Below are 163,955 nucleotides of genomic sequence, written 5' to 3'. Positions count from 1 at the left end.
CAAAACCCTCGACACCCCACAGGATCGCATCCAGATCAGGAAACCTTATTCTCTTCAACAACATAGAAAGATGGGCATTATGAAACAGGATTGTACGGTCCGCCGCACGGAGCAAATCGGTGCTCTCGCTTGAAAGAATCGCGAAGCTGAAAAGATGAGCAGCGATGATACCGGCAAGGAGAAGCGTGCCCAATTGTCCGGCTAGGGTAGACGGTAGAAGGCGGATCATTCGATGGCCTTCACTTCCAAGGCAAAGATATAGCCCCTACCCCATACCGTTTGTATCACACTCGGTTTCTGGGGGTCCGGCTCGATCTTTCGACGAAGCCGACTGATTTGATTGTCGATGCTGCGATCAAACGCCAATTGCTCCCGTCCACTCGTGAGATCAAGCAGTTGATCGCGCGAGAGGACGATTCCGGCCCGTTGGGTCAAAACCACCAACAGCCGGAAGTCCGCCGAACTCAATGGTATCGAAAGCCCGTCACTGCTGACGAGTTCCCGCCGCCCCAGGTCAAAAATCCAGCTTCCGAAGGCCACGCGCCCGCTTGTCGAGGGATCACGTGTCCTTGGCAACGCATTGGTGCGCCGCAGAACGCTGTTGATCCGCGCAACGAGTTCAAGAGGCTCAAACGGCTTGACGACATAATCGTCAGCGCCGACTTTCAGACCGACAATGCGGTCGATGGTCTCTGCCCTGGCCGTCAAAAGGATCATCGGCGTGTCCATAGCCTGGCGCACGTAAGCACACAGCGAGAGACCGTCTTCTCCAGGCATCATGATATCGAGCACGATCAGATCAATCGCCCCCCTGGCGAGGATGTCGCGTGCAGCTGCAGCGTTGTTTGCGGTAGTGACGCGCATTTCCTGCTTTTTCAGGAACGCCGCCAGCGGCTCACGAATGTCGCGGTGATCGTCAACGACGAGAATATGTGGGACAAAGCTCATCAGGTGGGCCTGAACATCGGCTTCAGCGGCTTGCGCATGTTTAATCCTCGTTCCCCAGCCTCTGTCACTGGCCAAAACCTCGGCTTCACAAACCGATTGACACCTAAGCTAGCATTTGGCCTTTGGCGCGCGCAGCAAACTTGTAACCAGATGTGTCGACTTTTCTTCTTGCGACAAGTCGCGACACTTTAGGCAGAGCCAGCCCTTAGTCCTCACGGCAATTCAGTGCAGTTTCGGCCATGCGTAGACGGTTCATGCTGACCGCAGCGCCCCTGTTGTCCGCAGTTGGAAAACAGGTTCCACGAACTAACCACAGAGGATAGCTGATCATGAAAAGACTCACCATTTCGGCGTTTGTATTCGCCATCCTTGGTGCTGTTTCACTGGCTGAAAGCTCTTGGGCCCAATCGGCTACCCAAGCCGCGCAGCAGGATAAGACGACCGTTCGTCTCGCGACAGTTCGCACACCGCGTGATGGTGGATTACTGGATGAACTGATTGCTCGGTTTGAAAGCCGTACGGACTACCGCGTCGAAGTCAGTGTCGGAAAGCTTGTTTACGAGGACGCCAAGGCTGGAAAGGTCGATGTTGTCCTCTCACACTTCGGTCACAGCCACCTTGGCGTAGAACCCTTCGTGCAAGAGGGCTACGGGCTCTGGCCGCAGGCTGTTCTGTCCAGTCGAGACGGCTTTATCATTCCGAAGGGGGACCCGGCCAAGGTGGCAGGTCTCACAGACCCCGTCGAGATACTCCGGCGCATCGCCGAAAGCCGCTCTACGTTCATCGCGAATGACGACGAGTCCCACAATTACGCGGTTGAAACGCTTTGGCATGCAGCGGGCTCTCCCGACCGCGAAGGCTGGTATGTTGATCTTGATGCGAAAAACTCCAAAGTGGCAGAGCTAGCGGCCAGCAAAAACGCCTACTCTGTCTGGGGAGCCACCGCGTTTAAAGATTGGCAAGACAAGACCGGAGATACCCAACTGAGCATGGTTTTGCCGGACGGCCCGGTCATGTCGCGGCTGATGGTGGCTGACGTCGTGAACCCAGAGCGTTTTCCGGAAGCCAATGTGGAAGGTGCGAAAGCATTTGTTCAGTTCCTTTTGGAACCAGAAACACAGGCCCAGATCGCAGCATTCAAATCCGATAGGTTTCCTGCCGCGCCATTTCTGCCAGCAGGGCGCAATAATGTTGACGGGGCGATCTCTTCAGGTTCCGGCAACTAAAATCAAGAGCACGACACCAGTGTTGCGCGGGTGGGCTCTCTAGTGGAGACCACCCGTTACAGAGGACACGGAGCCGCTCCGATGAATTCTATTTCTAACTGATTCATGCAACTGCTAGCCGAGGATTCTCGGACAACAACAGAGAAGATGCGAACATGAGCGTGGACGTGAGCAGGTCATCTGCCGACAAAGGATCACTTTCCGAGATATTTGGCGCATTTCTCAAATTGGGTCTGATCTCCTTCGGGGGGCCAATTGCGCATCTGGGCTACTTCCGGGATGAACTCGTTGTGCGTCGCCGTTGGCTCACCGAAAGCGCGTATGCCGATCTCGTTGCCCTTTCGCAGTTTCTTCCAGGCCCGGCATCAAGCAAGGTCGGGTTCACCCTGGGGGTAATGCGCGGCAATAGCCTCATGGGTGGTCTCGTCGCGTGGCTTGGTTTCACGATGCCTTCCGCGCTCGTCCTGTTTGCATTCGCGCTTGGGGCTGCGGCATTTACTGGACCAGTCGCCGAGGGCTTCATTCACGGCCTCAAGCTGGTGGCTGTCGCGGTCGTAGCGCAAGCCATTTGGGGGATGGCCAAGAACCTGACACCCGACCGCCAACGCATTGGGATCGCACTGGCCGCAATCGCGATAGTCACCGCTCCCATTGGGATGCTCGGCCAGATCGGGGCGATATTGGTTGGTGCGCTTGCGGGCTTGTGGCTTTGTCGGTCGAATGGCGGGCCCGTTACCGGGCATCTAGAATTCCCCATCACAAGGCGGGCCGGCGCAGTTGCGCTCATCTTGTTCACGTTATTGCTCACGCTTCCGCCAATCCTCGCAAGCGTCACGGGAAATCAGGCGATCGCGCTGTTCGACGCCTTCTACCGCTCCGGCGCGCTCGTCTTTGGTGGCGGCCATGTGCTGCTGCCACTATTGCAAGCCCAAGTCGTCGTGCCGGGCTGGGTATCAAACGAGACATTCCTCGCAGGCTATGGTCTGACTCAGGCAGTACCCGGTCCGCTCTTCACCTTCGCCGCCTATCTCGGCGCGGTCATGGGCCCGAGCCCGAATGGCCTTATCGGTGCATCGATAGCGCTCGTTGCCGTCTTTCTGCCGGGCGGGCTACTCGCTTACGGCGTTTTGCCGTTCTGGGACATGGTCCGTGCTCGCCCGATGGCCCAAGCAGCTATGCGGGGAGCGAATGCGGCTGTCGTCGGCATCCTTGGCGCTGCATTCTACAATCCGGTTTGGACCAGCGCTGTCCTCACTCCGGTGGACTTCGCTCTGGCGCTCACCGGCTTCCTGCTGCTGACGGTTTGGAAGCTGCCGCCGTGGACAGTTGTCATGTTATTGGCCGCCTGTGGAACCGTGTCCGGATTGATTGAGCACTTCGCGTGGATCTGATGCACGACCTATTTGTTGGTACTTCACCAATGGCCGAAGCGCGACCTTGAGGAATTTCATGCTCCCGGCGACATCCGTCGCTGGCTCCTAAGCCTTATGATTGACCTGCAAATGGGTCCCTCGAAGGAGCCGGAGCGCGCTGCTGCCCGAGGTGGTGTACCAAACGGCTCTACTGGCGGTACGCGAAGCACTCTCCAAGTCACCAATCGCCTGCCCGATTTCGCCTTCCGCCTTTCGTGCGGTCGCACTGAATGCATCACTTGGATCGCGCTTCGGACCTGGCGCTGAACACACCGATCGGCTTTAAAAACGGGCCCTCAGCAGCCAATTCCTGACCACGCGCGAACGCCGGTTCCGGCAACGGCGCTGCGTCCATCCGTAGCTGCCCTAACCACTCATGCGATCGAAGCAGCACCAAAATTGGCGCAGTTGCCGAGCGCCTTTCCTTGATAAGAAACGGTCTTGGATTCGATGAAGGGCCTCTCCATGAGAAAACTCATACTCGTTGCCGCGCTCAGCCTTACAGCCACAGGCACATCAACCGCCCTCGCCCAGCCGTTCAGAACGCCGGTGGCGTTGATCGAGGCGCTCTATGCGCCCTATCTCGGCAATGGCGACACGTCGGAGCGCGACGCGTTTTTCTCCGACAGCCTGACCAGGCTTTACGAGACCGACGCGCAGAAGAGCCAGGGCGAAGTCGGCGCCATCGGTTTCGATCCCGTCATCAACGGGCAGGATTGGGACATCGCCGACCTGCGCGTCGGCGAAGCCGAAATCACAGGCCAATCCGCTCTCGTCACGGTGCGCTTCGAGAATTTTTCCGCACCCGTCACCTTGCGGTACAACCTGGTGAACGAAGAGGGCAACTGGCAGGTCGACGACATCGAAAGCACTGAGGGCGATACCCGGTGGACGTTGAGCGAGATCTTCGCTAACGCACAATATTGAGGCGACGCCGCAAGGCGCACCGATACGGCTCGATGCGCAACCGGTAAGCGAATTTGCCGATGGTCGGCGGTCCAGACCGACGAAGGCAAGTATCATCGGGTTGACAGATAGTGTCCCAGGCGATTAGGGCAGCGTCCCTGTATCGATACAGAAGGCAGGAACAAGGGAAGACGGCATGAAACGTGCGATCGTGGCACTCCTCACTCTCCAGCTCGCGGGATGCCAGTCGGTGGCGCTCGAAGACCAGGAGGTCGCAAAGCCAAAGCCCCCGTCCGTTCCGACGATCTCCGGCTCGGATCTTCAGGCCTTCATCGTCGGCAAGTCGCTGCGCTACACGGTGAACGGTGTGGTCTCCACCTATTTCGCCGACGGCCGATACGGCTATCGCGACTACGAGGTGCGCGATGGCGGAACCTACACGATCGCAGGCGACGAGGTCTGCATCACGTTTGAGGACGGCGGCAGGCGCTGCGACCAGTTCGCCCGGATCGGACCCGACTATGTCAGGATCGAGGAAGGCGGACGCCAGACCAAGGTGGCGGGCGTCGGGCCGGCCTGAAACGTGCTCGCCGACCCCCCCGTTCGATCTGCCAGCTCGCCCCACGAACCCCTTATTCCCGAGGGGTTCAATTATTGCGCATTGTGGCATAGTTCGCCGAGCACCGGGGCTTAGGTGCCGGGGGAGAAAGACGTGAACCCTTTGCGCTCGACACAATGTATCGCGCTGTCGCAGCCCGACATCGACAGGCTGCAGCGCGTCTTCGACAACATCTGCGCCGAGCACCACTGGCCACGCGACAGTGAGCGCGCCCGCCGGCATGCGCGCATGCTGATCGACGAGTATCTGGCAGGCACGACCAATGAGCAGTTGCTGCTCGTCGTCGGGCGCTGGTTCGCCGAACGCCTGCCCGCGGAGACATCCACCTCGCTATAGAGGTTGTGCTGCGGTAAAACGCACCCGGAAAAGCTGCTTACAAAAGCGTTATCCTGCGCTACATTAGCACAGTTGACGATTGCCGCGTGGGAGGAGCCCTGCCGCAGTCGGTCGCGATGCCGACATTCATTGAGATGATCTCGAGGAGGAGACGCATGCATCAAATCATCTGGAACCAGCCGATCGAACTCGATCTTGTGACCGGAGACGTTCGCACCGTCAAAGGCCCATCGGACGCGCTTGCCTGCCTTGCCGACCATTGGCCACGCCGCGGACCGAGCTACGTTGCTGCCCGCAGCGCCTGCCGCGCCGCCATCGACGGCCGTCGCACGGTCGAAGAAGCCCGATCGCTTTTCATCTCGGCCGCACGCGAAGCTGAATTGAAAGCGCATTAAGAGGCGTTTGCCGCCCGCATTGAGTGCCCTGCACTCGCCCATTGCCGTTGGCATGCAAAGAGCACGCCAGATGGCCTGTTGATTGGCATCTGCGCCTTCTGAAGAGAAATGACTTGTGGCGGCGCAACCGCGCCCCAGACAGAGCCTGCGCATGGCATCCGGTGGTGGAGATACCGTGCCGATTCGGCGCAGCATCTTCAAATAGCACGCAAATTTCCCGGAAATGGCCCGATTTCTGTCGTGAAGCGTTCATTTCTCTGCGCTATATCATGAGGTGCCTCACAAAAACCAATTTCGAAGCGCCTCAGTCCCATTAAGGGAAAAAGCATAATGTCCCAGAAAAAGGGACAACGAAAACGGGAGAGATATCATGAGCGAGCAGAATCTCTATCGCATCGTTGAAGTCAGTGTGAAGCGCGACGGCGATCGTCGCGATGTCGGCATCATGACCGTGCGCCAAGCCCTGGAACTTCAAGTACCAAGCCTGGAATACAGCCATCCGGAACTGAACTCTCGGTCCGACGGCCGGTTTCTCACGCGCGCCCAGTTGCAAGCCTACGCCTGCTGCGCCTGAGATAAACCCTTGCAGCACCCGAACAGGGTGTTAACGTCCGGCTGGGATTCGAAACAGCCGGACAGTCATGCAAACAGTCATTCCACCTTCGCCACCCGTCCTGCTGCCGATCAGCGGCAGCCTCGTGGGTTTTCCGGTGCGCCGGGTTTACTGCGTGGGGCGCAACTATGCGGCCCACGCCATCGAGATGGGTCACGACCCGGACCGCGAACCGCCGTTCTTCTTCCAGAAGAACCCGGATAATCTGCTGGTGGCCGACAGAGCTTTCCCCTACCCGCCGCGCACGAGCGATGTGCATCACGAGGTCGAGCTGGTCGTCGCATTGAAAAGCGGCGGCACCGACATCCCGGTCGAGCAGGCGCTCGATTGCGTCTACGGCTACGCGGTCGGCATTGATTTCACCCGTCGTGACCTGCAGGCCGAAGCCAAGAAGGCGGGCAAGCCCTGGGCGGCAGCCAAGGCGTTCGAGCATTCGGCTCCCGTTTCCGAGATCGTGCCGGTCGAAGCGATCGGCCACCCCGCCAACGGCAATATCTGGCTGAAGGTCAACGGCGAGCTGCGCCAGCAGGGCGATCTCGACCAGATGATCTGGAAGATACCCGAAGTCATCTCGGAGCTTTCGCGGCTGTTTACACTCGCACCCGGCGACATCATCATGACCGGGACACCTTCGGGAGTGGGTCCGGTGGTGCGCGGCGATGCGGTGACCTGCGGCGTCGATGGCGTCGCGGCCCTTGCCGTCACTGTTCTCTAAGATCAGAGCGCTTCCGCTTTCGTTTTTAGACGATAGCACGGCAGCGTTCTGCCACTTTGTTTTTGACGCATTTCCCTACGGAAAGCCGCTATGCACTTTTCCTGGAAATGACCACTTTTGATGCATTTCCTTACGGAAAACCGCTAGGCACTTTTCCTGGAAATGCTCCGACCGCAAGGATCACCCGATGCCGCTCTATGCCCTTGGACCGCTGCGCCCGCAAACACCTTCCGACGGCAGCTACTGGGTAGCGCCTGACGCCAACATCATCGGCCAGGTGGAAATCGGCGAGGATGTCGGCATCTGGTTCGGCGCGACGCTCCGCGGCGACAATGAGCCGATCCGGCTCGGCGCCCGCACCAATATCCAGGAAAACACCGTCATTCACGTCGATCCCGGCTTTCCCGTGACCATCGGCGAAGGCTGCACCATCGGCCATGGCGCCATCATCCACGGCTGCACCATCGGCGACAATTCGCTGATCGGCATGGGTGCGACGGTGCTGAACGGTGCGAAGATCGGCCGCAACTGCCTGGTCGGCGCCAATGCGCTGGTGACCGAAGGCAAGGAATTCCCCGACAATTCGCTGATCGTCGGTGCGCCCGCCAAGGCAATCCGCACGCTTGACGATGCCGCCGTCGAAGGGCTGAAGCGTTCGTCCAGCCACTATGTCAAGAACTGGCAGCGCTACGCGATGCAGTTGACGCGGCTCGACTGAAGGCGGCCGTGCCGCCCGCGCGTCAGGCGCAGCTCTGGCAGTGGCCGCGGATTTCGATGGTGGTCTTTTCCGTCTTGAAGTTCTGCGCACGCGTCAGTGCCGACAACCGCTGCTCGATCGCGGTGTCGTGGAACTCGGTCACCTGTCCGCAGCCTTCGCAGATGGTGAAGGCCGTTACCCCGTGGTCATGCTCGTGCTCGTGCGGGCATGTGCAGGCAACGAAAGCATTGAGGCTTTCAAGCCGATGCACGAGGCCGTATTCGAGCAGCTTGTCGAGCGCGCGGTAAACCTGCAGCGGTGCGCGAAATCCCTGATCGCGCAACTTGTCGAGAATGGTGTAGGCGCTCAACGGGCCTTCGGAATGGCTGAGCGCATCCATCACCATCGTCTGGTTCTTGGTCAGTTGCGGGGTCGCCATCAGTGATGCCCTCCAGGCGTGGAATGAGACGCTGTCTCCAACCGACGCCGCCCGATCGGCAGCAGACTCAGTACGAAAAGCGCAAGTGCTGCAACGACGATAGACGGTCCCGACGGCGTATCCCAGTGCAGCGAGCCGAAAAGCCCACCGGTAACGGCAAGCGCGCCGATCACCGATGCAAGAACCGCCATTATTTCCGGCGACGTCGCAAAGCGCCGGGCGGTGGCCGCGGGAATGATCAGCAGCGAAGTGATCAGCAGGATGCCGACGATCTTCATGGCGATGGCGATCACCAGTGCCATTAACAGCATGAAGAACAGCCGCGTCCGCTCCGGCTTCATGCCCTCGGCCTCGGCGAGTTCCGGATTGACCGTGGACGCCAGCAGCGGTCGCCAGAGATAGACAATCGCGAAGATCACCAGGATGCCGCCGCCCCAGATGATATCGATGTCGGATTCCGACACCGCGAGGATGTCGCCGAAGAGAAAGCCGACGAGATCGATGCGCACCCAGGTCATGAAGGCGACGATGACGAGACCGATCGACAGGGCCGAGTGCGACAGGATCCCGAGCAGCGCATCGGTCGACAGCGCCCCACGCCGCTGCAGGAAGAGCAGCAATACCGACACGGCAGCCGCAACGATGAACACGGCCAACATCAGGTTGAGGTCGAGAAGCAGCGACAGCGCGACGCCGAGCAACGCCGAATGCGCCATGGTGTCGCCGAAATAGGCCATGCGCCGCCAGATGACGAAGCAACCGAGCGGCCCCGCCGTGACCGCGATTCCGATGCCGGCGATCAGCGCCCGGACGAAGAAATCGTCAAGCATCGCGCTTCTCCTTCGCCTCGAAACCATGCAGGCGGGTGTGGTGGCCGCAGCCGCAGTCCTCGCCATGGTCATGCACGTTGTCGTCCTCATCGTGGTGATGGCCGTCGCCGGGGTAACAGTGCTCGGTGATCGAGCCGTCCGCATGCAACACGCGCCCATCAGGCAGATGGGTATGGTCGTGATTGTGGCTGTAGACCGCAAGCGCGCTGGCGGCGCGGCGGCCGAAGAGCTTCTGGTACTCAGGGCTTTGGCTGACGGCCTGCGGCGTGCCGCGGCAGCAGACATGACCATTGAGGCAGACGACCGTGTCGGTCTCGGCCATGACGATATGCAGATCGTGCGAAATCAGCAGGATACCGCAGCCGGTGCGGTTGCGGATCTGCTTGATCAGTTCGTACAGCGCGATCTCGCCGCTAAAGTCGACGCCCTGCACCGGCTCGTCGAGCACCAGCAGATCCGGCTTGCGGGCGATCGCCCGCGCGAGCAGCGCCCGCTGGAACTCGCCGCCCGACAGATGCTGCACCTCGGCTTTCGCGAGATGCAAAACACCGGTCGCCGACAGCGCCTCCTCGATCTCCCTGCCCTTCAGCGGCCCGGTCAGCGTCATCAGTCGCTCGACCGTCAAGGGCAGCGTCCAGTCGACCGAAAGCTTCTGCGGGACATAACCGACCTTCAGGCCCGGCTTGCGCTCGACATAACCTTCGTCGGCCTTCAGCACGCCAATTGCGGTCTTCGCGGTCGTCGACTTGCCCGAACCGTTGGGACCGATGAGCGTGACGATCTCGCCGGGGCTGATCGAAAACTCGACGCCGCGTACCAGCCAACGGCCGTTGCGGCTGACGCCGGCATTGTTCAACCGGACCAGCGGTGTCGTTTCTGGGGATCGGAAATTCAGCATCAAAAAATTCCGGATTGGCGGTTGCCACTGGCTATCGCACACGTTATAGCATAACGCAATTGATGTAATAACATTACATTGAAACACCGACACGTTCAACCGGACGTGCACGCGGTGTTTCAAGTGTCCGAACTGCGCCTGTCCCTGGCCAAAAAACACAATCGGTTCAGGGCCTTGCGTGACATTCAAGCCCGGAGAAACCGATGAAATCGTCTTCCGCCCTGCTCTTTGCCTCCACCATCCTGCTGTCATCGCCCGTTGCGGCGGCAGGCCCCAATGTGGTGGCTTCGATCAAGCCTGTCCACTCGCTCGTCGCTTCGATCATGCAGGGTGTCGGCGAGCCCTCGCTCATCGTCGAGGGTGCGGCCTCCCCCCACACCTACAACATGAAGCCGTCGAACGCCGCAGCGCTTCAGGCGGCCAAGGTGGTCTTCTGGGTCGGGCCGGGGCTCGAAGCCTTCCTCGACAAGCCGCTCGATGCGCTGAGCGGCGGTGCCAAGGTGGTAGAGCTCGGCGAAGCGCCGGGCCTTGCGAAGCTGAAGTTCCGCGAAGGCGGCGCCTTCGAAGCGCATGATCATGGTGATGAAGGCCATGGTGAGGAAGGTCACAAGCACACCGAGGGCGAGGCGGAACACGACCATGCCGCAGCACCCGAGGCTGCCGCCGATGACCACGATCATGCGCATGAAGGACACGATCACGACGGCTTCGACATGCACATGTGGCTCGACCCGCAAAATGCCAAGGCAATGGCTGCCGAGATCGAAAAGACCCTTGCGGAAGCCGACCCGGACAATGCGTCCGCCTACAAGGCCAACCTCGAGAAGCTCAACCAGCGCCTCGACGCACTCGACAAGAGCCTGACGGCTACCGTCGCACCGGTGAAGGACAAGCCTTTCATCGTCTTCCACGATGCCTACCAGTATTTCGAGCATCGCTACCAGGTGCGGGTGGCGGGATCGATCACCGTCAGCCCGGAGGTTCTGCCCGGCGCCGAGCGGCTCTCCCAGATCCACGCCAAGATCAAGGAATTGGGCGCGACCTGCGTCTTTGCCGAACCGCAGTTCGAGCCGAAGCTGATCAATGTGGTGATCGAAGGGACGCCGGCGAAGTCCGGCACGCTCGACCCGGAAGCAGCCACACTCGACGCCGGGCCAGACCTCTATTTCCAGCTGATGGAAGGCATCGGCACATCGCTCAAGACCTGCCTCGCCTCGGCAAGCTGATCCGTCCTCCCAAGGCGGCGAGGTCCTCCCGAGACGGCAAACTCTGCCCTCCCGGGGCGACAAGGGTGGGCGCTCGCGCCCCTCCCTCTCTCCGTCATGCTCGGGCTCGACCCGAGCATCCAGGCGCCTCCTCGTGCGGCGCTCACCGCTGGATCCTCGGGTCAAGCCCGGAGGATGGCGGGAGGAGAGGTCGAGCTAACGAGAGGACCGGTACGGCTCGATAATGACGAAACGGGAGATCAAGCCCGAAAGTGACCGGGCTCGGGGTCAAACCAAAGACTAAGACCGGCAGGAGGCTGGAACGGCGCGCTAAACCGGAGCCTGCAGTCGGGTAGAAATACCGGCAATCCCAGCGACGGGGTTGCTCAGGCGAGCGGTCGCGTTCGCCTTTTATATTCACGACGAATGTAACGATATAACATATAGGAAACGACAATGGAAAAGCTTCCCGTAACCGTGCTGTCCGGCTTTCTCGGCGCCGGCAAGACGACGCTGCTCAACCATGTGCTGACCAATCGCGACGGCCTGCGCGTTGCCGTCATCGTCAACGACATGAGCGAGATCAATATCGATGCCGCCCTGATCCGCGATGGCGGCGCCAACCTGTCGCGCACCGAAGAGCAGCTTGTCGAAATGAGCAACGGCTGCATCTGTTGCACACTGCGCGACGATCTCTTGCGCGAGGTCCGCGACCTCGCCGAACAGAACCGCTTCGACTACCTCCTGATCGAATCGAGCGGCATTTCCGAGCCCCTGCCCGTTGCCACCACCTTCGATTTTCGTGACGAGGATGGCGAAAGCCTTGCCGATGTCGCCAGACTCGACACCATGGTGACCGTGGTCGACGCTGCCAACCTACTTGCGGACTATTCCTCGCTCGATTTCCTTGCCGATCGCGGCGAGACAGCGGGCGAAGGCGATACCCGCACCTTGGTCGATCTGCTGGTCGAGCAGATCGAATTTTCCGATGTCGTCGTGCTCAACAAGATCGGCACGGCGACATCAGAGCAGCGCGATGCCGCGCGCAAGATCATCGTCGGGTTGAACCCGGATGCACAGCTGATCGAGGCCGATTTCGGTGAGGTCGAACTGCGCGACGTGCTCGGCACCGGCCGCTTCGATTTTGCCAAGGCCGAGCAGCACCCCCTCTGGTACAAGGAGCTTCACGGCTTCAAGGACCATATCCCGGAAACCGAGGAATACGGCATCCGCTCTTTTGTCTACAAGGCCCGCCGCCCGTTCGATCCCACCCGGTTCCAGGCGTTTCTCAATCGCTCGTGGCAGGGCGTGGTACGCGCCAAGGGCTTCTTCTGGCTGGCGACGCGGCCCTATCATGTTGGCGAGTTGAGCCAGGCCGGAGCGCTGGTCAGAACCTCCAAGATGGGCCTATGGTGGGCGGCGGTGCCGAAGGAACAATGGCCGCGCGATCCGGGCTTCCTGAAGGCCGTCGGCCCCTACATCGATCCCGTCTGGGGCGATCGCCGCCAGGAGATCGTCTTCATCGGCGCCGATCCCATGGACCAGGCCATGCTGACGGCGGAACTCGATGCGTGCCTCGTCAACGACACCAGCTTCCGGCCGGACCGCTGGCGGGATCTGCCGGATCCCTTCGCAAGCTGGTCGCAGCGGGCAGCCTGATGCAGCCGGCGGGATCAAGACCGCGGCGGCCGCGCTTCATCTGCATGGGCCTCAATGCGGCCGGCAGACCGGTGCCGATGTTCGATCCGTTTTTCGACGGACAGGATGAGGTGCAAGAGCCACCTGCCCCACTCGGCCCGATGGAGCGACTGCTTTTCGGCGAGCTGGAACGGACCGAGGGCACAGACGTCCCGCCGATGCGCCGGACGACGGTGTAGGGGGAATCGAAGGGCACCCGGAAAGGCTGCCACGGATCGCTGGCAGAATTGACTCTTGCCATCTGCAGACCATTGGCAAGCTCAGCGGCAGCCGGGAACTTCCCTCATCCCTGTGCCTGTCACAGGGATCCAGTCAGCCCACCCCTTTGGGCTGAAAGGTCCTTTGACCCGACCGACGTCGGGTCGCTGGATCCCCGCCACAGGGGCGAGGATGAGGAGGATGGGGTTTCCCGCTTCGTCAAGAAACCACTCTCAGGGGTTGTCAGCAGCCTCGGGCAGCCTCAACGGCTGCCCGACAGCTCGATTTAGCGCGCGGATGCCAGGCCGACTATGACGCCGGTTGCCAGGCTGATCAGCAGGAAATCATTGTCGACGCGCACCCATTGCTGGCCGCGCGGCGGCTGGCGCAGCTTGTAGCGACGATAATCGCGCACCTGCGCCATGTGACGGCGCTCGACGGGGCTCAGACGATGGCCGCGAGCCCAGCGTTCCTTCTTCTTGACGATGACACGCTTCTCGATAGTCACGTGCTTGTTGCCATGCCGATCCACGTTCCGGTCCATGTGACGATCTGCCGGCCGGCGCTGATAGCGGTCGTAGTTCTGCGCTACCTCGAAGGAACCTGCCGGCTGGGCAAAGGCGGCGGCCGGCGTGATCAGGAAGGAGCTGGCGACCAGGGCGGTCAGGAGACGTTTCATCGGGGTATCCTTTCGTTATTTGCACCCCGAAAATAGGCCCGCCTCCCTGAACCGAATATGAAACACTACATTACAAATGCGTAATGATATTGAGTACTTATAAGCATTTCCTTACAAACGCACACCCCATTCAGAAAGGCTCACGTAACGGAATAGATCGAAATCGGCCGCCAGTCCCCCGCCTGATGTATCGAAGGCGAACATGCCGGCGAAGGCGCCGGTGAAGGATCCGTGTTCGCCGCGGCCACCCTCGTCCGATACCACACCGGCGTCGAGAACCGGGCCGATCGCCTGCCAGTCACCCACGCCGGCCGGCCGCCAGAAAAACTGCAGGTCGTTGTCACGGATCTCCATCGCAAGCCCGATCGGCCCATCGGGCACAGCGATGCCGCTTCCGACGGGAAATTGCAGCCGGCCATGAGGGAAGTCGCCCGGGCAGGACAGGATCGTCAGCGCCCGCCCGATCGTCTCGTGCCAGGTCAGCCCGATCGCATGGAATTTGTGGCGGTTGTAGTAGTGCGTCAGCCCGGCCACCTGCTGATAGGTCTCAGGCGCAAAGTCGACGAGGGTTTCAGTACGGAAGGAATGATGTTCCTGCCGGCGGGCGACGAGCGCCTGCTCGAACCAACTGCCGATGCTTTCTCGGCCAAAGAGCCTCAAGTGCCCTGCCCGCCTTTCCAGCGAAAAGATCCGCTCCGGCAGCGGCGTGCGCAGCCACTGGAATTCGGCTGACAGCGCGGCCTCATCGAAATCGGTCTCTATCACGCGCGGCACCGGCACGGTATCGACCGGACCCGGGGCCGCGACCGAAACCTCGGGCACCGGTCCGCCGTTTTCCAGATAGAGCCAGCCGTCGTCGCGCCAGACGCATTTCTGCAACGCCGTCTCGCGGCCAAGGGTGCAGCGGCGCTCTGGCGGCAGCGGCCGGCCACAGAGATGCGTGTGATAGGCCTGCCCGTCCGGCGTCTCCACATATTGCCCGTGCCCAGCGCGCTGCAGGCGCGCTTCCGGGTGATCCTTCGCCGTGATCAGGTAGGTATCCGGATGCATTTCATAGGGACCATCGATCGTGCGCGACCGCGCCATGGTCACGGCATGGTCGTATCCTGTGCCGCCCTCGGCCGTCGTCAGGTAGTACCAGCCATTTCGCTTGAAGAGGTGCGGTCCCTCGACCAGGCCGAGCGGCGAACCGGCAAAGATGTTTTTCACCGGCCCGGTAAGCCTGTGTGTGCGCTCGTCCCATTCCTGCAAGAGGATGCCGTCGAAGGCCGGATGTTTTGGCGAGCCGCCAAAACTCTCGCTGCGATGGTTCCATTGCATGTTGAGAAACCACTTGCGCCCATCGTCGTCATGGAACAGCGACGGATCGAAGCCGGAGGAGTTGACATAGACCGGATCGGACCAGACCGCTTCGATCGCCTCCGCCGTGACGATGTAGTTGTGCGCGTCCTTGAAGTTGCCGTCGAAGCGCTTGACGTCGGTATAGACGAGGAAGAACAGCCCGTCGTCATAGGAGAGGCACGGTGCCCAGACGCCACAGCTGTCGGGATTGCCGCGCATGTCGAGCTGGCTTGCCCGCTCCAGCGGCCGACGCACCAGCCGCCAGTTCACCAGGTCGCGCGAGTGGTGGATCTGCACGCCCGGATACCACTCGAAAGTGGACGTGGCGATGTAGTAGTCGTCGCCGACCCGGCAGATGGACGGGTCCGGGTTGAACCCAGGCAGGATCGGGTTGCGAATCAGGGCGGTCATACCTTGGGCTTTCTCCGTTTGTCGGCCGTATCCAGCCCCAAACCATCACCTTTTTCAAGACTGCAACGTTACAGTTGGCAGAGTGACAGGCATCGCCGCATGCGTGATTCCCTCAGTATCGCCATCGCCGACCCTCCCATCTGCAAGTGAAACCCCTTGGCGATACTGGGCGACGCCCTGTCGTGCACAACAATTGGGCAATCACAGAACAGCTCTATTCGACTTTAGTCTGGGGTGGCGGAACTAACCGGGAAAATCGAGCCTCGGACTTGAACGCGGGCTTGAAATCGGCACTCTGCCTGTGCTTGGCACAAAAACCAAAACAGCCACTGCGGGGAGGAAATCGATGAAAGCGTTACTCGGCTTTAGCCGACTCATAGACAACACGACCGAGTTCATCGGCAAGTCGGTGTCCTGGCTCATCCTGGTCGCCGTGCTTGTCAGCGCCGGCAATGCCATCATCCGGAAGATGTTCAACATGTCGTCGAACGCCTGGCTCGAGGCGCAGTGGTATCTCTTCGGGGCGGCCTTCATGTTCGCCGCCGCCTATACGCTGAGCCAGAACGAACATATCCGCATCGACGTCGTCTACGGCCAGTTCTCGCGCCGCGTGCAGCACTGGATCGACCTGTTTGGCCACGTCTTCTTCCTGATGCCGTTCGTGCTGCTGATGCTCTATTACTTCGTGCCCTACGTGAAGATGTCCTACATCTCGGGCGAGGGCTCCTCCAGCGCCGGCGGCCTGATCATCTGGCCGGCCAAGGCCATCCTGCTCTTCGGCTTCCTGCTGCTCGCCTTCCAGGGCGTATCCGAAATCATCAAGAAGGTCGCGATCATGACCGGCAACATGGACGACCCGACACCCTATGTGCCGACCCACGCACCGCTTGACGACGTCGTCGCTCCGGAGGCCCGTCCATGATCGAATTCATTGCTGAAAACCTGGCACCGATCATGTTCGTCTCGCTGATCGTGTTCCTTCTGCTGGGCTATCCCGTCGCCTTCTCGCTGGCCGCCAACGGCCTCTTGTTCTTCATCATCGGCGTGGAGCTCGCTCCGCTGTCGGATTCGATCAACCTGTCCTGGCCGTTGCTCAACGCACTTCCCGACCGGTTCTGGGGGGTGATGTCCAACGACACATTGCTCGCCATTCCCTTCTTCACCTTCATGGGGATCGTGCTCGAGAAATCGGGTATGGCGGAAGACCTGCTCGATACGATCGGCCAGCTCTTCGGGCCGATCCGCGGCGGCCTTGCCTATGCTGTTATCTTCGTCGGCGCGCTGCTTGCAGCCACCACCGGCGTGGTTGCAGCTTCCGTCATCGCCATGGGCTTGATCTCGCTGCCGATCATGCTGCGCTACGGCTACGACCGAAAAGTCGCCTCGGGCGTCATCGCCGCCTCCGGCACGCTCGCCCAGATCATTCCGCCGTCACTGGTGCTGATAGTTCTTGCCGATCAGCTCGGTCGCTCGGTCGGCGACATGTATGCCGGCGCTCTCATTCCCGGCCTGGTGCTCACTGGCCTCTACATGGTCTATATCCTGATCATGACCTTCGTCCGGCGTGACTCGATGCCGGCACTGCCGCTTGCAGCCCGTACGCTCGGCTCCGGCGTCACCTCGCTGATCATCGCGCTTATCGTCGCCGGCGCATTTGCCTATGCAGCACATGTCTATCTCTACCCGACCCATGGCGAGAACGCCGACATTCTTGGCGCAACGGTGGGTGTCGCCTTCATCTACGTCGTCGCCCTGCTGGATCGTGGGTTCAAGATCAACGCGATGTCCAGGCTCGCCCAGCAGGTCATCATCGTGCTGATCCCGCCGCTGGCGCTGATCTTCCTGGTGCTCGGCACCATCTTCCTCGGCATCGCCACGCCGACCGAAGGGGGTGCCATGGGGGCCGTCGGCGCCCTGGTCATGGCGGCGGCCAAGGGTCGCCTGAGCATGGACGTCGTGCGTTCGGCACTCGCGGCAACCACGCGGCTTTCGGCCTTCGTGCTGTTCATCCTGATCGGCGCCCGCGTGTTCTCGCTGACCTTCTACGGCGTCAACGGCCACATCTGGGTCGAACACCTGCTGACGGCGATGCCGGGCGGCGAGACGGGCTTCCTTATCGCGGTCAACCTGCTCGTCTTTTTCCTGGCGTTCTTCCTCGATTTCTTCGAGCTCGCCTTCATCATCGTGCCGCTGCTGGCGCCTGCGGCCGACAAGCTCGGCATCGACCTCATCTGGTTCGGCGTGCTGCTCGGCATCAACATGCAGACGAGCTTCATGCACCCGCCCTTCGGCTTCGCGCTCTTCTATCTACGCTCGGTCGCGGCCAAGGTGCCCTACCTCGACAAGGTCACCGGCAAAGTGACGCAACCGGTCACCACCGGGCAGATCTACTGGGGGGCCGTGCCCTTCGTCGGCATCCAGATCATCATGGTGGCGCTAACGATCATGTTCCCGCAGATGGTCATGCACTACAAGGGAAGCGGCGAAGTCATCGACCCGAACACCATCAAGATCGAGGTGCCCGGCTTCGGGACCGGCGGCGGCGGGCTTACCCTGCCCGACAATGGCGGCGGGCTCGGCCTTCCCGGCGGCCTCCAGCTTCCCGGCGGCAGCCCGCTCGACCAGAAGCCGGCGGATCAAAATGGCGGCGCTGATGCACAACCGCAGACGGCACCGTCAAACGACCTCAGCAAACCGCCATCATTCAACTAGAACTGATCGGCCCACGGACATAAAGAGGGCGGCCCCACACAGGGCCGCCCTCTTCCTTTCGGCAGCTTACGCCTCGCCGATGGATCACCGACGTCTTTTCAGTCGAGCCGCTTGGCCGGATTGTTGCGATACCAATCGACGATCATGGGCATCATCTCCTCGAATGGACCTCCAACGAAAACGTTGAGCAGGCCCACGCGCGACGTGCTCTCGTTGCGGAAGTCGTGCATCGTCCCGCGCGGGATGACGCAAATCGATCCTTTCGCCATCCGGTGCCAGGTGTCGCCGACCAGGATGCTGGCGGTTCCCTCGATCACGTAGAAGATTTCGTCATTGTCATCGTGCTTATGCGCGCCCGGCCCTTCGTGCCGCGCTTCCACCCACCATTCCGAGATCGAGAACCGGCCCTCCGTCTCCGGACCGTCCGCCTTGAACACGGCCTGTATCGCGCCCATGTCATAGCGCCGTCCGCCGTCCGGGCCGTGCACGATCGATTGGCTTTCGCTTGACATCATGTCCTCCTCGTCAAGAGTTGAGATCGCAACCTTACCACGAAATCAACAGACGAGGCTGATGGGAAGCCGGAACGAAAAAGCCGCCCGCAACAGGAGTTGCGAGCGGCTTTCGGCAATCGGATTCGGGCGAAAGCTTAGAGCTTGCCGCCGCGCTGCTGGATCATCATGAAGGTGTCGTAGTTGTATTCAGCGATCTGGGCGTTCAGGTAGTACTCGCCCCGGAATGCCTTGATCGAGTCCCAGATCTTCTTGAAGGTCGGGTTCGAGTCTTCCATTTCGCTGTAGACCTCGTTCGCCTTGTCGAAGCAGGCCGACAGGATTTCCGCGCTGAACGGGCTGAGCTTCGCACCGGAAGCGACAAGCCGCTTAATCGCCGACGGGTTCAGATAGTCGTACTTCTGCAGCATGTTGGCGTCCGTCGCCTGGCAGGCCGTGCGCAGCAGCGACTGGTAGTTCTTCGGCAGGCCGTCGAATGCCGCCTTGTTGAACATGGCATGGACCGTCGGGCCACCTTCCCACCAGCCGGGATAGTAGTAGTAGGGCGCGACCTTGTAGAAGCCCAGCTTCTCGTCGTCATAGGGACCGACCCATTCCGCAGCGTCGATGGTGCCCTTTTCGAGCGCCGGGTAGATGTCGCCGCCGGCGATCTGCTGCGGCACGACGCCGAGCTTTTCGACGACCTTGCCGGCGAAGCCGCCGATGCGCATCTTCAGGCCCTGCATATCGGCAACGGTCTTGATTTCCTTACGGAACCAGCCGCCCATCTGCACGCCGGTGTTGCCGCCGGGGAAGCCGACGAGACCCTGGGTCGCCAGGAACTCGTTGAACAGATCGATGCCGCCGCCATGATAGTGCCAGGCGTTCATGCCGCGGGCGTTGAGCGCGAAGGGAACGGCAGCGCCGAGCGCCCAGGTCGGGTCCTTGCCCCAGTAATAGTAGGCGACCGTGTGGCAGGCCTCGACCGTACCGGCAGCGGCGGCATCGGCTGCCTGCAGGCCGGGTACGATTTCACCGGCTGCAAAGACCTGAATCTGGAAATTGCCGTCGGTCGCTTCGGAGATGTATTTCGACAGGACTTCGCCGCCGCCATAGATCGTGTCCAGCGACTTGGGGAACGACGAGGCGAGGCGCCAGTTGATTTTCGGGTTTGCCTGCGCGATGGCCGGCGATGCAAGCGCGGATGCGCCAGCCGCAGCCAAGCCACCGAGGCTTGCGTTTTTAATGAATGAACGGCGATCCATGGTTCCTCCCTATTTCCGCCGAGGCAGAATCCGGCGCAACCTTGGCCGCGCCTCCGCCCAATGGAACCTCACCGCCTTTGCGGCAAGTGCGAGGCCCCGCTCCTCCTCTTAAAGCGCATCGCGATCTCTAGTAGTCGCTCCCTGCGCTTTAATTTTTTATTGCTTCGCATGTCGCACAAAACCGCTTCGCACTTTTGTGCGACATGCCTGAGAGCCAGCCGTGTCGCAATGCGAACCGGCGGCATCGACGCACCTTACACGCTCACTAATGCATGTCCAGCGGACGCTTTCCGGCGCTTATTCGACTTTTGTCTAATGCGCCGGAAAGCAGACAAATTTACCCAAAACCGAGGCAAATCAATGCATTCGCTGTGTCAGCGCTCAGCCGAAGACGCCCAGAGATTGACATCAGCCTCACGGGCGTAGAGGTCGATCTCGGCCAGTTCCTCGGCCGTGAACGTGTCGTTTTCAAGCGCCTTGACGCAATCGACGATCTGCTCGGAGCGGCTGGCGCCGATCAGCGCCGAGGTGATGCGCCCGCCGCGCAGCACCCAGGCGAGCGCCATCTGCGCCAGCGTCTGGCCGCGCTTTTCGGCAATGCCGTTCAGCTTGCGGATATTGTCGATGATCGCCGGCCGGATGAAGTCCTTCTTGAGGAAGTGGTTCTGCGCGGCACGGCTGTCCTGCGGAATGCCGCCGAGGTACTTCGTCGTCAGCATGCCTTGGGCGAGCGGCGAGAAGACGATCGAGCCGATCCCGAGATCTTCAAGCGTGTGCACGAGACCGTCGTCCTCGATCCAGCGGTTCAGCATGGAATAGCTTGGCTGATGGATCAGGCAGGGCGTACCGAGTTCCTTCAGGATCGCCGCCGCCTCACGGGTGCGCTGCGAATTATAGGAGGAGATGCCGACATAGAGCGCCCGGCCGGACCGAACGATATGGTCGAGCGCGCCGCAGGTTTCCTCCAGCGGCGTATCCGGATCGAAGCGGTGCGAATAGAAGATATCGACATAGTCGAGGCCCATGCGCTTCAGGCTCTGGTCGCAGGAGGCGATCAGATATTTGCGGCTGCCCCACTCGCCATAAGGACCCGGCCACATGTCGTAGCCGGCCTTGGACGAGATGATCAGCTCGTCGCGCAGATGCGCGAAGTCCGTACGCATGATCTCGCCAAACGCGGTTTCGGCCGATCCCGGAGGCGGGCCGTAATTGTTGGCGAGATCGAAATGGGTGATGCCGAGATCAAAGGCGGTGCGGCACATGTCGACCTTGCGATCATGCGGCGTGTCGCCGCCGAAATTGTGCCAAAGCCCCAGCGAGATCGCCGGCAGCTTCAGGCCGGACCGTCCGACGCGGTTGTACTTCATGGTGTCGTAGCGGTTTTCCGCCGGTAGCCAGGTCATCGCAATTCCTCCGCGATCGGGTTTCGATGGCAAATAGGGGACCGCCATCCTGCAAACGAGAAGGGTTTCCGCGGCCGCGGAAACCCAAGCTTACTGTCAAAGACATCTCTTATCATCGAAAGCTCGGCAGGGAAGCTTGGCGCCAACTAAAACCTCCGTCATTCCTGTGCCTGTCACAGGAATCCAGCCAGCCCAAGTCCTTGGGCTGAAAAGTCTTTTGACCCGACGGACGTCGGGTCGCTGGATCCCCGCCACGAGGGCGAGGATGAGGGAGAATGGGACGCCGCTCTCGCCCAAAAGCCGCACTTCCGGGATTGTGAACAGAGGGCTTCGCGGTCCTAGCCCCTGACCACAAAGATCTAGATCGGACGGCTGCGGCTATGAAGCGGCAGCGGTACGATTTCCCGATATTTCTTCTTCGGGCTCGATGAGCAGCGCCCTCGCCTCCTCGATCCCGAGTGCCGCCGGTTGGGTGCAGGTGGTCGTCAGTTCGATGAACCGCCCTTCCTCGCCCGACTTCAGGATCGACACCATCACGTCGACGCCGTGCAGCGCGCGGTCGAGCGAGCAACGGGCATCGCGGCCCTCGAGGATGGCGATCGCCATGTCGGCAAGGCCGGCGGTGCGGTAGTTCGCCATCGGACCCTGCGGGTGCTCCTGGTTTTCGACCGCAAAGGGATGATCCCACATTTCGAGCGGCTGGATGTTCTTGTCGCGACCGCTCGCTTCGACCTTGCCGCCGAAGAAGTTGGGATCCGGCACGAAGATCGAGCCTTCCGTGCCGTAGAGCTCCATATTGGCGTGGCGGTGCGACCAGACATCCCAGCTCGCCGACAGAGTGATCGTCGCGCCGCTCTGGAATTCCAGTAGCGCATGGATGTTGGTCGGCGTCTTCACCGGGATGACCTCGCCGTTGCGCGGCTCACTGGTGATGGTGCGCGTCGGGTTGGCCATGGACGCGAGCGCCGCGACGCGCTTCACCGGACCGATGAGGTTGATCAGATTGGCAATGTAGTAGGGCCCGAGATCGAGGATCGGACCGCCACCGGGAAGGAAGAAGAAATCCGGGTTCGGATGCCACATCTCCATGCCGGGGCTCAGCACATGGCAGGTGCCTGACGTGACGCGGCCGATCTTGCCGGCGTCGATAGTGCTGCGAGCAAGCTGATGGGCGCCGCCGAGGAAGGTATCGGGCGCGCAGCCAACCGTCAGACCCTTGGCCTTGGCAAGAGCGCGAAGCGCCTCGCCTTGCTCCAGCGAGAGCACCAGCGGCTTTTCCGAGTAGACGTGTTTTCCCGCTTCGAGAATGCTCTTGGATACCGAAAAATGTGCATCCGGGATCGTCAGGTTGACGACGATGTCGACACCCGGATTGGCGAGGAGCGCCTCGATGCTCTGTGCTTCTACGCCATACTCAGTCGCACGCGCTTCGGCGGCTGACGGATTGATATCCGCGCAGGCGACGACCTTGATGCTCCTGAAAAGGGGAGCAAGCTTGAAATAAGTGGTGGAGATGTTGCCGCATCCGATGATGCCGACGCCAAGTTCCTTGGTCATGGAATGAACCTGTTCTCAGTAGGATTGGATGGAGGCGAGCGAGCGCTTGGCGAAGCGCTGGAAGTCGCTCGGATTGTCATGTTCGGCGATGAAGTAGCGTGCCTTGGTGCCGGAGAGTGCCTGGAACAGGCCCTTCCAGTCGACCGTGCCTTCGCCGACATCGGCCCAGCCGTCCTCGTCCTTCTTCTCGCCCGCAGGCGCAATGTCCTTCACGTGCACTGCGGTGATCCGGTTGGCATATTTTTTGATCCAGGCGATCGGGTCGGCGCCGCCGCGGATAATCCAGGCGATGTCGGCCTCCCAGGACAGATCCGGTCCGCCCGCAAAGATCAGGTCCTGCGGGATGCTGCCATCCGGCAGGGCGAAGAATTCGAAATCATGGTTGTGCCAGCCGAAGATCAGGCCGGCATCGCGGTAGGGCTTGCCGGCAGCCTGAAGCCTCTCGCCGAAGGCACGCCAGCCGGCAGCATCCGTCGGGCGATGTTCGGGCAGGAGATAGGGGCAATAGATCGCCCGGATGCCGAGCGCCTTGGCGATTTCGAGCACGCGCGCCGGATCGCTTTCGAGCATGTCCAGGCCGAAATGGGCCGTCGGCATGGCAAGGCCATTCTCGTCGAGACCGTGCTTGAAGCTTGCGATCTCCGCATCGCTGAGCGCCGCATAGAGCGCGCCGTAGCCTTCGACCTGGCTATATCCTGCCTCGCCGATCGCCTTCAGCACATCGGCGAAGGGCGGGAAGTTGCGGGCGCTATAGAGCTGGAAACTGACGTCTTTCATTGAAAATCCTCCTCGGGAAATCACTTGATCCAGGCGTCGTAGTCCGACACCAGCAGATGGATGGGGCTCGCGTCCTCCTCGATCGCCGAGAAGCGACCGACCGGCTCGCGGAAGTAGTTGTCGGTAAGATCGTCGTTGACGGTCGAGACCTCGCCCATCAACACGTCGCCGCCTTCGGCCCAGAAGGCGTGCCAGTTGCCGGGCAATAGCGTCACGCTTTCGCCAGGCAACAGCTTCAGGAGATCGCCGGCCTTCAGCCGCCGCAGCCGTGCATCGGTCGCGACCTCGACGTCGCTTTCCTCGTCGACGGTGCCGTCGGACCGAGAATTGTACATCTGCAGCACCAGCGTGCCGCCGCCGCGGTTGATGATGTCCTCGGTCTTGATCGCGTGCCGATGCAGCGGATTGACCTGGCCGTTGCGTGTGATCATCAGCTTCTCGGCGTAGACCATGCCCTGCCCCGTCTTCAGGTTCGAGGCATCGCCGTTGCGCAGGGTGAAGAGCACAAGCCCGAACTCGTCGAAGCGGCCCTTGCCATAGTCGGTGATGTCCCAGCCGAGCCGGGCATCGTAGATCGTCGGGCAATCCGAAGCGACGCGCGACTTCATTTCCTCCGGCGACCAATAGGCGAAGGGCGGTAGCGTGAAGCCGAAACTGCGCATGAAGGCATCGCTGCGGGCGATGATGTCGTTGACGTGGCTGCGTTTCATCGTGGGATCACCCCTTTCCCTGGCAGGATTCGAGATCGAAGGCGGTAAACCGCGGCAGCATGCCTTCGGCAAGCGGCGCCTTCGGCGTGAAGCGGATGACCTTCTTTTCACCGGCGATGAGATCGAAGGCATTGTCGCAGTAGCGCCCGGCGACATCGGCCTCGATCATCACATGCAGCGCCAGGCCGCTCGCCTTGACCGAGACGTCGTAAGCGCCGTCGCCGACCGGCAGGACCTCAAGCGACAGCCCGGAAGGCCGAAGGTCGAGCGCCTTGTAGGTGCCAGGCACATGATGTCCCTCGCCGCGCATGCCGTTCGACGCCTCGAAGGACCAGAACAGCAATGCATTGTCCGGAATGTCGCGCGCTGCGATGCTCACCAGCGTTGCCGCCCGGTCCGGCGAGCAGGTGCCGGCCGCCGCGATCAGTGGCGTACGTACGCCTTCGAGCGTGACGATGAAGGCCTGAAGCTCCACCGTCACCGGCCCGGCCGTATCATTGACCATCGAAAACGTGATCTCCTTGCCGTCCGTCGACGGAATGGCGGCAACACAGACGGGCTGGAAGAACCGCCGCACCATGTAATGCATCGCCTTCCAGCTGCCGCCGTAATCGAGGCTCGACCAGGAGGCGACCGGCCAGGTGTCGTTGAGCTGCCAGTAGAGCGTGCCCATGCAATGGGGCTTCAGCGAGCGCCAGTAATCGACGGCGGTGCGGATCGCCAGGCCCTGCTGGATCTGGCTGAGATAGACGAAGGCAGGAAAGTCCTTTGGGAAGCGGAAATAGCGAAACATCGTGCCGGCGATGCGCTCGTTGCCGCCGACATTCTTCTGGTGGCTCTCGATCACTGGGGCTGCGATATTGAGATCCTTTTCCGCCGCGAACTGCCGGATCACCGGCATCGAGGTATAGGACTGGAAGCCGAACTCCGAGCAGAAGCGCGGGCGCACGGATCGGTAATTGTCGAAGGATTTGTTCTCGTGCCAGACCGACCAGTAGTGCATGTCGCCGGACCCATCAGAATGCCAGGCGTCGCCGAAATCGAGATAGCCGGATGCCGGGCTTGATGGCCACCATAGAGCCTCGGGAAGTGCCGCCTTCAGCGCCACCTCCACCGTGCGGTTCAGGCGGTCATAGGAGACGAGATAACGATCGCGGTCCTTGCGCGGTTCGTCGAACCAGGTGAGCGCGCCGACCAGCTCGTTGTCGCCGCACCAGAGCGCGATCGACGGATGGGACGACAGGCGCTTGACCTGATAGTCGACCTCGGCGGCGACATTCTCGAGAAAATCGGGCGTCGAGGGATAGAGGTTGCAGGCAAACATGAAGTCCTGCCAGACCATCAGACCCAGCCGGTCGCAGAGATCGTAGAACCAGTCCGGCTCGTAGAAGCCACCGCCCCAGACGCGGATCATGTTCATGTTGGCATCGACCGCCGAGGTGAGCAGGTCCTCGACACCATCAGGCGTCACCCGCGACATCAGCGCGTCGGCCGGGATCCAGTTGGCCCCCTTGCAGAAGATCTCGCGGCCGTTGACACGAAAGGCAAAACGGCTGCCCGCCTCGTCCTTGTCGGTCAGAAGCTCTATCGTGCGGAAACCGATCTGGCGGCTCACCTGCTCCTGCGGCACCTCGACCGCAAGCACGGAAAGGTTCTGCTCGCCGCTGCCGGCCGGCCACCAGCGTTTCGGCTCTGTGACGGTGAAGACGTGGGTGATGCGCGTTTCCCCGGCACCGACGGCGCAATCGAGCCGTTCCCTCTGGCCGTCGAGCGAGAAATGAACCGGCACGATGCCGGGTCCATCGGCAAACAGCGTCACTGTCACCTGCAGATCGACCGAACCATCCTCGAGCCAGATCTGCTTTGTCGTCACGTGCTCGATGCGGGCGATCTCCAGCCGCCGCAGCGCCAGCGTGCCGTAAACGCCGAGCGGCGCGATCGCGATGTTCCAGTCCCAGCCGAAATGGCACTGAGGCTTCCTCAACATGTTGCCATTGGCGATCGGCGAATTGCCGGGGTGGTAGGGCACGTAGAACGGTTGCGCCGCCTGCCGGCGCGCGCCCTCTGATATCGAGGACGGCAGCGCGATGCGGATACGGTTCTCACCGGCTACCAGCGCGCGCGAAACATCGGGTCGGTGGCGGCGGAAGCAATTGTCCGCCTCGAGCACGAGCCGATCGTTGACGAAGACCGAGGCAACCGTGTCGATGCATTCGAGGTCTAGATACCAGTAGCCGCCGAGATCAGCGGCGTCGATCGATACCGTGCGCTCGATCACCCAATCCTTGTGCGCCACCCACTGTACGTCGTCCTCGTTGCGACCGACATAGGGATCGTCGATGACGCCGGCCTTCTGCAACGCCGTGTGCACGTCACCTGGCAGCGCCATCATGGTCGCGAGGCTTTTATCGCTGGAGGCGAGCTGCCACTCGCCTGAAAGGTCGAGGTGGACAGCGGTTCGATTCAGGTCCTCAGAAAGCATTTCCATATTCCGTTTATCCCCGGCGATAGTGCCGGCATGCCAGTGTGTCGAAACGCGCCGGATGATGGAACCCGGCGCATTTCCTCAGTGTCACAGACGGTTTTCGCTGACCGCGTCGAAGATCGAGGCGACCGCCATGTCGAAGGAAAGCGTGACCGCGGTACCCGGCTTGTAGCGGCGCTGGCCGCCGATACGCACCGACATCGACTGGCCGGCAAGCTTCAACCAGAGCAGGTTGTCGGCGCCCATGGGCTCCTCGATATCGACAACAGCCTGATGCGACGCCTGGCCGTTCGATGCCTCGTCGACGCGCACATGCTCGGGCCTGACGCCCAGAACGACCTTCTGTCCGGCCTTGACGGCCCCGCGCGATGGATAGGCCGATACGTCGAAATCGACGCCATTGGCATGCACGAAGGCGCGCCCATCCCTCAACTGCAGCTCGCCGCGGAAGAAGTTCATCGACGGCGAGCCGATGAAGCCGGCGACGAACAAGTTTTCCGGCGCGTTGTAGATCGTCATCGGGTCGGCAAGCTGCTGGATCACGCCGCTCTTCATGACCGCGATGCGATCGGCGAGCGTCAGCGCCTCGATCTGGTCGTGGGTCACATAGATCATCGTGTTCTTCAGCGATTGATGCAGCCGCTTGATCTCGACCCGCAACTCCGAGCGCAGCTTGGCGTCGAGGTTCGACAGCGGCTCGTCGAACAGGAACACGTCGACATCGCGCACCAGCGCCCGGCCGATCGCCACGCGCTGGCGCTGGCCGCCGGAAAGTTCCGCCGGCTTGCGCTTCAACAGCGGCTGGATCTGCAGGATCTCGGCGGCACGGCTGACGCGCTTGTCGATCTCGGCCTTTTCCAGCTTGGCGACCTTGAGCCCGAACGAAAGGTTCTTCTCCACCGACATCTGCGGATAGAGCGCGTAGGACTGGAACACCATGCCGATGCCGCGATCCTTCGGCTCCTCCCAGGTGACGTTCTTGCTCTTGATGAAGATCTGGCCTTCACTGACATCCAACAGACCGGCGATGCAGTTGAGCAAGGTCGACTTGCCGCAGCCGGACGACCCGAGCAGCACCAGGAATTCGCCATCCTTGATGTCGAGGTTGAGCGTGTCGAGCACAGTGACGGCACCGAAGCTCAACGACAGATCCTTGACCGATACGCTGACGTTTTCCATGCCCTTACCCTTTCACTGCGCCGGCGGCGATGCCGCGGACAAATAGCCGCCCGGAGACGAAGTAGACGATGAGCGGTACGGCACCGGTGAGGATGGTTGCCGCCATGTTGACGTTGTATTCCTTCACGCCCTGCACCGAATTGACGATGTTGTTGAGCTGGACGGTCATCGGGTAATATTCCGGACGGGTGAACACCACGCCGAACAGGAAGTCGTTCCAGATGCCGGTGATCTGCAGGATCATCGCCACGACGAAGATCGGCATCGACATCGGCAGCATGATCTTGAAATAGATCGTCCAGAACCCGGCGCCATCGACGCGCGCTGCCTTGAACAGTTCCTCCGGCAGGCCGGCGAAATAGTTGCGGAACAGAAGCGTCAGGATCGGCATGCCGAAGATGGTATGCACGATGATCAGGCCGGTCAGCGAACCATAGACGCCAAGCTCGCGCAGCACGATGACGATCGGATAGATCATCACCTGATAGGGGATGAAGGCACCGACGATCAGGATGGTGAAGAACAGGTCGGCGCCCTTGAAGCGCCAGTTGGCTAGCGCATAGCCGTTCACCGAGGCAATCGCGATCGACACGATCGTCGAGGGAACGGTGATGCGCACCGAGTTCCAGAAGCCGCGCGAAAGGCCGTCGCAGTTGAGGCCGGTGCACGCACTCGACCAGGCCTTGACCCAGGGCTCGAAGGTGATTTCGAGCGGTGGCGCGAAGATGTTGCCGAGCCGGATTTCCGGCATGCCCTTCAGCGATGTCATGACCATGACGTAGAGCGGCAGCAGATAGTAGAGCGCCACGACGATCAGGGTGCCGTAGATCATGATGTTGCGGCCCGAAAGTGCCCGGCGCGGCTTGCGACCGCGGGGTCCCGACAGGGTCGCCCGGGCCTGACCCTTTTCCGCCTCGGGCTCGATGCCTGCGGCAATAGCGTTGAAAGCGACGATCTCAGGCACGCTTGCGCCCTCCCCCAAATTCGAGATAGGCCCAAGGCACGATGATGATGGCGACGGTGATGAGCATCATGGTCGAGGCGGCAAAGCCCTGCCCCAGATTCTGCGCCTGGAACATATAGTCGTAGACGTATTTGGCCGGCACTTCCGAGGCGATGCCCGGGCCGCCGCTCGTCTGCGCCACCACGAGGTCGTAGACCTTGACGATGCCGCTGGCGATGATCACCAGCGTCGTGATGAAGACGCCGCGCATCATCGGGATGATCACGAAAAGATAGGTCTTCCACATCGGGATGCCGTCGACGCGGGCAGCCTTCCAGATATCCTCGTCGATACCGCGCAGGCCGGCGAGCATCAGGCACATGACGAGCCCGGTTCCCTGCCAGAGGGCGGCGATCAGGATGCCGTAGATGACGATGTTGGAATTGTAGAGCGGGTCAAAGGCAAAGCTCGTCCAGCCGAGCGAGCGCACCACCGACTGGATGCCGTATTCCGGATTGAGCAGCCACTGCCACACGAGTCCCGTCACGATAAAGGACAGCGCGAAGGGATAGAGCATGATCGTGCGGAAGGTGTTTTCGAACCGGATCTTCTGATCCATCAGCGCCGCCAGCAGGAAGCCGATGGCCAGGCTGAAGACCAGCGAGAAAAGGCCATAGATCGCCAGATTCTGGACCGACATGAGCCAGCGCGGCGCGGCCCACAGCCGCTCGTATTGATCAAGGCCGACGAAGGAAAGCCGTGGCAACAGCTTGGAATTGGTGAAGGAATAGACCACCGTCCAGATCGTGCCGCCGAAAAAGATGACCACGGCCGTCAGGATCATCGGGATAGAGGCCAGCTTCGCATTCAGGTTCCGCAGCCACTGGTTCGGCCGACCCGAACCGCGTGTGTGACCCGCCATGTTTCGTTCCTCCGGAACTGCATTGAATTTCAGATGGCAGGCGGCGTCGATAACGGCGAATGAGCCGCCGCCCGAAAACCGCCTTGCCACGTTGAAGCCACTCCCCAATGCCCCTGCCAGGCAAAGGCACGCTGGTCCGCCTGAACGTTTCGTGCCGCAAGGGAGCCTTGACCGGCCCCGCCCAAAGGTGGGACCGGCGGATCAAGGAAGGCTCAATCAGTCCGCCGAAGCAATGATCTCGGCAAAGCGCTTCTGCGCATCTTCCGGCGTCATGGAGGGGTTGGCGAAGAACTCGGCGAAGAGGTCTTCCTTCTGTTTCTGGCTGTCCGTCGACAGAAGCTGGTCGGTCCACTGGATGACGTTGCCCTTGGCAAGGATGTCCAGGCCCTTCTTCATGCAGTCGTTAGCTGCAGCCAGATCGACGTCGCCGCGCACCGGCAGCGAGCCCTTCTTCAGGTTGAACGCCACCTGCGTCGCCGGGTTGAGCAGCGTCGATGCCAGCACCTCCTGCGCCTTGGACTTTTCCTCATCCTTCAGCACCGGGAAATAGAAAGCGTCGCCACCCGTCGCGATGACTTCATTGACGCCGAGGCCCGGAAGGCAGGTGTAGTCGGTGCCGGCCTTCTGGCCCGCAAGCTGGAATTCGCCCTGCGCCCAGTCGCCCATGATCTGGCCACCGGCCTTGCCGGTGATGACCATGTTCGTCGCCTGGTTCCAGTCCTGAACGTTGGTGCCCTTGGACATGCGGCGCGCATCGTCGGCGGCCTTGAACACTTTGGCGATCTCCGGACCGGCTGCGACTTCCTCGTCCTTGTCGCCAAAGACCTTGAGGAACGTGTCCTTACCGGCAAGGGCTACAATCAGGACGTCGAATGCGCCGGCCGACTGCCACGGCTGTCCGCCGACGGCGAGCGGCACGATGCCGGCCTTTTCAAGCGCCGGCGCGGCTGCGACGAACTCGTCCCAGTTCTTCGGCACATCGACGCCCGCCTGCTTAAAGGCGGCATTCGACAGCCAAAGCCACTGCCAGGAATGGATATTGACCGGCGCGCAGTAGATCTTGCCGTCGATGGTGCAGGAATCGAGCAGGCTCGCCGGCTTGATGATGTCCTTCCAGTTTTCCTTTGTCGCAACGTCGGTCAGGTCGCGCATCAACCCGGCCTCGACCAGTTCCTCGGCCTGGCGGCCATGGTTGAACTGCGTGGCGCCCATCGGATCGCCGCCGGTGAGACGGCTGACCATGATCGGCCGTGCCGTGCTGCCGGCGCCGGCGATGGCACCGTCGACCCAATGGTTTCCGGTCGCATCGAATGCCTTGGCGAACTCGGCGACGGCAGCAGCCTCACCACCCGACGTCCACCAATGCGTCACCTCAAGATCGGCAGCACTTGCCGCTCCAAGCGGCAGCGCCACCGTCACCGCCAAAGCGGCCGCGAAAGAACGTAAATTCATGAGTCTCCTCCCTCACTGTAACGTTACCGTAAAAAACTTAGAGGAAACGATCCCGGTCCGCAACTCCCACCCCAATGAATTTAAATAGAAACATTTACTGCAACCCAAGAGCGCATTTGGGGGCATCAAGGCGGCGCGAGACCTTCACGGATAGACCAACGAAAACCGGACCTATGACGTCGCTATATCTATGATTTTGCAGACAATTGTAAGAAACAGTCGCCATTCTGCTGCATATGCTCTCTCGCAAATGCAAAAAGCCCGCCGCAACGCAGCGTACTCAACCAGAGTGTTTCATTCGCCGCAGCGCAGCAACAAAAATGCTCGACAGCGCTACTGTATCGTTACAGATTTGTCTGAGCGCCGTACCTCCATAGCAGGATAGCTCCCCGTCACATTTCGTATATAAGGCGGGGAAGTGACGCTAAATGGGACAGCGGGCGACAACGGCAAGGGCGGGCGTGGTAACGGCGATGGACAGCAAGACGAAGAACAGACCGCTGACGCCGCCGCCGGATGGCGGCAGGCCGACGCTGAAGACGATCGCCTTCATGACCGGGCTCGGCATTACCACTGTTTCGCGCGCCTTGAAGGATGCGCCCGATATCGGCGCCGAAACCAAGGAGCGCGTTCGCCTCGTCGCCAAGCAGATCGGCTACCAGCCCAACCGCGCCGGCGTGCGCCTGAGAACGGGCAAGACCAATGTCATCAGCCTGGTGCTGACGTTGGAAGAAGAGATCATGGGCATTACCAGCCCGATGGTCGTCGGCATTACCGAGGTTCTGGCCGGCACGCCCTACCACCTGGTCGTCACCCCCTATAGCGCCACCAAGGATGCCCTGGCGCCAATCCGCTACATCCTTGACACGGGTGCTGCCGACGGCGTGATCATCTCGCGCACGGAACCGCACGACCCGCGCGTGGCGCTTCTGACGGAGCGCGGCCTGCCCTTCGTCACCCATGGCCGTACCGAGATGGGCGTCGTCCACCCCTATCATGACTTCGACAACGAGCGTTTTGCCTATGAGGCCGTCCGCGAGCTGGTGGAGCGTGGCCGCAAACGCCTGGTGCTGCTGGAGCCGCCACCGCATCTGACCTTCTACTCCCACATGCGCGCCGGATTCGAGCGCGGCCTTCGCGATTTCCAGGCGGATCCGGTCAGCTTCCACCATATCAACATCGATCACACGCTGGTCGAGATCCGCGATGCGTTCGAAACGCTGATGCGCTCGGACGATCCGCCTGACGGCATCGTTTCGGGCAGCGGCTCCGGCGCAATCGCGCTGATCGCCGGGCTGGAGGCCGCCCAAAAGACGCTCGGCAAGGATGCCGACATGGTGTCGAAGGTGCCGAGCGATTTCCTGCGCTGGCTTCGCCCCGAAGTGGTGACCATGTACGAGGACATCCGGGTTGCCGGGCGCGAACTCGCCAAGGCGGTGATCGGCCATATCGACGGCCAGCCGTCCGAGACGCTGCAAAGCCTCAGCCAGCCCGAGCTTCAATCCGCTGTCCCGGTATCGATCAAACGGTAGCGGCCTCGTCGCGCGACAGCGGCCTGTGGCATTTGCGGCACCCTCGCCGATAAGCTTGTCGCGGCATGCGGCAACCTGTTGACGCACCGACATCGGAGCGCCAAACGGCACCCGAGCATGAAGCAGAGGGTCCGTGATGAACATTGTCGTCAGAAAAGCCAGAGCTGAAGACGTCGAGCCGATCTTCGACATCCGCACCAGCGTCGTTCAGAACCACCTCTCGCGCGAACAGCTTTCGGAGATGGGCATCACGCCTGCGACATTGATCGAGACGCTGGCGGCCGACGCCGGCGTCTGGCTCGCTGAGGTCGACGGCAGCCCGGCCGCGTTCTCGTCGATCGACGACGAAGACGGCTGCGTCTTCGCCCTCTTCGTCAGCCCGGCTTTCGAAGGGCTCGGCCTTGGACGACTGCTCTTGCAGGAGGCGGAAACTGCCCTCTTCCGTCGCCATGAAACGATCTGGCTCGAAACCGACGGCCGCGACGACATCCGTGCAAATGGCTTCTACCGCAAGCACGGCTGGATCCACGTCGACACAATGGCGAACGGCGACGTTCGCTACGAGAAACGCCGCGCGAAATAGCGTGCCGACGGCCGCGTGCAGTTCGCATCCATCGCGCGGAGGATCGGGCGGCAGGCAAGCTTGGACCTCAGTTCGTTTCGAGCGGCTCGAATGCGGCACGCAGCATCACGATGGCTTCCGATACGGACGGTCCCTCGCCTGCCGGCGGAACGGGACGCTCGCAAAACTCGCGCCAAACAAAGAGTGTCAGATCTGCCCCGTCCGTGCCTGCCTCATCTGACGGTTCGGCGAACAGTTCCAGCGACCGATAGCGCGCGTCCTGCCAGAACAGACGTTCGACCCAGTCGTAAATCGGGATCAGGTGAAAGTGGATGGGATAGCCGGGCATATGGCCATAGCGCCCGATATAGATCCGCTTGGGTTCAAACAGCCGGCGCAGCGCATCCTGGCCTCTTGCCAGCATCGGCCCGAGCGATGTCAGCGCCTCGGCAGGAAGATCGGCCAAATTGTTGGTGTCGATCTTCGACCCGAGCATCAAATAGCCCGGTAGCGCGCTGTCAACCCGGTGACCAAGGCTCCAGTGCTGCGTCTCGTAGATCGCGAACTCACCAGGTGTCTTCATCCACCAATCCTTTGAAACCGCGGGCAATCTTCCCCGTGAGATGGCACGAAGCAACGGGGCAACCCGCCGGCGCGCAGCCCGCTTGCGGCAGCAAGGTGTATCCACTCCCCCAGGGATGACGGCGACAAGCCTCAAGCAACGCCGCCGGCATCTGTCCGACCATTGGCAACACCACTCATACTCCCTCACTCCGCCAAACAACAACCGCTCGCGGGCCTGTGGCACGAAACAGCCTGGTGATTCGGCGGATCAATTCGCGGCCGGAACCGGGCAGTCCAGGTCACCGTCGGTGCATTTCAGGTAACCCTTGAGGTTTTCGATGCGTATCTGGGTCATGCCGTCGAGGCAGGAACTGGAAATGAACGGATACACGGAGCCGCCCGCAACCGTGGAACTTGAAAAATTGCACTCGGCATCGCGAAACGCGACCCAAGCCCTCTGAGCTGCTACCAGCAGTTTTGTGGTATCCGCGTCGTCCTTTAGTCGTGTCTCGATCTGCTTGTAGAGCGAGTTCAGTTCGGCGTCAGATTTCTCATAGGCTTTGCCGGCGCATATGTTCATGTCGGTTTGGTTCGTCAGGTCGCCGCAATTTTGATCGGCAAGTGCGGACGTGGACGTTGCCAAAACCAGGGCGGCAGTCAGCAGTGAAATCTTCATGGAACTTGGCCTCCGTTTGAAATGACCCTGCTCGCGTTTGAGATGAATAAACCCGTTACTGCTATGCAAGCCGTCATATGAGCAGCGTCTCGCTCGACATGCTGTCGCCGCCGCTATCCGCAGCTTCCATGATCGTCTGATGATGGCCTCTCTTCGACTTCATCAGAGATTCAATCACCGGTCGCACCAGGAAAGGCCATATACTGCATACTGATATTGCAGCCCCATACAACCGTGTGAATGGATGGGGATCGGTCACCAAATGAAACGGGGCGACCTAAGCCGCCCCGTTCGAAGTTCCAATCTTGACGCGCTCAGGTGTTGAGGCCGCTGCCCCACGGGCCGTGGTGGGCATCAGCGCCATCGACGCGATCGAAACCGTGGGCGCCGAAGAAGTCGCGCTGGGCCTGGATCACGTTGGCGGTGCCGCGGCCGCGGCGGTAGCTGTCGAAATAGCCGAGTGCCGAGGCGAGTGCCGGCGCCGGCAGGCCGCCGAGGGCTGCTGCCGAAACGACGCGGCGGAGTGCTGCGTCGGTTTCCTTGACCATGGCCGCAAAGGCCGGCGTGACGATCAGGTTGGCAGCATCGGGCGCCTTGGTGAAGGCCGTGGTGATTTCATCCAGGAACTGCGAGCGGATGATGCAGCCGGCGCGCCAGATCTTGGCAATCGTCGGCATCGGCAGCGACCAGCTGAACTCCTTCGAGGCGGCGGACATGACGGCGAAGCCTTGAGCATAGGCGCCGATCTTGGCGGCCAGCAGCGCATTTTCCAGGTCGTTGATGAAGGCTGCCTTATCAGTGACCTTGAACTCGCCGACATCAGGCAGGCCGAGGATCTTCTCGGCGGCTTCACGCTCTTCCTTGGCGGACGAGATGCTGCGTGCGGCAACGGCCGCTTCGATCGCGGTTGCCGGAACGCCCATGTTCTGCGCTTCGATCACCGACCACTTGCCGGTGCCCTTCTGGCCGGCCTTGTCGAGGATCAGGTCGACGATCGGCTTGCCGGTCAGCGGATCCGCTGCCTTCAAGACCTTTTCGGTGATCTCGATCAGGTAGGAATTCAGGCGGCCCTTGTTCCAGGCGCCGAAGACTTCGCCGATTTCGCCGGCCGTCATCTTCAGGCCGTCGCGCAGGATGCCGTAGATTTCGGCAATCATCTGCATGTCGGCATATTCGATGCCGTTGTGGATGGTCTTGACGAAGTGGCCGGCGCCGTTTTCGCCGAGCCAGGCGACGCACGGGTCGTTGTCGTACTTGGCGGCAATCGAGGTCAGCACCGTCTCGACGCGCTTATAGGACTCTTCCGTGCCGCCGACCATGATCGACGGGCCATGGCGCGCACCCTCTTCACCGCCGGAAACGCCCATGCCGATGAAGGTCAGGCCCGAATCCTTCAACGCGTCGAAGCGGCGCATCGTGTCGCGGAAGTTGGCGTTGCCGGCATCGATCATGATGTCGCCCTTGGCAAGGTACGGCTCGAGGATTTCCATCTGCTGATCGACCGGCTCACCGGCCTTGATCATGATGATAATCGGGCGCGGCGGGCGGATGGCGGCAACGAACTCTTCGATGGTGTCGCAGGGCACGATCTGGCCCTGAAGTTCGCCGGCTTCCGCGTAGAATTTATGCGTCGCCTCGACGGTGCGGTTGAAGACCGCGATCTTGTTGCCTTTTTCAGCGATGTTGAGCGCCAGGTTCGAGCCCATGACACCGAGACCGATAAGGCCGATTTCCGCCTGTGACACGTGATTGCCTCCATTGGACAGAAGAGCCGGACGCGATCTGGATAAACGCGTGGGAGCCGGCCCCTCGAATTGAACTTCGCGCCCTCGCATTGCCCCTCGGGAAAGGGGCGGACGCGAGATGCGACGGCGGAGGCTGTTTTGGCATTCAAATCGATTAACGACAAGCCATTCCTAAGAAAATCACTCCTTTTCGGGCTTGCCGTCGCCATCGTCGAGTACGCGCCAAGAGGCGCCGTCGAGGTCTTCGTACTGGCCGCTCTTTAGCGCCCAGAGGAAGGCGACGAGACCAAGTCCCCCTAAGAACAATGCGATCGGAATGAGATAGATCAGCGTGTTCATGAGGCGCTTCCGATCGCGCCAAGCCGCGTCGGCGCCTGCCGCTCGGCGGACACTGCGCTCGCCTTCCCCATCCTGGCGCGCAGGCGCAGCGCATTGGCAACGACGATCACCGACGACGTCGACATCGCAACAGCGGCAATCAGCGGCGTGGCATAACCCATGATGGCGATCGGGACGGCGATGATGTTGTAGCCGATCGCCAGCGCAAAGTTCTGGCGGATCAGCCGGCCGGCGCGGCGCGAGGTGTCGATCGCCATCGGCACGGCGTCGAGGCCCTGGTGCAGGAAGACGAAATCGGCAGCCTGCCGGCCGACATCGGCAGCAGTTGCCGGTGCCATCGATACATGGGCGGCGCGCAGCGCCGGCGCGTCGTTGATGCCGTCGCCGACCATCAGCACGCGGTGGCCGCCGTCGGCCGCAGCCGCGCATTCGTCGACCTTGCCGCGCGGCGACAGTTCGGAGCGCCAGCGCTCGATACCGAGCCTTCGGGCGAGCGCTGCCACGACCGGCTCGCGGTCGCCCGACAGAATGCCGGTCGCAAATCCCATGCGGGTAAGCTTGTCGACGCTTTCGCGCGCCAGCGGCCGAAGCCGGTCTTCAAAACGGAAGCAGGCAAGCTCGCGTCCGTCGAGCGACAGGATCACCTCCGACTGGCCGCTCGCCTCGCCGGCGTCGCCGCAGGCAAAGGCGCGGCTGCCGAGGCGATAGATGCCGTCTGCCGTCACAGCCTCGATGCCGGCACCGGGGATTTCGCGGATATCGCCGGAAAGAACCGGCGCGACCGGAGCCGCATCGTGGATGGCCATCGCCAGCGGGTGGCGCGAGTGCACGGCAAGGCCGGCAGCGGTCGCCAGCACTGACGGCTTGATCTCGGCACCGTTGGTAAGGCGCGGCTCGCCGGCGGTCAGCGTGCCGGTTTTGTCGAACAGCACGGTGTCGATCTCGGCCAGCCGCTCCATGGCCGAGCCGTCCTTGACCATGACGCCGTTCTGGAAGAGCCGCCCGGCGGCAATGACCTGCACAACCGGCACCGCGAGCCCAAGCGCGCAAGGGCAGGTGATGATCAGGACGGCGACGGCAACCAGCATGGCGTGATGAAAATCGCCGTCGATGAACATCCAGCCGATGAAGCTCAGGAATGCCAGCAGGTGAACCGCCGGCGAATAATACTGCGCGGCACGATCGGCGATGCGGCGGTAGCGCGCCCTGCCCCCTTCGGCAGCCTCCATCAGGCCCATGATTTCCGCGAGCAGCGAGTCGCGGGCAGCAGCCGTCGCCTCGATCGTCAGCGGTCCCGTCAGATTGAGCGTGCCGGCCTCGACCGTGTCACCGATATGCACCGGCGCCGGCGCGCTTTCGCCGTTGACGATCGACCGGTCGAGGTCGCTCGAGCCGACCAGGATACGCCCGTCGACGGGGATGCGCTCGCCGGCGGCGATCGCCAGCCGTTCGCCCGGCTTGATCTCGTCGACCGGCCGGTATTCGCGGCCGCCATCGGCATCGACCACCATTGCGCCGCGGGGCGACAGGCGCGCCAGGCTGCTGATCGCAGAGCGGGCGCGACCGCGCATCATATGGTCGAGCGTGCGACCGATGAGCAGGAAGAACAAAAGCATCACCGTGCCGTCGAACCAGGCATGGGTGCCGTGGGTGATCGTCTCATAGAGTGAGATACCGTAGGAGAGCGTGATCGCCAGCGCGATCGGCACGTCCATGTTGGTGCGCCCATGCTTCAGCGCATTCCAGGCGGACGCATAGAAGAACCGGCCGGCATAGATCAGCGTCGGCGCGGCGATCAGCGCCGAAATCCAATGAAAGAGATCGCGTGTGGCCGCCTCGGCACCGGACCAGACCGAGACCGAGAGCAGCATGATGTTGGTGGAGGCAAAGCCGGCGACGGCCACGGCGCGCACCAGTTGCTTCAAGTGTGTATCGCCCTCTTCCTCGCCGGGGGCAAACAGATGCGTCTCGTAGCCGCGCTCGCGGATGGCGCGCGCCAGTTCGCGCGGATCTGTGCGCTCGCCGGATAGGTCTTCCTTCCAGACGATCGAAACCCGGCGCGAGGAAAGGTTGACGCGGGCGCGCTCCACCTCCGGCCGGGTCTTCAGGGCAGATTCGATCGTGGTGATGCAGGCGCCGCAATGGATGCCGGGCACGCTGAGGTCGGTCTGGCGAAGGCCGCCGCCGAGGGCACGGCTGGTCAGCCACAGCTCTTCCGAGCTCGGCAGGCCCTGGCCACTTCTATCGATCTCCAGCGCGGTCTCGGCGCCGACGGCGCAGCAGCTCATGGGCGCTCTCCCGGCGCGATGAAGCGAATGGCCTGACGGTAAACGACCTTGTCGCCCGACGTCGCGGTGATATCGGCGATCCATTGGCCGCGCTTGAGGTCGGTTGCCGCGACGAAGACCCCCTCGCCCTGATGCGCCATCTCGACCTGCACGTCCTCGTGCTCCTCGACCGGACGCTTGAACACAGCAACCACCTTGTCGGCCGAGGTCTCCGCCTTGCCCTGCCGCGTCAGCGTGTAACGGACGGCACCGGGCTCCAAGCTAAGCTTGCCGTCGAGGCCGCTTGCCGCAAAGGCGCGGGCCTCCTTCACCTTGCCATTGAACTGCTGGCTGGCGACATAGGTGTTCTGGACGACGAGCCCGCTCCAGCTATGGCTTGCGTTCCAGGCCATGATCAGGTTGACGGTGATGATGGTGCCGAAGAACAGCACCATGACGCCGAGCATATGCCATCCGGTGAAGACACGAGGTTGCCTGCCTTGGTTAGCGGTCATTTCGCGGCTCCCGGGCTGTTGAAGTTGGCCTTGTAGACATCGCGCTCATGGCTCGACGGGTCCTCCACGATCAGGCTGAAGCCGTCTTCCGCCTCGCCGAGTTTTTCCTTGGGCAGCGTTACGAACACCTTAAGTGCCGTCACCTTGTCCGGATCGACGCCGACCGCGAAGCTGCGGCCGTCGCCTGGTGCCTGTCCGGCGATGCGCATCATCGCCGACGGCATGCCGTCGATGGTGAGCGTGATCGTGCGCTGTTCGGGGATCATGTTCAAGAGCTTGACCATGTAGCCGTTGCGCACCGATCCATCCGATTCGAGCACGAATTGCGGGTTGCGATCATGCAGCACATTGAGCTCCAGCCGGTCGCGCGCCAGAAGCGCATAGAGCAGGCCGATGCCGACCAGCGTCCAGACGCCGAGATAGACAAGCACGCGCGGCCGGAAGACGATCTTCCAGTTGAAATGCCTGACCTTGTCGACGAACGTGCCATCGGCATCGCGCACCCGGCCCGGGTCGATCGCCGTCGTGCCGCCGTTGGTGGCAAGCGCCATGTTGGAGGCGTAGTCGCTAAGCGTCGCATAGGCGATCAGCCCGCGCTCACGGCCGAGCTTGTCCATGACGTTGTCGCAGGCGTCGATGCAAAGCGCGCAGGTGATGCATTCGAGCTGCTGGCCGTCGCGGATATCGATGCCCATCGGACAGACGACGACGCAGGCATTGCAGTCGACGCAATCGCCGACGCTCTCCCCGGCGGCAGCCGCCTTCTTCTGGTGGCGCGAACGCGGTTCGCCGCGCCAGTCGTTGTAGGTAACGACGAGCGAGTTCTCGTCGAGCATCGCCGCCTGGATGCGCGGCCACGGGCACATGTAGGTGCAGACCTGTTCGCGCATCAGCCCGCCGAAGACATAGGTGGTGGCGGTCAGGATCGCGACGGTCATATAGGCGATCGTCGGCGCCTCGAGCGAGACGAAGCTCTTCAGCAATGCCGGCGCATCGGCAAAATAGAAGATCCAGGCGCCGCCTGTGGCAATGCCGATCAGGATCCAGATCGAGTGTTTCGTCACCCGCTTGACGATCTTGGCGGCTGTCCACGGCCCGGCATCAAGCTTCATGCGCGCGTTGCGGTCCCCTTCGATGTAGCGCTCGACGACGAGGAACAGATCGACCCAAACCGTCTGCGGACAGGTGTAGCCGCACCAGGCGCGCCCGACCGCGGATGTCACCAGGAAGAGGCCGAAGCCGGCCATCACCAGAAGCCCGGCCACGAAGAAGAACTCCTGCGGCCAGATCTCGATGAAGAAGAAATAGAACCGGCGAGCGGCGATATCGATAAGCACCGCCTGGTCGGGCGCATGCTCGCCGCGGTCCCAGCGGATCCAGGGCGTCAGATAGTAGATGCCGAGCGTCACCAGCATCACCAGCCATTTGAACTGGCGGAATCGTCCCTCGGCCCGTTTCGGAAAGATCTTCTTGCGCTTCTCGTAAAGCGGCTTGCGCACATGCGCCGCCTTGACCGCCTCGGCCTCGTGGCGTTCGACGATGGGGGCGTTTGTGACGGATTGAGGCTGCATGTGTGGGAAATCCCCGAATATATCGCGTATTGGACCCCGTTTTGCCTGATTTGGCCGGCGGAAACGTTGATCTGTGTCAAGTTTGCAGGCTAAAGCGCCCGCATGCGTCGAAACGTCCGGGCCTCGTGCCGCGCGACCTGATGGCAATCGCCACACCACGACATCCCATCAAACCAACGAGGACCGCATGGACACGATCATCGGCTTTCTAAACACGATCTTCTGGGGCTATGTGCTCATTTATGGCCTGCTTGCCGTCGGCATCTTCTTCACAATCCGGCTCGGCTTTCCCCAGATCGTGCATTTCGGCGAGATGTTCCGTGTGTTGAGCAGCGGCGGATCGAAGGATGCGGCCGGCATCAGCCCTTTCCAGGCGCTGACCGTTAGCCTCGCCTCGCGCGTCGGCACCGGCAATCTCGCCGGCGTGGCCGTCGCGCTCTACCTCGGCGGACCGGGTGCCACCTTCTGGATGTGGATGGTCGCGCTCGTCGGCATGGCGACCGCCTATGCGGAAAGCGCGCTGGCCCAGCTTTACAAGGTCAAGAACGAGAACGGCCAATATCGCGGCGGTCCGGCCTTCTATATCGCCCGCGGTCTCAATGCGCCGTGGGCGGCGACGACCTTCTCCGTCTGCCTCATCCTGTCCTTCGGTCTGGTGTTCAATGCGGTCCAGGCCAACTCGATCGCCGATGCCGTCCAGGGCGCCTTCGGCGTTCCGAAGATCGCGGTCGGCATCGCCGTTGCCGCGCTCTCCGGCGTCGTCATCTTCGGCGGCATCCGCCAGATCGCCCGCGTTGCCGAAATCGTCGTGCCGTTCATGGCTGGTGCCTATCTCCTGACCGCGGTCTATGTGCTGATCGCCAATGCCTCGCTGGTACCGAACGTGCTTTGGACCATCATTTCCAGCGCCTTCGGCCTGCAGGAAGCCGCAGGCGGCGTCGCTGGCGGCGTGACCGCCGCGATGATGAACGGCGTCAAGCGCGGCCTCTTCTCCAACGAGGCCGGCATGGGCTCCGCCCCGAATATCGCAGCCGTCGCCACTCCGGTTCCGCATCACCCGGCATCGCAGGGTTTCGTGCAGTCGCTCGGCGTCTTTATCGATACCATTCTGATCTGCACCGCGACGTCGGTGATGATCCTTTTGTCCGGCACGCTGGAGCCCGGCTCCGGCATCACCGGCACGCAGCTCACTCAGGCGGCGATGAACGTCCATATCGGCTGGGCGGGCAGCTACTTCATCGCCATCGCGATCTTCTTCTTCGCCTTCACCTCGATCATCGGCAACTATTCCTACGCGGAGAATGCGCTGACCTATCTCGGTGGCGCCAACCGTCTCGGTATCACCATCATGCGTTGCGCCGTTCTCGCCATGGTCGTGTGGGGCGCCTATGAGAGCATCGCCACCGTGTTCGACGCCGCCGATGCCTCGATGGGCCTGATGGCGACGATCAACCTGATTGCCATCCTGCTGTTGTCGGGTACCATTGCCAAGCTGACGAAGGATTATTTCGCCCAGCGCAAGCAGGGTGTCGAACCGGTCTTCCATGCCGCCGACTACCCGGAATTGCAGGGGCAGATCGACGGCGAGATCTGGTCGCGCGACTAGGGCGGCGGGAGCCCTGCAACGGGACTGGCCGCTGACGGAGATCAAGGAATGCACGGGACGCTTCAGCCAATGACGCTTGCCAAGCGCTGCGGCATCTACCGCGAGCGCTCGGCGCCGGCTTCGCTTGCAGCCCATGTGGAATGCCTTTGGAGCCACGCCATATCAGGGGGTCCGCCCTCGCCCATGGCTGTCGTTCCCGATGGCTGTGTCGATATCATCTGGTCGAGCCGGGGCCTCGCGGTCGCCGGGCCAGACAGGGTCGCGGCTTTTCCGGTGATCGGGCCGGGCGAGACCGTCGTTGGCCTGCGCTTTCGCGCCGGCATCGCGGCCTCCTGGCTGCGCACGCCACTCTGCGAGCTGACCGGCACCGTCGTGCCGCTCGACGCCTTCTGGGGTGCTGCCGCCGATAAACTCCACACGCAAATGGCCGAGGCCGGCAGCACGGCAGCGCGTGCCACGATCCTTGCTCAGGCGGCAGAACAAAGACTGCCGGCAATCGCCGCCCCGCCTGCCGACATCGCCGCCTGCCTGATTGAGCTGCGACAGAGGCGTCCGGCTTCGGACAATCCGATCCGGCTGCTGGCGCAGGCGACAGGCACCAGCGAACGCACGCTACGCCGCCGTTGCCACGAACACTTCGGCTATGGCGCCAAGACGCTCGACCGCATTCTCCGCCTGCAGCGGTTTCTCGCCGCCTGCCGAAGCGATGTCCAGGCGAGCCTGACCGCGCTTGCATTCGATGCTGGCTACTCCGACCAGGCCCATTTGACGCGCGAGACCCGGGAGCTGACGTCGCTCTCGCCGCGCGAAATCCAGCGTCAGCTCGCGAACTGACTGGCCGTTTCGTTCAAGACGGCGACGCCCTGTGGTGCTACCCCTTGATTGCAACGGCAAAGACAAGGCGACGAAACGCATGACGACACTGGCAGCGAAAATCATCCACACCTCGATCGAGCGCGACTGGCGCGAGGTCTATGCCTTCATGGCCAAGCCGGAAAACATGCCGCTCTGGGCATCCGGCCTGTCGTCCGGCCTGAAGCGTGACGGGGAGGAATGGATCGCTCCCGGACCGCTCGGCAATGCACGCGTCCGCTTTGCACCAGACAACGCCTTCGGCGTCGTCGACCATCTGGTGACGCTCGAAAACGGCGTGAAGGTGCACAACGCCCTGCGCGTCGTGCCGAACGGCGATGGCGCCGAGGTGACGTTCACGCTCCTGCGGCAGTCCGACATGAGCGACGAGCAATTTGCCGGCGACGCCGAATGGGTGGCAAAGGATCTCGCGGCGTTGAAATCAATCTTGGAATCAGAAAGCGACAGGACACATCATGGGTAACAAGGGCAACGATCAGCGCATCGACTATGTCGAGTTCAACGTCTCCGATATCGCCGCCAGCAAGGCGTTCTATGGCGGCGCCTTCGGCTGGACCTTCACGGACTACGGCCCTGAGTATTGCGAGTTCCAGGACGGAAGATTGACCGGCGGCTTCACCACGACAGGTCCGGTCAGAGCCGGAGGGCCGCTGATCATCATCTATGTGGACAATCTGGAAGACGCAGTGACCAAGGTCGAAGCGGCCGGCGGAAAAATCCTGCAGCCGATCTTCCCCTTCCCCGGCGGGCGGCGTTTCCACTTCGCCGACCCTGACGGTTACGAGCTTGCGGTCTGGTCCGCGCAATAGCCATCCGGCGCGCCGGCTTCCGCCATCTGTGGACAGCCGGCGCCTGCGCCTTCAGATTTTACGCCGGTTTAATCTTTGCAGCCCAAGATTGCGCGCGAGAACAGATCGCGGCAAAGGGCGCAGGGCAATGGCAGACGAACACGAGTTTCTGCGCAATTCCGTCATCATCGGCGCCCACCCCGACGACGAACTGCTGTGGTTCACCTCGATCCTGAAAAAGGTCGACGAGGTCACCATCCTTTACCGCGACATTTGGTCGGAGCCGCAGATGGGCGACGCGCGCGTTGCCGCGATCAAGGCCTATCCGCGCGGCAATGTCCGTTTCCTCGAGATGGAAGAGACCGGCTCATTCGACTGCGCCGACTGGACAAGCCCGAAGCCTGGCCCCTACGGCATGGAGTTCGGCACCGAGGGGACGCGCCGCGAGGCCAAGCGTGTCGTGAAAAAATCGCTGTCGCAACTCATGCCCGGCAGCTTCCGCCACTCGACGCGGCCGATCGCCCAGGCCTATCGCGAAAACTACGAGACGCTCTACCGCACGCTGCACCCCCTCCTGAAGCCCGATATGAACGTCTTCACCCACAATCCGTGGGGCGAATATGGCCATGAGGATCATGTGCAGGTGTTTCGCGTGCTCGACCGGCTTCGCGACGAAATCGGTTTCAAGCTGTGGATGTCGAACTATTGCACCGAACGCTCGATGCCGCTGGCGATGCAATATTTCAGCCGCAAGCCGGTCGACTATATCCGCCTGCCCGCCGACAAGGCCTTTGCCGAGGAAGTCGCGGCAGTCTATCGCGACAAGGGTTGCTGGACCTGGCGCGACGACTGGATCTGGTTCGACGACGAGTGCTTCATGGAAGCGCCGCGCAGCAAGCCCGAGGGCAACGGCTTCCACCTCCTGCCGATGAACCTGTTCAATTTCGGCACCGTCGTGCGCCGGCCGGTCAACGCGCCGCTGCTTCTGGGCGCAGCCCTTTCGAGCGTCATGGTCGGCGCCACTATCGCCGCCGCGCTGGAATGAAAAAGGCCGCGTCGTCGGACGCGGCTGTATGACTCAACCAGAAATTTGCAATGACCGCATGTGGCAGGCTCGCCCCTCACTGTCCTGCCGGACATCTCTCCCCGCCGGCGGGGAGAGAGACGCTGGGCGCAACGTCATCCCCAATCGCCAACGTTGACGAATGGCCGCGACGTTGGAGCTTGCGACCTTCTCCCCGTAGGCGGGGAGAAGGTGCCGGCAGGCGGATGAGGGGCAAACCTCGCGCCAACCGCCGGCGTTCCCTTACTCGCCGCCACCCAGCGAATGCACGAACACGGCAAGCTGCTTGACCGTGGTGTCGCCAAGGCGCGGCAGCCAGGCTGGCATGACGCCGTGCTTGGGCGCCTTCATCTGCGCGATGATTGCCTGCTCGCTCGAGCCGTTGAGCCAGAGCGCATCGGCAAGATCCGGCGCGCCGAACTCGCGATTGCCCTTGGCGTCCGTGCCGTGGCACGAGGCGCAATTGGCCTCGAACAATGCCTTGCCCGGTTCGACCAGGGCAGCATCCGAAGGCGTGCCGGTCAGGCTGACGACATAGGCGGCCGTCTGCTTGATCTCTTCCGGCTTCAGGATCTCGGCAAAGGACGGCATTTCGGAGACGCGCGTGTCGTCGTCGCCGGTGTAACGGATGCCGTGCGCCACCGTCTGATAGATCTCCTCGGGCTTGCCGCCCCAGAGCCAATCGTCATCGTTGAGGTTGGGGAAGCCGGCAGAGCCGGCGGCACCCGAACCGTGGCACTGCGCACAGTTGACCTTGAAGGCCGAGGCGCCCGCCGCAACCGCGAACTGGTGAAGCTGCGGATCGGCGATGATCTGGTCGAGCGAGCTTGCGGCAATCTTTTCCAGATTGCCGGCCTGTGCCGTCTTGGCATCGGCAAGCTCGACGCTGAGCTCGGCGCGGCTGGAGTAGCCGATCACGCCCTTGGTCGCATCCGTCAGGAGCGGCACGGCGGGATAGACGATCATGTAGCCGATCGACCAGATGATGGTGGCGTAGAAGGTATAGACCCACCAGCGCGGCATCGGGTTGTTGAGCTCGCGGATCCCGTCCCATTCGTGGCCGGTTGTTTCGACGCCGCTGATCTCGTCGACATGTTTGTCCGCCATGGATCAATCCTCCTTACGAGCGGCATGAGGAAAAGCGTGTCGCGGTTTTCCGCCCGCATGCCGCTCTGATTTCTGGGTCTCGATCACATCGTGATCGAAGGGGATGGCTGCGGCCCGGTCGGCTGCCTTCTTGGCGCCGGGCCGGAAGATGAAGGCGACGACGCCCAGGAAGAAGATCACCATGCCGAGCAGCGCCCAGCTGTCGGCGAACTGGCGCATGGCCGTGTAGGTTTCCATGTCCGTGCCCTCCTTTAGCGATAGCCCGTGGTGTCGTCATAGGTGGAGAAGTCGACCAGTGTGCCGAGCATCTGGAGATAGGCGACGAGCGCATCCATCTCCGTCAGCTTCTGCGGATCACCGTCGAAATCGCCGAGCTTGGCCTTGGGGTAGCGCGCCTCTACGCCCGACGTGTCCGCATTCGGATCGGCCTGCGCCTTGATGTCGGCGGCAGCGTTCGCGACCATCTCGTCCGAGTAAGGCACGCCGACGGCCCGATTGGCCTTCAGCTGTCCGGCGACGTTCCTCACGTCGAGCGGCGTGGACTTCAGGAACGCGTAGCTCGGCATCACCGATTCCTGCACCACCGAGCGCGGCTCGATCATGTGCTGCACGTGCCACTCGTTGGAGTAGCGGTCGCCGACGCGGGCGAGATCCGGCCCGGTGCGCTTCGAGCCCCACTGGAACGGATGGTCGTACATGGATTCCGCCGCCAGCGAGTAGTGCCCGTAGCGCTCCACCTCGTCGCGGAACGGCCGGATCATCTGGCTGTGACAGACGTAGCAGCCTTCACGCACGTAGATGTCGCGGCCGGCAAGCTCCAGCGGCGAATAGGGCCGCATGCCTTCGACCTTCTCGATGGTGTTTTCGAGATAGAACAGCGGCGCGATTTCAACGATGCCGCCAATCGAGACGACGAGAAGCGAGCCGACGAGCAGCAGCGTTGCGTTGCGTTCCAGGGTGGCGTGTTTGTCGAGAATGGACATGGTTTATGCCCTCCTATTCCGCAGCCTTGAGCGCAGGTGTCGAACCGAAGATCGGAGCTTCGTCGCGCACGCGGCCGAGGATGGTCATTGTTACGTTGAAGGCCATGAGCAGAGCGCCGGCGAGGAACAGGGCACCGCCCAGTGCACGCAGCACGTAGTAGGGCAGCATGGCCGCGACCGATTCCGCGAAGGAATAGACGAGGAAGCCCTGGTCGTCGTATTCGCGCCACATCAGGCCCTGCTGGATGCCGGCAACCCACATGACGGCGGCGTAGACGACGATGCCGAGCGTGGCGAGCCAGAAGTGCCAGTTGACCATGCGCACGCTATAGAGCCGCTCGCGGTTCCACAGCTTCGGCGTGAGGTAGTAGATGGCGCCAAAGGTGATCAGGCCGTTCCAGCCGAGCGCGCCCGAATGCACGTGGCCGATCGTCCAGTCGGTATAGTGGCTGAGCGAGTTGACCGTCTTGATCGACATCATCGGACCTTCGAAGGTCGCCATGCCGTAGAAGGCAACAGCCATGACCATCATGCGGATGATCGGGTCGGTCCGGATCTTGTCCCAGGCGCCCGAGAGCGTCATCAGGCCGTTGATCATGCCACCCCAGGACGGCATCCACAGCATGATGGAAAAGACCATGCCGAGCGTCTGCGCCCAGTCGGGCAGCGCCGTGTAGTGCAGATGGTGCGGACCGGCCCAGATGTACATGAAGATCAGCGACCAGAAATGGATGATCGACAGGCGGTAGGAATAGACGGGGCGGTTGGCCTGCTTCGGAATGAAGTAATACATCATGCCGAGGAAGCCGGCCGTCAGGAAGAAGCCGACCGCGTTATGCCCGTACCACCATTGCGTCAGCGCGTCCTGGACACCGGCAAAGGCCGAGTAGCTCTTGGAGCCCAGGAACGACACCGGGATCGCCAGGTTGTTGACAATGTGCAGCATCGCGATGGTGACGATGAAGGCCAGATAGAACCAGTTCGCCACGTAGATATGCGGCTCCTTGCGCACCAGCAGCGTGCCGAGGAAGACCGCGAGATAGGCGACCCAGACGATCGTCAGCCACAGGTCCACATACCATTCCGGCTCCGCATATTCCTTCGACTGGATGATCCCCAGAAGATAGCCGGTCGCCGCCATAACGATGAAGAGCTGGTAGCCCCAGAACACGAACCAGGCGAGATTGCCGCCGAAAAGGCGCGCACGGCTGGTGCGCTGGACGATGTAGAACGAGGTCGCGATCAGCGCGTTGCCGCCGAAGGCGAAGATCACTGCCGAGGTGTGCAGCGGCCGCATGCGGCCGAAGTTGAACCATGGCTCGATGTTGAGATCCGGAAAGGCCAGTTGGAGCGCAACCACGACGCCCACGAGAAAGCCGACGACGCCCCAAAAGACGGTGGCGATGACGCCATATTTCACCACGTCGTCGGAATATTCCGACTGCGGTGCGGCCGCCCTGCCTGATGATGCCGTGCTGAAGTCGAGGCGCCGCATCATAACGATGGTGCCGCCGAGCAGCACGAAGAACAGCACCCACATATGGGCTTCGAACTGCCGGTCCTGTGCAAATCCGGCGCCTAGAAGCGCAAGAAATGCACCGACCCCAAGCAGGATCGTCTCGAAAGTGTATTTCATGGTTGGGTCCCCAACTTTGTCCTGATGCAGACGCGTGCACGCGCCTAAAGGCGGCATGCCAGCGCAGCTTTGCTGTAAGTGTCAGAATCGGGAGGGCTACACCTTGATTCAGATCAAGGCCGACCGTGCTCATTTGCTTCACCATGATGAAACAATGAGGGAGCGCCATAGGAGCTGGCGTCAGAACAGCATGAAGAGAACAAATGACGAAGGAAGGATCAGGGCCTGGACGGGATTGCCGCCGCGCCCTGCCCCGATCGGCGAGCCGCGGGCCTGGATGGCGCGCGCCCATCAGGAACAGCTCGCCCTCTGCAACATCCTAGAAGAAATCGCCGACAGCCTGCCGGCCGAAATCGACCGGCAGAAATGTGCCTATGCCGCCAAGATGCTGGAGCCGCTGATACGCGAACTGCATTCGGGCGAAGAGAGCGCGGTGTTCCGCTGGGTCGAGCAGCATTTCGGCGACGACCCGTCGATCGCGGCAACTCTCGCGCGGCTCAAATACGAGCATTGCGAAGACGAATGCTTTGCCGAAGAGCTGACGGAGATGCTGGTGAAGCTCGGCGCTGCCGACGAGAGCGTCAATGCGGAGACCGCCGGCTACATGCTGCGCGGCTTCTTCACCAATCTGCGACGGCATATCGGCTTCGAGCAGGAATGTCTTCGCACGCTGCTCCCGGCAAATCCGGACATCACCAATTGAACGAACGGCGGCCCGAAAGGGCCGCCGTTTCGCTATCGGGGTTCACCTGCCAGGGATCAGGCCGCGATGGCGCGGCGTCTGTCCGCATGCTCCTGGATCACCAGGATCGCGCCGATGAGCTTGCCGTTGCTCGACATGCAAGGCGTCAGCCGGCAGCGTACCACGACCGTTCGCGCGTCGACGGTCTTGGCGAAGGTATAGTCGACCACCTCGCCCGCAAAACAGCGGTCTAGATAGTTCTTCACGCGCAGCTCGAAGCGCTGGATGCCGATGAACTCGACGATATGCCGGCCGATAAGATCCATCGGGCGGCTTTCAAGATGGTTGGCGTTGAGCGGATTGGTATAGAGATACCGATAATCCGGCGTGATGACAGCGATGCGATCAGGAAAACTGTCGAGGATCGCCTCGTTGAGCAGCCCCTCGTCCGCCCGCCCCTTGTGTGGCGCAGCGGGCGTGCGCTCCAGTCGCAACTCGGCAGCGTTGACCGCGCCAGTGGCTGCGAAATAGCGATTGATCAGCGACTGCAGCAGCTGCGAGTGGCGCAGCACGCAGGAAATGTCGTCGGCCTCCACGCGCAGAATATCGATCAGAAACTGGAACTGAAGGCGAGCATCTTCGACGCTCACAGCCTTCTCATCATAGACCGACTTCAGAATAGGATCGAGCTCGCGATCCAGAAGTCCGATCAGATGCTCGTCTGCCGTACGGACAGCATATTGCAATTGTGAATACTTGAACCAGAACAGCTCAATCAGTGCGTTCAATTCGAAACCCCAATTCCCCCACGGCCGAGGCCGCGCCGATGCACTTATAAGACAGGCTTTGATGATGTAGACGCTGATCTAGGCTTTGACGTTTCCCCCTGCATCCTCAGCGAAAACCACAAGACTTTGACCACCCAAAGCGCTTGCAGTCCGTCCCCCACAATACAACGGTGAGTTTACACTCATTGCCGCCCCGTTCAACATCAGAAAGGGAAGCTTGCGGTTTCGAAGCGATTTCAGCGACGCAAAGACGCCGATTTTCTCCAGCAAATGCCTTAGGAATAGACAAGAAAGGCGTTACGGCCCTGCGGCGGCAACGCCTTTTGCGGTCCGAGGAGAATCAGTCTTTCAGGTAGCGCTTGATGTGCCAGCGGTCGTGGTACCACAACCATTGTCCGGGATATTCCCTCACCCAGCTCTCGACCTTGTCGTTGAGAACCTGCGCCGTGGCGTTGACGTCGACGGCGCCGTCTGGCTTGCGCGGAATGTCGATCGCCGGCTCCAGCTCCAGCCGGAAACGATTGCCGGGCAACCGGATGCAACGGGCGGGATAGACCTCGCAATTGAACTGCCGCACGAGCTTGGCCAGCAGCGGATTGGTCTGCACGTCCTGCCCGAAGAACTTGGTCTTCAAGCCCTTGCGGAATTTCTGGTCGACCAGAACGCCGACGCCGTTGCCGCGCTCGAGCTGGCGGGCGAGCGCAAAGGACGAACCCGCATGCGACGGCACGAGATTGCCCATGCGCTCCTTGCGAAACTCGAAGACCTTCTCGGCGACGTAAGGGTTGTTCGGCGGACGAAAGAGTACCGTCACTTCCAGCCCGAAGGCGGAGCCTGCGACCGGCAGCATCTCGAAGTTGCCACTGTGGGCGGTGAAGACGATGAAGGGTCGCGGATTGTCACGCAGCTCCAGAAAGAGCGGAACGCCCGAGACTTCGACGCGGCCGGGCGTGGTCGCCTCGGGGTCGAAATCGAACAGCCGGTCGAGGAAGACATATTCGGCCGCCATGCGGCCCATATTGCCCCAGCTCTCCATGGCGATCGCTTCGATCTCGGCTTCGCTCTTCTCGGGAAACGCATTGCGCAGATTGGTCAGCGTCAGCTTGTGCCGGCCGGTCTTCGGGCCGATGAAGCGTGCGGCGCGATCCATGAAACGGATCGCGCCGTCGGCCGGAAACAGTTTCAGGATCGTCAGAAGCAGAAAGACGAGTTGCGCAATCACCCACTGCCGGAAATGATCCGCCGCCAGAACCAGCCGTGTGATCAGCATGCGCACGTGGATCAATCCATCTTCAGGATGATCTTGCCGAAGATCTGGCGCGATTCCATCCGCTCCAGTGCGCGGTCGATCTCGTCGAAGCCGACCTCAGTGTCGATGACCGGATGCACCAGGCCCCGCGCCATCTTCTGCATGGCGTTGGCCATGTTCTCCATGCGGCAGCCGAAGGAGCCGAGCAGCTTCAGCTGCTGCTGGAACAGCATCATCAGGTTCATGTCGGTCGACACACCGGAGGTCGAGCCGCAGGTGACCAGGCGGCCTCCCCGCTTCATGCAGAGCATGGAGCCAGCCCATGTGTCCTTGCCGACGTGTTCGAACACGACGTCGACGCCCTTCTTCTTGGTGAGCTTGCGCACGACGCCTTCGAAGCGGTCGGTGCGGTAATTGATGACGTGATCGGCGCCGAGCGCCTTGGCCTTCTCGATCTTGTCGTCGGAGCCGACGGTGGTGATGACCGTGCAGCCGATCTTCTTGGCAAGCTGGATCGCCGCCGAGCCGATGCCGGAGCCGCCGGCATGGACGAGAATGGTTTCGCCGGGCTCAAGCTTGGCGTTGTCGAACAGCATGTGCTCGACGGTGCCGAAGGTCACCGGCGCAAGTGCTGCGGCCACCGCATCGATCCCGGGAGGTGCCGGCACCAGCAGGCGTGCAGGCAGGTTGATCTTTTCCTGCGCGAAGCCGTCGAGGTGGAAGCCGTGCACGCCGCCGACATGTTCGCAAAGGTTGTCGCGGCCTTCGCGGCACGGGCGGCAGAGGCCGCAGGTGCGCGCGCCATAGATCGATACGAGCTGACCCGGAAGCACGCTCGAAACACCCGGGCCGATGCTTTCGACGACACCGGCCGCCTCGGCGCCGATGACGAGCGGCATCTTGCGCTTGGCAAAGGCCATGCCACGCCAGCCCCACACGTCGATGTGGTTGAGTGCGACGGCCTTGACCCGGAGCGTCACTTCGCCTGGGCCTGGCGCTTCCGGCTCGGGAACGTCGGTGATTTCGAGCTTGCGGTCATCGAGCAGTTGCAGGGCGCGCATGGTCTTTCCTCTGCCTTGAGCGGCATCATTTCGTCTGAAGGTTCTACTGCATGGCTCCTTAGATCGGATCCGATTTAAGGAAAATTATGCAGCAGGCTTAAAGCGTTACAGCGTCCTTTGCGCGTCATATTTGACGCGCGGCGCTGTAACCGCCGGCTTAGGCCGGCTCGGCGGTCATGACAAGGCTGGCGTTCTGTCCGCCGAAGCCGAAGGAGTTCGACAGCACGGCAGAGACCTGCTGGCTGCGCTTCACGTTCGGTACGACATCGAGCACGATGGCCGGGTCGGGATTCTGGTAGTTGATCGTCGGCGGCAAGGTGCCGGTCAGCATCGTCTGGATCGAGAACACCGCCTCGACCGCACCGGCAGCCGTCAGCGTGTGGCCGATCATCGACTTGTTCGATGAAACAGGGATCGACGGCAGATGCTCTCCGAAGACCGCCGACATCGACAGATATTCCATCTTGTCGTTTTCCGGCGTCGAAGTGCCATGGGCGTTGATGTAGCCGATACCGCCTTCATCGATGCCGGCGTCGGCAAGCGCCGCACGGATCGTCGCGATCGCCGGACCGCCATCGGGCGAAGAGCGCGTGCGATGGAAGAGATCGGCTTTCTCGCCGCAGCCCTTCAGGATGCCGTAGACGCGGGCGCCGCGGGCAACGGCTGCTTCCAGCGATTCCAGCACCAGGGTTGCGGCACCTTCGGCGATGACGAAGCCGTCACGCTCCTTGGTGAAGGGCTTGGAGGCCTTTTCCGGCGGGTCGTTCTGGGTCGACAGCGCCGACAGCAGCGCAAAGCGGATGAGCGCCTCGGCACTGACCGAACCGTCGGTCGCGACCGTGAGTGCACGATCGGTGCGGCCCTGGCGAATGGCTTCGACGCCGAGCTGGATCGCGGTTGCACCCGAGGCGCAGGCCGTCGACAGCGTCACCGGCAGGCCGCGGGTGCCGAAGCGATCAGCAAGCCGTTCGGAAATCGCGCCGAAGAGCACGGCCTCGTGAAACACCGGATCGGCCTTCTCGCGCATCGCGGCAAGGAAGCGATTGTAGGCGTCGCCCGGCTGGGTCGACGGCGGCGACCGGTCGGCCAGTTCGAAGCGCGCGCTCCATTCCGGCTCGATCGGCGGGGCTGCAAGAAACAGCGGGCCGTTGAAATCGCCGGAAAGCCCGGCCTGCGCCAGTGCTTCGAGCGTCGTTTCGCGCGCCATAGCATAGGAGCGCTCGACCGAATTGGCGGCCGGCACCTCGATGAAATCGACCATGCCGGATATGCGCGTGTTGAGGCCGTCCGTCGGAAAACGGGTGATCTTGCGGATGCCGGAGACGCCGCCGGTCAGCGCCGCCCAGTTGTCTTCGAGACCCTGGCCGAGCGAGGTGATGACGCCCATGCCGGTGACGGCGACGATCGGACGACCGAGATGATCCTTGTAAGCGTTGCTCATCAATCGTTCCTCTTATTCGGCCGAAAGGACCGCGACGCCTTCGCCGCGTGAATGACCGATGGTCGTTACGACCGCCGACCTGGCGCCCGCCGTCATCGGCTTTTCGAAGCTTGCGTCGAAGGCCGGGACCTTGGCCCCGTGGCCGAGCGTAAGCGCGGCAAGCGCGAGGCCCGCCGGAAACTGCGCCTCGATGCTATGACCGACGAGGCCGCCATAGGCGCGCACCGGCGCTTCGGCAAGCTTCGTTTCCAGAAACGCCTTTTCGCGCGCGACGAGTTCGTGCAGGCCCGAGGTGCCGGAGAACACCACGGTCTGCGCCGGATCGAGCGTCTCAGCCGGCTTTGCCAGATCGGCAAGACGCGCCTCCAGCTTGCCGTCGGTGCGGCTGCCACGGTCGCTGCCGATCGCATCAATCGTGGCATAGATTCGGGCGCCACGGGCTTCGGCATACTCACGCGATTCCAGCACCAGGAAGGCGCCGACGGAACCGAGGATCATGCCGCCGCCATCTTGACGCTCGCGCGACCAGATCGGCTGCCAGTCGCCGACTGTCTGCCCCTGGATCGCCTCGATCATAAGCATGATGTCGAGACGTTCGGCGGAAAATGCGCCACCCACCAGCGTATGCGTCGATTGTCCGGCCTTGATGCGGAAGAACGCCGTTTCAATCGCCGAAATGCCGGCCGCCTCTTCGCCCATGAAGGTGCGCGACGATCCCGTCACCTTGTGCACGATCGAGATATTGCCGGCGAGAAGATTGGAGAGCTGGGCCAGGAACAGCGTCGGGCGCAGTTCGGTCGTCAGCTTCTCGTTCAGCACCTGCTCGCGGTCGTTGCGCTTCAGCGCCTCGTCGACGATCAGCGAATCGACATTGATGTCGCGCTCGCCGCCGCCGGCAGCCACGATCATGTCCATGCTGCCACAGGCGTCGAGATTGTCCTTGAGGCCGGCGTCATCGAGCGCCAAGCCAGCTGCGAAAACGCCGAGGCGCTGCCAGTTTTCCATCTGGCGCTGGTCGCCACGCTTGGCGATCTGCTGCGACCAGTCGATCTCCGGCAGCGGATGCACCGGATAGGGCTTGAATTTCTCGGTCTCGACACGTGGCCCCGGCGCCTCGGCCGCGTTTAAGAGCGCCACATGCGGCTCGACGCCGACACCCTGGCTTGTCACGATACCGACGCCGGTGATCACCACGTCGTTTGCGGATTTGCTCATCTTCACTTCTCCGAAGCGGCATCTGCCGCAAGTGCCGCCATCAGGCCCACCTCGTCGGCGCGCTTGCGCACGATATCGCCGAGCGGCACCTGATCGAACGGCATCGTTCTGAGTTTCAACTGTGCGTCACAGACCTTCTTGCCCGCAGACGTGATCTTCGCCTTGGTCACGGCGAAACCGGAGCCATCGTGCTCGAGGAAGGCTTCGATATCGAGTTCTGCCGACGGTTCGACGAAGGTCCGCATCTTGGCGCCATCGACCGACATCAGAAACGGCATTGCCGCGAAATTGGTCGCGGCAAGCACGAGAAATCCCGAAGCCTGCGCCATCGTCTCGATCAGAAGCACGCCCGGCACCAGCGGATAGCCTGGGAAGTGGCCCTCGAATACCGGGCTCTTTTCGGGAACGACGGATCGCGCCGTCAGCCGGCCAGCCGAAAGATCGACCGTTTCGACACGATCGATCATCTGGAAGTATTCAAGGAGCATAGAGGCTCACCCCGTTGGTTTCGGGCTCAAGTAAAAACGCCAATGCCGCCTGTCAAGCGCGGGGCGCGACCGGCGGCATTGGAAATCGAGTGGAAAGGCTTGAACCTTGGCCCAATCAGGCCTTGGCAGCCCGCAGCTCGTCGATCTTGGCGCAGAGGTTCTTGAGCACGAAGTATTCTTCGGTCGAAACCTTGCCTTCGTTGACTTCCTGCGTCCACTGTTCCAGCGGAATCTTGATACCGAAATCCTTGTCGATCGCAAAGACGATGTCCAGGAAGTCCAGGCTGTCAATGCCGAGATCGTCGATCGTGTGGCTTTCCGGCGTAATCGTCTCGCGATCGATCTCGCTCGTTTCCGCGATGATGTCGGCAACCTTGTCGAATGTAGCAGTCACGCGCATACCTCTTTATTATTTTATTCCGAGTCTCGGCGATCCTATAGGTAAATGCGCCGCAAAAGCCAATGGCCTTGATGGCAACCGCTGCGATTTGAAATGCGGTGTTGCTAAACGGCGACCGAATGACGCCCCCGTCCCGATTGAAGATGAGCGTCGAAAACGGCCGCCACCGACCGGGCAAATGGCCGGCCGCGTTCGGTAAGGCTGAAGACGTCGCCCTCGATCATCGTCAGCCCATCCGCATCCCTTGCGCAGAAGAGCTTTGCCTCCTCGACAACTGCCCCGGCCAGCTCAGGAAACTCCGCCTTGATTCGCGCGAAGGAGAAGGCGAAGTCGCACATGATCGACGCGATCACCCGCGCCCGCAGGCGGTCGTCGGACGTCAGCAGATAGCCGCGCACTGCGGCCAGCCCTGAATGCTCGACCTGGCGCAAATATTCGCCGGTTGCCGGCATGTTCTGGACATAACCTTGACGAAACTGGCCGATCGCCGAGGCGCCAAGGCCGATCAGGGTTTCGGCGCTGTCATCGGTATAGCCCTGGAAATTCCGGCGCAGGCGCGCTTCCCGGCTGGCAACCGCCAGACTGTCCTCGGGCTTGGCGAAATGGTCGATGCCAATCGCCTCATACCCGGCGGCAACAAGCATGTCGGCCGCACGGCTCATCTGGGCAAAGCGCTCGACGATGCCGGGCAGGCTTTCGTCAGGTATCATCGACTGGTGCTTCTTCATCCACGGCACATGGGCATAGCCGAAGAGAGCGATGCGATCGGGTGCCAGCGACAGCACGGCGTCGATGGTCGCCTCCAGCGAAGACAGGCTCTGATAGGGTAAGCCGTAAAGCACGTCGCAATTGACCGAACGCACGCCCCGCGCCCGCGACGCCTCGATCGCGTCGCGCGTTTGCTCATAGGTCTGGATGCGGTTGATCGCCTTCTGCACCACGGGGTCGAAATCCTGGACGCCGAAGCTCGCCCGCGTCATGCCGATCGCCGCCAGCGCGTCATGGCGCGGCTCGTCGAGGTCGTTCGGGTCCATTTCGACGCTGATTTCGCAATCGCTGGAAAATTCGAAGTGACTGTTGAAGGTCTGCTTGAGCGCGATCAGATCGTCCGGCCTGACCAAAGTCGGCGATCCACCGCCCAGATGCAGCGCCGTGACCTTCGCCTGCCGGTTCACCCGGCCGCCGATCGCCGCGATCTCGCGGTGCAGCCCGTTCAGGTAGCTCGCCACCGGCTCGTAGCGCAGCGTCTGCTTGGTGTGGCAGGCACAGAACCAGCACAGCCGGTCGCAATAGGGCACATGGGCGTAAAGCGACAGCGCCTCACCCGGCCCGATGGCATCGAGCCAGGATTGATACTCGGCCTGACCGACCGCGTCAGAGAAATGCGGTGCGGTGGGGTAGCTGGTGTAGCGCGGCACGGGGCTCGCATATTTCAGGATCAGAGCGTCGTTCATCGGTCTCTCCGGCAAGATGGCCAAGGCATAGGACGGATGGCGGAGCACGCCTTTGATTTTGATCAAGTTGCCGAATTAACGCGTTAAAATTGACAATGCTCAATTCAGCATGAGACATTGTTTCGCGCTTCCGGAATTAGCACCTGTCAACTCTTGATTTAACCGCCCTCATCCTCTTTGGTCTTTAGGACTAACCCGATGCAGGGAAGAAAGATTTGCAGATCGTGACCGAACAACGCCGCAAGGACATCCACAATTCGGACATTCCAGCCGTCTGCGCGGCCTGCGAGGCGCGCCACGGCGGCGTCTGCGGCACGCTGACCCCGGACCAGCTTCTCGACCTCAGCCGGCATTCGACCCGCCGCCGTGTCGAGCCCGGTCGCGAGGTGGTCGGACAGGGAGAAATGACCGACAGTTACGCCAACATCATCAGCGGTGTCGTCAAGCTCAGCAAGGTTCTCTCCGATGGCCGCCAGCAGATCGTCGGCCTGCAGTTCGCTCCCGATTTCATGGGCCGGCCGTTCACGCGCGAAAGCGCATTGACCGCGGAAGCGGCGATCGACACCGACATCTGTTCGTTCCCGCGCAATGTCATCGAACGGCTCGTTGCCGATGCGCCGGGGCTGGAGCACCGCCTGCACGAACAGGCGTTGAAGGAACTGGACGAAGCGCGCGACTGGATGCTGACGCTCGGCCGCAAGACCGCGCAGGAAAAGGTTGCCAGCTTTCTCTATATCATCGCCACCCACATCGATCCGGAAAACGGCACGGCAACGGCGTTCGACCTGCCGCTGTCGCGCGCCGATATCGCCGACTATCTCGGCCTGACAATCGAAACCGTCAGCCGGCAGGTGACCAAGCTGCGCAAGGACAATGTCATCCGCATCGAAAACAGCCGCCACGTCACCGTGCCCAGCATGGACCGGTTGATGCAGGTCGCCGGCATCGACTGAGCCCGTCGTCCTGGACCTCAGCGTGTGATGACGATGCGCGTGTTGCTTAAGCCGTATTCACGGGCAAGCGCGAAGAACTCCGCAGCATTGTTGGCGTGCAGCCGCACGCAGCCATGGGAGGCGGGGCGGCCCAGACGCTTCAGGTCATGGGTCGCGTGAACGGCATAGCCACCATTGAAGAATACGGCGTAAGGCATTGGCGCGTTGTCATATTTTCGCGAACGATGATTTCGCGAAAGCCACTTCGCCTTCCAGCTGCCCCTGGGAGTGACATAGCCCTTGCGCGCGGTGGAAACCTTCCAGCGATACATCACGACGCCGTTCTGCTTCACCACCATCGTCTGGGAGGAGAGGCTGATTTTGGCAACGAGGTTGGCGGCGCTCACGGGCTGAACGGGCTGCATCAGAGCGGCAATCAGCACAGTCAGGAATGCGTGTCGCATGATTCACTCTCCGCTTGTGAAACCCCAACTGCGCGTCTCCGATCGACTGAGACGATCGTGCAGCAGGTTTCCGGCGTTGCAGTGTCGCTTGTGCGTCCTATCCGGCGAGCGGCGCTGCATCAGGTGGAACCAAACGTCCGCAGAGAATAACCGGCCCGTAATGATGCAAGTTTAATACATATGGAAAGAAAAGTCTTAATGCCAAGATCAACTTGCCGTGGATGCGCGGTAGCACCCGATCAAATCATGGCGATCAGAAGAACAGCGAAGGTCATCGCCGAACAGGCGCCATAAAATACCGCGACACCGGCGTCGATGTCTTCACTTTCGGCAACGGCGCGACCCGGACCATTGATCATCGGCTCGCTGACCTTGACCCCGCCATAAATGCGCGGCCCCGCGAGCTGCAGGTTCAGTGCACCCGCCATTGCCGCTTCCGGCCAGCCGGAGTTGGGAGAACGGTGCAGGCCATGGTCGCGCCGCGCCACCCCGATTGCCTCGGCGGCGGCACTTCGGCCACGGCGCAGCAAGGCGCCAGCGGCGATCAACAGGATCGATAGCCTTGCTGCCGGCAGGTTGGCGACGTCGTCGAGCCGGGCGGAGGCCCAGCCGAAATGCAGGTATTTCGGCGATTTATGGCCGATCATCGAATCGGCGGTGTTCAGCATCTTGTAGGCGAGCAGCCCGGGAAGACCGGCAACCGCATACCAGAAGGCGGGCGCCACCACCCCGTCTGAAAAGTTCTCGGCAAGGCTTTCGATCGCGGCGCGGCAGACGGCGGGCGCATCGAGCGTCTTCGGATCGCGCCCGACGATCATCGACACGGCAGTACGCCCACCTTCAAGGCCGTCCCGCCGCAAGCCTTCGGCGACACGCCCGACGTGATCGCCAAGGCTCTTTTGCGCCAGGAACACTGCCACGACAGCAGCCTCGAGCAGATAGCCCAGCAGGCCCATGACGCCGAACAATCTATGCAGGATGATGCCGACGACAACGCTCGCGAGAAGCAGCAGGCCGATCGTCAGGGCTCCGCGGATCTTCAAGGCGCCGGCGCCGAGGGTCTCGTGCCTGTTCAACGCGCCGTCGAAAAACGCGATCGCCTTGCCGAAATACACCACGGGATGCGGCAGGCGCGACCAGAGCCAGTCCGGATCGCCGATGAGGCGGTCGAGCAGCAGAGCCGCCACAAGGATGAGAAGGATTTCGCTCGACACTCAGCGCTCCCCGGGGCGTAGGACGTCGCCAGGGCGCAACGCGTCCGCCAGCCGTTGGTCACCTTCTGCGTCGGGGGCAAGCCCGATCCGGAGCCAGCGGGGGTCATAGTCGAATTTGCGCGTCAGGATCTGCGCCTCGCAGAGATGGCGATGCAGGACCCCGGCGTCGGCATGCTCCACCAGCACGAACAGCCCGGTTCCACCGATGCGCTTGAGACCGGCCCGGACAAGAACGGCTTCGAGGCCGGCGCGGCGCTCGAGAATGCCCGCGGCGATCGCTTGCGTGTCGCCGGACATCAATGCCCTGGCGATGACCAGAGCCGGCCCCGACACCGCCCAGGGGCCGAGCCAATCACGAAATGCATCGAGCACGGCGTCACTTGCCACCACGAAGCCGAGGCGCAGACCGGCGAGACCGAAGAATTTCCCGAAGGAGCGGAAGACGATGAGATTGTCGTGGGTGCCGACATGGCCCGCGACGCTGAGGTCCGGCTCCAGATCGCCGAACGCCTCGTCGACGACAAGCATGCCGCCATTCGCCTTCATCGTCGCGGCCATTGCCAGGATTTCTGCTGGCTGGAAGGCGCGGCCGGTCGGGTTGTTCGGGTTGACCACAACTGCAAGGCCGTGGTCGGCGCTAAGATCCTCAACACGCTCAACCCGATCGACGGCAAAGCCTGCCGCCGACAGCACCCGTGCGTATTCGCCATAGGTCGGACCGAACACCGCGACGCGGCGGCCGGCCGGAACCAGCCGCGGCAACAGCTGGATCACGGACTGGGTGCCGGGAACCGGCAAGGGCTGAATGCCGTTGGTTCTGTAGTAGCCGGCGGCAGCCGCGCGCGCGTCATCGATCGTCAGCTTGTCGGGCAGCCTGTGCCACGCCTGCTGCGGCACTGGCGGCAGTTCGACGGGGCGCGGATTGATGCCGGTCGACAGGTCGAGCCAGTCCTCGAAGCGACCGCCGAAACGGGCGACGGCTTCGGTGACGCCGCCGCCATGCGCGATAGGCGCGCTCATGGCGCGCCCGCAATGTCGATGAGATGCATGAACGAGCCGGCGACATTGTCGCGCTGCAAACCCGCCTGCCCCAGATCGACGCTCGCGGCGTCGGTGACGGAAAACAACCGGTCGGCAGCACCTTCCGAAACGATGGTCGCGTAGTGAAACTCGTGCGCCGTCATGGGTCCATCGAAAAACGTGTTGTCGAGGGGCACGACACGGCGGTAGCCGAGGTGCCGCCTGCGCTCGGCGAAACTTGTGGTGAGCGGCAGCAGGCCGAGCATTTCGTAGCGCGCGCCATCGGCGGCGACAAGCCCCTCGCCCAGCACCATATAGCCGCCGCACTCGCCGAAAATCCGCGCGCCGCGCTTGCCCGCCGTCCCCATGCCGGATCGGAACGCTGCCGCCGCCTGCAGGCGCCCGGCATGAAGCTCGGGATAGCCGCCCGGCAGATAGACCGCATCGGCCGCCTCATCAGGCGCTTCGTCAGCCAGCGGCGAAAAGAAGGAGATTTCCGCCCCGGCACGGCGCCAGCCGAACAGCAGGTGTTCGTAGCAGAAGGCGAAGGCCACATCCCGCGCCACGGCGATGTGCTGGCCGAGCGGCTTGAACCTGACGACCTCGGCCGTCGCCCGCTCTTTAGGCGAAAGCGCCGAGGAAATGCGGATAGCGTCGAGATCGCAGGTCGCCTCGACCCGATCGGCCGCATAGTCGATGAAGGTCTCGAGTGTGCCATGTTCGCCGGCCTGCACCAGGCCGAGGTGCCGCTCCGGCAGCTTCAAGGCACTATCCTGCCGCAGCACGCCGAAGACAGGCATGCTGACGCGCGTCAGCGCATCGCGCAGCATCATCTCGTGCCGGTCGCTCCCGACCTTGTTGAGAATGACGCCGGCAACGCGGATATCCCCGCGGTAGTCGGCATAGCCGCGCACGAGTGCCGCCACCGAATGCGACATGCGCGCACAGTCGACCACCAGGATGACGGCGAGATCGAGTGCCGCGGCGAGATCGGCGGGCGTGCCGCTGCCGTCGGCTGCACCATCATGCAGGCCCATCATCGCCTCGACGACGAGCGTGCGCCCATCGGCGGCGTGCGCAGCGTTTGCCACCAGAAGCTCGGGGCGCATGGCCCAGGGGTCATAGTTGAGGCAGGGCTGGCCGCTCGCTGCCGTATGAAAAGCCGGATCGATGTAATCAGGGCCCGCCTTGCCCGGCGCAATCGCCATGCCGTGCCGTCGCATGGCGCGCATCAGGCCGAGTGTTACTGTGGTTTTGCCGGAGCCCGAACAGGGCGCCGCGATCAGCAATCCGCTCATGCCGGATCCCTGAGCTCGCGGCCGGCAAAAGGATCGGCCACCAACTGGCGCCCGCCAAACGCGCCGATCCAGTCGAGCGATGCGCGCAGCCGTACCACCTCGCCGACGACGACGATCGCCGGCGGCTGCAGGCCGGAAGCGGCCACGTCAGCCTCTGCACGCGCGAGTGTCGTTTCGAGCACCGTCTGTTCCGGTGTGGCCGCATTGCAGACGAAAGCAACCGGCTCGTCGGGCAAGCGCCCGCCGGCGATCAGATTGGCGGCAATGGCGCCGATATGCTTCATCGCCATGTACATGACGATCACGGGCGAGCCCGAGGCAATGCCCTGCCAGTTGATCCGGTCCGGCACGAGGCCCGAGGAATCGTGACCGGTGAGGAAAGTGACGGCGTGGTTGACCTCGCGGTGGGTGACCGGAATGCCGGCATAGGCAAGCCCGCCAATCCCGGCGGTAATGCCCGGCACGATGCGGAACGGGATACTGTTTTCGACCAGCGTCAGCGCTTCCTCGCCGCCCCGCCCGAAGACGAAGGGATCGCCACCCTTCAGACGCAGCACCCGCTGGCCGGCGCGCGCCAGTTCCACGAGCCGCAGAGAAATATCACGTTGCTTCGGTGAAGGCTTGCCGCCGCGTTTTCCCGCAAATTCCAGCACGGCACCCGGCCGGGCGAGCTTCAGGCAATCCTCGTTGACCAGCGCGTCGTGCACGATGACATCGGCCTGCCGCAACGCATTGGCAGCATGAAGCGTCAAGAGGCCGGGGTCGCCGGGCCCCGCACCAACGAGCCACACGTGGCCGGGCTCAAGCTCGGGAAGGCCGGAAAAGATCGTGTCGCTCATGCCGCTTCTCCCGCCATGCGCTTAAGAGCCGTCGCTGAATTGCGTTGGCAACAAGCGGATTCAGATTCACAGCAATTCCGCATAGACGTTTGAAATGGTTTGCACATGTTTGCCGCACTGTAATCCGGTGAATGACTCATGGCGCCGCCACCGCCAAGACTGCCGGCTCGCTTGCAGGGCGGAGTTCGGCTGGCCCGGCGATTGCCACTGTTGCGTGGGAGGTGGTGATCTTGGCAACAAGCAGCACGCTTGCCGGCCCCGCGCCGACCAGCGCAGCGCCCTCGGCAACGCCGTGGCAGCCGGTATGGGCAAAGACGATCGCCGACGGGTTCTGCAGCCGAGGCGCCACGGCCTCCAGCGTCGCCGCATCGAAGAAGCGGGCTTCAGCCGCGAAATGGTTGGCTGCCGCAAGGATCGCCGGCTCTCCGCGTCTGGCATCAAGCGACGCGACGAAGCCGATATTGGCTTTGTCAGCGCCCGCCTGCGCCAACGCCTTTTCGGCAAGCGCAATCACCTCGCCCGGCGGCGTGCCGCGCTCGCAGCCAAGACCGAGGACGAGCGGCCCCGGCGGTGGCGGTCCTTTGCTGGAAGATATCATGGTCGACCTCGGCCCCCTCGCGGCAATCCACACGAAGCGCCGCCCGGGCTCAAATCCCGGGTCGGTCTGGACAGCACCGGTTCCAGCCCCCTGCCTGGGTCGGCCGCACCGGACGCTCTTTCAGTCCGCCTGAAGCGGACGCCGTCGCACATCCGTCATTTTTACCGGAGGCAAACCCACGGGTCAAACCGGATTGCGGCATGGCCATGTCGCACTTGGCCAATTCGTTCCAAGCCGAACCGGCGCGTGATTGGGCCAGAACCGGCAATGGACCGGAGACGGCAGAAGTCCATCCGCGCGCCCAGGATCTCTGAATAAAGCACTGATTTCTTGAGATAATCTACATGTCGCGACGCGCATCGCAGATGCGCGATGACAGAAGGCTTTGCATTTCACCGCGGGCTCTGACACAAGGCGAGAAGGCCTGCATACTCCTTCCTCGTCGAGTCCCTCCCGTGCAAGATCTCGCTTTCAACCTGCTCGTGTTCCTGTTCGTTGCCGCCTTCATTGCCGGCTTCATCGATTCGATCGCCGGCGGTGGCGGCATGATCACCATTCCGGCCATGCTGATTGCGGGCATCCCGCCGCTCCAGACGCTGGGCACCAACAAGCTGCAGGGGCTGTTCGGCTCCGGCTCGGCAACCCTTTCCTATGCCCGGCGCGGTCACGTGAACCTCAAAGAGCAATTGCCGATGGCGCTGATGTCGATGGCGGGCTCGGTGTTGGGCGCGCTGCTCGCGACCATCGTTCCCGGCGACGTTCTGAAGGCGATCCTGCCTTTCCTGCTGATTGCCATCGCGCTCTATTTCGGCCTCAAGCCGAACATGGGCGACGTCGACCAGCACCGCCGGATCACGCCCTTCCTGTTCACGCTGACGCTGGTGCCGCTGATCGGCTTTTACGATGGTGTCTTCGGTCCCGGCACCGGCTCGTTCTTCATGCTCGGGTTCGTCACGCTTGCCGGCTTCGGTGTCCTCAAGGCCACGGCGCACACGAAATTTCTGAACTTCGGCTCGAATGTCGGCGCCTTCGCCGTGTTCCTGTTCTTCGGCGCCATCCTGTGGAAGATCGGCCTGATGATGGGCGTCGGCCAGTTCCTCGGCGCCCAGGTCGGCTCTCGCTATGCGATGGCCAAGGGCGCCAAGATCATCAAGCCACTACTGGTCATCGTCTCGATCGCGCTGGCGCTCCGCCTGCTTGCCGACCCGACGCATCCGCTGAGGATCTGGCTGGGGCTCTGAGGCGGGACGCACCTCGCGCTGTCTGCCTGTGCTGCAGAGCGCGGAGACGATCGGCGCAATGGCTGATCGCGATCGAGGCGGTTTCCTGATGATTAAATCAGGGACGTAAACGAACCACCGCTTGACCTGCATTTCTGCGCAGCGCGACACCACTTACCATCGTGCCTTGCGGAGATCTTGTCTCACGCTGGCCGATGACGGGGCGGCCTTCACCAAGACCGCCAGCAGCGTCCAGACAAATTTTCGCTTCTTTCCGAAGAGCACATACATGCCTGCATGCTGCAATTGAATTGCGTTAACAGTTCACTCAACGCGAGCAGGATAGTGGGCGCCAGTCAGCGCGGGAAACAAAGATCCACTCCCAATGGCGCTGGAACTGAAGGTGACCACCCTACCGCTGAGACTGCGTTCTGTGGGCGGTGCCACGAATTTCTCACATTCTGCGCCTGAAATGAGTGATGAACAAATCCGGCCTCATCTTCATTGTGCTGCTGTGCATCCTCGTTGGGATCGTATTTAGCATCATGGCATTCAAAGAGGATTTCGGATCAGAGACAGCCCCGACACCACCAATTACCTTAAACTAAAACTCTCGGTAACCATGCGTCGACATCGCGGGCTGTGCTGCTGTCGAAATACGGCACCTGCCGTATGTCGCCGGCTCGGCAATAGTCCTAGGCCAAGTCTCCCGCACTCCTTGGCGGGAGGTTCGAACCTAGGAGACTACCAATGAAGATCGTTATCGCCGCCCTGGCGTCTATCGCTTTTGCAACTTCCGCAATTGCTGCTGTCCCGTCGACGCCAGCCGAAAAGATGCCCATCGTTAAAACTGTCGGCCAGATTGAATTAGCCCACGGGGGTTCGCGAGGCCTTGCCGCATCAACCAGGAACGTAAACACCGACCCTGGCAAGAAGGCCTCGGCCAAGGGCGCCGCGCAGACTGGTGGAAAGACAATGTCCGGCAAATAGTGAAACGAGAAAGGGCGGCTTCGGCCGCCCTTTATGTGCCCTACTCGTGGGAACCAAGGCCTTCACCGGGTGTTTGCTGTAGAACGCAACGAATACTGGGAATGCCTAATGCGTATAGTCGTCATTGCAATTGTCGCCTCGATCATGAGCATCCTTGCTTTCAAGTATGCCGATGGCGAGTTCGGCAACGCCGCGGTCGTGGCGACAGCAGCAGAACTCTCGGAAGAGTAGCCTAGAAGCTTCGCAGAGAAATCTAGGCAATATGCGGCTATGGCGGGGGCGGTGATGTCCTCCCTAAGGCCCGACGGGTGTTCCTCTCATCGGCAGCTCGCCGCTGAAAATCCGGTAACCAAGACGAACGTCGAGCAAGACCGCATCTTGAACCTCTAGTCACTAGAGATTGCAGAGTACCGCAATGCTTCGCCAATGGGCAGGCGGCGGCCGCATGGGACCGCCTGCCCGGCAAGCGTCGTCCTGTCATTCACTCGCCCTGAGGTTCCGATGCTTACCACTCTTCCCGCCATCCTGATGCTTATCGTCGGCCTCTCCACGCTGGTGCTGGCGGCTCTCCGTCGCCGGCAGTCCGGGCGCTCGCCGGTGGTGCTGACCTATGGCGACGATGCTGAAGGGTTTGCCGGCAGGCTCTTCCGGGTGATCGTCGCGGCGCTGGTGGTCCATCTGCTGGCAATCGCCGGCTTTCCCGAAGCGGTCAGCGCCTCGCTCGGCCGAATCCCGGTGCTCGACGCACCGCTCATTGCCGCAATCGGTCTCGCATTGATGGCGCTCGGCGGCGGGCTGACGATGCTGTCGCAATGGGCCATGCGCCACTCCTGGAAGATCGGCATACCCGAGGAGCAGGACGCGCCTCTCGTCACATCGGGCCTTTACGCCTTCTCCCGCAACCCGATCTATGTCGGCATGGTGACGGCGCTGATCGGAACGGTGCTGGCCGTTCCCAACGTCGTCTCGGTGGCACTGGCGCTTTCGGCCTGGATCTCGATCTCCTACCAGATCCGCATGGAGGAAGCCCACCTCGCCCGAGCCTTCGGAGAGGCATATATCGCCTATTGCAAACGCGTCCGCAGGTGGATCTGAAATCAAGACGCTGACGTCAATCAACCCTGCGACCGAAAAGCGCTTCGAGACCTCAAAACACCGCCAGCAGCAGCGCCCCGGCTGCGATGAAGACGACGCCGAGCCAGTTCAGCAGGTTGAGCTTCTCGCCGAGAAACAGCACGCCGAAGATGGCGACCATGACGATCGACAGCTTGTCGATCGGCGCCACGCGCGCAGCATCGCCGAGCTTCAAAGCGCGGAAATAGGCAAGCCAGGAGGCGCCGGTAGCAAGGCCGGACAGTGCCAGGAACAGCCATGTGCGCCCCGGGATTTCCGAGGGCTTCTGCCATTGCCCGGTGGCCGCGACGATGCCGGCGAGCACGAAGAGGATGACGACGGTTCTGATCAGCGTCGCGAAGTCGGAGTTGATCTGCGCAACCCCGACCTTGGCAAACACCGCCGTCAAGGCAGCGAAGGCAGCCGAGAGCAGCGCCCAGAACTGCCAGCTCTGGCTCATCAGAACTCGACGCCCTTCTGGGCCTTGATGCCGGAGCGGAACGGATGCTTGATCAGTTCCATCTCGGTCACCAGATCGGCGGCCTCAATCAGGTCTTCCTTGGCGTTGCGGCCGGTCAGGACCACATGGGTCATGTGCGGCTTTTCTTCCTTGAGGAAGCGCACCACTTCGGCGACGTCGATATAGTCGTAGCGCAGCGCGATGTTGATCTCGTCGAGCAGAACCATGGAATTGCGCTCGTCGCGGATCAGCTCCTTGGCCTTCTCCCAGGCCTTTTCCGCCATCGCCACGTCGCGGGCGCGGTCCTGGGTTTCCCAGGTAAAGCCTTCGCCGAGCGTATAGAACTGGCAGACATCGCCGAAATGCTTCTCGATCAGGTCGCGCTCGCCGGTTTCCCAGGCGCCCTTGATGAACTGCACGACGGCACAGGGCATGCCGTGGGCGATATGGCGGAAGATCATGCCGAAGCCGGCGGTCGACTTGCCCTTGCCCTTGCCGGTATTGACGATGATCAGGCCCTTCTCGTCGGTCTTCGTCGCCATGATCTTTTCGCGAGCCGTCTTCTTCTTCGCCATCTTCATGGCATGGCGCGCATCGTCCTTCTCGGGAACGCCCTCACCCGTGCTCACCACATCTTCACTCATGACGTTTCTCCTCAATCCTATGATTCTATTGCGTGATGCGGACGTAATGCCGCCCGCGATCCCATTCTTTGCACTTGCGCAACTCCGGACGGAAAACCGTGCCGCCCTTTTCCTGGAATTGCTCTATTCGTTTCCGGCGCGAAGCCGCACTGCCGCCGTCGTGTGGCCGCTCAGTTCAAACCGCGCAGAGTTCGAGCGCGGGGTCCAAAGATTACGGTCGATCGCCTCCAGCAGCCGCCCTGACAGCTCGGCGAGTGCCGCCGGGTTCTTGTCGCGCAGGAAGTTCGACACCCGCTCGTCGACGATGAAGGCCTGGTAGGCGGCCTCGAAATGATGGTCGCGCACGGCCCCCGTGGTCGCGGCAAAGGCGAACATGTAGTCGACCGTTGCAGCGATCTCGAAGGCGCCCTTGTAGCCGTGGCGCATGACGCCATCGATCCACTTTGGATTGACGACGCGCGCCCGCACCACGCGGCCGATTTCTTCTTCCAGCGAGCGGATCACGGGCTTTTCCGGCCGCGAATGGTCGTTGTGATAGATCGCCGGCTTCGCACCGCTCAGGTGCTCGGCAGCCAGGCTCATGCCGCCTTCGAACTGGTAGTAGTCGTCGCTGTCGAGCAGGTCGTGCTCGCGATTGTCCTGATTCTGGACGACCGCCTCGATCGTGCGCAGCCGTTCCTCGAACAAATCACGTTCGGCCTTGCCCTCCTCGCCGGCGCCATAGGCATAGGCGCCCCAGGTGAGATAGGCGTCGGCGAGATCGGCCCTTCTGTCCCAGCCCTTCTCGTCGATCAGCGCCTGCAGGCCGGCGCCATAGGCTCCGGGCTTGGCACCGAAGATGCGGTAGGAGGCGCGGCGGGCGGCTTCCTGCGGCTCAACACCTGATGCCTCCAGCCGCTGCGTCTCGGCGCCCATGCGCGCAGCGATCATGTTGTCGGCGTCGTCTTCCTCCAGCGCGCCGACGGCGCGGATCGCCTTGTCGAACAGTGCAATCTGATCCGGGAATGCATCGCGGAAGAAGCCGGAAATCCGCAGCGTCACATCGACGCGCGGCCGCCCGAGCATGGCAAGCGGCACGATCTCGTAACCCATCACCCGGCGCGAGACCATGTCCCAGACGGGCTTGGTGCCGATCAGCGCCAACGCCTGGGCGATGTCGTCGCCGCCGGTGCGCATATTGGCTGTCCCCCAGGCCGTCAGGCCGAAGGAGGATGGCCATTCGCCGTGATCCTGGAGATAGCGGCGGATCAGAAGCTCGGCGGATTTCTTGCCGAGTTCGTAGGCCGCAGGCGTCGGCACGGAACGGCTGTCGACGGAGTAGAAATTGCGGCCGGTCGGCAGCACGTCAGGACGGCCGCGGGTCGGCGCGCCGGAGGGCCCTGGCGCCACGAAGCGCCCATCAATGCCCGTCAAAAAGCCGGTCATTTCGGCAGCACCGGAATTGACGATCGATGGCTTCAGCCGCGCCTCGATCTCGCCAAGCACGGCGCGGGTGGCGGACCAGCCTTCGGGTGCGAGTGTCTCGCCGGACACGAACGCTGCCGCCAGCAACTCGATGCGCTCGACCGTGTCGCCGGCCGTGCGCCACGGTGCATCGGAAATGTCGGCAAGCACCTTCGGGCGCAAACCGGCCCAGGCATCCGACATCACGCAATCGAGCGGATCGAAGTCGAGCCCGGCATCCGCAGCCATCGCTCGCTGCAGGCTCTGGTCAACGCCTTCGCCAAGGCCGCGCGGCACGCGCGCCAGCGCCACCGTCAAGTCGGTCAGAAGCCGGCCCTCCGGCGCCACGCCAAAGATATGCAGCCCGTCGCGGATCTGCATCTCCTTGAGATCGCAAAGATAGGCGTCGAGCTTCTCCAGCGCCTTGTCGTCGCTATCGCCCTTGTCGATGCCGGCGTCGTGGTCGAGGCCGATGTCGCGCACCAGATCGAGGATCTGCCGGCTCAAGAGCCGGAGCCGGCGCGGATCGCCGCCGGCCGCGTCGTAATATTCGTCGACCAGCGCTTCGAGGTCCTTGAGCGGCCCATAGGATTCCGCCCGGGTCAGAGGCGGCGTCAGGTGGTCGATGATGACGGCGCTGGTGCGGCGCTTGGCCTGGGTGCCCTCGCCGGGATCGTTGACGATGAAGGGGTAGATATGCGGCAGCGGCCCGAAGATCGCCTCGGGATAACAGGTCTCCGACAACGCTAAGGCCTTGCCGGGCAGCCATTCGAGATTACCGTGTTTGCCCATGTGCACGATCGCCTGCGCCCCGAACTGGTTGCGCAGGAAAGCATAGAAGGCGAGATAACCGTGCGGCGGCACCAGATCCGGCGAATGGTAGCTTTCCTTCGGATCGATGTTATAGCCGCGCGCCGGCTGGATGCCGACGACCACCTCGCCGAAGCGGGCGAGCGGCAGCGCGAAAGCGTCATCGAGAAAGAACGGATCGGCTTCCGGCGCACCCCAGCGGCCGCTCACCTCATCCTGAATCTGTTTCGGAAGCGAATCGAAGAACGCGTTGTAATCGCTGAGCGAAATGACTTCGCGGATTTCGCGGTCGCGGCGCGCTGCATTGGTCGGCCCGGCCATGAGATAGCCGATCAACGCATCGCCATCCTCAGGCACGCCGGCAACGGGATAACCTTCGTTAGCCATGGCGCGCAGCACTTCGACGGTGCCCGCCGGCGTATCGAGCCCAACGCCATTGCCGAGCCTGCCGTCGCGGTTCAGGTAGTTGGCCATGACGATTGCGATACGTCGCTCGGCCCGCCTGGCGCGGCGCAGCTTCGCCCAGTTGACCGCAAGCCTGGCGGCAAAGCGGACCCGGTCCGAAAGCGGCTCATGGCCGACGATGTTGGCCTCCACCTTGGGATCGTAGATCGAAGCCGCCTTGAAGGAGACGGCGCGCGCAAGGATGCGGCCGTCAACCTCGGGCAAGGCGACGTTCATGGCGAGGTCGCGCGCCATCAACCCCTGCGGCGAGGCCTGCCACTGTGCACGCGACGAGCCGGAGAAAATTACCTGCAGTACCGGTGCGCCGGTTGATTCCAGTACCGTCGGCTGCCTGTCGGCGCCGGGGGACGAGACGGCAAAGCCGGTGGCGTTCATCACCACGTCGGGTGCCGCCTCGGAGAAAATCGATTGCAGCGTGCCGACCGAAACGGCATCCTTGAGACTGGAGACGAACAGCGGCAGCACGCGCATGCCTTCGGCGGCAAGCGCCTCGATCAGCGCTTCGACCGGCCGCGTCTCGCCGCTCTGGACCAGGGCGCGATAGAAGCAGATGGCAACTGTCGGGGGTTCGAATCCCTCCTCCGCTGCCACCTGCCCTTGAACACACGCCAACCATTCCCGGACGCCGATGACGCCAGCCCCCGGCCACCAGATACCGGCTTTCAGCAGCGGCTTTGCCGGCTGCGGCTTCTCTGCGCCCGAGATCAGCGCCTCGGCATAGTCGAGGAACAGCCCGGCATTGTCGGCGCCACCCTCGTTGAAATAGGCCCAGAGGCGCTGGCGGTCGTCGGCCTCGACCGTCGAAAAAGGCTCAAGGCCGGGATCCGGCTTATCGTCGCCGGGCAGCACCGCGATCTGGAAGCGGTGGGTGACGGCGGCGGCATGCAACGCTTCCAGCACATAACGGAAATAGCTGGCGCCACCGAGCGGCCTGACCACTATGAGTTTCGCATGCCTCGCGGTGCGCTCGACGTAAGTGTCCACCGACATCGGGTGCATGAGGTTCATCAGGCTGGCGATACGCAGGCTCAGCCCCTCGTTGCGGCGGCCATGGGCCGCCGCAATCGAGGAAAGCTCGGTGTCGGCAGCCGACAGGAAAAGCACGTCGGCCGGCGTTTGCCCCAGGTCGATCGCTTCGTTGCCGTCGGCGATCGTTCCCTTCTGGGCGAGAAGCAGATGCATTGTACTGTCCGTTCAAGCAATTCCAGGAAAAGTGCGAAACGGTTTTCCTGGAACTGCGTTGCTTCAAGGAGTTAGACGAGCGCGGTGATGGCAGCGCGCACCGCGGCTTCGTCCATGTCGTGCAGGCCGATGACGACGAGGCGCGTGCCGCGCTTTTCGCCGGCTGCCCAGGCACGGTCGTAATACTGGTCGATCCGGGCGCCAACGGCCTGGATTAAGAGGCGCATCGGCTTGCCGGGCACGTCTGCAAAGCCCTTGAGGCGCAGCACGTCATGCTCTGATATCACGCCCTTGAGGCGATCGATGAAGGCTGACGGATCGGCAATCGCGCCGAGCTCGACGACGAAGCTGTCGAATTCGTCGTGATCGTGCTCCTCGCCGGCCTCATGCTCCATCTCGTGATGGGATTTGCGGTTGGCGATATCGCTTTCCGTGCCGACACCGAGGCCGAGCAGGATGGCAGCGGCCACTTCGCCGTTCTTCGCCTCGATCATGACAGGTTTGCGGCTGGTGCGCGAGGAGACCTCGTCGCGCACGGCCTTGAGGCCCGAAGCATCGATCAGGTCGGTCTTGTTGAGCACGATCAGGTCGGCTGCGGTCAGTTGGTCCTCGAACAGTTCCTCGATCGGGCTTTCGTGATCGAGATTGTCGTCCTCGACCCGCAGCGCATCGACCTTGTCATGGTCGTCGGCAAAGCGCCCGGCGGCAACGGCGGCGCTGTCGACCACGGTGACGACGCCGTCGACGGTGACTTCGCTGCGAATGTCCGGCCAGTTGAAGGCGGCGATCAGCGGCTGCGGCAGGGCGAGGCCCGAGGTTTCGATGATGATGTGATCGGGGCGATTTTCCCGCTCGAGCAGCTTGGTCATGGTCGGGATGAAATCATCGGCAACCGTGCAGCAGATGCAGCCATTGGTAAGTTCGATGATATCGTCTTCCGAGCAGGCCTCCGCGCCGCAGCCCTTCAGTACGTCACCGTCGACGCCGAGATCGCCGAACTCGTTGATGATCAGCGCGATGCGCTTGCCGTCGGCGTTCTGCAGCAGGTTGCGGATCATCGTCGTCTTGCCGGCACCAAGGAATCCGGTGATGACAGTCGCCGGAATCTTGCCCTGGCTGGCTCTCGCAGTGGTCATGGATCAACCCTTCATTTTCAGCGGCAATCCGGCCGCGACAAAGTAAACTTCCGCGGATTTCTCCGCAACGATCTGGTGAAGCCGGCCGGCATGGTCGCGGAAATCGCGGGCCATGCGGTTCTCGGGCACGATGCCGAGGCCGACTTCGTTGGAAACAAGGATAAGGCGCGCCCGCGCATCAGGCAGAAAGGCGGCAAGGGCAGCGAACTCCGCCGCTATGTCGCGTCCTTCCATCATCAGGTTGGTGACCCACAGCGTCAGGCAATCGACGAGCACCACGCGGTTCTCGTCGTCGATGCGCGTCAGCAGCGAAACGAGGTCGAGCGGCTCTTCATGCGTCGTCCAGCCCTCGCCGCGCCTTGCCCGGTGATGGTCGATGCGCTCGCGCATCTCGTCGTCCCAGGCACGGCCGGTCGCGACATAGTGCATGTTGAGCCCCGAGGCTTCGACGAGCCTTTCGGAAAAGCTGGATTTGCCGGAACGGGCGCCGCCAAGCACCAGAACCGGCCCGGCATGGAGAATGCTCATGTGCGTTGCCGCCTCACGTGCATGGTAGCGAATTCGGGCGGCAACAGGAATTCACCGCGCCAAAGGCGCGTTCGGGAAACGATCGATGAGCCAAGACAACCTCCGTGATGGCGTGGGAAGCGCGCTTCCCTTCGGGCGGAATGCCCCTGTCGGACGGCAGGTCTCCTGGCTCACGGCGTCACGGGCCCATCGCACCGTGCCCCGCGTTATGACGCGGAAAACGGTGTTGGGGCCGAACGGCCCGCCTCACCTTCCCGGGTTTTCAGGTTTCGTGAAGGGCGGACGATTCGTAGAAGAAGAGGCGTCCAGCCCGGCTGATCACGAAACCACGCCAGTGGCTTTTCCGGCTGAACTCCGAACCGCCTGCGATCGCCCCATGCGATCGAAAGGAAGCAGGCCTTCAGCCCGATGGCGAACCCTGACCGTTCTACAGTCGCGGGGTCGGCTGCGATAAGGATGCCCGATTTGGGTCCATCCGTCACATTCCCAATTATTCCCCCGCATCGCCACGATCCGGGGAAACCATCCAACATCCGATGATTAGGAAGCGGACGGCGCAAAGTCAATCGACGCATGCGACGGCCAACAACGCGATTGCGGCGCTAGGCTAGCCCCCCAGTAATTGATTCAGCCACTTGCGATCCAAAACCGCCTCGAGTTCGACGGCAACGTCGTCAAGCGCCGTGTCGACCGACTGGCGGTAATTGCCGATACCGCCTTCGATGCCGAAGCTCTTCAGCAGCACGGCGCGATAGGCGTCGCTGGCAAACAGGCCGTGCAAGTAGGTGCCCATCACCCGGCCATCGGCTGAAAGGGCACCATCGGCGCGGCCGTCGATGCGCACCGATGGACGGTCGCAATCGGCGCCTGTCGTTCTGCCCAGGTGGATCTCGTACCCCTCAAGCGCCACATCGTGTTCCAGCGACCAGGCACGGCTGTTGCGCAGGGTCTTTTCCGGAGCCATTTCCGTTTCGACGTCCAGCAGTCCGAGCCCTGCAATCTCCCGTTCGCTGCCCTCGATGCCGAGAGGATCGGTAACGCGTGCGCCCAGCATCTGGTACCCGCCGCAGATGCCGATCACCCGGCCACCGCGCCGCACATGGCGCTTGAGATCCTCGTCCCAACCCTGCGCCCTGAAATCCTTGAGATCGCCAATGGTCGATTTCGACCCGGGGATGACGACGAGTCCGGCATCAGTCGGGATCGGGCTTCCCGGCCTGACGAAGACGAGATCGACGTCCGGCTCGGCAGCGAGTGGATCGAGATCGTCGAAATTGGCAATTCTCGACAGAACCGGCACGGCGATCCTGAGCGCCCGGCCCTCGCCGCGCACCAGCTTTTCGAGCACGACCGAATCCTCCGCCGGCAGCCGTCCGGCCGCCTTCAGCCACGGCACGACGCCGAAACACGGCCAACCGGTGTAGCGGCCGACTGCGGCGATGCCGTCGTCGAACAGCGTGACGTCACCACGGAATTTGTTGATGAGATAACCGGCGATCATGCGCCGGTCCTCGTCGGGCAGGATCGCGTGGGTGCCGACCAGCGAGGCGATGACCCCACCGCGGTCGATGTCGCCGACGAGGACAACAGGCACGTTGGCGCAGGTCGCAAACCCCATATTGGCGATGTCGCCTGCCCGCAGATTGATCTCGGCCGGTGACCCGGCACCCTCGACGACGACGAGATCGGCGCCGGCTGAAATCTGCTCAAAGCTTTCCATGACTGCACCGAGCAGCTTTGGCTTCAACGCCTGATATTCCCGGCCGCGTGCCTGACCGGCAACCTTGCCTTGCACGACGATCTGGCTGCCCACATCCGACTGCGGCTTCAACAGCACCGGGTTCATATGCACCGAAGACGGCACGCGGGCGGCCAGCGCCTGCAGCCATTGCGCCCGGCCGATTTCGCCGCCGTCATCCGACACGGCGGCATTGTTGGACATGTTCTGCGGCTTGAACGGCCTGACCTTCAACCCATGATTGGAAGCGAGCCGGCAGAGGCCTGCCACCAATACCGATTTTCCGACATCCGAGCCGGTTCCCTGCAGCATGATCTTGCGTGTCATGCGGCCACCGGTAACACTGAATTGATCGGCGGCAAAGAGCTGTTTTGACACGTTTTCGCCGCATTTGCGGCGCGTCGATGACGGACTGTTTCGGTCGCTTATCAAGCTTGTCGAGTTTCTCTCCGAAACTAGCGTAAATGCGACATCCTGTGACGAGTTTGGTATTCAATTTCGCGGAGCGCGAGCCTATATCAGCGCCACCGAAACACACCCCGGACGACAACCGTCCGGCCTCTCAAGGTCCATGCCAATGCTGTACATCTTCAGCAAACCAAATTTCGTTCAGATCGCCTGGAATTCCAAGGCGCCGGTCAGCCAGTCGCGCGTTCGCAACGTCGTTCTCGACGCTCCCTTCGGACCGCTCGGCTTCATCCGCACGTCCAACGTCGGCTGATCCATTCGGCCCCCGGGGCCGCGCCGCTATCGGCTATGGCTTTGCATTCCAGCAGCTAACGCCTTCTCCTCCAGCCGTCTCCCCTCGTGGAGGCGGTTTTTTTTGGCCATAGCGGTGCATACGCTTGGGACTCTTTGTTTGCTCAATGTCGTATCACAAGACCGCCGCGCACTTTTGCGCGACATGCCCCAAAACGCGAAAACCGCATCGACCTCCTTCGAGGGATGCGGCTTCCAAAAAACGCTGGTCACTCCGGAACAACACACCGAAGGTTCGCTCTAACCCGGGACGCTATACCTTGATCCGGGCCGGCGGCAGTTTCCCGCCGCGCAACAACAATTAGCCGGACATCGTTACCGGATGGTTATCGAGGGTTTAACGAAAGATGAATCACGGTTTTTTTTGATTTTTTTTCGCGACATTCGCAAAAAGTGCGCGTGACGCATTCACGACAGGAAAGGTCCTGATTGCAACAGATCGAAAACAAGCATTGAGGCGGCCGCTATATTTTGCGGCACTAATTGTCGCGAATGCTTAAATTTGGGACCTCCAAAGCCAAAAAATTCTCCTTCTGTGATGTCGCAGACAGACGACGCCGTCAGCCCGGCCCGGCCGTTTTCCGATTCAAGAGGTTGATTTCCCAACGAGAATACTTAGGCTTGCAATGCGGTACAGAGGAGATCCGGCCGGCGACAGGGTTCCGCGGCCAGGACCAGAACGAACTCCCGCATCGCCGCAGCAGGGGCTACCCTTGGCTTGTCTTTTGCCGAACCCCAGGCTGCTCACTTGGTTCGGGTGACCGGGATGCATGGCGTCCCCATGACGCCCGTTTGAACGTTGGCTGCAGTTAAAGACTGGGAGGTCTTGCAACATGAAGAAACTCCTCGCTTCCACCATTCTCGCCGCGGGTCTTTACGCCCTGGCGGGTTCCGCGCAAGCCGCGGAATGCGGTGAAGTCAGCATTGCCGAGATGAACTGGGCCTCCGCGGGCGTTGCCGCTCACGTGGACAAGTTCATTCTGGAAAACGGTTACGGTTGCACCGTGACGCTGGTCACCGGCGACACCATGCCGACCTTTGCCTCCATGAACGAAAAGGCCCAGCCGGATATGGCGCCGGAACTCTGGGTCAACGCCGTGCGCACGCCGCTCGACGCGGCCATCAAGGAAGGCCGACTGATCGAGGCCGCCAAGATCCTGAGCGAAGGCGGCGTCGAGGGCTGGTGGATTCCGAAGTTCCTCGCCGACGCCCATCCTGATATCAAGACGGTGCAGGACGCACTCAAGCACCCGGACCTGTTCCCGGCGCCGGAAGATCCTTCCAAGGCCGCCGTGCACAATTGCCCGTCGGGCTGGAACTGCCAGGTTTCGACCGCCAATCTCTACAAGGCGATCGACGCTGAGAAGGCCGACTTCCAGCTGATCGACACCGGTTCTGCGGCCGGCCTCGACGGCTCGATCGCCAACGCCTTTGCCAAGAAGACCGGCTGGCTCGGCTACTACTGGGCACCGACCGCCATTCTCGGCAAATACGAGATGACCCGCCTCTCCTTCGGCGTCGATCACGACAAGAAGGAATGGGACGCCTGCTCGGCCGTTCCGGATTGCCCGACCCCCAAGGTCAACTCCTACCCGGTCTCAGACGTCTTCACCGTCGTGACCAAGTCATTTGCCGACAAGGCCGGCGTTGCCATGGACTACGTCAAGGCGCGCAAGTGGGACAACGGCACCGTCAACAAGGTTCTCGCCTGGATGGATGAGAACCAGGGCACGAACGAGGATGCTGCAAAGCACTTCCTCGAAGAGTTCCCGGATATGTGGACCCAGTGGGTCGCGCCCGACGTGGCCGAAAAGGTCAAGGCTGCGCTCTGATACTGGCTGATGAGGCAGGCGCTCGCGTGAAAAGCGGTCGCCTGCATCGGCGTCTTCGCCAGTCGGAAAAATTGCCGGACATGGCAAACAATACTGGCGACGGCGAACGGGCTCCGTTCGCCTCGCATGTCGCATTCAGTAAAGCGGGCGTCATGTTCCGCTGTCACATTTCTCACGCCGGGACCCGAAGAGGTCACCAGCCAAGTCTGCGCAAGGATCGGCAACGACCGGTCTGATGACGCAGTCGGCGTCATAAAACTTCAGGCCAAGAAGGGGAAAAATATGGCATCCATCTGCAGTGTCTTGCCAGCGTTGCTCTGCAAGTTCCCTGCCATTGACGACGGAGCGATCCGCCTGGCTCGCAAGACCATCGATGATGGTTTCAAGGGTTTCGTCCGGTCCTATGGCGACGCCATCGACACGGTTGTGCAGCCGCTTCAATGGTTTCTGAACTATCTCGAAAGCCTGTTCGTCGGATCGCCGTGGATCATCATCCTCGTGTTCATGGTGGCGATCGTCTATTTCGGCAGCCGCAACATCAACATCACCATCGGCACGGCGCTGTCGATGGTCGCCATCGGCCTCGTCGGCCTGTGGAACGATACGATGATCACGCTCGCGATGGTCACCGTCTGTACGCTGATCTCGATCCTGATCGGCATTCCGATCGGCATTCTGATGGCGCGCTCCGAGCGGGTGCAGTCGATCGTCAATCCGGTGCTCGACGTGATGCAGACGATGCCGAGCTTCGTCTATCTCATTCCGGTCGTGATGATTTTCGGCATCGGCAAGGTGCCGGGCCTCATCGCCGTCGTCATCTATGCCGTGCCGCCGATGATCCGGCTCACCAATCTCGGCATCCGCCTCGTCGACAAGGAAGTGCTCGAAGCTGCCGACGCCTTCGGGTCGTCGGCCTGGCAGAAGCTCAAGAACGTGCAGATGCCGCTGGCGCTGCCCACCATCATGGCCGGCATCAACCAGACCATCATGATGTCGCTGGCGATGGTCGTCGTCGCATCGATGATCGGCGTGGGCGGTCTCGGCAAGAACGTGCTGCAGGCGATCGCCAACCAGTTCTTCACCGTCGGTTTCCTCAATGGCTTCGCCCTTGTCGGTATCGCCATCATTTTCGACCGTACCAGCCAGGCCTTCGGCAGGCGGCTGCAGAAGCATTCGGAGGTTATCCATGGCTAGTCACGCGATCGAGGTGAAGAACCTCTACAAGATCTTCGGCCCCAACGGCGGCGACTATGTCGATGCGGTCAAGCGGGGCCTCGGCAAGGCGGAACTCAACGAAAAACACGGCCACGTGCTCGGCCTGCAGGACATCAACATCTCGATGCCGGCCGGCGGCGTGATGGTGGTCATGGGACTTTCGGGCTCGGGCAAGTCGACACTGATCCGCCACATCAACCGGCTGATCGACCCGACCGCCGGCGAAGTGCTTTATGACGGCGTCGACGTCTGCCAGATGAACGACAACGACCTGCGCCAGTTCCGCCGCCACAGGACGGCGATGGTGTTCCAGAAATTCGCCCTGCTGCCGCATCGCACCGTGCTCGACAACACCGTCTACGGCCTGGAGATCCAGGGCGTCGGCAAGGCGGAAAGCGAAAAGCGCGCGCGCGGCTGGATCGACCGGGTCGGTCTCCAGGGCTTTGAGAACCACTACCCCAATCAGCTTTCCGGCGGCATGCAGCAGCGTGTGGGCCTCGCCCGGGCGCTTACCAACGATGCCGACATCCTCTTGATGGACGAAGCCTATTCGGCGCTCGATCCGCTGATCCGCGTCGACATGCAGACGGTGCTTCTCGACCTGCAGAAGGAGTTGAAGAAGACCGTCGTCTTCATCACCCATGATCTCGACGAGGCGCTGCGGCTCGGCGACAAGATCGCCATTCTGCGCGACGGCCGCGTGGTGCAACAGGGAACGGGCCAAGAGATCGTGCTGGCGCCCGCCGACGACTACATCACCGCCTTCGTCAAGGAAGTGAACCGCGGGCGCGTCATCAATGTCGAGACGATCATGCGACCGCTTTCCGGCAACCCCGAGGGCATGCCGCTGACGGTCGGCACGGTGCTGGAATCGGCGGCCCGCGCCATGACCGGCGCCCATCTCAACACCGCCCACGTGGTCGACGAGAACGGCCGCCCGATCGGCGCGCTCGACCTGCCGACGATCATCTCGGCCATGGTGACGCCCACCAGCCACGAGGACAAGAGAGCCGCGTAAGCCGGACCAAAGGACGAAAGCAAGGGCGCCCGGCAACTCCCCTCGCGGGAACAGGCCAGGGCGCCCTTCGCATTTCAGACCGGTAGATTCGTCTGCAGTGGCATGCGGCTCAGAAGGAGCCGCATGCTGTTGCCAACCTCTGCGAGGCTGATGTCAGCCTCGCATTGGCGCAAAGCGCTCTGGCGACGCTTTTCAGTTCGTCTTCGTCGTTGCGCCAGCAGTCGGCTCGACAGTGCTTGCGGACGAAAGCGTGTCGCTGGTCGCCGGGAAGTATTTGTCGAGCAGACCCATCATCTGGTTGTCGCGCTTTTCGGCGGTCTCGCCGCCCATGACGACGCCGACGAGGCGCTTGCCGTCGCGGGTTGCCGAGGTGACCAGGTTATAGCCCGACGCGGTGGTGTAGCCGGTCTTGATGCCGTCAGCACCGGCATAGCGGTTCATCACGTTGTTATGGCCACGAAGCTTCATGCCGCGGAACTCGATCCGGCGGTTGGAAAACAGCGCAAACTCTTCCGGGAAATCGCGCATCAGGGCAATCCCGAGCGTCGCCATGTCACGCGCCGTCGTCACCTGCTCGGGGTCCGGCAGGCCGTTGGCGTTCTTGAACACGGTGCTGGCCATGCCAAGTTGATGGGCCTTCCCGGTCATCATCTTGGCAAAACCGGTTTCCGTGCCGGCCAGTTGTTCGCCGATGGCAACGGAAGCATCATTGGCAGACAGCACGATCATGCCCATCACGACTTCGCGAACGGAAACGGTGCGCCCGACGCCGACGGCCAGCTTGAACGGCTCCTTGCCATTGGCATTTTCCGACATCGTCAGTCGCTGGTCCCAGGTCAGCCTGCCGTCGCGAAGTGCTTCGAACGCCAGGTAGATCGTCATCATCTTGGTGAGCGACGCGGGATAGTTCAGTTCGTCGGCATTTTCGGCCTCAAGGACCGTGCCTGTCTGCGCATCGAGAACCAGATGGGCCTTTCCCGCGAAAGCGGTGGACGCGCCGCCAAGCAGCAGACCGATTGAAACTGCGGCCGACGCGAGTGTCCGGAGTGTGAAATGCATGATGTTCTTCTCGTTTGAGGCTATCGATCAGCGCGCGATATCCGCGGGCAAGCGAGCGACTACATAAGAGCGGCCTTTTACCGCGATCGCAAGCGAGCCGCAATCGCCTATAGGCTGCGGCTTTTCGTCGTGAGCACCCGCCCCGTTTCGGCCACAATACAGCGCCGCGGATCAACCACGACGCGCAAAGGACGCTACAACGCTTAAACCTGCTGCGTCGATCGGCAACATGGCTCGCGCGCAAGGTCGAACCGATCTACCCCCTGTGCGGCACGGTGGTCCTTGCCCCGAACGGCCAGCCGGACAGGAACGGCTTCTCGACGAAACGATAGGTCACATACGAGACGACGAGCACTGCAGCCGTTGCGGCGAGCGTCACCAGCGTTGCGAAACCTTGGCCAAGCGCCAGCACCGTGTCTCCATCTGGTGCGACATGCGTCGGCACCTTCAGGCCGAAGCGCAAGGCCTGGGTAACCACCCAACCGACGATGGAATGGGTCAGGTAGACGCTGTAGCTGACAGTGCCGAGCCACACGAAGAACGGCCATTCGAGAAAGCGGCGCAGGGATGTATCCTGCCGCAGGCTCGCAACGGCCACCACCGTGACCGCGAAAAGAGGCGGCAGCAGGATTTCCCCGTGGGTACCGCCCAGCCCCCAGATTGCCAGGACAACGAGCGCCAGCGCACCTGCGGCCATCGGCGCCGCCGCCTTTGAGGGAATCCGCACGTTGAGCGAAGCGGCCCACGCCCCCAGGAAAAAGGAGAATATGCAGCGGATGATCGCAAAGATCGGATCGGTTTCGAGTCGCCCTCCCTCCAGGGCGATCAGGACAATGGCCGCTCCACCGGCCAGAACAAGGCACCAGCGCATCGGCAGCCGCAGGAGCCCCATGGTCAAAGCGAAGATCAGGTAGGTCCAGAACTCGACGGAAATGGACCAGCTCGGAATATTGAACCCGAGCTCGCCCAGAACCACGCCCTGCAGCAGAAAAAGATTGGCGAGAAATGCGCTCGCGTCGGAGACGACGAACGCCGGACTGTTGGAAACGATGCCGGTCTTCTGTTCAAAGACGTATTTGAGACACTCTATTCCGAGGAAGATGATAAGTGTGAACAGGTGAAGTGGATAGAGGCGCCAGAACCGCCGGCGCTGGAAGCTTGCAAGCTCCGCCGGGCTCGACAATCTGTTGGCGTAGTTGAGAGCAATCACGAAGCCGCTGAGTACGAAGAAGAAGTCGACCATGAGGTAGCCGTGGCGGATGAAGGCGTTTTCACTCAGCAGGCTGCCGTAACGAAAGTGGTGCAGAGCAACCGCAAGGGCCGCGAAACCCCGCAAGGATTCGAGCGCCAGAAGTTTGGGTTTCTTCACCATTGAGGAGAATGCTCCATCCCTGGCAGCAGGCGCTGCCATTTCATCTCGTTGCGCCCGAAGTTTGGATTGTCTGCTTCGAAGGAGGCAGGCTCCGCAAGGCCAGTTAAGAGGTAACTTCGCCCGGGAACGCTTAAAATCCGGTAATGAGCGTCCTTGCGAAACGCAGAAGACATCTGGCATCGCGCGTCGGGGCAAAGACAAAACGGGCAGCTTGAACTGATCCGCCGTTTCATTTGACCTTAACCCAATTGCGCCATGCTTGATGGCAGGTCCCGGCCCGCTCGCGCGGCTGCAGACAGGGACTGCAAAACAGGAGGCGGCGCCTAGTCGGCGGCGTCCTCGCCCAGCAATCTCGGCGCCCTCATGCAACGGATTCCCGCCACGGCAGACTTACCGACACGCCGGCACCAGGTGCCGGCGCGGTTGAGCTACGACACGGGGATCGCACAGCTGACGCGCCATCTAGCTTCGCTTCTGTCCGGCCTCGGGCTCTTCCTCATGGTCTTCACGTTCATGCCCTTTCAGGGCGCCATGGAGACGGATCCGAGTGCCGCCAACGACGGCAACATCATCAACCAGGTTGGCTACATCGTGCTCGGTGCGGTCTACCTGTTGGCGATGCTGCTCGTGGTCGACAAACGGGTGCTGGCGCGGCTGATCTCGCCGGCCTGGGTGGCGATCTTCGCCATCGCCTATTTCTCCTGCCTGCAGTCCTACGATCCGGCGGCCTCTGCCCGCGGCCTGACGCTCAGCCTCGTGGCGATGATCATGGTGGCCGGCGTGCTGGTGCTGCCGCGCAGCGAGGAGGATTTCGTTCATGCCGGGGCAAATGCCATCCTGCTCCTCATCCTGATCGACTACGCCGCGCTGTTTGTGGCACCGGACCTGGCCATTCACTCGGCCGCCGGCGGTGAGCCGTGGCATGCCGGCTTCTGGCGCGGTCATCTCCTGCACAAGAACGTTTCGGCGCCGGTGTTCTCGATCCTGTGCATGTTCGGGATCTATTGCCTGCGCTCCGGCGCCACGCTTCGCGGCTGGGCCATCACCCTGCTCTCTGTCAATTTTGTGCTGCACACCGGCTCGAAGACCACCATCGGCTTCCTGCCGATCGCGATCACGCTGGTGCTTGCCGGGCGCGCCGTTCGCAGCCCGGGCCTGATGATCGTCGCGCATCTGATCGTGTCGGTCGTCGTCTTCGGCCTGACGCTCGGCACGATCTATTCAGACACGCTGCTCTCGTTCACCAAGGCGATCATCGATGATGCCACCTTCACCGGCCGTGACGACATCTGGAAGTTCGCAAGCGGCAGCATCGCCGAGCACCCGTGGTTCGGCCAGGGTTACTCCAGCTTCTGGCTCTCGCCTGTCATCATGGGGCTTGAGGCCAATTTCGAGGCGAACTGGGACGTGCGTGGCATCGTTGCCGGCCACAACAGCTATCTCGATGCCGCCCTGACGTTCGGCTTGCCCGGCGGTATCCTCATAAGCCTGCTTCTCTTCGTCAAACCACTCTTCGACTACATCCGCGCCTCGCGCCGGCCGGAGGGGCGGGCCTTTGCCGACTTCTGCGTCATGGTCGTCATTTTCATGACCTACAACGCCATGCTCGAAAGCTTCTTCCTCAACCGCGCCGACCCGATGTGGCTGCTGACGGCGCTGGCCATCTTCGGGCTCGGCCTTGCCGGGCGCATGGGCATGCGCCACCAACAATAGTCCCCGGCCGCGCACGCCAACGCTTGCAAAGACATAAAGATATCTTTATATGTTATTGCATTCATTCTAGCCGGGAAAAGCCGATGACCGCTGCAGCCAACGTTCTCTCCGACCTTATCGCCGAAAAGGGCGTTCTTCTTGCCGATGGCGCCACCGGAACCTCGCTGTTCGCGATGGGCCTCGAAGCCGGCGAAGCGCCGGAAATCTGGAACGAGACCAGGCCGGAGAACATCACCAAGCTGCACCAGGACTTCGTCGACGCAGGCGCCGACATCATCCTGACCAACTCCTTCGGCGGCACCCGCCACCGCCTGAAGCTTCACCACGCCCAGGATCGCGTGCACGAACTCAACCGGCGCGCAGCCGAAATCGCCCGCGCCGTCGCCGACAAGGCGCCGCGCAAGGTCATTACCGCCGGCTCTGTCGGCCCGACCGGCGAACTGCTGATCCCGCTTGGCGCGCTGACCTATGAGGACGCGGTTTCGGCCTTCGTCGAACAGATGGAAGGCCTGAAGGCCGGCGGCGCCGAAGTCGCCTGGATCGAGACCATGTCGTCGGCCGACGAGATCCGCGCTGCCGCCGAAGCCGCGACCAAGGTCGGCATGCCCTATGTCTATACCGGCTCCTTCGACACCGCCGGCAAGACCATGATGGGCTTGCACCCCAAGGACATCCATGAAGTCGCCAAGGATCTGGACAATGGCCCGGTCGCCGTCGGCGCCAATTGCGGCGTCGGCGCGTCCGACATCCTGTCCTCCCTGCTCGACATGACCTCGGCAAAGCCCGAGGCGACCGTGATCGTCAAGGGCAATTGCGGTATTCCGGAATTCCGCGGCTCTGAGATCCACTACTCCGGCACGCCGCCTCTGATGGCGGAATATGCCCGACTTGCAGCCGACGCCGGCGCCAAGATCATCGGCGGCTGCTGCGGCACCACCTGCGGCCACCTCGCCGCCATGCGCGTGGCCCTCGACGAGCATTCGCTGCGCGAACGCCCGACGCTCGATGTGATCATCGAAAGGATCGGGCCGTTGCGCAACAAGACGGCCAACGAAGGTCCTTCGGCCCCGGCCCGCGAACGGCGCAGCCGCCGCGGCTAAAAGCATTTCCAGGAAAAGTGCGAAAAGCATGCAAGATCGACAAGATAACGAAACGCTCCGGCATCATCTGATCCCGGAGCGTTTTCATTTGTGACGTTCGTGGACGGAATTATTCCGGTCGGGCAATGCCAGTTGACGCCACCCTCGGCGCAGCAACGCTGGCAACATCATGAACCGGGACGGATACCCGACGCTCCGAAAACACATCATTCTCGGCTGCACCGACAAAGACCCGGTAGAAATCAAACGAACGGCCCATCTGCCGCGAACCCTGCGCCGAGAAGTGGCCGTGGTCTTCGAACAGGGCGACCCCCTTATCCTCGACCTTGCAAAAATCCTCGTCGCAGAGATAATCCATAAAGCTGACAACGGGATATTCGTCGGCAATGTCGGCAACGACAGACAGCACGTCCCTGTCATGGGAATACACGTCGCGAAGCGGCAGTTCGCATCGCTCGACGGGTTCGCCCAGAAGTCGGGCGCGCGCCACGCAAAGTCCGGTGTCGCGACCATCTTGCGGCGACGGCGCGACGAAGACGATTTCGAAACCATTGCCTTTCAGCCAGGCGAGCGTCGAACGAAGACTGTCGGTCAGGGTCTTGGTCTCCGACGGCATTTCCCGCGCGCCGACGAGCACCCTTTCTTCGGTCAGATACTGACTGAGTTGCGACGACAGCACGACATAGCGGATGGATTTGTTGGCGAGCAGGAACCGTTTGACGTCGGCATTGTGCTCAGCGCATGCCTGCGGCCATTGCTGCCCGAGACGGGGAACTATCGGTGCCAGATCGAGGAACGGTCCGCAATTGTTCTTCGCCAGTTGCACCAGCCGCACATCGGGCTTCGACGCGATGATGCCGTCGACGAGATGGCGGGCAAAGGAATCGCCCCAGACGGCGATCTCGGGCGTGCGGCTGGTTGCGCATTTCATGTCAACGACCGCATCGCATTTCTTGCTGATGCCGACGCTCGGCTCGATCAGGCGGGCGAGTTCCCGATTGCGCGAGACGAGCCCATCGCTTCCGTCGAGCCCGAGCCCGATGACCAGCGCCACCGCACCCGTGGCAAGCGTCGCACCGAAGATGGCGCCGCGACCGACCTTCGTGCGCTGGCGGAACGGTTGCTCCACGAAGCGCCAGCTGAGCGCCGCAAGCACGACACAGAGCGCGATCAACCCGACATAGCCGACGGGTGGGATCTCATCGATCGCCCGCAGCCGGGCAAAGGCGAAGACCGGCTGGTGCCAGAGATAAAGGCTGTAGCTGATGAGGCCGATCGCCACCAGCGGCCGAACCGAAAGCAGCTTGCCGACCAGCGTGTCGCCACGGGCAAAGGCCAGCACCAGCGCGGTTCCGAGCACGACCGGCACGGTCGCCCAGCCTGGATAGGCAGCGGAATCCTGCACGAGGATGTAACTGCCAACGATCGCGAGCAGCCCAAGGCCGGCCAGCAGTTCCCGCCGGCCTTTTGCAAGCGGCAGCCGGTCCACCCCGCCAAGCGCCAGGACCGCGCCGGCGCCGAGCTCCCAGAAGCGGCTCGCCAGCAGATAGAAGTTCGCGGCCGGATCGACGAAGGCCAGCACCTGCGCAGCACCAAAGCTGAGAAAGATGCTGGCGAGGACAACCTTCAGCACCGTTCCCGTCGAAAACCGGCGCAGCGCCAGCAGCAGCAGCGGAAAAACGACGTAGAACTGTTCCTCGACGGCCAGCGACCAGGTGTGCAGAAGCGGCATCAGCTCGGTCGACGGCTCGAAATATCCGGTCTGGTCCCAGAAGTGAAAATTCGAGACAAACAGGTTTACGGCATAGAGGCTCTTGCCGAAATCGTTGAGCTCCTGTGGCAGCATCCACATGACGGCAAAGGGAATACAGACGGCGCAGACCAGCAGCAGGGCCGGTGCCAGCCGGCGGGCGCGGCGCTCGTAGAACGATACGATGCTGAAAGTACCTTCGCGGATTTCACGATGAATGATCGCGGTGATCAGGAAACCGCTGATGACGAAGAAGACATCGACGCCGGCAAAACCGCCGCCGAGAAAGCCAAAACCGGCATGAAAGAGCAACACGGGCGCAACGGCGAGCGCGCGCAGTCCATCGATTTCGGGTCTGTAATGCATAAGGGAGAAAGAACGCCTAGTGAGGCCGGGGGGTTAACATGGCCTTGCGTAGGTAGCCATCGGGCGTTCCGGTATATCCACATTTATGCGGTTTCTAAGGCGTGGGCGCCACACAGCCCGATCGGCCGGGCAGCGCCCATGCCCCATGGCTCTCGCAATGGACAGAAATGCTTCCATAAATCAGGCGCTTCTCTTGATCGCCCTGTCCGCCTGAAGATGCTGACGCCAGGCATCTAGGCCGACCTCGATATTCCGGCGGCCGAAGCCGACGCGGAATCGGTCCTCAGCGACCGCCAGCAGATCCGACACGAACAGGCTCGATGGCAGCAGCAGCACGCCCGCTTCCTCGACCAGGCGACGGCAATGGGTTTCGACCCCGTCCGCCCCAAGATAGCGAGCAAAGCCGACGCAACCGCCATCCGGCTCCCGCCATTCATAGAGATCGGGGAACTCGGCAAAGAAGGCCCCGAGTTTTGCCAGATTCGAGGCGCAAAGCGCGCGATTGCGGTCAAGCAGCTGCTCACGCGCTTTCAGTGCGATCGTCGCCAGAACCTCGGACGGGCGCGAATTGCAGATCGACAGATAGTGCTTCATCTTCTCCATGCGCTCGAGCAGCGCGTGGTCGCGGCAGGCTATCCAGCCGATGCGCAGGCCTGGCAGGCCGTAGGCCTTGGACATGACGTTGAGCGAAATCCCCCGCTCGAACAACTCGGCCGCCTGCGGCAGCCTCAGCGCCGGATCGCGTTCGAGCCCGCGATAGACTTCGTCGCTGAAGAGGTGGATGCCGCGTTCGGCGCAGAGTTCCGCCAGCGCCCTGAAGGTCTGCTGATCGGCGATCGAGCCGGTCGGGTTGTTGGGGAAGTTGACGGCGATGAGCCTTGTGTTCGGCTTCAGCGCCGCGCGCACGTCGGCAATATCCGGGCGCCAGTTGTTTTCGGGGCGCAGCGGCACCCCCGTCACCGAAGCGGCGATCGTGACCGGCAGCGTTTCCATCGACTGATAGTTGGGCACGGTGACGATGGCGTGGTCCTCGGGCCCGAGCAGCGCCAGCATGGCGCAGTAAAGCCCCTCCTCCGCCCCGGCGAAGCAGAGAATGTCTTCAGCCGAAAGCCCCTGATAGGTCGCCGCTATGGCCGAGCGCAGGGCCGGCGCACCGTAGGTCTCGGTGTAGCCGAGCGTCAGCTTGTCCCAGGCTTCCCGGTCCGCGTCGTCGGCCATCGCCAGCAATTCGCCCATGCCGATGGTTTCGCTGTCGCTGGCGGTCATATGGTGGCGCGCCTTGAACTCCCAGCGGGAGAAATGCGTTTCGAGACGGAAGTCTGGCAAGGTGGTCATATCGGATCCTCCAATCGCTACGTCCGGCGAGCGGGCGAAATCATTGTCTTCGTCGTGATCAGGAAGCGTCGCTGCGGGCAGCGGCGAGATAGTTGTAGATCGAGGCGCGCGAGGTGCCGATCAGGCTGGCGAGATGGTCGACTGCGTTGCGCGTCTTGAACAGGCCGCGCTCTTCAAGGGCTGCGACCAGCGCCACGCGGTCCCTCCGCTTCAGCGCCGAAAGAGCGAGGCCCCGCTCCTTCAGCCAATCGTGCAGCGAGGCGTTGATCTCCTCGCGCCAGTCGCGCGAAAACAGCGCCTGTGGTCGCGGCTGCTCGGCGCCGGCAAAAGCGGAAAGCAGCTTTACCGCGTTGTCGATCATCGAGACATCGAGATTGATGCAAAGCAGGCCCGCGGCGTCGCCCTTGGCATCGCGCAGCACCGCCGAGACGGACTTGATGCGCCGACCATCGGCGCCGGTCTTCTCGTAGGGTCCAAGCACGTTTTCCGCACCCGAAACCGTACCGAAATCCTCTTCGATCAGCGAATCCTCGCCGACGGCGCGCCCCGAGGACGCATTCCAGATGGCAGCGACAGTGCCTTGCCTGAGGTCATGCAGCACCACTTCCGCATGCGGATAGAGCAAGGCGCTGATGGCCGCGGCTGATGGCGCATGCATGGCAATGTCAAAAGTGATGGCGGGTTCGATGTTCATGCGACTGGAATGATCCAGTTTAGATGTTTTGTCAATTCTTGACGTTTCATCTATTTCAAATATTCGCCCATGCTTGCGCGCCCTGTCGGCCTGTCCTATCCCGAAGAAGACGAGATTCGCCTGGAGATACTGCCATGAACGCCGGACCCGCTTCCTTTCCCGACAGGGACACCGTTGCCGAAAAACTTTCGGCATTTGGCGAGGCGGATCAGGCCTTTGTCCGGTTGCTGATGGAAAATCCCGAGCAGGACGATCGGCTGCTGGAGGGGCTTTATCGCTATCTCGATATCGCCTCCGAAGCGCGCTTCCTCAACTCGCTGAAGCTCGACAAGCTCGGACAATGGCTCGGCAACGAGGCGCCGGCGCGGCTGCAGATGCGGCTGATGGAAGCCGCCCGCGCGAGCCAGCACCCGGCCTACCAGGCGTTCAGAACGGGCCTGACGAAATCCGGTGGATTGGAGCGCGCGTTTCCCAAGGCATGAGTTTAGGCATTTAAAAAGTGCGATGGGGCTCGGCGCGATCACAATGAACCTTTGACCTAGCTGGTTGATCCCTGCGCCTTATTGCCCGAGCGGGATTTCTCGCCCTCATTCCTGTGCTTGTCACAGGAATCCAGCCGCGCCGTGTCTACGGCGCGGAAGAGCTTGCGGAAACAGGACAACTGGAAGATTCCTTAACGGCGCGGACGCGCCGTTACTGGATTCCTGTGACAAGCACAGGAATGAGGGACGTGGTGCCATCCGCGGACAAGGAAACGGCACCTTTAATCAGGACAATGGTTGCCGGGCATCTGACTGTCACCTTTCGGCAACGGGTTCTTGAACTCCCCGGTGCCTACCAATCGGACGACGCGCTGAGCAGGTTACGTCAGACGAAGGCAGCGCCGTATATTCCTTCTCCCCGCCTGCGGGGAGAAGGTGGCGGCAGCCGGATGAGGGGCTGCGCCAAGTGTCCGGATCGAGGGCATAACTGCGAAGTTCACGCTGGGTCTCGCCCTCCCCAACCCTCAATTGGCCGAACTGCCGCCACCGCCAAGCCCTTTCGCCAGCCGCACCAGATTGACGAACTCGCCGCGATAGCCGAACGGGTCCGCTCCCTTGGCCGCTGCCGCCAGATCAACGACGGCATCATAGGAATAGTCCGACAGCGCCGTGACGCCTGAAAGCTTCTGCCCGAAAGCGGCCACGGCCACCGAGAAGCGGACATCATTGGGCGCCTCTGCCAGCGATGGCACGGCGTTCGCCTCGGTGACCGGCGTGGTAATCAGTTCGCTTCGGTCGCCATCCGGCTTCTTGTAGCGGATCTTCAGGAAGGCAAGCTCGCCGGTTTTCGTCGTGGCATCGGCTGCCGGCTTTTCCGCGGTCGCGTAGCGCAGGTCGTCGTTCAGCACTGCCGGGCTGCCCTTCGGCGTCACCTCGTAGATCGCCGTGACGCTGTGGCCTGAGCCGATGTCGCCGGCATCTACCTTGTCGTTGTTGAAGTCCTCGCGCTTCAGCGCCCGGGTCTCGTAGCCGATCAGGCGGTATTCGGCGATGGCCGCCGGGTTGAATTCCACCTGCAGCTTGACGTCCTTGGCGATCGGGAAGAGCGACGAGCCCGCCTCCTCCACCAGCGTCTTCTGCGCCTCGGCCAGCGTATCGATATAGGCGGCCGTGCCGTTGCCGTTCTGGGCGATCGTCTGCATCAGCGCATCGTTGTAGTTACCGCGGCCGAAGCCGAGCACCGACAGGAAGATGCCGCTCTTGCGCTTGGTCTCGATCATCTGCTTGAGTTCGTCATCGCTGGCCGGACCGACATTGAAGTCGCCGTCGGTCGCCAGCATCACGCGGTTCACCCCGCCCTTGACGAAAGCCTTTTCCGCCAGCCGGTAGGCAGCGTCGATTCCCTCGGCACCGGCGGTCGAACCGCCCGGCTGCAGCGTGTCGATCGCCGACAGGATCTTCGCCTTGTCCTTGACCGCGGTTGGCTCCAGCACCGTGCCGGCATTGCCGGCATAGGTGACGATCGAAACCCTATCCTCCGGCTTCAGCTTCTCGACCAGCAACCGGAAGGCGCCTTTCAATAGCGGCAGCTTGTCCGGCTCGTCCATGGATCCGGAAACATCGATCAGGAACACCAGGTTCGCCTTCGGCGCCTCGGCCGGCACAACGTCATAGCCCTTGATGGCCACATGCATCAGTCGCGTGCCACCATTCCAGGGTGTCGGCGTCACCGTCACCGTCGCCTTGAACGGTTCCGCGGCACTCGCCGGACGCGGCCAGTCATAGGGGAAGTAGTTGACCATCTCCTCCACCCGCACGGCATCGCGGTCCGGCATCTGGCCCTCCATCAGCGAGCGGCGCACGAAGGCATAGGAGGCCGTATCGACATCGACCGAGAAGGTCGAGACCGGGTCGGTCGCAACGCTCTTGACCGGATTGTTGTCAGCCTTGCTGAAGCGCTCGCGGTTGTCCTGGGGTGCCGGAGCCATCTCCTCGGCAACAACGGGCGCCGGCATAAAGGTCATCCGCGTCTGCGCGCCGGGAGCTGCGGTAAGCGGTGCTGCGCTATCGCTCATCATCTGGTTGGCCAAAGCATCCGCCTCGGCCTCGGCGGTGGGCGCCGGGTTCTCGGCTCGCGCCGTAGATTGAACCCCGACGGCCTTCTGCTCGAGGGCGCGGGCTAGCGCCTCGGCGGTTTCCGGCTTATCGGCCGGTGTCTGGCCCTTAGCGTCGGCTGCGACCGGCTCACCGGCTGCAATGCTGGGGGCTTCCTGCTTTTTCGCCTCAGCAAGAGTTTCGTCCGCCGTTGTTGCCGTCGAGGACGGCTTCGGCTGTGGCGCTGCCTTCTGTTTCGGCTGTTCCTTCAGCGCGATCTCAGCACCAGTGTCGCCGGGCAGCGTCGTGTTGCGCGTCAGTTCAAACGTCAGGAACGCGGCGGCGGGGATGACCAGCAGCGTGGCGAGTGCCGATCCGGCAAGCAGTTTCCTGTTCATGATGGGGCTCCATATCCGGTTGAAGATGGAGCTTTGACGAACCGGCCGCACCGATCCTTGGGTAGTGGCCGAATTTTCTTCTACGGCGTCGAAGGCCTGCATGGCGGCAGTGAGCGCGCGCGTGCGTGCCTCGTTCGAAGCCTTTGGCGGGGTCAGCCCGGAGAGCTTGTCGAAATCGTCGGTCATGATCACACGGCCTCCTTGCCAAGCAATGTCTTCAGCCGCTTGCGCGCCTCGTGCACGTGCCAGGACACGGTCGCCTCAGAGCATCCGAGTACGTCGGCGGCAGCGGCATGGCTCATCCCCTCGGCATAGACGAGCAGCACCGCGTCGCATTGTTTTTCAGGCAGCGCCCGTACCGCCGTCCAGAGCGCCTCCTGGCGATCGTCTTCGGCCGCCTCGCCGCCACCGAGCACGGCCTGCTCGCTGGCATAGGCCTGCACCCTGCTGGTGTCGCGCATCTGCCGGCGCTTGTGGTCGCGCGCGGCGTTCAGCGTCAGGGTGTAGAGCCATGTGCGAAACCGGCTGGTGCCGCGAAAGCCGCGGATGGCAGAGCCGAGCCGCACGCAGACGTCCTGGGCGATGTCTTCCGCATCCGCAGCGTTGCCCGACCAGCGCCAGGCAACGGCATGGACAAAATCATAGTGCCGCTCGACCAGTTGGCCGAACGCTCGTCTGTCTCCAGACACCGCTTTCTCGACGAGTTCAGCGTCCAATGGCGTGCCCGCTCCTAGCTGTTTTGAACCTTAGACGTTGCACGACTGCAAATCCTTGGGGCCGTGGCGAAAAAAATGTCGCGACCCCAAGAAAAACTAGCGCGGGAATTTTCCGACGACGGCGATCATCGGCCCCATCGGAAACAGTCGGTCGTGGCGGTTGATGTCAGGCGCGTAGAGGCTGGAGATCGTACCGTCGAGAAAGAGCGCGTTGGGGCAATCGAGCTCGTCGCGGAAAAGCGTCGCGAAGTCGTGGAACCGCACCGGCCTTTTCGAGACGACGAACACCACCTCGCCCGCAGCTGTCACGCCGACGCCGTTGCGGGTCTTGAGGCTGGTGCTGTCGGACAGGAAGCGTGGATGCAGCGTCCCGTCGATCACCAGCATCGGGCCGGACTGTGTGGCAAACCGGGGCCGGATATTGGCCGCGCGATAGGTATCCGCCGCCATCACACCGGCCTTACCGCCATCGACATAGAAGACGCCATTGGGCAGCAGATGAAAATTGCCCCAGCCGGTATTGGTGTTGAGTGGCGCCTGCTCGCGGCCCTCTTCGATATGCAGACCGACCGGCGACAGGTCGTCGTGATACATGCCGCCGTTCATGGCAAAGAGCATATATTCGTCGCGATGGCGCAGCTCCAGCGACAGCGCCCGGAACGAGCGGAAGGGAACGCCCGCCTGGTCCTTGTTGTAGAGGCGGATGTCGTTGTCCGCAGGGTCTACGGTGCAGGCGATATAGTCCTGCCCAAGATGGCTGACGTCACGGCAGGCGCCGAGCGCCGGTCCGGCAAGGCCGGCAGACAGAACGGCGCCGACGAGAAAAGGTTTTGGGAAAAGTGGCATGAAAAACATCCAATGGAATCAGTCGCCCAGCATCATCGAGATTGCGGCGGTTCTGGCGCAGGAGCGACGAAAATGCTGACGCGCGGCTTGAGACTGACGGCGCAGCCCGTCCTTCGCGACAGATGGAAGGGCCTGCCTTCCCCTAATCAAGACCGCGGTTCAAACCACACGCTCCCTCACCCCTGTGCTTGTCACAGGGGTCCAGCCACGGCGCGTCGGCGCTGTGGAGGAACCGCGCCGCCAATGTCACCTGTATCGCGCAGTCTTTTGGCGCCGCGGACGCGGCACCGCTGGATCTCTGTGACAAGCACAGAGATGAGGGAGCGGAAGCCGAACATACCATCGTCGCGACCTCGCTGGACCGCCATCGCACTCCGATGTGCGTGCAGCGAAGGAGAGAAAATATCAGGGCGATGCGGCAGCGAGCGCCACCCCCAATATTCAACCGGCAGCCAGAATCCCTGCAATGCCGGCCATTACGAAGCAGCCGGCCGCCGCCGCAAGGCCGAAAATCGCTGCCAGGAAGGCAAGGCCGGTAACGCCGCTGCGCAGGTAGGACCGGGGGTCGCCGGGCAGGATCTCGCTCGACAGCTTGGTCAGCAGGCGCTTTTCCTGCAGCGTGAAGCGCAGGTTGGTCGCGTGCTTGCGCGCCACGCGCTGCACTTCGCCATAATTGTTGGCGATGGCAAAGAAGGTGAGCAGCAGGCCGATGCAGCCGACGACGAGTGCGGCCTTGCGCAGAAAATCGATCGCCCCCGGCAGCAAATCCGCGCCCAGCACTGAGCTGTCGAACAACCCGTTGAAGCCGGCGATGCAGGCCGCAATCACCGCGGCATGGGCGGCGGCAATCGCCAGCAGGCGCTTGTATGCCTCGTCGAGAAGCTGCGAATTGGCGGCATGAATGCTGTCCAGACGCGAGATCTGCGCTTCCACCTCCTCGCGCGAAAGCTGCGGAGGATAGTTGCTCACGGATACGACTGGGCTACCTCTCATACGATGGACTCCAACGCTACGCCGTCCAGATCGTTATAAATTCGATAATATTATCTTTCCACGACACTTCCAATTTTAGTCATTTTGGAGATTTGCACCATCTTTGCGCGTTAGGATGCGGAAAACTGTCTGCGGTTTTCGCCCGCATCATCGAAGGCGCAATCCGGGTCGCTCACAGCTCCAGTGCGGCCATGTGAAAGTGTAGCTGATCGGGCGGATAGCGATAGCCCTGCCCGACGGGACAGGCATCGCGGGAAAAACATCCGCGCTTGAGACAACCGCTCCCGCCCGCCTCCGCCCTGAGATGGCTGCGACAGCGGCCGACAGCGAATTGCATACTTTCCAGCGCATCCGCGGGACAGGCGGAAACGCAGGGTTTATCCACGCAGCTGTCGCAGGGGTGCGCGCGTGATCGCTCGCCGTCGGCCGGCAAGGGCTGGTCAAAAGCCAGCGCACCGCGATAGCCGTGCCATAGCCCGTAGCGCGGATGAATGAGAATGCCGAGCGGCGAAGCTTTCAATCCTTCCGCCTTCATCGCCCATTGCTGGAACGGCTGCCAGGGCGGATCGGACGGGAAGTAGGCCGTCGCCCCACTGCCCCGAGCGATTTCCTCGATCACCGACTTCGACCACGTATCGAGCGGATCGGCGCCACCGCGATCCGGTGCAATTTCGCGCCAGCGCACGAAGGGTTTCCAGAGCGAGCCGCCGACATTGCCGATCAGCGCGACGCTTGCGGCCGGCCGACCATCGGCAAGCAGCGGCGCTGCATCGGCGGAAGCAAAGTTCAGTGTTCCGCGCAAAAAAAGTCCGTGCGGCTGGAGGGCCGCACGGACGGTTTCAAGTCGAGTGTCCGCTCTCGCGGATGGCGCCGTCATTTCGGTTTCGGCCCCTGTAGATCGTAATGCGGGCGCCAGACCTCCTTCTGGATCATGTCAGCCACCTGCGCCGCGCCGCCTTGCTCCCTGGCTCGCTCGGGACCCTTTCAAGTGAAGGCGTCGGGCATCGAATTCTTGCGCTCCTCGATAAACGCCTTGAGCGCATCGTCGATCGCCGGATCGAGGTAAGGCGCCTCGTAATGCTCGAGCCAGCTGCGCGCCAGCGCATTGGCGCGCTGTTCGATGCGCTTTTCGCCTTCGACTTCCCACTGTTCGTAGGAATTGTTGTCGGCAAGCGGCGAGCGGTAAAACGCGGTCTGGAAATTGGCCTGGGTATGGGCGCAGCCGAGATAGTGGCTGCCCGGGCCGACCTCGCGGATGGCGTCGAGCGCCTGGGCATCTTCCGAGAGGTCGATGCCTTCGGCCATCTTCTGCATCATGCCGAGCTGGTCCTGGTCGATCATGAACTTCTCGTAGGACGAGACGAGACCGCCTTCGAGCCAGCCGGCCGCGTGCAGCACGAAGTTGGTGCCGGCAAGCAGTGTCATGTTCAGCGTGTTGGCCGACTCGTGCGCCGCCTGGGCATCCGGAACCTTGGAGCCGCAAAGCGAACCGCCGGTGCGGAACGGCAGCTTGAGCCGACGGGCGAGCTGCGCTGCGCCATAGGAGACCAGCGACGGCTCCGGCGTGCCGAAGGTCGGCGCACCCGATTGCATCGAGATCGAGGCGGCAAACGTGCCGAACAGCACCGGCGCGCCCTTGCGGATCAGCTGGGTGAACGAGGCGCCGGCCAGCACTTCGGCGAGAATCTGCGTCAACGTGCCGGCAACCGTGACCGGGCTCATGGCGCCCGACAGGATGAACGGCGAAAGCACGCAGGCCTGGTTGTGGCGGGCATAGACCTTGAGCGCACCCACCATGGTCTCGTCGAAAACCATCGGCGAGTTGGCGTTGATCAGGTTGAGCGTGACGCAATTGTTTTCGACGAACTCGTCACCGAAAACGAGCTTGGCCATGGCGATCGTGTCTTCGGCGCGCTCGGGCGCCGTCACCGAGCCCATGAACGGCTTGTCGGAATATTTGATGTGGCTGTAGACCATGTCGAGGTGACGCTTGTTCACCGGAATGTCCACCGGCTCGCAGACCGTGCCGCCCGACGAATGCATCGACGGCGCCATATAGGCGAGCTTCACGAAGTTGCGGAAATCCTCAATGGTCGCGTAACGGCGGTTACCCTCGAGATCACGAACGAAGGGCGGGCCATAGACCGGCGCGAAGATCGTCGCCTTGCCGCCGACCTGGGCGCTGCGCGCGGGATTGCGGGCGTGCCAGGTAAATTCGGACGGCGCCGTTTTCAGAAGGTCGCGGCAAAGACCCTTGGGGAAGTGAACGCGCTGGCCGCGCACATCGGCACCGGCCTGCTTCCAGAGCTCGAGCGCCTCGGCGTCGTCGCGGAACTCGATGCCGATTTCCTCCAGGATCGTATCGGCATTGCGCTCGATGAGCTGAAGGCCTTCCTCGTCGAGAACCTCGTATTCGCGAATCTTGCGCTGGATATAGGGTAGAGACGGCCCCGGGCCGCCGCCGGTGCGCGAGGCACGCCGTGCCGCTGCTCCCCGTCCCTCGCCACGCGAGCGGCGACCGCCACCCTCAACCGCGTCCTGTTCTGTCACGTCGCTCATTCGCTCATTCCTCTCCCGCGCATTTCGTGCGCCTTCAAGCACCAATTGGCCCTAATGCTACCAAGCCGCAGGGACTGTACGGGTCTCAATGCGCCAACGAGTGGCGCAACTCGAACACTGCGATCTGCGTCATCGCCGGCCAAAAACCGCATGGCGCGAATATATTGTTTTTGTTAAGAATATACAGGCCTCGAAAGAAGCTGCTCTCCCGTCGCTTTTTGTCATATGCGACGTCGCTTTCGAAAACAGATTTTTAGACGTCGACCGCTATTGATTGTTGAACGTGTCCGGATTTTAGCCCGGCCGTGCCAGGAACCGAGGAACCCTACTATGGCAGACGATGAAATCATTCTCGAGGACCTTTCCGACGAGGAACTTGTGCAGCAGATGCATGACGACCTCTATGACGGCCTCAAGGAAGAGATCGAGGACGGAACCAACATCCTGCTCAAGCGCGGTTGGACGCCCTACGACGTCCTGACCCAGGCGCTGGTCGAAGGCATGCGCATCGTCGGCGTCGACTTCCGTGACGGCATCCTGTTCGTGCCGGAAGTTCTGCTGTCGGCCAATGCGATGAAGGCCGGAATGTTCATCCTGCGGCCGCTTCTCGCCGAAACCGGCGCTCCGAAGCTCGGCAAGATGGTTATCGGCACCGTCAAGGGCGACATTCACGACATCGGCAAGAACCTCGTCGGCATGATGATGGAAGGCGCCGGCTTCGATGTGGTCGACCTCGGCATCAACAACCCGGTCGAAAACTACCTGGAAGCGATCGAACGCGAGCAGCCCGACATCCTCGGCATGTCGGCTCTCCTGACCACCACCATGCCCTACATGAAGGTCGTCATCGATACGCTCAAGGAAAAGGGCCTGCGTGACGACTATGTCGTGCTCGTCGGCGGCGCGCCGCTCAACGAGGAGTTCGGCAAGGCCGTCGGCGCCGACGCCTATTGCCGCGATGCGGCAGTCGCGGTTGAAACCGCCAAGGACTTCATGAAGCGCAAGCACAACCTGCTCGCTGCCGGCTGAGGATGCCTGAAAGATACGAAAGCCGGCCGCAGCAACGAGGCTTGCGGCCGGCTTTTCTTTGCCGGGATGAAAACGGTGCGACCTTGCGACGTGGGTGAGACCGTGCGTAATGCTGATGGAGAGACCGGCGCGTCTACACCATCCCTTGATGTTTCTCGCCACTGCAGACGCGAAACATCAAACCGGAAGCCAGGAGATCAAAGCGGATCGCGCAGCCAAAATCGGCGCGGCGCTTCAGGTCAGGGCGTTAGATCGTTTTCGTTTCGAACGCAGACACGGAAACGATCTCTCGCTTTTGCCGGAAAGGGTCTAGTTGGCGGCGTTCGCCACCTTCTTGCCGGCCGACTGTGTCGCGTTGACAGTGTTTGCGGTATCCTGACCGATGCCGCGGATTGTGTTGCCGCAGGCGCTCAGCGTCGTAAGCGCAATAAGGACGGCTGCGACGGTCGCAACAGTTTGTGTTTTCATGGCCAGCTTCCTTCACGTTGATCACTGGGTGGAATCGAGATGGAAAAAGTATCGCGCACAACAGAACGTGCACAACCGGAAAAAGTTCACGTCATCGGTTGTGGCGCGATCGCGCGCGAAATTCTGGCCATCTGCCAGGCCAACAGGCTTGACCATGTCGACCTCGCCTGTCTTCCCGCCATCTGGCACAACACGCCCGACAGGATCACCCCGGGCGTCAGGGAGGCGATCGCCAAGGCGCGCCAGGAAGGCTTTCAGCGCATCTTCGTCGCCTACGCCGATTGCGGCACCGGCGGCCACCTGGACCGTCTGTGCGAAGAGGAACGCGTCGAGCGCATCCCCGGCCCGCACTGCTATTCCTTCTTTGCCGGCAACGATGCGTTTGCCAGCCGCTGGGACGACGATCTGACGGCCTTTTTCCTCACCGATTTCCTCGCCCGCCAGTTCGAGGCCTTCGTCATCGAGCCGCTCGGCCTCAAGCGCCACCCGGAACTCCGGGACATGTATTTCGGCCACTACCGCAAGCTCGTCTACCTCTCGCAGCAGGAGGACGGAGTGCTGCAGGCAAAGGCGAAAGAAGCGGCCGATTATCTCGGCCTCGAATACGAGTATCGCTTCACCGGCTATGGCGACCTGACGACATCGCTGCTGCGCGCGTGATCCTGCAGACGGGCAGCGGCGCTCGGTCCTGACTGAAAAAACGGCTGACCGTCAGCTCGCCAGAAGGATGGAAACCTGGCCCGCGTCGTCGTCCGGGCCGCCACCGGTAGGCCCGCGCCAGGTGTCGTCGAAGATCGACACGGTATTCCGCCCATCGCGCTTTGCCTGATAGAGTGCGGCATCCGCCGCGCGTAGCAGGTCTTCCAGCGAGGCTTCGCTCGGTTTGCCGAAGACGACGCCAAGGCTCGCGGTGACGACATGTTCGTCGCCAAGACCGCGGTTGCGGATGTCGAGCGCCTCGATCGCCGCCCTTATCCTCTCGGCCGTATCGTTCGCCTGCTCCCGGTCGACATCGGTCATCAGCACCAGAATTTCCTCGCCACCGAAGCGGAAGGTTTCACCGACGCTGCCGACCTCGCGCAGGATACGGTTACAGACAACCCGCAGGCACTCGTCGCCCTCGATATGGCCGTGAACATCGTTGAAGAGCTTGAAGCGGTCGATATCGAGCATGATCACCGCAACAGTGGCACCAGCTTTTTCCTGGCTCCAGATCGCCTGGCGCACCCGCGCCAGCGAATGACGGTTGAAGAGGCCGGTCAGTTCGTCGCGTTCGGATTTGCGCTCCAGTTCGACATGCAGCGGGCTGCCGCGCATCTGATGGAGGAAATTCAGCCGGTCCTTGTGCTCCATGAAATAGGTGCTCATCGCCAGGAATATCGCCAAGGTCACGTAGAAGGTGACGATGCCGGTATAGGTGACGTCGTCGAAAGCGCCGCTCAGCTTGGTCGTCGTGAACTGCACGGCGCACATCAGCAGCAGTCCGACCATGATGGTGGCAAACCGGGGTCTGAGCGCGATGACGAAGAACAGGAACGCAGCGACGTTGCCGTTCTGGTAGACGAACAGATAGGGGCTGTTGCTGAAGACGGCGACCGACATCGGCAGCGACACGCCGAGCACGGCGACGGAAATGGCAAGAAGATCGTAGTTGCGCGCGCTCGGCCAGCGCCTAAGCGCCAGCACGCTGAACAGGGCGAAGGGCGTGAAGATGCCGAATCGAACGATGACGAGTTCCTGGAACACATCAGGCATCATCGTCGCATCGCCGAAAAACACGCTGTCGTAGATGAGAGTCCCGATCACTGCCCAGACGGCGGCAAGCCTGACGCGGCTGGCGGCGTAATCGCGAAGGAAGGCAGCCTCTATAGCAGGCGCAAAGCGCAGGAACTTGAACCCGCGGCCGATCTGGCGATCAACGTCCCCTAGCGTCACGACGCCCATCATCGACTCTCCGGCTGGTGAAACGGACGCCCGATAGGTGACACAGAAAACTGAACACGCCCTAAAGAGTGGTCAGCGCTCGCCAATCTCGGCGGCAATCGCCGCAACGGGCTGAAAACGCGTCGCTATCTCCAGGATTTGCCGATTGTGCTTCAGCGAGCGACGATCTTGCGAGAGACATGGATCCAGCCGGACGAATACGAGAGTTCACGTCCACCAACAGGCTCAACCGCCTCAATTGAAACTCAATCGACGCGCTATGGTAGAGCCAAGTTGATTTGGCCGAATGTGGCTTTCGCGGTATCAGAACTTCGAACCGCCCCAATCCCCTAAATTCTCGACAGACAGGCTCGGCTTCAGTGCTTGCGGCGCGTCGTCTCGAAACAGATCTGCTTCGAACCGCCTGCTCGTCCGAGCCAGAGCAACGATCATCATTGATCCATCGTCACCCGGCGCGAAAACGCGGAACAGCTACTCCAGCCGAATTGCTCTTACAGACGCTTGAAGGAGGACTGAGGCCATCATGAATACTCTATCTTTCACGAAACGCATCATCCGCGGCCCGTCCAACACGCCGCCGATCCACCGCTTTCACGTTGGCCAACTCGTCCGCTCCAAGGGGGCGCTGACACGGGAGTCGATTACCGGTGAAACCTATCGCATTACCGCTACCCTGCCGGTCCGCGACAATGCCCTCCAGTATCGCATTCAGAGCAGCCGCGAATGCCATGAGCGGGTGACGGATGAGAGCAATCTCGAAATGATAGTCAGTACCGGCAAGGATGGAACAGCACTGGCCGAACGAACGTTCAGAAGAACACACATCCTGTAAGGACCAACGTGCAGGGCATCCAAACAGATCAGCCACAGGAGGCGATCATGAAGTACCATATACCGGCTCAGCTCTATCTCTTCGACTATCGCAGCCTATTTGCCTGGATTGCCCTTTCGGTCGCCGTCGCTGTCGTCATCACCACGATCCTGTTCGGCCGGATCCTGTGATGGCGCGGCACGAAGCCGAACGCCCATCCACACTCATTCGCCCGGCCGGCCACTGGCCGAGTTTGCTTACCGCCTAGAAAGGACCACCCCATGCCACTGAGCTTCCCCAACCAAAGCCGAAGTTACGACGACACCAGAAACGCCGTTCGCTTCCTTGGCCACGATGGCATGTTCGAAGTGCCCTTCTATGTCGAGGCCGAGGCGCTCTCCCGTGGCGCCCCCACCCGGACGACCGAGGCGGCCTGCCTCCAGGCATTCGACGCTGCACGCAACAAGATCTACGAAGTCGCAAAAGCAGCCTATGCCCACGGGCGCCGGACGATCTATGTGCTGACGGCCGCGGACTTCCGCTAGAGCATTTCCAGGAAAAATACGAAGCGGTTTTCCGTCAGGAAATGCGTGAAAACCAAGAGCTAGAGCGTTTCTGCGTTTCCCTCTGAACCGGAACCCACCATTAAGCCGCCGGTAACCTGGCAGCCGCCATATCTGGCGCGAACAACGCATCAGAGGCCGGCATGGCGGACGCAGAAAACATCATCACCGGCAGGCAGCCGGGTCGCGTCGTCGTGGTGACGGCGGGTGGGGAAAATCCCTGGATCATGATCAATGCACTGGCCGCCCGCTTTGACGATATCGTCGTCTTGCAGGAACAGCCGGAATCCAAGGGGCTTTTCCTGCGCCGGCGGGCGCGAAAACTCGGCTGGCCGACGGCGATCGGTCAACTGGCGACGATGATCGCCTCGCGCTTCGGCAAGCGCTTTACCCGGAAACGCGCGGAAGAAATCCTGCAGCTTTACGGCGTATCGGGAATGCCAGATCCGCGTGTACCGGTGCGGCAGATCGTTTCCGTCAACGACGGCGAGGCGGTCGCTCAGATCCGGCAGCTCGCGCCAAAAGTCGTCTTTCTCATCAGCTGCCGCATGCTGAAGGCGATGACGCTGGCGCAGATCCCCTGCCCGGTCGTCAATTTCCATGCCGGCACCAATCCGCGCTATCGCGGGCTGATGGGCGGCTACTGGGCACGGATCAACAACGACGTCGCTCATTTCGGCGCGACCGTGCATCTGGTCGACGAAGGTGTCGACACCGGCGGCATTCTCTACCAGTCGCGCCAGACGCCTGACCGCGGCGATACGATGCATACCTATCCGCTGCTGCAGACGGCCGCTTCCACCGACATCGCCATTGCCGCGGTCGACGATGCCCTCAAGGGCCGGTTGGAACCCCTCGATGTCGCAGGCCCGTCGCAACAGTGGTATCACCCGCCGATCTGGATGTGGCTTTGGAACGGAATTCGGCGCGGCATCTGGTAGGAAAACCGGATGCAGACTGGCCGTTTCCGCCGCGACGCCTGCGGCCGCCTGAAGCCTCTAAGGGCCTGAAATTTCTAGCACTCCCCAATGGATAGACTTACTGTTCAGCGGACTTGCCCGCACGGCGGCAACGCCTAGAGTGCTGGAGGCCTTCGACGTTCAGGGCCCGCGTCGTTTTTGGACATATCCAACGTCGTGGCGAGGTGAGCCACGACGACCGGACATAAGCATTGTCGCAGGAAGAGGAGAACGACACCCGATGGCAGATCGCATAATCGTCTACTGGCGCGACATCCCGGCCCAGGTCATCATCAAGAAGGGCCGCACGACCGCAAAGCGCGAGCTTTCGCTGCGCTTCACCGAGGCGATCGACATGTGCGCCATGCGCACGGGCGCTGCCGAAACCGACGATTATCTCGCCGAATGGCGCAAGGCCGAGCCCGAGCCCGTCTCCGACGACCTGGAAGCGGAAGCCGACCGTGCGGCCGCCGAGCTGGAGGCGGCCTTTGACCGCGAACGCCTCGTCGCCCTGGTAAAGGCAGGGGGCCGCGACAATGGCTGACCCGAAGGTCGCAGGCGCAATAGAAACAAAGATCCTCAAGGGCAATGCCGCGCCCGCCGCCAAAGCCGCGACCGGCGCCTATACCCCAGCCGGCGTCTCTCCAAGCCGCCGCTCGCGCCACAAATATACCGTGCGCCTCTGGGCCGTGCGCCATTCTCGCTTCCTCGAATGGTTCTACAACCGCTTCGCCGACATGTTCCTGCTATTGCATCCGTTATGGAAGGCGATCGGCTACAACAGGGTGGAGCGACCCGTCACCTTCGTCGAACGCCACGTCAAAGGTTTTCTGTTCGACTGTCGCATGTGCGGCCAGTGTGCATTGTCGTCGACCGGCATGTCCTGCCCGATGAACTGTCCGAAGCAGCTGCGCAACGGCCCCTGCGGCGGCGTGCGCGCAAACGGCAATTGCGAGGTCGAGCCGGATATGCCCTGCGTCTGGGTGCAGGCATGGAAGGGCTCGCAGAACATGGCGAAGGGCGATGCGATCATGAAAGTCCAGAAGCCGGTGAACCAGTCGCTGCGCGAAACCTCGTCCTGGCTGCGGGTGACGGCGGAGGCAGCCGCCCGCCGCGAAGCCCAGGCAAAAGAGAACCAGGCATGAGCCCCGACTACAACCCACACGACCCGGGCGCGCCGCTCGATCCCCTGCCCGGCCACTCCTCGCGCGGGCGGCTCGAGCGCGTGCTGCGCCGCGGCGAGTTTGCGGTGACCGCCGAGCTCAACCCGCCCGACAGCGCCAATCCGCAGGACGTCTACGAGCGCGCGGCGATCTTCGACGGCTGGGTCGACGGCATCAATGCGGTCGATGCCTCCGGCGCCAACTGCCACATGTCGTCCGTGGGCATCTGTGCGCTCCTGACGCGCATGGGCTATGCCCCGATCATGCAGATCGCCTGCCGCGACAAGAACCGCATCGCCATTCAGGGCGACGTGCTCGGCGCGTCGGCCATGGGCGTGCAGAACGTCATGTGCCTGACCGGCGACGGCGTGCAGGCCGGCGATCAGCCGGGCGCAAAGCCGGTGTTCGACCTCGACTGCATGTCGCTGCTCGAAACCGTGCGCATCATGCGCGACAATTCCAAGTTCCTCTCGGGCCGCAAGCTGACGACGCCGCCGCAGGTGTTTCTCGGCGCTGCGATCAACCCCTTCGCGCCCCCCTACGACTTCCGCCCCTACCGGCTGGCCAAGAAGATCGAGGCCGGCGCGCAGTTCGTCCAGAGCCAGTACTGCTTCGACGTGCCGATGTTCCGCGAATACATGAAGAAGGTGCGCGATCTCGGCCTCAACGAAAAATGCTTCATCCTCGTCGGCGTCGGACCGATGGCGTCGGCGAAGACCGCCCGCTGGATCCGCTCCAACGTGCCGGGCATCCACATTCCCGACAGCATCATCACGCGGCTGGAGGGTGCTCAGGATCAGAAGAAGGAAGGCAAGCAGCTCTGCATCGACATCATCAACGAGGTCAAGGAGATCGAAGGCGTCTCCGGTGTCCACGTCATGGCCTATCGCCAGGAGGAATATGTCGCAGAGATCGTGCATGAATCGGGCGTGCTGAAGGGACGTCAGCCCTGGAAACGCGAGACGTTGCCGACCGATGCGCTTGTCGCCTCCCGCATGGAACACATTCGCGAAGGCAAGGAAGAAAACCAGCAGGAGATGGCCGAGGCCGCAGCCCACCATCCCCACTGAGGCAATTGCAGTCAAAACCGGCGCCGGCCCGTCCGGCCGCTTCCATCGCTTAACGGGTGAGATAACGAAACCCGACGCCACAGGATCAAAGGATCTTACATGACCCGTACTATCGTCGCTTCTGCCACCCGCGAAATCATCATCGGCTTCGACCAGCCCTTCTGCGTCATCGGCGAGCGCATCAACCCGACGGGCCGCAAGAAGCTGGCCGCCGAAATGATCGAGGGCAATTTCGACACCGTCATCAAGGACGCGCTCGAGCAGGTTGCCGCAGGCGCAACGATGCTCGACGTCAACGCCGGCGTCACCGCCGTCAACCCCAACGAGACCGAACCGCCACTGCTCGTCAAGACGCTGGAAATCGTCCAGGGCCTCGTCGACGTGCCGCTGTCGATAGACAGCTCCGTCTCGGCCGCGATCGAGGCCGCACTTCGCGTCGCCAAGGGTCGGCCGCTGGTCAACTCGGTCACCGGCGAAGAGGAAAAGCTCGAGGCGATCCTGCCGCTCTGCAAGAAGTACGACGTGCCTGTTGTCGCCATCTCCAACGACGAAACCGGCATTTCGATGGATCCGGACGTGCGTTTCGCCGTTGCCAAGAAAATCGTCGAGCGTGCCGCCGACTACGGCATCAAGCCACACGACATCGTGGTCGACCCGCTGGTCATGCCCATCGGCGCTCTGGGCAGCGCCGGCCACCAGGTCTTTGCGCTTCTTCGGCGGCTTCGTGAAGAGCTGAAGGTCAACACCACCTGCGGCCTCTCCAACATCTCCTTCGGCCTGCCGCACCGCCACGGCATCAATGCCGGCTTCATCCCGATGGTCATCGGCGCCGGCATGACCTCGGCGATCATGAACCCCTGCCGACCGCAGGAAATGGAGGCCGTACGCGCCGCTAACGTGCTGAATGGCACCGACCCGAATTGCACCCACTGGATCAGAACCTACCGCGACCACAAGCCGTCCGAGGGCGGTCACGTGGTTGCAGCCGCACCTGTGGCTGCAGCCGGCGGACGCCGCGGCGGACGCGCCGCGCGCACCGGCGGCGCTGCGGCAAGCGAATAGGTTTTTGCGCGGCGTCACGTCGCGTAGGAAGGGGGGACAAATTGGCCATGGGAATCATCTGCGCCGTCCCCCTGGCCCTCCTCGCCAGATATGGGCTGTTTGAGGATGCGGGCGAGTTCAAAAGATCCTACGGTGCGCTCAGGGCCTACGTTCTGCCGGTCCTGTTCGTAAACCTCGCCGTGCTTGCCGTCATACTGGCTGCGGTCGTCACGAAGAGGGTCAACTTCGGCTCCCGGGAACGGATCATCAATGTCTGATTCCGGGGTCGCGCGATCACACTACAGCGCCGCGCGTCTTATCAGACGCGCAAAGGTCGCTGTAGCACTTTGAATTGCTGCATGTTTCCTTAAATCGGCTACGATTTAAGGAAACATGCAGTAGCGGCAGCGTTTGCCTGGGCAGTCGCAGTCGCCAGACCGACCACGGCATCATAGTCAGGCATCCGACCGCCGCTGTCGCGGCACAAGAGTAGGGATCATCGATGACAACGCGCCGACTTCACCTGGACACGTTCACGCTCTGGTTCGAGGCCCCTTTCGTCATGGCGCTTCGGCTGCACGAAATGCAGATGGCCGCCTTGACCGGCAAGAGCCAGGATTCGACCGAGATCAATCGCATGGTGTCGGAGAAGATCGCAGCCACTACGGAGAGTGCGATGGCCGTGAACATGGCGCTGTGGCGTGCCGCCTTCGACAACACGATGCGACTGATGATGGGCGGAAACGCATCGTTCGGCCTGGGGGGAACGGCGATCGCCGCTGCCGCTCTCAAGCCCTACGGCACGCGCGTGCGCGGCAATGCCCGGCGGCTGTCGCGCAAGTCGTCGTGAAAGACGACGCAAGCGCAGGCGCAACACCTCCGAAATGATGCTCGCAGATCTTTCCATGTCGGGATCTGACAACTATCAGGCTGCATTCCGGTGCAGTCTGAAGCCGTTTACCCGTGCTTCGGTTCGTCGGACTGAAGCGGCCCTGAGGAAAGACAGAACAGAATGCGCATCGAAGGCACTTCCGAAATCGAGATCAACATGACCGAAGCCGCCCATAAGGATCCCCTCGTTCTGTTCATGCCGTCGGGCAAGCGCGGCCGGTTCCCGGTCGGCACGCCGGTTCTCGATGCCGCCCGCTCGCTCGGGGTCTATGTCGAAAGCGTGTGTGGCGGCCGCGCCACCTGCGGGCGCTGTCAGATCGAGGTGCAGGAAGGCAACTTCGCCAAACACAAGATCGTCTCCTCCAACGACCATATTTCGCCTGTCGGCCCGAAGGAGCAGCGCTACGCCTCCGTACGCGAACTGCCCGACGGCCGCCGCCTCTCCTGTTCCGCCCAGATCCTCGGCGATCTCGTCATCGACGTGCCGCAGGACACCGTCATCAACGCCCAAGTTGTGCGCAAGGCGGCGACCGACCGGGTGATCGAGCGCAACGCCGCCGTCCAGCTCTGCTATGTCGAAGTCGACGAGCCCGACATGCACAAACCGCTCGGCGATCTCGACCGGCTGAAGGTGATGCTGGAGAAGGACTGGGGCTGGAAAGATCTCTTGATCGCGCCGCACCTGATCCCGCAGGTGCAGGCCATCCTGCGCAAGGGCAATTGGGCGGTGACTGCCGCAATCCACCGCGACATGGACAGCTCGCGCCCCTTCATCGTCGGCCTGTGGCCCGGCCTGAAGAACGAGGCTTACGGCATTGCCTGCGACATCGGCTCGACGACGATCGCCATGCATCTGGTGTCGCTGCTGTCAGGCCGCATCGTCGGCTCGTCGGGCACGTCGAACCCGCAGATCCGCTTTGGCGAAGACCTGATGAGCCGCGTTTCCTACGTGATGATGAACCCGGATGGCCGCGAGGCCATGACCAAGGCGGTGCGCGAGGCGGTCAACGGCCTGATCGGCAAGGTCTGCGCCGAAGGTGAGGTCGATCGCCACGATGTTCTCGACATGGTCTTCGTCGGCAACCCGATCATGCACCACCTGTTTCTCGGCATCGACCCGACCGAACTCGGCCAGGCGCCGTTTGCGCTCGCCGTCTCCGGTGCGCTGCAATATTGGGCGCACGAGATCGACATCGACGTCAACCGCGGCGCCCGGCTCTACATGCTGCCCTGCATCGCCGGCCATGTCGGCGCCGATGCGGCCGGCGCCACGCTGTCGGAAGGGCCCTACCGCCAGGACAAGATGATGCTGCTCGTCGATGTCGGCACCAATGCCGAGATCGTTCTTGGCAACAGGGAGCGCGTCGTCGCCGCCTCCTCGCCAACCGGCCCCGCCTTCGAAGGGGCGGAAATCTCCTCCGGCCAGCGCGCGGCCCCGGGTGCCATCGAGCGCGTGCGCATCGACCCCGAGACGCTCGAGCCGCGTTTCCGCGTCATCGGCGTCGACAAATGGTCGAACGAAGATGGTTTTGCCGAGGCGGCGGCCGCCGTCGGCGTCACCGGCATCTGCGGCTCTGCAATCATCGAGATCGTCGCCGAGATGTATCTCTCCGGTATCATCTCGCAGGACGGCGTCGTCGATGGCGCCATGGCCGCGAAAAGCCCACGCATCATCCCCAACGGCCGCACCTTCTCCTACCTGCTGCACGAGGGCGAGCAACGCATCACCGTGACGCAGAACGATATCCGCGCCATCCAGCTCGCCAAGGCAGCACTCTATGCCGGCATCAAGCTGCTCATGGAAAAGCTTGATATCGACCATGTCGACACCATCCGCTTCGCCGGCGCCTTCGGCTCCTTCATCGACCCGAAATACGCCATGGTGCTTGGGCTGATCCCGGACTGCGACCTCGACGAGGTCAAGGCCGTCGGCAACGCCGCCGGCACCGGCGCGCTCATGGCGCTCTTGAACCGTGGCCACCGCCGCGAGATCGAGCAAACCGTCAGCAAAATCGAGAAGATAGAGACGGCGCTTGAATCAAAGTTTCAGGAGCATTTCATCAACGCCATGGCGATGCCGAACAAGGTCGACGCCTTCCCGAAACTGTCTGCGGTCGTCACCCTGCCGGAACGCAAGGTGACCAGCGACGATGGCGAAGGCGGCGGCAGACGGCGGAGACGCAGCCGCGAGTAGACACTGAGCTCGTTCCAGCTCCGCAACAGCGCCGAGAATCCGACGCAGGCCTTAGCCCCTCACCCTAGCCCTCTCCCCGCAAGCGGGGAGAGGGAACGCGTTCACGCAGCAGCCTCGTTGTCAGAAGCGGTCGTCAAGGAGCCACGGACACCTCACTGGATTTTGGGGCTGGACTGGGTAAGTGGGCGAGCGCGGCATGCCCCTTCTCCCCGCCTGCGGGGAGAAGGTCGCGGCAGCGGGATGAGGGGGCGGGCACGACCTCTTACGGTCACTTCGAGCACCCCGCCTCACCCAGCCCTCGCCGCAAACGCTCCCAGCAACCCCGCCCAGCCACCTTCGGAATCGAGCGACGCACGGACTTCGTTCGCCTTGGCGCCATAGCTCGCCAGGTCGCGGTGTTCGAGCCGCACCATCGTGCCGCCATCCGTCATGGGTTCAAAGGTCACCTCCACCTCGGTCTGGAAATCCGGATCGAAGGTCCATTCGGCATTGAGCTGCCAGGCGAAAAGAATGCGCCTCGGCCGATCACAGGCGAGCACCCGCCCCCATTCCTTCTCTTCCCCGGAATTGCCAATCTCGTACCAGCGGCCGCCGGCGAACGGTTCGACGATAACGGTCCTCTGTCCGCTGTCCGTCAGGCTATGGCTCTTCAGCCACCAATCGCCCATTGCCGAAACGAAGATGTCGAAGGCCCGCTCCGGCGCCGCGCGCACCGTGACAGACTTGCGCACCGGTGCCGGTTCGATGACATGCATGGCGCTCCCTCCCGTTGCACGATGCATTCGCGGTCATAGCGAGGCATCGCTAATCGCTTCACCCGGGCTCGTCGCGATCGGCAATCACCTTGAAGGCCGCGAGCTGATCGCCCCAGAACCGATCGAGCCATTGCCGCAGTGGGCCCAGGCCGTCGGGGTCGATCGAATAGATGCGGCGCGTGCCTGACGGCGTGTCGTGAACAAGGCCTGCCTGTTTCAACACTTTCAGATGCTGCGATATTGCCGGCTGCGACACCGGCAATGACCGGGCGATATCGGCAACCGAGCAGCCGCCCGTCGCGAGTTTCTCGATGATCGCCCGCCGGGTCGGGTCCGCAAGCGCGGCAAGCACTCTGCCTTCATAAGCCATGCCTTATTATAAGCCGATACTTATGATAGGCAAGCCGAACGTCACCGCCGCCACCCGATGATCCTGTCGATCCCGCGCGAGAGCATCGCGCCATGAAAATGCACTAGAATTCAGCTGGTTACAGCACGAACATGAATCTGGATACGATGACGAGACCGACCCGCGCCGGTGGCGGCGGGCCCTTTTCTACCCGCCGAGCGCAATCGTGATTGCCACCAGAACGCCGCCGATCGCCGCCATCGCAAACGCCATCGGCCAGGGGCTTCGCCCCATGTAGCAGCCAAGCTGGGCGCCGATCGCAAACAGCATGACCAGTGCGACGGCATTCGAAACGCGCATGGCGACATCGATGCGCTCGATCAAAAGGAACGGAATGCTGGGCGGCAATGTCGAAATGACGACGAGCGCGAAGATGGCGAGCGCCGCCTTGAGATCGCGGCCGGTGACGACCGCCCTCGGCGGTTCCGCGGGCAACGTGCGAACGCGTTGCAGAATTGCTTCCACTTCGTTTTCCGAAGCCACGAGACGCACATCGTCAGGCAGGCTGTCGAGAAACAGCTGGCGCGCGTTGGCCAGCGGCTCGCTCCTCAAAGCAGCAACAAAGCCGCGGCGCCGCACCCGCTCCACCGCCGTCGTCAGCGCATGCATGACACCATCGACAATGCCCCAGGCCAGATTGCAGCCCAAAGCGGCGGTGAGCACCGCTGTCACCTTCTCGCCGCCACCGACGGCGACACTCATCGTACCGGTGAAGGACAGCGCCATCAGCAGCCCGAAAATGATCTCCGAGAGCCGGTCGATCGGATCCAGAATGGGGCGCGGCTGGTCATCTCTCATCACGCCTCGCCCCTCCGGCCCGGTGGTCAGCGGACGACGATGTGGCCGGGGCAATCCGGTTGGTCAGGCGACCGCTGTCGCAAGCCGCGCCTCTCCCGACTGGATCCTCAGTTCGGCGAAAGCGTCGCGAACATGGTCTGCGACAGCCAGAACCGGCGCCGGCGCATCGTCGATCACCTGCAGGCCGATATCGTAATGGCCGAGATCGGGAAGACCGTCGCGCTCGCCAAGCTGCACCATCTCACCCTGGACAAGGTAACGCGGCAGCGGCGCAATCGCGAGGCCGGCGAGCACGGCGGCACGCTGGCCCGTGGTATAGGCGCTGAGAAAGGCAATGCGGAACCGGCGGCCGGCGCGCGACAGCTTTTCCACCGCATCGGCCCGCCAGACGCAGCCATCCTCCCACATCGACACCGGCAGCGGATCCTTAAGATGCGCATTGCCGCATTTGACGCCCGCCCAGACCAGCTTTTCCTGCATCAGGATTTCGCCGTTCTTCGGCGCGACATCGGTCAGGCTGTTGAAGATCGCGATGTCGAGGCGATGTTCGTCGACGCGCTTGCGCATGGCGCCGCTCATACCGATCGATACGTCGACCGTGACGTTCGGATAGGATTCAGCAAAGCGCTTCAGCACTTCCGGCAGGATGCGTTCGCCGACGTCCTCGGGCGCACCGACGCGCACGACGCCATTCATGTCGGGCAGCAGGAAGCGCGACACCGTCTCATTGTTGAGCGCCAGCAGACGGCGGGCAAAACCCAACAGCATCTCGCCCTTTGGCGTCAGCGACACCGAGCGCGCGTCGCGCAAGAACAGCGTGCAGCCGAGCAGCTCTTCCAGCTTCTTGATCTGCATCGAGACCGCCGACGGGGTGCGGTAGACCGTTTCGGCCGCAGTGGTGAAGTTGCCCGTTTCGGCGATGGCGACGAAGGTCTTCAACACATCCATTTCCAGGAGCGGAAGCGCATGGCGCAGCATCATGTTCATGGCGGCATTCCTTGATCAATAAAACTGAAAGAATGGTTCACTTCATTTCGTTTGATTGAACATCAACAAAGACCGATAGTCAAGTTGCAAGGACGCCAAAGGAAGGAAACCAGTCATGTCCGCGACAACAATGGCCTTCGCTGCCCCGCAGGGCATTCGGCGCGTGAGCAAGGTGAAACCCAAGATGAACCGCACTCCCGAGCATGTCGTGCAATTGGCAAAGACCTTGCCTGTGAGACAGGTCAATGCCGACGGCGATCTCGTCTTGTCGTTCCTCTCCCGCGTGCAATCGCTGATCGACAGCATTGCACGAAAACGACAGGCAAAACGCATCGCCCGGAATCGGGTGGAAGCCCACCGCGAATTGGCGAGACTACCCAAGCGGGTCCGCAACGACCTCATCTTCGCCGAGACGCTGATTGATCACCATGTTTGATGAAAACTATCAAACATATTCGTTTGAATGATGATTAGGGTTGCGACATATATAGATCGTGGTCGCGACCTCTGAGGCACTCAGAAGGAGCCATGAAATGTCTACTATCCATCTATTCCAGACCTCGGACCGGGCATCCTCCCCCTCGTCCATCCCGGGTCTCTTCAGCCTTCGTGCCCGCGCCTGGGCTGCGTGGAAGCGCTATTCCAACGAGCGCGCGCTTGAAAACCTGTCCTACGACACGATGAAGGACATCGGTTTTCCGTCAGTCGTCGACGCGGTGCACAAGACCGAGCAATGAATGACCGCCTGACCTGTTTTCGGGGACCCAAGACCCCGAGCGCAAACCGCTGAAGGGCATCGTCGAGAAGGCGGTGCCCTTCTCCTTTTGTGGTCTCGCCAGATGCCGGCGGGCGTCGAAACGCCCCGAACCGCCCTTTGCCCGAACTTGTCCGATACCGACACCCGGCCTTTTCACCGCCGGCGCGTCGCAATCGGCAAATACAACCCAAAGGCGTTCTTTTCGAAAATTACGCATCCCTGGCGTTTCTTGTCAGATTACGTCAGTCGCGCCGGTAAATCTGTCGCATTCCTTACAAAAGCCGCAAAACCGGCTCGACAGCGGCTTTCCCGCCCCATGTCGCAATGCGAAATGTCTTTGCGGTCGCTGCTTTCCATGTCAATGTCGCAAACAGACAAGCCGGACGGTATCTTCCAAGCGACGAATATACGGCACCGCCAAGCATGGGAAGCCTCATGAACAAGCCCTTGACCAAAAAGCGTTCTCTCGTCTTCTTCCTGGTACCGAACTTTTCCATGCTGCCGTTTTCGGCCGCCATTGAAACGCTCCGCATCGCCAACCGCATGCTCGGCTACGAGGCCTATACATGGCGCCTCACGTCGACCGACGGCGAAAAGGTTCTTTCTTCGAGCGGCATCGGCCTGGAGGTCAACTCGTCTCTGGCCGACGAACGCAAGTTCCTGGGCGGGGAAAACCGTCCGTCGATGGTGCTGGTCTGTTCCGGCATCTATGTCGAGGATTTCAACAACAAGTCGGTCAATGCCTGGCTGCGCGAGGTCTACAACCGCGGCGTCGCCGTCGGCAGCCTCTGTACGGGCGCCCATGTGCTGGCCTCGGCCGGCCTGCTGACAGGCAAGCGCTGCGCCATCCACTGGGAAAACCTGCCCGGCTTTTCCGAGAATTTCCCGCAGGTCGACGTCTATGCCGACCTCTATGAGATCGACAGCAACATCTATACCTGCGCCGGCGGCACCGCCTCGCTCGACATGATGCTGAACCTGATCGACCAGGATTTCGGCGAGAACCTCGTCAACCGTGTCTGCGAACAGGCGTTGACCGACCGCGTGCGCGGCCCTCACGACCGCCAGCGGCTGCCGCTGCGCGCCCGTCTCGGCGTCCAGAACGCCAAGGTACTGTCGATCATCGAACTGATGGAAGGCAACCTTGCCGAACCGCTGTCGCTCCTGGAGATCGCCGAGGGCGCCGACCTGTCGCGCCGCCAGATCGAGCGGCTGTTCCGCCAGGAAATGGGGCGGTCCCCTGCCCGCTACTACCTGGAGATCCGCCTCGACCGCGCTCGCCACCTCCTCATCCAGTCGTCGATGCCGGTCGTCGAAGTCGCCGTCGCCTGCGGCTTCGTCTCCGCGTCGCACTTCTCCAAGTGTTATCGCGAACTCTACAATCGCTCGCCGCAGCAGGAGCGCGCCGACCGCAAGCTGACGCTGCAGATGGCGCGATAGAGAGCGCCAGAAGGATGACGAAGGGCGGAGTTTCCGCCCTTCGTCGTTTTGGGACACGGGCTGCAAAGTTTGCTGACTGCAAGTCCGCCCCTCCGTCATCCAGGCACCAACGTGCCGTGCGGCATGGATCCGCGGGTCAAGCCCGAGGATGACGAGTAGAGAAGTCGGCACGCCGCACCCCGCTTTTGTTCCCGCGCTTTTATGGCCTTGTTTCTGTCACCACGCCCCGGTCGGCAAGAAGTAGAGCTTGCACGCTCACCGCTGAGAGATGACTGTTTGCGGCATCTGCGAATCACGCCCCGAGCCGCAGGACATTTGTGGCTCTGCCGCAGACCCCATCGCGCCACCATCAGGAGCAACGCGCCATATGGCACCGGTCGAGATCAATCCCGCCAAGGTCCACGAATTCAGGGATTTCCAGAGCTTCTACGACTGGCTCGGCGCTCACCATCAGAGCGAAGACGAGGTTTGGATCAAGACCCACAAGGTCGGCTCCGGCCTTGCCTCGATCACCCCCAAGGAAGCAATCGACGTGGTGCTCTGCTGGGGCTGGATCGACGGGGTGCGCAAGGGGCTCGACGACAGGAGCTTCCTGCAGCGCTATTCGCCGCGCGGCAAGAAGAGCATCTGGAGCAAGATCAATGTCGACAATGTCGCGCGGCTGATTGCCGAGGGACGCATGACCGAGCATGGGCTGCGCCAGGTGGATGCCGCCAAGGCCGACGGGCGCTGGGACCGGGCCTATGCCAGCGGCAAGGACATGAAGATCCCCGACGACCTGCAGGCCGCGATCGACGCCGAACCCGAGGCCCGCGAAATGCTTGCCCGGCTCAGCGCCCAGAACCGCTTCGCGCTCGCGTTCCGCACCCACAACATGAAGACCGAAGCCGGCCGCAAGAAGAAGATCGAGACCTTCGTCGAGATGCTGAAGCGCGGCGAGACGATCTACCCGCAAAGCCGGAAGTAAGTTTTCGCCGGCAGGCCAATGGCGGCCCTTGCGACCGAACTCCACTTTGCGGCTCCTGTCGCTTGTTCGCATGCGCCATCGTGTGCGCCGCCTCGAACGACGAAGCGCGCGATGACGACGGCTATTGTGGCGCGCGCCCGAAGCGCGGGCCGGGCGCCGGAAGCTCCACCACGCCGGAAGCGCCAAAGCGGTTCACACCCTCGTCTCCCTTTAGAAATCCCAATACGACCAGACCAAACAGCGGACCGACGATCGGGACAAAGAGCGCGAGGTTCCACCAGCCGGACATTTCACGGTCATGCCAGCGCTTGACGCTGACGACCAACGCGAAGCCGATGCTCGCCAATAGGATAACGACAATAAGAAGGTGCATGTAACTGTTGCCATCGGAAGAAACGGTCTGGCCGCCGGTTACCGCCGCCAGCAGTGCCGCGCCGGCGAACACTGCGACGACGGTCGCGATCAGCAGCACAATCATCGCTAGCCACCAGGTCTGGCGCCCGATGCGACCGTCAAGACTCGTAAATGTCTGCAGATTCACCGCTTCCCCTCTCATAGGACCGCAGCCACGGCCCGAACGCCCAGGCACCAAACAAGGCCGGCGCCATCATCCTGCAATTCCAGCAGGCCCATTTCATCCTATATCGAAACTTCTGGGCGGCGCGCAGGTAGCTGCCAAGAAATAACACACCCTATGGCTGCGCAGCCACAGGGTGCAAAACGTCCCCGCTACGCTACCGTTCATCACGTGCGTGGTCACCGGCGAGCGATGGCCACGCACGGACAAGACAAGACGTTCAGACCCTATGCCCGAGCGTGAAAGGCGCGCTCCAACTCGGCGATATCGAGCTTGACCATGCCGAGCATGGCCTCGGTCACACGCCTGGCACGTTCGCGGTCCGAATGGGCGACCATGTCGCCGAGCGCCCTCGGCGTGATCTGCCAGCAGAGACACCAACGGTCCCGCAGCCAGCCGCATTGCTCCACTTGCCCACCGTTTTCAAGCAGCGCATTCCACAGGCGATCGATCTCCTCCTGACTGTCGCATTGGATCATGATCGAGAAGGAATGGTTGAACGGGTCGAGCGGTCCGGCTTCGAGCGCGGTGAACTGCTGGTTTCCCAGCGTGAACTCGATCACCTTGACGCTGCCCGCCGGCCCGCTCGGCGAATCCGCCGGCAGCACGGTCGTGCGGACAATCGCCGAATTGGGGACGAGCGAAACGTAAAACTCGACCGCCTTGAGTGCGTCCTTTTCGTACCAGAGATTTGAAACAACATTGGTCATATGCGGCTCCTCTTCGCAGGCCTGGATCAGGTCCAGCTGCTTGAAAGACGTCTCACCAATGCCAGAACCGACAAGGCCTCGTGATTTATTGGAACCACAAGAACCGGTCCGTAGCCAGACAGCGCGGATTGCCGCTACTACGACGCCAGCGCATCCAGCAAGGCCAGCTCGGAGATCACCCGGTTTCGGCCAGCGTGCTTGGCCATGTAGAGAAACTGGTCGGCCGCGTGCAGGTAGTTCTCGAAGGATTCCGGCGCCTCGATCGTCGCAAGGCCGATCGACACCGTAATCGACAGTTCCTCGTCATCCGCGATGATGCGCGATCTCGCAAGCTCGGTGCGCAGCTTCTCGCAGAACGTAAAGGCGCGCCGGACGTCGAAGCCGTTGAACAGGATGCCGAACTCCTCGCCGCCGAGGCGAGCGAGCAGGTGTTCGTCGCCGACCAGCGTCGTCAGCCGCTTGGCCACATGCTTCAACACCACGTCGCCGATCTCGTGGCCGTAGGTGTCGTTCAGCCGCTTGAAATGGTCGATGTCGAGAATGGCGATCGCCGTCGTCTCGCCGCGGCGCAGGCATTGCTCGACGAGGCGCGGGCCGGTCAGGAAGAAGTGGCGGCGATTGTAGATATCGGTCAGGTAGTCGCTCGCCGCCTGCCGCTGCAGCGTCTGCAACCGCTTCTGGATACCGGCGGCATAGGCGATGCGGCCGTTGAACTCGGCCTCCAGAAACGGCTTCTGGATGAAGTCCGTGCCCCCTGCCTCGAGGAACCGCGCACCGATTCGGCGGTCGCCGCTGTCGGAAAGCGCGATCACCGGCAACGCCTCGTCGCCCTGGCGCCGCCGTACCTCGGCAAGCAGCGCCGCCCCGGTCATATCCGAGAGATCAAGATCGGTGACGACGATATCGATCGCTTCGCCGGAATCGAGCACCTGCAGCGCATCGGCGGCCGAGGCAACTTCACACACCGAAATCCGCTGTCGGCGCAGGATGCCGGCAAGCTCGGCCCGCGACAGCGTGTCGGAGTCGGCAAGCAGCACCGTCGTCTTGCCGTTGGTCAACGCCCGGTCGACAGCACCGATCAGGAGATTGATCGATTCCGGCTGGTTCTTGATGACGCAGTCGAGCGCGCCGCGACCAAGGATCTGGTCGCGCGTGCTGTCGTTGAACGCCGCGGTGAAGACTACGGCCGGCACATGATTGGCGAGGATGAAATCGAGCGCCTCGCAATTGGGCGCGTCGGGAAGGTTAAGATCGAGCACGGCGAGCGAAAAGCTATCCGGGGCTGCGGCCATTTCCTGGCGCAGCGCCTCCAGCGAGGCGCAATGGGTGACACGGATGCCATGCACCGTTTCCAGGCCGTATTTCAGCGCGGTTGCAAACATGCGGGAATCTTCGATCAGCAGCATGCGCTTGTCGCTGTGCTTTTGCACAGAATTGATCCGACCTGGCGTGCGGCGCAATCTCACGTCCCTGCAAATCCCGATTTCGAGCCGCAGGCGTGCTGTCCCTAAAGGGCGACGCTGGCTCCCAATATACAATTATACCCGGCACGGATCGCGCCAGACGTTGTGTCTTGGCATGATCAGGCGTTACCGGGTTCCCCACCTTTGTTGCGGCCGATTGAAGACGGTCCGGATTGCAATTTCGTTAATGCGGCAACCGCAAGGAGTCTTTTCTCGCGACCCGAGCAATTTTATGGGTCGCAAGCGCAGGAAAGCTGCAAATGCGCCGGCATGTGTAGCCGACAGAGGAGCGCCGCCGCCTCGAAATGGAGGCGGCAGGCGGGCTCAAGGCGCCGACAAGACCGCGTATCGAGCAGTCAAAGCCACAGAGATCTGGCCCACCTTACGCGGGAACTTTCACCTTTTCGCTCAAGGTCTTGATCTTGGTCAGCGTATCGAGGTTCTGATTGACGCGGCAATAGAACTCCTCGTTGACGAAGGGGCGCACGACGAAGTCATTGCCGCCGGCCTTGAGGAAGCGCGCCGACAAGAGCCGGTTGGTCGAGGACGAGACGCCGATGATGCGCAACTGATGCGGGCCATAGGCGCTGCGGATGCGCCGCGTCAGCTCGAAACCGTCGATGTCGGGCATGTTGTAGTCGGTGATGACGAGGCCGATATCCGGATTGTTCTTGAGAATTTCGAGCGCCACGGCACCGTTTTCCGCCGAGCTGGTACGGAAATTGTAGCGCTTCAGCTGCGTCGTCAGAAGCGCGCGCGCCGTCGGGCTGTCGTCGACAACAAGCACATGGTGCTTGTGGTTGGTGAGAAACCGGCAAACCGATTCCGCCAGCATGTCGACGGCAAAGACGCTGTCCTTGATGACGTAGTCGACGATCTCCTTCGCCAGGATCTTTTCGCGGGTGCTTTCCTGGAAAGAGCCGGTGAAGACCACGGTCGGCACGCTCATGTCGATGAGATAGTTGAGCGCTTCGCCATTCTCGGCACCGGGCAGGTTGATATTGGAAATGGCCAGCGACGCCGGGAACGTCGCATTTTCGACGGCAAACTGCAGATCGTCATAATCGCGGCAGACGATGACGTCGATGTCGAACAGCTCCTTCAGCCGCTTCGAGACCATCGACGAAAACAGATTGGAGTCCTCGGCCAGCACGATGCGGTGCTCAGCAAGAGATTCACCGGAATAGTACATTCCGGAAACGCCGAAAAATGACATTGATCGCCTTTAAGTAAAGAGTGTCCCCGAAGCCATGCTAGAGGAGAAAGACTTTCCCGGCTGTTAATGAGCAGCCGGTGAAATGGCTGCTTGGCGCGCTTGCGTTCAGCTCTGGGCATACGACCCAATGGCCATACGGGGCCGTCAAGCCTTCGGCGTCGCGCCGCGCCGCTCGAGCGCGGTCTTGCGGATGATCTCCGCGATCTCCGGGTTGCTGCTGGACAGCATCTGGAAATCCTCCGAGTACAGCAACAGTAGCGAGACCTCGGTCGCCGAGCGGGGCTCGCCCGTAATCAGCGCCATCTCGCCGAAGAAGCTGCCAGCGCCTAGCTCCACCGGGTTCGGTGTCGCGATGCTGACGCGCCCCTCGACGATGAAGAACATCTGGTCGCCGGTCTCGCCCTTGCGGCAGATGACGGCGCCTGCCGGCACGACGCGGGGCCTCAGCGCCCGCACGATCTCGACGAGCGCGGCCGAGCAGGCCTCCAGATTGAGCCTGGTTCGTCCGGTCATGTCCGGTGTCGTGAGTGCAGCGACCACAACGAGCCCGATCGCGGCGAGCAGGCCGCCGAGCGGCGCAAAAATCTTCGAGAACGGCCGTGCCGACATTCAACGCTCCCGCAGCCTACCACCCTCTTAGAATAAGATGCTTCAGGCCAAGCGCAAAGGGGCCCACGAGACGGCACTGGAGCAGTGTTGACCTTGGCAAAAGCGTCGACGCGGCGCCGGCTCCCATCGCGTGGTCGAAGAGCCGGTTCAGCTTCACAGCCGGTCAAGACAAGGCGCTGACCGCGCGCATATTTCAGTATAAGATACCACCATGAGCGAAACTCAGGCCCTCTTCGACGTGTTGCGCCAGTCGGCAGCACCCGCCTTCGCCGATGCCATCGAGCGGCACGTGCGCGACGCGCCGGACCGCAAGCTCGGCCGCATCAATGCGCTCGCCTTTGCCGCCGAACACGGGCTGGACGAAGAAGCGACCATCGCCGGTTTTCTGCACGCCTCGCGGCTCGGCCTGTTCGAGCTCTCCTGGAATGTGCTCTGCCCCGGCTGCGGCGGGGTGCTCGACGCCAACACATCGCTGAAAACGGTACAGAGCGAGGCCTATACCTGCGCGCTTTGCGCCGCCGGCTATGAGCCGACCTTGGACGAGATGATCGAGGTGACCTTTACCGTCAGCCCGCGTGTGCGCCATATCGAGGCCCACAATCCGCACGAACTGCCGGCCGCCGAATATTTCCGCCAGATCTACTGGGGGTCCGGTGTCGACCTGCCGGACGATGATTTCGAGGAAAAGGTCGAGGAGTTCCTTATCGAGACGCTCGAACTGCCGCCCGGCGACAAGGCCGTCATTGCGCTGCAGCTTCCGGCCGAGTTCGTCATCATCTTCGAGCCGGTGACCCATGCGGCGCAGTTCCTCGACGTATCGGGCGAACCGACCAAGGAAAGGCGAAACCTGTCCCTGGTGTTCGACCGCACGCACCGGCACAGCGAGACCATCAACCTGCAGCCGGGGCCGCTGCGCATCCAGGTGGAAAACCATGCGGAGGTGCGCACTCTGCCGAGCGTCTGCGTCGCCGGCGAAGCGTTGCATGCGCTGCTCGGGCGCCGGCGCCCCTTCCTGACAGCCAAGCGGCTGCTCTCCAACCAGACATTCCGCGACATCTATCGCACCGACACGATCGACGTCGACCAGCGCCTGAAGATCACCAGCCTGACATTCCTGTTCACCGATCTGCGCGGCTCCACCGAACTCTACGAGCGCGTCGGCGACCTCGCCGCCTTCGACCTGGTAAAAGCCCATTTCACAGTGCTCAACGAGATCGTGGCCGCCGAGGCCGGCGCCGTGGTCAAGACGATCGGCGACGCCGTCATGGCAACCTTCCCGACACCGGACCGCGCCATCGCCGCAGCCATGCGGATGCGCGACGCAATGCGCGAGCTCAACCACGAGCGTAGCAGCGAGGACCTTCTGTTGAAGATCGGCATCCACGAAGGGCCCTGCATCGCCGTCAGCCTCAACGAGCGGCAGGATTACTTTGGCCAGACGGTCAATATCGCCTCACGCGTGCAGCACCTTGCCACCGCCCAGGAAATCTTCGCCACCAGCGCGGTGCTCAAGCATCCGGCCGCCGCCGACCTGCTCAGCGAGCGCGGCCTCAACCCGATGACCCACAACGTCACGCTGCGCGGCATCACCAACGAGATCAGTATTTTCGCCATACCTTGAACGTGGTGCTGGCAACGGCGTTCGGCGTACGGCTCACGACGCCCAGAATTCCGCGAGATCGAAAAGCAGGGAGGGCGAGTACGCAAACAACGCACCGCTGCCGTAACCAATGAGCCCGAAGAGGGCCGCTCCCACCCAGCCATGTGTTTGCCAGCCATAGGCAATCCCGATGGCTGTCGCCGTGCTGACGACGGAAACGATCCAGATGCCGCGCATGACCGATTGCAACGCCTTGCCCAATTCCTGCCTCTCCTGCGGGCCCGCGTTTCAAATGTGGCGCACCGGGCAAACCGCAAAACCTCAGACGTACTGCGGACAACCGCCTTCGTCTCTGCATTGTACGTAGTGACACCTGCACGCTGTAACCAGAGGCGCCGACGCGGCGTCGCACGCCGGTTCGCCCAACGACACTGAAGACCCGGAGGCATCGTCGCACGCCGACCCATTTGCTTGCACCGGGATCGATTTAAGACGAAATCCATGCGGCGCGGATCGGCACCTTAAGGCGTCCTTGCGCGTGGCATTCAATGACATGGCAAGGCGGGGGTGAACACCGCCACGCTGCGCGCGATCTGCGCCGATCGGGAGCTATGAGCGACTTGCGCCGGTCCCGCGGCCGGGTTGGGAGGTTCGTTTGGGCCGGCGGATGGCTCTGACCTTGCCGCTTGCGCCACCGCCGCAGAAAAAGCGGTCGCCGCCATCGGCCTCGAGCCCCGACACGCCCCTGCCGGCCGGCATGTCGAGCCGCTCCAGCACCTCGCCCGTTTGCGGATCGATCCGCCTGACATCGCTGTCGTCGCCTTCCCAGGTGCCGTGCCACAGGTCGCCGTCGACCCAGGTGACGCCGGTGACGACGCGATTGGATTCGATCGTGCGCAGGATGGCGCCCGTCTCGGGATCGATCTGATGGATTTTTCGGCCCCGATGCTGGCCCACCCAGAGCGTGCCTTCCGCCCAGGCAAGGCCGGAGTCGCCGCCATGGCCCGGCGCCGGGATCGTCGAAAGCACGCGGCCGGTCTTCGGATCGATCTTCTGGATGCAATCCTCGGCGATCTGGAACAGGTGCTGCCCGTCGAAGGCCGTGCCCGCATGGGCGGCGACGTCGATGGAGCGCACCGTCTGCCCGCTCTCGGGGTCGAGCGCATTCAATTTGTCGCCGGTGGCAAACCAGACGTGATGGCCGTCAAACGTCACGCCATGCACCTGATCAGCACCGGGAAAGGGACCATATTCGCGAAGAATTTCGGCAGTGGTTCGTTTCATCGTTTTTATCCTGATGCATGTCTCGCCCGAACGTGTGCAGCGGTTTAGGGACAACGACATGCATAGCAACAATGGCTCAAGGCACGTCGCATGAATCCAATCGCATGCGACCTACCTTAGTCGCTCGGCAGCGGCCCGGGGAGTAACAACACTGTCGGGAATCCCGGCACCGGCGGCGTCATCCAGCGGCGCGCCCGCCCTTGCCCGATCGGCTGCACCTTGCCGGCGGCGCAAAGCGTGTCCAGCGCCCGCTGCACCGTGCGCGGGCTCGCCCCAAGCGCAATCGCCAGCGCCGAACTCGCCCACGCCTCGCCATCGGCGAGCAAGGCAAGCACCGCGCCGTGCTGCCCCTCGACGGGCGGCGCCAGCACCGCGACCTCGCGAGCGTGCCGCGGCACCAGTGCAAAACCGCGCGCTGTCGCGCTTACTTCGGCCACATCCCGCAGCTCTGCCCGAAGGCGCCCGATCTCGACGCGCAGTCGCGCCCGGTGCGATTCATCGGCATGCTTCGCCCGGAAGGCGCGCGCGAGAAGCGCGCCCCTCGAAGCATCTCCCGGCCAGGCTTCGGCCAACGCCCTGGCAAGAGCGAAGAGAACCGGGCGCGTTGAGAGCGGCACGATCCTATCATCAATCCGCACGGCATGCCGGCATGCATCGACGACCAGCGCGCCGGATGCCAGCAGCGCCTCGGCCTCTTCGAGCAACAACGCCCTCTCCCCGCCCCGGGCGATCAGGCGCCCTGCCGGCCTGGCAAGCGCGAGGAAAGCGCCTTCGACTTCAGCGGTCAACGCCGGAATGCCGGCTTCGCGCGCCGCCCCGCGCGCCAGTGCCAGCTGAGAGCGCGCCGTCTTCGTCTGCAGGCGCCTGATAGCGATGCCGGCGACAATGAGAGCGTTGGCGGCCCGCGCAGCGGGCGGCAGCGGCGTCGGGTCGAAACCGGCAAGCGCTCGCTCGGCATCATCGAGGCGGCCGATCAGCACCAGACGACGGACCTGGAGATTGCGGGCATGGGCGGCGTTGACCCGGTCGCCATGGGCCTCGAGCGTCGCCCGCGCCGTCTCAAGCGCCTTTTCGGGCCAGCCGAGGTCGCGCGAAACGAGCGCAATCTCGGCTTCGGCCACGACACATCGCGCCCGTGCCACCGCCTCCCTCGGGCCGAACGCGCGGGCCGCACTTTTCAGCAGGGCCTTTGCGCGCGGGAAGTCGCCGAGCTGCGCCATCGCGATCCCGCGCAGTGCCAGCGCCGGCGCGTCGTCGCGAAGTGCTACGCGTTTCAGTGCGCCGAGCGGATCGCCCGTCGCCAGCGCCCGCGCCGCAGCCGTGATCAGCGAGTCCATCGCAATCCCGTCAAACTTGTAACTCCCGCACTCTCGGCTTCCGGCGCTAACTGTACCCGCAGATCGGCAACGACCTGCAAGACCGACAACGAATGGATAGCCGAAAATGTCGACACACAGAACCGGAACGTTCGGGGGGTGGCGAAGGGCGATAGCGCTTGGCGCGGCCGATCGGCTCTCGCTCTTCGCCAGCCCGACCTTCGCGTTGATGGCGCTGCTGACCGGCATTCTGAGTGCTGGCGAGCCAGACATGCTGTGCACGACGTCGTCCGCGTCCCCGCTGACGGGAATGGTCGCGATGTATGCGCTGATGAGCGCCATTCATTTCGCGCCCTGGCTGAGGTTGATCGCTGGGCGGCAAAACTCTGACCAACGGCCGTGAAGCCGATCGTTGCTACGCCACAAACATCTCAACACGAGGAGACCGCCCATGCAGAACGAAATCGTTTCACCCGAGGCGTGGCTGAAGGCGCGCCTCGACCTGCTTGCTGCCGAAAAGGAATTCACCCGGCAACGGGAGGCGCTGGCGCGGCGCCGCATGAAAATGCCCTGGTAGCGCGTGGAAAAATCCTACCGGTCCGAAGGGCCGGCTGGCGCTCTGTCGCTTGCCGATCTCTTCGACGGAGCCGTCGGCATTCTTCTGCAGTTCTGCAACCTGCGAGGAGCGACTGGCCCGCGGCATGTTGCGGATCAGCGCGTGGGTCGGACGATCATAGGCAGTCAGCGACCAGTATTGCTCAACCGGGACATTCGCCGGCACCGTCAGCCGGTAGGTCTTGTCTCCCTCCTTGCTGCACAAGGCTGATCCTCAAGACCAGCACGACCCACGAGGGGCTGCCCGCCTTCGCTCCTTACGTTGCAGACCCATTCAGCACCAACACCTCACCATCGGCCGGGATCCTCAGCTTCATCGCGGAAATACCGCGTGCCTCGGCAGCCTCGCGCAGGTCCTGCCGGCTGATCGTTGCATGGTCGAGCGCCTCCATGTGCGTGGCGACGACCACGGCATCGCCGGATGTTTCGCAGACGGCAACGGTTTCCTCTGCGTCCATGACGATCAGGTCGCCATCCCAGCGCGCGCCGCAGGAATGGGTGACGACGATGTCGGGCTTCGTCTCGGCGATCACGCTTGCCACCGGCGGGTAGAGCACGGTGTCGCCGGCCCAATAGATCGAAGGTTCGCCTTCGGCTCCAAGCGTGAAGCCCATGACCGAGCCCATCAGCTCGACGACCGGCCCAAGGCCGTGGCTGCCCTCGCGCCGCGTCAGCGTCAGCCCCTGCCAGGTGGCGCGGTCGGCAAGCGGGGTCACGGCGGTAAAGCCCGCGGCGCGGATTTCCCCTTCGTCGCCCGGCTGACAGAAGATCGGCAGATGCTTCGGCAGCCGTTCCTTGGCCACATCGTCGAAATGATCGGAATGCAGGTGCGAAACGATCACCAGCTCCACGCCATCGAGGATCGCCTCGATCGTGACCGGTAGCTCGACCATCGGGTTTTCCGACCGATTGGCGAAGGATGGCAGGCTGTGTTTCGGCGCCAGATAGGGATCGATCAGCACCGTGCGTCCGGCATAGTCGAGCTTCAGGGTGGCGTTGCGGATCAGCTGCAGTTTCATGGGGTGCATCCTTGGTGGTAAGCGGCCGTTTGTCGGTAGCCGGATCGTTGCGATTGCCGCGGTAAAATCAAGCCCCGAAATGCGGCTTTGCCGCACCCCCTCAGGATGCGCGCAGCAATACCTGTAGCGCCGAGCGGAGCCGCAACCGCTTTTCTTTGGCCTGCAGGGCTTTGGTCTCTACAGGGTGCGAACGTGGGGCAAGGTCTATCTGCACCGCTTCAGCCTTTATCCCAGCGTGCCGCTGCCGCTGTTCATCGCAGCTTCGATCTGTCTCGTCTACATCAGCCGGGAACAGGCCGGCCACAGCGCGGCGCGAGAACAAGCTTTGGTCATCGGCGCAACGCGCATGCAGCAAGCCGGTGATTTCACCACGGCATACCCATCGTCGCCGCACCTACTTGGCGGAAGAAATCGCGATATCCCTTGCGGCGGCGATGATCCGTTCAGCGGTCGGAAAAGTCCCGAGCTCCTCCGGCCCGCCGCGCGCCTCCAGCTTCGCCCAGGCAATGCGGCCCAGTCCATCGACGAGGAAATGACCGACGAGCTGGGTGCCGTGGTTTTCGAAAATCGAGCGATCGACGTCCTGGAGCTCGAATCCATCCTTGGCATTGAGCACGGTATTGGCCTCCATCGGCGGCATCGGCTCGGCCATTTCGCCGTTCGGGTTGATACGCGCGGCAGCAAATTGCTCGAAGCTGGCATGGAACGGCCATTGCGGCTTCTCTCCGCTGTCTGTTGCCGCGAAGACGACGCGCGGCACGCCGAAATCCCGATGCGTGCGGCAGTCGGGATCGCACAGAACCGTGACTGGCGTCGGCTGGAACTGGAGATAGAGCCGCGCCCGCTCCACAGGCGTGTTGATCACCGCCACCGTCTCGACACCCGCCTCGAGCAAGGCGGGCTGGAGTGCTGAAAACTGCCGCAGCTGACGCCGGCAGAATGGACAGTGTAGACCGCGAAACAGCCCGATAAGGAAAGGCCGGCCGCGCAGGTCCGCAAGCGAGACTGCGTCTTCGGCATTGGCAGCGGGTAGCGAAAACGCTGGAGCGGCGTCCCCCGGGCGCAGTGCAGGAAGCTCATTCGCCATGGACAACCGTCCTCCTTCCAGAGCAATTCCAGCAAAACTGCGGAACGGTTTTGCGTCCGGAACTGCGCACAAACAAAGCGATAGAGCGTTTCCACCATTGGTCTGTACCGGAAACGCTCTGCTGCATAATTCCTTAAATCGGAGTCGATTTAAGGAATTATGCAGCAAATTTATAACGTTACAGCGTCCTTAGCACGCCATACCTGGCGCGCGGCGCTGTAATGTCACTCGCCGATCAGGTCGTCTCGTGACCATCACGGTTTGCGCGGTGTTCTCACCGCCAGTTGCAATCCCAGGGCTGCCCGCGGGCGGCCCGGTGGCAAACGAAGGTGCGGCCGCAAGAATGCGTTGCCGATCTCACCGTGCGTCCGCGCCCCGTGCCGCGCTCCAACGTCTGCCGGGCTGCAAGCTGGGCGCTGGCTGGGCAATTGCCAAAGGTTTTCTTCCTGATGTCCGCCGGTGGGCTGATGGCATTCTGTGGCGCGTTCTTCGCCGGCGTCTCTTCCGTGCTGCGGGTCTTCGACGACGCGGGAAGTTTCGCCTCGCGCTTGATGTCAACGCAACGGCCGCTCTTCAACTGCTGGTTTTGGGCGCAGGCAAGCGGGCAGATCCGCGCTTTTTGCGTGCGCAAGCGCTCCAGCACGCCATCAGATGGTTCGAGCGCCGCAAGCTCGACCTTGCTTAGCCTGGCGAACTGCTCCAGCGCGCGGCGACTGCCCAAACCCCAGAGCCCGTCTTCGCTACCGGCGCGGCAGCCGACACGGTTCAGCTCCTTCTGGATCGAGCGCACCAGTTCGCGGTCCGGCTCACCAGTTTCAAGCGTCGGGTTTTCGGTGGCCGGCGGCAGCGTCAGTGCGGCCACCTGCCCCGTTTCGGCCGGAAGCCCCCCGGCAGGCGGCGTTTGCGGTTTCGTAGCCTCGGCTTCCAGCTGGGCGGCCGCCTCATCGGCTGCCGCACGCTCGATGATCCTGATTTTCGCTTTGGCCAGCGAAACGAACGCACCGTCGGGATATTGCTGCAGATAGGCGTCGAACAGGTCGCGGTCCGAGGATCCCTTGATCGTGTCCCAATAGGCAAGCTCGGCGGCATTGTCGCCCTTGCCACTGGCGACCGACGCGGCGGGTTCCGGTGTCGTGGAGGGCTTCAGCACCACCTCGCCCGTCAGCGAGGAGTTGTCCCAGGGCACCTGCTTGCCATCCGTCTCCTCCAGCACGTCACGGCGCACGTCGATCAGCTCGCGGGTGATGTCGCGCCCCGGCTTGCCGAGGTGACGCAGCAGTGCCGCCGTGAAAGGCGAGTTACGCCCGGCGCCATCGAGCGCGACGTTGCCGGGCTGGGTGGCAAAGGCGATCAGCGAGCCGATGCCGGTGCCGACCTTCGCCAGCCCCCGGCCGATCGAGCTGGAGCGTGTGCCCATCGAACGGGCCAGATTGACCGCCAGCGGATTGTCGCGGCAGGCATCGAGGAACACCAGATTGACCCGCGTTGAGCGCTCCATCGCCGTAAGGATCAGGTTCATCGGCACCGCCTCGAATTCGAGGTCGATATAGGAAAGAAGCTTGGCGTCGATAGGGGCGATATAGTTCTCGCCGTTCACCTGCAGCCCGTGGCCGGCATAGTAGAACAGCGCCAGATCGGCGCCGTCGAGCTTGCCGACGAAATCGCGGATCGTGTTGCGGACGCCGGCAAGATCGAGGTCGCGGCCGACGACGACCTCGAAGCCGAGCGCTTCAAGCTTGGCCGCCATGTCGCCGGCATCGTTGTCGGGGTTGGGCAGCTTCGGCACGTGTTGGTAGGCCGAGTTGCCGATGACCAGCGCCACTCGCCTTTCGGCAAGCGCCTGCGAACATATCAGCACCAGGAAGAGCGTCATGACCACGCGAAGGCAATGCATGCCATACCCCCCGGGCATGCCCATGCATACCCCTTGAAAGTCGCCTGCCCCGCCGCCGCGCATCGGCCGATCATCTGAAGGGTGCGGTCCATTGCCGGCCCTGTCAATACAGCCAGGCCGCCCTTCCGATACCCGTTCTGCACGAATGCACTTGTAGGGCTCGTCCCTGGATTAACGGGCCATGGCCGCATTTCATTCAATTGCCAAATGGGATTAGCGCGCTCTAACCCCTTCTGCTTACGGCGCCATGGACGTCAATTTTCAGAGCAATGGCAGCAGGCGCCGGCACGAGCGCGCTTCTCAGGAAACCCGCCCGCTTCCCTGCCGTCGCCCGCACGAAACAGAAAACGGCGCCGGGTGGTCCCGACGCCGTTTCGAATTCCGTTTGAAGAGCTGCGCTTACTTGACGATCGCCGAGCCGTTGACGATCTCGACATTCTCGTCGCCCTGCAGGCCGATGCGGTCGCCGCTCGGCGTGGTGACGAAGCAGCCGCTGGGGCAGATCATCTCCGTCGCGCCGGCGCTGATCGCCACTTCCATGCGGCTTTCGCCCTCGACGACAACCAGAACAGCAGTCTCGCCATCCTTGTTCGTGACAGTCGCGGCCGAAACCGCCCCTGCCACCAGCACGCCGGAAAGCAAAGCAATCACAAATGTCTTCATCGCCCATCGACGCCCGCGGCGCCGCCCTTTTGCACAGCCGGCCGCCCCGTCGGACAAGCGACGGTGGCTCCGGCCACCTCTTCAGCCCGTGACAGCCTAGACCGTCAAAAGAAGAATTGCATGCTTTTTATCGCGGGCAGGCTGAATAGCGGCTGAACGCTCCGTTTATCAGCGGTTGGGGTTTGAGCGGCGGCTGGAAGCGCGGCGCTTGCCGCCCTCAGCTTCAATTTCTTCGTCGAGCGGCGCCGCGGAAGCGGCTTCCTTCTTGGAGGCAGCGGCCCGCGTCTCGGCCGAAGTTGCGCCCTTGGGCTCGCCGACCGTCTCCGGCTCGTGGCTCTCGATGCCGGTCTGGTTCTCGATCGGCACGTCCTCGATCTTCAGCGGGAACGGCGCGCCGATGCCCTCGTCGCGGAAGCGCTCGTAGATGGCGACGCGCAGATCGTTGCGCACGCCGCCGCCGGTCAGGACGTCGGCCACATAGATCCGGAGCTCGAAGGTCATGCGCTCGTCGCCAAAAGCGGTAAAGCCGACGGTTGGCGACGGGTTCTTCAGCACCATCGGATGGGCGCCGGCGATCTCGGCCAGCAGATCCATGATCCGCCGTGGGTCGCTGGCGTAAGTGACGGTGACGGCGATTTCCGAACGGCCGAGCTTGTTGCGGTGCGTCCAGTTGCCGACCGACGCGTTGATCAGCAGCGAGTTCGGCATCATGATCGACTGGTGCTGGAAAGTCTCGATCTCGGTGGCGCGCACCGAGATGCGCTTGACGAAGCCTTCCGTCGTGCCGCTGACGATCCAGTCGCCGACCTTGAACGGGCGCTCGACCAGAAGGATAAGGCCGGAGACGAAGTTCGAAACGATGTTCTGCAGACCGAAACCGACACCGAGCGAGAGAGCACCGGCGACGAGCGCGAGATTGGAAAGGTCGATACCAGCAGCCGAAAGGCCGATCAGACAGGCAAGCCCGACGCCGATATAGCCGATGCCGGTACGGATCGAGTTTCTGACGCCCGCGTCCACCCGACTGCGGGCCATGATGTTGCCGTCGATCCAGCGCTGCACCCAGCGGGTGACGACGTAGCCGAGCGCGAAAAACAGGATGCCCGCCATGATGCCCATGAGCGAGATGGTGATGGTGCCGATCTTGATCTCGGTGATGGCGCGATAGGTCCACGACTCGATGTCGGCGACCTGAAAGCCCCACTGCAGCAGGATCAGCGGAATGAAGAACAGGGTCACCAGCGCGTAGATGCTGAGCCCTGCCGCCAGGCCCACCTGGTCGAGCCCGACCTGCTCCAGCTTGTAACGGCGTTCGAGATAGCGCCCCGCCGCCGTTTCGGCGAACGCGCCCTGGCGGGAGACCGCCTTGCCGGTGAGGAAGCCGATATACATCATCACCAATATGGCGCCGGTAATGATGATCTGCGTGGCGATGAAGCGGGACAGGCCGACATAGCCGGTAGCGGCGGCGATGATGAGCGACGCGCCAGTCAGGATCAGAACGATGGAGACCAGACGCGGCCACGGGCGACCTGGCGCATCGAAAGGCTCGTCGTGCCTGAGCGTCGGCTTGATCCAGGCCGAAGCAATGATGATCAGACCGATGATGACGGAGGCGATGAAGCTCTTCACCACCGTCAGCACGACCGGCGAGCCGAGCGCTTCGCTGATGCCGCCGAACATGTAGTCAAGGCCGTTGACCAACGCCATGGCGAAGATTGTGACCAAAAGCACCTTGGCCCCGCGATCCGACACGCGCACGAGGCGCCAGCGCGAGTCCGACGGCGACAGCACCGCATTGGCGAGCGTGGTCACGAAGAATCCGACCACGGTGACCGCAAGCGCAATCGCGATGATCGGCGTGATATCGGAACGCAGCACGTTGAAACTGTGCAGGAAGAAGAAGCTCGATAGGGCAAAGGCGGCTGTCGAAATGGTCGGAATGAATGTCGACCAGAAGGCAACCGACAGACGCCGGAAATAGCTCGGCTCCTCGTCAGACTTGTCGTGGTGGATATAGGGTGAAAACAGCTTGTTGCTGCCGACGAGGAAGACGAGTGCGGCACAGATCGACAGGAAGATCGCGGTCAGCATGGGAATCCGCTTGTACTTCCAGACGAAGGTCAGCCAGCTCGTCGTGCTGCGCGACAGCACCTTGGTTTCATTGGCCGTTGCCGACAGCGCCTCGTCGAACATTTCGACCGATACATCGGTGTTCTTCAACAGCGTGTTGGAAAACAGCGCGCGTCGCGTCGCCGTGATGCCGTTCGACAGTTTCGTCGCCTGAACCGAAAGGCTCTCGGCCTCCCCGGTCAGCGCATTGATTTCGCCGCGTTCGGCAAGCAGCCGTTTGCGCTCGGCGGTAACGATGTCGGCCTCGGGCGGCTGTCCCTCGCCCGGTGGATCGCCGAGTTCGGTCAGCCGTGCCTTGATCTCATCGAGCCGCGGACGCGTGGAGATCGAGGTCGAGATAATCTGCTTGGCGACGGCATCGACCTGTACCTTGAGCTCGGCAAGCGCGATGTCATCATCACTGGCCTTGGCAACGAGGTCCTTCAGCCGCGCCAGTTCCTTGCCGGCGTGAGCCAGCTGCTCCGCCGCCTGGCTCTGGCCGGCAGCGGCAGCAAGGGCCGCGTCGGTCGGCTGCGCCGGCGTCGCGGCGTTTTGCGCTGGTTGTGCGGCACCCGCTGCGGGCTGCTGCGCGTTCGCTGCCGGCTGCGCCTTGCCGTCGGCGGCCGGCTGCGCGTTCTGGGCGGGCTGGGCGCCGCCCTGAGCAGGCTGATTGCTGGTCTGTGCCGGGGCTTGAGCGGGCGTCTGGGCGGGTTGCGTCGTCGTCTGCGCCGGTTGGGCGTTCTGCGCCACGACGGTGCCGGCACCGGCCAGCGACAGCAGGCAGACAGAAACAGCGAGCAACTTTACCACGAAATGCAATTTCAAAACCCTCGGAAGCCCAGATCTCGCCCGGATGCGGAATCGCGCCGGGCAGTCATTACAATGCGGTTTGAATACGAAAGACGGCGGAAAGATGCAAAGACACGGTAAAACATGCCGTCACATCCGGCAAAACCGTCAGAATCCCGCGCCCGGCTGCGCCAGATAGGCCAGTTCGGCCGCCGTCGACGTCCGCCCGACAAAGGCGTTGCGGTGCGGGAAGCGGCCATAGGTCTCGATCACTTCACGGTGCCGGATCGCATAATCGATATACATGGGATCGCCGAGCTCGGTGAAAAGCTTCACCGCCATGGTCTGATCCGTCAGGTTCTCCGAATGCTCGAACGGCATGTAGAAGAACGCCCGCCACTCCGGCCGAACCGCCATGTCGGCGCCGGCGCCGACCGCGAGCTTGGCTTCCCTGAGCGCCAGGCCGTCGGTCGCAAAGGCAAGCGGCGTCGCCCGGTACATGTTGCGCGGCAGCTGATCGAGAAGCACGATCGCCGCCAGCCGGCCTTCCGGCGTCGCCCGCCAAACGTCGCCGATCTCTCTGGCAAGGGCGAGGTGCGATGTCTGGAAGCGCTGGAAGCAATGTTCGTCCAGCTCGCGCGACGGCTTGAACCAATGGTCGAGCGACAGTTCCTCGAACCAGAATTTCAGCACTTCATCCGGGGTGCAGGCCTCAGCTTGATGGGTCATTCGCTCCTCATGTCGCGCAGTAGGTCGAGATTGGCCCTAGAGATAGGCGGCAATCGCACCGTGTCCATGCCTTACGCGCGCCGCTTCAGAATGGCAATAAAGGCGATGCCGCCGACAAGCCCGGTGATGACGCCGATCGGCATGTCCTCGGGCGCCATGACGACGCGGGCAAAGAGGTCCGCCCAGATCAGCACCAGCGCGCCGACGAAGGCCGAAAGCGGGATGACCCGGACATTGTCGCTGCCGGCAAACAGCCGCACGAAATGCGGCACCATCAGGCCGACGAAGCCGATCGCGCCGGAAAAGGCGACCATGACGCCGGTCAGGAGTGCGGTGACGACGAAGAGCACGAGCCGAAACCGGCGAACGGGAATGCCGAGCGTCGTTGCCGTCTCGTCGCCCATGGCAAGCGCATTGATCTCGCGCGCCCTCAGCACGAGATAGCCGAGGCAGGCCGTCAGCACCACCGTGGGATAAATAAGATGCGGCCATTGCGCCAGCCCGAGACCGCCGAGCATCCAGAAGATCACCGTGTGCACCGCCCTTGGATCCCCAAGGAAAATCATCAGGTTGCCGATCGACGTTAATGTGAAGGCGACGGCGACGCCTGATAGCACCAGCCTGTCGGCATTGCTGCCGAGCACGCGTGTGACGAGCGCCACGAGCGCGGTCGCGACCAGCGCGCCGGCAAAGGCAAACAGCGGCACGGTGGCAAGGCCGAGGATGAGGCCGGTGTGCAGCAGCGCGATGATTGCGCCGAGCGCGCCGCCGGAGGACACGCCGAGAAGATGCGGATCGGCAAGCGGATTGCGCGTCACCGCCTGCAGCACGGCGCCGGTCAGCGCCAGCCCGGCCCCGACCAGCCCGGCAAGCACCACGCGCGGCAGGCGCACATCCCAGACGATGCTTTCGCGGCCGGCCGACCAGGCAACGTCGACGCTGCCAGGCGACAGCTTCGAGACGATGATCGACCAGACGGTCGAGACCGGGATCGGCGCCGAGCCCAATGACACGGCGGCAGTGATCGTCAGGCACAACAACAGCAGCGCCGTGAGAAAGGCGGTCGTGGTTTTCACAGTCCGTCCCTGGTCAGATATTGGAGTGGAAGGGCGGGGACATGCGAAAAGGCATGCCCCGGGAGCATGCGGCAAGGCACGCCCCCGCTGACGCCTCAGTTACATCGCCTGCCCGTGAAAGGCCTTGGCAAGCCGCGCGATGGCATCGATGTTGCGCGGACCCGGCGTCGCCTCGACATAGTCGAGCACCACGAAGCGGTCGTTCTTGACGGCGTCGATGTTCTTGAAGGCCGGGTTGCTCTTCATGAAGGCGATCTTCTGCTCGGCGGTCACCTCGCCATAGTTGACGATCACCACCACCTCGGGGTTCTTGTCGATCACCGGCTCCCAGGAAATCTCGGTCCAGCTCTTCTCCACACCGTCCATGACGTTGACGCCGCCGGCCGCCTCAATCATCGCCGTCGGAATGCCGAACCGGCCTGATGTGAACGGCTTCTCCTCGCCGGAATCATAGACGAAGACACGGGTCGGGCGCTCGATGCCGCCGATGCCTGTGGTGATCTTGTCGAGATCGCGGCGATAGCCGTCGACGAGCGCCTGCGCCCGGTCCTCGACGCCGAAGATGCGGCCGAGATTGAGGAGATCGGCGAACATGTCGTCCATGACAGGCTTGCCCTTGGCCATGACGTGGATGCAGGATTCGGTCAGCTCGTAGACGTTGATCTTGAAGGGCTCGAGCGTTTCCGGCGTCACCTCGCCGCCGACCTTCATGCCGTAGTTCCAGCCGGCGAAGTAGAAGTCGGCGTCGGCATTGAGCAGCACTTCCTTGGTCGGATACTTTTCCGAAAGCTCCGGCAGCGCCTTGACGCCCTCGCGCAGCTTTTCGTCCAGCGTCTTCCAGCCGGAAACGCCGGTATAGCCGACCATGCGGTCCTGCAGCTTAAGGGCCAGCATCATTTCGGTGAGGTTGACGTCGTTGGAAACGGCCCGCTTGGGCGCCGCCTCGAAGGTCACCTCGCGGTTGCAGCTCTTGACCGTCACGGGATAGGCAAGCGCCGGCGCGGCGCCAAGCGTGAGAAGCAGAAGGGCGGAACTGGCAAATAGGGTCTTCATGATGGCATCGATCCCTGTCGAGCGAGTGAAAAGGAAAAGCGCGCGCCGCTGGCAACGGCGTTGCTATGGGCTGTGGCGGTGACGCCGAAGGCGGCGGAAAGCGCTTGCGGGTTGAGCACGTCTTCGGGCGAACCAAAGGCCGTCATGCGACCCTCCGTCAGGATCGCCACGTCGGTCGCGAATTCCGCGGCCAGGTTGATGTCGTGCAGCGTGGTGACGATCGTCAGCTGCAGCGTCTGCAGCAGCTCGAGAATTTCGAGCTGATGGCGGATGTCGAGATGGTTGGTCGGCTCGTCCAGGATGATGATGCGCGGCTGCTGGGCCAGCGCCCGGGCAATCAGCACCCGCTGCTTCTCGCCACCCGAAAGTGTGGAGAATTGCCGTCCGGCAAGGTGAGTGAGATCGAGATGCTCGAGCGCATGCGCCACCGTCTCGCGATCCCTCGCCGTCCAGCCGCTCACGCCTTCCCGCCGGGGTATGCGGCCCATCATCACCACGTCGCGCACGCTGAAGGGAAAATCGCTCGGCATTTCCTGCAGCACGACGGCAATGATCTTGGCCGCCTCGCGCGCCGTCATCGCCCAGATGTCGACCCCATCGACCTCGATCGTGCCTGCCGTCGGCTGGGCCGAGCGATAGAGGCAGCGCAGCAGCGATGTCTTGCCGGCGCCGTTCGGACCGAGAATGGCAAGCCGGCTGCCGGGCGTAATGGCAAAGTCGACCTCGCGGACCAGCCGCAGATCCGGGCGCGGACCCCAATCCAGGGCGCGGACCCGAAGGCCGGCGCCTGTCGCGGTGCAGCTCATTGGCTTATCCCTCCCCGCGCCATCATTGGAAAAGCCCGCCGATGTCTTCGGAGACCAACAGCGCTGCCGGTATGCGCGCCAGCGTCTTGCCGTTGAGCCCGCGCGGCCGCTCGGCCGCCCGCGTCATGCCGTCGTTTCGCTTGGCATAGGCCGTGGCGAAAGAAACAAGATCATCGATATCCTCCTCGGGCGAGATGTCGCCGAACAGGTAGGTCGCCTTCCCCGTTGCCTGGAAAGCGATGGTGCAGGGCCTCGTGCAGGCCGCCATACAGACCGTTCCGGCAATGGAGAAATCCCGGTCGAGCGGCTCGCCGAGTGCGGCAATGCTGCGGTTCAACCGCTGGATGAGATCCGCGCCCGGACGGCAGGGGCCGCCGGTGAAACGGCAATCGGTGCAGACCGTTATCTTGTGCTGCCGGGAAACCGGGTTGGCCATATCTCTTCTCCGCCGGATTGGTCCGGAGAGAATGTGGCAAAGCGGCATGATGACGGATGGCCGTCGCGCAAAAACCAGTTCTTTTCCATCGGAACACCCCGTCCGTTGTGGTTGATCGGTTCGATGGCAGGTCTCCTGGCTCGCGGGTCGCGGCGCATCCACGTCTTCCCGGCTGAACGCCAGTGACATGGTGTGAATGCGCTTTCCGCTCACAGTTGCGGGGGCAGCCACGGTTTCGGCCCCATCAGGGTCGTCCGCTCCGTGTTCCCTTTTCAGCCGCTTCCGCATTGTCGCGGTTGCAGCACCATCACCGCCTTCGTCGCACACTTCGGCGGAGGTGACAACCGCCGGGACAGGTCGGCCGAGGCATATCAACATGCGGCTTTTCATCATGCGCAATCGTTACGAAATAACATTACATCATTCAACAAAAAAATGGCCCGAAACGAAGGGGAGGCAAAGGCCTCCCTTTGTCGGCCGAGTTGGCTGGCGAACTCGCCCGGAACTGCCAACGGGCGTATTCTTCGATGGTGCCGGTGTGGAAAGGAGATCTGCCATGGCTGCCTATCTGATTGCGGATGTCGAGGTCACGGATGCCGCGGCTTTTGAAGAATACATACGGGAGGTGCCGGCAACGGAAGCGCGTTATGGCGGCCGATATTTGGGCCGCGGTGGCGCGACCCGGGTGCTCGAAGGCGACTGGGAGCCGCATCGGCTCGTCATTGTCGAGTTCCCGGAAATGCACTCCTTGCTCGAGTGGTACAACTCGCCGGAGTATCAACGCCTCAAGGCGATCCGCGAACGCTGCGCGAGGACGCGGATCATGACGCTGGAAGGCGTTTCCGCATAGCGCGGTCCCGCCAGCCGCCACCGCCCGAATGATCAATCGCCACGGCACCGGAGGCGCCGGAAAGGTCCTTGTATCGAACTGGGGGCGATTGGTTTCCCCTGTCTCGGCACGCCGGGGGAAAGCCCTTCCAAAGCACCGAGGCGCCAGCCGGTAACGCCATCCGTTACTGTTACGTACTTGAAGAGAGGCACAATCGGTGATGTGCTTTCGAAGGAAGTGATCGCGCCATTCAGCAGATGCACAGCGACTTACGCCGGCATCGCCCATATTTCGGGCGCCGACGACACAATTTCTCATGCGACGTAGTATCCAGCCTGTCCGCGTAAGTCCCGAATGCGAGTAATGGCAAACCAGCTTTCTGAAGGGGATGACAGTGAATCCAATAGATTTTTTCGTTGAGACACTCCGCACCTATCCTGCCGTCGCCGTCTTTCTTGCGCTCGGCATCGGTTTCCTGATCGGTCCTATCAAGATCGCCGGGTTCAACCTTGGAAACGTCACCGCCACGCTTCTGGCGGGTGTCGTCATCGGACAGCTGGGGATCCAGGTTTCGGGCGACCTGAAGTCGACCTTGTTCCTTCTGTTCCTGTTTGCCGTCGGCTACGGCGTCGGCCCGCAGTTCGTTCGCGGCCTGAGCACGGATGGGCCCAAGCAGATCCTCTTTGCCCTGTCGGTATTGGTGCTGTGCCTGATCGTGCCTTATCTGTGCGCCCTCATCGCCGGGCTGCCGCTCGGCTATGGCGCAGGCATGTACGCCGGCTCCCAGACGATTTCGGCGGCCATCGGCGTTGCCAGCGACCAGATCAACGCGATGGGCTTGAGCGCCGAACAGGCCAAGACCTACACCGATCAGATCCCGATTGGCTATGCGGTGACCTATATCTGGGGCACCATCGGCTCGGCGATCATCCTGGCACAGCTCGGGCCCAAGCTACTCGGCATCGATCTCCCGGCCGCCTGCAAGGAGTACGAGGCGAAGCTCGGCGGCGGCGCCGAGAGCAGCGAACCCGGGATCACACACGCCTACCACGACTTCGGCCTCAGGGCCTATCGCGTCGAAGAGGCGAGCGGGCTCACCGGAACGCCGGTCAAGAACCTGCTTCCTGGCATCCGCGTCTTCGTCGAACGGTTGCGGCGTGGTGGCCAGATCATCGAAGCGGATGGTAACACCGTGCTGCAGCCGGGCGACATTGTCGCCTTCTCCGGCAGACGCGCTTTGCTCGTCGAGCACCTGGACTCCAAGCTCGTTGAGGTCGAGGACAAGGAACTGCTGAACGCCGAAGCCGAGGTCGTCGACGTCTACGTGACCAGCAAAGCGCTCGCCGGCAGGACGCTCGCCGACGTCAGCACCGAAGATTGGGCCCGCGGCGTCTATGCCCGCAAGATCATGCGCTCGCTGGTCGAGATCCCGGTCCTGCCCGGCACGACCGTCGAGCGCGGCGATATCGTCACCCTCGGCGGCGCCAGGAGACATGTCGAAGCGGCGATCAAGGCGCTCGGCTTTGCCGATCGCCCGGTCGAAACCACCGACATCGCCTTCCTCGGCTGGGGGCTCTTCATCGGCGCGATGATCGGCGCCCTGACGATCACGATCGGCGGCATACCGATCGGCCTGTCGACCTCCGGCGGCGCGCTTCTCGCCGGGCTTGTCCTTGGATGGCTTCGCACCACCTACCCCGCCTTCGGCAGAATTCCTTCTCCGGCGCTGTGGCTGTTGAACACACTTGGCCTCAACATCTTCATTGCCGTCGTCGGCATCGGCGCCGGCCCCGGCTTTGTCGCGGGACTGCGCGAAGTCGGCGTTTCCCTGCTCCTGTGGGGCATCGTGTCGACATCAGTGCCGATGATCGCTTCCGTCTTGATCGGCCACTACGTCTTCCGTTTTCACCCCGCGATCCTGTTTGGCGCCTGCGCCGGGGTGCGCACGACAACGGCGGCACTGGGCATGATCCAGGAGGCGGCCAAGAGCAAGGTTCCAGCACTTGGCTACGGCATGCCCTATGCGATCGGGAATACTCTGCTGACTATTTTCGGCCTCGTCATCGTCATCATGCTGGCACCATCCGGCGGGCCGTAAGCTTAAGAGCATCGCACCGAGAAACAGAGACCTTCGTTAATTGGGAGTGTGGTTCATGTTGGACAGAAAATTCTACGACAGCATCTCCGATCTCAGCCCGTTCGAGATCAAGGACGAGCTGATCAAGCTCGCCAAGGTGAATGCCGAAAAATCCGCCAAGGCATTCCTCAATGCGGGCCGGGGCAATCCCAACTGGACGGCCACCAGGGCTCGCGAAGCGTTCTTCCTGCTTGGCCAGTTCGCCGTGACCGAGGCCAAGCGCACCTATTTCGATCCGGCAGCAGGCGTAGCGGGCATGCCGGGACGCGACGGTGCCTATGCGCGGTTCCAGAAGTGGACGAAAAAACAGCTGCAAGCGGCGGCCGATTGGGACGAGGAGGACGACGGCGCCCTTCCGGCACAGACGCTTTCCGACGCGGTCGAATACGCCATTCGGACCTTCAGTTTCGACCCGGACGCCTTCGTGCACGAACTGACGGATTCCATTATCGGCGACAACTACCCGGTTCCGGACCGTGCGCTGTACCACAACGAAATCATCACCCATGAATATCTGATGTGGGCGATGTGCACCGGCTTCCGGCCCGACGCAAAGTTCGATCTCTACCCGGTCGAGGGCGGCACGGCCGCCATGTGTTACATCTTCAAGGCCCTCAAGAATGCACGCATCCTGAACGCCGGCGACACGATCGCGCTGGGCACGCCGATTTTCACGCCCTATCTCGAAATGCCGGAGCTGGAAGACTACAACCTCAAGACCATCCATGTCAGCGCGGAACAGGAAGACCGCTTCCAGTTCACCGAGGAAGACATCAAGGCGCTTGAGAACCCGAAGGTGAAGGCGCTGTTCCTGGTCAACCCGGGCAACCCGTCCGCGGTCGCGCTCGACCCCGACACGATCGGGCGTCTGGTCAGCTTCGTCAATACGAAGCGGCCGGATCTGATGATCCTGACGGACGACGTTTACGGCACCTTCGTACCCGGCTTCCAGTCCTTGCTCGGCCATCTTCCGCGCAACACGATCGGCGTCTACTCCTACTCGAAGTATTTCGGCTGCACCGGCTGGCGGCTTGGCGTGATCGCCGTCGCCAAGGACAACATCTTCGACGAGATGATCAAGGCGCACCCCGAACCGCTCCAGAAGACCCTGGAAAAACGCTACAAGGCGATGACCCCGACGCCGCGTGCCGTCAAATTCATCGACCGCATCGTCGCCGACAGCCGCGACGTCGCCTTGAACCACACTGCCGGGCTCTCGCTGCCCCAGCAGGTCATGATGTCGTTGTTCAGCCTGGTCGAACTGCAGGATGTCGACAAGGTCTACCAGAAGGCCTGCATGGCGATCTGCGAAAAGCGGTTCAGAAATCTTGTCGAAGGCATGGGCATCGAATCGAACCCTGGCATCTACTTCGACCACTACTACGGGATCATCGATTTCGAGTTCTGGCTGCGCAAATATGTCGGCCAGGACGTCGTCGACTGGGTCAAGGAGAACATCCACCCGCTCGACATCCCCTTCCGGCTTGCAGAGGACTACGGCATCGTGCTGTTGAATGGCTCCGGCTTCGATGCGCCGAACTGGTCGGCGCGCGTCTCCTTCGCCAACCTCAACGATGACGCGTATACGCAGATCGGCAGTGCCGTTCGCTCCGTGGCGCGCGGTTACGTGCTGGCCTACCGGGCTGCAAAGGGTATCCCGATCAGCTGATGGGTCACTTGGGCCGGCCGCCCATCGGCGGCCGGCGATGACAGCCTGCCCCTTGGCAACAGTCCGGATTCTCCGGCAGCATTCCCGCAGTTCCAGCACATCCGAAAATCTTTTCGGCGGAGCAACAGACGCCGTCGTGCCGCTGATGGCGAACATATGTTCAGCGCGCTATTTGAAGGGATCGTTACGTGGTCGAACAGATGTTCAGCATTCTGCGGGCTCATCCGGAACTTGCATTGTTCCTGGCGCTGGGTATCGGCTACGCGATCGGCAAGATCACCATCGCAGGCGTGACGGTCGGGGCAGTCACGGGCTGCCTGCTTGCCGGCGTATTGATCGGCCAGACCGGCGCCGTGCTCTCGAACGACGTGAAGCAGGCGTTCTTCCTGCTCTTCCTTTTCGCCATCGGCTACCGTACCGGCCCACAGTTCTTCCAGAGCCTCAACGCCGATGCCCTGCCGCAGATCGCCGTCACCGTGACGCTCTGCGTCGTCGCGCTTGGCGTGGCGATTGTTCTCTCCATCTTCTTTGCCTTCGATCTTGGTACGGCAGCCGGCGTGCTTGCGGGCGGGGCGACGGAATCGGCGACCGTCGGCGTGGCCATCGACACGTTCCGCAAGACCGCACCGACGCCAGAGGCTGCCAGCCAGTTCGAATCCGCGGTGGCGACCGGGTTTGCCGTCGCCTATCTCGTCGGCGTCGTCAGTGCCATCCTCGTGCAGTCGCAGTTGGCGCCAAGAATGTTCGGCCGCAGCCTGAAGGACGCCTGCGCCGAGCTTGAAGCCGAACTCAACATCACCCCGCACGACGCCAGCAACAGCGCACGCCGCGAGATCGAGGCACGCGCGTTCGTGATCGCCGACACGCTGGTAGGCCTCACCGTCCAGGAGGCGGAAGCGCGGGTTCCCGAGCGGCAAAAGGCCTATATCGAACAGATCCGCCGGGGCAGCGAGATCATCACCCCGACCCCCAAGGAGCGCCTCGACGCGGGAGACGTCATTGCCGTTGCCGGGCTTCGCGGGTTTCTGGTCGAATATGCCGACCGGATCGGCACCGAGATCGACGATCGCGACCTGCTCGATATCCCGGTCGAGATCCTCGACGTCGTCGTGACGAACAAGGACATCGCGGGAAAACGCCTGTGGCAGCTCAACCAGCGGCCGGAAGCGCGTTCCGTCTTCCTGCGCGGGATCCTTCGCGCCGGCCAGCCGATCCCGATCTTTCCCGGGCTGACCGTGCGTCGCGGCGACGTGATGTCGATCGCCGGCGCGAGGCGCCATGTCGAGGATGCGGCAGCACTTCTTGGTTATGCCGACCGCGAGACGACCGCAACCGACATGGTCTTTGTCGGCGTCTTCATCTTCCTCGGCGGCCTGATCGGCATTCCAGCCCTGAAACTCGGCGCACTGGAGATCGGTCTCGGCGTCGCGGTCGGTGTGCTGATCGCGGGCCTCGTCGCCGGCTGGTTGCGCTCGGTCAGGCGCACCTTCGGTTTCGTGCCGGAGGCCACGCTCTGGTTCTTCGACAGCGTCGGGCTTTGCGCCTTCATCGCCTGCGTCGGCATTTCGGCCGGCCCGAGCTTCGTGGCAGGTCTCGTTCAGTCCGGCCCGGCGCTCGTCATCGCGAGCGCGCTGATCTGCGTGATCTCACATATCTCGGCACTCGCGCTCGGCCGCTGGGTCTTCCGCATGAACGAAGGCGTGCTCGCCGGCACCTGCTGCGGCGCCGGAACCTCGGCGCCGGCGCTGGCCGCCGTACAGGAGGCCGCCGGCAGCCAGGTCCCGACCCTGGGCTATGGCCTCGGCTATGCGATCGGCAATGTGCTGCTCGCGCTCTGGGGCGCGGTGCTCGTCACGGTTCTCGGATAACCGGCGACCTGCACGGCCTTCCGCAACATTTGGTCTTTCGCTGCGCCTTCTATTGGGACGCGGCCGCAAGCAATGCTTTTATCCGTTCAACTGAATTCTTGTGGGAGCGTGTATGACGAAGTTGGCGTTCGTTATTGGCGGAACCGGACAGATCGGTCGGGCAATTGGCGCAAGACTTCTGAATGAAGGCTGGAACGTCATCCTAGCCAGTCGCGGCGAACGAGATATTCCTGAAGATCTCGTGCGGTTGGGCGCGAGGACAGTTGTTCTGAATCGCAACAAACCGGGCGAGTTGGCGAGATTCCTTGGTTCGGGTGCAGATGCGGTGATCGACACAGTGGCATATGACCAAACGCATGCGGACCAGTTGCTCGACGTAGAGCAAGTCGTAGGACAATTCGTGGTTATCTCGTCATGCAGCGTTTACCGCGATAACGTCGGGCGAACGCTCGATGAAGCGCGAGAGAATGGCTTTCCCGATCTTCCCGATGGAATAACGGAGAAGCAGCCGACCGTTGAGCCCGGTCTGGAGACCTATTCGACACGAAAGGTCGCACTCGAGCGACGGCTTCTGGACCATGCGCAGCGTCCCGTCGCCGTTTTGCGCCCCTGCGCGATCCACGGAACGCATTCCAGCCATCCCCGCGAGTGGTGGTTTGTCAAACGTATGCTGGATGATAGGAAAATCATCCCGCTTTGCTTCAACGGGCGTAGCCGCTTCCATACGACCGCCGTGGCCAACATCGCAGAGGTCGCTGCGGTTGCGCTCAATCAGCCGCAAAGCCTCATCCTCAACATCGCAGATCCCGAGGCGCCGACTGTCCTTGAAATCGGATCGCTGGTTGCCAAAGCGATGGGATGGAGCGGCGAGTTCCTCCCGCTCGACATCGGCGACCCACGCTTCGGTTCGCCCGTCGGATGGACCCCTTGGTCCGTTCCCGCACCCTTTACCGTGAACACGGACGCTGCCCGGCAGATCGGGTACAAGCCTGCCACAGACTACGCGAAGGCGGTGCCACAGGTCTGCGAATGGCTTCGGAGCCAAGCAGCAGAAGAGTGGAGGCAACGGTTTCCCGTGTTGGCGGCCTACACCATACCGTTGTTCGACTACGTTGCCGAGGATGCTTTTTTCGATGTTCAACGCTCGTGATCGACGCCGTGGTGGAGCAGGAACGACAGCAAGCCGCCGCCTCAACGCAGCGGCCAGACGGCAATCAGCGTCGGTACGCTGACGATGACGATCACGATCGACAGCGGCAGGCCGAGGCGAGGATAGTCGCTGAAACGATAACCGCCCGGCCCCATGACCAGCGTGTTGCACTGGTGGCCGATCGGGGTGAGGAAATCGCAGCCGGCTCCAATGGCAACGGCCATCAGGAAGGCTTCGGGTCGGTAGCCGAGCGCGGTCGCAAAGCTGGCGGCGATCGGCGCCATGACGAGCACGGTCGCGGCATTGTTGAGGAACGGCGTCACCGCCATCGCCGCCAGCAGGATCAGCGTCAGTGCGCCGGCCGGTGGCAGGCCCGCGGCAACCGTGCCGAGCCAGCTGGCGATGACGTCGGTGCCCCCTGTCGTTCGCAGAGAATCGCTGACCGGGATCAGTGCTGCCAGCATCACCAGGATCGGCCCATCGACCGAGCGATAGACGTCGCGCAACGGAATGATGCGGAAGATCACCATGGCAAGGGCCGCGGCGAAGAAGGCGATCGGGATCGGAACCAGGCCGACGGCGGTCGAGCCCATGGCGGCGGCCAGAACGAGCAGCGGCAGCGTCGCCTTGCGGATCGTGCCGAGCAGGATCTCGCGCTGCGCCAGCGGCAGGCAGCCGAAATCCTGCAGGAACGACGGCAACTCGCGGCGCGCGCCCTGCAGCACGACGATGTCGCCGGCCCTCAAGCGAATGCTGCCGAGCCGCTGCTTCAGTCGTTCGCCCTGCCGGCTGACGGCGAGCAGGTTGATGTTGTGGGTATTGAACAGCGCCAGGCGCTGCGCGCTCATGCCTTCAAGCGGCGAACCGCTACCGATCACCGCTTCGACCGCCTCGATCTCGGCGCCGGTCTTTTCGCTTGATGACGGTGAACGGTCGCCGGAGATCTTGAGCCTGGCCTGCGAGACGATGCGATCGAGCGCGTCGGGCCCGCCTTCGAGCAGCAGGACGTCTTCCGCCTCGAGTTTGATGTCCGGCAGCGGCGCCACGTGCAGGCCGCGCCGGAACACAGCGATGACGACCGCGCCGCCATCGCCGATCTTGACGAGGTGACTGAGCGACTTGCCGATGACGGGAGAGCCGGCGGCGACCACCGCCTCCGAGGTATAATCGGTGATCTCGATCGCCGTGTGCACGGAGACATGCTGGCTCGTTCGCTGCGGCACTAGCCTGTAGGCAAACAGCAGGAAGACGACGCCGACGGCGGCAAGCGTGGCGCCGACGGGCGTGAAATCGAACATGGTGAAGCTCTCGCCCGTCAGTTCCTGGCGCACGCGCGAAACGACGATATTGGGCGAGGTTCCGACCTGGGTCATCAGCCCGCCGATCAGCGAGCCGAAGGCCATCGGCATCAGAAACACCGAGGGCTGCACGCCGGAACGACGGGCGAACTGGAATGCCACCGGGATCATGATCGCCAGCGCGCCGATATTCTTGATGAAGGCGGAAAGGACCGTGACCGTGATGACCAGCAGCGCAAGCTGCGCGCGGACCGAGGAGATGTTGGGCAGAAACCGCTGGATCGCGGCATCCACGACACCGGAGCGCGCCACCCCGGCGCTGACGATGAGCGCGCTGCCGACGATGATGACGATATCGTCGCTGAAACCATCGAAGGCGTGATCGAAGGGCACGATGCCGACGGCGACCGAAAGCATCAGGGCGGAACAGGCAATCACGTCATATCGAAACCGCCCCCAGATGAAGAATGCCATCATGGCGCCGATGACGATAAACGCGAGAGACTGTTCGGCGGTCATGCAATACCTGGATTCGGCAGAAGGACTGGGCGGCGAGACGGAGTGCCCGACAGGCGCTCAAGGCCTAACGCACAATCCGACGGGAAGTTCGCCCAAGAACTACCGCATGTTTCACCAAATCGGAATTCGCCCCGGCGACAAATCTGGGTATGAGCGCGAAACGCATCCGGTTGGCGGCTAACGTCGGGGTCGCCGGAACGCCAGAAGAGCCGGATCAGCGGCAAGTCCCCACCGACATCGAATGAACACAGGGCCGGGAGATCGCTCTCCTGGCCCTGTGTTGATCGATTGTTCCTCTGTCGCGCGTCGCCTGCGATCAGTTGGCTACCTCGGCAGCCTTCTCGATGAGTTCGGCGACCGCCCTGGGGTTGGAAACATAGACGGCATGGCTGCCGGGCACTTCGACGACGGTTGAGCCGGCGCGTTTGGCCATCATCTGCTGGGCGGCTGGCGGGATCATGCGATCCTCACCCGCCACCAGATAGTAGCTCGGCTTGGTCTTCCAGGCCGGTTCGGTGACGGCACCGGCCAGCGCTTCGACGCCCCACGGAACCTGGGAATCGGCCATGAAGGCCGCGGTCTCGGCATCGACGTCAGCGGCAAACGATGCGGCAAACTTTGCCTTGTCGAGGAACAGGAAGCCATCGACCGGCGGCAGGATCGGCGGCACCGGGGCGCCGGCCGGCGGGTTGGCGATGAGCGACGAGACGGACTCGCCCTTGTCCGGGGCAAACGCGGCGATATAGACAACCGATTGCACCTTCTCATGGGTGCCGGCTTCGCTGATGACGACGCCGCCATAGGAATGGCCGACCAGCACCACCGGTCCGTCAAGCTTGCCGATCGCCTGCCGGGTGGCAGCGACGTCGTCGGAAAGCGAGGTCGTCGGGTTCTGGACGATGCTGACGGTGTAGCCGTCCTTCTTCAGGAGGTCGTAGACGCCCTTCCAGCCGGCGCCATCGACGAAACCGCCATGGACGAGGACGACGTTCTTTGCCGCTGCGTCAGCAGCGGAAGCGGTGGTGCCGGTGGCGGCCAGAGTGAGCGAGGCGGCGGCGGCAAGCAGCGATGTCTTCAACATGTGCGTTACTCCTTGGTTTGTTGGTGCGATATTTATTATCGCGATAATCATTAGATATACCTCACCCAATCGCCTGTCCAGCATTTTATTATCGCAATAATGATTTCCGTTCTAAGCTCATGAAAAGCCACAGACTTAAATTGGAGACCACCATGACCAGCGACGGCCTCACCCGCGAAGAAGAGCCGAACGCCCGCGGTTAGGTCTAATTCGGTGCAGCAACAGTCCGCATCGTCGGCGTTCGCGCGCTAGGAACTTGGAAATTGCCGTTGGAGCGCTACAGTTTAGAGAAAGTGTGTTGGACAAGCGCCTGCGAAAGCCGGAATAAATCGCACCGCCTGAGAGTCGCGTATGGCATCGGACTGGAATCCACTCCGCCTTCTGCATCATCGAGGATTGTCGACATGAAACATGCTCTTGCCGCCTTTACCGTCGCTCTGCTTCTCAGTGGCTGCACGACCGGCGTCCAAACCTATGGCTACTCGCCGTACCTTGAGCCGATCCCCGGCAGCATCACCTATGGCGGCCAGCCGCGCACCAAGCTGAAGAAGGCGCCTGTCGGCAGTATCGTACCGCACCAGTTCCGCGACCAGTTCGGCCGCCAGGTCTACGAAAACTACGTGATCGAACCGGATCGCTCGCTCCGCCTCGTCAGCCGGCGCTGGAGGAACCTCGACGTCTTCGGTGACTTCGACTGAGCTTCACCATCCGCGCCACGGACAAGCCGAGGAACCCGTCCCCGAGACTGAGCGCTGTCGCAACTGCGTGCTCTTTTTAACCGCGGCTATGCGGCTTCAACGGTTCCCACCCTTGAACTGCTGCAGTACCCAACCCCTAAGCACCTGCGTTGCCGGTCTCTCGGCAGCCTGCGGACTATAGACGAGATCATAGCGGTAGCTTTCGAGCGATAGTGCAAACGGCTGGACGAGAATGCCCGAGGCGAGCTCCTCGGCAACCAATGTCAGGCTCAGAAGACCGATGCCCTGCCCGGCAACCACCGATTGCACCGCGTGGATTTCGTCGGTGAAGGACAGGCCGCCAGCCGCATCCATATCGGCCAGGCCTGCGTGCTTCAGCCATTGTCGCCAGACCAGCGCCCGCTCGTCGCCGCGCCGCGCCAGCCCCCAATCGAAGTGAATGAGTGTCGCCGCTCTCAGCGCGTCGAGGGATGCCGGCACTAGGCGCGGGGCACAGACCGGCGCAAAACGATCGGCGAAAAGCGGCTCGGAAAGCAGGCCGGGATACTGCCCGTCGCCATAACGGATGGCCGCGTCGGCGTCGGCATCGAGATCCACCGTTCGGTTCGAGGCATCGAGGCGCAGGTTCCAGTCCGGATGGGCGTCGCGAAAGCTGCCGGCGAGCGGCGCCAGCCGCTTGGCGACGAAGGCGACGGTGGAGGTGAGCCGCGCCACCTTGGTGTCGCGGTGACGGCTGAGTTCGCCAATCACCTGCTCGAAGCGGTCGAGCCCGTCGCGCAGCACCGGAAACAGCGTCTGCCCGGCCGGCGTCAGCCGCACCTGGCGTGTGCCGCGCTCGAACAGCTTCAGCTCCAGCAGATCTTCGAGCTGGCGGATCTGATGGCTGACGGCCGTCGGCGAGACGTTGAGTTCGTCGGCCGCCTGTTTGAAGCTCAAGCGGCGGGCCGCCGCTTCGAAAACCCGCAATGCACCCAGCGGCGGCAATTTCCTCATGATGGACACACATGATCTGAATTCATCTGTTGGCTGAAAAATCGTCTTTTGTCAGCCGGGCGAAGCCTCATCATATTGAGTTCAACAGCCAAGGCAACGACGCCAAGCTGAGTTGAACTCAAGCATAGAGGGATAAGCCCATGTTTCTCGAACAGGTCATTACCAAGCCCGATCCTTACGCGCCATTCCTGCTGTCGCAGGCGATCAAGGCCAACGGTTTCGTGTTCGTCTCCGGCCAGGCCGCGATCGGCGACGATGGCGAAATCGTCGGTGAGAACGATTTCGACCGCCAGGCCGAGCAGGCCTTCCGCAATCTCGACCGCGCCTTGACCGCCGCCGGCTCCAGCCTTTCGAAGGTGGTGAAGGTGACGATCTTCCTGCGCTCGATGGAGAATTTCGGGAAGATCGTCGAGCTGCGGCGCAAATGGTTCTCGGCGCCCTATCCTGCCGACAGTATCATCGAGGTCTCCTCGCTCTATTCGCCGAAGGCGATGATCGAGATCGAGGCGATAGCGCTCGCCGAGGATCGTTGAGATGAACGCGCACAGCACGGTCGCCTCGCCGGTCCTCACCGGAACGATGCTCAAAGGATTGGCGTTCGCCAACCGGCTTTCCGTCGCGCCGATGACCCGCATCAGCGCCTCTGCCGAGGGCGTGCCGACCGAAAGGATGGCACGCTACTACCAGCGCTTCGCCAAGGGTGGGTTCAGCCTCCTGACCACCGAAGGCATCTATCCCGACAAAGCCTATGCGCAAACCTACAAGGACCAACCGGGACTTGCCGACCGGCAACAGGCGGAAGGCTGGAAGAAGGTCGTTGATGCCGTACACGCCACGGGCAGGCGCATCTTCGCCCAGCTGATGCATGGCGGTGCGCTTAGCCAGGCCAACCGCTTCCGCAGCGACACCATCGCGCCCTCGGCGCTGAGACCCAGGGGCAGGCAGATGGTCTCCTACCACGGTGAAGGTCTCTATGCCGTGCCGCGGGAGATGGATGAGACGGACATTGCCGAAGCGATATCAGGCTTTGCGCAGGCGGCCACGCTTGCAATCGACGTCGCCGGCTTCGACGGTATCGAACTCCATGGCGCCAACGGCTATCTGCTCGATCAGTTCTTCACCGACTACACCAACCAACGGCAGGACCGCTGGGGCGGCGACATCGGCAAGCGGCTGGGGTTAAGCCTGGCGGTGCTGCACGCCGTTCGCAGCGCCGTCGGAGATGCGGTGCCTGTGGGCATCCGCCTCTCCCAGGGCAAGGTCAACGATAACAAGCACAAATGGGTCGAGGGCGAAGAAGGTGCTGCCATCGTCTTCAAGGCGCTGGCTGCCAGCACCGCCGATTTCGTGCACGTGACCGAGTTCGAGGCCTGGCAACCGGCCTTTTCTGCCGGCGGCAGGTCACTGGTCACCCTTGCCCGCCAGCATGCGCCGGACCTGTTCATCATCGCCAATGGCGGTCTGCACGATATCGCCCGCGCCGAGCAGGTGCTTGAGGCCGGCGCCGACATGATCGCGCTTGGCCGCGGCGCGCTCACCAACCCCGACTGGCCGCACATCGCCGCCTCGAAAGTCGAGGCCTGCCCGCTGGAGCTGGAGATGCTGTCACCCATCAGTGACATCAAGGACAGCGAGCTTCAGCTTTGAGACGGTGAAGGTGGCTCCACTGCAAGGCGGCGCCCCTGACTTCTGCCAATCGAAGATGCTCGGTTGGCGACGAGGGCATCCCCACTCCCTCATTCCGGCCTTGTGCCGGGATCCAGCGACCCGACGTCTGTCGGGTCAAAAGACCGTTTAGCCCAAAGACTTGGGCTGGCTGGATCTCTGTGACAAGCACAGAGATGAGGGAGGTTTATACGTCGCCGTGGCAACACCCCCTCATCCAACGTTCACCGGTGCGCGTAGATGCGACCGCGACCTCTCCCCCCTTACGCCCCCGCGACGAAGCGATACGCCGCACCGTTCCGCTCAGCGCGCCCGATGCCGGGATAGCTCCAGTGGTAGCCGAGCAGCGTCAGTTTTTCCGTTGCCGCCCGGTCGATCAGCGTCTTGCGGGTCATGAGCGCCAGCTCCGGATCGGTATCGAACCCAAAGTGCCAGTCCGGATGCTCGAAGAAGACTATGTTGCTGGTGGCCGCATCGCCTGTGATCACGAGCCCGTCGCCGCCGGCAAGCTCCAGCGAGATATGGCCGGGCGTGTGCCCACGCGTGTCGAGCACCTGCATGCCGCTCACGATCTCGTCGCCGGGCTTTACCAGTGTCAGCCGCTCCTTGACCGCGAAGAGATCGCGCTGCGCGCCGCGGGCAAAGCCGTGCAGCGCCTTCGGCATGGTGTTCTCGTAGTCGGGGTTCGTCCAGAATGCCCATTCCCGTTCCGAGACGAAATATTGCGAATTCGGAAAGGTGAGCTTGCCATCTGCGCCGACCGTGCCGCCGGCATGATCGGGATGGGCGTGGGTGAAGACCACCTTGGTCACAGCGGTGGGATCTATGCCTGCCGTCGCCAGATTGACCGAAAGCTTGCCGGCGCTCGCCTGGAAATTGCCGCCCGATCCGTTGTCGACGACGATCAGGTCGTTGCCTGTGCGGATAAACGGGATGTTGGTGTGGAAGGGCGCGCCCTCCGGCGTGCCGCCGAGACGGCGCATGATCCCGTCGCGTTCCTCCGGTGCGGCATCCGGCAGCACGATACTGACCGGCAGCGTCAGGAAGCCGTCGCTGACGACGGCGATATCGAAATTCCCATGGGTGAAGCGGTGGGTGTCTGCGGCGTAAACGCCCTTCGGCAGCAGCGGCAAGGCAGCGCCCGCTACAGAGCCGGCAAGAAAGGAACGGCGGTCGAGGCCGGAGGTTTTATCGTCAGTGCGGGTCATGGATCGGTTCCTTCGGTTTTGAGAGAGAGCGACCGGCCGGCAGCGCTTTTCCGCGGCACCGGCCGGCGCCAAGGGTCACGACCGTGCGAATTCGAGCAGGTCGGCGTTGAGCTGGTCCTTATGGGTGTCGGTGATGCCGTGCGGCGCGCCGGGATAGACCTTCAGGGTCGCGCTTGGCACGAGCTGCTTCGAAGCGCGGGCAGCGGCATCGATCGGGACGATCTGATCGTCGTCGCCATGGATGATCAGCGTCGGCACGTCGAACTTCTTCAGGTCCTCGGTAAAGTCGGTCTGCGAGAACGCGACGATCGAGTCATAGGTGTTCTTGTGCCCGCCCATCATGCCCTGCAGCCAGAAGCTGTCGATCATGCCCTGAGAGGCGACGGCGCCCGGCCGGTTGAAGCCGAAGAACGGACCCGAGGCGATATCGCGATAGAGCTTGGAGCGATCCTTCAGGCTTGCCGCCTGCAGCCCGTCGAACACATCCTTCGGCAATCCGCCAGGATTGCTGTCGGACTTGACCATCAGCGGCGGTACCGCCGAGATCAGCCCGGCCTTGGCGACACGGCTCGTTCCGTGGCGGCCGATATAGCGGGTGATTTCGCCGCCGCCGGTGGAGAACCCGGCCAAGAAGATGTCCTTCAGGTCGAGGGCGTTGATCAGATCGGCGAGATCGTCGGCATAATGATCCATGTCGTTGCCGTCCCAGGGCTGGGAGGAGCGGCCATGGCCCCGGCGGTCGTGAGTGATGACGCGGAAGCCGTTGTTGGCGAGGTGAAAGGCCTGCGCCTCCCAGCTGTCCGACGACAGCGGCCAGCCGTGGCTGAGCACGACGACCGGGCCATCCTTTGAGCCCCAGTCCTTGTAGTAGATCTCGACGCCATCGCGGGTGATGATGCGGCTGCCCATAACAGTTGCTCCCAGTGTTGCGGTTGTGTTGGCGGATGCGGTTTCGGCTTTCGCCGGACGAATGACGGCCGGAACTGCGGCGGCGGTCGCCGCAGCGCCAAAGGCGGCCGAAAGAACTGTGCGGCGCGAAAGGCCAGTGGAGACTACTGTGGAAACTGCTTTTGCTTCAATCATTGACCTGCCCTCTTCCATCTCGGTTGACCGGCGATCTCCGTTCCGGAGCGCTGGTTGAATTGATAGAATGACCGGCCTAACCTCTCGACCGGCAAAGCTGACAACGATGGGGGCAGAAGTGACAAAACCACTCGAAAGCGAACCGGCGGAGATCGGCATCGTCGTTTATCCGCGCGCGCTGAAGTCGGCGGTCCATGGGCTGACCGACATGTTCCAGGTGGCCGGCATGCAGGCGGTAGAACAGGGTGGTGCCAGCGCACCGCGGATCCGCATCAGCCACTGGCAGCTTCAGGAGGATGGCTCGGTCGAAAGGGCGCTCGACACCGACCCCGGCCCCTCCTCCGGTCTCGTCGCACTGATCCTGCCGCCGACGCTGGAGGAGCTGCCGGTCGGCGGGCGCATGGGTCAGCTGCCCGCCTTCGTGCGTGAACAGCATGCCGGCGGCACAACGATCTGCTCGGTCTGCGGCGGCGCCTATCTGCTGGCGGAATCCGGGCTCGTTGCCGGTCGCACGATCACCACCCATTGGTCGCACCAGGAGCTGATCGCCGATCGCTACCGCGATGTCCGCATCGACACCGACAAACTGCTGATCGACGAGGGCGATATCATCACCGCCGGCGGCATGATGGCCTGGATCGATCTGGGGCTGAAGCTCGTGGACCGATTCCTCGGAACCAATGTGATGCTGGCAACCGCCCGCTTCATGATCATCGATCCCGGCGCCCGCGAGCAGAGCTACTACAGCGTCTTTGCGCCGAAACTGGACCATGGCGACAGCACGATCCTGAAGATCCAGCACTGGCTGCACGGTGCCAATACCAAGGGCGTGACGCTGCAGATGATGGCCGAACGCGCCGGGCTCGGCGACCGCACCTTTCTCAGGCGCTTCCAGAAGGCGACCGGCTTCAATCCGACGGAATACTGTCAGCGGCTGAGGATCGCCAAATCGCGCGACCTGCTTGAGCGCTCGCACCTGTCGATCGAGCAGGTGGCCTGGCAGAGCGGCTACGACGATACCAACGCCTATCGCAAGATCTTCCGCAAGATCCTCGGCCTGTCGCCGCGGGAGTACCGGTTGCGCTTCTCGGTGTCCGACGGCACGCGCCGTCCGACAATGGCAAGTCTTGCAGCCGCAGCACCTGCCTGATCAGCGCGGCGCCGACGCCGTCATGCTTCGTCGGCAAGCTTTGCGCGCGGCTGATCGGCGCTCGGCTTTCGCCCCAGGATCTGCCGCGCGCCGCTCTTTGAAAAAGGCTGCAGCAGCTGGCCGATAAAGCTGCGCGACACCTTGCCGGTGATGCCGATGTCCGTGGAGGACGGCCGGTCGGGATTGAAGTACGTGCCGAACAGCTGGTCCCAAAGCACGATGTTTTCGCCGTAGTTGCTGTTGCCTTCGGCCATGTCCTTCGAATGATGCCAGCGATGAAGCCGCGGCGTCGAGAAGATCCAGTCGAGCGGACCGGTGCGCATCTCGACATTGCAATGGGTCAGAAGGCCGGTAAAGGCGGTGACGGCCCCGATCCAGAGAAAGACCTGCAACGGCGCCCCGAGCAGGTAGAGCGGCAACTGGCTGAGGCCGACCTTCAGCAAGGAATCCACGACATGGAAGCGCCCGGTGTTCAGCACCCAAAGCCGCGTGACGCTGTGATGCAGCGCGTGGAAACGCCAGAGCCCAAGCCGCTCATGGGCCAGGCGGTGGGCGGCATAGAGTCCGAACTCGGCAATGACCAGCCCGAGCACGACCTGGGCGAACATCGACCAGTGCGCCGGCCGGACATGCGGCTGCGACCCGAAGAAGGGCTGCGCAAAGATAGCGACAAGCAATGGAAAGGATGCACCGAACGCCGCTGCGATCTGCACAATTCCCTTCGTCAACATCGTATGGCCGAGATTGTTGAGCGTTTCGCCATCTGGAGCGAGCCAGGTCGGCTCATAGGGCATGATGCGCTCGAAAAGCGCGATGATCGCCACCACCGAGAGGTAGACGACATTGAACCAAAGCACCGGCGAGGATGTGGCAAAAGCCAGCCCGGCCGCGGCCAGTCCGCCGAAGTAGAGCGCCGGCCACAAGAGGATGGAGACCATATATCGCAGCGGTGATGAAAAGCTAGCGTGATGAAATACCATTGTTTTTTCGACCACTTTTCAGGAAATCAGGGGGATAGTCAGGGGGATGGAGCACGGGAAGCGGTTATCGCAGGAAATGTTCTAGTCCTCGTCTTGGCGGTAGTATCGCTCCATCAGCTCGTCGCAGGTATGCGCATGGCCATCGCTGAAACGTCCGTCGGTGCAGATCCGCCGCCGGCGCTCGGCCCAGCTGAGGCCGTCGCGACGCTCTCGCCAAACCGCGTCGCCACCGCCGTCAAGCCAATGACGAAGCTCCGCGCAGCTGCGCGGCCAACCATCGCTGAAGCGTCCGTCGCGGTAGGGATCCGGGCGATACTGAACGAACTGTCGCTCGAGCGCAAAGCGATCGTCGCCGCTCTTTTCGAGGCGGCCGTCTTCCGTCTGGGATGACGCCCCCAGCAGGTGACATGCAAGCAGACCGATCCTGAGAAGACACATGGGATGACGCCAATCCTCATTGTTGGAGCATTGGCGGCAAACTCGACTGATTTCATTACACCAGCATTGCACTAATCCCGGCCGCCGGTTTCACCCGTGCACGCCTTGCCATCGGGCCGCCTTGCCCCCCTGCAAACATTGGCATTGCCCCCCATGCGCGAGTGATCGCTCCCTCCCATTGTGTGGACAGGTCATGTCCACAACAATCAGGAGCAGCAACGTAATCACATTGCGCGTCATTCGTCTGTATTACCGCGCCGCGCATCAAATATGACACGCGGCGCATTCGCTCTAAAAATTTGCCGCAGGGGTAGGCGCGACGGCCCTGCCCTACAGCATGTCGTGCTTTTCGATACGATATGCGCAAGAACAAGAGCCTGAAGCACAGCAGGCGTATCCTGAAGATCGCGACGCGCTTTAGATCCAGCGGTCGTTCTGCGCTGTGCGCTCGCCGCCGACGTGACCGGTGTTCAAAACGCCACGCGGTTCGATCAGCAGCAACCGCACCTCGCTCTCCGCAAACGGCTTGTGCTCGACGCCTCGAGGCACCACGAACATCTCGCCAGGGCCAACGCGCACGGATCCATCGCGGAAATCAATCCGCAGGATGCCATCGAGCACGATGAACGTTTCGTCCGTCTCGGGGTGGTCGTGCCAGATGAAATCGCCCTCGATGCGCACGAGCTTGAACTGGTAATCGTTCATCTCGGCGATCACCCGCGGCTGCCACAACTCCGCGATCAGCTCCAGTTTCTCGGAGAAATTGATGGCCTTGCGGTCGGTCGTCTCGATGCTGTCCGTCATGTCTTTCCTCATTTCGGTGAAGTGACAACATGCATGGAGCGCAGACGCAGATCTTGAACGATCGTGCGCAGATGTCGCTGGTGCCGTCGCGGTCTGGGTCGTCGTTGCCGGCGCCACGTCCGGTATGCAGGCGAATATTTCCGTATTGCTCGCCGGGATGACTGATGTATCTTCTTTCCCTTCGGCACTGGCTATGGACGTCCATGAAGGAGGTTCGCATGCATGATCTCCCGCAGACCTCGGGCAGACAATTGAGTCCGGATGACATCGAAATGCTGCAGCGGGTCTTCGACGCGACCTGCTTTGCCGCCCGCGTCCCACGCCGCGGCGAACGCGCCAACCGGCTGGCCAAGTTCATCATGGACGAATTTCTCATCGGCAATGCTGACGAGCGCACGCTGCTGGAATGCGCGCTGTGGCGCGAACGGCGCCGCGTGCCGCCAAGAACGGATGAGGCTGAGACCGTCGACATCTGGGTCGCCAGACCCGGTCGGCGCAGCCCGCATCACCGCTGAGGCCACCACAAAAAAATGCGGCCTCTCCGTGGATAAACGAGACCGCATTCAAGATGATGTGTAATGGCTTATTGTATGCCGGTGTTGCCTCCAGGACCACAACCGCAACGGGTTGCGTGTGGCGATTTCTGACCTGCTGCAGACGTTTATCGGTAGCTGCTTGGTCGCGAGACTGTCACGGCGGTCGCCCTTTCGCCAGTCACGATGCGACAGTTGTCGTTCAGGGCCCCACTGCGGACCCCATGACGCGCAAATGCGGCCGGGGCTGCAAAAGCAACCCCCGGCCGCCGCGTCCGAGGTCTCGGCCGATACGCTGATATCCGGGCATCGTCCTGGGCAAGGGCCCACAGGCTCGCGATAGCACGTGTTGCTGCCCCCGCCCCTTGCCTGGTCGGCGCCACGCCATAGCCGATGTGCAGGTCACCACCATCCGGAACCCGCACGACCGAGCAAAGCCCAACGATCTCGCCACCTTCGACGATCATCTACTGCATGGTTCCTTAAATCGTAGCCGATTTAAGGAAACATGCAGCAATTCAAAGTGCTACAGCGACCTTTGCGCGTCTGATAAGACGCGCGGCGCTGTAGGCGGAAGGCGAAAAATGCGGGCGGATCCCGCTTGCGAGATCGGCCAGCATCTGCAGCACGTCAGCGGCAGCAATCGCACTGTCCGGCACAAGCCGCAGTCTCCCCGGCGCAGCACCGGTCAAAAAGTGCGGCAAAGTCACTTTCAGTCGCTTCGATTATCATGGTCAACTCGACATTGAATATGCGCCGCAAAGGCGGCGCTCTAAGGCCGGGCAGCGGGACTGCGCCTACAGCGCCGCGCGTCTTATCAGACGCGCAAAGGTCGCTGTAATGCATGTCGCGCAAAAGTGTGCAGCGGTTTTGCGATCACGACATGCGCAAGAACAAGAGCTTAAAGCGCAACAAGCGAATCTGAAAGATCGCGACGCGCTTTAAATGGAGCAACCGCGAAGCTGAGTGCCGCTCACCGCTCCCGACCTTTCCGCCGAGCGATCAGCCGATGGAGTATGGGGAAACGCGGGCCCGCACGCACCGGAAGACGGAATTTTCAGCACTGTGGAACCACCGTTCGCGTCGTGAATTTAGCCTGCAGAACGGGAGGTTCATCATGTTTGCATCAGACACTAAAAGTCAGTTCGGCCGGGTCGTCAAAAACTGGAATACACGATACGATCTGGAGGAATTCATCGCCGCCTCCGGCCTGCCGCCGCTGGAGGCCCGCGAGATTTTCGCGAAGCACGGACCCTATAAAGTGGATCTTGACCACCTGATACGTGCGCGCACGACCATACAAGCCGACAGTGAGAAATGAAAACTCCCGCAGTCGCGCCAAGGGAGGTTATAATGCAGCATCATTCCAAACACTTCGACTGTGCATTCAATCCAGCTGAGATCGCCATGCTCCAGCGGGTTCTCAACACGGCCTGCCTTGCAGCAAGGATGCCGCGCAGTGACTACCGCGCCGATCGTCTGGCGAAATTCATCATTGGCGAATTTCGCTCCGGTACACGCGACGAGGCGGCCCTGTGCGAGCGGGCTCTGTGGTTCGAACGCAGACGCGAGCCGTGGTCGTCGGCTCCCGAACAGTGACGTCGCAAGGCAACAAGGATGACCGGCGCCGGCGTGACCTGCTGGCGATCCGGGATCGTTTCACCATTGCCGATATCATGACGCGCAAAAGACGCCGGGGTTGCAAAGCAACCCCGGCCAAACCTATCCTATTGTATGGCAATCGCCTTTCGGCCTATCAAGACGTCAAACGCCCTCACCTGATCGGTAGCGCAAACGCAGCCTCCGCTCCCAAGCAAAGGCCAGGGACCGCCACAAGATTGGTTCGCACACTCAGGACATGTTATAAACGCTCATGACCCAAACAGAAGAAGACCTCGAGCTTTCGGAATTGTCCGGCGAGTTTGCCGACGACGACGTCGTTGTCCATATCCGCATCTCGCGGCCGACGGGCTCCAATCTCGACTGGACGCTCGAGGTGATCGACGAGGAAGGCTACTCCACCGTCTGGGAAGATTCCTTCCCCACCGACCGCGAGGCCTACGAAGAATTCCTGGCCACGATCGAACGCGATGGCATCCACACATTTACCGAACACCCGGTCCAGACGCTTCACTAGGCGGGCCCGGTTGGCCCGAGCCGATCGAACCATTTCAGCGGCACCCTTCACGCCTTATGCTCTCACACGCACAGCAGAAAAGCGGCGGATTGCCGCTTTCACGTTGCTCGGTTCAGCCCTGTTCGGCCAAGGCAAAGCAATAGCTGCGAACGACACCATCACCCTCTGCCTACAAGGACGAATACGATCCGCCTTATCGCCTCGGCAAAGCTGACGCCGAGCGCCATGGCCGCAATGCCGGTAACGCCAAGGGCGCCGATGCCCATCAGCTTCCAGCGCTTGACGTCATCAGTCACTGGCTTCATCTCTGCAACGTCACCACCAAGCGTCGAGACCGAAGCCTCGAGATCGCCGACGCGATCGACGAGCTGGTCCATCCGCTGATGCACGCCCGCCCGACTGCTCGTCGCCTTATCCTCGGCACGTTGCGCGCCCTCCTCAATCCTGCGGATCGATTCCTGCAGGCCCCGCATGCCGGCGACCCGCTCTCCGAGCTGGCGGTGCACGCTGACATCGATTTCAGCCGGAGACATCTTGACGCCCTCCGTGCCTTGCGCAATCCGCCCGCGTCCAAACCGCCGCGGCGCAGAGACCAACTACGGTTCGGTCGATCTTGCGCTGATCTGCCGGCGTGGCGCCGCGTGCGCCGACAAGATCAACGCCCGCGACGCTTTTAAGGCCGATGACATTCTTCGGCCCCGAAGTCCCACAGCCCGCCAGCATCAAGACAGGAATCGTAATCAAGGCGCCTCTCTCGAGCGCGGTTCGCAGCGTCATTGTTCTGCCTTTCGATCGCATGAAGAACGGAGCGGGCGCCGTCGGCCCGGATTTCGAGCACAGCCCACGTGACGGCAGCGAGCACAAGCCCGCCGAAAAGGATCTTCGGCCAGGCGATCATGCCGGATCCAGCCGCTTGCGAACGAAGAGGTAGGCTCCGATTGCGAAGGCAGCAACAATGATGCCGGCAAACGCCCATGGCAGCGGGCCACTTCCAGTAAACGCAAAGCCGAGCGAAGACAGAATGCCCGCGAGCCAGGAGATATTCTCCTTTGTCACCGCTTCGGGCGGATTCGGCGCGGCGGTAACAGTGTTGGAGGCCACAAACTCGCCCTTGGCCCAAAGTCCGGCTTCAGCAGCTCGGCGATTGACCAGCCCCTTCACCCGCTTGCCGCCGGCATTGACCCATTTCATCAGCTCGGCCGGCACAGCGTCATAGTCGCCGGCATTCAGTTTGTTCAGCAAAGTCGATTTGCCGAGGCGACCGGTGTTGAAATCGAAGGAGACAAGCACGGCGAACTGGTTGTCGGAAAGCGACACTTTGACGAGACGCAAGACCCGTTCCTCGAATGTCGCCAGATCCGCCCTCAGGATATCGTCTGCCTGCGCCTCGGAGATCACCATTCCCGGCGTCACCGCCGGAGCGCCCGCGGCGCTGGTGTGTCCATAGCCGATGGTCCACACACCGGCGACGTCACGATAGGCCTCCGTCTTCAGGCCTTCCCACTGTTTGACGAGCGCAAGGCCCGCCGCATTTATGCGTCGGTTCATGTTCATGTCGTTTGTCCTGTTTAGATTGGGAACCAGAAGCAACGTAACGTGTTGCTAGGCGATCAAAGGGGAGATCTAGCCATGATGGATGCCGCATTCGTGAAGATGACCGCTTTGGTCATCGTGCTTGTCAGCTGTGTCGTGATGGTGCAACCCTACTGACAAGCGGCAGTTCGCGGAGAGCATCGGTTGGCGCGCCTGCATCGCAGGGTCGTCGGCAACCGCCGCGTCCGATCCGATCGGACATGCGGACTCTCACCGGTTTGGAGCATTTTTAGGAAAAGTGCGCAGCGGTTCCGTCAGGAAATGCGTCGAGACAACGAGATGGGGCGTTTCTGTGACCCCGTTTAGACTGGAAACGCTCTAGGAGACGGAAGGTGGCTTGGGCGGCGACAATGAACTCAGCAACTTCTTAAGGCTTTCGTTGTCCGCTAGGTGTTTCTCGCCTCGGTCGTCACCGCATTTCGAGCGCAGGCCACGCAAGAACAGGGCGACATCGGCGAGTTCACCGATTTCCACCCGCACCTGCGCCTCGATTGTCCTGTAGATCTCTTCGAGTTCTGCCGCTTCCCCCGCATCGACAGAGCCGGAAAGCGTTGAAACCCTCGCCTTGAAATCGTCCAGCAGCCCACCGAACTCGCCGGCGTCACGCGCAGCCTTGGCCTCCAGGCTCGCAACCAGCATATCGAGAATATCCAGGTGCCGCCGCTCCACCGCTTGCAGGTCGAAGGCCGCACGCAGGTCCTTACGCGTGCGTTCGCCCTTGCGCAGATGGGCCTTGAGGCGGACGCCGTTCTCCGCGCAACGCCTCCTGATTTCATCAACGGAGAATTGGCCCTCCGCCAACTGGTCGAGAAAGGGCCGGATAAGCGCCGGTGGCGCGGTGACGTTCAGCGCTGCCGAGTAGAGCGCCAAGTCGATCGAAGCATCCGGCATACGCTACCTCCGCCTCATAGGGGCCTCAGGACGCCAGACTAGCAGCATCCCCAACACGGAAACGCAGTTTTGTCGACAATGCTTTCCTATTTGTTAAGCAGAATCACCGATCGTCCGCGTGGCGACATGAAAGTTGTCGGAGCAAGACCATGAGCTACGATTGGACCGGCGGACGCCGCCGCCGCATCACAGTGGCCAAGTACGGAGCCGTTCTCGCACTCGCGACACTTCTGGCGGTGCTTGTGGCCTCGATCGCCGCCTAGCACTATTTTGGCAGATTAGCTCGCGGTTGACGATGATCGACCAACCTTGGCACTTCAACACGGGTGCGATGGATGGTCGAGCAGGATGCTGCCCTGACGGGTTGGCTGAAGCCCTTCGTTGATAAGCTTGATCACAAGAAGCGGCGGCAAATGTGCCCGGTCTATATTTCCGCCCTCGTTGGGCCGGGAGATCGCAAGAGCATTGAGCCGATGGCAGAGCGCCTTGCGCCCGATCACGACGACCGCCTGCATCATTTCATCTCCGATGCATCTGGATGCCGCTCCACTTGAGGCGGAGTTAGCGATACAGGCCGACAAGATTGTCGGCGCTTCGGATGCGTTCCTAGTGGTTGACGATACGGGCCTGCCGAAGAAGGGCGATCATTCTGTTGGGGTTGCGCCGCAGTATGCGTCGATGCTCGGGAAGAGGCCAATTGCCAGACGCTGGTATCGCTGACGTTGGCGCGGGACGACGTTCCTATTCCAGTCCGCTTGCGGCCGTTCCTGCCCGAAAGCTGGGCGAGCGACCAGGATCGGATGGCCAAGGTCGGCGTTCCCGAGCCACTGCGCATATCCCGCACCAAACCGGAGATCGCGCTCGAGGAGATCGATCGGCTGATTGCCGCAGGCGTGCGATTTGGCACTGTGCTTGCCGATGCCGGCTAAGGTTTGTCGGCTGCGTTTCGCCAGGGCTTGAGTGCACGCAACCTCACCTGGGCTGTCGGCATTCCCAAGCATCAGAAAGTTTATCCTCATGATGTTGCATTGATCTTTCCTGTCGCCGGCCAAGGAAGACCGCGCAAGCATTCGATCCCCGACATCCCATCGACGGCAGCCGAAACGATCCTGGAAGGAGCCACCTGGAAGAAGGTCAGTTGGCGTCGCGGCACGAAAGGTCGACGGACTGCACGCTTCGCCGCCCTACGCATTCGAATTGCTGATGGCAGCCCGCAACGCATCCTCAACAAGGGGCAGCAGCATATGCCGAGCGAAGAGGCGTGGCTCGTTGGTGAATGGCGCTCAAATGACGAGCGCAAATATTACCTCTCCAATCTGCCAGCCGATACGGCTTTGAAAGCTGACGCCCGGCCAGGTGAACGCGTGTTCCTCCAGCCGCTTGTACCTCACAAGAGAATGCAGCCCCGGCCAGCGCAGGTCAGCAGTTAGTGCGGGTCATGCACCCGTTTCATCCTCTTTTTGGACAAC

160 protein-coding genes, 5 pseudogenes and 1 riboswitch are annotated in these 163,955 nt (G+C 62.3%); of the genes and pseudogenes, 67 read left to right on the top strand and 98 right to left on the bottom strand.

Annotated elements, in window-relative coordinates; translation table 11 throughout:
- Both ABIE33_RS25985 and ABIE33_RS25980 read right to left on the bottom strand, forming a co-directional pair.
- The coding region (locus ABIE33_RS25985; RefSeq protein WP_429130684.1) for a hypothetical protein at positions 1–229 on the bottom strand (229 nt) is incomplete at its 3' end.
- A complete protein-coding gene (locus ABIE33_RS25980) occupies positions 226–948 on the bottom strand; it encodes a response regulator (RefSeq protein ID WP_429130690.1) in 723 nt (240 codons plus the stop codon). The genes ABIE33_RS25985 and ABIE33_RS25980, both read right to left, overlap by 4 nt.
- Positions 949–1,277: 329 nt before the next feature.
- Between ABIE33_RS25980 and ABIE33_RS25975 the strand changes: the two genes are divergently transcribed.
- The 9 genes from ABIE33_RS25975 to ABIE33_RS25935 all read left to right on the top strand — a co-directional run bounded on the left by ABIE33_RS25975 (position 1,278) and on the right by ABIE33_RS25935 (position 7,888).
- Entirely contained in the window at positions 1,278–2,174 is an 897-nt protein-coding gene (locus ABIE33_RS25975; RefSeq protein WP_429130683.1) for a substrate-binding domain-containing protein, read from the top strand.
- 155 nt (positions 2,175–2,329) lie between these two features.
- Positions 2,330–3,565 (top strand): chromate efflux transporter, encoded by a 1,236-nt coding sequence (chrA, locus tag ABIE33_RS25970; protein ID WP_429130682.1) that lies wholly within the window; start codon positions 2,330–2,332, stop codon positions 3,563–3,565.
- Positions 3,566–4,051: 486 nt separating this feature from the next.
- On the top strand, positions 4,052–4,513 hold the full coding sequence (locus ABIE33_RS25965) for a DUF3828 domain-containing protein (RefSeq protein ID WP_429130681.1): 462 nt from the start codon (positions 4,052–4,054) through the stop codon (positions 4,511–4,513).
- Positions 4,514–4,688: 175 nt separating this feature from the next.
- Positions 4,689–5,072, top strand: a complete 384-nt coding sequence (locus ABIE33_RS25960; protein WP_429130680.1) for a hypothetical protein — start codon at positions 4,689–4,691, stop codon at positions 5,070–5,072.
- A gap of 132 nt (positions 5,073–5,204) precedes the next feature.
- Entirely contained in the window at positions 5,205–5,447 is a 243-nt protein-coding gene (locus ABIE33_RS25955; protein ID WP_429130679.1) for a hypothetical protein, read from the top strand.
- A 155-nt stretch (positions 5,448–5,602) separates the two neighbouring features.
- Positions 5,603–5,842, top strand: coding sequence for a DUF982 domain-containing protein (locus ABIE33_RS25950; RefSeq protein WP_429130678.1), 240 nt, complete (start codon positions 5,603–5,605; stop codon positions 5,840–5,842).
- A gap of 370 nt (positions 5,843–6,212) precedes the next feature.
- Positions 6,213–6,416 (top strand): hypothetical protein, encoded by a 204-nt coding sequence (locus ABIE33_RS25945; RefSeq protein WP_025427315.1) that lies wholly within the window; start codon positions 6,213–6,215, stop codon positions 6,414–6,416.
- A 67-nt stretch (positions 6,417–6,483) separates the two neighbouring features.
- Entirely contained in the window at positions 6,484–7,170 is a 687-nt protein-coding gene (locus ABIE33_RS25940; RefSeq protein ID WP_429130677.1) for a fumarylacetoacetate hydrolase family protein, read from the top strand.
- 187 nt (positions 7,171–7,357) lie between these two features.
- A complete protein-coding gene (locus tag ABIE33_RS25935) occupies positions 7,358–7,888 on the top strand; it encodes a gamma carbonic anhydrase family protein (protein ID WP_429130676.1) in 531 nt (176 codons plus the stop codon).
- Positions 7,889–7,910: 22 nt separating this feature from the next.
- Here the strand turns inward: ABIE33_RS25935 and ABIE33_RS25930 are convergent, their stop codons facing one another.
- The 3 genes from ABIE33_RS25930 to ABIE33_RS25920 are packed head-to-tail and all read right to left on the bottom strand — an operon-like array spanning position 7,911 to position 10,034.
- Positions 7,911–8,306 carry a Fur family transcriptional regulator gene (locus ABIE33_RS25930; RefSeq protein ID WP_429130675.1) on the bottom strand — a complete coding sequence of 132 codons (396 nt, stop codon included), beginning with the start codon at positions 8,304–8,306 and terminating at the stop codon, positions 7,911–7,913.
- Positions 8,306–9,136, bottom strand: coding sequence for a zinc ABC transporter permease subunit ZnuB (gene znuB, locus ABIE33_RS25925; RefSeq protein WP_429130674.1), 831 nt, complete (start codon positions 9,134–9,136; stop codon positions 8,306–8,308). The genes ABIE33_RS25930 and znuB overlap by 1 nt, the downstream gene beginning before the upstream one ends.
- Positions 9,129–10,034, bottom strand: a complete 906-nt coding sequence (locus ABIE33_RS25920; protein ID WP_429130673.1) for an ATP-binding cassette domain-containing protein — start codon at positions 10,032–10,034, stop codon at positions 9,129–9,131. The genes znuB and ABIE33_RS25920 overlap by 8 nt, the downstream gene beginning before the upstream one ends.
- Before the next feature lie 203 nt (positions 10,035–10,237).
- Between ABIE33_RS25920 and znuA the strand changes: the two genes are divergently transcribed.
- Together znuA and zigA are read left to right on the top strand one after the other, a co-directional pair.
- The gene (gene znuA, locus ABIE33_RS25915; protein WP_429130672.1) at positions 10,238–11,260 is read left to right on the top strand and encodes a zinc ABC transporter substrate-binding protein ZnuA; all 1,023 of its coding nucleotides are present in this window, start codon (positions 10,238–10,240) and stop codon (positions 11,258–11,260) included.
- 435 nt (positions 11,261–11,695) lie between these two features.
- Entirely contained in the window at positions 11,696–12,898 is a 1,203-nt protein-coding gene (gene zigA, locus ABIE33_RS25910) for a zinc metallochaperone GTPase ZigA (RefSeq protein WP_429130671.1), read from the top strand.
- Between the two features lie 523 nt (positions 12,899–13,421).
- On the opposite strand, the gene ABIE33_RS25905 is transcribed toward zigA, so the two are convergent.
- Together ABIE33_RS25905 and ABIE33_RS25900 are read right to left on the bottom strand one after the other, a co-directional pair.
- The gene (locus ABIE33_RS25905; RefSeq protein ID WP_429130670.1) at positions 13,422–13,814 is read right to left on the bottom strand and encodes an RcnB family protein; all 393 of its coding nucleotides are present in this window, start codon (positions 13,812–13,814) and stop codon (positions 13,422–13,424) included.
- A 111-nt stretch (positions 13,815–13,925) separates the two neighbouring features.
- Positions 13,926–15,566: a glycoside hydrolase family 43 protein gene (locus tag ABIE33_RS25900; protein ID WP_429130669.1), complete on the bottom strand. Its 1,641-nt coding sequence runs from the start codon at positions 15,564–15,566 to the stop codon at positions 13,926–13,928.
- A gap of 346 nt (positions 15,567–15,912) precedes the next feature.
- Here ABIE33_RS25900 and ABIE33_RS25895 point away from each other — a divergent pair, with 346 nt between their 5' ends.
- The gene (locus ABIE33_RS25895; RefSeq protein ID WP_429130668.1) at positions 15,913–16,488 is read left to right on the top strand and encodes a TRAP transporter small permease subunit; all 576 of its coding nucleotides are present in this window, start codon (positions 15,913–15,915) and stop codon (positions 16,486–16,488) included.
- Positions 16,485–18,278: a TRAP transporter large permease gene (locus ABIE33_RS25890; RefSeq protein WP_429130667.1), complete on the top strand. Its 1,794-nt coding sequence runs from the start codon at positions 16,485–16,487 to the stop codon at positions 18,276–18,278. Before ABIE33_RS25895 ends, ABIE33_RS25890 begins: the two co-directional genes overlap by 4 nt.
- A gap of 98 nt (positions 18,279–18,376) precedes the next feature.
- Here ABIE33_RS25890 and ABIE33_RS25885 read toward each other — a convergent pair whose 3' ends face one another.
- The 11 genes from ABIE33_RS25885 to ABIE33_RS25835 form a co-directional block, all read right to left on the bottom strand.
- Positions 18,377–18,790: a cupin domain-containing protein gene (locus ABIE33_RS25885; protein ID WP_429130666.1), complete on the bottom strand. Its 414-nt coding sequence runs from the start codon at positions 18,788–18,790 to the stop codon at positions 18,377–18,379.
- A gap of 137 nt (positions 18,791–18,927) precedes the next feature.
- Positions 18,928–20,034, bottom strand: a complete 1,107-nt coding sequence (locus ABIE33_RS25880; RefSeq protein WP_429130665.1) for a TRAP transporter substrate-binding protein — start codon at positions 20,032–20,034, stop codon at positions 18,928–18,930.
- A 374-nt stretch (positions 20,035–20,408) separates the two neighbouring features.
- Positions 20,409–21,437: an L-glyceraldehyde 3-phosphate reductase gene (mgrA, locus tag ABIE33_RS25875; RefSeq protein WP_429130664.1), complete on the bottom strand. Its 1,029-nt coding sequence runs from the start codon at positions 21,435–21,437 to the stop codon at positions 20,409–20,411.
- Positions 21,438–21,815: 378 nt separating this feature from the next.
- Entirely contained in the window at positions 21,816–22,994 is a 1,179-nt protein-coding gene (locus ABIE33_RS25870) for a Gfo/Idh/MocA family protein (RefSeq protein WP_429130663.1), read from the bottom strand.
- A 15-nt stretch (positions 22,995–23,009) separates the two neighbouring features.
- Positions 23,010–23,771: a sugar phosphate isomerase/epimerase family protein gene (locus ABIE33_RS25865; protein WP_429130662.1), complete on the bottom strand. Its 762-nt coding sequence runs from the start codon at positions 23,769–23,771 to the stop codon at positions 23,010–23,012.
- Positions 23,772–23,791: 20 nt separating this feature from the next.
- Positions 23,792–24,481, bottom strand: coding sequence for a D-lyxose/D-mannose family sugar isomerase (locus ABIE33_RS25860; protein WP_429130661.1), 690 nt, complete (start codon positions 24,479–24,481; stop codon positions 23,792–23,794).
- 7 nt (positions 24,482–24,488) lie between these two features.
- Positions 24,489–26,963, bottom strand: a complete 2,475-nt coding sequence (locus ABIE33_RS25855) for a beta-mannosidase (protein WP_429130689.1) — start codon at positions 26,961–26,963, stop codon at positions 24,489–24,491.
- A 90-nt stretch (positions 26,964–27,053) separates the two neighbouring features.
- The gene (locus ABIE33_RS25850) at positions 27,054–28,145 is read right to left on the bottom strand and encodes an ABC transporter ATP-binding protein (RefSeq protein WP_429130660.1); all 1,092 of its coding nucleotides are present in this window, start codon (positions 28,143–28,145) and stop codon (positions 27,054–27,056) included.
- Between the two features lie 4 nt (positions 28,146–28,149).
- Positions 28,150–28,977 (bottom strand): carbohydrate ABC transporter permease, encoded by an 828-nt coding sequence (locus ABIE33_RS25845; protein ID WP_429130688.1) that lies wholly within the window; start codon positions 28,975–28,977, stop codon positions 28,150–28,152.
- Between the two features lie 124 nt (positions 28,978–29,101).
- The gene (locus ABIE33_RS25840; protein ID WP_429130659.1) at positions 29,102–30,010 is read right to left on the bottom strand and encodes a carbohydrate ABC transporter permease; all 909 of its coding nucleotides are present in this window, start codon (positions 30,008–30,010) and stop codon (positions 29,102–29,104) included.
- A 216-nt stretch (positions 30,011–30,226) separates the two neighbouring features.
- Complete coding sequence (locus ABIE33_RS25835) at positions 30,227–31,462, bottom strand: ABC transporter substrate-binding protein (protein WP_429130658.1); 1,236 nt, start codon at positions 31,460–31,462, stop codon at positions 30,227–30,229.
- Positions 31,463–31,935: 473 nt separating this feature from the next.
- Between ABIE33_RS25835 and ABIE33_RS25830 the strand changes: the two genes are divergently transcribed.
- Together ABIE33_RS25830 and ABIE33_RS25825 are read left to right on the top strand one after the other, a co-directional pair.
- The gene (locus ABIE33_RS25830) at positions 31,936–32,994 is read left to right on the top strand and encodes a LacI family transcriptional regulator (RefSeq protein ID WP_429130657.1); all 1,059 of its coding nucleotides are present in this window, start codon (positions 31,936–31,938) and stop codon (positions 32,992–32,994) included.
- A gap of 136 nt (positions 32,995–33,130) precedes the next feature.
- Positions 33,131–33,577 carry a GNAT family N-acetyltransferase gene (locus tag ABIE33_RS25825; RefSeq protein WP_429130656.1) on the top strand — a complete coding sequence of 149 codons (447 nt, stop codon included), beginning with the start codon at positions 33,131–33,133 and terminating at the stop codon, positions 33,575–33,577.
- 67 nt (positions 33,578–33,644) lie between these two features.
- On the opposite strand, the gene ABIE33_RS25820 is transcribed toward ABIE33_RS25825, so the two are convergent.
- The 7 genes from ABIE33_RS25820 to ccoG form a co-directional block, all read right to left on the bottom strand.
- Positions 33,645–34,139, bottom strand: coding sequence for an HIT family protein (locus tag ABIE33_RS25820; protein ID WP_429130655.1), 495 nt, complete (start codon positions 34,137–34,139; stop codon positions 33,645–33,647).
- 249 nt (positions 34,140–34,388) lie between these two features.
- Positions 34,389–34,796, bottom strand: a complete 408-nt coding sequence (locus ABIE33_RS25815) for a lysozyme inhibitor LprI family protein (protein ID WP_429130654.1) — start codon at positions 34,794–34,796, stop codon at positions 34,389–34,391.
- 314 nt (positions 34,797–35,110) lie between these two features.
- A complete protein-coding gene (gndA, locus tag ABIE33_RS25810) occupies positions 35,111–36,541 on the bottom strand; it encodes an NADP-dependent phosphogluconate dehydrogenase (RefSeq protein WP_429130653.1) in 1,431 nt (476 codons plus the stop codon).
- A gap of 180 nt (positions 36,542–36,721) precedes the next feature.
- A complete protein-coding gene (gene ccoS / locus ABIE33_RS25805) occupies positions 36,722–36,880 on the bottom strand; it encodes a cbb3-type cytochrome oxidase assembly protein CcoS (RefSeq protein WP_025427340.1) in 159 nt (52 codons plus the stop codon).
- Positions 36,877–39,168: a cation-translocating P-type ATPase gene (locus tag ABIE33_RS25800; protein WP_429130652.1), complete on the bottom strand. Its 2,292-nt coding sequence runs from the start codon at positions 39,166–39,168 to the stop codon at positions 36,877–36,879. The genes ccoS and ABIE33_RS25800 overlap by 4 nt, the downstream gene beginning before the upstream one ends.
- Positions 39,165–39,662 (bottom strand): FixH family protein, encoded by a 498-nt coding sequence (locus tag ABIE33_RS25795; RefSeq protein WP_429130651.1) that lies wholly within the window; start codon positions 39,660–39,662, stop codon positions 39,165–39,167. Before ABIE33_RS25795 ends, ABIE33_RS25800 begins: the two co-directional genes overlap by 4 nt.
- Positions 39,659–41,233, bottom strand: a complete 1,575-nt coding sequence (ccoG, locus tag ABIE33_RS25790) for a cytochrome c oxidase accessory protein CcoG (RefSeq protein WP_429130650.1) — start codon at positions 41,231–41,233, stop codon at positions 39,659–39,661. The genes ABIE33_RS25795 and ccoG overlap by 4 nt, the downstream gene beginning before the upstream one ends.
- Before the next feature lie 187 nt (positions 41,234–41,420).
- Between ccoG and ABIE33_RS25785 the strand changes: the two genes are divergently transcribed.
- From ABIE33_RS25785 to ABIE33_RS25765, 5 genes are all read left to right on the top strand, one after another.
- Entirely contained in the window at positions 41,421–42,839 is a 1,419-nt protein-coding gene (locus ABIE33_RS25785) for an alanine/glycine:cation symporter family protein (protein ID WP_429130649.1), read from the top strand.
- Between the two features lie 48 nt (positions 42,840–42,887).
- The gene (locus ABIE33_RS25780) at positions 42,888–43,673 is read left to right on the top strand and encodes a helix-turn-helix domain-containing protein (RefSeq protein WP_429130648.1); all 786 of its coding nucleotides are present in this window, start codon (positions 42,888–42,890) and stop codon (positions 43,671–43,673) included.
- A gap of 79 nt (positions 43,674–43,752) precedes the next feature.
- Positions 43,753–44,175, top strand: a complete 423-nt coding sequence (locus ABIE33_RS25775; RefSeq protein WP_429130647.1) for an SRPBCC family protein — start codon at positions 43,753–43,755, stop codon at positions 44,173–44,175.
- Positions 44,168–44,521 carry a VOC family protein gene (locus ABIE33_RS25770; protein WP_429130646.1) on the top strand — a complete coding sequence of 118 codons (354 nt, stop codon included), beginning with the start codon at positions 44,168–44,170 and terminating at the stop codon, positions 44,519–44,521. The genes ABIE33_RS25775 and ABIE33_RS25770 overlap by 8 nt, the downstream gene beginning before the upstream one ends.
- A gap of 127 nt (positions 44,522–44,648) precedes the next feature.
- Positions 44,649–45,545: a hypothetical protein gene (locus ABIE33_RS25765; protein ID WP_429130645.1), complete on the top strand. Its 897-nt coding sequence runs from the start codon at positions 44,649–44,651 to the stop codon at positions 45,543–45,545.
- A gap of 261 nt (positions 45,546–45,806) precedes the next feature.
- On the opposite strand, the gene ccoP is transcribed toward ABIE33_RS25765, so the two are convergent.
- The 4 genes and pseudogenes from ccoP to ccoN form a co-directional block, all read right to left on the bottom strand.
- Positions 45,807–46,670, bottom strand: a complete 864-nt coding sequence (gene ccoP, locus ABIE33_RS25760) for a cytochrome-c oxidase, cbb3-type subunit III (RefSeq protein ID WP_429130644.1) — start codon at positions 46,668–46,670, stop codon at positions 45,807–45,809.
- Between the two features lie 87 nt (positions 46,671–46,757).
- Positions 46,758–46,907, bottom strand: a pseudogene (locus tag ABIE33_RS25755) (cbb3-type cytochrome c oxidase subunit 3); the annotation flags it as partial.
- A gap of 14 nt (positions 46,908–46,921) precedes the next feature.
- A complete protein-coding gene (gene ccoO / locus ABIE33_RS25750; protein WP_429130643.1) occupies positions 46,922–47,653 on the bottom strand; it encodes a cytochrome-c oxidase, cbb3-type subunit II in 732 nt (243 codons plus the stop codon).
- 13 nt (positions 47,654–47,666) lie between these two features.
- Positions 47,667–49,289, bottom strand: coding sequence for a cytochrome-c oxidase, cbb3-type subunit I (gene ccoN, locus ABIE33_RS25745; protein ID WP_429130642.1), 1,623 nt, complete (start codon positions 49,287–49,289; stop codon positions 47,667–47,669).
- A 190-nt stretch (positions 49,290–49,479) separates the two neighbouring features.
- On the opposite strand from ccoN, the gene ABIE33_RS25740 reads away from it, so the two are divergent.
- Entirely contained in the window at positions 49,480–49,992 is a 513-nt protein-coding gene (locus ABIE33_RS25740; RefSeq protein ID WP_429130641.1) for a hemerythrin domain-containing protein, read from the top strand.
- Between the two features lie 56 nt (positions 49,993–50,048).
- Here the strand turns inward: ABIE33_RS25740 and ABIE33_RS25735 are convergent, their stop codons facing one another.
- The 8 genes from ABIE33_RS25735 to hemN all read right to left on the bottom strand — a co-directional run bounded on the left by ABIE33_RS25735 (position 50,049) and on the right by hemN (position 58,067).
- On the bottom strand, positions 50,049–50,759 hold the full coding sequence (locus ABIE33_RS25735) for a PAS domain-containing protein (protein ID WP_429130640.1): 711 nt from the start codon (positions 50,757–50,759) through the stop codon (positions 50,049–50,051).
- 340 nt (positions 50,760–51,099) lie between these two features.
- Positions 51,100–52,029 carry a lipid A biosynthesis lauroyl acyltransferase gene (locus ABIE33_RS25730; RefSeq protein ID WP_429130687.1) on the bottom strand — a complete coding sequence of 310 codons (930 nt, stop codon included), beginning with the start codon at positions 52,027–52,029 and terminating at the stop codon, positions 51,100–51,102.
- An 11-nt stretch (positions 52,030–52,040) separates the two neighbouring features.
- Complete coding sequence (locus tag ABIE33_RS25725; protein ID WP_429130639.1) at positions 52,041–53,069, bottom strand: zinc-binding dehydrogenase; 1,029 nt, start codon at positions 53,067–53,069, stop codon at positions 52,041–52,043.
- Positions 53,070–53,226: 157 nt separating this feature from the next.
- Positions 53,227–54,510 carry a beta-ketoacyl-ACP synthase gene (locus ABIE33_RS25720; protein WP_429130638.1) on the bottom strand — a complete coding sequence of 428 codons (1,284 nt, stop codon included), beginning with the start codon at positions 54,508–54,510 and terminating at the stop codon, positions 53,227–53,229.
- A gap of 12 nt (positions 54,511–54,522) precedes the next feature.
- Entirely contained in the window at positions 54,523–55,725 is a 1,203-nt protein-coding gene (locus ABIE33_RS25715; protein WP_429130637.1) for a beta-ketoacyl-ACP synthase, read from the bottom strand.
- 2 nt (positions 55,726–55,727) lie between these two features.
- Entirely contained in the window at positions 55,728–56,213 is a 486-nt protein-coding gene (locus tag ABIE33_RS25710; RefSeq protein WP_065783353.1) for a 3-hydroxyacyl-ACP dehydratase FabZ family protein, read from the bottom strand.
- 115 nt (positions 56,214–56,328) lie between these two features.
- Entirely contained in the window at positions 56,329–56,613 is a 285-nt protein-coding gene (locus ABIE33_RS25705) for an acyl carrier protein (RefSeq protein WP_107027602.1), read from the bottom strand.
- A gap of 104 nt (positions 56,614–56,717) precedes the next feature.
- Positions 56,718–58,067, bottom strand: a complete 1,350-nt coding sequence (gene hemN / locus ABIE33_RS25700) for an oxygen-independent coproporphyrinogen III oxidase (protein WP_429130636.1) — start codon at positions 58,065–58,067, stop codon at positions 56,718–56,720.
- Positions 58,068–58,282: 215 nt separating this feature from the next.
- Here hemN and ABIE33_RS25695 point away from each other — a divergent pair, with 215 nt between their 5' ends.
- Positions 58,283–59,020 carry a Crp/Fnr family transcriptional regulator gene (locus ABIE33_RS25695; RefSeq protein ID WP_429130635.1) on the top strand — a complete coding sequence of 246 codons (738 nt, stop codon included), beginning with the start codon at positions 58,283–58,285 and terminating at the stop codon, positions 59,018–59,020.
- Between the two features lie 17 nt (positions 59,021–59,037).
- Here ABIE33_RS25695 and ABIE33_RS25690 read toward each other — a convergent pair whose 3' ends face one another.
- From ABIE33_RS25690 to ABIE33_RS25665, 6 genes are all read right to left on the bottom strand, one after another.
- The gene (locus ABIE33_RS25690) at positions 59,038–59,424 is read right to left on the bottom strand and encodes a L,D-transpeptidase (RefSeq protein ID WP_429130686.1); all 387 of its coding nucleotides are present in this window, start codon (positions 59,422–59,424) and stop codon (positions 59,038–59,040) included.
- Between the two features lie 278 nt (positions 59,425–59,702).
- Complete coding sequence (gene cbiB, locus ABIE33_RS25685; protein ID WP_429130634.1) at positions 59,703–60,677, bottom strand: adenosylcobinamide-phosphate synthase CbiB; 975 nt, start codon at positions 60,675–60,677, stop codon at positions 59,703–59,705.
- Positions 60,678–61,697 (bottom strand): threonine-phosphate decarboxylase CobD, encoded by a 1,020-nt coding sequence (cobD, locus tag ABIE33_RS25680; RefSeq protein ID WP_429130633.1) that lies wholly within the window; start codon positions 61,695–61,697, stop codon positions 60,678–60,680. It abuts the gene before it with no gap.
- On the bottom strand, positions 61,694–62,995 hold the full coding sequence (locus tag ABIE33_RS25675) for a cobyrinate a,c-diamide synthase (protein WP_429130632.1): 1,302 nt from the start codon (positions 62,993–62,995) through the stop codon (positions 61,694–61,696). The genes cobD and ABIE33_RS25675 overlap by 4 nt, the downstream gene beginning before the upstream one ends.
- Positions 62,992–63,834, bottom strand: coding sequence for a uroporphyrinogen-III C-methyltransferase (gene cobA / locus ABIE33_RS25670; RefSeq protein ID WP_429130631.1), 843 nt, complete (start codon positions 63,832–63,834; stop codon positions 62,992–62,994). Before cobA ends, ABIE33_RS25675 begins: the two co-directional genes overlap by 4 nt.
- Positions 63,835–63,970: 136 nt before the next feature.
- Positions 63,971–64,432 carry a cobalamin biosynthesis protein gene (locus ABIE33_RS25665; RefSeq protein ID WP_429130630.1) on the bottom strand — a complete coding sequence of 154 codons (462 nt, stop codon included), beginning with the start codon at positions 64,430–64,432 and terminating at the stop codon, positions 63,971–63,973.
- Between the two features lie 455 nt (positions 64,433–64,887).
- On the opposite strand from ABIE33_RS25665, the gene ABIE33_RS25660 reads away from it, so the two are divergent.
- From ABIE33_RS25660 to ABIE33_RS25645, 4 genes are all read left to right on the top strand, one after another.
- The gene (locus ABIE33_RS25660; RefSeq protein WP_429130629.1) at positions 64,888–65,673 is read left to right on the top strand and encodes a TSUP family transporter; all 786 of its coding nucleotides are present in this window, start codon (positions 64,888–64,890) and stop codon (positions 65,671–65,673) included.
- 729 nt (positions 65,674–66,402) lie between these two features.
- Entirely contained in the window at positions 66,403–66,642 is a 240-nt protein-coding gene (locus ABIE33_RS25655) for a hypothetical protein (protein ID WP_429130628.1), read from the top strand.
- Positions 66,643–66,750: 108 nt separating this feature from the next.
- Positions 66,751–66,873 (top strand): hypothetical protein, encoded by a 123-nt coding sequence (locus ABIE33_RS25650; RefSeq protein ID WP_429130627.1) that lies wholly within the window; start codon positions 66,751–66,753, stop codon positions 66,871–66,873.
- Positions 66,874–67,143: 270 nt separating this feature from the next.
- On the top strand, positions 67,144–67,737 hold the full coding sequence (locus ABIE33_RS25645; protein ID WP_429130626.1) for a methyltransferase family protein: 594 nt from the start codon (positions 67,144–67,146) through the stop codon (positions 67,735–67,737).
- Positions 67,738–67,789: 52 nt separating this feature from the next.
- Here the strand turns inward: ABIE33_RS25645 and ABIE33_RS25640 are convergent, their stop codons facing one another.
- The 6 genes from ABIE33_RS25640 to ABIE33_RS25615 all read right to left on the bottom strand — a co-directional run bounded on the left by ABIE33_RS25640 (position 67,790) and on the right by ABIE33_RS25615 (position 76,488).
- Complete coding sequence (locus ABIE33_RS25640) at positions 67,790–68,215, bottom strand: EamA family transporter (protein ID WP_429130625.1); 426 nt, start codon at positions 68,213–68,215, stop codon at positions 67,790–67,792.
- Entirely contained in the window at positions 68,215–68,859 is a 645-nt protein-coding gene (cobO, locus tag ABIE33_RS25635; RefSeq protein ID WP_429130624.1) for a cob(I)yrinic acid a,c-diamide adenosyltransferase, read from the bottom strand. The genes ABIE33_RS25640 and cobO overlap by 1 nt, the downstream gene beginning before the upstream one ends.
- Positions 68,860–68,982: 123 nt before the next feature.
- On the bottom strand, positions 68,983–72,759 hold the full coding sequence (gene cobN, locus ABIE33_RS25630) for a cobaltochelatase subunit CobN (RefSeq protein ID WP_429130623.1): 3,777 nt from the start codon (positions 72,757–72,759) through the stop codon (positions 68,983–68,985).
- Between the two features lie 71 nt (positions 72,760–72,830).
- Entirely contained in the window at positions 72,831–73,895 is a 1,065-nt protein-coding gene (gene cobW, locus ABIE33_RS25625) for a cobalamin biosynthesis protein CobW (protein WP_429130622.1), read from the bottom strand.
- A gap of 3 nt (positions 73,896–73,898) precedes the next feature.
- Complete coding sequence (cobU, locus tag ABIE33_RS25620; RefSeq protein ID WP_429130621.1) at positions 73,899–74,423, bottom strand: bifunctional adenosylcobinamide kinase/adenosylcobinamide-phosphate guanylyltransferase; 525 nt, start codon at positions 74,421–74,423, stop codon at positions 73,899–73,901.
- A 607-nt stretch (positions 74,424–75,030) separates the two neighbouring features.
- Complete coding sequence (locus ABIE33_RS25615; protein ID WP_429130620.1) at positions 75,031–76,488, bottom strand: cobyric acid synthase; 1,458 nt, start codon at positions 76,486–76,488, stop codon at positions 75,031–75,033.
- Between the two features lie 250 nt (positions 76,489–76,738).
- Between ABIE33_RS25615 and ABIE33_RS25610 the strand changes: the two genes are divergently transcribed.
- From ABIE33_RS25610 to ABIE33_RS25595, 4 genes are all read left to right on the top strand, one after another.
- A complete protein-coding gene (locus ABIE33_RS25610; RefSeq protein WP_107027614.1) occupies positions 76,739–76,882 on the top strand; it encodes a hypothetical protein in 144 nt (47 codons plus the stop codon).
- 871 nt (positions 76,883–77,753) lie between these two features.
- The gene (locus ABIE33_RS25605; protein WP_429130619.1) at positions 77,754–78,752 is read left to right on the top strand and encodes an ABC transporter substrate-binding protein; all 999 of its coding nucleotides are present in this window, start codon (positions 77,754–77,756) and stop codon (positions 78,750–78,752) included.
- A 282-nt stretch (positions 78,753–79,034) separates the two neighbouring features.
- Positions 79,035–79,946 carry an ABC transporter permease gene (locus tag ABIE33_RS25600; protein WP_429130618.1) on the top strand — a complete coding sequence of 304 codons (912 nt, stop codon included), beginning with the start codon at positions 79,035–79,037 and terminating at the stop codon, positions 79,944–79,946.
- Positions 79,939–80,985 (top strand): quaternary amine ABC transporter ATP-binding protein, encoded by a 1,047-nt coding sequence (locus tag ABIE33_RS25595; RefSeq protein ID WP_429130617.1) that lies wholly within the window; start codon positions 79,939–79,941, stop codon positions 80,983–80,985. The genes ABIE33_RS25600 and ABIE33_RS25595 overlap by 8 nt, the downstream gene beginning before the upstream one ends.
- 192 nt (positions 80,986–81,177) lie before the next feature.
- Here the strand turns inward: ABIE33_RS25595 and ABIE33_RS25590 are convergent, their stop codons facing one another.
- The gene (locus ABIE33_RS25590; RefSeq protein WP_429130616.1) at positions 81,178–82,044 is read right to left on the bottom strand and encodes a D-alanyl-D-alanine carboxypeptidase family protein; all 867 of its coding nucleotides are present in this window, start codon (positions 82,042–82,044) and stop codon (positions 81,178–81,180) included.
- A 256-nt stretch (positions 82,045–82,300) separates the two neighbouring features.
- Positions 82,301–83,416 carry an acyltransferase family protein gene (locus tag ABIE33_RS25585; protein ID WP_429130615.1) on the bottom strand — a complete coding sequence of 372 codons (1,116 nt, stop codon included), beginning with the start codon at positions 83,414–83,416 and terminating at the stop codon, positions 82,301–82,303.
- 423 nt (positions 83,417–83,839) lie between these two features.
- On the opposite strand from ABIE33_RS25585, the gene ABIE33_RS25580 reads away from it, so the two are divergent.
- A complete protein-coding gene (locus ABIE33_RS25580; protein ID WP_429130614.1) occupies positions 83,840–85,129 on the top strand; it encodes an O-antigen ligase family protein in 1,290 nt (429 codons plus the stop codon).
- 83 nt (positions 85,130–85,212) lie between these two features.
- A complete protein-coding gene (gene bmt, locus ABIE33_RS25575; protein ID WP_429130613.1) occupies positions 85,213–86,229 on the top strand; it encodes a betaine--homocysteine S-methyltransferase in 1,017 nt (338 codons plus the stop codon).
- 109 nt (positions 86,230–86,338) lie between these two features.
- On the opposite strand, the gene ABIE33_RS25570 is transcribed toward bmt, so the two are convergent.
- The 3 genes from ABIE33_RS25570 to ABIE33_RS25560 all read right to left on the bottom strand — a co-directional run bounded on the left by ABIE33_RS25570 (position 86,339) and on the right by ABIE33_RS25560 (position 90,374).
- Entirely contained in the window at positions 86,339–88,345 is a 2,007-nt protein-coding gene (locus ABIE33_RS25570; RefSeq protein ID WP_429130612.1) for an acyltransferase family protein, read from the bottom strand.
- Between the two features lie 180 nt (positions 88,346–88,525).
- Complete coding sequence (locus tag ABIE33_RS25565; RefSeq protein WP_429130611.1) at positions 88,526–89,680, bottom strand: aminotransferase class I/II-fold pyridoxal phosphate-dependent enzyme; 1,155 nt, start codon at positions 89,678–89,680, stop codon at positions 88,526–88,528.
- Positions 89,681–89,738: 58 nt separating this feature from the next.
- On the bottom strand, positions 89,739–90,374 hold the full coding sequence (locus ABIE33_RS25560) for a helix-turn-helix transcriptional regulator (RefSeq protein ID WP_429130610.1): 636 nt from the start codon (positions 90,372–90,374) through the stop codon (positions 89,739–89,741).
- Between the two features lie 134 nt (positions 90,375–90,508).
- Here ABIE33_RS25560 and ABIE33_RS25555 point away from each other — a divergent pair, with 134 nt between their 5' ends.
- Positions 90,509–90,856: a hypothetical protein gene (locus ABIE33_RS25555; RefSeq protein ID WP_429130609.1), complete on the top strand. Its 348-nt coding sequence runs from the start codon at positions 90,509–90,511 to the stop codon at positions 90,854–90,856.
- 524 nt (positions 90,857–91,380) lie between these two features.
- On the opposite strand, the gene ABIE33_RS25550 is transcribed toward ABIE33_RS25555, so the two are convergent.
- The 6 genes from ABIE33_RS25550 to ABIE33_RS25525 all read right to left on the bottom strand — a co-directional run bounded on the left by ABIE33_RS25550 (position 91,381) and on the right by ABIE33_RS25525 (position 98,462).
- Positions 91,381–93,534, bottom strand: coding sequence for a YfbK domain-containing protein (locus ABIE33_RS25550; protein WP_429130608.1), 2,154 nt, complete (start codon positions 93,532–93,534; stop codon positions 91,381–91,383).
- 2 nt (positions 93,535–93,536) lie between these two features.
- On the bottom strand, positions 93,537–94,064 hold the full coding sequence (locus tag ABIE33_RS25545; RefSeq protein ID WP_429130607.1) for an RNA polymerase sigma factor: 528 nt from the start codon (positions 94,062–94,064) through the stop codon (positions 93,537–93,539).
- A gap of 96 nt (positions 94,065–94,160) precedes the next feature.
- On the bottom strand, positions 94,161–94,910 hold the full coding sequence (locus ABIE33_RS25540) for a phosphodiester glycosidase family protein (protein ID WP_429130606.1): 750 nt from the start codon (positions 94,908–94,910) through the stop codon (positions 94,161–94,163).
- A gap of 441 nt (positions 94,911–95,351) precedes the next feature.
- Positions 95,352–95,903: a hypothetical protein gene (locus ABIE33_RS25535; RefSeq protein ID WP_429130605.1), complete on the bottom strand. Its 552-nt coding sequence runs from the start codon at positions 95,901–95,903 to the stop codon at positions 95,352–95,354.
- Between the two features lie 172 nt (positions 95,904–96,075).
- Positions 96,076–96,780: a ferredoxin gene (locus ABIE33_RS25530; RefSeq protein ID WP_429130604.1), complete on the bottom strand. Its 705-nt coding sequence runs from the start codon at positions 96,778–96,780 to the stop codon at positions 96,076–96,078.
- A gap of 107 nt (positions 96,781–96,887) precedes the next feature.
- Entirely contained in the window at positions 96,888–98,462 is a 1,575-nt protein-coding gene (locus tag ABIE33_RS25525) for a trimethylamine methyltransferase family protein (RefSeq protein WP_429130603.1), read from the bottom strand.
- A gap of 330 nt (positions 98,463–98,792) precedes the next feature.
- Here ABIE33_RS25525 and ABIE33_RS25520 point away from each other — a divergent pair, with 330 nt between their 5' ends.
- Positions 98,793–99,491, top strand: a complete 699-nt coding sequence (locus ABIE33_RS25520; RefSeq protein ID WP_429130602.1) for a corrinoid protein — start codon at positions 98,793–98,795, stop codon at positions 99,489–99,491.
- A 309-nt stretch (positions 99,492–99,800) separates the two neighbouring features.
- Here ABIE33_RS25520 and ABIE33_RS25515 read toward each other — a convergent pair whose 3' ends face one another.
- Positions 99,801–99,959: an entericidin gene (locus ABIE33_RS25515; protein WP_429130601.1), complete on the bottom strand. Its 159-nt coding sequence runs from the start codon at positions 99,957–99,959 to the stop codon at positions 99,801–99,803.
- A gap of 39 nt (positions 99,960–99,998) precedes the next feature.
- On the opposite strand from ABIE33_RS25515, the gene ABIE33_RS25510 reads away from it, so the two are divergent.
- Positions 99,999–100,619, top strand: a complete 621-nt coding sequence (locus ABIE33_RS25510) for a DUF1638 domain-containing protein (RefSeq protein ID WP_429130600.1) — start codon at positions 99,999–100,001, stop codon at positions 100,617–100,619.
- Between the two features lie 51 nt (positions 100,620–100,670).
- On the opposite strand, the gene ABIE33_RS25505 is transcribed toward ABIE33_RS25510, so the two are convergent.
- On the bottom strand, positions 100,671–101,903 hold the full coding sequence (locus ABIE33_RS25505) for a GGDEF domain-containing protein (protein ID WP_429130599.1): 1,233 nt from the start codon (positions 101,901–101,903) through the stop codon (positions 100,671–100,673).
- A gap of 523 nt (positions 101,904–102,426) precedes the next feature.
- Between ABIE33_RS25505 and ABIE33_RS25500 the strand changes: the two genes are divergently transcribed.
- The 11 genes from ABIE33_RS25500 to ABIE33_RS25450 all read left to right on the top strand — a co-directional run bounded on the left by ABIE33_RS25500 (position 102,427) and on the right by ABIE33_RS25450 (position 110,595).
- A complete protein-coding gene (locus ABIE33_RS25500; RefSeq protein ID WP_429130598.1) occupies positions 102,427–102,735 on the top strand; it encodes a hypothetical protein in 309 nt (102 codons plus the stop codon).
- Between the two features lie 47 nt (positions 102,736–102,782).
- A complete protein-coding gene (locus tag ABIE33_RS25495; RefSeq protein WP_429130597.1) occupies positions 102,783–102,905 on the top strand; it encodes a hypothetical protein in 123 nt (40 codons plus the stop codon).
- A gap of 90 nt (positions 102,906–102,995) precedes the next feature.
- Positions 102,996–103,259 (top strand): DUF1488 domain-containing protein, encoded by a 264-nt coding sequence (locus ABIE33_RS25490; RefSeq protein WP_429130596.1) that lies wholly within the window; start codon positions 102,996–102,998, stop codon positions 103,257–103,259.
- A 161-nt stretch (positions 103,260–103,420) separates the two neighbouring features.
- The gene (locus ABIE33_RS25485) at positions 103,421–104,218 is read left to right on the top strand and encodes a formyl transferase (RefSeq protein WP_429130595.1); all 798 of its coding nucleotides are present in this window, start codon (positions 103,421–103,423) and stop codon (positions 104,216–104,218) included.
- Between the two features lie 259 nt (positions 104,219–104,477).
- Positions 104,478–104,780, top strand: a complete 303-nt coding sequence (locus tag ABIE33_RS25480) for a virulence factor (RefSeq protein WP_429130594.1) — start codon at positions 104,478–104,480, stop codon at positions 104,778–104,780.
- Positions 104,773–105,381, top strand: coding sequence for a methylenetetrahydrofolate reductase C-terminal domain-containing protein (locus tag ABIE33_RS25475; protein ID WP_429130593.1), 609 nt, complete (start codon positions 104,773–104,775; stop codon positions 105,379–105,381). Before ABIE33_RS25480 ends, ABIE33_RS25475 begins: the two co-directional genes overlap by 8 nt.
- Positions 105,378–106,469 (top strand): methylenetetrahydrofolate reductase, encoded by a 1,092-nt coding sequence (locus tag ABIE33_RS25470; RefSeq protein WP_429130592.1) that lies wholly within the window; start codon positions 105,378–105,380, stop codon positions 106,467–106,469. Before ABIE33_RS25475 ends, ABIE33_RS25470 begins: the two co-directional genes overlap by 4 nt.
- 99 nt (positions 106,470–106,568) lie before the next feature.
- Positions 106,569–107,531, top strand: a complete 963-nt coding sequence (locus ABIE33_RS25465) for a methyltetrahydrofolate cobalamin methyltransferase (RefSeq protein WP_429130591.1) — start codon at positions 106,569–106,571, stop codon at positions 107,529–107,531.
- A 41-nt stretch (positions 107,532–107,572) separates the two neighbouring features.
- Positions 107,573–107,788 carry a hypothetical protein gene (locus ABIE33_RS25460; protein WP_429130590.1) on the top strand — a complete coding sequence of 72 codons (216 nt, stop codon included), beginning with the start codon at positions 107,573–107,575 and terminating at the stop codon, positions 107,786–107,788.
- Positions 107,789–108,012: 224 nt separating this feature from the next.
- The gene (locus ABIE33_RS25455; protein WP_429130589.1) at positions 108,013–108,360 is read left to right on the top strand and encodes a hypothetical protein; all 348 of its coding nucleotides are present in this window, start codon (positions 108,013–108,015) and stop codon (positions 108,358–108,360) included.
- Between the two features lie 162 nt (positions 108,361–108,522).
- Entirely contained in the window at positions 108,523–110,595 is a 2,073-nt protein-coding gene (locus ABIE33_RS25450; protein WP_429130588.1) for an ASKHA domain-containing protein, read from the top strand.
- Between the two features lie 287 nt (positions 110,596–110,882).
- Here ABIE33_RS25450 and ABIE33_RS25445 read toward each other — a convergent pair whose 3' ends face one another.
- From ABIE33_RS25445 to ABIE33_RS25430, 4 genes are all read right to left on the bottom strand, one after another.
- Complete coding sequence (locus ABIE33_RS25445) at positions 110,883–111,350, bottom strand: SRPBCC family protein (protein ID WP_429130587.1); 468 nt, start codon at positions 111,348–111,350, stop codon at positions 110,883–110,885.
- 58 nt (positions 111,351–111,408) lie between these two features.
- Complete coding sequence (locus ABIE33_RS25440) at positions 111,409–111,720, bottom strand: ArsR/SmtB family transcription factor (RefSeq protein ID WP_429130586.1); 312 nt, start codon at positions 111,718–111,720, stop codon at positions 111,409–111,411.
- Positions 111,721–111,906: 186 nt separating this feature from the next.
- The gene (locus ABIE33_RS25435) at positions 111,907–112,557 is read right to left on the bottom strand and encodes a VIT1/CCC1 transporter family protein (RefSeq protein ID WP_429130585.1); all 651 of its coding nucleotides are present in this window, start codon (positions 112,555–112,557) and stop codon (positions 111,907–111,909) included.
- Between the two features lie 63 nt (positions 112,558–112,620).
- On the bottom strand, positions 112,621–113,544 hold the full coding sequence (locus tag ABIE33_RS25430; protein WP_429130584.1) for a LysR substrate-binding domain-containing protein: 924 nt from the start codon (positions 113,542–113,544) through the stop codon (positions 112,621–112,623).
- 115 nt (positions 113,545–113,659) lie between these two features.
- Between ABIE33_RS25430 and ABIE33_RS25425 the strand changes: the two genes are divergently transcribed.
- The 4 genes from ABIE33_RS25425 (at position 113,660) to ABIE33_RS25410 (ending at position 116,708) form a co-directional block, all read left to right on the top strand.
- Positions 113,660–113,980 carry a hypothetical protein gene (locus ABIE33_RS25425; RefSeq protein WP_429130583.1) on the top strand — a complete coding sequence of 107 codons (321 nt, stop codon included), beginning with the start codon at positions 113,660–113,662 and terminating at the stop codon, positions 113,978–113,980.
- Positions 113,981–114,077: 97 nt separating this feature from the next.
- Complete coding sequence (locus ABIE33_RS25420; protein WP_429130582.1) at positions 114,078–114,281, top strand: hypothetical protein; 204 nt, start codon at positions 114,078–114,080, stop codon at positions 114,279–114,281.
- 455 nt (positions 114,282–114,736) lie between these two features.
- Positions 114,737–115,741, top strand: a complete 1,005-nt coding sequence (locus tag ABIE33_RS25415; RefSeq protein WP_429130581.1) for a GlxA family transcriptional regulator — start codon at positions 114,737–114,739, stop codon at positions 115,739–115,741.
- Between the two features lie 367 nt (positions 115,742–116,108).
- Positions 116,109–116,708, top strand: coding sequence for a YdeI/OmpD-associated family protein (locus ABIE33_RS25410; protein ID WP_429130580.1), 600 nt, complete (start codon positions 116,109–116,111; stop codon positions 116,706–116,708).
- A gap of 121 nt (positions 116,709–116,829) precedes the next feature.
- Here ABIE33_RS25410 and ABIE33_RS25405 read toward each other — a convergent pair whose 3' ends face one another.
- The 5 genes and pseudogenes from ABIE33_RS25405 to ABIE33_RS25385 form a co-directional block, all read right to left on the bottom strand.
- The gene (locus ABIE33_RS25405; RefSeq protein WP_429130579.1) at positions 116,830–117,249 is read right to left on the bottom strand and encodes a DUF805 domain-containing protein; all 420 of its coding nucleotides are present in this window, start codon (positions 117,247–117,249) and stop codon (positions 116,830–116,832) included.
- 263 nt (positions 117,250–117,512) lie between these two features.
- On the bottom strand, positions 117,513–117,995 hold the full coding sequence (locus ABIE33_RS25400; protein ID WP_429130578.1) for a VOC family protein: 483 nt from the start codon (positions 117,993–117,995) through the stop codon (positions 117,513–117,515).
- Between the two features lie 137 nt (positions 117,996–118,132).
- A complete protein-coding gene (locus tag ABIE33_RS25395; RefSeq protein WP_429130577.1) occupies positions 118,133–119,425 on the bottom strand; it encodes a diguanylate cyclase in 1,293 nt (430 codons plus the stop codon).
- Positions 119,426–119,840: 415 nt separating this feature from the next.
- Positions 119,841–120,674, bottom strand: coding sequence for a response regulator (locus tag ABIE33_RS25390; protein WP_429130576.1), 834 nt, complete (start codon positions 120,672–120,674; stop codon positions 119,841–119,843).
- A gap of 144 nt (positions 120,675–120,818) precedes the next feature.
- Positions 120,819–121,151, bottom strand: a pseudogene (locus ABIE33_RS25385) (cyclic nucleotide-binding domain-containing protein); the annotation flags it as partial.
- A gap of 343 nt (positions 121,152–121,494) precedes the next feature.
- Here ABIE33_RS25385 and ABIE33_RS25380 point away from each other — a divergent pair.
- The gene (locus ABIE33_RS25380; RefSeq protein WP_429130575.1) at positions 121,495–122,904 is read left to right on the top strand and encodes an adenylate/guanylate cyclase domain-containing protein; all 1,410 of its coding nucleotides are present in this window, start codon (positions 121,495–121,497) and stop codon (positions 122,902–122,904) included.
- Between the two features lie 33 nt (positions 122,905–122,937).
- Here the strand turns inward: ABIE33_RS25380 and ABIE33_RS25375 are convergent, their stop codons facing one another.
- From ABIE33_RS25375 to ABIE33_RS25365, 3 genes are all read right to left on the bottom strand, one after another.
- Positions 122,938–123,144: a hypothetical protein gene (locus ABIE33_RS25375; RefSeq protein ID WP_429130574.1), complete on the bottom strand. Its 207-nt coding sequence runs from the start codon at positions 123,142–123,144 to the stop codon at positions 122,938–122,940.
- Between the two features lie 348 nt (positions 123,145–123,492).
- On the bottom strand, positions 123,493–124,167 hold the full coding sequence (locus ABIE33_RS25370; protein WP_429130573.1) for a glutamine cyclotransferase: 675 nt from the start codon (positions 124,165–124,167) through the stop codon (positions 123,493–123,495).
- A gap of 116 nt (positions 124,168–124,283) precedes the next feature.
- Positions 124,284–125,504: a helix-turn-helix domain-containing protein gene (locus tag ABIE33_RS25365; RefSeq protein WP_429130572.1), complete on the bottom strand. Its 1,221-nt coding sequence runs from the start codon at positions 125,502–125,504 to the stop codon at positions 124,284–124,286.
- A 106-nt stretch (positions 125,505–125,610) separates the two neighbouring features.
- Here ABIE33_RS25365 and ABIE33_RS25360 point away from each other — a divergent pair, with 106 nt between their 5' ends.
- Positions 125,611–125,886, top strand: coding sequence for a hypothetical protein (locus ABIE33_RS25360; protein WP_429130571.1), 276 nt, complete (start codon positions 125,611–125,613; stop codon positions 125,884–125,886).
- A gap of 48 nt (positions 125,887–125,934) precedes the next feature.
- Positions 125,935–126,060, top strand: a complete 126-nt coding sequence (locus ABIE33_RS25355) for a DUF899 family protein (protein ID WP_429130570.1) — start codon at positions 125,935–125,937, stop codon at positions 126,058–126,060.
- A gap of 60 nt (positions 126,061–126,120) precedes the next feature.
- Here the strand turns inward: ABIE33_RS25355 and ABIE33_RS25350 are convergent.
- From ABIE33_RS25350 to ABIE33_RS25300, 11 genes and pseudogenes are all read right to left on the bottom strand, one after another.
- Positions 126,121–126,291 (bottom strand): annotated as a pseudogene (locus ABIE33_RS25350) (DUF1214 domain-containing protein); the annotation flags it as partial.
- A 64-nt stretch (positions 126,292–126,355) separates the two neighbouring features.
- Positions 126,356–127,117, bottom strand: a complete 762-nt coding sequence (locus tag ABIE33_RS25345; RefSeq protein ID WP_429130569.1) for an MBL fold metallo-hydrolase — start codon at positions 127,115–127,117, stop codon at positions 126,356–126,358.
- Between the two features lie 394 nt (positions 127,118–127,511).
- On the bottom strand, positions 127,512–128,204 hold the full coding sequence (locus ABIE33_RS25340; protein WP_429130568.1) for a peroxiredoxin-like family protein: 693 nt from the start codon (positions 128,202–128,204) through the stop codon (positions 127,512–127,514).
- Positions 128,205–128,478: 274 nt separating this feature from the next.
- Complete coding sequence (locus tag ABIE33_RS25335; protein WP_429130567.1) at positions 128,479–130,098, bottom strand: caspase family protein; 1,620 nt, start codon at positions 130,096–130,098, stop codon at positions 128,479–128,481.
- Between the two features lie 399 nt (positions 130,099–130,497).
- Entirely contained in the window at positions 130,498–130,761 is a 264-nt protein-coding gene (locus ABIE33_RS25330) for a hypothetical protein (protein WP_429130566.1), read from the bottom strand.
- A gap of 168 nt (positions 130,762–130,929) precedes the next feature.
- The gene (locus ABIE33_RS25325; RefSeq protein ID WP_429130565.1) at positions 130,930–133,692 is read right to left on the bottom strand and encodes a mechanosensitive ion channel domain-containing protein; all 2,763 of its coding nucleotides are present in this window, start codon (positions 133,690–133,692) and stop codon (positions 130,930–130,932) included.
- A 138-nt stretch (positions 133,693–133,830) separates the two neighbouring features.
- On the bottom strand, positions 133,831–134,391 hold the full coding sequence (locus tag ABIE33_RS25320) for a DUF924 family protein (protein WP_429130564.1): 561 nt from the start codon (positions 134,389–134,391) through the stop codon (positions 133,831–133,833).
- A 71-nt stretch (positions 134,392–134,462) separates the two neighbouring features.
- On the bottom strand, positions 134,463–135,467 hold the full coding sequence (locus ABIE33_RS25315; RefSeq protein ID WP_429130563.1) for a FecCD family ABC transporter permease: 1,005 nt from the start codon (positions 135,465–135,467) through the stop codon (positions 134,463–134,465).
- Between the two features lie 99 nt (positions 135,468–135,566).
- Entirely contained in the window at positions 135,567–136,520 is a 954-nt protein-coding gene (locus ABIE33_RS25310; protein WP_429130562.1) for an ABC transporter substrate-binding protein, read from the bottom strand.
- Positions 136,517–137,326 carry an ABC transporter ATP-binding protein gene (locus tag ABIE33_RS25305; RefSeq protein ID WP_429130561.1) on the bottom strand — a complete coding sequence of 270 codons (810 nt, stop codon included), beginning with the start codon at positions 137,324–137,326 and terminating at the stop codon, positions 136,517–136,519. Before ABIE33_RS25305 ends, ABIE33_RS25310 begins: the two co-directional genes overlap by 4 nt.
- A 22-nt stretch (positions 137,327–137,348) precedes the next feature.
- Positions 137,349–137,762, bottom strand: coding sequence for a DUF1636 family protein (locus ABIE33_RS25300; protein ID WP_429130560.1), 414 nt, complete (start codon positions 137,760–137,762; stop codon positions 137,349–137,351).
- A 108-nt stretch (positions 137,763–137,870) separates the two neighbouring features.
- Positions 137,871–138,086: riboswitch (cobalamin riboswitch) on the bottom strand.
- 232 nt (positions 138,087–138,318) lie between these two features.
- On the opposite strand from ABIE33_RS25300, the gene ABIE33_RS25295 reads away from it, so the two are divergent.
- The 5 genes from ABIE33_RS25295 (at position 138,319) to ABIE33_RS25275 (ending at position 145,415) form a co-directional block, all read left to right on the top strand.
- A complete protein-coding gene (locus ABIE33_RS25295) occupies positions 138,319–138,612 on the top strand; it encodes a DUF1330 domain-containing protein (RefSeq protein ID WP_429130559.1) in 294 nt (97 codons plus the stop codon).
- Positions 138,613–138,985: 373 nt separating this feature from the next.
- Positions 138,986–140,689 (top strand): aspartate-alanine antiporter, encoded by a 1,704-nt coding sequence (aspT, locus tag ABIE33_RS25290; protein ID WP_429130558.1) that lies wholly within the window; start codon positions 138,986–138,988, stop codon positions 140,687–140,689.
- Between the two features lie 55 nt (positions 140,690–140,744).
- A complete protein-coding gene (locus tag ABIE33_RS25285) occupies positions 140,745–142,397 on the top strand; it encodes a bifunctional aspartate transaminase/aspartate 4-decarboxylase (protein ID WP_429130557.1) in 1,653 nt (550 codons plus the stop codon).
- A 188-nt stretch (positions 142,398–142,585) separates the two neighbouring features.
- The gene (locus ABIE33_RS25280; RefSeq protein ID WP_429130556.1) at positions 142,586–144,265 is read left to right on the top strand and encodes an aspartate:alanine exchanger family transporter; all 1,680 of its coding nucleotides are present in this window, start codon (positions 142,586–142,588) and stop codon (positions 144,263–144,265) included.
- 112 nt (positions 144,266–144,377) lie between these two features.
- A complete protein-coding gene (locus ABIE33_RS25275) occupies positions 144,378–145,415 on the top strand; it encodes an NAD-dependent epimerase/dehydratase family protein (protein ID WP_429130555.1) in 1,038 nt (345 codons plus the stop codon).
- A gap of 41 nt (positions 145,416–145,456) precedes the next feature.
- On the opposite strand, the gene ABIE33_RS25270 is transcribed toward ABIE33_RS25275, so the two are convergent.
- Both ABIE33_RS25270 and ABIE33_RS25265 read right to left on the bottom strand, forming a co-directional pair.
- Positions 145,457–147,232, bottom strand: coding sequence for an SLC13 family permease (locus ABIE33_RS25270; protein ID WP_429130554.1), 1,776 nt, complete (start codon positions 147,230–147,232; stop codon positions 145,457–145,459).
- Positions 147,233–147,548: 316 nt separating this feature from the next.
- Entirely contained in the window at positions 147,549–148,313 is a 765-nt protein-coding gene (locus tag ABIE33_RS25265; protein WP_429130553.1) for an alpha/beta fold hydrolase, read from the bottom strand.
- Positions 148,314–148,717: 404 nt separating this feature from the next.
- On the opposite strand from ABIE33_RS25265, the gene ABIE33_RS25260 reads away from it, so the two are divergent.
- Positions 148,718–149,011 carry a hypothetical protein gene (locus tag ABIE33_RS25260; RefSeq protein ID WP_429130552.1) on the top strand — a complete coding sequence of 98 codons (294 nt, stop codon included), beginning with the start codon at positions 148,718–148,720 and terminating at the stop codon, positions 149,009–149,011.
- 96 nt (positions 149,012–149,107) lie between these two features.
- Here the strand turns inward: ABIE33_RS25260 and ABIE33_RS25255 are convergent, their stop codons facing one another.
- Positions 149,108–150,004, bottom strand: a complete 897-nt coding sequence (locus ABIE33_RS25255; RefSeq protein ID WP_429130551.1) for a LysR substrate-binding domain-containing protein — start codon at positions 150,002–150,004, stop codon at positions 149,108–149,110.
- Between the two features lie 140 nt (positions 150,005–150,144).
- On the opposite strand from ABIE33_RS25255, the gene ABIE33_RS25250 reads away from it, so the two are divergent.
- Positions 150,145–150,537, top strand: coding sequence for a RidA family protein (locus ABIE33_RS25250; protein WP_429130550.1), 393 nt, complete (start codon positions 150,145–150,147; stop codon positions 150,535–150,537).
- Position 150,538: 1 nt separating this feature from the next.
- The gene (locus ABIE33_RS25245) at positions 150,539–151,651 is read left to right on the top strand and encodes an NADH:flavin oxidoreductase (RefSeq protein ID WP_429130549.1); all 1,113 of its coding nucleotides are present in this window, start codon (positions 150,539–150,541) and stop codon (positions 151,649–151,651) included.
- 281 nt (positions 151,652–151,932) lie between these two features.
- On the opposite strand, the gene ABIE33_RS25240 is transcribed toward ABIE33_RS25245, so the two are convergent.
- Both ABIE33_RS25240 and ABIE33_RS25235 read right to left on the bottom strand, forming a co-directional pair.
- Positions 151,933–152,877, bottom strand: a complete 945-nt coding sequence (locus ABIE33_RS25240) for an MBL fold metallo-hydrolase (RefSeq protein ID WP_429130548.1) — start codon at positions 152,875–152,877, stop codon at positions 151,933–151,935.
- A 75-nt stretch (positions 152,878–152,952) separates the two neighbouring features.
- Complete coding sequence (locus ABIE33_RS25235) at positions 152,953–153,960, bottom strand: alpha/beta fold hydrolase (protein WP_429130547.1); 1,008 nt, start codon at positions 153,958–153,960, stop codon at positions 152,953–152,955.
- Positions 153,961–154,078: 118 nt separating this feature from the next.
- Here ABIE33_RS25235 and ABIE33_RS25230 point away from each other — a divergent pair, with 118 nt between their 5' ends.
- Positions 154,079–155,110, top strand: coding sequence for a GlxA family transcriptional regulator (locus ABIE33_RS25230; RefSeq protein WP_429130546.1), 1,032 nt, complete (start codon positions 154,079–154,081; stop codon positions 155,108–155,110).
- Positions 155,111–155,130: 20 nt separating this feature from the next.
- Here ABIE33_RS25230 and ABIE33_RS25225 read toward each other — a convergent pair whose 3' ends face one another.
- From ABIE33_RS25225 to ABIE33_RS25215, 3 genes are all read right to left on the bottom strand, one after another.
- A complete protein-coding gene (locus ABIE33_RS25225; protein ID WP_429130545.1) occupies positions 155,131–156,090 on the bottom strand; it encodes a sterol desaturase family protein in 960 nt (319 codons plus the stop codon).
- A gap of 81 nt (positions 156,091–156,171) precedes the next feature.
- Positions 156,172–156,528: a hypothetical protein gene (locus ABIE33_RS25220; protein WP_429130544.1), complete on the bottom strand. Its 357-nt coding sequence runs from the start codon at positions 156,526–156,528 to the stop codon at positions 156,172–156,174.
- A 417-nt stretch (positions 156,529–156,945) separates the two neighbouring features.
- Positions 156,946–157,332 carry a cupin domain-containing protein gene (locus ABIE33_RS25215; protein ID WP_429130543.1) on the bottom strand — a complete coding sequence of 129 codons (387 nt, stop codon included), beginning with the start codon at positions 157,330–157,332 and terminating at the stop codon, positions 156,946–156,948.
- Positions 157,333–157,550: 218 nt separating this feature from the next.
- Here ABIE33_RS25215 and ABIE33_RS25210 point away from each other — a divergent pair, with 218 nt between their 5' ends.
- On the top strand, positions 157,551–157,847 hold the full coding sequence (locus ABIE33_RS25210; RefSeq protein ID WP_429130542.1) for a hypothetical protein: 297 nt from the start codon (positions 157,551–157,553) through the stop codon (positions 157,845–157,847).
- Between the two features lie 314 nt (positions 157,848–158,161).
- Here the strand turns inward: ABIE33_RS25210 and ABIE33_RS25205 are convergent.
- Positions 158,162–158,597 (bottom strand): annotated as a pseudogene (locus ABIE33_RS25205) (GNAT family N-acetyltransferase); the annotation flags it as partial.
- 385 nt (positions 158,598–158,982) lie between these two features.
- On the opposite strand from ABIE33_RS25205, the gene ABIE33_RS25200 reads away from it, so the two are divergent.
- From ABIE33_RS25200 to ABIE33_RS25190, 3 genes are all read left to right on the top strand, one after another.
- Positions 158,983–159,186, top strand: a complete 204-nt coding sequence (locus ABIE33_RS25200) for a hypothetical protein (protein WP_429130541.1) — start codon at positions 158,983–158,985, stop codon at positions 159,184–159,186.
- A gap of 32 nt (positions 159,187–159,218) precedes the next feature.
- The gene (locus ABIE33_RS25195; protein ID WP_429130540.1) at positions 159,219–159,464 is read left to right on the top strand and encodes a hypothetical protein; all 246 of its coding nucleotides are present in this window, start codon (positions 159,219–159,221) and stop codon (positions 159,462–159,464) included.
- Positions 159,465–159,738: 274 nt separating this feature from the next.
- Positions 159,739–160,002, top strand: coding sequence for a hypothetical protein (locus ABIE33_RS25190; protein ID WP_053252552.1), 264 nt, complete (start codon positions 159,739–159,741; stop codon positions 160,000–160,002).
- Between the two features lie 158 nt (positions 160,003–160,160).
- Here ABIE33_RS25190 and ABIE33_RS25185 read toward each other — a convergent pair whose 3' ends face one another.
- The 4 genes from ABIE33_RS25185 to ABIE33_RS25170 all read right to left on the bottom strand — a co-directional run bounded on the left by ABIE33_RS25185 (position 160,161) and on the right by ABIE33_RS25170 (position 162,486).
- Positions 160,161–160,535: a DUF1515 family protein gene (locus tag ABIE33_RS25185; protein ID WP_429130539.1), complete on the bottom strand. Its 375-nt coding sequence runs from the start codon at positions 160,533–160,535 to the stop codon at positions 160,161–160,163.
- Positions 160,522–160,779 carry a hypothetical protein gene (locus ABIE33_RS25180; protein WP_429130538.1) on the bottom strand — a complete coding sequence of 86 codons (258 nt, stop codon included), beginning with the start codon at positions 160,777–160,779 and terminating at the stop codon, positions 160,522–160,524. Before ABIE33_RS25180 ends, ABIE33_RS25185 begins: the two co-directional genes overlap by 14 nt.
- 117 nt (positions 160,780–160,896) lie before the next feature.
- Positions 160,897–161,550 (bottom strand): lysozyme, encoded by a 654-nt coding sequence (locus ABIE33_RS25175; RefSeq protein ID WP_429130685.1) that lies wholly within the window; start codon positions 161,548–161,550, stop codon positions 160,897–160,899.
- A 363-nt stretch (positions 161,551–161,913) separates the two neighbouring features.
- Positions 161,914–162,486 carry a hypothetical protein gene (locus tag ABIE33_RS25170; protein WP_429130537.1) on the bottom strand — a complete coding sequence of 191 codons (573 nt, stop codon included), beginning with the start codon at positions 162,484–162,486 and terminating at the stop codon, positions 161,914–161,916.
- 335 nt (positions 162,487–162,821) lie between these two features.
- On the opposite strand from ABIE33_RS25170, the pseudogene ABIE33_RS25165 reads away from it, so the two are divergent.
- A pseudogene (locus tag ABIE33_RS25165) lies at positions 162,822–163,826 on the top strand (IS701 family transposase); the annotation flags it as partial.
- Positions 163,827–163,955: the final 129 nt, after the last annotated feature.

The sequence above is a fragment of the Ensifer sp. 4252 genome, assembly GCF_050434565.1.
Classification (GTDB): Bacteria; Pseudomonadota; Alphaproteobacteria; order Rhizobiales; family Rhizobiaceae; genus Ensifer.
This window is presented reverse-complemented; position numbering and strand designations above follow the sequence as displayed.

Bases quoted from the DNA above. Each gene is read 5' to 3' on its own strand.
- ABIE33_RS25565 (WP_429130611.1), bottom strand. From the start codon at position 89,680: ATGACCACCTTGCCAGACTTCCGTCTCGAAACGCATTTCTCCCGCTGG.
- ABIE33_RS25305 (WP_429130561.1), bottom strand. From the start codon at position 137,326: ATGAGCTGCACCGCGACAGGCGCCGGCCTTCGGGTCCGCGCCCTGGAT.
- ABIE33_RS25465 (WP_429130591.1), top strand. From the start codon at position 106,569: ATGACCCGTACTATCGTCGCTTCTGCCACCCGCGAAATCATCATCGGC.
- ABIE33_RS25255 (WP_429130551.1), bottom strand. From the start codon at position 150,004: ATGAGGAAATTGCCGCCGCTGGGTGCATTGCGGGTTTTCGAAGCGGCG.
- ABIE33_RS25640 (WP_429130625.1), bottom strand. From the start codon at position 68,215: ATGAGCCAGAGCTGGCAGTTCTGGGCGCTGCTCTCGGCTGCCTTCGCT.
- ABIE33_RS25380 (WP_429130575.1), top strand. From the start codon at position 121,495: ATGAGCGAAACTCAGGCCCTCTTCGACGTGTTGCGCCAGTCGGCAGCA.
- bmt (WP_429130613.1), top strand. From the start codon at position 85,213: ATGACCGCTGCAGCCAACGTTCTCTCCGACCTTATCGCCGAAAAGGGC.
- ABIE33_RS25950 (WP_429130678.1), top strand. From the start codon at position 5,603: ATGCATCAAATCATCTGGAACCAGCCGATCGAACTCGATCTTGTGACC.
- ABIE33_RS25215 (WP_429130543.1), bottom strand. From the start codon at position 157,332: ATGACGGACAGCATCGAGACGACCGACCGCAAGGCCATCAATTTCTCC.
- ABIE33_RS25715 (WP_429130637.1), bottom strand. From the start codon at position 55,725: ATGAGCAAATCCGCAAACGACGTGGTGATCACCGGCGTCGGTATCGTG.
- ABIE33_RS25550 (WP_429130608.1), bottom strand. From the start codon at position 93,534: ATGACCGACGATTTCGACAAGCTCTCCGGGCTGACCCCGCCAAAGGCT.
- ABIE33_RS25855 (WP_429130689.1), bottom strand. From the start codon at position 26,963: ATGCTTTCTGAGGACCTGAATCGAACCGCTGTCCACCTCGACCTTTCA.
- zigA (WP_429130671.1), top strand. From the start codon at position 11,696: ATGGAAAAGCTTCCCGTAACCGTGCTGTCCGGCTTTCTCGGCGCCGGC.
- ABIE33_RS25585 (WP_429130615.1), bottom strand. From the start codon at position 83,416: ATGGTGAAGAAACCCAAACTTCTGGCGCTCGAATCCTTGCGGGGTTTC.
- ABIE33_RS25845 (WP_429130688.1), bottom strand. From the start codon at position 28,977: ATGATCTACGGCACCCTGATCGTCGTGGCGCTCTACTATCTGCTGCCG.
- mgrA (WP_429130664.1), bottom strand. From the start codon at position 21,437: ATGACCTGGCTACCGGCGGAAAACCGCTACGACACCATGAAGTACAAC.
- ABIE33_RS25180 (WP_429130538.1), bottom strand. From the start codon at position 160,779: ATGACGCTGCGAACCGCGCTCGAGAGAGGCGCCTTGATTACGATTCCT.
- ABIE33_RS25615 (WP_429130620.1), bottom strand. From the start codon at position 76,488: ATGACACGCAAGATCATGCTGCAGGGAACCGGCTCGGATGTCGGAAAA.
- ABIE33_RS25605 (WP_429130619.1), top strand. From the start codon at position 77,754: ATGAAGAAACTCCTCGCTTCCACCATTCTCGCCGCGGGTCTTTACGCC.
- ABIE33_RS25900 (WP_429130669.1), bottom strand. From the start codon at position 15,566: ATGACCGCCCTGATTCGCAACCCGATCCTGCCTGGGTTCAACCCGGAC.
- ccoO (WP_429130643.1), bottom strand. From the start codon at position 47,653: ATGTCCATTCTCGACAAACACGCCACCCTGGAACGCAACGCAACGCTG.
- ABIE33_RS25980 (WP_429130690.1), bottom strand. From the start codon at position 948: ATGAGCTTTGTCCCACATATTCTCGTCGTTGACGATCACCGCGACATT.
- ABIE33_RS25945 (WP_025427315.1), top strand. From the start codon at position 6,213: ATGAGCGAGCAGAATCTCTATCGCATCGTTGAAGTCAGTGTGAAGCGC.
- ABIE33_RS25300 (WP_429130560.1), bottom strand. From the start codon at position 137,762: ATGGCCAACCCGGTTTCCCGGCAGCACAAGATAACGGTCTGCACCGAT.
- ABIE33_RS25905 (WP_429130670.1), bottom strand. From the start codon at position 13,814: ATGAAACGTCTCCTGACCGCCCTGGTCGCCAGCTCCTTCCTGATCACG.
- ABIE33_RS25175 (WP_429130685.1), bottom strand. From the start codon at position 161,550: ATGAACCGACGCATAAATGCGGCGGGCCTTGCGCTCGTCAAACAGTGG.
- ABIE33_RS25360 (WP_429130571.1), top strand. From the start codon at position 125,611: ATGTCGACACACAGAACCGGAACGTTCGGGGGGTGGCGAAGGGCGATA.
- ABIE33_RS25470 (WP_429130592.1), top strand. From the start codon at position 105,378: ATGAGCCCCGACTACAACCCACACGACCCGGGCGCGCCGCTCGATCCC.
- ABIE33_RS25490 (WP_429130596.1), top strand. From the start codon at position 102,996: ATGCCACTGAGCTTCCCCAACCAAAGCCGAAGTTACGACGACACCAGA.
- ccoN (WP_429130642.1), bottom strand. From the start codon at position 49,289: ATGAAATACACTTTCGAGACGATCCTGCTTGGGGTCGGTGCATTTCTT.
- ABIE33_RS25865 (WP_429130662.1), bottom strand. From the start codon at position 23,771: ATGAAAGACGTCAGTTTCCAGCTCTATAGCGCCCGCAACTTCCCGCCC.
- ABIE33_RS25495 (WP_429130597.1), top strand. From the start codon at position 102,783: ATGAAGTACCATATACCGGCTCAGCTCTATCTCTTCGACTATCGCAGC.
- ABIE33_RS25775 (WP_429130647.1), top strand. From the start codon at position 43,753: ATGACGACACTGGCAGCGAAAATCATCCACACCTCGATCGAGCGCGAC.
- ABIE33_RS25450 (WP_429130588.1), top strand. From the start codon at position 108,523: ATGCGCATCGAAGGCACTTCCGAAATCGAGATCAACATGACCGAAGCC.
- znuB (WP_429130674.1), bottom strand. From the start codon at position 9,136: ATGCTTGACGATTTCTTCGTCCGGGCGCTGATCGCCGGCATCGGAATC.
- cobD (WP_429130633.1), bottom strand. From the start codon at position 61,697: ATGAGCGCGCCTATCGCGCATGGCGGCGGCGTCACCGAAGCCGTCGCC.
- ABIE33_RS25365 (WP_429130572.1), bottom strand. From the start codon at position 125,504: ATGGACTCGCTGATCACGGCTGCGGCGCGGGCGCTGGCGACGGGCGAT.
- ABIE33_RS25600 (WP_429130618.1), top strand. From the start codon at position 79,035: ATGGCATCCATCTGCAGTGTCTTGCCAGCGTTGCTCTGCAAGTTCCCT.
- ABIE33_RS25390 (WP_429130576.1), bottom strand. From the start codon at position 120,674: ATGTCATTTTTCGGCGTTTCCGGAATGTACTATTCCGGTGAATCTCTT.
- ABIE33_RS25540 (WP_429130606.1), bottom strand. From the start codon at position 94,910: ATGCCACTTTTCCCAAAACCTTTTCTCGTCGGCGCCGTTCTGTCTGCC.
- ABIE33_RS25720 (WP_429130638.1), bottom strand. From the start codon at position 54,510: ATGAGCAACGCTTACAAGGATCATCTCGGTCGTCCGATCGTCGCCGTC.
- ABIE33_RS25435 (WP_429130585.1), bottom strand. From the start codon at position 112,557: ATGAGAGATGACCAGCCGCGCCCCATTCTGGATCCGATCGACCGGCTC.
- ABIE33_RS25570 (WP_429130612.1), bottom strand. From the start codon at position 88,345: ATGCATTACAGACCCGAAATCGATGGACTGCGCGCGCTCGCCGTTGCG.
- ABIE33_RS25445 (WP_429130587.1), bottom strand. From the start codon at position 111,350: ATGCATGTCATCGAACCGGCACCGGTGCGCAAGTCTGTCACGGTGCGC.
- ABIE33_RS25225 (WP_429130545.1), bottom strand. From the start codon at position 156,090: ATGGTATTTCATCACGCTAGCTTTTCATCACCGCTGCGATATATGGTC.
- ABIE33_RS25725 (WP_429130639.1), bottom strand. From the start codon at position 53,069: ATGCGCGCCCTGCAACTGCTCGATGACCGCAAGCTCGAAATCACCGAC.
- ABIE33_RS25235 (WP_429130547.1), bottom strand. From the start codon at position 153,960: ATGATTGAAGCAAAAGCAGTTTCCACAGTAGTCTCCACTGGCCTTTCG.
- ABIE33_RS25920 (WP_429130673.1), bottom strand. From the start codon at position 10,034: ATGCTGAATTTCCGATCCCCAGAAACGACACCGCTGGTCCGGTTGAAC.
- ABIE33_RS25240 (WP_429130548.1), bottom strand. From the start codon at position 152,877: ATGACCCGCACTGACGATAAAACCTCCGGCCTCGACCGCCGTTCCTTT.
- ABIE33_RS25930 (WP_429130675.1), bottom strand. From the start codon at position 8,306: ATGGCGACCCCGCAACTGACCAAGAACCAGACGATGGTGATGGATGCG.
- ABIE33_RS25310 (WP_429130562.1), bottom strand. From the start codon at position 136,520: ATGAAGACCCTATTTGCCAGTTCCGCCCTTCTGCTTCTCACGCTTGGC.
- ABIE33_RS25190 (WP_053252552.1), top strand. From the start codon at position 159,739: ATGACCCAAACAGAAGAAGACCTCGAGCTTTCGGAATTGTCCGGCGAG.
- ABIE33_RS25270 (WP_429130554.1), bottom strand. From the start codon at position 147,232: ATGACCGCCGAACAGTCTCTCGCGTTTATCGTCATCGGCGCCATGATG.
- cobW (WP_429130622.1), bottom strand. From the start codon at position 73,895: ATGACCACTGCGAGAGCCAGCCAGGGCAAGATTCCGGCGACTGTCATC.
- ABIE33_RS25420 (WP_429130582.1), top strand. From the start codon at position 114,078: ATGTCTACTATCCATCTATTCCAGACCTCGGACCGGGCATCCTCCCCC.
- ABIE33_RS25535 (WP_429130605.1), bottom strand. From the start codon at position 95,903: ATGAGAGGTAGCCCAGTCGTATCCGTGAGCAACTATCCTCCGCAGCTT.
- ABIE33_RS25400 (WP_429130578.1), bottom strand. From the start codon at position 117,995: ATGACCAATGTTGTTTCAAATCTCTGGTACGAAAAGGACGCACTCAAG.
- ABIE33_RS25675 (WP_429130632.1), bottom strand. From the start codon at position 62,995: ATGAGCGGATTGCTGATCGCGGCGCCCTGTTCGGGCTCCGGCAAAACC.
- ABIE33_RS25795 (WP_429130651.1), bottom strand. From the start codon at position 39,662: ATGACCGCTAACCAAGGCAGGCAACCTCGTGTCTTCACCGGATGGCAT.
- ABIE33_RS25785 (WP_429130649.1), top strand. From the start codon at position 41,421: ATGGACACGATCATCGGCTTTCTAAACACGATCTTCTGGGGCTATGTG.
- znuA (WP_429130672.1), top strand. From the start codon at position 10,238: ATGAAATCGTCTTCCGCCCTGCTCTTTGCCTCCACCATCCTGCTGTCA.
- ccoP (WP_429130644.1), bottom strand. From the start codon at position 46,670: ATGGCGGACAAACATGTCGACGAGATCAGCGGCGTCGAAACAACCGGC.
- ABIE33_RS25335 (WP_429130567.1), bottom strand. From the start codon at position 130,098: ATGCATTGCCTTCGCGTGGTCATGACGCTCTTCCTGGTGCTGATATGT.
- ABIE33_RS25500 (WP_429130598.1), top strand. From the start codon at position 102,427: ATGAATACTCTATCTTTCACGAAACGCATCATCCGCGGCCCGTCCAAC.
- ABIE33_RS25520 (WP_429130602.1), top strand. From the start codon at position 98,793: ATGGCAGACGATGAAATCATTCTCGAGGACCTTTCCGACGAGGAACTT.
- ABIE33_RS25705 (WP_107027602.1), bottom strand. From the start codon at position 56,613: ATGCGCGTGACTGCTACATTCGACAAGGTTGCCGACATCATCGCGGAA.
- ABIE33_RS25510 (WP_429130600.1), top strand. From the start codon at position 99,999: ATGGAAAAAGTATCGCGCACAACAGAACGTGCACAACCGGAAAAAGTT.
- ABIE33_RS25960 (WP_429130680.1), top strand. From the start codon at position 4,689: ATGAAACGTGCGATCGTGGCACTCCTCACTCTCCAGCTCGCGGGATGC.
- ABIE33_RS25885 (WP_429130666.1), bottom strand. From the start codon at position 18,790: ATGTCAAGCGAAAGCCAATCGATCGTGCACGGCCCGGACGGCGGACGG.
- ABIE33_RS25655 (WP_429130628.1), top strand. From the start codon at position 66,403: ATGAAGATCGTTATCGCCGCCCTGGCGTCTATCGCTTTTGCAACTTCC.
- ABIE33_RS25665 (WP_429130630.1), bottom strand. From the start codon at position 64,432: ATGATATCTTCCAGCAAAGGACCGCCACCGCCGGGGCCGCTCGTCCTC.
- ABIE33_RS25195 (WP_429130540.1), top strand. From the start codon at position 159,219: ATGCAGCATCATTCCAAACACTTCGACTGTGCATTCAATCCAGCTGAG.
- ccoS (WP_025427340.1), bottom strand. From the start codon at position 36,880: ATGAACACGCTGATCTATCTCATTCCGATCGCATTGTTCTTAGGGGGA.
- ABIE33_RS25355 (WP_429130570.1), top strand. From the start codon at position 125,935: ATGCAGAACGAAATCGTTTCACCCGAGGCGTGGCTGAAGGCGCGCCTC.
- ABIE33_RS25890 (WP_429130667.1), top strand. From the start codon at position 16,485: ATGATCGAATTCATTGCTGAAAACCTGGCACCGATCATGTTCGTCTCG.
- ABIE33_RS25485 (WP_429130595.1), top strand. From the start codon at position 103,421: ATGGCGGACGCAGAAAACATCATCACCGGCAGGCAGCCGGGTCGCGTC.
- ABIE33_RS25730 (WP_429130687.1), bottom strand. From the start codon at position 52,029: ATGCTGATCACACGGCTGGTTCTGGCGGCGGATCATTTCCGGCAGTGG.
- ABIE33_RS25650 (WP_429130627.1), top strand. From the start codon at position 66,751: ATGCGTATAGTCGTCATTGCAATTGTCGCCTCGATCATGAGCATCCTT.
- ABIE33_RS25265 (WP_429130553.1), bottom strand. From the start codon at position 148,313: ATGTTGAAGACATCGCTGCTTGCCGCCGCCGCCTCGCTCACTCTGGCC.
- ABIE33_RS25245 (WP_429130549.1), top strand. From the start codon at position 150,539: ATGAACGCGCACAGCACGGTCGCCTCGCCGGTCCTCACCGGAACGATG.
- ABIE33_RS25610 (WP_107027614.1), top strand. From the start codon at position 76,739: ATGCTGTACATCTTCAGCAAACCAAATTTCGTTCAGATCGCCTGGAAT.
- ABIE33_RS25765 (WP_429130645.1), top strand. From the start codon at position 44,649: ATGGCAGACGAACACGAGTTTCTGCGCAATTCCGTCATCATCGGCGCC.
- ABIE33_RS25295 (WP_429130559.1), top strand. From the start codon at position 138,319: ATGGCTGCCTATCTGATTGCGGATGTCGAGGTCACGGATGCCGCGGCT.
- ABIE33_RS25935 (WP_429130676.1), top strand. From the start codon at position 7,358: ATGCCGCTCTATGCCCTTGGACCGCTGCGCCCGCAAACACCTTCCGAC.
- ABIE33_RS25170 (WP_429130537.1), bottom strand. From the start codon at position 162,486: ATGCCGGATGCTTCGATCGACTTGGCGCTCTACTCGGCAGCGCTGAAC.
- cobN (WP_429130623.1), bottom strand. From the start codon at position 72,759: ATGCATCTGCTTCTCGCCCAGAAGGGAACGATCGCCGACGGCAACGAA.
- ABIE33_RS25590 (WP_429130616.1), bottom strand. From the start codon at position 82,044: ATGCATTTCACACTCCGGACACTCGCGTCGGCCGCAGTTTCAATCGGT.
- ABIE33_RS25840 (WP_429130659.1), bottom strand. From the start codon at position 30,010: ATGGCGGGTCACACACGCGGTTCGGGTCGGCCGAACCAGTGGCTGCGG.
- ABIE33_RS25710 (WP_065783353.1), bottom strand. From the start codon at position 56,213: ATGCTCCTTGAATACTTCCAGATGATCGATCGTGTCGAAACGGTCGAT.
- ABIE33_RS25220 (WP_429130544.1), bottom strand. From the start codon at position 156,528: ATGTGTCTTCTCAGGATCGGTCTGCTTGCATGTCACCTGCTGGGGGCG.
- cobU (WP_429130621.1), bottom strand. From the start codon at position 74,423: ATGAGCATTCTCCATGCCGGGCCGGTTCTGGTGCTTGGCGGCGCCCGT.
- ABIE33_RS25455 (WP_429130589.1), top strand. From the start codon at position 108,013: ATGACAACGCGCCGACTTCACCTGGACACGTTCACGCTCTGGTTCGAG.
- ABIE33_RS25645 (WP_429130626.1), top strand. From the start codon at position 67,144: ATGCTTACCACTCTTCCCGCCATCCTGATGCTTATCGTCGGCCTCTCC.
- ABIE33_RS25800 (WP_429130652.1), bottom strand. From the start codon at position 39,168: ATGAGCTGCTGCGCCGTCGGCGCCGAGACCGCGCTGGAGATCGATAGA.
- ABIE33_RS25505 (WP_429130599.1), bottom strand. From the start codon at position 101,903: ATGGGCGTCGTGACGCTAGGGGACGTTGATCGCCAGATCGGCCGCGGG.
- ABIE33_RS25330 (WP_429130566.1), bottom strand. From the start codon at position 130,761: ATGAAGACATTTGTGATTGCTTTGCTTTCCGGCGTGCTGGTGGCAGGG.
- ABIE33_RS25975 (WP_429130683.1), top strand. From the start codon at position 1,278: ATGAAAAGACTCACCATTTCGGCGTTTGTATTCGCCATCCTTGGTGCT.
- ABIE33_RS25770 (WP_429130646.1), top strand. From the start codon at position 44,168: ATGGGTAACAAGGGCAACGATCAGCGCATCGACTATGTCGAGTTCAAC.
- ABIE33_RS25940 (WP_429130677.1), top strand. From the start codon at position 6,484: ATGCAAACAGTCATTCCACCTTCGCCACCCGTCCTGCTGCCGATCAGC.
- ABIE33_RS25780 (WP_429130648.1), top strand. From the start codon at position 42,888: ATGCACGGGACGCTTCAGCCAATGACGCTTGCCAAGCGCTGCGGCATC.
- ABIE33_RS25480 (WP_429130594.1), top strand. From the start codon at position 104,478: ATGGCAGATCGCATAATCGTCTACTGGCGCGACATCCCGGCCCAGGTC.
- ABIE33_RS25820 (WP_429130655.1), bottom strand. From the start codon at position 34,139: ATGAAGACACCTGGTGAGTTCGCGATCTACGAGACGCAGCACTGGAGC.
- chrA (WP_429130682.1), top strand. From the start codon at position 2,330: ATGAGCGTGGACGTGAGCAGGTCATCTGCCGACAAAGGATCACTTTCC.
- ABIE33_RS25835 (WP_429130658.1), bottom strand. From the start codon at position 31,462: ATGAATTTACGTTCTTTCGCGGCCGCTTTGGCGGTGACGGTGGCGCTG.
- ABIE33_RS25340 (WP_429130568.1), bottom strand. From the start codon at position 128,204: ATGGCGAATGAGCTTCCTGCACTGCGCCCGGGGGACGCCGCTCCAGCG.
- ABIE33_RS25210 (WP_429130542.1), top strand. From the start codon at position 157,551: ATGCATGATCTCCCGCAGACCTCGGGCAGACAATTGAGTCCGGATGAC.
- ABIE33_RS25200 (WP_429130541.1), top strand. From the start codon at position 158,983: ATGTTTGCATCAGACACTAAAAGTCAGTTCGGCCGGGTCGTCAAAAAC.
- cobA (WP_429130631.1), bottom strand. From the start codon at position 63,834: ATGAGCGACACGATCTTTTCCGGCCTTCCCGAGCTTGAGCCCGGCCAC.
- ABIE33_RS25185 (WP_429130539.1), bottom strand. From the start codon at position 160,535: ATGTCTCCGGCTGAAATCGATGTCAGCGTGCACCGCCAGCTCGGAGAG.
- ABIE33_RS25815 (WP_429130654.1), bottom strand. From the start codon at position 34,796: ATGAAGATTTCACTGCTGACTGCCGCCCTGGTTTTGGCAACGTCCACG.
- ABIE33_RS25830 (WP_429130657.1), top strand. From the start codon at position 31,936: ATGGACAGCAAGACGAAGAACAGACCGCTGACGCCGCCGCCGGATGGC.
- ABIE33_RS25430 (WP_429130584.1), bottom strand. From the start codon at position 113,544: ATGAACATGATGCTGCGCCATGCGCTTCCGCTCCTGGAAATGGATGTG.
- ABIE33_RS25285 (WP_429130557.1), top strand. From the start codon at position 140,745: ATGTTGGACAGAAAATTCTACGACAGCATCTCCGATCTCAGCCCGTTC.
- ABIE33_RS25740 (WP_429130641.1), top strand. From the start codon at position 49,480: ATGAAGAGAACAAATGACGAAGGAAGGATCAGGGCCTGGACGGGATTG.
- ABIE33_RS25555 (WP_429130609.1), top strand. From the start codon at position 90,509: ATGAACGCCGGACCCGCTTCCTTTCCCGACAGGGACACCGTTGCCGAA.
- ABIE33_RS25260 (WP_429130552.1), top strand. From the start codon at position 148,718: ATGAAACATGCTCTTGCCGCCTTTACCGTCGCTCTGCTTCTCAGTGGC.
- ABIE33_RS25320 (WP_429130564.1), bottom strand. From the start codon at position 134,391: ATGACCCATCAAGCTGAGGCCTGCACCCCGGATGAAGTGCTGAAATTC.
- ABIE33_RS25825 (WP_429130656.1), top strand. From the start codon at position 33,131: ATGAACATTGTCGTCAGAAAAGCCAGAGCTGAAGACGTCGAGCCGATC.
- ABIE33_RS25880 (WP_429130665.1), bottom strand. From the start codon at position 20,034: ATGGATCGCCGTTCATTCATTAAAAACGCAAGCCTCGGTGGCTTGGCT.
- ABIE33_RS25530 (WP_429130604.1), bottom strand. From the start codon at position 96,780: ATGACGGCGCCATCCGCGAGAGCGGACACTCGACTTGAAACCGTCCGT.
- ABIE33_RS25525 (WP_429130603.1), bottom strand. From the start codon at position 98,462: ATGAGCGACGTGACAGAACAGGACGCGGTTGAGGGTGGCGGTCGCCGC.
- cobO (WP_429130624.1), bottom strand. From the start codon at position 68,859: ATGAGTGAAGATGTGGTGAGCACGGGTGAGGGCGTTCCCGAGAAGGAC.
- ABIE33_RS25560 (WP_429130610.1), bottom strand. From the start codon at position 90,374: ATGAACATCGAACCCGCCATCACTTTTGACATTGCCATGCATGCGCCA.
- ABIE33_RS25440 (WP_429130586.1), bottom strand. From the start codon at position 111,720: ATGGCTTATGAAGGCAGAGTGCTTGCCGCGCTTGCGGACCCGACCCGG.
- ABIE33_RS25690 (WP_429130686.1), bottom strand. From the start codon at position 59,424: ATGCAGCCCGTTCAGCCCGTGAGCGCCGCCAACCTCGTTGCCAAAATC.
- ABIE33_RS25410 (WP_429130580.1), top strand. From the start codon at position 116,109: ATGGCACCGGTCGAGATCAATCCCGCCAAGGTCCACGAATTCAGGGAT.
- ABIE33_RS25370 (WP_429130573.1), bottom strand. From the start codon at position 124,167: ATGAAACGAACCACTGCCGAAATTCTTCGCGAATATGGTCCCTTTCCC.
- ABIE33_RS25850 (WP_429130660.1), bottom strand. From the start codon at position 28,145: ATGGAAAACGTCAGCGTATCGGTCAAGGATCTGTCGTTGAGCTTCGGT.
- ABIE33_RS25415 (WP_429130581.1), top strand. From the start codon at position 114,737: ATGAACAAGCCCTTGACCAAAAAGCGTTCTCTCGTCTTCTTCCTGGTA.
- ABIE33_RS25515 (WP_429130601.1), bottom strand. From the start codon at position 99,959: ATGAAAACACAAACTGTTGCGACCGTCGCAGCCGTCCTTATTGCGCTT.
- ABIE33_RS25345 (WP_429130569.1), bottom strand. From the start codon at position 127,117: ATGAAACTGCAGCTGATCCGCAACGCCACCCTGAAGCTCGACTATGCC.
- ABIE33_RS25860 (WP_429130661.1), bottom strand. From the start codon at position 24,481: ATGAAACGCAGCCACGTCAACGACATCATCGCCCGCAGCGATGCCTTC.
- ABIE33_RS25250 (WP_429130550.1), top strand. From the start codon at position 150,145: ATGTTTCTCGAACAGGTCATTACCAAGCCCGATCCTTACGCGCCATTC.
- ABIE33_RS25870 (WP_429130663.1), bottom strand. From the start codon at position 22,994: ATGACCAAGGAACTTGGCGTCGGCATCATCGGATGCGGCAACATCTCC.
- ABIE33_RS25475 (WP_429130593.1), top strand. From the start codon at position 104,773: ATGGCTGACCCGAAGGTCGCAGGCGCAATAGAAACAAAGATCCTCAAG.
- hemN (WP_429130636.1), bottom strand. From the start codon at position 58,067: ATGAACGACGCTCTGATCCTGAAATATGCGAGCCCCGTGCCGCGCTAC.
- ABIE33_RS25965 (WP_429130681.1), top strand. From the start codon at position 4,052: ATGAGAAAACTCATACTCGTTGCCGCGCTCAGCCTTACAGCCACAGGC.
- ABIE33_RS25595 (WP_429130617.1), top strand. From the start codon at position 79,939: ATGGCTAGTCACGCGATCGAGGTGAAGAACCTCTACAAGATCTTCGGC.
- ccoG (WP_429130650.1), bottom strand. From the start codon at position 41,233: ATGCAGCCTCAATCCGTCACAAACGCCCCCATCGTCGAACGCCACGAG.
- ABIE33_RS25425 (WP_429130583.1), top strand. From the start codon at position 113,660: ATGTCCGCGACAACAATGGCCTTCGCTGCCCCGCAGGGCATTCGGCGC.
- ABIE33_RS25895 (WP_429130668.1), top strand. From the start codon at position 15,913: ATGAAAGCGTTACTCGGCTTTAGCCGACTCATAGACAACACGACCGAG.
- ABIE33_RS25275 (WP_429130555.1), top strand. From the start codon at position 144,378: ATGACGAAGTTGGCGTTCGTTATTGGCGGAACCGGACAGATCGGTCGG.